The 226198-nt window shown below is 65.7% G+C and carries 210 protein-coding genes, 2 tRNA genes, 1 pseudogene and 1 riboswitch (1 of these 214 cut by a window edge); of the genes and pseudogenes, 116 read left to right on the top strand and 97 right to left on the bottom strand.

Going from position 1 to position 226198, the window contains the following annotated elements:
* Positions 1 to 316: the 5' end (the start) of a Bug family tripartite tricarboxylate transporter substrate binding protein gene (locus L540_RS05405; RefSeq protein WP_082149554.1), read on the bottom strand. 704 nt of this gene lie to the left of the window's left edge; 316 of the gene's 1020 nt are visible here — the first part of the coding sequence; the start codon lies at positions 314 to 316; its stop codon lies beyond the left edge, outside the window.
* Positions 317 to 760: 444 nt separating this feature from the next.
* Between L540_RS05405 and L540_RS05400 the strand changes: the two genes are divergently transcribed.
* A complete protein-coding gene (locus L540_RS05400; RefSeq protein ID WP_082149553.1) occupies positions 761 to 3868 on the top strand; it encodes an autotransporter family protein in 3108 nt (1035 codons plus the stop codon).
* A 30-nt stretch (positions 3869 to 3898) separates the two neighbouring features.
* Here the strand turns inward: L540_RS05400 and L540_RS05395 are convergent, their stop codons facing one another.
* Positions 3899 to 4327: a winged helix-turn-helix transcriptional regulator gene (locus L540_RS05395; RefSeq protein ID WP_443623154.1), complete on the bottom strand. Its 429-nt coding sequence runs from the start codon at positions 4325 to 4327 to the stop codon at positions 3899 to 3901.
* Between the two features lie 86 nt (positions 4328 to 4413).
* Between L540_RS05395 and L540_RS05390 the strand changes: the two genes are divergently transcribed.
* The 3 genes from L540_RS05390 (at position 4414) to L540_RS05380 (ending at position 6337) form a co-directional block, all read left to right on the top strand.
* On the top strand, positions 4414 to 5481 hold the full coding sequence (locus tag L540_RS05390; RefSeq protein WP_048025975.1) for a catalase family peroxidase: 1068 nt from the start codon (positions 4414 to 4416) through the stop codon (positions 5479 to 5481).
* Positions 5481 to 6056 (top strand): cytochrome b, encoded by a 576-nt coding sequence (locus tag L540_RS05385; RefSeq protein ID WP_043210443.1) that lies wholly within the window; start codon positions 5481 to 5483, stop codon positions 6054 to 6056. The genes L540_RS05390 and L540_RS05385 overlap by 1 nt, the downstream gene beginning before the upstream one ends.
* 83 nt (positions 6057 to 6139) lie before the next feature.
* Positions 6140 to 6337, top strand: coding sequence for a hypothetical protein (locus tag L540_RS05380; RefSeq protein WP_043210444.1), 198 nt, complete (start codon positions 6140 to 6142; stop codon positions 6335 to 6337).
* A 21-nt stretch (positions 6338 to 6358) separates the two neighbouring features.
* Here the strand turns inward: L540_RS05380 and L540_RS05375 are convergent, their stop codons facing one another.
* The 4 genes from L540_RS05375 to L540_RS05360 are packed head-to-tail and all read right to left on the bottom strand — an operon-like array spanning position 6359 to position 9806.
* Positions 6359 to 7141 (bottom strand): GntR family transcriptional regulator, encoded by a 783-nt coding sequence (locus L540_RS05375; RefSeq protein WP_043210446.1) that lies wholly within the window; start codon positions 7139 to 7141, stop codon positions 6359 to 6361.
* Positions 7142 to 7189: 48 nt separating this feature from the next.
* Entirely contained in the window at positions 7190 to 8446 is a 1257-nt protein-coding gene (locus L540_RS05370) for an amidase (protein ID WP_048025974.1), read from the bottom strand.
* Entirely contained in the window at positions 8443 to 9375 is a 933-nt protein-coding gene (locus tag L540_RS05365; RefSeq protein WP_043210447.1) for a polysaccharide deacetylase family protein, read from the bottom strand. Before L540_RS05365 ends, L540_RS05370 begins: the two co-directional genes overlap by 4 nt.
* Positions 9372 to 9806, bottom strand: a complete 435-nt coding sequence (locus L540_RS05360) for a nuclear transport factor 2-like protein (RefSeq protein WP_043210449.1) — start codon at positions 9804 to 9806, stop codon at positions 9372 to 9374. The genes L540_RS05365 and L540_RS05360 overlap by 4 nt, the downstream gene beginning before the upstream one ends.
* Before the next feature lie 274 nt (positions 9807 to 10080).
* Here L540_RS05360 and L540_RS05355 point away from each other — a divergent pair, with 274 nt between their 5' ends.
* The 3 genes from L540_RS05355 to L540_RS05345 are packed head-to-tail and all read left to right on the top strand — an operon-like array spanning position 10081 to position 14651.
* The gene (locus L540_RS05355) at positions 10081 to 11265 is read left to right on the top strand and encodes an ABC transporter substrate-binding protein (RefSeq protein ID WP_043210451.1); all 1185 of its coding nucleotides are present in this window, start codon (positions 10081 to 10083) and stop codon (positions 11263 to 11265) included.
* Positions 11266 to 11286: 21 nt separating this feature from the next.
* Positions 11287 to 12165: a branched-chain amino acid ABC transporter permease gene (locus L540_RS05350; RefSeq protein WP_043210452.1), complete on the top strand. Its 879-nt coding sequence runs from the start codon at positions 11287 to 11289 to the stop codon at positions 12163 to 12165.
* Positions 12162 to 14651, top strand: a complete 2490-nt coding sequence (locus L540_RS05345) for a branched-chain amino acid ABC transporter ATP-binding protein/permease (RefSeq protein WP_043210454.1) — start codon at positions 12162 to 12164, stop codon at positions 14649 to 14651. The genes L540_RS05350 and L540_RS05345 overlap by 4 nt, the downstream gene beginning before the upstream one ends.
* A gap of 115 nt (positions 14652 to 14766) precedes the next feature.
* Here the strand turns inward: L540_RS05345 and glmS are convergent, their stop codons facing one another.
* A complete protein-coding gene (gene glmS, locus L540_RS05340; RefSeq protein ID WP_043210456.1) occupies positions 14767 to 16599 on the bottom strand; it encodes a glutamine--fructose-6-phosphate transaminase (isomerizing) in 1833 nt (610 codons plus the stop codon).
* Between the two features lie 148 nt (positions 16600 to 16747).
* Here glmS and L540_RS05335 point away from each other — a divergent pair, with 148 nt between their 5' ends.
* Entirely contained in the window at positions 16748 to 17245 is a 498-nt protein-coding gene (locus tag L540_RS05335; protein ID WP_109842476.1) for an Lrp/AsnC family transcriptional regulator, read from the top strand.
* Here L540_RS05335 and L540_RS05330 read toward each other — a convergent pair whose 3' ends face one another.
* The 6 genes from L540_RS05330 to L540_RS05305 form a co-directional block, all read right to left on the bottom strand.
* Positions 17246 to 18301: a glycosyltransferase family 4 protein gene (locus tag L540_RS05330; RefSeq protein ID WP_043210462.1), complete on the bottom strand. Its 1056-nt coding sequence runs from the start codon at positions 18299 to 18301 to the stop codon at positions 17246 to 17248. It lies immediately after the preceding gene.
* On the bottom strand, positions 18298 to 19620 hold the full coding sequence (locus tag L540_RS05325) for a UDP-glucose dehydrogenase family protein (RefSeq protein WP_043210465.1): 1323 nt from the start codon (positions 19618 to 19620) through the stop codon (positions 18298 to 18300). The genes L540_RS05330 and L540_RS05325 overlap by 4 nt, the downstream gene beginning before the upstream one ends.
* Positions 19621 to 19696: 76 nt before the next feature.
* Positions 19697 to 21091 carry an MFS transporter gene (locus L540_RS05320; protein WP_082149552.1) on the bottom strand — a complete coding sequence of 465 codons (1395 nt, stop codon included), beginning with the start codon at positions 21089 to 21091 and terminating at the stop codon, positions 19697 to 19699.
* On the bottom strand, positions 21088 to 22461 hold the full coding sequence (gene glmU, locus L540_RS05315) for a bifunctional UDP-N-acetylglucosamine diphosphorylase/glucosamine-1-phosphate N-acetyltransferase GlmU (RefSeq protein WP_043210466.1): 1374 nt from the start codon (positions 22459 to 22461) through the stop codon (positions 21088 to 21090). Before glmU ends, L540_RS05320 begins: the two co-directional genes overlap by 4 nt.
* Positions 22462 to 22528: 67 nt before the next feature.
* The gene (locus L540_RS05310) at positions 22529 to 23311 is read right to left on the bottom strand and encodes a PhaM family polyhydroxyalkanoate granule multifunctional regulatory protein (RefSeq protein WP_043210469.1); all 783 of its coding nucleotides are present in this window, start codon (positions 23309 to 23311) and stop codon (positions 22529 to 22531) included.
* 11 nt (positions 23312 to 23322) lie between these two features.
* Entirely contained in the window at positions 23323 to 23970 is a 648-nt protein-coding gene (locus tag L540_RS05305; RefSeq protein WP_043210471.1) for a glycine zipper 2TM domain-containing protein, read from the bottom strand.
* 127 nt (positions 23971 to 24097) lie between these two features.
* Here L540_RS05305 and L540_RS05300 point away from each other — a divergent pair, with 127 nt between their 5' ends.
* Positions 24098 to 24325: a DUF3717 domain-containing protein gene (locus tag L540_RS05300; RefSeq protein ID WP_043210473.1), complete on the top strand. Its 228-nt coding sequence runs from the start codon at positions 24098 to 24100 to the stop codon at positions 24323 to 24325.
* Positions 24326 to 24337: 12 nt separating this feature from the next.
* On the opposite strand, the gene L540_RS05295 is transcribed toward L540_RS05300, so the two are convergent.
* The 5 genes from L540_RS05295 to L540_RS05275 are packed head-to-tail and all read right to left on the bottom strand — an operon-like array spanning position 24338 to position 28288.
* Positions 24338 to 24946, bottom strand: a complete 609-nt coding sequence (locus tag L540_RS05295; RefSeq protein ID WP_043211105.1) for an SCO family protein — start codon at positions 24944 to 24946, stop codon at positions 24338 to 24340.
* 23 nt (positions 24947 to 24969) lie between these two features.
* Positions 24970 to 25866, bottom strand: coding sequence for a heme o synthase (cyoE, locus tag L540_RS05290; RefSeq protein WP_043210475.1), 897 nt, complete (start codon positions 25864 to 25866; stop codon positions 24970 to 24972).
* Positions 25867 to 25894: 28 nt separating this feature from the next.
* Entirely contained in the window at positions 25895 to 26908 is a 1014-nt protein-coding gene (locus tag L540_RS05285) for a COX15/CtaA family protein (protein ID WP_043210476.1), read from the bottom strand.
* A gap of 4 nt (positions 26909 to 26912) precedes the next feature.
* A complete protein-coding gene (locus L540_RS05280; protein ID WP_109842463.1) occupies positions 26913 to 27521 on the bottom strand; it encodes an SCO family protein in 609 nt (202 codons plus the stop codon).
* Entirely contained in the window at positions 27518 to 28288 is a 771-nt protein-coding gene (locus tag L540_RS05275; RefSeq protein ID WP_043210477.1) for an SURF1 family protein, read from the bottom strand. The genes L540_RS05280 and L540_RS05275 overlap by 4 nt, the downstream gene beginning before the upstream one ends.
* A 34-nt stretch (positions 28289 to 28322) precedes the next feature.
* On the opposite strand from L540_RS05275, the gene L540_RS05270 reads away from it, so the two are divergent.
* Positions 28323 to 28523 carry a twin transmembrane helix small protein gene (locus L540_RS05270; RefSeq protein WP_043210478.1) on the top strand — a complete coding sequence of 67 codons (201 nt, stop codon included), beginning with the start codon at positions 28323 to 28325 and terminating at the stop codon, positions 28521 to 28523.
* A 63-nt stretch (positions 28524 to 28586) separates the two neighbouring features.
* Here L540_RS05270 and L540_RS05265 read toward each other — a convergent pair whose 3' ends face one another.
* The 5 genes from L540_RS05265 to coxB form a co-directional block, all read right to left on the bottom strand.
* Entirely contained in the window at positions 28587 to 29462 is an 876-nt protein-coding gene (locus tag L540_RS05265) for a cytochrome c oxidase subunit 3 (RefSeq protein ID WP_043210479.1), read from the bottom strand.
* 33 nt (positions 29463 to 29495) lie between these two features.
* Complete coding sequence (locus tag L540_RS05260; protein ID WP_043210481.1) at positions 29496 to 29720, bottom strand: DUF2970 domain-containing protein; 225 nt, start codon at positions 29718 to 29720, stop codon at positions 29496 to 29498.
* A 4-nt stretch (positions 29721 to 29724) separates the two neighbouring features.
* Entirely contained in the window at positions 29725 to 29850 is a 126-nt protein-coding gene (locus L540_RS21730) for a cytochrome oxidase small assembly protein (protein ID WP_043211111.1), read from the bottom strand.
* An 8-nt stretch (positions 29851 to 29858) separates the two neighbouring features.
* Complete coding sequence (ctaD, locus tag L540_RS05250; protein WP_043210483.1) at positions 29859 to 31460, bottom strand: cytochrome c oxidase subunit I; 1602 nt, start codon at positions 31458 to 31460, stop codon at positions 29859 to 29861.
* Positions 31461 to 31561: 101 nt separating this feature from the next.
* On the bottom strand, positions 31562 to 32719 hold the full coding sequence (gene coxB, locus L540_RS05245) for a cytochrome c oxidase subunit II (protein WP_043210484.1): 1158 nt from the start codon (positions 32717 to 32719) through the stop codon (positions 31562 to 31564).
* A 336-nt stretch (positions 32720 to 33055) separates the two neighbouring features.
* Here coxB and L540_RS05240 point away from each other — a divergent pair, with 336 nt between their 5' ends.
* Complete coding sequence (locus tag L540_RS05240) at positions 33056 to 33877, top strand: NUDIX hydrolase (RefSeq protein ID WP_197085633.1); 822 nt, start codon at positions 33056 to 33058, stop codon at positions 33875 to 33877.
* Positions 33878 to 33886: 9 nt separating this feature from the next.
* On the opposite strand, the gene L540_RS05235 is transcribed toward L540_RS05240, so the two are convergent.
* Positions 33887 to 36460, bottom strand: coding sequence for a cation:proton antiporter (locus L540_RS05235; protein WP_048025973.1), 2574 nt, complete (start codon positions 36458 to 36460; stop codon positions 33887 to 33889).
* Between the two features lie 174 nt (positions 36461 to 36634).
* Here L540_RS05235 and L540_RS05230 point away from each other — a divergent pair, with 174 nt between their 5' ends.
* Positions 36635 to 37465 carry a metallophosphoesterase gene (locus tag L540_RS05230; protein WP_231584740.1) on the top strand — a complete coding sequence of 277 codons (831 nt, stop codon included), beginning with the start codon at positions 36635 to 36637 and terminating at the stop codon, positions 37463 to 37465.
* 299 nt (positions 37466 to 37764) lie between these two features.
* On the opposite strand, the gene rpoH is transcribed toward L540_RS05230, so the two are convergent.
* The 5 genes from rpoH to L540_RS05205 all read right to left on the bottom strand — a co-directional run bounded on the left by rpoH (position 37765) and on the right by L540_RS05205 (position 42045).
* Entirely contained in the window at positions 37765 to 38652 is an 888-nt protein-coding gene (gene rpoH / locus L540_RS05225) for an RNA polymerase sigma factor RpoH (protein ID WP_043210488.1), read from the bottom strand.
* Between the two features lie 134 nt (positions 38653 to 38786).
* Complete coding sequence (locus L540_RS05220; protein WP_043211115.1) at positions 38787 to 39245, bottom strand: DUF302 domain-containing protein; 459 nt, start codon at positions 39243 to 39245, stop codon at positions 38787 to 38789.
* Positions 39246 to 39342: 97 nt separating this feature from the next.
* Positions 39343 to 40032: a hypothetical protein gene (locus L540_RS05215; protein ID WP_043210489.1), complete on the bottom strand. Its 690-nt coding sequence runs from the start codon at positions 40030 to 40032 to the stop codon at positions 39343 to 39345.
* A gap of 56 nt (positions 40033 to 40088) precedes the next feature.
* Positions 40089 to 40928, bottom strand: a complete 840-nt coding sequence (gene fghA, locus L540_RS05210; RefSeq protein WP_043210491.1) for an S-formylglutathione hydrolase — start codon at positions 40926 to 40928, stop codon at positions 40089 to 40091.
* A gap of 10 nt (positions 40929 to 40938) precedes the next feature.
* On the bottom strand, positions 40939 to 42045 hold the full coding sequence (locus tag L540_RS05205) for an S-(hydroxymethyl)glutathione dehydrogenase/class III alcohol dehydrogenase (RefSeq protein ID WP_043210493.1): 1107 nt from the start codon (positions 42043 to 42045) through the stop codon (positions 40939 to 40941).
* Positions 42046 to 42213: 168 nt separating this feature from the next.
* Here L540_RS05205 and L540_RS05200 point away from each other — a divergent pair, with 168 nt between their 5' ends.
* The 26 genes from L540_RS05200 to tatC all read left to right on the top strand — a co-directional run bounded on the left by L540_RS05200 (position 42214) and on the right by tatC (position 66277).
* Positions 42214 to 43002, top strand: a complete 789-nt coding sequence (locus L540_RS05200) for a hypothetical protein (protein WP_043210494.1) — start codon at positions 42214 to 42216, stop codon at positions 43000 to 43002.
* A gap of 375 nt (positions 43003 to 43377) precedes the next feature.
* On the top strand, positions 43378 to 48117 hold the full coding sequence (locus L540_RS05195; RefSeq protein ID WP_043210498.1) for a glutamate synthase-related protein: 4740 nt from the start codon (positions 43378 to 43380) through the stop codon (positions 48115 to 48117).
* Positions 48118 to 48125: 8 nt separating this feature from the next.
* Positions 48126 to 49592 (top strand): glutamate synthase subunit beta, encoded by a 1467-nt coding sequence (locus tag L540_RS05190; RefSeq protein ID WP_043210501.1) that lies wholly within the window; start codon positions 48126 to 48128, stop codon positions 49590 to 49592.
* 192 nt (positions 49593 to 49784) lie between these two features.
* The gene (locus L540_RS05185) at positions 49785 to 50420 is read left to right on the top strand and encodes an OmpW/AlkL family protein (RefSeq protein ID WP_043210504.1); all 636 of its coding nucleotides are present in this window, start codon (positions 49785 to 49787) and stop codon (positions 50418 to 50420) included.
* A 313-nt stretch (positions 50421 to 50733) separates the two neighbouring features.
* Positions 50734 to 51570: an ABC transporter ATP-binding protein gene (locus L540_RS05180; RefSeq protein ID WP_043210506.1), complete on the top strand. Its 837-nt coding sequence runs from the start codon at positions 50734 to 50736 to the stop codon at positions 51568 to 51570.
* Complete coding sequence (mlaE, locus tag L540_RS05175; RefSeq protein ID WP_043210508.1) at positions 51567 to 52349, top strand: lipid asymmetry maintenance ABC transporter permease subunit MlaE; 783 nt, start codon at positions 51567 to 51569, stop codon at positions 52347 to 52349. The genes L540_RS05180 and mlaE overlap by 4 nt, the downstream gene beginning before the upstream one ends.
* A gap of 12 nt (positions 52350 to 52361) precedes the next feature.
* Entirely contained in the window at positions 52362 to 52844 is a 483-nt protein-coding gene (gene mlaD, locus L540_RS05170) for an outer membrane lipid asymmetry maintenance protein MlaD (protein ID WP_043210510.1), read from the top strand.
* Positions 52845 to 52905: 61 nt separating this feature from the next.
* The gene (locus tag L540_RS05165) at positions 52906 to 53694 is read left to right on the top strand and encodes an MlaA family lipoprotein (RefSeq protein ID WP_043210512.1); all 789 of its coding nucleotides are present in this window, start codon (positions 52906 to 52908) and stop codon (positions 53692 to 53694) included.
* Positions 53695 to 53720: 26 nt separating this feature from the next.
* Positions 53721 to 54347, top strand: coding sequence for an MlaC/ttg2D family ABC transporter substrate-binding protein (locus L540_RS05160; protein ID WP_043210514.1), 627 nt, complete (start codon positions 53721 to 53723; stop codon positions 54345 to 54347).
* A 126-nt stretch (positions 54348 to 54473) separates the two neighbouring features.
* Positions 54474 to 55283 (top strand): ABC transporter ATP-binding protein, encoded by an 810-nt coding sequence (locus tag L540_RS05155; RefSeq protein WP_043210516.1) that lies wholly within the window; start codon positions 54474 to 54476, stop codon positions 55281 to 55283.
* Entirely contained in the window at positions 55280 to 56077 is a 798-nt protein-coding gene (locus L540_RS05150; protein WP_043210517.1) for an ABC transporter permease, read from the top strand. Before L540_RS05155 ends, L540_RS05150 begins: the two co-directional genes overlap by 4 nt.
* Before the next feature lie 3 nt (positions 56078 to 56080).
* Positions 56081 to 56326: a BolA family protein gene (locus L540_RS05145; protein WP_043210519.1), complete on the top strand. Its 246-nt coding sequence runs from the start codon at positions 56081 to 56083 to the stop codon at positions 56324 to 56326.
* On the top strand, positions 56326 to 57591 hold the full coding sequence (murA, locus tag L540_RS05140) for a UDP-N-acetylglucosamine 1-carboxyvinyltransferase (RefSeq protein ID WP_043210521.1): 1266 nt from the start codon (positions 56326 to 56328) through the stop codon (positions 57589 to 57591). Before L540_RS05145 ends, murA begins: the two co-directional genes overlap by 1 nt.
* Entirely contained in the window at positions 57588 to 58259 is a 672-nt protein-coding gene (gene hisG / locus L540_RS05135) for an ATP phosphoribosyltransferase (RefSeq protein WP_043210523.1), read from the top strand. The genes murA and hisG overlap by 4 nt, the downstream gene beginning before the upstream one ends.
* 24 nt (positions 58260 to 58283) lie before the next feature.
* Positions 58284 to 59591 carry a histidinol dehydrogenase gene (gene hisD, locus L540_RS05130; RefSeq protein WP_043211117.1) on the top strand — a complete coding sequence of 436 codons (1308 nt, stop codon included), beginning with the start codon at positions 58284 to 58286 and terminating at the stop codon, positions 59589 to 59591.
* Entirely contained in the window at positions 59588 to 60682 is a 1095-nt protein-coding gene (gene hisC / locus L540_RS05125; RefSeq protein ID WP_043210524.1) for a histidinol-phosphate transaminase, read from the top strand. Before hisD ends, hisC begins: the two co-directional genes overlap by 4 nt.
* Position 60683: 1 nt before the next feature.
* Positions 60684 to 61271 (top strand): imidazoleglycerol-phosphate dehydratase HisB, encoded by a 588-nt coding sequence (gene hisB, locus L540_RS05120; RefSeq protein ID WP_043210526.1) that lies wholly within the window; start codon positions 60684 to 60686, stop codon positions 61269 to 61271.
* A gap of 16 nt (positions 61272 to 61287) precedes the next feature.
* Positions 61288 to 61974 carry an imidazole glycerol phosphate synthase subunit HisH gene (gene hisH, locus L540_RS05115; protein WP_043210528.1) on the top strand — a complete coding sequence of 229 codons (687 nt, stop codon included), beginning with the start codon at positions 61288 to 61290 and terminating at the stop codon, positions 61972 to 61974.
* A 64-nt stretch (positions 61975 to 62038) separates the two neighbouring features.
* Entirely contained in the window at positions 62039 to 62779 is a 741-nt protein-coding gene (gene hisA / locus L540_RS05110) for a 1-(5-phosphoribosyl)-5-[(5-phosphoribosylamino)methylideneamino]imidazole-4-carboxamide isomerase (protein WP_043210530.1), read from the top strand.
* Positions 62776 to 63591 (top strand): imidazole glycerol phosphate synthase subunit HisF, encoded by an 816-nt coding sequence (gene hisF, locus L540_RS05105; protein WP_043210532.1) that lies wholly within the window; start codon positions 62776 to 62778, stop codon positions 63589 to 63591. The genes hisA and hisF overlap by 4 nt, the downstream gene beginning before the upstream one ends.
* 2 nt (positions 63592 to 63593) lie before the next feature.
* A complete protein-coding gene (hisI, locus tag L540_RS05100; protein ID WP_043210534.1) occupies positions 63594 to 63998 on the top strand; it encodes a phosphoribosyl-AMP cyclohydrolase in 405 nt (134 codons plus the stop codon).
* Positions 63995 to 64345 (top strand): phosphoribosyl-ATP diphosphatase, encoded by a 351-nt coding sequence (locus L540_RS05095; RefSeq protein ID WP_043210536.1) that lies wholly within the window; start codon positions 63995 to 63997, stop codon positions 64343 to 64345. The genes hisI and L540_RS05095 overlap by 4 nt, the downstream gene beginning before the upstream one ends.
* A gap of 7 nt (positions 64346 to 64352) precedes the next feature.
* Positions 64353 to 64721 (top strand): histidine triad nucleotide-binding protein, encoded by a 369-nt coding sequence (locus tag L540_RS05090; protein ID WP_043210538.1) that lies wholly within the window; start codon positions 64353 to 64355, stop codon positions 64719 to 64721.
* Between the two features lie 15 nt (positions 64722 to 64736).
* Positions 64737 to 64958: a Sec-independent protein translocase subunit TatA gene (gene tatA, locus L540_RS05085; protein WP_043210541.1), complete on the top strand. Its 222-nt coding sequence runs from the start codon at positions 64737 to 64739 to the stop codon at positions 64956 to 64958.
* 48 nt (positions 64959 to 65006) lie between these two features.
* Positions 65007 to 65489 (top strand): Sec-independent protein translocase protein TatB, encoded by a 483-nt coding sequence (gene tatB / locus L540_RS05080; RefSeq protein WP_043210543.1) that lies wholly within the window; start codon positions 65007 to 65009, stop codon positions 65487 to 65489.
* Positions 65486 to 66277, top strand: coding sequence for a twin-arginine translocase subunit TatC (gene tatC / locus L540_RS05075; protein WP_043210546.1), 792 nt, complete (start codon positions 65486 to 65488; stop codon positions 66275 to 66277). Before tatB ends, tatC begins: the two co-directional genes overlap by 4 nt.
* Before the next feature lie 62 nt (positions 66278 to 66339).
* On the opposite strand, the gene L540_RS05070 is transcribed toward tatC, so the two are convergent.
* Positions 66340 to 67470 (bottom strand): trypsin-like peptidase domain-containing protein, encoded by a 1131-nt coding sequence (locus L540_RS05070; protein WP_043210549.1) that lies wholly within the window; start codon positions 67468 to 67470, stop codon positions 66340 to 66342.
* 19 nt (positions 67471 to 67489) lie between these two features.
* Between L540_RS05070 and L540_RS05065 the strand changes: the two genes are divergently transcribed.
* Positions 67490 to 68266: a Nif3-like dinuclear metal center hexameric protein gene (locus L540_RS05065; RefSeq protein WP_043210550.1), complete on the top strand. Its 777-nt coding sequence runs from the start codon at positions 67490 to 67492 to the stop codon at positions 68264 to 68266.
* Between the two features lie 10 nt (positions 68267 to 68276).
* Here L540_RS05065 and mscL read toward each other — a convergent pair whose 3' ends face one another.
* Entirely contained in the window at positions 68277 to 68714 is a 438-nt protein-coding gene (gene mscL, locus L540_RS05060; protein WP_043210553.1) for a large conductance mechanosensitive channel protein MscL, read from the bottom strand.
* Positions 68715 to 68861: 147 nt separating this feature from the next.
* On the opposite strand from mscL, the gene petA reads away from it, so the two are divergent.
* The 6 genes from petA (at position 68862) to L540_RS05030 (ending at position 73191) form a co-directional block, all read left to right on the top strand.
* On the top strand, positions 68862 to 69503 hold the full coding sequence (gene petA, locus L540_RS05055) for a ubiquinol-cytochrome c reductase iron-sulfur subunit (protein WP_043210555.1): 642 nt from the start codon (positions 68862 to 68864) through the stop codon (positions 69501 to 69503).
* A gap of 86 nt (positions 69504 to 69589) precedes the next feature.
* Positions 69590 to 70978 carry a cytochrome b gene (locus L540_RS05050; RefSeq protein ID WP_043210557.1) on the top strand — a complete coding sequence of 463 codons (1389 nt, stop codon included), beginning with the start codon at positions 69590 to 69592 and terminating at the stop codon, positions 70976 to 70978.
* 25 nt (positions 70979 to 71003) lie between these two features.
* A complete protein-coding gene (locus L540_RS05045) occupies positions 71004 to 71855 on the top strand; it encodes a cytochrome c1 (RefSeq protein ID WP_043210559.1) in 852 nt (283 codons plus the stop codon).
* 152 nt (positions 71856 to 72007) lie between these two features.
* The gene (locus L540_RS05040) at positions 72008 to 72619 is read left to right on the top strand and encodes a glutathione S-transferase N-terminal domain-containing protein (protein ID WP_043210561.1); all 612 of its coding nucleotides are present in this window, start codon (positions 72008 to 72010) and stop codon (positions 72617 to 72619) included.
* Between the two features lie 4 nt (positions 72620 to 72623).
* Positions 72624 to 73064: a ClpXP protease specificity-enhancing factor gene (locus L540_RS05035; protein WP_043210563.1), complete on the top strand. Its 441-nt coding sequence runs from the start codon at positions 72624 to 72626 to the stop codon at positions 73062 to 73064.
* A 51-nt stretch (positions 73065 to 73115) separates the two neighbouring features.
* A tRNA-Thr gene (locus tag L540_RS05030) sits at positions 73116 to 73191 on the top strand.
* Between the two features lie 365 nt (positions 73192 to 73556).
* Here L540_RS05030 and L540_RS05025 read toward each other — a convergent pair.
* Positions 73557 to 74912: an amidase gene (locus L540_RS05025; RefSeq protein WP_043210565.1), complete on the bottom strand. Its 1356-nt coding sequence runs from the start codon at positions 74910 to 74912 to the stop codon at positions 73557 to 73559.
* A 152-nt stretch (positions 74913 to 75064) separates the two neighbouring features.
* Here L540_RS05025 and L540_RS05020 point away from each other — a divergent pair.
* Positions 75065 to 75140 (top strand) — tRNA-Asn (locus L540_RS05020).
* A 41-nt stretch (positions 75141 to 75181) separates the two neighbouring features.
* Here the strand turns inward: L540_RS05020 and L540_RS05015 are convergent.
* Positions 75182 to 76075, bottom strand: coding sequence for a DMT family transporter (locus L540_RS05015; RefSeq protein WP_043210566.1), 894 nt, complete (start codon positions 76073 to 76075; stop codon positions 75182 to 75184).
* A 256-nt stretch (positions 76076 to 76331) separates the two neighbouring features.
* Between L540_RS05015 and L540_RS05010 the strand changes: the two genes are divergently transcribed.
* The 8 genes from L540_RS05010 (at position 76332) to L540_RS04975 (ending at position 85911) form a co-directional block, all read left to right on the top strand.
* The gene (locus L540_RS05010; RefSeq protein ID WP_043211118.1) at positions 76332 to 77120 is read left to right on the top strand and encodes a helix-turn-helix domain-containing protein; all 789 of its coding nucleotides are present in this window, start codon (positions 76332 to 76334) and stop codon (positions 77118 to 77120) included.
* An 89-nt stretch (positions 77121 to 77209) separates the two neighbouring features.
* A complete protein-coding gene (locus L540_RS05005; protein WP_043210568.1) occupies positions 77210 to 77563 on the top strand; it encodes a YkvA family protein in 354 nt (117 codons plus the stop codon).
* Positions 77560 to 78936: a DUF2868 domain-containing protein gene (locus L540_RS05000; RefSeq protein ID WP_043210570.1), complete on the top strand. Its 1377-nt coding sequence runs from the start codon at positions 77560 to 77562 to the stop codon at positions 78934 to 78936. The genes L540_RS05005 and L540_RS05000 overlap by 4 nt, the downstream gene beginning before the upstream one ends.
* Complete coding sequence (locus tag L540_RS04995; protein ID WP_043210573.1) at positions 78929 to 80305, top strand: GTPase/DUF3482 domain-containing protein; 1377 nt, start codon at positions 78929 to 78931, stop codon at positions 80303 to 80305. The genes L540_RS05000 and L540_RS04995 overlap by 8 nt, the downstream gene beginning before the upstream one ends.
* Positions 80306 to 80569: 264 nt before the next feature.
* Entirely contained in the window at positions 80570 to 82174 is a 1605-nt protein-coding gene (locus tag L540_RS04990; RefSeq protein WP_043210575.1) for an ABC transporter substrate-binding protein, read from the top strand.
* 93 nt (positions 82175 to 82267) lie between these two features.
* Positions 82268 to 83239 (top strand): ABC transporter permease, encoded by a 972-nt coding sequence (locus L540_RS04985; protein WP_043210578.1) that lies wholly within the window; start codon positions 82268 to 82270, stop codon positions 83237 to 83239.
* An 8-nt stretch (positions 83240 to 83247) separates the two neighbouring features.
* Complete coding sequence (locus L540_RS04980; RefSeq protein ID WP_043210580.1) at positions 83248 to 84174, top strand: ABC transporter permease; 927 nt, start codon at positions 83248 to 83250, stop codon at positions 84172 to 84174.
* Positions 84175 to 84183: 9 nt separating this feature from the next.
* Complete coding sequence (locus tag L540_RS04975) at positions 84184 to 85911, top strand: dipeptide ABC transporter ATP-binding protein (protein WP_043210582.1); 1728 nt, start codon at positions 84184 to 84186, stop codon at positions 85909 to 85911.
* A 6-nt stretch (positions 85912 to 85917) separates the two neighbouring features.
* Here L540_RS04975 and L540_RS04970 read toward each other — a convergent pair whose 3' ends face one another.
* The gene (locus tag L540_RS04970) at positions 85918 to 86808 is read right to left on the bottom strand and encodes a TPM domain-containing protein (protein ID WP_053073165.1); all 891 of its coding nucleotides are present in this window, start codon (positions 86806 to 86808) and stop codon (positions 85918 to 85920) included.
* Entirely contained in the window at positions 86789 to 87394 is a 606-nt protein-coding gene (locus tag L540_RS04965) for a LemA family protein (RefSeq protein ID WP_043210584.1), read from the bottom strand. Before L540_RS04965 ends, L540_RS04970 begins: the two co-directional genes overlap by 20 nt.
* A 265-nt stretch (positions 87395 to 87659) precedes the next feature.
* Here L540_RS04965 and L540_RS04960 point away from each other — a divergent pair, with 265 nt between their 5' ends.
* Genes L540_RS04960 through L540_RS04945 form a run of 4 tightly spaced genes read left to right on the top strand, consistent with a single transcriptional unit; the run spans position 87660 to position 92100 of the window.
* A complete protein-coding gene (locus tag L540_RS04960; protein WP_043211121.1) occupies positions 87660 to 89111 on the top strand; it encodes a DEAD/DEAH box helicase in 1452 nt (483 codons plus the stop codon).
* Between the two features lie 15 nt (positions 89112 to 89126).
* Complete coding sequence (locus tag L540_RS04955; protein ID WP_043210586.1) at positions 89127 to 89756, top strand: LysE family transporter; 630 nt, start codon at positions 89127 to 89129, stop codon at positions 89754 to 89756.
* Between the two features lie 23 nt (positions 89757 to 89779).
* Positions 89780 to 91387 (top strand): peptide chain release factor 3, encoded by a 1608-nt coding sequence (locus L540_RS04950; RefSeq protein ID WP_043210589.1) that lies wholly within the window; start codon positions 89780 to 89782, stop codon positions 91385 to 91387.
* A gap of 23 nt (positions 91388 to 91410) precedes the next feature.
* Positions 91411 to 92100, top strand: coding sequence for a hypothetical protein (locus L540_RS04945; RefSeq protein WP_180961708.1), 690 nt, complete (start codon positions 91411 to 91413; stop codon positions 92098 to 92100).
* Positions 92101 to 92163: 63 nt separating this feature from the next.
* Here the strand turns inward: L540_RS04945 and bfr are convergent, their stop codons facing one another.
* Both bfr and L540_RS04935 read right to left on the bottom strand, forming a co-directional pair.
* Positions 92164 to 92640 carry a bacterioferritin gene (gene bfr, locus L540_RS04940; protein ID WP_043210594.1) on the bottom strand — a complete coding sequence of 159 codons (477 nt, stop codon included), beginning with the start codon at positions 92638 to 92640 and terminating at the stop codon, positions 92164 to 92166.
* A 311-nt stretch (positions 92641 to 92951) separates the two neighbouring features.
* The gene (locus L540_RS04935) at positions 92952 to 93863 is read right to left on the bottom strand and encodes a DMT family transporter (protein ID WP_043210596.1); all 912 of its coding nucleotides are present in this window, start codon (positions 93861 to 93863) and stop codon (positions 92952 to 92954) included.
* A 106-nt stretch (positions 93864 to 93969) separates the two neighbouring features.
* Here L540_RS04935 and L540_RS04930 point away from each other — a divergent pair, with 106 nt between their 5' ends.
* Positions 93970 to 94839 carry a LysR family transcriptional regulator gene (locus L540_RS04930; protein ID WP_048025970.1) on the top strand — a complete coding sequence of 290 codons (870 nt, stop codon included), beginning with the start codon at positions 93970 to 93972 and terminating at the stop codon, positions 94837 to 94839.
* Between the two features lie 62 nt (positions 94840 to 94901).
* Here L540_RS04930 and L540_RS04925 read toward each other — a convergent pair whose 3' ends face one another.
* Together L540_RS04925 and rpoN are read right to left on the bottom strand one after the other, a co-directional pair.
* A complete protein-coding gene (locus L540_RS04925; RefSeq protein ID WP_109842466.1) occupies positions 94902 to 95198 on the bottom strand; it encodes a (2Fe-2S)-binding protein in 297 nt (98 codons plus the stop codon).
* Between the two features lie 95 nt (positions 95199 to 95293).
* Positions 95294 to 96712, bottom strand: coding sequence for an RNA polymerase factor sigma-54 (gene rpoN, locus L540_RS04920; protein WP_443623151.1), 1419 nt, complete (start codon positions 96710 to 96712; stop codon positions 95294 to 95296).
* 16 nt (positions 96713 to 96728) lie between these two features.
* Here rpoN and L540_RS04915 point away from each other — a divergent pair, with 16 nt between their 5' ends.
* Both L540_RS04915 and leuA read left to right on the top strand, forming a co-directional pair.
* Positions 96729 to 97400, top strand: a complete 672-nt coding sequence (locus L540_RS04915) for a hypothetical protein (protein WP_043210602.1) — start codon at positions 96729 to 96731, stop codon at positions 97398 to 97400.
* Between the two features lie 374 nt (positions 97401 to 97774).
* Positions 97775 to 99484 carry a 2-isopropylmalate synthase gene (gene leuA, locus L540_RS04910; RefSeq protein WP_043210604.1) on the top strand — a complete coding sequence of 570 codons (1710 nt, stop codon included), beginning with the start codon at positions 97775 to 97777 and terminating at the stop codon, positions 99482 to 99484.
* Positions 99485 to 99579: 95 nt separating this feature from the next.
* Here the strand turns inward: leuA and L540_RS04905 are convergent, their stop codons facing one another.
* Complete coding sequence (locus L540_RS04905; protein WP_043211125.1) at positions 99580 to 100869, bottom strand: amidase; 1290 nt, start codon at positions 100867 to 100869, stop codon at positions 99580 to 99582.
* 236 nt (positions 100870 to 101105) lie between these two features.
* On the opposite strand from L540_RS04905, the gene L540_RS04900 reads away from it, so the two are divergent.
* From L540_RS04900 to L540_RS04855, 10 genes are all read left to right on the top strand, one after another.
* Positions 101106 to 102158, top strand: coding sequence for a LacI family DNA-binding transcriptional regulator (locus L540_RS04900; protein ID WP_043210606.1), 1053 nt, complete (start codon positions 101106 to 101108; stop codon positions 102156 to 102158).
* Positions 102155 to 103153: an ABC transporter substrate-binding protein gene (locus tag L540_RS04895; RefSeq protein WP_043210608.1), complete on the top strand. Its 999-nt coding sequence runs from the start codon at positions 102155 to 102157 to the stop codon at positions 103151 to 103153. The genes L540_RS04900 and L540_RS04895 overlap by 4 nt, the downstream gene beginning before the upstream one ends.
* Complete coding sequence (locus tag L540_RS04890; RefSeq protein WP_043211126.1) at positions 103153 to 103968, top strand: ABC transporter permease subunit; 816 nt, start codon at positions 103153 to 103155, stop codon at positions 103966 to 103968. The genes L540_RS04895 and L540_RS04890 overlap by 1 nt, the downstream gene beginning before the upstream one ends.
* 2 nt (positions 103969 to 103970) lie before the next feature.
* The gene (locus L540_RS04885; RefSeq protein ID WP_043210610.1) at positions 103971 to 104765 is read left to right on the top strand and encodes an ABC transporter permease; all 795 of its coding nucleotides are present in this window, start codon (positions 103971 to 103973) and stop codon (positions 104763 to 104765) included.
* Entirely contained in the window at positions 104762 to 105748 is a 987-nt protein-coding gene (locus L540_RS04880) for an ABC transporter ATP-binding protein (protein ID WP_043210612.1), read from the top strand. The genes L540_RS04885 and L540_RS04880 overlap by 4 nt, the downstream gene beginning before the upstream one ends.
* 9 nt (positions 105749 to 105757) lie before the next feature.
* Positions 105758 to 106579 (top strand): phosphodiesterase, encoded by an 822-nt coding sequence (locus L540_RS04875; protein ID WP_043210614.1) that lies wholly within the window; start codon positions 105758 to 105760, stop codon positions 106577 to 106579.
* Positions 106580 to 106745: 166 nt separating this feature from the next.
* Entirely contained in the window at positions 106746 to 107786 is a 1041-nt protein-coding gene (locus L540_RS04870) for an ABC transporter ATP-binding protein (protein ID WP_043210615.1), read from the top strand.
* A 61-nt stretch (positions 107787 to 107847) separates the two neighbouring features.
* Positions 107848 to 109143, top strand: coding sequence for an ABC transporter substrate-binding protein (locus tag L540_RS04865; protein ID WP_043210617.1), 1296 nt, complete (start codon positions 107848 to 107850; stop codon positions 109141 to 109143).
* Complete coding sequence (locus tag L540_RS04860) at positions 109140 to 110024, top strand: carbohydrate ABC transporter permease (protein ID WP_043210618.1); 885 nt, start codon at positions 109140 to 109142, stop codon at positions 110022 to 110024. Before L540_RS04865 ends, L540_RS04860 begins: the two co-directional genes overlap by 4 nt.
* Positions 110021 to 110830 (top strand): carbohydrate ABC transporter permease, encoded by an 810-nt coding sequence (locus L540_RS04855; RefSeq protein WP_043210619.1) that lies wholly within the window; start codon positions 110021 to 110023, stop codon positions 110828 to 110830. Before L540_RS04860 ends, L540_RS04855 begins: the two co-directional genes overlap by 4 nt.
* 3 nt (positions 110831 to 110833) lie before the next feature.
* Here L540_RS04855 and L540_RS04850 read toward each other — a convergent pair whose 3' ends face one another.
* Both L540_RS04850 and L540_RS04845 read right to left on the bottom strand, forming a co-directional pair.
* Positions 110834 to 111151, bottom strand: coding sequence for a hypothetical protein (locus L540_RS04850; RefSeq protein WP_043210621.1), 318 nt, complete (start codon positions 111149 to 111151; stop codon positions 110834 to 110836).
* 86 nt (positions 111152 to 111237) lie between these two features.
* A complete protein-coding gene (locus L540_RS04845) occupies positions 111238 to 111579 on the bottom strand; it encodes a DUF1840 domain-containing protein (RefSeq protein WP_043210623.1) in 342 nt (113 codons plus the stop codon).
* 184 nt (positions 111580 to 111763) lie between these two features.
* On the opposite strand from L540_RS04845, the gene argS reads away from it, so the two are divergent.
* The 4 genes from argS to L540_RS04825 all read left to right on the top strand — a co-directional run bounded on the left by argS (position 111764) and on the right by L540_RS04825 (position 116496).
* Positions 111764 to 113449, top strand: a complete 1686-nt coding sequence (gene argS / locus L540_RS04840; RefSeq protein WP_043210626.1) for an arginine--tRNA ligase — start codon at positions 111764 to 111766, stop codon at positions 113447 to 113449.
* Between the two features lie 6 nt (positions 113450 to 113455).
* On the top strand, positions 113456 to 114133 hold the full coding sequence (locus tag L540_RS04835; protein WP_043210628.1) for an SPOR domain-containing protein: 678 nt from the start codon (positions 113456 to 113458) through the stop codon (positions 114131 to 114133).
* A gap of 57 nt (positions 114134 to 114190) precedes the next feature.
* Complete coding sequence (locus L540_RS04830) at positions 114191 to 114823, top strand: thiol:disulfide interchange protein DsbA/DsbL (RefSeq protein WP_043210630.1); 633 nt, start codon at positions 114191 to 114193, stop codon at positions 114821 to 114823.
* Between the two features lie 119 nt (positions 114824 to 114942).
* On the top strand, positions 114943 to 116496 hold the full coding sequence (locus tag L540_RS04825; protein ID WP_043210632.1) for an EAL domain-containing protein: 1554 nt from the start codon (positions 114943 to 114945) through the stop codon (positions 116494 to 116496).
* Between the two features lie 10 nt (positions 116497 to 116506).
* On the opposite strand, the gene metC is transcribed toward L540_RS04825, so the two are convergent.
* A complete protein-coding gene (gene metC, locus L540_RS04820; RefSeq protein ID WP_043210634.1) occupies positions 116507 to 117697 on the bottom strand; it encodes a cystathionine beta-lyase in 1191 nt (396 codons plus the stop codon).
* A 148-nt stretch (positions 117698 to 117845) separates the two neighbouring features.
* Here metC and L540_RS04815 point away from each other — a divergent pair, with 148 nt between their 5' ends.
* Positions 117846 to 118472, top strand: coding sequence for a LysE family translocator (locus tag L540_RS04815; RefSeq protein ID WP_043211128.1), 627 nt, complete (start codon positions 117846 to 117848; stop codon positions 118470 to 118472).
* 15 nt (positions 118473 to 118487) lie between these two features.
* Here L540_RS04815 and L540_RS04810 read toward each other — a convergent pair whose 3' ends face one another.
* Positions 118488 to 119549, bottom strand: coding sequence for an MBL fold metallo-hydrolase (locus L540_RS04810; RefSeq protein WP_043210637.1), 1062 nt, complete (start codon positions 119547 to 119549; stop codon positions 118488 to 118490).
* A 72-nt stretch (positions 119550 to 119621) separates the two neighbouring features.
* On the opposite strand from L540_RS04810, the gene L540_RS04805 reads away from it, so the two are divergent.
* Positions 119622 to 120002 (top strand): MerR family transcriptional regulator, encoded by a 381-nt coding sequence (locus L540_RS04805; RefSeq protein WP_043210639.1) that lies wholly within the window; start codon positions 119622 to 119624, stop codon positions 120000 to 120002.
* 7 nt (positions 120003 to 120009) lie between these two features.
* Here the strand turns inward: L540_RS04805 and L540_RS22060 are convergent, their stop codons facing one another.
* On the bottom strand, positions 120010 to 120141 hold the full coding sequence (locus L540_RS22060; protein WP_257784708.1) for a hypothetical protein: 132 nt from the start codon (positions 120139 to 120141) through the stop codon (positions 120010 to 120012).
* Between the two features lie 9 nt (positions 120142 to 120150).
* Positions 120151 to 121326: a M20 aminoacylase family protein gene (locus tag L540_RS04800; RefSeq protein ID WP_043211131.1), complete on the bottom strand. Its 1176-nt coding sequence runs from the start codon at positions 121324 to 121326 to the stop codon at positions 120151 to 120153.
* 194 nt (positions 121327 to 121520) lie between these two features.
* Between L540_RS04800 and L540_RS04795 the strand changes: the two genes are divergently transcribed.
* From L540_RS04795 to L540_RS22120, 4 genes are all read left to right on the top strand, one after another.
* Entirely contained in the window at positions 121521 to 122699 is a 1179-nt protein-coding gene (locus tag L540_RS04795) for an isovaleryl-CoA dehydrogenase (RefSeq protein WP_043210641.1), read from the top strand.
* A 157-nt stretch (positions 122700 to 122856) separates the two neighbouring features.
* Positions 122857 to 124038, top strand: coding sequence for an acetyl-CoA C-acetyltransferase (locus tag L540_RS04790; protein WP_043210643.1), 1182 nt, complete (start codon positions 122857 to 122859; stop codon positions 124036 to 124038).
* Positions 124039 to 124154: 116 nt separating this feature from the next.
* On the top strand, positions 124155 to 125762 hold the full coding sequence (locus L540_RS04785) for a carboxyl transferase domain-containing protein (RefSeq protein ID WP_043210646.1): 1608 nt from the start codon (positions 124155 to 124157) through the stop codon (positions 125760 to 125762).
* Positions 125763 to 125787: 25 nt separating this feature from the next.
* Complete coding sequence (locus L540_RS22120; RefSeq protein WP_043210648.1) at positions 125788 to 127815, top strand: acetyl/propionyl/methylcrotonyl-CoA carboxylase subunit alpha; 2028 nt, start codon at positions 125788 to 125790, stop codon at positions 127813 to 127815.
* A 20-nt stretch (positions 127816 to 127835) separates the two neighbouring features.
* Here L540_RS22120 and L540_RS04775 read toward each other — a convergent pair whose 3' ends face one another.
* From L540_RS04775 to L540_RS04765, 3 genes are all read right to left on the bottom strand, one after another.
* Positions 127836 to 128081 (bottom strand): DUF1653 domain-containing protein, encoded by a 246-nt coding sequence (locus tag L540_RS04775; protein ID WP_029577824.1) that lies wholly within the window; start codon positions 128079 to 128081, stop codon positions 127836 to 127838.
* Positions 128082 to 128137: 56 nt separating this feature from the next.
* Positions 128138 to 129328 (bottom strand): acetylornithine transaminase, encoded by a 1191-nt coding sequence (locus L540_RS04770; protein WP_043210651.1) that lies wholly within the window; start codon positions 129326 to 129328, stop codon positions 128138 to 128140.
* A gap of 132 nt (positions 129329 to 129460) precedes the next feature.
* Positions 129461 to 130642, bottom strand: a complete 1182-nt coding sequence (locus tag L540_RS04765) for a DSD1 family PLP-dependent enzyme (RefSeq protein WP_048025911.1) — start codon at positions 130640 to 130642, stop codon at positions 129461 to 129463.
* A gap of 153 nt (positions 130643 to 130795) precedes the next feature.
* Here L540_RS04765 and L540_RS04760 point away from each other — a divergent pair, with 153 nt between their 5' ends.
* The 5 genes from L540_RS04760 (at position 130796) to gluQRS (ending at position 137800) form a co-directional block, all read left to right on the top strand.
* Positions 130796 to 131758 (top strand): TAXI family TRAP transporter solute-binding subunit, encoded by a 963-nt coding sequence (locus L540_RS04760; RefSeq protein ID WP_043210656.1) that lies wholly within the window; start codon positions 130796 to 130798, stop codon positions 131756 to 131758.
* 96 nt (positions 131759 to 131854) lie between these two features.
* The gene (locus L540_RS04755) at positions 131855 to 133879 is read left to right on the top strand and encodes a TRAP transporter permease (protein WP_043210658.1); all 2025 of its coding nucleotides are present in this window, start codon (positions 131855 to 131857) and stop codon (positions 133877 to 133879) included.
* 166 nt (positions 133880 to 134045) lie between these two features.
* Entirely contained in the window at positions 134046 to 136247 is a 2202-nt protein-coding gene (locus tag L540_RS04750) for a TonB-dependent hemoglobin/transferrin/lactoferrin family receptor (protein WP_043210661.1), read from the top strand.
* Between the two features lie 169 nt (positions 136248 to 136416).
* A complete protein-coding gene (locus L540_RS04745; protein ID WP_043210663.1) occupies positions 136417 to 136875 on the top strand; it encodes a Smg family protein in 459 nt (152 codons plus the stop codon).
* A 16-nt stretch (positions 136876 to 136891) separates the two neighbouring features.
* Positions 136892 to 137800 carry a tRNA glutamyl-Q(34) synthetase GluQRS gene (gene gluQRS, locus L540_RS04740; RefSeq protein WP_048025890.1) on the top strand — a complete coding sequence of 303 codons (909 nt, stop codon included), beginning with the start codon at positions 136892 to 136894 and terminating at the stop codon, positions 137798 to 137800.
* 2 nt (positions 137801 to 137802) lie between these two features.
* On the opposite strand, the gene L540_RS04735 is transcribed toward gluQRS, so the two are convergent.
* Complete coding sequence (locus L540_RS04735) at positions 137803 to 140424, bottom strand: GDYXXLXY domain-containing protein (protein ID WP_043210666.1); 2622 nt, start codon at positions 140422 to 140424, stop codon at positions 137803 to 137805.
* 63 nt (positions 140425 to 140487) lie between these two features.
* On the opposite strand from L540_RS04735, the gene L540_RS04730 reads away from it, so the two are divergent.
* From L540_RS04730 to L540_RS04705, 6 genes are all read left to right on the top strand, one after another.
* Positions 140488 to 143124 carry a DNA topoisomerase III gene (locus L540_RS04730; RefSeq protein ID WP_043210668.1) on the top strand — a complete coding sequence of 879 codons (2637 nt, stop codon included), beginning with the start codon at positions 140488 to 140490 and terminating at the stop codon, positions 143122 to 143124.
* Positions 143125 to 143241: 117 nt separating this feature from the next.
* Complete coding sequence (locus tag L540_RS04725) at positions 143242 to 144288, top strand: ABC transporter substrate-binding protein (protein WP_043210671.1); 1047 nt, start codon at positions 143242 to 143244, stop codon at positions 144286 to 144288.
* Positions 144288 to 145058: an ABC transporter ATP-binding protein gene (locus L540_RS04720; RefSeq protein WP_043210673.1), complete on the top strand. Its 771-nt coding sequence runs from the start codon at positions 144288 to 144290 to the stop codon at positions 145056 to 145058. Before L540_RS04725 ends, L540_RS04720 begins: the two co-directional genes overlap by 1 nt.
* Before the next feature lie 12 nt (positions 145059 to 145070).
* Positions 145071 to 145925: an ABC transporter permease gene (locus tag L540_RS04715; protein WP_043210675.1), complete on the top strand. Its 855-nt coding sequence runs from the start codon at positions 145071 to 145073 to the stop codon at positions 145923 to 145925.
* Positions 145922 to 146722, top strand: coding sequence for an SDR family oxidoreductase (locus tag L540_RS04710; protein ID WP_043210678.1), 801 nt, complete (start codon positions 145922 to 145924; stop codon positions 146720 to 146722). Before L540_RS04715 ends, L540_RS04710 begins: the two co-directional genes overlap by 4 nt.
* An 82-nt stretch (positions 146723 to 146804) precedes the next feature.
* On the top strand, positions 146805 to 148232 hold the full coding sequence (locus L540_RS04705) for an aldehyde dehydrogenase family protein (RefSeq protein ID WP_043210680.1): 1428 nt from the start codon (positions 146805 to 146807) through the stop codon (positions 148230 to 148232).
* Between the two features lie 63 nt (positions 148233 to 148295).
* Here L540_RS04705 and ilvB read toward each other — a convergent pair whose 3' ends face one another.
* Positions 148296 to 150116 (bottom strand): biosynthetic-type acetolactate synthase large subunit, encoded by a 1821-nt coding sequence (gene ilvB / locus L540_RS04700; protein WP_043210683.1) that lies wholly within the window; start codon positions 150114 to 150116, stop codon positions 148296 to 148298.
* 93 nt (positions 150117 to 150209) lie between these two features.
* Between ilvB and L540_RS04695 the strand changes: the two genes are divergently transcribed.
* Positions 150210 to 150686, top strand: coding sequence for an Lrp/AsnC family transcriptional regulator (locus L540_RS04695; RefSeq protein WP_043210685.1), 477 nt, complete (start codon positions 150210 to 150212; stop codon positions 150684 to 150686).
* A gap of 94 nt (positions 150687 to 150780) precedes the next feature.
* Positions 150781 to 151287, top strand: a complete 507-nt coding sequence (locus L540_RS04690; RefSeq protein WP_043210688.1) for an SET domain-containing protein — start codon at positions 150781 to 150783, stop codon at positions 151285 to 151287.
* Positions 151288 to 151296: 9 nt separating this feature from the next.
* On the opposite strand, the gene L540_RS04685 is transcribed toward L540_RS04690, so the two are convergent.
* Positions 151297 to 152232, bottom strand: a complete 936-nt coding sequence (locus L540_RS04685) for an SDR family oxidoreductase (RefSeq protein WP_068945263.1) — start codon at positions 152230 to 152232, stop codon at positions 151297 to 151299.
* 194 nt (positions 152233 to 152426) lie between these two features.
* Positions 152427 to 152572, top strand: a riboswitch (FMN riboswitch).
* Positions 152573 to 152671: 99 nt separating this feature from the next.
* On the opposite strand from L540_RS04685, the gene ribB reads away from it, so the two are divergent.
* A complete protein-coding gene (gene ribB / locus L540_RS04680; RefSeq protein ID WP_043210690.1) occupies positions 152672 to 153346 on the top strand; it encodes a 3,4-dihydroxy-2-butanone-4-phosphate synthase in 675 nt (224 codons plus the stop codon).
* 12 nt (positions 153347 to 153358) lie between these two features.
* Here the strand turns inward: ribB and L540_RS04675 are convergent, their stop codons facing one another.
* The 5 genes from L540_RS04675 to L540_RS04655 form a co-directional block, all read right to left on the bottom strand.
* Positions 153359 to 153853, bottom strand: coding sequence for a nucleoside 2-deoxyribosyltransferase (locus L540_RS04675; RefSeq protein WP_043210692.1), 495 nt, complete (start codon positions 153851 to 153853; stop codon positions 153359 to 153361).
* A 15-nt stretch (positions 153854 to 153868) separates the two neighbouring features.
* The gene (locus tag L540_RS04670) at positions 153869 to 154321 is read right to left on the bottom strand and encodes a nuclear transport factor 2 family protein (RefSeq protein ID WP_053073164.1); all 453 of its coding nucleotides are present in this window, start codon (positions 154319 to 154321) and stop codon (positions 153869 to 153871) included.
* Positions 154322 to 154408: 87 nt separating this feature from the next.
* The gene (locus tag L540_RS04665) at positions 154409 to 155020 is read right to left on the bottom strand and encodes an NAD(P)-dependent oxidoreductase (RefSeq protein ID WP_043210695.1); all 612 of its coding nucleotides are present in this window, start codon (positions 155018 to 155020) and stop codon (positions 154409 to 154411) included.
* 108 nt (positions 155021 to 155128) lie between these two features.
* A complete protein-coding gene (panE, locus tag L540_RS04660; protein ID WP_043210697.1) occupies positions 155129 to 156058 on the bottom strand; it encodes a 2-dehydropantoate 2-reductase in 930 nt (309 codons plus the stop codon).
* Positions 156059 to 156076: 18 nt separating this feature from the next.
* Complete coding sequence (locus tag L540_RS04655) at positions 156077 to 157018, bottom strand: VTT domain-containing protein (protein ID WP_048025886.1); 942 nt, start codon at positions 157016 to 157018, stop codon at positions 156077 to 156079.
* 279 nt (positions 157019 to 157297) lie between these two features.
* Between L540_RS04655 and L540_RS04650 the strand changes: the two genes are divergently transcribed.
* The 6 genes from L540_RS04650 to L540_RS04625 all read left to right on the top strand — a co-directional run bounded on the left by L540_RS04650 (position 157298) and on the right by L540_RS04625 (position 163875).
* Entirely contained in the window at positions 157298 to 158311 is a 1014-nt protein-coding gene (locus tag L540_RS04650) for a BMP family protein (protein ID WP_043210699.1), read from the top strand.
* The gene (locus L540_RS04645) at positions 158308 to 159837 is read left to right on the top strand and encodes an ABC transporter ATP-binding protein (RefSeq protein ID WP_043210700.1); all 1530 of its coding nucleotides are present in this window, start codon (positions 158308 to 158310) and stop codon (positions 159835 to 159837) included. The genes L540_RS04650 and L540_RS04645 overlap by 4 nt, the downstream gene beginning before the upstream one ends.
* Positions 159834 to 160907, top strand: coding sequence for an ABC transporter permease (locus L540_RS04640; RefSeq protein WP_043210702.1), 1074 nt, complete (start codon positions 159834 to 159836; stop codon positions 160905 to 160907). Before L540_RS04645 ends, L540_RS04640 begins: the two co-directional genes overlap by 4 nt.
* A 10-nt stretch (positions 160908 to 160917) precedes the next feature.
* Positions 160918 to 161862 (top strand): ABC transporter permease, encoded by a 945-nt coding sequence (locus L540_RS04635; protein WP_043210704.1) that lies wholly within the window; start codon positions 160918 to 160920, stop codon positions 161860 to 161862.
* Positions 161863 to 161877: 15 nt separating this feature from the next.
* The gene (locus L540_RS04630; protein WP_043210707.1) at positions 161878 to 163155 is read left to right on the top strand and encodes an amidohydrolase family protein; all 1278 of its coding nucleotides are present in this window, start codon (positions 161878 to 161880) and stop codon (positions 163153 to 163155) included.
* Between the two features lie 99 nt (positions 163156 to 163254).
* Positions 163255 to 163875 carry a glutathione S-transferase C-terminal domain-containing protein gene (locus L540_RS04625; RefSeq protein WP_068945262.1) on the top strand — a complete coding sequence of 207 codons (621 nt, stop codon included), beginning with the start codon at positions 163255 to 163257 and terminating at the stop codon, positions 163873 to 163875.
* Here the strand turns inward: L540_RS04625 and L540_RS04620 are convergent.
* From L540_RS04620 to L540_RS04605, 4 genes are all read right to left on the bottom strand, one after another.
* Complete coding sequence (locus tag L540_RS04620; RefSeq protein ID WP_082149562.1) at positions 163859 to 164737, bottom strand: LysR substrate-binding domain-containing protein; 879 nt, start codon at positions 164735 to 164737, stop codon at positions 163859 to 163861. The two genes, L540_RS04625 and L540_RS04620, sit on opposite strands and share 17 nt — an antisense overlap.
* A gap of 76 nt (positions 164738 to 164813) precedes the next feature.
* On the bottom strand, positions 164814 to 166010 hold the full coding sequence (locus L540_RS04615) for a CaiB/BaiF CoA transferase family protein (protein ID WP_043210710.1): 1197 nt from the start codon (positions 166008 to 166010) through the stop codon (positions 164814 to 164816).
* On the bottom strand, positions 166000 to 166758 hold the full coding sequence (locus L540_RS04610; protein WP_043210712.1) for a CoA synthetase: 759 nt from the start codon (positions 166756 to 166758) through the stop codon (positions 166000 to 166002). The genes L540_RS04615 and L540_RS04610 overlap by 11 nt, the downstream gene beginning before the upstream one ends.
* The gene (locus tag L540_RS04605; protein WP_231584739.1) at positions 166755 to 167564 is read right to left on the bottom strand and encodes a CoA transferase subunit A; all 810 of its coding nucleotides are present in this window, start codon (positions 167562 to 167564) and stop codon (positions 166755 to 166757) included. The genes L540_RS04610 and L540_RS04605 overlap by 4 nt, the downstream gene beginning before the upstream one ends.
* Positions 167565 to 167769: 205 nt before the next feature.
* On the opposite strand from L540_RS04605, the gene L540_RS04600 reads away from it, so the two are divergent.
* Positions 167770 to 170031 (top strand): molybdopterin-dependent oxidoreductase, encoded by a 2262-nt coding sequence (locus L540_RS04600; protein ID WP_043211141.1) that lies wholly within the window; start codon positions 167770 to 167772, stop codon positions 170029 to 170031.
* A gap of 11 nt (positions 170032 to 170042) precedes the next feature.
* Here L540_RS04600 and L540_RS04595 read toward each other — a convergent pair whose 3' ends face one another.
* The 7 genes from L540_RS04595 to L540_RS04565 form a co-directional block, all read right to left on the bottom strand.
* Positions 170043 to 171038, bottom strand: a complete 996-nt coding sequence (locus tag L540_RS04595) for a Bug family tripartite tricarboxylate transporter substrate binding protein (RefSeq protein WP_048025884.1) — start codon at positions 171036 to 171038, stop codon at positions 170043 to 170045.
* A 239-nt stretch (positions 171039 to 171277) separates the two neighbouring features.
* The gene (gene acdA, locus L540_RS04590; RefSeq protein ID WP_043210714.1) at positions 171278 to 172483 is read right to left on the bottom strand and encodes a 3-sulfinopropanoyl-CoA desulfinase; all 1206 of its coding nucleotides are present in this window, start codon (positions 172481 to 172483) and stop codon (positions 171278 to 171280) included.
* Positions 172480 to 173694, bottom strand: coding sequence for a CaiB/BaiF CoA transferase family protein (locus L540_RS04585; RefSeq protein WP_043210716.1), 1215 nt, complete (start codon positions 173692 to 173694; stop codon positions 172480 to 172482). Before L540_RS04585 ends, acdA begins: the two co-directional genes overlap by 4 nt.
* A 77-nt stretch (positions 173695 to 173771) precedes the next feature.
* Positions 173772 to 174353 (bottom strand): cysteine dioxygenase family protein, encoded by a 582-nt coding sequence (locus L540_RS04580; protein ID WP_043210718.1) that lies wholly within the window; start codon positions 174351 to 174353, stop codon positions 173772 to 173774.
* 155 nt (positions 174354 to 174508) lie between these two features.
* Entirely contained in the window at positions 174509 to 175417 is a 909-nt protein-coding gene (locus tag L540_RS04575) for a LysR family transcriptional regulator (protein WP_043210721.1), read from the bottom strand.
* 83 nt (positions 175418 to 175500) lie between these two features.
* Positions 175501 to 176340 carry an AraC family transcriptional regulator gene (locus L540_RS04570; RefSeq protein ID WP_043210723.1) on the bottom strand — a complete coding sequence of 280 codons (840 nt, stop codon included), beginning with the start codon at positions 176338 to 176340 and terminating at the stop codon, positions 175501 to 175503.
* 63 nt (positions 176341 to 176403) lie between these two features.
* Positions 176404 to 177567 carry an alpha-hydroxy acid oxidase gene (locus tag L540_RS04565; RefSeq protein WP_043210724.1) on the bottom strand — a complete coding sequence of 388 codons (1164 nt, stop codon included), beginning with the start codon at positions 177565 to 177567 and terminating at the stop codon, positions 176404 to 176406.
* Between the two features lie 170 nt (positions 177568 to 177737).
* Here L540_RS04565 and L540_RS04560 point away from each other — a divergent pair, with 170 nt between their 5' ends.
* A complete protein-coding gene (locus L540_RS04560; protein WP_029577869.1) occupies positions 177738 to 178022 on the top strand; it encodes an acylphosphatase in 285 nt (94 codons plus the stop codon).
* 23 nt (positions 178023 to 178045) lie between these two features.
* Here L540_RS04560 and L540_RS04555 read toward each other — a convergent pair whose 3' ends face one another.
* Entirely contained in the window at positions 178046 to 178681 is a 636-nt protein-coding gene (locus L540_RS04555) for a TetR/AcrR family transcriptional regulator (protein ID WP_043210727.1), read from the bottom strand.
* A 307-nt stretch (positions 178682 to 178988) separates the two neighbouring features.
* On the bottom strand, positions 178989 to 179906 hold the full coding sequence (locus tag L540_RS04550) for a DUF6216 family protein (RefSeq protein ID WP_131726027.1): 918 nt from the start codon (positions 179904 to 179906) through the stop codon (positions 178989 to 178991).
* Between the two features lie 430 nt (positions 179907 to 180336).
* Here L540_RS04550 and L540_RS21480 point away from each other — a divergent pair, with 430 nt between their 5' ends.
* Positions 180337 to 181746, top strand: a complete 1410-nt coding sequence (locus L540_RS21480) for a CBASS cGAMP synthase (RefSeq protein ID WP_082149546.1) — start codon at positions 180337 to 180339, stop codon at positions 181744 to 181746.
* 29 nt (positions 181747 to 181775) lie between these two features.
* On the top strand, positions 181776 to 182783 hold the full coding sequence (locus L540_RS04540) for a CBASS cGAMP-activated phospholipase (protein WP_043210735.1): 1008 nt from the start codon (positions 181776 to 181778) through the stop codon (positions 182781 to 182783).
* A 52-nt stretch (positions 182784 to 182835) separates the two neighbouring features.
* Here L540_RS04540 and L540_RS21475 read toward each other — a convergent pair whose 3' ends face one another.
* The 14 genes from L540_RS21475 to L540_RS04495 all read right to left on the bottom strand — a co-directional run bounded on the left by L540_RS21475 (position 182836) and on the right by L540_RS04495 (position 198328).
* Positions 182836 to 183252 (bottom strand): Mov34/MPN/PAD-1 family protein, encoded by a 417-nt coding sequence (locus tag L540_RS21475; RefSeq protein ID WP_082149545.1) that lies wholly within the window; start codon positions 183250 to 183252, stop codon positions 182836 to 182838.
* Between the two features lie 53 nt (positions 183253 to 183305).
* On the bottom strand, positions 183306 to 184934 hold the full coding sequence (locus L540_RS21470) for a ThiF family adenylyltransferase (RefSeq protein ID WP_082149544.1): 1629 nt from the start codon (positions 184932 to 184934) through the stop codon (positions 183306 to 183308).
* Entirely contained in the window at positions 184931 to 186130 is a 1200-nt protein-coding gene (locus tag L540_RS04530; protein ID WP_043210739.1) for a CBASS cGAMP synthase, read from the bottom strand. The genes L540_RS21470 and L540_RS04530 overlap by 4 nt, the downstream gene beginning before the upstream one ends.
* Before the next feature lie 258 nt (positions 186131 to 186388).
* Positions 186389 to 187081 carry a Cap15 family cyclic dinucleotide receptor domain-containing protein gene (locus L540_RS04525; RefSeq protein WP_043210741.1) on the bottom strand — a complete coding sequence of 231 codons (693 nt, stop codon included), beginning with the start codon at positions 187079 to 187081 and terminating at the stop codon, positions 186389 to 186391.
* The gene (locus L540_RS21725; RefSeq protein WP_131726028.1) at positions 187082 to 187450 is read right to left on the bottom strand and encodes a hypothetical protein; all 369 of its coding nucleotides are present in this window, start codon (positions 187448 to 187450) and stop codon (positions 187082 to 187084) included. It abuts the gene before it with no gap.
* A gap of 465 nt (positions 187451 to 187915) precedes the next feature.
* Positions 187916 to 189769, bottom strand: a complete 1854-nt coding sequence (locus L540_RS21465) for a helix-turn-helix domain-containing protein (RefSeq protein WP_082149543.1) — start codon at positions 189767 to 189769, stop codon at positions 187916 to 187918.
* Positions 189769 to 190809, bottom strand: coding sequence for a TniB family NTP-binding protein (locus L540_RS04520; protein WP_082149542.1), 1041 nt, complete (start codon positions 190807 to 190809; stop codon positions 189769 to 189771). The genes L540_RS21465 and L540_RS04520 overlap by 1 nt, the downstream gene beginning before the upstream one ends.
* Positions 190809 to 192758: a DDE-type integrase/transposase/recombinase gene (locus tag L540_RS21460; RefSeq protein ID WP_082149541.1), complete on the bottom strand. Its 1950-nt coding sequence runs from the start codon at positions 192756 to 192758 to the stop codon at positions 190809 to 190811. The genes L540_RS04520 and L540_RS21460 overlap by 1 nt, the downstream gene beginning before the upstream one ends.
* The gene (locus tag L540_RS21200) at positions 192739 to 193365 is read right to left on the bottom strand and encodes a hypothetical protein (RefSeq protein ID WP_131726029.1); all 627 of its coding nucleotides are present in this window, start codon (positions 193363 to 193365) and stop codon (positions 192739 to 192741) included. Before L540_RS21200 ends, L540_RS21460 begins: the two co-directional genes overlap by 20 nt.
* A gap of 242 nt (positions 193366 to 193607) precedes the next feature.
* Positions 193608 to 194033, bottom strand: a complete 426-nt coding sequence (locus tag L540_RS22115; protein WP_082149540.1) for a helix-turn-helix domain-containing protein — start codon at positions 194031 to 194033, stop codon at positions 193608 to 193610.
* Between the two features lie 1222 nt (positions 194034 to 195255).
* A complete protein-coding gene (locus L540_RS21450) occupies positions 195256 to 195606 on the bottom strand; it encodes a rhodanese-like domain-containing protein (RefSeq protein ID WP_082149539.1) in 351 nt (116 codons plus the stop codon).
* A 43-nt stretch (positions 195607 to 195649) separates the two neighbouring features.
* Positions 195650 to 196114 (bottom strand): chromate resistance protein ChrB domain-containing protein, encoded by a 465-nt coding sequence (locus L540_RS04505; RefSeq protein WP_043210744.1) that lies wholly within the window; start codon positions 196112 to 196114, stop codon positions 195650 to 195652.
* A gap of 22 nt (positions 196115 to 196136) precedes the next feature.
* Positions 196137 to 197336 carry a chromate transporter gene (locus L540_RS04500; protein ID WP_043210746.1) on the bottom strand — a complete coding sequence of 400 codons (1200 nt, stop codon included), beginning with the start codon at positions 197334 to 197336 and terminating at the stop codon, positions 196137 to 196139.
* Positions 197337 to 197362: 26 nt separating this feature from the next.
* Entirely contained in the window at positions 197363 to 198328 is a 966-nt protein-coding gene (locus L540_RS04495) for a chromate resistance protein ChrB domain-containing protein (RefSeq protein ID WP_043210747.1), read from the bottom strand.
* Positions 198329 to 198457: 129 nt separating this feature from the next.
* Here L540_RS04495 and L540_RS04490 point away from each other — a divergent pair, with 129 nt between their 5' ends.
* Genes L540_RS04490 through L540_RS21445 form a run of 3 tightly spaced genes read left to right on the top strand, consistent with a single transcriptional unit; the run spans position 198458 to position 200630 of the window.
* Complete coding sequence (locus L540_RS04490; protein ID WP_048025878.1) at positions 198458 to 198736, top strand: metal-sensing transcriptional repressor; 279 nt, start codon at positions 198458 to 198460, stop codon at positions 198734 to 198736.
* Between the two features lie 11 nt (positions 198737 to 198747).
* Complete coding sequence (locus L540_RS04485) at positions 198748 to 199896, top strand: nickel/cobalt efflux transporter (protein ID WP_043210749.1); 1149 nt, start codon at positions 198748 to 198750, stop codon at positions 199894 to 199896.
* Positions 199897 to 199955: 59 nt separating this feature from the next.
* Positions 199956 to 200630: a nucleotidyltransferase family protein gene (locus L540_RS21445; RefSeq protein ID WP_307833067.1), complete on the top strand. Its 675-nt coding sequence runs from the start codon at positions 199956 to 199958 to the stop codon at positions 200628 to 200630.
* 74 nt (positions 200631 to 200704) lie between these two features.
* Here the strand turns inward: L540_RS21445 and L540_RS04480 are convergent, their stop codons facing one another.
* Positions 200705 to 201364 (bottom strand): hypothetical protein, encoded by a 660-nt coding sequence (locus L540_RS04480; RefSeq protein WP_043210751.1) that lies wholly within the window; start codon positions 201362 to 201364, stop codon positions 200705 to 200707.
* Positions 201365 to 201619: 255 nt separating this feature from the next.
* Positions 201620 to 201844: an antitoxin MazE family protein gene (locus tag L540_RS04475; protein ID WP_043210752.1), complete on the bottom strand. Its 225-nt coding sequence runs from the start codon at positions 201842 to 201844 to the stop codon at positions 201620 to 201622.
* Positions 201845 to 202517: 673 nt separating this feature from the next.
* Between L540_RS04475 and L540_RS04470 the strand changes: the two genes are divergently transcribed.
* Positions 202518 to 202952, top strand: coding sequence for an NIF family HAD-type phosphatase (locus L540_RS04470; protein ID WP_043210756.1), 435 nt, complete (start codon positions 202518 to 202520; stop codon positions 202950 to 202952).
* A 267-nt stretch (positions 202953 to 203219) separates the two neighbouring features.
* Here L540_RS04470 and gyrB read toward each other — a convergent pair whose 3' ends face one another.
* From gyrB to dnaA, 3 genes are all read right to left on the bottom strand, one after another.
* A complete protein-coding gene (gyrB, locus tag L540_RS04465; protein WP_043210757.1) occupies positions 203220 to 205673 on the bottom strand; it encodes a DNA topoisomerase (ATP-hydrolyzing) subunit B in 2454 nt (817 codons plus the stop codon).
* 82 nt (positions 205674 to 205755) lie between these two features.
* Complete coding sequence (dnaN, locus tag L540_RS04460; RefSeq protein ID WP_043210759.1) at positions 205756 to 206865, bottom strand: DNA polymerase III subunit beta; 1110 nt, start codon at positions 206863 to 206865, stop codon at positions 205756 to 205758.
* Positions 206866 to 206867: 2 nt separating this feature from the next.
* The gene (gene dnaA / locus L540_RS04455; protein ID WP_043211150.1) at positions 206868 to 208319 is read right to left on the bottom strand and encodes a chromosomal replication initiator protein DnaA; all 1452 of its coding nucleotides are present in this window, start codon (positions 208317 to 208319) and stop codon (positions 206868 to 206870) included.
* Between the two features lie 542 nt (positions 208320 to 208861).
* Here dnaA and rpmH point away from each other — a divergent pair.
* From rpmH to yidC, 4 genes are all read left to right on the top strand, one after another.
* Positions 208862 to 208996 carry a 50S ribosomal protein L34 gene (gene rpmH / locus L540_RS04450; protein WP_029577875.1) on the top strand — a complete coding sequence of 45 codons (135 nt, stop codon included), beginning with the start codon at positions 208862 to 208864 and terminating at the stop codon, positions 208994 to 208996.
* A gap of 121 nt (positions 208997 to 209117) precedes the next feature.
* The gene (locus tag L540_RS04445) at positions 209118 to 209489 is read left to right on the top strand and encodes a ribonuclease P protein component (RefSeq protein WP_043210763.1); all 372 of its coding nucleotides are present in this window, start codon (positions 209118 to 209120) and stop codon (positions 209487 to 209489) included.
* A complete protein-coding gene (yidD, locus tag L540_RS21440; RefSeq protein WP_082149538.1) occupies positions 209486 to 209767 on the top strand; it encodes a membrane protein insertion efficiency factor YidD in 282 nt (93 codons plus the stop codon). Before L540_RS04445 ends, yidD begins: the two co-directional genes overlap by 4 nt.
* Before the next feature lie 42 nt (positions 209768 to 209809).
* Positions 209810 to 211501 carry a membrane protein insertase YidC gene (yidC, locus tag L540_RS04440; RefSeq protein WP_043210765.1) on the top strand — a complete coding sequence of 564 codons (1692 nt, stop codon included), beginning with the start codon at positions 209810 to 209812 and terminating at the stop codon, positions 211499 to 211501.
* A gap of 128 nt (positions 211502 to 211629) precedes the next feature.
* Here the strand turns inward: yidC and katG are convergent, their stop codons facing one another.
* From katG to L540_RS04405, 7 genes are all read right to left on the bottom strand, one after another.
* Positions 211630 to 213885: a catalase/peroxidase HPI gene (gene katG, locus L540_RS04435; RefSeq protein ID WP_043210767.1), complete on the bottom strand. Its 2256-nt coding sequence runs from the start codon at positions 213883 to 213885 to the stop codon at positions 211630 to 211632.
* A 602-nt stretch (positions 213886 to 214487) separates the two neighbouring features.
* Positions 214488 to 215687, bottom strand: coding sequence for a M20 aminoacylase family protein (locus L540_RS04430; RefSeq protein ID WP_043210769.1), 1200 nt, complete (start codon positions 215685 to 215687; stop codon positions 214488 to 214490).
* A 33-nt stretch (positions 215688 to 215720) separates the two neighbouring features.
* Positions 215721 to 216749: an ABC transporter ATP-binding protein gene (locus L540_RS04425; protein ID WP_231584738.1), complete on the bottom strand. Its 1029-nt coding sequence runs from the start codon at positions 216747 to 216749 to the stop codon at positions 215721 to 215723.
* The gene (locus L540_RS04420; RefSeq protein WP_043210771.1) at positions 216746 to 217717 is read right to left on the bottom strand and encodes an ABC transporter ATP-binding protein; all 972 of its coding nucleotides are present in this window, start codon (positions 217715 to 217717) and stop codon (positions 216746 to 216748) included. The genes L540_RS04425 and L540_RS04420 overlap by 4 nt, the downstream gene beginning before the upstream one ends.
* Positions 217718 to 217728: 11 nt before the next feature.
* Positions 217729 to 218634, bottom strand: coding sequence for an ABC transporter permease (locus L540_RS04415; protein WP_043210772.1), 906 nt, complete (start codon positions 218632 to 218634; stop codon positions 217729 to 217731).
* Positions 218631 to 219605, bottom strand: coding sequence for an ABC transporter permease (locus tag L540_RS04410; protein WP_043210774.1), 975 nt, complete (start codon positions 219603 to 219605; stop codon positions 218631 to 218633). The genes L540_RS04415 and L540_RS04410 overlap by 4 nt, the downstream gene beginning before the upstream one ends.
* 12 nt (positions 219606 to 219617) lie before the next feature.
* Entirely contained in the window at positions 219618 to 221198 is a 1581-nt protein-coding gene (locus tag L540_RS04405) for an ABC transporter substrate-binding protein (RefSeq protein WP_043210778.1), read from the bottom strand.
* A gap of 122 nt (positions 221199 to 221320) precedes the next feature.
* Here L540_RS04405 and mnmE point away from each other — a divergent pair, with 122 nt between their 5' ends.
* The gene (gene mnmE, locus L540_RS04400; RefSeq protein WP_043211154.1) at positions 221321 to 222673 is read left to right on the top strand and encodes a tRNA uridine-5-carboxymethylaminomethyl(34) synthesis GTPase MnmE; all 1353 of its coding nucleotides are present in this window, start codon (positions 221321 to 221323) and stop codon (positions 222671 to 222673) included.
* Positions 222674 to 222687: 14 nt separating this feature from the next.
* Positions 222688 to 224820, top strand: a complete 2133-nt coding sequence (locus tag L540_RS04395; protein WP_048025868.1) for a prolyl oligopeptidase family serine peptidase — start codon at positions 222688 to 222690, stop codon at positions 224818 to 224820.
* Positions 224821 to 224832: 12 nt separating this feature from the next.
* Here the strand turns inward: L540_RS04395 and L540_RS04390 are convergent, their stop codons facing one another.
* A complete protein-coding gene (locus L540_RS04390) occupies positions 224833 to 225798 on the bottom strand; it encodes a LysR substrate-binding domain-containing protein (protein ID WP_048025866.1) in 966 nt (321 codons plus the stop codon).
* A 162-nt stretch (positions 225799 to 225960) separates the two neighbouring features.
* Here L540_RS04390 and L540_RS04385 point away from each other — a divergent pair.
* Positions 225961 to 226198 (top strand): annotated as a pseudogene (locus tag L540_RS04385) (NADP-dependent malic enzyme); the annotation flags it as partial.

Below are 226198 nucleotides of genomic sequence, written 5' to 3'. Positions count from 1 at the left end.
AGGTGTAGCCGTCCCGCGCGCTGCCAGTGAGCGCCTGGGCGGCCACCACGCCATTGGCGCCCGGCTTGTTCTCCACCACGACCGGCTGGCCCAACGAGAGCGTCAAGCGCTGCGCGACGACGCGCGCGACCGTATCCGGCAGCCCTCCGGCGGCATAGGGAACAATGAAGCGGATCGCATGGGAGGGAAATGCCGATGCGTCCTCCGACGCCTCGGCGGCCTGCGGCAAGACCAGGCCCATCGCGGCCGTCAGGAGTCCGGATGCAAAAGCGGCGTGAACACAGGCGCGGCGCGCGCCGGCGGGAATCTCGAACATGGTTGTCTCCGTTTTTTTAATTCACGCTCCCGAACCGCCGTGACGGCGCAACAGGCTTGCGATCGCGCCAGGCCAGAACGTGTGCGAAAAATAATATTAGAGACCTAAGTATTTATCAATGCGCCATGGCGGGCCGAAGTTGAGGGCTTTCCCTGAGCGGCGCAGCGCCGCCGCCCTCAGATGAAATTTCGGCCCACCCGCGGGCGCGAAAAGTTATGGCGCGATGGCCGCCGCCTCGATAGGGGCCTGATCAACAATCGTTGTGGCTTTCCGGCTTGCGGCGTCGGGTCCGTCCGCGCGCGTCGCTTCGGGCCAACAGCGATGGTCCCGGCTGGACGCCGGAATCCGGCGCCCATGCTAGGATTTTTGCCAAATCAGCGATATTGCCTGTTTCATCAATGTCGAGCGTGTGCGCTTCCTCTCGCGGCATTCGGGAGAATTCTTATGAAACACGGGTTGGTATCGGAATCATCAGGTCCGCGGCGTCCGGCGCTGCGCGGCATATCTCCCCTGTTGGCCGCGGGCATGCTCCTGCCCGCGGCAAGCCATGTTTCCGCCCAGACCGTCGGCCCTGGCAACCTGACCGTGCCGGCCAACGTCAGCAGCGGAACCACCACCGTGGTGGGCAACACGACGATCACCCCCCCCGGAACGGCGTCTTCGGTCACGGGCGGCACCTTGATCATCGATCCCTCGGCGGGCCCGACCCCCGGCCCGGTGTCGCTGTCCGCAAGCAGCTTCAACGCTTTCAGCATCTACGCCACGGGCGGAACGATCGTTCTCCGCAACGGCGCCACGTCCCTCAAGACCACGGGCGATGCGGCGGCCGCTTTGTGGACGCGCAACACGGGGGTAAGCGCGACAGCGGCCGGTGGGCTGAGCATCCATACCACCGGAGGTTATGGCACCGTGGCGGGCCTGCCGGTGGGTTCCTACGGCGCCGTCGCCAGTCACAACAGCAGCATCTCCCTGACCCGGGCCAACATCCTCACGGAAGGCCAGGGCGGAACGGGCGCGTACGCTTTCGGGAGCCAGGTGACGCTCGATGGCGTCGTCATCGAGACACGCGGCGCGGCGTATCGAGTTGGCTCCAGCATCTATGGCGCCTATGGGGCGCTATCCAACACCATGAATAGCGTGCGCGGCCAGCTATTGATCACGGGCGGCACGATCACCACGGCCGGCGATGTGGCCTATGGGGTAAGCGCCCTCGGCTCGGACGCCACGCTGACCGGCACCATCATCACCACGGCGGGCCCCAGTGGCAACGGCCTGTTCGCGAACAACGGCACGATCAGCGCATCGAACGTGGCCGTGACCGCGTCCGGACAATCGGCCTATGGCGTCTATGCGATGGCCGGTTCGACCGTCACACTGCAGAATTCGCAAGTGACCACGCGCGGTCTCTCCGGCTATAACCTGCTCAGTTATGGCGCGAACTCCCGCGTGACCGGCGTCAACGTCACCGCCATATCCACGAACGATCGCGCCCCCGGGGCGACGGCTTGGGGAACAACGCCCACCGACATCGTGACGCTGAGCCTGAGCGGCGGTTCGGTTCAAACGCAAGGAAAGAGCTCGCATGGCCTATACGTCTCCGGCGCGAAGGCGACGATGTCTATCGATGGCACATCGGTCAGCACTTCCGGCGAGAGCGCGTTCGCCGCGCGCGTCACCAACGGCGCCTTGACCGTGGCCAATGCCAGCTTGCAGGCGAGCGGCGTCTCGGCGGTTGGCCTGGGGCTGGACAGCCTGGCCGGCATGACGGCTAGCGCCACCTTGACGAACAGCACGCTGAACAGCGCCCAATCCGACGCCATCGCCGTCAATGGCGGCACGGGGCAAGTCACTTTGACGGGCACGCAGGTCACGGGAGCCCCCCGCTGGCTGCATGTGATCGCGCCATCGGCGCTTGTCGCCGATCCTCTGACGGCGCCCGATGCGATCACCGCTTCAGGCAGCAACTCGCCAGACCTGTCAGGCATGAGCGTGGCCATCCTGCCGGGCGGCGCGGCCGCGCCGGCGGCCGGCCCCGGTAGTGTCGCCACGATCAACGCCTCGGGCTCCACGCTCAACGGCTCGGCCCTGACCGAGGCCGGAGCTACGTCCACCGTCTCGCTGAACAATGGTTCGGTATGGAATATGACCGGAAGCTCCAACCTCGGCACCCTGGCCAATAACGCGAGCCAGATCCTGTTCACGCCGCCCGCCTCAGGCGCGTTCAAGACCCTGACCGTCAACAACTACTCCGGTTCTGGCGGCCTGATCGGCTTGAACACCTATCTCGGGGATGACAGTTCGCCCTCGGACCGGCTGGTCGTCGACGGCGGAGCCGCGACCGGCAGCACGGCCTTGCGCATCGCCAATGCCGGAGGTCCGGGAGCCTTGACCACGGCATCCGGCATCAAGGTCGTCGACACCATCAACGGAGCCACGACCCAAGCCTCCGCATTTTCCCTGTCCGGACGGGTTGTGGCCGGCCCCTACGAATATCAGCTTCACCGGGGATCCGCCGCGGCACCCGACGATCAGAGCTGGTACTTGCGGTCGGAAAAAAGGCCGGAGCCGCCGGGGCCTGCCCCCGATCCCGAGCCGCTGTACCGGCCGGAAGTCGCGGCCTACCTGGCCAACCAGCGCCTGGCCGGGCAGATGTTCGCGCACAGCATGCACGACCGGCTGGGAGAACCCCAGTTCATCGAGTCGCAACAATTCGCGGACGACGACAGCAAGCGCCGGGCGCTCTGGCTGCGCGCGGTCGGCAACTGGGAAGGCAGCCACAGCCGCGATGGGAACTTTGACGTCAGCACCAATCTCTTCCTCTTGCATGGCGGCGGAGACCTGGCGCAATGGAAGCTCTTTTCAGAGACCGATCGCCTGCACCTGGGCGCCATGCTGGGTTACGGCACCGCCGACAGCAATGCCCGCGCCGACGGCAATCCCTATAAAGCCAAGGGCCGCGTCAACGGGTACAGCGCAGGCCTATACGGCACATGGTTCCAGAACGACGACACCAAGCTGGGCGCCTACGTGGACACATGGTTCCAGTACGGCTGGTTCAACAACCGGGTGCAAGGAAGCGGGCTGCCCCGCGTCGACTACGACTCCCAGGCTTGGGCGGTGTCCGCGGAGGCGGGCTACGCATTCAAGCTGAGGGAGAACTGGATGCTGGAGCCCCAGGCCCAGATCATCTATGTCGACAGCGACACCGACAGCATCACCGAACAGAACGGCACCCGCGTGAACCGCGCCGACGCCAATGGCACCATCACCCGGCTTGGGGCGCGCACCTACACCACGCTGGACCTTGGCAACAACCGCAAGCTCCAACCCTTTGCAACCGTGAACTGGTGGCACACCCGTGTCGACAGCTCCGTGTCATTCAATCAGCTGCCCGTTGGGAACCTGTATCCCAAGGACCGGTACGAACTGAAGCTGGGCGCCCATGCCGACTTCACAAAAGGCTGGACCGGATGGGTCAACGTGTCCGGCAGCTGGGGCGCGCAGGACTACCATCAATATGCCGGCCGGATCGGCGTGAAGTACACATGGTGACGCCCGGCCTGTTATCGAGGCCGCGCTTCATCAACCGGCATCGCGCTGGGCGTCCGGGACGTGATGGAGATTCAGCTCCAGCCAATCCGCGAGCGCGGCCACATGCCGCGCCGCTCCCTCGCCGAAGGGAGTCAGGTCGTACTCGACATGCGGCGGGACAACCGGATAGGACGTCCGGCGCACAAGCCCATTCCCTTCAAGCCGTTGCAGCGTCTGCGACAGCATCTTCTCGCTGATGCCGTTCACTTTGCGCCGCAACTCGCTATAGCGCAGCGTGCCATCGCGCAGGGCAATGAGGCATAACACGCCCCACAAACTCGTCACGTGGGCGAGCACTTCCCTGGCCCGGCAATGGCCGGTGAACAGCTCGCCGCGCCGGAGCTTGGCCGTGAGGGTGCGCTCGTCGGCAAGGAGGGGATCTTGAGGCCTGGGGACCTTGGCGCGGCTTGCTGGCATCATACTAACCAAAAGGTGTGTACTTCCATGAATGGGTGGAACAGCTTATATTGGGAGATCAACATAGGTCAAGGGCCCAGGGAAGCCGCGTGCGCATCCGGAAATTAAAAACCGTCTATCTGCCTCTCGCGGCCATCGCGGCCATCGCCGCAGGCCTGGCGCTGGCATTCGCCTGGACGGCCGGCCTGATAGGCCACCGCGCCACCACCCGGACCTTTCTTGGCGACACGCTGCAACACTTCGACCCCGGCTACCGCCGCGCGCATGGCAAGGGGATGTGCTTCGCCGGCGTTTTCCGCAGCAGCGGCGCCGCGGCCTCGCTCTCCAAGGCCAGGGTGTTTTCCCAGAAGGAAGTGCCGGCCATCGGGCGCTTTTCCATCGGCGCCGAAGATCCCCATGCCGCGGACACCTCGACCGCCACGGTCAGCATGGCCTTGCTGCTAAGCGCCGACGACAAATCCCAATGGCGGATGAAGCTGAACAACGCCCCTTACTTCGCGACTCGCAATGCCGAGGGCTTCCTGGCGCAAAGAAAAGCCTTCCAGCCCGACCCGGCCACGGGGCAGCCGGATCCCGCGCGCGTCGCCGCATTCTTCGAGGAATATCCCGAGGCGCGCAAGTTGACGGAGTACAAAGCCACGGCGCCCTGGCCGAGCAGTTTCGCGGGCGCCGAGTACAACGCGATCAATGCCTTTATCTTGATTGCGGAGAACGGCCAGCGCCAGCCCGTCCGCTGGTCCATGCGGCCGCATGCAAAACTGCCTGGCCTGTCCGCCGAAGAGCGGGCGAATGCCAGCCATGATTTTTTGTTTGACGATATCAAGCGGCGCCTGGCCGATGGCCCCCTGTATTGGGACCTGGTGCTGCAACTGGCCCAGGCGGACGATCCGGTCGACGACCCGTCGCAGCCCTGGCCGGCCACACGGCGACAAGTGGTCGCCGGCACGCTGGAAGTGACCAAGGTCCGCGATCAGACGGAGGGGGGATGCCGCGATATCAACTTCGATCCCACCCTGGTGCCCTCGGGCATCGCGCTGTCCAACGATCCCGTGCTGGCCGCGCGCGCGGGCATCTATTCGCATTCCTATAACGCACGCCTGCGTGAAATCGGCTTTGGCAAAGCCACCGAGGCCATCGGCAACAAGGACAGCGAGTAATGGCGGAAGTATCCAAAAGCGCCGCGCCTGGGCACTTCAACCTTCTGGCCCGGATTCTGCACTGGGTCATGGCCATCGCGATCCTGGCCATGCTCTTCATCGGCGTGGGCATGATGACTTCGCTGTCTCTCCGTCCAAGCTTGCTCGCCCTGCACCAGCCATTGGGGATCGCCATCCTGTGCCTGGCCCTGCTGCGCCTGATCAATCGCGTCTGCCGGCCGGTGCCGGCACTGCCCGCGAGTATTCCCCCTTGGCAGGCCGTGGCGGCGCGTGCCTCGCATTGGCTGCTCTATCTCTTGATGCTAGGCCTGCCCCTGCTTGGCTGGGCCACGCGCTCGGCCGGAAACTGGCCGGTCACCGTCATGGACGGCTGGAACCTGCCCGCCATCGCCCCTGAAAATTCCACGCTCTACGCCTGGTTGCGGCTGGCGCACGGCGTCGGAGCATGGCTGCTCTTCGCGGTGCTCCTGGGCCATATCGGCGCCGCGCTCCTGCATGCCTGGGTTCTCCGCGATGGCGTTTTCTCCAGCATGGCGCGCGGCGCCTCAAAAACGGATGGCCGCGCAAACCCCTAATCCAGGGTCTGCTCCGGGGGCTTTGACATGGCGCGAGTACACTAGCACTCGCCGCGCCGGGTTTGCCTGGCCCGTCGCCGTAAATGAAGCTGCCGCAGCAGCGTGTTGAGGAAATAATGAATTTTTGGGTCCCTGTCGTCTTTGGTGCGTTCAAACTCCTCGTGTTGGGCACCTTCATGTTTCTCGCCATCAAGTCTCATCACGATGGCGAAAAAGCGGAGAAGGCCAAGCAGAAGGCGATGACGGCGCGGCAGGAGACCGGTTCCAGCGAAGCCGCTTGACGCGCCCGGCGCTCGGGCGGCTCAGCCCAGGCCCAGCATGTCGGCCAGACTGCGTTCGGGCTGCGTCTCCACCAGTTGGATATGCGACTCGAGCTGGCGCAGGTGCAGATCCATTTCGGCGATCGCCTCGGCCACGCGGCCCTGCTCGAGAAAGTCCACCACGCGCGCATGTTCGTCGTGTTCGCAGGTGGCATTGCCCGGCGGCTGGAAGATCGCCACCACCAATGAGCAGCGCGAAATAATCTCGGCCAGGTAGCGCGCCAGGATGGGGTTGCGCGACAGCTCGCCCAGGCGCAGGTGAAAGGCGCTCGCCAGACGCGCCCATTCCGTCTGGGGATAGTCGTGCATGGCGCGGTGTTCGTCGCGCAGCTGGCGCCGCAGCGAGGCAAAGTCGGCGCGGCTGGCGGACTGTGCCACCAGCGGCAGGATGGCCGCTTCGAGGGCCCGGCGCGCCTCGAACAGCATGCCGACCTCTTCACGGGAAGGCATCGCCACGATCGCGCCCCGGTTGGGCCGCAGTTCCACCACATGATCATGCGCCAGGCGCTGCAAGGCCTTCTGCACCGCGCTGCGCCCCACGCCGAACAGTTCGCACAAGGCCGCTTCGGGCAGCTTGGTGCCAGGACGCAGGCGCTGGCTCATCACCCCGCTCACCACCGATTGGTAGATCCGGGTCTCCGCATCTTCGGTTCCGCCGGCGCCGGCGGGCGCCAGCGCACCCGGGCGCACCTTGGGCCGGCCGCGCGGCGCGGCGCTTGCGCGCGTGACCGGGCCGGCGGGGCGAGGAGAGGCTGCTTTCTTCATGGCGGTTTCATCGGGCGCGGGGCGAGTCCCGCGCCGGTTGCGAGCGGCTTATTTTGCCATCGCCGCAAGGGCGGCGGACGGCTGGGCTTCGGCGCCGATGGCCGCGAGCTGCCGGCCCACGGCCACCGCCAGACGGATCAGCGCCAGATCGCTGCCGGCCGGACCGAGCAGCGACACCCCCGCCGGCAGCCCATCGGCCCCGACGAAGGGGATGTTCACCTGCGGCAGTCCGGCCAGGCCGGCGATCGACGTAATGCGAAAGGTGTTGGCGCGAATCTGATCCACGGTGAGCGGGTCGGCGGTGCGCGATATCGCCACGCTGGATGCCGAAGGCAGCACCGCGACCGTGTCCCGGCCCAGCAGCGCATGGATCTGCGCGCGCAACCGGGCCTGCTCGGCGCTGGCCTGCGCGGCGGCCTGCGCGCTGACGGCGGCCGCCATCTTCCAGCGGCCCGCCACGGCCGCGCCGAAGGCGGGCTGGACACGGGTGACCCAATCGCCATGCGTTTGCCACGCATCGTAGGCCGACACCGTCACATAAGTCTGGCGCCATTGCTCGAGGTCCGTATCCGAGGCCGGCGCGTTGCCGACCGGCAGGCCCAGCCCGGTTTCGAGCGTCCGCGCCACGGCACGCAGCAGCGGCTGGAACACGGCGTCGGCCTGGATGCAGGCATCGCTCAACACCACGGCCGACGACCATGCCAGGCCGGCCGGCTCGGGCAGCAAGGTCTGGCCGACGCGCTCGAAAACGCTGGCATCGGCGGCCAGCCAGGTCACGGTGTCGAACAAGGGCGAGAGCGGCACCATGTGCTCGGCGCTGACCAGGCCGTGCGTGGTGCGCAGCCCCCAAAGTCCGCAGTAGCTGGCCGGCACGCGCGTCGAGCCGCCGGTATCGGTGCCCAACGCGAAATCGACCAGACCCGCGGCCACCGCCGCGGCCGAACCGCTGGATGAGCCGCCCGGCACGCGGTCGGGCGCGCGCGTGTTCAGCGGCGTGCCGTAGTGCACGTTCTCGCCCTGGATGCTGTAGGCGAGTTCGTCGGTGATGGTCTTGCCATGCAGTTCCGCGCCCGCCGCGAGCAAACGCGCGATGACCGGACTGGTGGCCTGGGCCGGCGCATGGGTCGCGAGCCAGTCGGGGTTGCCGGCGCCGGTGGCGTGGCCGGCCACGTCGAACAAGTCCTTCGCGGCGAAGCGCAGGCCGTCGAGCGGGCCAGTGCCCGAAGGCGCCAGGCGGAAGCGGCCGTGCGGCACCCAGGCGCCCGCGGTGTCGGTGAAGGGCAGACCGGATTCAGGCGAAGTCATGCAAGCGTCTCCTTGGCGCGGGAAAGCATATCAACGTGGGCGCAGATCGCGCCCGGAGTGGTGAACCAGACATCGCCGCTGTCGCGATGGCCGGCGATGTGCGCGAGCGCGCGGCGCAGGTGGCGCAGCCGGTACGGCTGGCCCACGAGATAGGGATGCAGCGCGATGCCCATGACCAGCGGCTGCCGCCGGGACTGTTCGAGCATCTCGTCGAAGTTATCGATGATGAGCTGGGCGAAATCCTTGCCGTCCATCTGGCGCGCCACGATCATGGGGATGTCGTTGACCTCCTGTGGATACGGTACCGACCACAGCGGCGCGGCGCTCCGGGTGCGCAGCACAATCGGCTGGTCGTCGTGGCACCAGTTCAGCGTGTAGCGGTAGCCCGTTTCGGCCAGCAGATCGCAGGTAAGCGGCGACTCGGCGATCCAGGGCGAAAGCCAGCCGGCGGGACGGCTGCCGGTGCGCGCGGCGAAACGCTGCGCGCAATGCTCCAGCAGCGCGCGCTCGGTGGCTTCATCGTAGCCGCCCTGGTGCTCGGCGTTGGTATGGCCATGGGCGATCAATTCGTCGCCGCGCGCCACGCAGGCGTCGATCAGCTCGGGGCAATGATCGAGGATGGCGGTATTGGCGATCACCCCGGCGGGCAGGCGCAGCGCGTCGAACAGCTCCAGGCAGCGCCAGGCGCCGACGCGGTTGCCGTACTCGCGCCAGGCGTAGTTCAGCACATCGGGCTCGCCGAAGCTGGCCCCTAGCCGCGCGCCCATGCCGGCGCCATAGGCAAAGTGCTCGATATTGAAACCCAGATAGACCGCAAGGCGCGCCCCCCCGGGCCAGGCATAGTCGGCGCGGCCATGGATGGGCGAGTAGTCGAAACGGCCATGCGTGGGCAAGGGGCCAAAGCGCCCGGCGTCAGCGACGGCGCTCATTTCTCGGCCAGCCCCGCGCGCGCCAGCAACCATTCGGCGCTGTCGTTCCAGACGTCCATTTCCGTGATCAGGCCGCGGCGAACGACATAGCGGTCGATGTAGCGATTGCCTTCGAACGGGGTGCCGTCCAGCCATTCGCCATGGAGCGTGCCGCGGTTGTACACCACCGCGTGCTCGTACGTTGCGCCCGCCACCACATCGGTGGATTCAAAGCGCTTTTTCACCCACTTGTAGCGCGAGGCATTGAAGGCGGTGCATTCGCCCGGGTCGCGCATTTCGCGTCCGCCCGTGAAACGGATACGCAGCGCCGGACTCACATAGCGGCGCGCGCCCTCGGGATCGGGCTTCATCAGCGTGGTGAGATAGGCGTCGACGATCGCGCCGGGATCCGTCGGGGCGGCGTCACTGTTCCAGTTTGGTGCGGTGTGCATCGTTTGCTCCCATGAGTGCACTGTTTCTGTGCGTTCGGATCGCGGCGGAAAGAGACTCGCGGCCTGCCGTCGAAAGCGCGGCGCGGCCTTTTTTCCCGTCAATGAGCCGATTAATTGTCAGCAATAAATACCTTGGATTGCCGTCAAAAACACCTGCGTACACAAGCAAACCCTGTGCCAGGATGCCCAGGCACACGCAAGAACTGGCATGGCTTTTGCTTGAACCGGGACAGCGGCCGATACGCCTGCCATCACCAACCCCCGGGAGAATTCCATGTCTCGTCTGTCTCGCCGTACCTTCGTTTACACCGCAATCGCCCTGTTGAGCGCCGGTCTCGGCCCGCAGGCCATCGCCGCCGAGCCGATCAAGATCGGCCTGATCACCGCGCTGTCGGGCCAGTCGGCGCTGGCCGGTGAAGCCATCTCGCGCGGCATGCTGGTGGCGATCGACGAAATCAATGCCAAGGGCGGCCTGCTCGGCGGCCGCAAGCTCGAGCTGGTGCGCCGCGACGACGAGGCCAACCCCGCCAAGGGCGTGGTGGCCGCGCGCGAGCTGATCTACAAGGAAAAGGCGGCGGTGATCTTCGGCGGGCTGGACACGCCGGTGTCGATGGCCATCGTGCCGCTGGTCAACCAGGCCAAAGTGCCGTTCATGGGCCCCTGGGCCGCCGGCACGCCGATCACCAAGAACGGCGCCAACCCCAACTATGTTTTCCGCGTGTCCGCCGTGGACGAGATCGTCGACATGGGCATGGTCGACTATGCGCAGAAGCACTTCAAGACCTCGAAGTTCGGCCTCATCATGGTCAACAATCCCTGGGGCGAGTCCAACGAAAAAGGCCTGGTGGCCGCGCTTGCCGCCAAAGGCATGAAGCCGGTCGGTAGCGAGAAATTCGAGGGCAACGACGTCGACGTGGTGCCGCAGCTCACCCGGCTGAAGGCCGCCGGCGCCGACACGCTGTTCATGGTGGGCAACGTCGGCCCCTCGGCCCAGGTCGTGAAGTCGCTCGACCGCATGGGCTGGAAAGTGCCGGTGGTGTCGCACTGGGGTCCCGCGGGCGGCCGCTTCACCGAGCTGGCCGGCCCCAATGCCAAGGAAGTGCATTTCGTCCAGACCTACAGCTTTTTCGGCAAGCAGTCGCCGGTGGGCGAGAAGGTCATCGCCGCGCTCAAGGCCAAATACCCCGACGTGAAGGGGCCGGAGAACATCACGCCGGCCGTGGGCGTGGCCAATGCCTATGACGCCATGCAGCTCACCGCGCTGGCCATCGAACGCGCGGGCTCGACCGATGGCGATGCGATCCGCCAGGGTTTCTACAAAATCGACGGCTACGACGGTCTGATCAAGCAATACAAGCAGCCCTTCACCCCCGCCGTGCATGACGCGCTGACCGAAAAAGACTATGTCTGGGCGCAGTTCATCGACAACCGCATCCTGCCCGTCGGGCTGGCGCAGTAAGCGGACGCATCGGAGAACACCATGCAGTTGCTGGCGGCGCTGATCAGCGGCCTGGGCCTGGGAAGCATGTATGGCCTCATGGCCCTGGGTTTCCACATCACTTACTCGGTCTCGGGGACCGTCAACTTTGCCCAGGGCAGTTCGATGATGCTGGGCGCGGTGCTCTGCTTCACCTTCGCCCAGACCCTGGGCTGGGGCATGGCGCCGGCCATCCTGATCGCGCTGGTCGGCTGCGCGCTTTACGGCCTGGTGGTGGAGTTCGTCGTGGTGCGCCCCTTCGCCTCGCGCGGCTCGAATGCCTGGCTCATGTCCACGGTCGCGCTCGGCATCGTGCTCGACAACGTGGTCATGCATACCTTCGGCAAGGAGCCCCGCAGCCTGCCGTCGCCGCTGGCCGTCGCACCCATCGAGATCGCCGGACTGGGACTGGGGGTATATCCGCTGCAGCTGCTGATTCCGCTGCTCGGTCTGGCGCTGGCGGCGGCGCTGCATCTGCTGGCGCGCCGCACGCGCTGGGGCACGGCGCTCCTGGCGGTGGTGCAAAACCGTGACGCCGCGCGTCTGATGGGCATCCCGATCAAGCGCGCGGTCTCCGCCGCCTTCGCCGTGTCGACGCTGTTCGCGGGCGTGGCCGGAATCCTGATCGCGCCGCTATTCAACGTGAGCGCCGACATGGGCACGCTGTTCGGCCTGAAGGCCTTCGCGGTGGCGATCCTGGGCGGCATCGCTTCGGCCTGGGGCGTGATGCTGGCCGGCCTGATCTTCGGCATCGCCGAGGCGCTGGTCACGGTCACGCTGGGCTCGGGCTACACCCAGATCATCACCTTCGCCCTGGTCATCGCGGTGCTCGCCGCGCGGCCCAATGGCCTGTTCGGACGAGCCGAGGTCAAGAAAGTATGAACGCCAAATCTCTTGCGGCAGGCGCCGCGCTGGTGTCGCTGGCGCTCTTGCTGGCCCTCACCCTCAATAGCTATTACGTCTTCGTGCTCGCCAACATCGCGCTGATCGCGATCGTGGGCATCGGCCTGAACGTGCTGCTGGGCCTTACCGGCCAGGTGTCCTTCGGTCATGTGGGTTTCTATGCCATCGGCGCCTACACGGTGGCCATTCTCACCACCAAGGCCGGCTGGGGCTTCTGGCCGGCCTGGGCCGCCGGCACGCTGCTGGCGGCCGCGATGGGCGCGCTGCTGGCGCTGCCCGCGCTGCGCGTGAAAGGGCCCTATCTCGCGATGATCACCATCGCCTTCAGCTTCATCGTGCAGCATGCCGCCGTGGAAATGCGCGACCTGACCGGCGGCCAGAGCGGCATCATGGGCATTCCGCCGCCCCAACTCTGGTCCAGCTGGGGCCCCGAACAGACCGTGGCGATCCTGGCCATCGTGACGGCGGCGCTGGCGCTGGCGGCCTATGCGCTGCTGGCGCGCGGCCGCTGGGGCGCGGCCATGCGCGCCGTCAACGACAGCGAAACCGCGGCGCAATCCATCGGCCTGAACCCGCTGGTGATCAAGACCGCCGCGTTCACGATCTCGGCCGCGGCGGCCGGCCTGGCGGGCGGGCTGTTCGCGCCGCTCTCGAGCTTCGTCACGGCCGAGACTTTCAGCTTCATGCAGTCCATCCTGTTCGTGCTGGTCGTGGTCGTGGGCGGCGCGGGCACCGTCGCCGGTCCCATCATCGGCGCCCTGATCGTCGGCGTGCTGCCCGAGTTGCTCGCCTCGCTCGAGGCCTATCGGCTGCTGTTCTTCGGCGCCTTGCTGCTGCTGGTGCTCTGGGTCGCGCCCGAGGGCGCGGTCGGCTTGTGGCGCCAGATCCGCGGCGCCGGCAAGACCCCGCCGGCCGCGGCGCCCGACGCCCAGGAGGCCAGCCATGGCGAGGTGGCGCTGCCGCGTCGCGCCCGCGCGGTGCTTTCGGCCCAGGGCCTGGGCATGACTTTCGGTGGCGTGCGCGCGGTAAGCGAGTTGTCCATGACGGTGCCCGAGGGCGCGGTCACGAGCCTGATCGGCCCCAATGGTGCGGGCAAGACCACGGCGCTGAACATGATGAGCGGCTTCTATCGCCCCTCGGCGGGCGGCTTCACCCTGGGCGCGCGGCCCTTGGCGGGCCAGCCCGCCTACCGCATCGCTCGCGCCGGCATCGCGCGCACCTATCAGACCTCGCAGCTGTTCGGCACCCTGAGCGTCGAAGACAACGTCCTGCTCGCCATGGCGCGCGGGCGCCTGGGCGGCCTGTTTTCGGCGGGCCGCTTTCACGACGGCCAGGCCCGGCTGCGGGCGCGGGCGCTGCTGGCCTTCTGCGGCTACACGGGCGCGCCGCGCGCGCCGGCCGCCGGCCTGGCGCATGTCGACCGGCGCCTGGTGGAGATCGCGCGGGCGCTGGCCACCGATCCCGATGTCCTGCTGCTCGACGAACCCGCGGCCGGTCTGTCGCGCGAGGACAAAGACACCCTGGCAGCGCTGCTGCGCCGTATCGCCGATGCGGGCGTGGGCGTGGCGCTGGTCGAACACGACATGGCGCTGGTCATGGCCATCTCCAACCAGCTCGTGGTGCTGGACGCCGGCCGCCGCCTCGCGGTGGGCACGCCCGCCGAGGTGCAGAACGATCCGGCGGTCAAACAGGCCTACCTGGGCGAATCATTGCAGGCGCAATCCCCCGCGGCGCGCTCGCCGCGCACGGCCGGCCCCGAACTGCTGGGCGTGTCCGATCTGGTGGCGGGCTATGGCGCCGAACCGGTGCTGCATGGCATCAGCCTGCAAGTGCGGGCGGGCGAAATGGTGGCGCTGCTGGGCGCCAACGGCGCGGGCAAATCCACCTTGATGCGCACACTGGCCGGCCTGCACCGCGCGCAGTCGGGCGGCATGCACATCGACGGCCACCAGCTCGAAGGCCGCGCCGCCGAAGACATCGTGGGCCTGGGTCTGGTGCTGGTGCCGGAAGGCCGCCAGGTCTTCCCCGAGCTTTCGGTGCTGGACAACATCCGCCTGGGCGCCTTCCTGGACGCCACCGACCGCGAGGCGCGCGTCGAGGAGATGCTGTTGCGCTTCCCGCGCTTGCGCGAGCGCCTGCACCAGCGCGCCGGCCTGCTGTCGGGCGGCGAGCAGCAGATGCTGGCCGTCGCGCGCGGCCTGATGAGCCGTCCGCGCGTGCTCTTGCTCGACGAGCCCTCGCTGGGCCTCGCGCCCAAGGTGATCGCGGAGCTGTTCGCCGCGCTCGATCGGCTGCGCAATGAAAACATGACCATCCTGCTGGTCGACCAGATGGCCGGGCTGGCCCTGGCGCTGGCCGACCGCGCCTACGTGGTCGAGAGCGGACGTGTGGTGGCCCAGGGCAGGGCCGCCGAAATCGCCGCCAACGACGATCTGGCCAACGCCTATCTGGGCGGCCACGCCTGAGCCATGTGAACAAGGGCCGCTTGCGCGGCCCTTGTGCTGGGACAGAAGACGTCGCAAGGCCTGGTCGCGGCAGCCGGCTTAATTCGCGCGGCCGGCCTTGGCTAGCGCTTCCGCCTCACTCCACCGTCACGCTCTTGGCCAGGTTGCGGGGCTTGTCCACATCGGTGCCGCGCACGCAGGCGGTGTGATAGGCCAGCAATTGCAGCGGGATGGTGTGCAGGATGGGCGAGAGCGCGCCGTAGTACTCCGGCATGCGGATGACGTGCATGCCTTCTTCGTTGACGATCTTGCTGTCGGCGTCGGCGAAGACATAGAGTTCGCCGCCGCGCGCGCGCACTTCCTGCATATTGGACTTCAGCTTCTCCAGCAGCGCGTCCTTGGGCGCGATGGTGACCACGGGCATGTGCTCGGTCACCAGGGCCAGGGGGCCGTGCTTGAGTTCGCCGGCCGGATAGGCTTCGGCGTGGATGTAGCTGATTTCCTTGAGCTTGAGCGCGCCTTCCAGGGCGATGGGATAGTGCATGCCGCGGCCCAGGAACAAGGCGTTTTCCTTGGTGGCGAAGCGATCCGCCCAGGCCATGATCTGGGGTTCCAGCGCCAGCACCGAGCTGATGGCCGCCGGCAGGTGGCGCAGGGCCTTGAGGTTCTCGGCCTGTTGTTCGTCGGTCAGCAGGCCACGGGTCTGGGCCAGCGACAGCGTCAGCAGGAAGAGCGCGGTGAGCTGGGTGGTGAAGGCCTTGGTCGAGGCCACGCCGATTTCGACGCCGGCCCGGGTGATGTAGGCCAGCTCGCATTCGCGCACCATGGCGCTGGTGGCGACGTTGCAGATGGTCAGGGTGTGCGGCATGCCCAGCGAGCGGGCGTGCTTGAGCGCGGCCAGGGTGTCGGCCGTCTCGCCGGACTGCGAGATGGTGACGACCAGGGTCTTGGGATTGGGCACGCTATCGCGGTAGCGGTATTCGCTGGCGATCTCGACGGCCACGGGAATCTTGGCGATGGATTCGATCCAGTACTTGGCGGTCAGGCCGGCGTAGTAGCTGGTGCCGCAAGCCAGGATGAGCAGGCGGTCGATGTCCTTGAAGACTTTGTAGGCGCCGTCGCCGAAGAGTTCGGGCGTGATGCTTTCGATGTCCTGCAGGGTGTCGCCCACGGCGCGCGGCTGCTCGAAGATCTCTTTCTGCATGAAGTGGCGATAGGGGCCGAGCTCGGCCGCGCCGGTGTGCACCTGCACGGTGTTGACCTTGCGCTCGACCGGCTTGCCTTCCTGGTCGGTGATCCACACGCGGGCCAGTTGCAGGTCGACCACGTCGCCGTCTTCGAGATAGATGATCTGGTCGGTGGTGCCGGCCAGCGCCAGCGCGTCGGAAGCCAGGAAGTTCTCGCCCTTGCCCACGCCCACGACCAGGGGCGAACCATGGCGGGCGCCGACCACGCGATGCGGTTCGTCGCGGCAGAAGACGGCGATGGCGTAGGCGCCGTGCAGGCGCTTGACGGCCTGCTGCACGGCCTCGAAGAGGTCGCCGTTGTAGAGGTGGTTGACCAGGTGGGCGATGACTTCGGTGTCGGTCTGGCTTTCAAAGACAAAACCGACCTGCTGCAGCTCGGCGCGCAGTTCGGCGTAGTTCTCGATGATGCCGTTATGGACCAGCGCGATGCGCGGCTCATCCTTGCCCAGGGCCGAGAAGTGCGGATGGGCGTTGTAGGTGGCGGGCACGCCGTGGGTGGCCCAGCGGGTATGGGCGATGCCGGTAAAGCCGGCCAGGCCTTCTGCGGCCACTTGCTCGGACAGCTCGGAGACGCGCTGGGTGCTGCGGGTGCGGCGCAGATGGCCGTCCATATAGACGGCGACCCCGCAGGAGTCATAGCCGCGATATTCCAGACGGCGCAGGCCTTCGACCAGCACCGGAGTGATGTCGCGCTGGGCGACGGCGCCAACAATACCGCACATGAGCATAGCTCCTATAAAGACAGTGTGCGCATTGTGCGCGCAGCTGCAAGAAATATGATTTCTATATTAGCTCTTTCGTGAACGTTTATTTTTTTACAGATAAGTGATTAAATATTATTTCTTGTCTATCTGATTGTTGAAATAAATGATCGAAAATACCTCGCCGGCTGCCGAATTGCCTGAGTTGGACGACCTGGACCGACGCATCCTGGAACAACTGCAACGCGACAGCGCCCTGACCAACCAGGAATTGGCCCAGCGCGTGCACGCCTCGCCGCCGACCTGCCTGCGCCGCGTGCGCCGGCTGACCGAGACCGGGGTGATCGCCCGCCAGGTCGCGCTGCTCGATGCCGCCAAGCTGGGCAGTTCGCTGACCGCCATTGTGGAGATTACGCTCGATGTGCAGGCGGCGGAACGCCTGGACGAGTTCGAGCAATGGATGCTGGCCGAGCCGGCCGTGCTGCAGTGCTACCGGGTGTCGCCGGGGCCGGATTTCGTGGTCATTGTGCTGGTGCGCGATATGCCGGCCTACCATGCGCTGGCCCATCGCGCCTTCACGGCGCATGCCAATGTGCGCAATGTGCGGACCTTCTTCTCGGTGCACCGGGCCAAGTTCGAGACCCGGGTGGAGTTGCCGCCGGCCTGATCAGCGCGCCAGGCGCGCGAACTCGGCCAGGTAGCGCCGGCCCATTTCGGTGACGTCGTGTTCGCTGCGCACGTAGTCATAGGCGCGTTGCGTGGCCTCGGCGCGAAAGGCCGCGTCATCCAGGCAGCGCGCCATGCCGCGGGCCATGGCCTCGTAGTCGCCCACGGCCACCAGCACGCCCCGTCCATCGGCCAGGCTTTCCTTGAGGCCGCCGGCGTCGGTGGACACCACGGGCACTTTCTGCAAAAAGGCGTCCAGCACGCTGCTGCCCAGCGCCTCTTCGCTGGAGGCCATCACGAAGACATCCATGATGCTGTAGAAGTCCTCGACGCCCTTGCGAAAGCCGGTGAACAGATAGACATCCTCGATGCCCAGCTTGCGCGCCTCGGCGCGCGCCTCGGCCTCGCGGTCGCCGCCGGCGCCAAAATGCAGGAAAACGAAATCCCGCCGCTGGCGCGCCAGCTCGCCGACGGCGCGCACCAGGGTCACGGGATCCTTGTCGCGGATGAGCGCGGCCGAGGTGGCCAGCACCTTCTTGCCTTGCAGCTTGAACTCCTCGGCCAGGCGGGCGACATTGGCCGGATCGATCACATGCGGCTCGACCGCGCTGCGGATGATGACGGGTTCGATGCCCAGGCGGCGCGGCTCGCTGGCGGCCATTTCGCTGATGGCGACCAGCAGGTCGACGTGGCGCCATTTGAAGCCGGTCTTCCATTCGTCGCCGGGCTCGACCACGAAAGAAGTGCGGCGCGAAAACACCACCGGCCGACGGTGCAGGGGCTTGGTCAGCACGGCCCAGGTATTGGTATTGGCCGTCTGCGAATGCAGGATGTCGTAGCCGCGGCCATGGCGGGCCAGGAAGGCCAGCTGGCCCGGCACATTGCGCACGCCGTGGGTCACGAAACCCTCGGCGCGGGCGCGCGCCTGCAGCGGCCCGCCGGCGCGGCACAGCAGTTCGACCTCGTGGCCGGCCTTGCGGAAGGCGCGCATGCAGTACAACGTCTGCCGTTCGCCGCCGCGCCAGCCTTTCTCGAAGTTGAGCTGCAGGATCTTCATGCGCGGCCTATGCCCTGGTATTCGAATCCCTGCTCGCGCATCTCGGCCGGCACCCAGAGGTTGCGCCCGTCGATGATCAGCGGCCGCTTGAGCAGATGCTTGAGGCGCTCCATATCGGGCGCGCGAAAGACCTTCCATTCCGTGACGATGAGCAGGGCGTCGGCGCCATCGAGGGCCTGGTACATATCGGCCGTCATGCTCACGGCCGGGTTGCCGGCCAGCAGCGGGCGGGCCTGCTCCATGGCGACCGGATCGAAGGCGCGCACTTCGGCGCCGCGGCGCGTCAGCTCGGCGATGATGCTCAGGCTGGGCGCCTCGCGCATATCGTCGGTGTTGGGCTTGAAGGCCAGGCCCCAGAGCGCGAAGCGGCGGCCGGCAAGGTCCTCGCCATAGACGTCCCGCACTTTCTCGGCCAGGCGCAGCTTCTGGCGCTCGTTGGCGGCCTCGACCGCGCGGATGACCTGCATGGATTCGCCCTGCTCGGCGCCCATGCGCAGCAGCGCCTGCACATCCTTGGGAAAGCAGGAGCCGCCATAGCCCACGCCGGGATAGAGAAACTGATAGCCGATGCGCGGATCGGCGCCAATGCCGCGCCGCACCTGTTCGACGTCGGCGCCCAGCTTCTCGGCCAGGTTGGCCATTTCATTCATGAAGGATATGCGCGTGGCCAGCATGGCGTTGGCCGCGTACTTGGTCAGCTCGGCCGAGCGCACATCCATCACCATGAGGCGCTCGTGGGTGCGCTGGAAGGGCGCGTAGATGCGGCGCATCACATCGACGGTATGCGCATCGTCGGCGCCGATGATGATGCGGTCGGGGCTCATGAAGTCGGCGATCGCCGCGCCCTCTTTGAGGAACTCCGGATTGGAGGCCACCGAGAACGGCAGCGTCACGCCGCGCCCGGCCAGTTCTTCGGCCATGGCGGCGCGCACCTTGTCGGCCGTGCCCACGGGCACCGTGGACTTGTCCACCACCACCTTGGCTTCGGTCATGTGGCGGGCGACATTGCGCGCGGCGGCCAGCACATATTGGAGGTCGGCCGAACCGTCTTCGCCCGGCGGCGTGCCCACGGCGATGAACTGCACGCTGCCGAAGGCCACGCTTTGCGCGACATCGGAGGTGAATTGCAGCCGGCCCTCGGCCACGTTGCGGCGCACCAGGTCTTCCAGGCCGGGCTCGTAGATGGGGATGCGGCCCAGGCGCAGCTGGGCGATCTTGTCGGCATTGGTGTCCAGGCACATCACCTCATTGCCCATGTCCGCCAGGCAGGCGCCCGACACCAAGCCGACGTAGCCGGTTCCTATCACCGTGATTTTCATGCGCGCAGCCTCGTAAATCCTCGCGCCCCCCAAGGGCGCGCTTCCGGCCGCCATTATAGAAGCCGGCCAGTCCGCGTCAGGCGCCGGACTGGCCCACCTTTCTGGCGATGCGCACCGAATTGACCACGATGGCCAGGCTGGCGCAGCCGGCCGCCGCCATCAGGCCCAGCGTGGGGCCATGCGCGGCGCTCAAGCTGAAAGCGATGGCCACCAGGGCCGTGCCAAAACTCTGGCCGAACACCCGGGTCGTGGCCTGCAACCCCCCGGCCGCGCCGCTGCGCTGGCGCGGCGCGCCCGACAGCATGGCGCGATTGTTCGGGGTCTGGAAGAACCCAAAGCCCAGGCCGGCCACGAACATGCCGGCCATGATGCGGCCATTGGAGGCATCCAGCGGCGAGAACACCAGCCACAGCAGGCCCAGCGCCATAGCGCCCGCTCCCACACCCGAAAGCACGGCGGCCGAATAGCGGTCCGACAAAAAGCCGGCCGCCGGCGCGACCAGCCCCGTGCCCAGCGGCCAGGCCGCCATCAGCAGGCCCACCTCCAGGTGAGGCCGCCCCAGCACGTGCTCGAAATAAAAGGGCAGGGAGACATAGGAGGACATCTGCGCGGCAAAGGTGCAGGCCGAGGCCATGACGGCAAAGGCCACGGGCCGGATGCGCAACAGATCGATGGGCACCAGCGGCGCGGTCTGTCCCCGACTGCGGCGGATCAGCAGCAGGCCGGCCAGGATGGCCACGGCGATCAGGCCCAGGCTGCGCAGCACGTCCTGGGCCAGGGAATCGACCCCCGAGATGAAGCAGCCCAGCGCGGCCATGGACAGCAGGGCCGACAGGTAATCCATGCGCGAGGTATTGCGCGGCACTTCGGGCAAGAAGCGCAAACCCATCATCAGCAGGATGCCGATGGGCAGGTTCACGGCGAAGATCCAGCGCCAGTGCGCCACGCTCAGGATGAAGGAACCCAGGGTCGGCCCCAGCACCGACATCAAGGCCACCGTGGTGGCGTTGATGCTGATGCCCCGTCCCAGCATATGGGTGGGGTAGATATTGCGCACCAGGCCGCCGAACATGCACATCAGCGTGGCCGCGCCTATGCCCTGCACCATGCGCGCCAGGCTCAACTGCAGCAGCGAACCGGAGACGGCGCAGCCCAGCGAAGCCAGGGTGAACAGCGCCAGGCCGATGGTGAACATGCGGCGGAAACCGATGCGCTCGGCCACCGCCGACATGGGCAGCAGCATGGTGACCACCGCCAGGTTGTAGGCATTGAGCACCCAGACCGCCGCCGAGGGAGGCGAGTCCAGGTCGGCGGCAATGGTCGGCAGGGCGACGTTGGCGATGGTCGCGTCCAGCACCGACAAACTCATGCCGGTGAGGACGGTGGCGGCGGCGTAATAGCGCCTGGGCGTGGGCAGGCCATCCGGCGGCGCCTTACCCTGCGCGCCGGCCAGGGGCGTGCCCGGGCTCACGATTTTTTGACTGGACGCTTCCAGCCCGCCACCGTCGTCTGACGCGCGCGAGACAGCGTCAGGGCGTCGGCCGGCGCGTCGCGGGTCAGCGTGGTGCCCGCGCCCAGGGTCGCGCCCCGGCCCACGCGCACCGGCGCGACGAGCTGAGTGTCGGAACCGATGAAGGCGTCATCCTCGATGATGGTGCGGTGCTTGTTCACGCCATCGTAGTTGCAGGTGATGGTGCCCGCCCCCACGTTCACGCGCGCGCCGATGTCGGCATCGCCGATATAGGCCAGGTGATTGGCCTTGCTGCCTTCGCCCAGCACGGCGTTCTTGATCTCGACGAAATTGCCGACATGGGCCTGACGGCCCAGGTCGGCGCCCGGGCGCAGGCGCGCATACGGACCCACGCGCGCCTCTTCGCCCACCTTGGCCTGCTGCAGATGGCTGAAGGCCTCGATATGCGTGCCCGCGCCGATCTCGACGTCGCGCAGCACGCAATGCGGGCCAACGCGCACGCCGTCGCCCAGCGTCACCTTGCCCTCGAACACACAGCCCACATCGATATAGACGTCGCGGCCGCACACCAGCGTGCCGCGCTGGTCGAAGCGGGCCGGGTCGGCCAGCGTCACGCCGGCCTCGAGCTGGCGGCGCGCCAGTTCCTGCTGCCAGCGGCGCTCCAGTTCGGCCTGCTGCACGCGGCTGTTCACGCCCAGGGTTTCCCAGCTGGCGCCGGGATGCGCGGCATGGACCGGCACGCCGTCGGCCACGGCCAGGCCGATGATGTCGGTCAGGTAGTACTCGCCCTGGGCATTGTTGTTGTCGATGCGGGTAAGCCAGTCTTTCAGCTTGGCGGTCGGCGCCACCAGGATGCCGGTGTTGACCTCCTGGATGGCGCGTTCCTGTTCGCTGGCATCTTTGTGTTCGACGATGCGGGCGATCTGGCCCTGGGCGTCGCGCACGATGCGGCCATAGCCGGTGGCGTCGGCCAGCACTTCGGTCAGCACGGCCACGCCCCGGCCGCGCGCCTGCATCAGGCGGCGCAGCGTCTCGGGCTGCACCAGCGGCACATCGCCGTAGAGCACCAGGGTGGCATCATCGGCGTCATCGCCGCCGGCCAGTTGCGGCACGGCCTGCTGCACCGCGTGCCCCGTGCCATGCTGGGGCCGCTGCAGCGCGAAACTCAGGCCCGGCTCGCCGGCATAGGCGGCCTCGACCCGTTCGGCGCCATGGCCGACCACGACGATGATGCGCGCCGGGTCGAGCTGCCGGGCGCCGTCCAGCACATGGCCGAGCATGGGGCGTCCGGCCAGCGTATGCAGCACCTTGGGCAGATCGGACTGCATGCGTTTGCCCAGTCCGGCGGCGAGAATCACGACATTAAGCATAGAAGACATAACTCTTGAAAAATGACACGGGCGCCTGGGCGCCCGTGCTAAGACGAACGAAGCGCGCCTAGCCGGCGCGCGTGGATTTGCGGACGACCTTGCTGGCGGCGCGCGCCCCGCGCGGGGCGGCGGCCGGCTTGGCCGGATCGGACTTGGCGCTCTTGGCGGGCTTGCGCGGCGCGGCCTTCTTGGCCGCGCCAGGGGTCTTGGACGCCTTGGCCGCCTTGCCGGCGGACTTGGCGGCGGATTGGCCGGCCGGCGTGTCCTCGGCCTCCATGCCCGGCATCATGCCCGGCAAGCTGGCCGCGGTCGCCGCGGCGATCTGGCTGAATTGCTGGTTGAGCAGATCCCACCAGGCCTGCGAAGCCGACAGGGCCGCCTCGTTGACGCGGTCCGGCGCGGGCGGGACTTCTTGATCGGCCGCGGCCCGCGCCGCGGCAGGCTCCTGCGCGGCGGGCGGGTCCTCGGCCCGGCCCGGCCTTAAGCCCAGCGCGACTTCCAGCGGCGAGGCCTCGCCCTCGGCGGCCGAAGGCATGCCCGAGACGGACCCCACGAAAGAACGCAAGGTGGCGATGGTGGCGCGCTGGACCTCCATGCCCTGGATGGTGCTGGAGAGCATCTGCAGGTTCAGCCTCAGCCAGCCTTCGACCGTGCGCAACTCAGCGATACGGCGCTCCAGCTCCTCCAGGTTGAGCGGCGGGGTCAGCGGCAGGCTCTGGCCCAGTCCGCCCGGACCGGACAGCCCCGCCCAGGCCTGGCGCATCATCTCCATGCTGGCCAGCAGCGGATTGCCGGACAGGTCGGAGTTCTGGCCCATGCCCGGCAGAACGAAGGGGTTGGATTCAGTCATTCAGTCTCCGGTCAACGCGGCAGCAATTGATTGTTTTCGACCCGGACCTGAGCGCCCTGGCCATAGGCAAAGGGCTGCGCGCTATGGAACAAGCGCTTGCTGCCATCGGCCATGCGCACGGTCAACTCGTATTGGGTCACGGTCTCCTGCTGCCTAATATTACGCTCGACTTCACGGCCTGCCAAAGCGCCGCCGACCGCGCCCAGGACGGTCAGCGCATCCTTGCCATGGCCGCCGCCGAATTGATTGCCGACCACGCCGCCGACCACCCCGCCCGCCACGGTGCCGATGATGTGGTTGCTGTCATCGCGCTTGGGCACCTGGACCTGGCGCAAGGATTCGACCACGCCGCAGGTCGGGCAAGCCAGGGGCGCGGGCGCCTGTTGGGCGGCGGCGGGCCGGGCAGGCTGGGCGGATTGGACGGGCTGGGCAGGCGGAGCGGGCTCGGGCACCGGCGCCAGGTTGACCGCCTCCGGCCCGCTGATCGCCGCCTGTTCCGCGCTCATGGGCGGGCTGCCTTCTGGCACGCCGCCCTGGGCGGGGCTGCGCGGCAGCCAGCCGAGGATGGCGGCCACGCCGACGGCGCACAGCACGATGACCGCCACGGCGGCGCTGGCGAACAGCGGATGGATCCGGCGCGCGCCGGTCGAGGTGCTCATAATGGCTCTCCTTGCGTACTAGACGGCCCGTTGTATAGCACCCGGCCGTCATTTCGGCTTATTGCGATGGTGACGCTTTGCAAAGCCTTGCCGATGGACAGATGGCCGCATTCTGGGACAATGCAGCATGGACACCGTCATCCCGCTGACCGACCTCGAACAAGCCATCAACTACTGGCGCAATCTCAGGCCTGCCCAAGGGGAAGAGGCGCGATTGTGCGCCGAAGCGGCCGCGCTGGCCACGCCCTACGCGATGATGATCATGGCGCGCCGCCAGACCCTGGGCCTGGACGAACTGGGTCCGACCGCCCGCCAGGCCTACGATGGCTGGCGCGCCGCCATGCAAGCATCCTGAACCTGGCGCGGTTCAGCGGCCGTCGACCAGCAGCTTGATATCGTTGGCCAGCGCCTGGGCGCCCAGGGTGTTGTTGGCCAGCACGCGCGATTCGCCCTTGCCGTCGATCAGATAAAAAGCCGCCGTGTGGTCCATGGTGTAGCCGCCGTCCTTGGTGGGCACCTTGGCGTAATAGGCCTTGAACGAGGCGGCGGCCTGCCTGAGCTGATCGGGCGTTCCGGTCAAGGCCAGGAAACGTTTATCGAAGCTCGTTACATATTGCTTGAGGATTTCCGGCGTATCGCGCTCGGGATCCACCGTCACCAGCAGCACTTGCACGCGATCGGCATCCGGCCCCAGGGCCTGCATGACCTGGGCCATTTCGGCCAGCGAGGTCGGGCAGACATCCGGGCATTGCGTAAAGCCGAAGAACACCACCGTGACCTTGCCCGCGAAATCCTTCAGCGTGCGCGGCTGGCCGTTCATGTCGGTCAGCGCCATGTTCTTGCCCAGTTGCGTGCCGGTGATGTCGCTGCCCTTGAAGGGCGGCGGCGTCTCGCCGCAGGCGGCCAGGGCCCCCAGGACGGTCAAGCCGGCGAGGGCCTGCACGGCCCGGCGGCGGGCGGACGAAAACACGGACATGAAGCAAACCCCCGTCAGGAAGGTCAGGCCAGGAGGGCGCTGACCCAATGATCCACCAGCAGCGCGCCGAACAGCAGCGACAGATAGAGGATGGAATAGCGGAACAAGCGCCGCGAACGCTCGTCGCTATAGTGGCGATACAGGCCCACGGCCTGGGCCACGAAGATGGCGCCCAGGCCGACGGCGGCCAGCAGATAGAGCACCCCGCTCATGCGCATGGCATAGGGCAGCAGCGTCACGGCCAGCAGCGCGAAGCTGTAGAGCATGATCTGCAGGCGGGTGTATTTGCTGCCATGGGTGACCGGCAGCATGGGCAGGCCGGCTTTTTCGTAGTCCTGCGTGCGATACAGCGCCAGGGCCCAGAAATGCGGCGGGGTCCAGATGAAGATGATGAGCACCAGCACCCAGGCCTCGGCCGGCACCGAATTGGCCACCGTGGCCCAGCCCAGCGCCGGAGGCATGGCGCCCGACAGCCCGCCGATGACGATGTTCTGCGGCGTGCGCGGCTTGAGGATGACGGTGTAGATGACCGCATAGCCCACGAAGGTGGCGAAGGTCAGCCACATGGTCAGCGGATTGACCAGGTGATAGAGCACCAGCATGCCCGCCCCGCCCAGCAAGCCGGACAGGCTCAGGACCTGGGCGGGCGAAATCGTGCCGCGCGCGGTGGCGCGACGCGCCGTGCGCGTCATGCGGGCGTCGATTTCCTGTTCGATCAGGCAATTGATGGCGAAAGCGGCGGCGGCCAGCAGCCAGATCCCGACGGTGCCGAAAAGCACACGCTTGAGGTCGGGCAGGCCGGGCACCGCCAGGAACATCCCGATCACGGCGCAGAACACAGCAAGCTGTGTGACTCTCGGCTTGGTGAGCACGAGATACTGGCGCAGCAATCCGGGTTGGGAAGCAGCGATGGACGTCATGATTTGCCTATTTTAGCCTCCCCGGCGCTCAAAGCCTGCGCAGCGGCGGACCGCCCGCCGTCGCCAGGCGCACGAGCGCCAGCACCGAGGCCAGGACCAGGCCCGCGGCCCCGCCGTTATGCAGCACGGCGATCAGCAGCGGCCACTGGAAGAAAATCGTGGTCAGACCCGTCACCAATTGTGCCGCCAGCAAGGCCAGCATCAGTCGGCCCGGGCCCGACAGCCCGGCCAGCGCGCGCAGGCGCCAGGCCAGGATGCCCATATAGACAAAGACAATGAACGCAAAGTTGCGGTGCACCCAGTGGATGGCCGTCAGCGCGCTCTGGGAAATCATCTCTCCCGAGGGCAGCTCGCCCAGGCCCCGGATCACCGAAAAGCCGCCATGGAAGTCCATCTCGGGCGCCCATTGGCCATGGCAGGTGGGGAAATCCATGCAGGCCAGCGCGGCGTAATTGGTGCTGACCCAGCCGCCCAGCGTCACCTGGACGGCCAGCAGGACCAGCCCGCCCGCCATCCAGGGCCGCAGCCGGACCGCGATGGCCGGCACGGGCAGATGGGGCCGTTCGCGCGCGGCCAGCCAGGTCATCAGGGCCAGCAGCGACAGGCCGAGCACCAGGTGGGCCGTCACCACGGCCGGCATGAGTTTGTGGGTGACCGTCCAGGCGCCGAAAGCGCCCTGCACGCAGACCGCCGCCAGCGACACCGTGGCCAGCGCGGGCGAGCGCCCCAGCTGGCGGCGGTAGCGCCAGGCCATGTAGACGATGGCGATGATGAGCATGCCCAGGAAAGCGCCCACATAGCGGTGGATCATTTCGATCCAGGCCTTGGACAGGGTGACCGGCCCGAAAGGCATGTCGCTGGCGGCCTGGTGGATGTCGGGCAGCGCGCCCAGCGGCGTGACCTTGCCGTAGCAGCCGGGCCAGTCCGGACAGCCCAGGCCCGAATCCGTCAGGCGCACGAAGGCGCCGAACATGATCAGGTCCAGCGTGAGAAACCAGGTGAAGAAAACGAGTTTGCGGTAGCGTTGAACGATGCGGTCCATGGACTCAGCCAATACGCGAGTTATACAAAAGCCTGCTGAGATCCTTGCGCACCTTGACGCCATCGGCATCGGCGGGGAACTGCAACATCAGGTTGCCCAGGGGGTCAACCACCCAGATAGGCCCGAGCAGGCCGCCGGCGGGATCCGGCGGCAGGAAACGGGCCAATTGATCGGCGCGCGCGCGCAGCATGAGGGTGCCCTGGTAGGCATCGAGCACCTTCTGGGGGACGGCGGCATCGTCGGTGATGAACCACACGCGCGTGACGCGATCGACGTTCTTGCCCTGGCTGGCGTGCGCATTGCGCGCAATGAATAGTTTACGCGCACACGCCTCGGGGCATTCGGCCTGGTCCACCGACACCAGCAGCCACTGCCCCTTGAGCGAGGCCGGATCGAAGGCCTTGCCGTCCAGCGTGGTCAGCGCGAGCTCGCCGGCGCCGGGCAAGGGCCGCTGCGGCTGGACCAGCCTGCCGTAGTTGCTGGCATCATCCGGCCACCACTGGGGGTTGTAATAAACCACCACCGCGGCCACGATGGGCGCCAGGGCGCACAGGAAAATCAAGACCATGGGCAGCAGCGAGGCTTTACGGGGCATGGCGGGCGCGCAAATCATGGCAGGGGGCTTCCTCGGGAGCGGCGGCGCCAGGCCCTGACGGCCACCGCCACCCAGGCCAGCACGGCGATGGTTGCAAAGGAGAACCACTGCAGGGCATAGCCCTGGTTCTGATGAAAATCGACGGACGGCTGGGGCCAATCGCGCAGCAAGCCGTCGTCCTCGGATGCGGTCTGCATCAAGACCACGGGCAAGAGCGCCAGCCCGGTGGCCTGCCCGTAGGCGGCCAGGTCCAGGTTCTGCACGGCGGGCAGCTGGCCCGGGGCCAGGCGGGCGGGCAGGCCGCCGGCGCCGCCCATATTCCACAGCTCGAACAGGCGCGGCACGCGCTCGGCCAGCTCGCCGTGCACCGTCACCGGACCGGCCGGCGCGGGCGGCGCGACGGGCGCGGTCCCAGGCTGGCGCGCCAGCCAGCCGCGCAGCACCAGCACGGCGGGGCCGCCCGGGGCGAGCTGCAGCGGCGTGGCCAGCCAATACCCGGGGCGGCCATCGTGATTGCGGTTGTCCAGCCAGACGCTGTACTGCGCGAGCCACTGGCCCTGGGCGCGCGCCGGCCGCCAGGGAGCGAATCCGCCCGGCCGGCCGCCGCTGTCGGCGCGCAATTCAAGAGGCGCCTGGCCGCGGCCGGATTCGATCGCCGCCAGCACGGCGCGCCGCTCGTCGGCGCGGTGCAGCTGCCAGCGCCCCAGCGACACGGTCACCGCCACGACCCCAGCCAGCAAAAGCAGGGCTATCAGGGTAAGTCGGGTCGAGTGCGGTCGCGCCATGTCTGCAATAATTTTGTTTTCAACGGAGGCCGGAATGCGTGTCATCGTCGTCGTGGCCTTCATCGGTATCCTGGCCAGCCTGGGGTCGGCCCTGGTCTATCTGATGAAGGATAAAGGCAGCACCAACCGTACCGTCAATGCGCTTACCGTGCGCATCGGCCTGTCCGTGGCGCTCTTTCTGTTCGTGCTCATCGCCCATTACTTCGGCTGGATACAGAGCACCGGCCTGCGTTGACGGCCCCGCCATGAAACGAATGCCCCCGTCGCCGGGGGCATTGCGCGGCTGGCGGCGGGGCGCTCAGAACCAGTAGACGAACAGATACAGGCCCAGCCAGACCACGTCCACGAAGTGCCAGTACCAGGCCGCGCCCTCGAAGCCGAAGTGATGATCGGCGGTGAAGTGGCCGCGGATCAGGCGCACCAGGATCACGGTCAGCATGGTCGCGCCCATGATCACATGAAAGCCGTGAAAGCCCGTGAGCATGTAGAACAGCGAACCATAGGCGCCCGAATTGAACTTCAGGTTCAGCTCGGAATAGGCATGGTGGTATTCATAGGCCTGGCAGGCCACGAAGGTAAAGCCCAGCAGCACGGTGGCCGCCAGCCAGAAGATGGCCGAGCCGCGATGGTTGGCGCGCAGCGCATGGTGCGAGATGGTCAGCGTCACGCCCGAGGTCAAGAGCAGGGCGGTGTTGATGGTGGGCAGCCAGAAGGGGCCCACGGTCTGGAAATGCTCGACCACGCCGGCCGGCCCGAAATTGGGCCATACCGCCTGGAAGTCCGGCCACAGCAGCAGCCGGTGGTCCATATCCCCCAGCCAGGGCGTGGTGATCGTGCGCACGTACCACAGCGCGCCGAAAAAGCCCGCGAAGAACATCACCTCCGAGAAGATGAACCAGCTCATCCCCCAGCGGTAGGAAAGGTCCACGCGCTTGCTGAACAGCCCGCCCTCAGATTCGGCGATGGCGTCGCCAAACCAGAAATACAGCACGGCGATCACGCCCAGGAAGCCGGCCAGGACGGCCCACTTGCCCCAGCCCACGCCGTTGACCCAGGCCGCCGCGCCCAGGCCGACGACCAACAGGGCCAGCGCGGTGCGCACGGGGTGGCCGGAGTCCGCCGGCACATAGTAGTACGGCGCCTCTTTACCTTGAGCCGAGTGGCTTGCACTCATGGTTCTCTCCCTGCAACGATAGTTGTAAGTTGCTCAGGTCAGGCTGGAGACCGCCCAACGGACGATCATGACCAGCACGACGACGAATATCACTGCGCCCAGCAGGCCAGCCAGGATGACATGGACCGGATTCAACCGGGAAATGTCCTCGCTATAGCCGGCGCCCTTGCGCACACCGAAGAAAGCCCAAGCGATCGCCTTGAGCGTCTGGAAAAAATTCAGCTTGCGCTGCGCGGCCTGGTGCAGGTCTTCGCTCATGGCTCTACTGTCCCGCCATCCGGGCCAGGAAGCCCGCGCCGCGCACGAAGGTCCAGCCGAACACCGCCAGCACGAAAGCCAGCAGGATCAGCCCGGCGATGCGGTTGCGGCGGCGCTGCTCGGGTGTCATGACGGCGCTCATTTGACCTGCGGCGGCGTTTCAAAGGTATGGAAGGGCGCGGGCGAGGGCACCGTCCATTCCAGGCCTTCGGCGCCGTCCCAGGGCTTGGCGGCGGCCGTTTCTCCCTTGCCGCGGTAGCAGCGGATCACCGCCCACAGGAAGATCAGCTGCGACAGGCCGAACCAGAAGGCGCCGATGGTGGCGATCTGGTGGAAAGTCGTGAATTGGGCGGCGTAGTCGGCGTAGCGGCGCGGCATGCCGGCCAGGCCCAGGAAGTGCATGGGGAAGAAGGTCACGTTGAAGGAAATCAGCGAGGACCAGAAATGCAGCTTGCCCAGCTTTTCGCTGTACATGCGGCCCGTCCACTTAGGCAGCCAGTAATACGTGCCCGCGAACAGGGCGAACAGCGAACCGGCCACCAGCACATAGTGGAAGTGCGCCACCACGTAATAGGTGTCGTGCACCTGGATATCGATGGGCGCCACCGACAGGATCAGGCCGGTGAAGCCGCCCATGGTGAACACGAAGATAAAGCCCACCGCGAACAGCATCGGGGTCTCGAAGGTCATCGAGCCGCGCCACATCGTGGCCACCCAGTTGAAGACCTTCACCCCGGTCGGGATGGAGATCAGCATCGTGGCGTACATGAAGTACAGCTGCCCGGTCACCGGCATGCCGGTGGTGAACATATGGTGCGCCCAGACGATGAAGGACAGCACAGCGATGGAGGCCGTGGCGTACACCATGGAGGCATAGCCGAAGAGCGGCTTGCGGGCGAAGGCCGGCACGATGGCCGACACGATGCCGAAAGCCGGCAGGATCATGATGTAGACCTCGGGATGCCCGAAGAACCAGAACACATGCTGGTAGAGCACCGGGTCGCCGCCGGCGGCGGCGTTGAAAAAGCCCGTGCCGAAATGGCGGTCGGTCAACACCATGGTGATGGCCGCGGCCAGCACCGGCAGCACCGCGATCAGCAGGAAAGCCGTGATCAGCCAGGTCCAGCAGAACAGCGGCATCTTCATCAGCGTCATGCCGGGCGCGCGCATGTTCAGGATGGTGACGATGATGTTGATCGCGCCCATGATGGACGAGGCGCCCATGATGTGCATGGCGAAAATGGCCAGGTCCATGCCCGGTCCCATCTGGGTGGACAGCGGCGCGTACAGCGTCCAGCCGGCGGCCGTGGCGCCGCCAGGCACGAAGAAGGACACGGTCAGCATGATGCCCGCCACCGGCAGCAGCCAGAAGCTGAAGTTATTCATGCGCGCGAACGCCATGTCCGATGCCCCGATCTGCAGCGGGATCATCCAGTTCGCGAAGCCCACGAAGGCCGGCATGATGGCGCCGAACACCATGATCAGGCCGTGCATGGTGGTGAACTGGTTGAACAGCTCGGGCCGGAAGAACTGCAGGCCCGGTTCGAAGAGCTCGGTGCGCAACAGCAAGGCCAGCGTGCCGCCTTCCAGCAGCATGACGAACGAGAAGATGAGATACATCGTCCCGATGTCTTTGTGGTTGGTAGCAAACAGCCAGCGGCGCCAGCCCGTGGGGGTGGCGTGGTGGTGGTCATCGTGGCCGTGGCCCGGCGACACGTGATCGACTATGACGCTGCTCATGGTGGACTCCTTCCTGCTGATCCACCGGTCCCTGTCCAAGGGGACCGGCGCTATATCTGTATCTACGGAAACAGCTTCTTAAAACAGCGGGGGGACCGCGCTCAACGCGCGGCCGCAACGTCCTTGGGCTGGACCATGGGGTCCTGTCCCTTGCCTGCGTTGCTCCAGGCGTTGCGCGTATAGGTAATCGCCGCCGCAATTTCGACGTCGTTGAGCTGGCCGCCGAAGGCGGCCATGGCCGTGCCGGGCTTACCCTTGAGCACGGTATTGATCTGCGCGCCCTTGGGACCCAGCACGACGGGATCGCCGTCCAGGGCCGGGAAGGAGCCCGGAATGCCCTTGCCGTTGGCCTGGTGACAGGCCACACAGGTGCTGGCGAAGACTTTCTCGCCGCGGGCGATCAGTTCGGCCTGGGTCCATTCCTTGTTGGGATCGTCGGCTTGCGCGGCCATGAGCTTTTTCTGCTCGGCCACCCAGGCGTCGTAATCGGCCTGCGACTTGACCTCGACCACGATGGGCATGAAGGCGTGGTCCTTGCCGCACAATTCGGCGCACTGCCCGCGGTAGATGCCCACCTTTTCGGCGCGGAACCAGGTGTCGCGCAGAAAGCCCGGGATGGCGTCCTGCTTGACGCCGAATTCCGGCACCATCCAGGAATGGATGACGTCGCCGGCGGTCAAGACCACGCGGACTTTCTTGTCCACGGGCACGACCATATGGTTGTCCACCTCCATGAGGTAGAACTCCCCCTTGGGCTCGCGGTTCTCGATCTGCGCGCGCGGCGTGGACAGCGTGGAGAGGAATTTGATGCCGCTGGCTTCGCCGTCCAGGTATTCATAGCCCCACTTCCATTGGTAGCCGGTGACCTTGACGGTCAGGTCCGGGCTGGAAGTGTCTTTCATGGCGACCACGGTCCGCGTGGCCGGCAGCGCCATGGCGATGACGATAATGAAAGGAATGACGGTCCAGGCGACCTCGACGCCCAGATGCTCGTGAAACGTGGCCGCCTTATGGCCACGCGAGCGCCGGTGCGCCCAGATGGAATAGAACATCACACCGAACACGCCGATGAAGATCACGATACAGATCGTGAGCATCATCCAGTGCAGCCACATCGCATCGCGCGCGATTTGCGTCACGCCCTCATGCAAATTCAGCTGATTGACACGCGGTCCGCCCGGCATATCCCGCACCTGGGCAAAAGCCATGTTGCCAACCAGTAATGCACCAGCCCCCAGCAACCCTCTCCACATCTTCATGCTTACCTCGAAACATGGCGCGGATGGCCCAATACCACCGCACGCCGTACGGGCCGCCGGAAGGCAGGGAACGCGCAATTATTAGACGGTAGTCACGAACCAGGCGAAAGACAACAGACCCTGTCGCTCCCACACACAACACATCTAAAACCGCGGAATTATAGCTACAGCCTAAGTCTTATGTAAGTTCTAGATAGCGAGACTTGCCTGCGAGCTATTTAAATGCCATGCCTGGAACAAACCAGATAAACAATCATGGCCTCCTGTTTACCCCCGCAATCGTCCAGATTGGGGGCAACCGGTGCCTAGACTATACCGTGAACTAAAATCCGCTTCATGCTTCGACCGTCCACCCTTCCCGCACCCGAACGCCTGAACCGCTTGTCGGCCGCCCTGCGCGACAAGGCGCTGCAGGCGCCGCCCGATCATGCCAGGCCCGTCTACATCGCCGGCCAGCGCTGCGGCTGGGCCACGCTGGCGGCCTGCGACGCCTTGCGCGACAGCGGCCTGGTCCGCATCGAAGACGATGCCTTGCGCATCCAGCCCGCGCTGGGTCCGGGCCCGGCGCTGGACGCCGCGCTGGCCCAGGTGGCCCAGGTGCTGCGCGATGCGCGCTGCCTGCGCGGCTGGCGCGACGAGCTGCTCGACATCACCGCGGGCGAGGCGCATCTGGGCGTGATCGAGCGCGCGGCCATGCGCCCGCTGGGCCTGCTCACCGCCGCCGTCCATCTCAATGCCTGGACTCCCGATGACCGTCTCTGGGTGGCGCGGCGCGCCCTGTCCAAGTCCACCGACCCCGGCATGTGGGACACCCTAGTGGGCGGGCTGGTCGGCAGCGGGGAGTCCTTCGACCAGGCCCTGGTGCGCGAATGCGCCGAGGAGGCCGGCCTGGAGCCGGGCCAGATCGGCCAGCGCGGCCCCTTGCGCACGGTGCTGCGCATGCAGCGCCGCCTGCCCGAGGGCTATCAGGTCGAAGCGCTGCTCACCAGCACCTGCGTGCTGGCCGAAGATGCGCGGCCGGCCAACCGCGACGGCGAAGTCATGGAAATCACCACCCTGGATGTCCCCGAGGCCGTGGACCGCATCGAGGCCGGCGAATTCACCCTGGAAGCCGCCTTGGTCATCCTGGAGGACATCCAGCACCGCCGCGCGGCATAGGCCGGCGGATCACTCCGGCGCCGGCAGGGCGCCTTCGGAGGCGGGGGCCGGCCTGGGCGGCGGCTTGACCCCCGGCGGATAGACCTGGCCGGTTTCGGAGAACTGGCGCCACACCTCGATGGCCCGCAGCCGCTGCTTGACCACCTTGTCGATGCGCTCGCGCAGATCGGCGTCGCGCGCCAGCACGGCGTGCAGGTCGCGCGCCGAGAGCATCAGCAGCTTGCTGTAGCCCAGCGAACGCACATCGGCGTTGATGTGCTCGTCGCCCAACAGCGCGAGCTCGCCGAAGAACTCGCCGCTGCCCAGCTCCACCGTGGTGTTGTCGGGCAGATGGACCACGACGGCCCCGGAAGCCACGAAGCACATCTCCTGGCCATGGCGGCCATGGGCCAGCACACGCTGGTCGGGCAGGGCCAGGCGCGGCTTGAGCAGCTTGCAGATGGCCCGCAGCGAGTCCGGGCTCAGCCCTTCGAAGATGGGCACCCGCTTGATGAGTTCGGCCGCCCCCAGCTCGATGTCCAGCGGCGGGCGGCGGTCGATGTGCGCCCAGCGCGTCTTGAGCTGGGCCATCAGGTCGGCATAGACTTCGCCGCTGATCAGGAATTGCTCCAGCATGTCGCGGTAGCGGATGCGCTCCAGCTCCCGGGCCACCCGACCCAGATAGCTCTCCTGCAGCCACAAGGCATAGCTCGGATACTGCAGGTTGAGCGCCTGCAGGGCATTGTCGACCAGGTCCAGGCGGCGCTGGTGGGCGGTCACGATGTGCTGGGCGGCGTCGTCGCCCAGCAGGGGGCCGATCTGCTCGCGCGCGAACTGCATCAGGCGCTGCGCCACCGACCGCTTGGTCTGCAGATTGGCAAAACGCTGGGCCAGTTCGCGGGCCAGCCAGCTCTGGAAGCCGAAGACATAATGCAGGCGCAAGGCCAGCCGGAAACCCGTGGAATAGCGCACATCGGCCGCGATGGCCTCTTCAAAGCCTTTCACGCCTCCGGTGCGCACCGCGTCCTCCAGGCGTTCGGCGCGGGCCAGCAGGCTTTCGGCCATGCGCCAATCGACGATCTGGGCCTTGAGGATGTCGAAGAACATTTCTTCTTCGTGCCGCGCCACGATGGCCAGGCCCACCGCGGTGCGCTGCTCCAGGCTCATGCGCGCGACCTGGCTGTCATGCACGGCCGTCAGGCTGGCGTCGAAGACGGCATGGATGCGGTCGCGGGCCTCGGGCGCGATATGGTCTTCCTTGGCGATCTCATCCGTCTTGCCCTGCAGGGTCTCCAGGGCCACGGACAGGGCCTGGTTGCGGATGGTGCGCTCAACGGGCGAGAGCTGGTTCAGGCCCAGCATGCGGATCAAGGGGCGCAGGCTGATGCCATTGATGAACAGCGTGGCCAGCACGAAACCGGTGGTCGCCACCGCCACGAACTGGCGCGCCTCCTCGGGCACCGTGGTCTGCTCGGTGACGGCCAGGGCCAGGGCCAGCGACACCGCCCCCCGCAACCCTCCCCAGAGCATGACGCTCTTGTACGGATTGCTCACCTCGGCCCCGATCTTGAACACCTGCAATAGCGGCAGCAGCCCGAACACCACGATGGCGCGCGCCACCAGCGTCGCCGCGAACACCACCACCACCAGGAACAGCTCCTGCCAGTCGGCCGCCGCCATCAGCTTGGGGATGAGCATGGCGGCAAACAGGAAGATGAGCGAATTGGCCCAGAAGCCGAACTGCCCCCAGAAGTTGGACAGGTATTCGAACGTGGTGGGCGACATGCGGGTGCGGCCCGTCGACCCGACCACCAGGCCGGCCACGACCGTCGCCACCACGCCCGAGACATTCAGATAGTGCTCTGAAATGAAAAAGGACAGATAGGCCAGGGTGAGGGTCAGCGTGATCTCGGCGGTCGGAAAGCCGCGCAGCCAGGCAAACAGCGAGCAGGCCGCCCGGCCCATCAGCCATCCGGCGATGCCTCCGCCCAGGAAGTGGATGATGAAGTCATTGAACACGGCGCCGGCCGAGAGCTCGCCCGAGCCGCCCAGCGCGGCCAGCAGCACCGAATACAGCGCGATGGAGGCCGCGTCATTGAACAGGCTCTCGCCCTCGACCAGGGTGGTGAGCCGCTTGGGCGCCCCCACTTCGCGGAAGATGCCGACCACGGCCGCCGGGTCGGTGGTGGCCACGATGGCGCCCAACAGGAGGCAGACCAGCAGCCCATAGGACGACACGGCATTGACCGCCACGCCGACCACCAGGGTGCACACCACCACCGCGACAATGGCCATCATCAGGATGGGGCCGATATCGTTCATCAGGCGCCGCACGTTCATGGACAGCGCCGTCTCGAACAGCAGCACGGGCAGGAAGACCATGAGAAAGGTCTCGGAAGAAATCTCGAAACGCTCGATGGTGTCCAGCAGATCGCCCAATACCGGCGGCGCCCAGCCGTGCAGATGGATGCCGATGCCCAGCAGACAGCCGACGATGGCCAGCAGCACCGAATAAGGCAGGCCCAGGCGGCCGGCCAGGGGCGGCATGAAGCACACCAGGGTCAAGAGCCCGGCGAGCCCGAAAACGAGAAATCCGATGTCCATGGGAAGGCGCGGCCGCGCAAGAGAACAAGGGCCAAGGATAGCGTCTTTTTTGCGCCTGCTTGTCGGCGCGCCGCATGCCGCGCCCACACTTGGTTACGCCTGGCTCGAATAGGAGTCATGCCAGCGTCGCGATTTTTCGCTAACGTTGGCGGTTTCCGATACCGGGAGCGGCCTTTGCCCCAGAACCCGCTTGCGGCGCGCCGTCATGAAGCGCCCGCCTTGCTCCTGCAACTGACCGACTCGCATCTGATGGACGATCCCGAGGCGCTCATGCTCGGTGTGAACACGGATGCCAGCCTGCGGGCCGTGCTCGATCTCGCCCGGCGCAAGGAAGCCCGACCCGACCTGATGCTGCTGACCGGCGATCTTTCCCAGGACGGCAGTCCGGCCGCCTACCGGCGCCTGCGCGCCCATCTGGCGGATGCCTCCCACCCGGTGCGCTGCCTGCCCGGCAACCATGATGCGCCGCGGGTGTTGCGCCAGGAGCTGGGCGATTGGGCGCAGCCCGTCCATGACCTGCCCGGCTGGCGCGTCATCCTGCTGGACTCCACCGTGCCCGGCCAGGATCTCGGCCATATGGGCGAGGCGCAATTCGCCTTGCTCGATCAGGCCCTGCGGGACGCGGACAACCGCCATGTGCTGGTCGCCCTGCATCACAACCTGGTCCGCGTGGACGGCAATTGGCATGACCCCATGATGGTGGACAACGCCTCGGCGGTCTTTGCGCGCCTGTCGAGCCATCCGCGGACGCGGATCGCCCTCTGGGGGCATATTCATCAGGAGTTTGACTGCCGGCACCATCATCTGCGCATGCTGGGCACGCCCTCGACCTGCTTCCAGTTCATGCTCAGGAACGGCCGCCATGCCATCGATCCCCGGGCGCCGGGCTATCGCTGGATCAAGCTCTATGCGGATGGTTCGATCGCCACGGGCGTGCGCCGGCTGGATGCCGGCACCTGGGCCGCCCTGCGCGGCCAGGCCGCGCCCGAGGCCAGGGCCGCCTGAACAGGCGCGTGGCGGCGCGGCAATAAAAAACGGGGCACCGATATGCGTAGGTGCCCCGCAAAACCGTCCGTCTCATAGGGGAGGGGAAAGAGGAGAAGCCGAGACGGACGCCAAGACTGCAAAACCGTAAAACAAGCGTTGCGGTCTACGTTGATTAGTCAGGGCCTCGGAGGATAAGTTTCGGGCAAATACCAGGCGTTGCCCGCCAATTTGTATCAATTGGTGTCATATCCGCCCGCCCGCGCCTGAAAAAAAGCCTGCTCCAGCGGAGCAGGCTTTTTAGCTGATGCCCTGCGCGATCAGGCCGGGGCCAGGGCGCCACGCATCTTTTTCAGTGCGGCGGCCTCGATCTGGCGGATGCGCTCGGCCGAGACGCCGAACTCGGCGGCCAGCTCGTGCAGCGTGGCGCCGCCATCGTCCTGCAGCCAACGGGCCTCGACGATGCGCCGCGAACGCGGGTCCAGCGCCATGATGGCGTCGGACAAGCCCTTGCCCTGCAAGTCGTCGCGCGCCTTGCGCTCGAGCACGCGGGTCGGCTCTTCGCGGCACTCATCGGACAGGTAGGCAATGGGCGCGTAGCTGTCGTCGTCATCGTCCTGGTTTTCCAGCGACAGGTCGCGGCCCGAGAGCCGGACTTCCATCTCGCTGACGTCTTCGCGGCGGACATTGAGTTCGCGCGCGATGTGATCGACCTGCTCGGTGTCCAGCGTGTGGCCGTCGGGACGCATGCTGCGCAGGTTGAAGAACAGCTTGCGCTGGGCCTTGGTGGTCGCCACCTTGACCAGGCGCCAGTTGCGGATGATGTATTCGTGGATTTCGGCCTTGATCCAGTGCACGGCAAAGGACACCAGGCGCACGCCGCGCTCAGGGTCGAAACGCTTGACGGCCTTCATGAGGCCGACATTGCCTTCCTGGATGAGGTCGGCATGAGGCAGTCCATAGCCCAGGTATTGGCGGGCGACCGACACCACCAGCCGCAGGTGCGACAGCACCAGTTCGCGGGCGGCTTCGAGGTCGTCGCCGTCGCGCAGGCGGCGCGCCAGCGTGGACTCTTGCTCGGCGGTCAGCACCGGCAGGCGGTTGACGGTCGAGATATAGGCGTCGATCGTGCCCAACGCACCCGGATTGGCAACCGCCAAGGCCAAGGCGTTGCCCGAGGCGGCCAACGAGGGACTGGCAGAATTCATATTGCGGCCTCCATGGAACGAGGGGGAAAACGGCATGAGCTTGATGTTAGCACTCCAATACTTTGAGTGCTAATTCGACTATTGCGGCGCACCAAAGTTCCGGTTTTGCCCCTGGGAAACCAATACGTCACCTATTATTTTTGGGCCACCCGCTTGCCCACCAGTTCGATGACCGGGGCGAGCCGCCCCTGGAGCCCGGCCGGCAGGCCCAGGTTGGCCATGGGATGCATCAGCACCTCGACACGGCCGTCCTGCTCGCGCACCAGCACGCGCAGGGGCAAGTCCAGGGCCACATCGGGCGCGGCCAGCATGAGCGGCGTGCCCGCCTTGGGATTGCCGAATATCAGCACCTTGGCGGGCGGCATGGCCAGCCCGGCGGCCTTGGCCGCGCCGGCGTGGTCGATCTCGGCGAAGATCGTCATCCCCTGTTCGACCAGGCCCTGGCGCAAGTGGGTGACCGTTTCGTCGAAGCCGCGCGCGCTATTGAACTTGACCAGGGCGTCATGGGCCTGGGCGCCCGCCGCCATCGCCAGGGCCAGGGCGGCGCCCCCGATGAAACGCCGGATAAGGGGGAGTCGGGTGCTTGGCTTCATGATGCGCTCCTTGGCTTGCATGGGGAGCGGGCAAGTATAGAAAGCGCGCCGGGCCTCAGGGCCCGGGCCAGGCCCGAATTGGACCAAGGCCCGGCGGCTACCAGTCGCGCTGTTTCAGGCCCTGCGCCGTCGCCTCGTCGGCCGGGCGGATGAAGAGCGCGCCGCGCGGATCGAACAGCACCTGATAGTGCGCGCCGTCGAAAAGCGGCATATAGGCCGCGCTGCCATAGGTGACATCGACAAAGGGCAGCCAGCCCGGCAGCCAGCGCTTGACCGCGCTGATATCGGGCGCGGGCCAATCGTCCAGCACATGGACGGAGCGCGTGGCGCTTTGCTCGCGCCCGGCATCCCGGTAACGGCCGGACAGGCGCTCCAGGCGATACAGCGGCGGCGCCCCCGCGACCAGGGCCGGCAGCCGCCAGCGCACCACCTTGGCGTCGATCTGCCATTCATCGCCGTACAGGGTGTAGTCGCGCGCGCCCAGGCCCTGGGCCTGCGCCGACACCAGATATTGATTGTCGGCCTGGCGGCTGACGCGGATCTCGGCGACCGGCGCATCGGCGGTCAGGCGGAAGAACTGCACCAGCGACAGCGCCAGCAGCACGGATACGCCCGCCAGGGCCGCCAGCAGCAGGCCGACAAGGCGCCGCAGGGGCCGCAGGCGGAAGGTCTTGCGCCCCATGTCGTCGCGCGCCCCGCCACGGCCCAGCAACATGCCCAGGCCCAGCAGCAGCACGACGGCCGCCCCCAGGGCGACCCACACGAAAGGCGTCAACAGATCAGTCAATGGCAAGCGCTCCGGTCAGGGTCGCGAAAGTATAGAAGCGGCCCTGCCGGCAAGCCTTAACGCAAGCGCTCGACGTGAAACCGGATGTGATCCGCCATAAAGGTCGAGATGAAGTAATAGCCATGGTCGTAGCCCTCGTGGCGGCGCAATGTGAGCGCTTGCCCGGCATCCCGGCAGGCGGCCTCGAACACCTCGGGATACAGTTGCTCGGCCAGGAATTGATCCGACAGCCCCTGGTCGATCAGGATGCCCTCGGGATAGGGTTGGCGCCGGGCGCGCATCAGCTCGCTGGCATCGTGCTGGGCCCATGCCGAGGCGTCCTCGCCCAGATAGCCGGCGAAGGCCTTCCTGCCCCAGGGGCAGCGCGTGGGCGCGGCGATGGGCGCGAAGGCCGACACGCTGGCCCAGCGCCCCGGATGGCGCAAGGCCAGCGTCAGGGCGCCATGGCCGCCCATGGAGTGGCCGAAAATCCCGGCGCGCGCGGCATCGCCCGGCAGCTCGCCGGTCGCCAGGCCGAACAGCTCCCCGGCCACATAGCTTTCCATGCGGTAGTGCGGCGCGTAGCCTTCGGTGCGCGCATCCAGGTAGAAACCGGCGCCGACGCCGAAATCCCAATGATCGGTCTCGCCGGGCGCGCCCGCGCCGCGCGGGCTGGTGTCGCAGCTGACCAGCATGATGCCGTGCTCGGCGGCCAGCCGCTGGGCGCCGGCCTTGATCATGAAGGTCTCTTCCGTGCAGGTCAGCCCGGCCAGGTAGAACAGCACCGGCACACGGGCCGTCTCGGCCTGCCGCGGCAGGAAGACCGAAAACCGCATGGGCAGGCCGATCTCCACGGAATCATGGCGATAGAAACGCTGCCGCCCGCCAAAAGCGCGATGTTCAGAGAGCAGTTCCATGGCGCGTCCGTCAGTAAAGCACGACCGAACGGATAGACTCGCCGCGCTTCATCAGGTCAAAACCCTCGTTGATGCGATCCAGCGGCAGGGTGTGGGTGATCAGGTCGTCGATATTGATCTTGCCTTCCATATACCAATCCACGATCTTGGGCACGTCGGTGCGGCCGCGCGCCCCGCCGAAGGCCGAACCCTTCCACTCGCGTCCGGTCACCAGCTGGAAGGGACGGGTGCTGATCTCGGCGCCGGCCTCGGCCACGCCGATGATGATGGATTGGCCCCAGCCCTTGTGACAGCACTCCAGCGCCTGGCGCATGACCTTGGTGTTGCCGATGCACTCGAAGGAATAATCGGCGCCGCCGTCGGTGAGCTGCACGATGTGGTCGACCACGTTCTCGACGTCATTGGGATTGACGAAATGCGTCATGCCGAATTTGCGCGCCATGGCCTCGCGCTGCGGGTTCAGGTCCACGCCGATGATTTTGTCGGCGCCCACCATCTTGGCGCCCTGGATGACGTTCAGCCCGATGCCGCCCAGGCCGAACACGACCACATTGGCGCCGGCCTCGACCTTGGCCGTGTAGACCACGGCGCCGATGCCGGTGGTCACGCCGCAGCCGATGTAGCAGATCTTGTCGAAGGGCGCGTCCTCGCGCACCTTGGCCACGGCGATCTCCGGCACCACGATGTGGTTGGCGAAGGTGGAGGTCCCCATATAGTGGAAGATGGGCTTGCCGCCGATGGAAAAGCGCGAGCTGCCGTCCGGCATCAGGCCCTTGCCCTGGGTGCTGCGGATGGCCTGGCAGAGATTGGTCTTGCGCGACAGGCAGAACTTGCACTGGCGGCATTCCGGCGTGTAGAGCGGAATGACATGGTCGCCCTTGCGCAGCGAAGTGACCCCCGGCCCGACATCAACCACCACGCCGGCGCCCTCGTGGCCCAGGATGGCGGGGAAAATCCCCTCCGGGTCGGCGCCCGAGAGGGTGTAGTAGTCCGTGTGACAGATCCCGGTGGCCTTGACTTCGATCAGCACCTCGCCGGCACGCGGGCCGTCCAGATCGACTTCTTCGACGGTCAACGGGGCACCGGCCTTCCAGGCGATGGCGGCTTTGGTCTTCATAGGAGGCTCCTAGGTGTATCTGCGGGTACTGAAAAACAGTTCCAGATGTTAACCTGAGCGGTCATGTGTCTCCGGAAGCGAAATCGCGGGCTTGACCGCAGGCGACGGTGGCACTATTTATATAGGGTATAGATCCCCTAACGTGCTTGCGCCACCGCGAGACCTGATATGGCCCGTCTGCCCCGCCTGTATGCTCCAGGGCTGCCCCAATTGGTGCAGGCCAACTTCGTCCAGTCGCTGGCGTCGCCGTCCCAGCCCGCGCCTTCGGACATTCTCAATCAGCTGGCCGGTTGGTTAGGCGAGTCGGCGCAGCGCCACAAAGTGGCGGTGCACGGCTGGGTCCTCGCCAATGACCGCATTCTGCTGCTGGCCACGCCCGCCGACGAAGAAGGCCTGCCGCGCCTGATGCAGACGCTGGGCCGCAATCTGGCGGCCAGGCTGCGCGGCGGCCGCGTCTTCGCGGGCCGCTATCGCTCGGCCCTGCTGGAGCCCGGCGTCTGGGTGCTGCCTTCGCTGGTATGGGTGGAAACCTATCCGGTGCGCAGCGGCGCCTCGGTCGATGCCGACACCTGGCCCTGGTCATCGGCAGCCAGCCATACCGGCAACACCAGCGTCGCGCCCGCGCAATGGCAGTCCGATCACGCCGACTACTGGGCTTGCGGCAACACGCCCTTCGACCGCCAGGCCAACTACCGCAAGCTGCTGCATGACGGCCTGTCGCGCGAGCAGACCCAACGCATCGAGCAGGCAGTGTCCGGCCAGTGGGCGCTGGGCGGCGCGGATTTCATCGCCAGCCTGGCGCACACGGCCAGCCGCCGCGTGGCGCCCGGACAACGCGGACGGCCGCGCAAAAAACCGGCTGCCGCCGCCCCGGCCGCCGACACTCCCGATACAGCCGCCGCCCCCCCAGCCGCTCCCGCCGCCCCGCCGGGCGGCAACGGCGACACCAGCCACTGATCCTCCACCACCACCCGGCCGCGGCCGGGTGGTGTCATTTGGCCGACCTCCCCGTATCCCCGACGGCTTTCTTCGCGCGCCCCGGCCGCGCCCGAGGCGGGATTTCGGCCGCCGGCTGTGGTTATTTAATTGGTGACGCATAAATGGATTTTTGATGCTTTGCGGCCTCCACCCGGTAAGCGGCAAAAGCATGCACTTTGCAAACCGTTGAAGTAAAACGGATTTTTATATGTCCCTATTTTATATTGCAAGTTTCACGTCGGATTATATTTAGGGACATACCCCCAAAATACAGCTTGCGCTCCCCCCACGTAGCAGGTAAGGTCTTCACCCTGCACTGCAACATTCACGACGCAGGCCACTGCGGAGCGCGTTATGTCCCATACCCCCCAAAAAGAATCCTGTCGCCCGGTCGCGGCCGTCGCCATCGACGCCACGCGCATCGGCCTGCCCGCCGCCCAGGGCCTGTACAGCCCCCTGAACGAACATGACGCCTGCGGCGTCGGCTTTGTCGCCCATATCAAGGGCCGCAAGAGCCACGCCATCATCCAGCAGGGCCTGAAGATCCTCGAAAACCTCGACCATCGCGGCGCCGTGGGCGCCGACAAGCTGATGGGCGACGGCGCGGGCATCCTGATCCAGATCCCCGACACCCTCTACCGCGACGAGATGGCCCAACAGGGCGTGACCCTGCCGCCGCCCGGCGAGTACGGCGTGGCCATGGTCTTCCTGCCCAAGGAAACCGCCTCCCGCCTGGCCTGCGAGCAAGAGCTGGAGCGCTCGGTGCGCGCCGAAGGCCAGACCGTGCTGGGCTGGCGCGACGTGCCGGTCGACCGCGACATGCCCATGTCGCCGGCCGTGAGCGACTGCGAACCGGTCATCCGCCAGCTGTTCATCGGCCGCGGCGCCGACGTGATGGTGCCCGATGCCCTGGAGCGCAAGCTCTACGTCATCCGCAAGACCGCCAGCCACGCCATCCAGAACATGCACCTGGCGCACGGCAAGGAATACTTCGTGCCCTCGGCCTCGGTGCGCACCGTGGTCTACAAGGGCCTGCTGCTGGCCGACCAGGTCGGCCGCTATTACCGCGACCTGGCCGATCCGCGCACCGTCTCGGCCCTGGCCCTGGTGCACCAGCGCTTCTCGACCAACACCTTCCCGGCCTGGCCGCTGGCCCACCCCTACCGCATGATCGCCCACAACGGCGAAATCAACACGGTCAAGGGCAATTTCAACTGGCTGCGCGCCCGCGAAGGCATGATGCAGTCGGCGGTGCTGGGCGACGACCTCAAGAAGCTCTACCCCATCGTCTACGAAGGCCAGTCGGACACCGCCACCTTCGACAACTGCCTGGAACTGCTGGTCAACTCCGGCTATTCGCTGGCCCACGCGATGATGATGATGATCCCGGAAGCCTGGGAACAGCACACGCAGATGGACCAGAGCCGCCGCGCCTTCTACGAATACCACGCGGCCATGATGGAGCCCTGGGACGGTCCGGCCGCCGTGGCCTTCACCGATGGCCGCCAGATCGGCGCCACCCTGGACCGCAACGGCCTGCGCCCGGCCCGCTACCTGGTCACCGACGACGACATGGTCATCATGGCCTCGGAGGCCGGCACCCTGTCCATCCCCGAGAACCGCATCGTCAAGAAATGGCGCCTGCAGCCCGGCAAGATGTTCCTGATCGACCTGGAACAAGGCCGCATCATCGACGACAGCGAGATCAAGTCGCAGCTGGCCAACAGCCGCCCCTACCGCCAATGGATCGAGCGCCTGCAGATCAAGCTGGAGTCGCTGCCCGCGCCGCGCTCGGCCTCGCCGGCCACGCAAAGCCCGGTTGCGCTGCTGGACCGCCAGCAGGCCTTCGGCTGGACCCAGGAAGACTACAAGTTCATCCTGGAACCCATGGCCAGCACCGGCGAGGAAGTCATCGGCTCCATGGGCAATGACGCGCCCCTGGCCGTGCTGTCGAACCGCGCCAAGCCGTTCTACAACTATTTCCGCCAGCTGTTCGCGCAGGTGACCAACCCGCCGATCGACCCGATCCGCGAACAGATGGTCATGTCGCTGGTGTCCTTCATCGGTCCCAAGCCCAACCTGCTGGACATCAACAACGTCAACCCGCCGCTGCGCCTCGAAGTGTCGCAGCCGGTGCTGGATTTCGCCGCCATGGCGCAGATCCGTGACATCGACCAGGTCACCGGCCAGAAATTCCGCAGCTACGAACTGGATATCACCTATCCGTCCGCCTGGGGCTCGGAAGGCATCGAAGCCCGCGTGGCCGCGCTGTGCGCCCGCGCCGTGGACGCGGTGCAAAGCGGTTACAACATCCTCATCGTGTCCGACCGCCTGATCGACAGCGAGCGCGTCGCCATCCCGGCCCTGCTGGCCACCTCGGCGGTGCACCAGCACCTGATCCGCGCCGGCCTGCGCACCAATACCGGCCTGGTCGTGGAGACCGGCTCGGCGCGCGAAGTGCATCATTTCGCGCTCCTGGGCGGCTACGGCGCCGAAGCCGTCCACCCCTATCTGGCGCTGGAATCGCTGGGCCGCATGAGCAGCCCCGATAAGGCCGTCAAGAACTACATCAAGGCCATCGGCAAGGGTCTGAACAAGGTGATGTCCAAGATGGGCATCTCCACCTTCATGTCCTATTGCGGCGCCCAGATCTTCGAGGCCGTCGGCCTGCAGCGCGAGCTGGTCGAGAAATACTTCACCGGCACCGCCTCCAATATCGAAGGCATCGGCATCTTCCAGGTCGCCGAAGAGGCGCTGCGCATGCACCGCGCCGCCTTCAGCGCCGACCCGGTGCTCGAAAACGCCCTGGACGCCGGCGGCGAATACGCCTTCCGCATCCGCGGCGAAGAGCATATGTGGACGCCGGATTCGATCGCCAAGCTGCAGCACGCCTCGCGCTCGAACAACTACCGCACCTACAAAGAGTACGCGCAGATCATCAACGACCAGAGCCGCCGCCACATGACGCTGCGCGGCCTGTTCGAGTTCCGCGTCGACCCGGCCCGCGCCATTCCGCTGGACGAGGTCGAGCCGGCCAAGGAAATCGTGCGGCGCTTCGCCACCGGCGCCATGTCGCTGGGCTCCATCTCCACCGAGGCCCACTCGGTGCTGGCCGTGGCCATGAACCGCATCGGCGGCAAGTCCAACACGGGCGAGGGCGGCGAGGACGAGCTGCGCTACCGCGCCGAGATGCGCAAGGGCAAGAGCACCATCAAGGAAGGCGACACGCTGGCTTCGCTGCTGGGCCACGACCGCATCGAGGCCGATGTGCCCCTCAAGAAGGGCGACTCGCTGCGTTCGCGCATCAAGCAGGTGGCCTCGGGCCGTTTCGGCGTGTCGGCCGAATACCTGTCCAGCGCCGACCAGATCCAGATCAAGATGGCCCAGGGCGCCAAGCCCGGCGAGGGCGGCCAGCTGCCCGGCCACAAGGTCTCCGAATACATCGCCAAGCTGCGCTACTCCGTGCCCGGCGTGGGCCTGATTTCGCCCCCGCCGCACCATGACATCTACTCCATCGAGGATCTGGCCCAGCTGATCCACGACCTGAAGAACGTCAATTCGCGCGCCTCGATCTCGGTCAAGCTCGTGTCCGAAGTGGGCGTGGGCACGGTGGCCGCCGGCGTGGCCAAGGCCAAGGCCGACCACGTCGTGATCGCCGGCCATGACGGCGGCACGGGCGCCTCGCCGGTCTCGTCCATCAAGCACGCGGGCACGCCCTGGGAGCTCGGCCTGGCCGAAACCCAGCAGACCCTGGTGCTCAACCGCCTGCGCAGCCGCATCCGCGTGCAGGCCGACGGCCAAATGAAGACCGGCCGCGACGTCATCATCGGCGCGCTGCTGGGCGCCGACGAATTCGGCTTCGCCACCGCGCCGCTGGTGGTCGAAGGCTGCATCATGATGCGCAAGTGCCACCTGAACACCTGCCCGGTGGGCGTGGCCACGCAAGACCCCGAACTGCGCAAGAAATTCCAGGGCAAGCCCGAGCACGTCGTGAACTACTTCTTCTTCGTCGCCGAAGAAGTGCGCGAGATCATGGCCCAGCTGGGCATCCGCAAGTTCGACGACCTGATCGGCCGCACCGACCTGCTCGACATGCGCACCGGCATCGAACACTGGAAGGCGCATGGCCTGGATTTCCAGCGTGTCTTCCACCGCGTGACGTCCGACATCCCGGTGCGCCATACCGAAGAACAGGATCACGGCCTGTCCGGCGCCCTGGATCACCAGCTGATCGAGCGCGCCCGTCCCGCCCTCGAACGCGGCGAGAAGGTGTCCTTCATCGTCCCCGTGCGCAACCGCAACCGCACCATCGGCGCCATGCTGTCCGGCGCGGTGGCCGCGCGCTACGGCCACGAGGGCCTGCCCGACGACACCATCCACATCCAGTGCAACGGCACGGCCGGCCAGAGCTTCGGCGCCTTCCTGGCCCATGGCATCACCATGGACCTGGTCGGCGAAGCCAACGACTATGTCGGCAAGGGCCTGTCGGGCGGCCGCATCATCGTGCGCTCGCCCAATGACTTCCGCGGCTTTGGCCCGGATCACATCATTGCGGGCAACACCGTCATGTACGGCGCGCTGGCCGGCGAAGCCTTCTTCAATGGCGTGGCCGGCGAGCGCTTCGCGGTGCGCAACTCGGGCGCCGCGACCGTCGTCGAAGGCACGGGCGACCATGGCTGCGAATACATGACCGGCGGCACGGTCGTCGTCCTGGGCACGACCGGGCGCAACTTCGCCGCCGGTATGTCCGGCGGCGTGGCCTATGTCTGGGATCCGGATCGCAGCTTCAAGGAGCGCTGCAACCTGTCCATGGTCGAACTCGAGGCGGTGGCCCCGCATGCCGAGCAACAGGCCGCGGGCAACATCGAAATCTGGCACAGCGCGCAGCGCGGCGGCGAGCGCGAGACCGACGAAACCATTCTGCGCCGTCTGGTGGAAGACCACTTCCGCTACACCGGCAGCTTCCGCGCCCGCGAAATCCTGGGCGACTGGGAAGCCGCGCGCGGCAAGTTCGTCAAAGTCATGCCGACGGAATACCGCCGTGCCCTGGGTGAATTGTGGCGTGCAGCCAACCCGCAACAAATGGCTGCCTGAGGACCGAAATGGGAAAGATCACTGGCTTCATGGAGTATCAACGCCTGCAAGAGGCGTCGGAGGCTCCGCAAAAGCGCCTGAAGAACTGGCGCGAATTCGTCCTGCATCTGAACGATGACCAGGCCAAGCAACAGGCGGCGCGCTGCATGGACTGCGGCATCCCGTTCTGCAACAACGGCTGCCCGGTCAACAACATCATTCCGGACTGGAACGATCTGGTCTACCGCCAGGATTGGCGCGCGGCGCTGGACGTGCTGCACTCGACCAACAACTTCCCGGAGTTCACCGGCCGCATCTGCCCGGCGCCCTGCGAAGCAGCCTGTACCTTGAACATCAATAGCGACGCCGTGGGCATCAAGTCCATCGAGCACGCCATCATCGACAAGGGCTGGGCCGAAGGCTGGGTGCTGCCCAAGCTGCCGGCGCGCAAGACCGGCAAGCGCGTGGCCGTGGTGGGTTCCGGCCCGGCCGGCCTGGCCTGCGCCCAGCAGCTGGCGCGCGCCGGCCACGCCGTGACCGTCTTCGAAAAGAGCGATCGCATCGGCGGCCTGCTGCGCTACGGCATTCCCGACTTCAAGCTCGAAAAAGCCCAGATCGACCGCCGCATCGTGCAAATGGAAGCCGAAGGCGTGGAGTTCGCGCCCTCGACCTTCATCGGCAATGCCAGCGACCCGGCCGCCGACGGCCTGAGCGTGCGCACCCCGCAATCGCTGCTGGACGAATTCGACGCCGTGGTCATGAGCGGCGGCTCGGAAACCCCGCGCGACCTGCCCGTGCCCGGCCGCGAACTCGAAGGCGTCTATTACGCCATGGACTTCCTGCGCCAGCAGAACAAGGCCGTGGCCGGCGACCGCCTGAGCAACCAGACCCTGGCCCGCGGCAAGCACGTCGTGGTGATCGGCGGCGGCGACACCGGCTCGGACTGCGTGGGCACCAGCAACCGCCATGGCGCGCTGTCGGTGACCCAGTTCGAACTGCTGCCCCAGCCGCCCGAGCACGAGAACAAGCCCATGGTCTGGCCCTATTGGCCGCTCAAGCTGCGCACCTCGTCCTCGCACGAAGAAGGCTGCCAGCGCGACTGGTCGGTCACCACCAAGGCCTTCAAGGGCGCCAATGGCAAGATCGAAAAACTCGTCGGCGCCCGCGTCGAATGGGTCAAGGACGAAGCCACCGGCCAAATGAAGATGCGCGAGATCGAAGGCTCCGAGTTCGAGATCAAGGCGGACCTGGTGCTGCTGGCCATGGGTTTTGTCTCCCCGGTGCAAAGCGTGCTCGACGCCTTTGGCGTGGACCGCGATCCGCGCGGCAATGTGCGCGCCAACACCGACGACTACCAGACCAATGTGCCCAAGGTCTTCGCCGCCGGCGATATGCGCCGCGGACAGTCGCTGGTGGTCTGGGCCATCCGCGAAGGCCGCCAGTGCGCCCGCTCCGTGGACGCCTTCCTGATGGGAAGCTCCGAGCTGCCGCGCTGATTTTCCGGGCTTGCAGCCACAAGGCCGGCCGGCGCCATGCGCCCGCCGGCCTTGTTTCTGGGCGCGCCGGGCTGTCGCGCGATGCCCACATCCGCGCCATGAGTCCGGCGGACTTGACCCAGGTCAAGGCCGCCCGGCCCGGCGTCTGCGAACCTCTGCCCCTACCGTCATCACGACATCTGGAGAGAGGAAATGCATTCGGTTCCCGGGCGCGGTCGCGCTATTGTCCTGGCTGCGCTGTGCGCCGCCGCCCTGTCCACCCCCGCCCAGGCCCACGAAGAAGGCGATTGGCTGTTCAAGGTGGGCGCCACGCAGGTGCGCCCGAAATCCAATAACGGCAGCGTGCTCAACGGCACGGTGGACCTGGACGTCAATAACAGCGTCCGCCCGTCCTTCACCATCACCTATATGGCCACGCGCAACGTCGGCATCGAACTGCTGGGCGCCTGGCCCTTCGAGCACGACATCCGCGGCAGCGGCCTGGGCAAGATCGCCAGCACCAAGCACCTGCCGCCCACGCTCAGCCTGCAATGGCATTTCCTGCCGGACAGCACCGTCCAGCCCTATGTCGGCGTGGGCCTGAACTACACCCATTTCTTCGACACCAAGACCACCGGCGCCCTGTCCGGCTCGGATCTCAAGCTGAAGGACTCCTGGGGCGTTGCCGCCCAGCTCGGCGTGGACATCAAACTCAGCGAACGCTGGTTCATGAATGCCGACCTGCGCTACATCGACATTTCGTCCAAGGTGAAACTCAACGGCGAGCGCGTCGGCACCGCCCGTATCGACCCCTGGGTGGCCACCATCGGCGTGGGCTACCGCTTCTGAGGCCGCCGCGGCCCGCCCGGCCCTGATGGCCGGGCGTCCTACTTTGCGCCGGGCCGAAAGACCCTGACAATGGAGCGGCTATTATCAGCGCCGGTCCGGCAACATCGCGCTGCAATCAGTCACGTCCCTAGGGTCGTGTTGAATTTACTGTTTCCGGGCCCGCTCTCGGCCCGTCCGACTATCGGAAAACACTGTTCCATGGGTGCGCCGCCCTCGCGGCGCCCAGGGGGCTCGGGCTACAATGACCCCTTTGCCAACCGCGACCGCGCCCGGGCTATCTCCCGCGGGGCGTCGAGCAACCCACCCGCTGCCCATGCCCGTTTCCACTCGCAACAGCTCGGATCTCGTACTGTCCTGCCAGGACGTGGCGCTGGGTTATGGCGACTTCACGGTGCTTTCGGGCATCACGCTCGAAGTCCATGCCGGCCAAGTCGTCGCCATCATGGGCGGTTCGGGCTCGGGCAAGACCACGCTGCTGCGCGCGGCCACCGGCCAGATCCTGGCCCAGCAGGGCGAAGTCCAGGCTTTCGGCCAGGACATCGCCACCGCCAGCCCCCAGGCCCTGCAGGGCCTGCGCAAGCGCATGGGGGTGCTGTTCCAGCAGGGCGCGCTCTTTACCGACCTCAATGTCTTCGAAAACGTCGCGTTCCCGCTGCGCGAGCACACCGCCAGCAGCGAGGCCGAGGTTCTCGAAAAAGTGCTGGACAAGCTCGACGCCGTCGGCCTGCGCGCCGCCGCCCACCTGCGCGTGGCCGAGATCTCGGGCGGCATGGCGCGCCGCGTGGCCCTGGCCCGCGCCGTCGTCCTGGAGCCCGAGCTCATCCTCTATGACGAGCCCTTCGCCGGCCTGGACCCCATCTCCATGGGCATCACGGCCCGCTTGATCCGGCATCTGTCCGACCGGCTGCACTGCGCTTCGGTCCTAATCACCCATGACATCCAGGAATCCTTCGCCATCGCCGACCGCGTCTACCTGGTGGGGCAGGGCCAACTGAAGGCCTCCGGCACGCCCGAGACGCTGGCCGCTTCCGAAGATCCCTATGTCCGCCAGTTCCTGGACGGCGCGCCCGATGGGCCGGTGGCCTTCCGCTATCCGGAGACGCCGGCCTTCCAGGCCTGGCTGGGGCAACAGCAAGGACGCAGACCATGAGCGCCCGTTTCATCACCGCCATCGGCGCCGGATTGGGCAACACCATCCGCGGCGTCGGCTTTTTCACCCGGTTTTTCGGCGCCGTGCTGGCCCGCTCGGGCATCGTCCTGCAGCGCCCGCGCCTGGTGTCCCAGCAAGTCCATTTCATCGGCAACTATTCGCTGCTGATCATCGCCGTGTCCGGCATGTTCGTGGGGTTCGTGCTGGGCCTGCAAGGCTATTACACCCTCAACCGCTATGGCTCCGAAGAGGCGCTCGGCCTGCTGGTGGCCCTGTCGCTGGTGCGCGAGCTCGGGCCGGTGGTGACCGCGCTCCTGTTCGCCGGCCGCGCCGGCACCTCGCTGACCGCCGAGATCGGCCTCATGAAGGCCGGCGAACAGCTCGCCGCCATGGAGGTCATGGCGGTCGACCCCATGCGCCGGGTGCTGGTGCCGCGCTTCTGGGGCGGCGTCATCGCCATGCCCATCCTGGCCTCGGTCTTCTCCATGGTCGGCATCCTGGGCGGCTGGGTTGTCGGGGTGGTCATGATCGGCGTGGACACCGGCGCGTTCTGGTCGCAGATGCAAGACGGCGTCGACGTCTGGAACGACGTCGCCAACGGCGTCATCAAGAGCCTGGTCTTCGGCGTCACCGTCACCCTGGTGGCGCTTTACGAAGGCTGGCAGGCCCGCCCCACGCCCGAAGGCGTGGCGCGCGCCACCACCCGCACCGTGGTGGTGGGCTCGCTGGCCGTGCTGGGCCTGGACTTTCTCCTGACTGCCCTGATGTTTGGCAATTGATACGGATTCATCATGTCACGTGAAAAAACCGATTTCTGGGTTGGCCTGTTCGTGCTGCTGGGCGCCGCGGCGCTGGTGTTCCTGGCCTTGCGCGCCGGCAACCTGAGCAGTTTCTCCTTTGCGCCCACCTACACGCTCAGCGCCAATTTCGACAATATCGGCGGCCTGAAAGTGCGCGCCCCGGTCAAGAGCGCCGGCGTGGTCGTGGGCCGTGTCTCACGCATCGCTTTCGATGACAAGAGCTTCCAGGCCGTGGTCACCATGGACCTCGAAACGCCATATCAATTCCCCTCGGACTCTTCGGCCAGCATCCTGACCTCGGGCCTGCTGGGCGAACAATACATCGGCGTCACCCCCGGCAGCGAAGAGGAGAATTTTGCCGATGGCGGCAAAATCCGCTATACACAAAGCGCCGTCGTCCTGGAGCAGCTGATCAGCAAGTTCCTGTACGGCACGGCGGAAAAACAAGGTACGGCGGCCGGCACGGCCCCCTGAGCCCGGGCGCGCGGCGCCATATCGTCAAAAATACGAATACCTCTCGAAGGCGCGTTACACCATGAACATGCAAGCCCTCACCCGACTGATCACCATCGCCGCGGCCGGCGCCGTGCTGGCCGGCTGCGCCGCGCCGCAGCACCCGGATCCCCGGGATCCCTGGGAGGGCTTCAACCGTGGCGTCTACAAATTCAACGACACCGTGGACCGCGCCCTGTTCAAGCCGGTCGCCCAGGGCTATACCTATGTCGTGCCCTCGCCGGTGCGCACCTGCGTGCACAATATGTTCAGCAACCTGGGCGATGTCTGGGCCGGCGCCAACAGCATGCTGCAAGGCCGCGGCCACGACTTCATCAACACCCTGGGCCGCTTCCTGTTCAACACCACCATGGGCGTGGGCGGCTGCATCGACGTCGCTTCCATGAATGGCGCGCGCAAGATCCCCAATGACTTCGGCACCACGCTGGGCGTCTGGGGCTTCGGCCAGGGCCCCTACCTCGTGCTGCCTTTCTGGGGCGCGAGCTCGGTGCGCGACGGCGTCGGCCTGATCGGCGACTGGAACGGCAATCAGCTGGCCACGGTCGGCGCCATCGACAACGTTCCCCTGCGCAATTCGCTGTGGGGCCTGGAGTTCATCGACGCGCGCGCCAACCTGCTGGATGTCACCGACACGGTCGACCGCGTGGCGCTGGACCCCTACAGCTTCGTGCGCGACGCCTATCTGCAGCGCCGCGCGGCCATGGTGCGCGGCGACCGGGTCGGCGACGAGTCGAGCCTGCCCAACTATGAGGATGACGAGGACGACACGTCCTCCAAGGCGGCCCCCGCCGCCACGCAACCGGCCAAGTAAAGCCGGGCAAGAAAGAAGGAGTTTCCATGCGGTTTTCTGTTTTTGCTTTTCTGCAACGTGTTTTGCTGGCCTGCGCCCTCGCCGTGAGCGGCGCGGCGGCCGCCCAGACGCCCGATCCCATGGGCGCGCCCGACCAGTTTGTCCTGAATGCCGCCAATCAGACGATCAACGTCCTGAAGGCCGACCGTGGCGTGAAGTCCGGCGACCTGAGCCGCATCAACCAGGTGGTCGACCAGCACATCCTGCCCTACGTCAATTTCGAGAAGACCACGCGGCTGGCCGCCGGCCGCTATTGGCGCCAGGCCACGGACGACCAGAAAAAACGTCTGGCCGAGGCCTTCCGCGGCACCCTGGTGCGCACCTACAGCGGCGCGCTCATCAAGGTGGACAACGGCACCACCATCCAGCTGCTGCCGCAGCGCGGCGACCCCAACGCCAACGACGTGGTCGTGCGCTCGCTCATCAGCCAGACCAACTCCCAGCCCGTCCAGGTGGATTACCGCCTCGAAAAGAGCCCCCAGGGCTGGCGCATCTACGACCTGAACGTCGAAGGCATCTGGCTGATCGAAAACTACCGCAACCAGTTCGCCCAGCAGATCAACCAAAGCGGCATCGACGGCCTGATCGACGCCCTGAACCGCCGCAACCAATAGGATTGCGGCGGCAGGCGGCCCCCTCCCGGGCCGCCTTGCGGGGGCAAGGCGCGGGCCCCTCTATAATGGCGGTTTCGCTCTTTCCGGGCGCCAACCGGGCATGACCCGGGACTTTCCGCCGCGTTTATGTCAGCCGTCAGCCTCGAACACGTCTCCAAGATCTATCCGCCTCGCCGGCAAGGATGGAAAAGCCTGTTTGGCGCCTCGGCCGGACCAGGCTTCCAGGCCCTGAAGGACGTCAGCCTGCGCATCGAGCATGGCGAGTTCTTCGGCCTGCTGGGCCCCAATGGCGCCGGCAAGACCACGCTGATCTCCATCCTGGCGGGGCTGGCCCATGCCACCGAGGGCCGGGCCAGCGTCTGCGGCTATGACGTCGTCGCCGACTACAAGGAAGCCCGCCGCGCCCTGGGCGTCGTGCCCCAAGAATTGGTGTACGACCCCTTTTTCACCGTGCGCGAGACCCTGCGTCTGCAATCCGGCTATTTCGGCTTGCGCAACAATGACGACTGGATAGACGAGATCCTCTTCAACCTGGGCCTGGCCGACAAGGCCGACGCCAATATGCGCGCCCTGTCCGGCGGCATGAAGCGGCGGGTGCTGGTGGCCCAGGCCCTGGTGCACCGCCCGCCGGTCATCGTGCTGGACGAGCCGACCGCCGGCGTGGACGTGGACCTGCGCCGCACCCTCTGGGAATTCATTTCGCGCCTGAACCGCGCCGGCCACACCATCATGCTCACCACCCACTACCTCGAAGAAGCCGAGGCCCTGTGCGGCCGCATCGCCATGCTCAAGGGCGGGCGCATCGTGGCCCTGGATACGACCCAGGCCCTGCTGGCCCGCGTGGGCGGGGTGGACCTGGAGGACGCCTTCGTGCGCATCATGCACCAGGAAGATCCGCCGCCCGCGTCCCTGATCGACGAGGAGACCCTGTCGTGAGCGCCTCCCAGCCGCTGGTGCAGCCGCGCCTGGACGCGGGCTCGGGGTTTCCGACCCTCTTGCGCAAGGAATTGCTGCGCTTCTGGAAGGTGAGCTTCCAGACCATTGCCGCGCCCGTCATCACGGCGCTGCTCTATCTGCTGGTGTTTGCCCATGTGCTGGAAGGCCGGCTGATGGTCTACGGCTCGGTGCCGTACACCGCCTTCCTGATCCCCGGGCTCATGATGATGAGCATGCTGCAGAACGCCTTCGCCAACCCCTCGTCCTCGCTCATCCAGAGCCGGATCACGGGCAATCTGGTGTTTGTGCTGCTGCCGCCGCTGTCGCACCGGGAGTTCTTCGCCGCCTATGTCATCGCCGCCATCGTGCGCGGCATCGCCGTGGGCCTGTGCGTCTGGCTGGTGGCGCTGTTTTTCGTGCCGCTGGTCCCCAGCCACCCGCTCTGGGTGCTGGCCTTCGCCGTGCTGGCCTGCGGCATCATGGCGGTGCTGGGCGTGGTGGCCGGACTCTGGTCGGAAAAATTCGATCAGCTGGCCGCCTTCCAGAACTTTCTCGTGATGCCGGCCACCTTCCTGTCCGGCGTGTTCTACTCTATCCATACCCTGCCGCCCTTCTGGCAGGCCGTGTCGCACTGGAACCCGCTCTTCTACACCATCGACGGCTTCCGCCACGGCTTTTTCGGCGTCTCCGACGTCTCGCCCTGGCACAGCCTGGCGGTGGTGGCCGGCGTCTTCCTCGTCCTTTCGTTATTCGCGCTGCGCCTGCTGGCGAGCGGCTACAAGCTTCGGAACTGACCCATGCTTCCCACCCCCGAGCAAGTCCGCCAATACATCGTGGACGGACTGCCCTGTGAACATATCGACGTGCAAGGCGATGGCTCGCATTTCGACGCGGTCATCGTCAGCCCCGCCTTCGAGGGCAAGCGCCTGATCGCCCGCCACCAGCTGGTCTACGCCGCCCTGGGCGACCGCATGAAAGCCGAAATCCACGCGCTGTCCATGCGGACCCTCACCCCCGACGAATTCCGCAAGGCGGGCCGCTGATGGACAAGCTGCGCATCACCGGCGGCGCCCGGCTGGAAGGTGAAGTCTCCATCTCCGGCGCCAAGAATTCGGCCCTGCCCATCCTGTGCGCCAGCCTGTTGACGGCCGAGCCGGTCAACCTGGCCAATGTGCCGCAGCTCAACGACACCCGGACCATGCTGCGCCTGCTGGGCCAGCTGGGCGTGAAGTCCGAGAGCTCGGGCACGCAGGTCATGCTGCAAGCCGACCAGGTCGGCAGCCTGGAGGCGCCCTATGAGCTGGTCAAGACCATGCGCGCCTCCATCCTGGTGCTGGGCCCGCTGGTGGCCCGCTTCGGCGAAGCCCGCGTGAGCCTGCCGGGCGGCTGCACCATCGGCCAGCGTCCGGTGGACCAGCACATCAAGGGTCTGCAGGCCCTGGGCGCCGAGATCACCATGGAGCACGGCTTCGTGGTCGCGCGCGCCAAGCGCCTGAAGGGCGCCTCGGTGCGCACCGACATGGTCACGGTCACCGGCACCGAGAACCTGCTGATGGCCGCCGTGCTGGCCGAGGGCCAGACCATCCTCGAAAACGCCGCGCGCGAACCCGAGGTGGTGGACCTGGCCGAACTGCTCATCAAGATGGGCGCCCGCATCCGGGGCCACGGCACCGACCGCATCGTCATCGACGGCGTGCAGCGCCTGCACGGCGCCACGCACACCGTCATCTCCGACCGCATCGAAGCCGGCACCTTTCTGTGCGCCGTCGGCGCGGCGGGCGGCGACATCATGCTGCGCAACACCGACCCGGCCATCATGGGCGCCACGCTGGACAAACTGGCGGAAGCCGGCCTGACCATCGAGACCGGCCCGGACTGGATCCGCGGCGCCATGGCCGGCCGCCCCAAGGCCGTCGATCTGCGCACCCACGAATACCCCGGCCTGGCCACCGACATGCAGGCCCAGCTGATGGCCCTCAATACCGTGGCCGAGGGCACCGCCCTCGTGGTCGAGAACATCTTCGAGAACCGCTTCATGCACGTGCAGGAACTCTGCCGGCTGGGCGCGGAGATCGATATCGACGGCCATACCGCCGTGGTGCGCGGCGTGCGCCAGCTTTCGGGCGCCAAGGTCATGGCGACCGACCTGCGCGCCTCGGCCAGCCTGGTGATCGCCGGCCTGGCGGCCGAGGGCATCACCCTGGTCGACCGCATCTACCATCTGGACCGCGGCTACGACCGCATGGAAGTCAAACTGCGCAATCTCGGCGCGCGCATCGAGCGCGTCTCCGGCAAGGAAGAGGAATGAGCATCGCCCCCGCGCCCCTGACACTGGCCCTGTCCAAGGGGCGCATTTTCGAAGAGACCATGCCGCTGCTGGCCGAGGCCGGCATCGAAGTGGGCGAAAACCCCGAAAGCTCCCGCAAGCTGATCCTGCCGACCAGCGACCCCGGGCTGCGGCTGATCATCGTGCGCGCCTCCGACGTGCCCACCTATGTGCAATATGGCGCGGCCGACTTCGGCATCGCCGGCAAGGACGTGCTGATCGAGCACGCCGCCGGCCAGCCCGGCCGCCTGTACCAGCCCATCGACCTGAACATCGCCAAGTGCCGCCTGAGCGTGGCCGTGCGCCAGGACTTCGACTACGCCGCGGCCGTGCACCAGGGCGCCCGCCTGCGCGTGGCGACCAAATACGTGCAGTCCGCGCGCGAGCACTTCGCCAGCAAAGGGGTCTACGTCGACATCATCAAGCTGTACGGCTCGATGGAGCTGGCCCCCCTGGTCGGCCTGGCCGACGCCATCGTGGACCTGGTGTCCACCGGCGGCACCCTGCGGGCCAACGGCCTGCGCGAAGTCGAGGCCATCATGCCGATCTCTTCGCGCCTCATCGTCAACCAGGCCTCGCTCAAGACCCGCGGCGACCGCCTGCAACCGTTGCTGGACGCCTTCCAGCGCGCCTCGGCGCGCCAGGACTGACCTGCTTTCTTGAAGACCGACGCCATGGCCTTGATCAACCGACTCGATTCCCGCGACGCGGGCTTCCAAACCGCCTTGTCCCGCCTGCTGGCCTTCGAAGCCTCCGAGGACGAATCCATCGACCGCGCCGCCGCCGGCATCCTGGCCGATGTGCGCGCCCGCGGCGATGCCGCCCTGCTCGAATACACCCAGCGCTTTGACCGCATGGCCGTGGACAGCGCGGCCGCGCTCGAAATCCCCGCCTCCGAACTGCACGCGGCGCTGGCCGCGCTGCCGGCCGCGCAGCGCAACGCCCTCGAAGCCGCCGCCGACCGCGTGCGCGCCTATCACGAGCACCAGCGCGCCGAGACCTGGACCTATACCGATGCCGAGGGCACCATGCTCGGCCAGCAGGTCACGCCCCTGGACCGCGTGGGCCTCTACGTCCCGGGCGGCAAGGCCGCCTATCCGTCCTCGGTGCTGATGAACGCCATTCCGGCCAAGGTGGCCGGCGTGCCCGAGCTCATCATGGTCACGCCCACGCCCGACGGCCAGCGCAACCCCATCGTGCTGGCGGCCGCGGCCATCGGCGGCGTGGACCGCGTCTTCGCCATCGGCGGCGCGCAGGCCGTGGGCGCCCTGGCCTATGGCACGGCCACCGTGCCGGCGGTCGACAAGATCGTCGGCCCGGGCAATGCCTATGTCGCGGCGGCCAAGCGGCGCGTTTTCGGCGTGGTGGGCATCGACATGATCGCCGGCCCGAGCGAAATCCTGGTCATCTGCGACGGCAAGACGCCGGCCGACTGGATCGCCATGGATCTGTTCTCCCAGGCCGAACACGACGAACTGGCCCAGTCCATCCTGCTGTGCCCCGATGCGGCCTATATCGACGAGGTCGAGGCCGCCATCGAGCGCCTGCTGCCCACCATGCCGCGCGCCGACATCCTGCGCGTGAGCCTGGCCAACCGGGGCGCGCTGATCCTGGTGCGCGACCTGGACGAAGCCTGCGCCATCGCCAACACGATCGCGCCCGAACACCTGGAAATCTCCACCGAGCAGCCCGAAATCTGGACCGCCCGCATCCGCCACGCCGGCGCCATCTTCATGGGGCGCTACAGCTCCGAGGCGCTGGGCGATTACTGTGCCGGGCCCAACCACGTGCTGCCCACGTCGCGCACGGCCCGCTTTTCCTCGCCGCTGGGCGTCTATGACTTCCAGAAACGCTCCAGCCTGATCCAGGTATCGCGGCAGGGCGCCCAGACCCTGGGCCGCATCGCCGCCGAGCTGGCGCTGGGCGAAGGCCTGCAGGCTCACGCGGCCAGCGCGCAATACCGCCTCGACGAGCAACCATGACCAGCGCCGCCAGCCGGGTCGCCCGCACGGTGCGCGCCGACATCCAGGCGCAAACCGCGTATCCGGTGGCCCCGAGCGCCGCGGACGTCATCAAGCTCGACGCCATGGAATGCCCCTACCCGCTGCCGCAGCGGGTGCGCCAGGCCATTGCCGAAGCGGCGCTCGCCACCCCCCTGAACCGCTATCCGCAGGCCGATCTCTCGGCGCTCAAGGCCGAGGTGGCCGCCGCCTTCGGCGTGCCCCCCGAGGCCGGCCTGCTGTTCGGCAATGGCTCCGACGAGCTCATCCACCTGCTGGTGCAAGCCTGTTGCGAGCCTGGCGACACCGTGCTGTCGCCCTGGCCGTCCTTTGTCTACTTCGAGATGGCGGCGCGTTTTGACCACGCCCGCTTCGAGGGCGTGCCGCTGACCGCCGACCTGGAACTGGACCTGCCCGCCATGCTGGCGGCCATCGAACAGCATCGGCCCAAGCTGGTCTTCCTGGCGCTGCCCAACAACCCCACCGGCGGCCTGTGGCCCGACGACGCCGTCGAAGCCATCCTGCGGGCCGCCCCCGGCCTGGTGGTCATCGACGAGGCCTACCAGCCCTTCGCCGGCCACAGCTGGATGCCCCGCGTGACCCGCCTGCCCAATGCCGTGGTCATGCGCACCGTCTCCAAGATCGGCCTGGCCGGCCTGCGTTTCGGCTACCTGGCCGGCCACCCGGACTGGATCGCCCAGATCGACAAAGTGCGTCCGCCGTACAACGTCGACGTGCTGACCCAGGCCGTGCTGCGCGCCGTGCTGCGCGACAAGGCCGTGCTCGACGAACAGGCCGCGCGCCTGCGCGCCGACCGCGAACCGCTGGCCCGGGCCCTGGCCGCGCTGCCCGGCGTCAGGGTCTACCCGAGTGCCGGGAATTTCATTCTTGCGCGCTTTTCCGGCAAGCTGGACGGCAACGCCGTGCATCTCGCCCTGAAAACGCGCAAAATACTGGTTAGAAACTTTTCGGCGGCGCATCCCTTGCTGGCCAACTGCCTGCGCATCTCGGTCGGCACCCCCGAAGAAAACGCGGCCCTGCTCGCCGCCCTGCAAGACATACTGAGTCCCTGACATGCGTACCGCAGAAATCATCCGCAACACCAACGAGACGCGCATCCGCGTGGCCGTCAACCTGGACGGCACCGGCAAGCAGAGCATAGACACCGGCGTGCCCTTCCTGGACCACATGCTGGACCAGATCGCGCGCCACGGCCTGGTCGATCTCGAGATCAAGGCCGAGGGCGATCTGCACATCGACGCGCACCACACCGTCGAGGACGTCGGCATCACGCTGGGCATGGCGATCGCCAAGGCCATCGGCAACAAGGCCGGCCTGCGCCGCTACGGCCACGCCTACGTGCCGCTGGACGAAGCGCTGTCGCGCGTGGTGATCGATTTCTCGGGCCGTCCCGGGCTGGAGTACCACATCGACTTCACACGCGCGCGCATCGGCGACTTCGACGTCGATCTCACCCGCGAATTCTTCCAGGGCCTGGTCAACCACGCCCTGATGACGCTGCATATCGACAACCTGCGCGGCGTCAACGCCCACCATCAGGCCGAAACGGTATTCAAGGCCTTCGGCCGCGCCCTGCGCATGGCCATGGAGGTCGATCCCCGCATGGGCGACGTCATCCCGTCGACCAAGGGCGTGCTGTAACACCGAGGCCCAAGAATTGAGCACTATCGCCATCGTCGACTACGGCATGGGCAATTTCCATTCCGTGGCCCGCGCGCTGCAATACGCCGCGCCCCAAGCCAATATCCGCATCTGCAACCGCAACGAGGACATCGACGCGGCCGACCGCGTCGTCTTTCCCGGCCAGGGCGCCATGCCCGACTGCATGCGCACCCTGAATGAATCGGGGCTGGCCGAATCCGTGCTGCGCGCGGCCCGCAACAAGCCCCTGCTTGGCGTATGCGTGGGCGAACAGATGCTGTTTGCCGCCAGCGAAGAGGGCGACACGCCCTGCCTGGGCATCTTCCCCGGCCAGGTGCGCCGCTTCGCCGGCCCGCGCTTTGCCGATGTCGTGACGGCCGACGCCCAGGGCAATACCGGCCCCGTGAGCGCCGACACCGCCGACGAACGCCTCAAAGTCCCGCACATGGGATGGAACAAAGTCCGTCAAACGCGCTCTCACCCGCTATGGGAGGGCATTCCTGACGAGGCGCATTTCTATTTTGTGCACAGTTATTACGCCGTCCCCGAAGATCCGTCCTTGACGGTCGGGGAAAGCGATTACGGACTTGCCTTTACCTGCGCTGTGGCCGCCAGTAACATTTTCGCGGTGCAATTCCACCCGGAAAAGAGTGCCGAACACGGTTTGCGCCTGTACCGCAATTTTGTAGACTGGCAACCATAGCCGCCTCCGGACGAGCCCCGGCCGGCCTTTTTTCAACCGAACTTTTCTACGCTCGCTATCCACCATGCTGCTGATCCCCGCCATCGACCTCAAAGACGGGCGCTGCGTGCGCCTGCGCCAGGGAGACCTGGACGATGCAACGGTGTTCTCCGAAGACCCGGCCGCCATGGCCTCGCACTGGCTCGCCCAGGGAGCCCGCCGGCTGCATCTGGTCGACTTGAACGGCGCCGTCGCCGGCAAGCCCAAGAACGAAGCCCCCATCAACGCCATCCTGGACGCCGTGGGCGATGACATCCCGGTGCAGATCGGCGGCGGCATCCGCGATCTGGACACCATCGAGCGCTATCTCGATGCCGGCATTTCCTACGTCATCATCGGTACGGCCGCGGTCAAGAACCCCGGCTTCCTGCATGATGCCTGCGGCGCCTTCCCGGGCCAGATCATCGTGGGCCTGGACGCCCGCGACGGCAAGATCGCCACCGACGGCTGGAGCAAGCTCACCCGCCACGACGTGCTCGACCTCGCCAAGAAGTTCGAGGACTACGGCTGCGAGGCCATCATCTACACCGACATCGGCCGCGACGGCATGCTCTCGGGCGTGAACGTCGAAGCCACCGTGCGCCTGGCCCAGCACGTTCGCATCCCCGTCTACGCCTCGGGCGGCATCGCCGGCCTGCCGGACATCGAAGCGCTGTGCGCCGTCGAATCCGAGGGCGTCGAGGGCGCCATCCTGGGCCGCAGCATCTATGAAGGCGCGCTGGACTTCCAGGCGGCCCAGACCCGTGCCGACGAACTGACAAAATGACGCAACCCCAAGGCGCCGCCGGCGCCGGTCTTTCCTCGGCGCTCACGCGCCGCATCATTCCCTGCCTTGACGTCACGGCCGGCCGCGTCGTCAAGGGCGTGAACTTCGTCAACCTCACCGACGCCGGCGATCCGGTGGAGATTGCGCGCCGCTACAACGAGCAGGGCGCCGACGAGCTCACCTTCCTGGACATCACGGCCACCAGCGACGGCCGCGACCTGATACTGCCCATCATCGAGCAGGTGGCCTCCCAGGTCTTCATCCCGCTGACCGTGGGCGGCGGCGTGCGCCAGGTCTCCGATGTCCAGCGCCTGCTCAATGCCGGCGCCGACAAGATCAGCATCAACAGCGCGGCGGTGGCCAATCCCGAGCTGGTGCGCGCCGCGGCCGCCTACCATGGTTCGCAATGCATCGTGGTCGCCATCGATGCGCGGCGCGTCAGCGGCCCGGGCGAGCCGGCCCGCTGGGAAGTCTTCACCCATGGCGGACGCAAGGCCACGGGCCTGGACGCCATTGCCTGGGCGCGGCGCATGGCCGCCTATGGCGCTGGCGAAATCCTGCTCACCAGCATGGACCGCGACGGCACCAAGTCCGGCTTCGATCTCGAACTGACCCGCGCCGTCTCCGACGCCGTGCCCGTGCCGGTGATCGCCTCGGGCGGCGTGGGCAGCCTGGAGCATCTGGCCGAAGGGGTCACCACCGGCCGCGCCAGCGCGGTGCTGGCGGCCAGCATCTTTCACTTCGGCCAGCACACCGTGCGCGAGTGCAAGGAATTCATGGCGCAACGCGGCATAGACGTCAGACTGGATTGATCATGAGCACCGAACCGGATTGGATGGCCGATGTCGTATTCGACGCCGATGGCCTGATTCCCGCCATTGCCCAGGACGCCGAAAACGGCCAGATCCTGATGGTCGCCTGGATGAACCGCGAAGCCCTGGCCGAAACCGCCGCCACCGGGCGCGCGGTCTATTGGTCGCGCTCGCGCAAGAAACTCTGGCGCAAAGGCGAGGAGTCCGGCCATGTGCAGCAAGTGCATGAGCTGCGGCTGGATTGCGACGGCGACGTCATCCTCCTGAAAGTCCACCAAAATGGCGGCATCGCCTGCCATACTGGCCGGGCCAGCTGTTTTTACCGCCGTCTGGACGGCTCCTCCCAGCGCGCCGCCTGGGTGACGGTCGACCCAGTCCTGAAAGACCCTGAGCTGATCTACAAATGAGCCACCCACCCGCCTTCGGCGCCGACGTGCTCGCGCGCGTGGCCGACACCCTGGAGTCCCGCCGCCCCGAAAACGGCGGCGATCCGCAAACCTCCTATGTGGCCAAGCTGCTCGCGAAAGGCCCGGACGCCTTTCTGAAGAAAATCGGCGAAGAAGCCACCGAGCTGGTCATGGCCGCCAAGGACGGCCAGGCCGAGCGCATCGTCAGCGAAACCGCCGACCTCTGGTTTCATTGCCTGGTGACGCTGGCTCACTACCATCTGCGCCCCGAAGACGTGCTGGCCGAACTGGCGCGCCGCGAAGGGCTGTCGGGCCTCGAAGAAAAAGCCCGCCGTCCCGCCGACTGAGAACCGTATGAGCGAAAACTGTATCTTCTGCAAAATCGCGCAAGGCGACATCCCGGCCAAGAAGGTCTACGAAGACGATGAATTCGTCGTCTTCCACGACATCAACCCGGCCGCGCCCGTCCACCTGCTGCTCATTCCGCGCCGCCATATCGCTTCCATGCAGGACATTACTGCCGAGGATGCGGGCTGGTTGGGTAGAATGATGACACTCGTGCCTCGCCTGGCCCAGGAGAACGGCTGCAATCCCGGTCCGGAAGGCGGCTTCCGTCTGCTGGCCAACTCCGGCGCCGAGGGTGGCCAGGAAGTTCCGCATCTGCATTTCCACATCATTGGCGGTTCGCGTCCCTGGAAAGGCCGCGTAGCCCCCAACGCATAAACACGGAGAGTTGTCATGGGTAGCTTCAGCATCTGGCATTGGTTGATCGTTCTGGTCATCGTCGCCCTCATTTTCGGCACCAAGAAACTGCGCAACATCGGCTCGGACCTGGGCGGCGCGGTCAAGGGTTTCAAGGACGGCATGAAAGAAGCCAATACCGAGAAACCCGAGCAGGTCACCCAGCAGCGCGCCGACGACACCATCGACGTGCAGGCCAAAGAAAAGCACAATTCCTGAGCTCCGGGCGGGCTTGCCGCCCGCCCGATCTAACCTAGCGGCAGACGCATGTTTGATGTCAGCTTCACGGAACTGATCGTAATCGGCGTCGTGGCGCTGATTGTGCTCGGCCCCGAACGCCTTCCCAAAGTCGCCCGCACCGTCGGCCACCTGCTTGGCCGCGCGCAGCGTTACGTCAACGACGTCAAATCCGATATCCAGCGCGAGATCGAACTTGACGAGCTGCGCAAGTTCAAGCAGCAGATGGACAGCACCGCGCAGGACGTGAACCAGTCCCTGCAGCAGGCCACCGAATCCCTGCGCTCGACCGGCGACACGCTGCGCGCCGAGCTGGACGACACGGCCCGCGCGGTCAACGAAGCCGCGGCCGATATCGAGCGCAGCATCGCGCCGCCGGCCACGCCGGCCCTCGCCACGGAAGACAGGCCGCCAGCCGGCGCGCCGGCCGGCCACGTCGAATCCATCCCGGCCGGCGCGCCCGAAACGCCGCCCGCCGCTCCCAAGACCCCGCCCACCGGTAACGCAACGTGAGTCAGGACACGCAACAGCAAGAAGAAGAGATGCAACAGGAAAGCTTCATGTCGCATCTGGTGGAGCTGCGCTCGCGCCTGCTGAAGGCCGCGGGCTCGGTGCTCGTGGTCTTTCTCGTGCTCTTCGCCTACCCGGGCGCCTCGGCCATCTACGACGTGCTGGCCCAGCCCATGCTGGCCTCGCTGCCGCAGGGCACGCGCATGATCGCCACCGGCGTGATCACGCCCTTCATGGTGCCGGTCAAGGTGACCATGATGGCCGCCTTCATCGTCTCGCTGCCCATCGTGCTCTACCAGGCCTGGGCCTTCGTGGCCCCCGGCCTGTACCGCCACGAGAAGCGCCTGGCCTTGCCGCTCATCCTGTCCAGCACGCTGCTCTTCATACTGGGCATGGCGTTCTGCTATTTCTTCGTGTTCCGCACGGTCTTTCACTTCATCGCGACCTTCGCGCCGCAATCGATCACGCCGGCGCCGGACATCGAGGCCTATCTCAGCTTCGTGATGACCATGTTCCTGGCCTTTGGCATCACCTTCGAAGTGCCCGTGGCCGTGGTGCTGCTGGTCAAGACCGGCCTGGTCGAAGTCGACAAGCTGCGCCAGGCCCGCGGCTATGTCGTGGTCGGCGCCTTCGTGATCGCCGCCATCGTCACGCCGCCTGACGTGGTGAGCCAGTTCATGCTGGCCGTGCCGCTGTGCCTGCTCTACGAGGTCGGCCTGATCTGCGCGCGCATGATCAAGCCGCGCGCAAAGAACGCATCCGATGGCGGCGAACTGACCGAACGCCAATAGCCGCGCCCTCCCATGAAAAACGCCAGGCCCTGCCTGGCGTTTTTCATGCGCGCGGGCCGGTGTTATCTGGGCCGGGCAGGGCGCGTGCCCATGGTGACCTTGATATCCACCGTCTTGCCGGCGCGCAGCACCCGCAGGGTGGCGCCCTGGCCGGGCGTGACCGCGGCGATCTGGCCCAGCAGCGTGACCGTATTGCGCGCCGGCTGCCCGTTGATCGCCTGCACGATGTCGCCCACCCGCAAACCCGCCCGGTCGGCCGGGCCGCCGCGCAGGATGCCGGCGATGATCACGCCCGATGCCGAGGCATCCAGCCGGAAGGCGCGCGCCAGCTCGGGCGTGAGGTCCTGCGGCTCTATGCCCAGCCAGCCGCGGCGCACCTTGCCCGTCTTGACGATCTCGTCCATCACGCGGCGCGCCGCGTCGATGGGGATGGCGAAACCGATGCCCAGCGATCCGCCGGTCTCCGAGTAGATCGCGGTGTTGATGCCGACCAGATTGCCCTGGGCGTCGATGAGGGCGCCGCCCGAATTGCCCGGATTGATGGCCGCATCGGTCTGGATGAAATTCTCGTAGGTGTTGATGCCCAGGCCATTGCGGCCCAGCGCCGAGACTATGCCCTGCGTGGTGGTCTGCCCCACGCCATAGGGATTGCCGATGGCCAGCACCACGTCGCCCACCCGCAGATTGCGGCCTTCGGCGTAACTGGCCACCGGCAGCGGATCCAGCTTGCCCGCCAGCTTGAGCACGGCCAGGTCGGTCTCGGTATCGGCGCCCACGACCTTGGCCGCCGCCTGCCGGCCGTCGGCCAGGGCCACTTCGATGGCGTCGGCCGCCTCCACGACATGGAAGTTCGTCAGCACATAGCCTTGCGCGCTCACGATGACGCCCGAACCCAGGCTGTTGGAGGATTCGCGCCGCGACAGGCCGGGGATCTGGCCGAACAGCTGCCGCAGGGCAGGATCATCCGGCAGGGGCAGCAGCGGCACATCCACGTGCTTGGTGGTGTAGATATTCACCACCGAGGGCGCGGCATGGGCCACGGCCGGCGCGTAGCTGTCCACCGTGGCCTTGGTGGCCGCCTGCTGGCCGGGACCGGCCAGGCGCAGCCAATCGGGCCGCAAGGTGGTGACGACGAATAAAATGGCCAGGCAAACCGTGACAGCCTGAGCGAAGATCAGCCAAAGGCGACGCATATTTTCCACAGGACGGACAATGAAGAAAGTCGACATCCGCGCGCTCACGGCCTGGCTGGACGCCACGCTGCAAGCCGCGCGATTCAAGGACTATGCCCCCAACGGCCTGCAGGTCGAGGGCAAGGCCGAAGTAGGGCACATTATCACCGGCGTGACCGCGTCCGAAGCGCTTTTGCGCGCCGCCATCGACCGCGGCGCGGACGCGGTGCTGGTGCACCACGGCTGGTTCTGGCGCAACGAAGACCCGCGCGTGCTGGGCCCGCGCCGCCGGCGCCTGGCGCTGGCGCTGGCGCACGACCTCAACCTGATCGGCTACCACCTGCCGCTGGATGCGCATCCCACGCTGGGCAACAACGCCCAACTGGCCCGCGTGCTGGGCCTGGAGCCCGCGCGCGATGCCGAAGGCGCGCCGCTGACCTGTGGCAGGGATGGCCTGATCTGGCTGGGCACGGCGCCCGGCGTGGCCACGCTGGGCGGCCTGGCCGCGCAGATCGGCCAGCGCCTGGGCCGCCAGCCCTTGTGGGTGGGCGAGCCCGATGCACCGGTGGGCCGCATCGCCTGGTGCACCGGCGGCGCCCAAGGCATGATGGCCGAAGCCGTCGATGCCGGCGCCACCGTCTATCTCACCGGCGAAGCCTCGGAACCCAACACCCACCTGGCGCGCGAGACGGGCGTGGGTTTCATCAGCGCGGGCCATCACGCCACCGAACGCTATGGCGTGCAAGCCCTGGGCGCCGCGGTGGCGGCACAGTTCGGCATCAAGGTCGAATTCGTCGATATCGACAATCCGGTCTGATGCCGAGGCGTCACTTCTTGAGCGAATCGCGGATTTCGCGCAGCAGGACGACGTCTTCGGGCGTCTCCGGCGCGGCCGCTTCTTCGGGCCGGCGCGCGCGGTTGATGACCTTGACCATCCAGAAGATGACGAAGGCCAGCAGCACGAAGTTGATCAGGATGGTGAGGAAATTGCCCCAGGCCAGGACATTGGCGCCGGCCTTGCTCAGATCGGCATAAGTCATGGGGCCCGTGTAGTCCTTGGGCATGGACAGCACGAGGAATTTATTGGTGAAATCCACCGACCCGCCCAGGACGAAATTCACCAGGGGCATGACGAGGTCCTTGACGATGGAATCGACGATCTTGCCGAACGCCGCGCCGATGATGACACCCACCGCGAGATCAATGGCGTTGCCCTTGACGGCGAAATCGCGGAATTCCTTGAGAAACCCAGTGGCTTTGCTCATGCGTGTTCCCTTCCCTAATAACAACACACCCGATGGTGGGCTAGGACTATAATACGCGGTTGCTATGCTGTCTGTTACATCTTCCCGCTAAACGGATGCCGCGAGACTGATCCTAAAGCAGTCCTTGCGCACCAACAAGGATAGGAAATGAGTGAGGATATGCTGGTGCAGGACGAAGACGCTGCGGTGGACCCCAAGCTGCCGCCCGATCCATCAAGACGTTTCTGGGTAACCACCGCCTGTGCGATGGGCGGCGTGGCCGGCGTGGCGACCGCCGTCCCGTTTGTAAGTACCTTTGCTCCGTCGGCCAAGGCCCGCGCCGCGGGCGCGCCGGTCGAGGTCGATATCGCCGATCTGGCGCCCGGCCAGATGCGCACCGTCGAGTGGCGCGGCAAGCCCGTGTGGATCATGCGCCGCACGGATGAACAACTCAAAGGCATCAAGTCGCAAGACAGCCTGGTTGCCGACCCCGAATCCAACCGCCCCGGGTTTACCCCGGCCTACGCCAAGAACGACTACCGTTCACGCAAACCCGACCTGTTTGTCTGCGTCGGCATCTGCACGCATCTAGGGTGTTCTCCCACCGCCCACTTCGAAACCGGTTCCGCCGCGGGCATGCCCGCGAATTGGCAGGGAGGCTTTCTGTGCCCTTGCCACGGCTCCACCTTCGATCTGGCCGGACGGGTCTACAAGAACAAACCCGCCCCCGACAATCTCGAAGTTCCGCCGTATCAGTATTTGTCTGATGCCCGCATCATTGTGGGCGTCGACGAAGACAACAAGGCCTGATCGCCTCCGCCCCCAAGGGAGGAGAGACCGGGCTGTTTGCGGCAGCAAATACGCCACGTATAAGAGAAGAGAGAAGGAGCCGTTAGATGGCTGGCGAGAAAACCGTCGAAACGACAGGCCTGCTGGGCTGGCTGGACCGACGCTTCCCGGTGACGTCCACCTGGAAGGCGCATCTGTCCGAGTATTACGCGCCCAAGAATTTCAACTTCTGGTATTTCTTCGGATCACTGGCCCTGTTGGTGCTGGTCATCCAGATCGTGACCGGCATCTTCCTGGTCATGCACTACAAGCCGGACGCCGACAAGGCCTTCCAGTCCGTCGAATACATCATGCGCGAAGTCCCATGGGGCTGGCTGGTGCGATACATGCACTCGACCGGCGCCTCGATGTTCTTCGTGGTGGTCTATCTGCACATGCTGCGCGGGCTGTTCTACGGCTCCTACCGCAAGCCGCGCGAACTGGTCTGGATCTTCGGCGTGGCCATCTTCCTGTGCCTGATGGCCGAAGCCTTCTTCGGCTACCTGCTGCCCTGGGGCCAGATGTCCTATTGGGGCGCCCAGGTGATCGTCAATCTGTTCTCGGCCATCCCCTTCATCGGCCCTGAGCTGTCGATCTGGATCCGCGGCGACTATGTCGTGTCCGACGCCACCCTGAACCGCTTCTTCTCCTTCCATGTGATCGCCATCCCGCTGGTGCTCATCGGCCTGGTGGCCGCCCACCTGGTGGCGCTGCACGAAGTCGGCTCCAACAACCCGGACGGCGTGGAAATCAAGGAAGGCCCCAAGGACAAGTACGGCCGCCCGCGCGACGGCATCCCCTTCCATCCCTTCTACACCGTGCATGACATCATGGGCGTGGCCGGCTTCCTGCTGGTGTTCGCGGCCATTGTGTTCTTCGCGCCGGAGATGGGCGGCTACTTCCTGGAGTACAACAACTTCATCCCGGCCGACTCGCTGAAAACGCCGCCGCACATCGCGCCGGTCTGGTACTTCACGCCCTTCTACTCGATGCTGCGCGCCACCACGGATGAGTTCACCTGGGTGCTGGCCGGCGCGGCCGTGCTGGGCGCCATCGCCTTGCTGCTCAAGAGCCAGCTCAAGGGCTTCGCGCGCGTGGCCCTGCCTGTGCTGCTGATCGTCATCGCCGTGCTCCTGCGCACCATCGACGCCAAGTTCTGGGGCGTGGTGGCCATGGGCGGCGCCGTGGTCATCCTGTTCTTCCTGCCCTGGCTGGATCATTCGCCGGTCAAGTCCATCCGCTACCGGCCGACCTGGCACAAGTGGTTCTACGGCATCTTCATCGTCAACTTCCTGGTGTTGGGCTACCTGGGCACGCAGCCGCCCAGCGACGCCTTCAACCTCACGTCGCAGATCGGCACGCTGATCTACCTGGGCTTCTTCTTCCTGATGCCCATCTGGAGCCGTCTGGGCACCTTCAAGCCGGTGCCCGACCGCGTGACCTTCCATCGCCACTGAGCCCACACCTCGAAACGGAACGACCATGATCAAGAAGCTGATGGGTGCCGTAGCGTTGATGCTCTCGTGCACCGCCACCTATGCCGCCGAGGCCGGCTTCCCGCTGGACCGGGCGCCCAACCTGGTCAACGACCTGGCCTCGCTGCAAAACGGCGCCAAGCTGTTCGTGAACTACTGCCTGAACTGCCACAGCGCCAGCTCCATGCGCTACAACAAGCTGCAGGAAATCGGCCTGACCGACAAACAGATCCAGGACAGCCTGCTGTTTAGCGGCGAGAAGGTCGGCGACCTGATGAAGATCGCCATGACGCCGCAGGAAGGCAAGAAGTGGTTCGGCACCACCCCGCCGGACCTCTCGGTCATTGCCCGGGCCAAGTCGGTCAACGCCGGCCCCAGCGGCTCCGACTATATCTACACCTATCTGCGCACCTTCTACCGCGACACCCAGCGCTCCACGGGCTGGAACAATCTGGTTTTCCCCAACGCGGCCATGCCGCACGCGCTCTGGCAGCGCCAGGGACCGCGCGAACTGACCCTGGTTTCCATGCACCAGGTGGAAGCCTCGGATGGCACGAAAAGCTGGGAACGGGTGACAACGTTGTATGATGCACAAGGTTATTCCACAACGAAGGCGGAACCCGTCGCCCATTTCAGTGGCCACGCCGGACCGCCCGAGGCGAAGTTCAAGGCCCTGGATCCGTCGCGCGTGGCCGCTTATGACCGCGACGTCGCCGATCTGACCGCCTTCATGACCTGGATGGCCGAGCCCGTTCAACGTTTCCGCATCCAGCTGGGCGTGGGAGTGATGATCTTCCTGGGCTTGTTCCTGGTGGTCGCCTGGCGCCTGAACGCGGCCTACTGGAAACACGTACGCTAACCTGTAACGCCCCGCCGACATGATCCGACCCTTTTTGGTCGGATCCTCTGCACAGATAGGACCACTCCCTGTCGTTGCCTGGCATTCGGGGCCAGCGCCTGCTATTTTAGAGGGCGCTGGCCTTTCGCTTTTCAATACAAGGACTTACCGCCATGATGGTGCTCTACTCCGGAACCACTTGCCCGTTTTCGCAACGCTGTCGTTTTGTGCTGTTCGAAAAAGGCATGGATTTCGAGATCCGCGACATCGACCTCTATAACAAGCCGGAAGACATCTCCGTCATGAACCCCTACGGCCAGGTGCCCATCCTGGTCGAACGCGATCTCATCCTGTACGAGTCGAATATCATCAACGAGTACATCGACGAACGCTTCCCGCACCCGCAGCTCATGCCGGCCGATCCCGTCATGCGCGCGCGCACCCGCCTGTTCCTCTTCAACTTCGAGAAAGAGCTGTTCGTCCACGTCTCGACGCTGGAAGACCGCAGCGCCAAGCCCGACGACAAGAAGATGGTGCAGGCCCGCCAGGCCATCCGCGACCGCCTGGCCCAGCTCGCCCCCTTGCTGCTGAAGAACAAGTACATGCTGGGCGAAGAGTTCTCCATGCTGGATGTGGCCGTGGCCCCGCTGCTGTGGCGCCTGGACCACTACGGCATCGAACTGCCCAAGAACGCCGCCCCGCTGCAAAAGTACGCCGAGCGCATCTTCTCGCGTCCCGCCTACATCGAAGCGCTGACGCCTTCCGAAAAAGTCATGCGTCGCTGAAACCATGGGTGAAACTTCGACCAAACCCTATCTGATCCGCGCCCTGCACGAATGGTGCACCGATAACGGCTATACGCCCTATCTCACCGTGCAGGTCGACGAGCACACCCTGGTGCCCATGGCCCATGTGCGCGACGGACAGATCACCTTGAACGTCGGCACGCTGGCCACCAACAAGCTGCTCCTGGGCAACGAGTACATCGAGTTCCAGGCGCGCTTTAGCGGCGTGACAGAAAACGTCATGGTGCCGGTGGCCGCCGTCAGCGCCATCTACGCGCGCGAAACGGGCGCCGGCATGGGCTTCGAAGTCCAGCCTTATGAACCGCCCGCGCGCGAAGACGCCCCGGAAGACGGCCCGGCCGCTTCCGGCGGCGAGGCGCCCGCCGCCGCCGACGACGAAGGCGGCGCGGACGCCAAGCGTCCTCACCTCACCATCGTGAAGTAACCCCGGCGCCGAACTTTGTTTACAATGCCGGTCCCTGCGGGATCGCGCATGGCCGGTGTAGCTCAGTTGGTAGAGCAGCTCACTTGTAATGAGAAGGTCGAGGGTTCGATTCCTTTCACCGGCACCAAAAGAATCAACGATCTAAGCCGACTCCCTGCGAGTCGGCTTTTTCGTTTTGTGCAATTTTGGTGCAACTGATACAGCAAAACCACACTGTCTCGAAGGTTCGATTCCTTTCACCCCAATGAACTCAAGGACTTGGCCGTTAGCCAAGTCCTTTTTCTCTGGCGGATCCGGTGTGTCGCGCCGACGGAGATGGACAATGAGAAGGGGAGCAAACTCCTCTCCGCGCCACCCGCAAAATTGCATGCACGAGCCCGATCACACCCCCTCTCCGCATCGCGCCGCCGGCCTGATCTCGGCGCCACGCGCTGGCCGCCAAAGCAAAACGCCCAACCATGAGGTTGGGCGTTTTGCTTTGGGGCATGGCCCTTACTTTCGCGCGGCGGCCAGCGCGGCCTCGATGGCCAGGCCGATGGCCAGGATGCGCCGGTCGGCGCCATTGGAGCCGGCGATCATCAGGCCCACCGGGGCCGTGCCCGGCGCATGGCAGGGCAGCGAGAGCGCGCAGCCATCCAGGAAGTTGATGAGGGTGCAGTTGCGCAGCATGGTGAGGTTCATGCGGGTGAAGGCTTCGTTGGACGCCTCCAGCGGCGCGATGGCCGGCGCGACTTCGGGAACGGTGGGCATGATGAGCGCGTCGTAGTGCGCGATGCGCGCATCCACGCCGGCCACCCAGGTCTCGCGCGCCTCGAGCAGGTCGATGTAGTCGGCCGCCGTCATGTCCTTGCCGCGCAGGATGCGCGCGATCACGCGCGGGTCGTAGCGGTCGCCCTTGCGGGCCAGCAGGCCCCGGTGCCAGGCATAGGCTTCCGAGGCCGTGAATCCGCCCTTGGCGTTGATATCGGCCAGCTGGGCGAATTCGGGCACTTCGATGCGTTCGATCAGCGTGCCCGCGGCCGAGAGCGCCGACAGGGCGGCGTCAAAGGCAGGCCCGACGGTGCCGTCCAGGCCGTCCAGGGCCAGGGTCGTGGGCAGGGCCAGGCGCAAGCCGCGCAATGGCAGGGCGTCGGCCGGCAGGGCGGTATCGTCGGCCAGGATGGCGTCCAGGGTCGCGCAGCAGGCCACGCTGGCCGCCAGCGGGCCGATGGAGTCCAGGCTGGTCGACAGCGGCAGGGCGCCGGCCGTGGACACGCGCCAGGCGCTGGGCTTGAAGCCGGTCAGGCCGCACAAGGCGGAAGGGATGCGCACCGAGCCGCCGGTGTCCGAGCCGATGGCCGCCAGGGCCATGCCGTCGGTGACCGACACGGCGGCCCCCGAGGAGGAGCCGCCCGGGATGCGGCCGGTGGCGCGGTCCCAGGGGTTGCGCGGCGTGCCGTAGTGCGGATTCAGGCCCAGGCCCGAATAGGCGAACTCCGACATATTGGTCTTGCCCACGATGACCGCGCCGGCGGCGACCAGGCGGCGCACCACGTCGGCGTCGGCCGTGGCGGCGGGCTCGTCCTCGCGCGCCACGGAACCGGCCATGGTGGTTTCGCCGCGCACATCGAACAGGTCTTTGATGCTGATGGGCAGCCCGTCGATGGGCGAGCGCTCGATGCCGGCGGCGCGCAGCGCATCGGCGGCGCGGGCCTGCGCGCGCGCGGCCTGCGGATAGACGCGGGTGAAAACCCGGGCGCCTTCGCCGGCGGCGTCCTGGGCGCGCGCCAGCGCGGCCTCGGCCAGTTCCAGCGAGCTGACGCGGCCCGAACGCAGGGCCTCCATTTGTTCATGCAGGGTGGGCAACATTCCGATGGGTCCTCAGGTGGTCAGGCCGTTTGAGCAAGCGTCCCCGGCCGTGTGCACATGATAGCGCCGGCCCGAAGGCAAATGCCGCGGCGCCCGTCCTGCGTGTTTGCGAGGGCTTTTCTTTTGGTGCATAATTGCGCCCCTCTACCTCTTCCCCGATAGCTCAGTCGGTAGAGCGACGGACTGTTAATCCGCAGGTCGCTGGTTCGAGCCCAGCTCGGGGAGCCAAATACCAAGGCCCGCGCATCCCAGCGCGGGCCTTTTCGTTTTCATGCCGCCAGGGCGCGGCGCGGCAGCCGCCAGCGGGCGAACACCATGAGGTTGCCGGCCATCACCAGCGCCAGTCCCAGCAGGCTCACCCAGGTCCAGCGATAGCCCTCGGCATAGGTGGAGATGGACAGGGCCACCACCGGGAACAGCACAGTGCAATAGGCCGCCCGCGAGGGCCCCATGCGGCCCACCAGCGTCAGATAGGCGGTAAAGCCCACGATGGATCCGGGTATGGCCAGATAGAGCAGGGCGCCGGTATAGGCGGCCGATGTGTCGAAGGCAAAGGGCTGCCCGGTGGCCAGGCAGCCCAGCAGCAGAATGGCCGCGCCATAGAGCATGCTGTAGGCATTGCCGCTGGCCGGCGCGATGCCGGCGCGCTGCTGCTTGGAAGACAGCATATTGCCGGTCGAAAAGCACAGCGTGCCCAATAGCGCCAGCCCCAGGCCCATCAGGGTTTCGCGGCTGGCGGGATGGGCGGCCACTTCGGGCCAGAACAGCAAGATGAGACCGGCCAGGCCGAAGGCGCCGCCGGCGATCACGCGCGGCGAGATGGGCGTGCCGAACCAGATGCGGGCATTGATGGCATTCCAGATCGTCGCGGCCGAGAACACCACCGAGACCAGCCCGCTGGGTACCCACATCGTGGCCGCGTAAAAGCAGAGGAAGTTCAGGCAGAACAGGCACAGGCCCTGGCCCAGGCATAGCAGATGGCCCCGGCGGTCCAGGCGCTGCAGCCGCCCCAGCAGCGCCATGGCGCCGAACAGCAGCACCCCGGCCAGGGCGAAGCGGTAGAAAATGGACACGGGGATGGCGACCACCCCCAGCTGCAGTTTGATGGCGATCCAGGTCGTGCCCCAGATGAGCACAGTCAGAAGATAAAGGGCGAGATTCACGGTGCTGTCCTGCGGGCCTGCCAGGCAGGCGACAGACCCAGTGTCCTGGCGGCGCAGGCCGGGCGGTTGCCGAATCTTGCGGTTTTGCCTCGCGCCGGACCGATACGGACATGGCAGGGCGCATCGGGGCCGGGCGCAGGCGGCCCGGATGGCTTAGCATGGAAACATCATGAGCAGCCCCAATGACTTTTCGGTCTACCGCACGCTGTCGGCCTCGAGCGCGACGCTGGAGCGCGCCACGCCGCTGGGCGCGGGGCTGGCGGCCGCGCAATGGCATCGCGGCGGCCATGAGGTGCTCGGCTATGAGGCGCCCGGCCACCACACCCTGTCGCTCTATCTGGAAGGCGGCGAGCAATCGTTCCGCCTGGGCAATAGCGGCTTTGGCGGGGCGGGCAAATTCTGCGTGCTGCCCGATGCGCACCGCTCGCGCTGGAGCATGAATGGGCCGGTGCGTTTTCTGCATCTGTATATCGCGCCCGAGCGCCTGGGCCGCGAGGCCGTGCTGCGCATGGACCGCGAGCCGCGCAGCCTGGAGCTGCGCGACCAGACCTATATCCGCGCGCCCGAGCTGGCCCAGGCCTGCCGCGAGCTGCTGGGCAGCGACTGGAGCGATCCGGCCCAGCGCCTGGCCGCCAGCAGCGCGGCCGAGACGCTGCTGCACCACCTGCTGGCCGGCGGCACGGCGCGACGCCAGGAAAGCGCGCTCAAGGGCGGCCTGGCGCCCGCGGTGCGCCGCCGCGTGCGCGACTACATCGATAGCCACCTGGACGCGCCGCTGAGCCTGGACGAACTGGCCGGCGTGGCCATGCTATCGACCTATCATTTCGCGCGCATGTTCGCCGTTTCCTTCGGCGAGACCCCGCATGCCTGGGTGCAGCGGCGGCGCGTCGAACACGCGCGCCAGCTGCTGGCCGTCAGCCGGCTGGACCTGGCCGGCATCGCCCAGCGCGCCGGCTTCGGCAACGCCAGCCACCTGAGCCGCAGCTTCCGCCAGCTGATCGGCGCCACCCCGGGCGCCTACCGGCGCTACGCCCAGGGCCGCTGACTCCGTCCCCCAGGGGGAACCGTCTACAATGGCATCGGGTCTATATCCGCATTGCCCCCGCGCGAGCGGCCTTGTTCACGGGAATCGATATGGCTTCGGCATCCACCTCCTACGAAAACGCTTATTCCGAGCGCCGTTTCTGGCACAAGCTCGGCGGCCACGCCAAGGCCTCCGGCCGCCAGGTCCTGGAAAAAGCCCTCTGGCTCTATTACGCCCTGCAAGACCCCGCCACGCCCAAGTGGGCGCGCCGGGTCATCTACGGCGCGCTGGGCTATTTCATCCTGCCGCTGGACGCCGTGCCGGATTTCGCGCCGCTGGTCGGCTATACCGACGATCTCACCGTCATGGCCGCCGCCCTGACCACCGTGGCCTTCACCATCAACGACCAGGTCAAGTCGCAAGCGCGGCAACGCCTGGACAGCTGGTTCGGCACGGCCGGATGACCGCCTCCCCCGGGGGCCTGACGGCCCAATGGCTGGCCGAGGCCCTGCGGCTGCGCGAAGAACACTGGGGCCCCCTCGAAGACCGCGACGAAGCGCGCCGCGCGCGCCAGGCCGAGGGCGATTTCTCCGCCCGGGTGCTCTGGCGCGCCTTGCTGCTGGCCCGCCGCGAGGGCCTGGACACCGTCCTGGCGCACTGGCGCCAGGGCGCGGTGCTGTCCCTCGTCGTCCTGATGGTCATCGTGCTGGCCACCGGCGCGGGCGTGGCCTACGGCGCCTTGGGCGATGGCTCGCGCCCGGTCAATGTGCTGTGGGCGCTGGGCGCGCTGCTGGGCCTGCATGCGCTGATGTTCGCGCTCTGGCTGGCGAGTTTTCTGCTGCCCGCGGCGCGCGCCACCGGCCTGGGCCGCGTCTGGCTGTGGATCACGCGCAAGCTGGCGCGCGGCCCTGACAGCGCCCTGGTCCCTCAGGCGCTGCTCAACCTGCTGGCGCGCGCCGGCGCGCTGCGCTGGCTGCTGGGCGCCGTCAGCCACCTGCTGTGGCTGGCCGCGCTGTGTTCGGCCCTGGGCACCCTCATCATCATTCTGTCCACGGCCAGCTACCGCTTCATCTGGGCCACCACCTTGCTTTCGCCCGAAGCCTTTGTGCGCCTGACGGCCTGGGCCGGCTGGCTGCCCGCCCAGTTCGGCTTCAGCCTGCCCGATCCGGCCATCGTGCGCGCCAGCGACGGGCAGCAGACCCTGCCGGCCGCCGCCCAGGTGCAGTGGTCGGTCTGGCTGATCGGCATGATGGTGTGCTGGGGCATCGTGCCGCGCCTGCTGGCGGCCCTGGTCTGCCTGGCCATGAGCGCCCGGGCGCTGGGCCGGCTGCGCATCGATGCCACGCTGCCCGGCTATGCCGCGCTGCGCGACCGGCTCACGCCCATGGCCCCGGCCAGCGGCGTGGACCGCCCGGCCGACCCGCTGCACACGCCCCGCATCAGCAATACCGGCGCCATCGCCGGCAGGCCGGTCTACGCCAGCCTGGAGCTGCCCGCCGACCAGGACCGGCCCGCGCCCGCGACCGACGCCGTCTTCGATGCCGGCAACCTGGACACCCGCGAGCAACGCAATGCGCTGCTCGACGCCCTGGCGGCCAGCCCGGCCTCGCGCCTGCTGCTGGCCTGCGATACTCGCCAGACGCCGGACCGCGGCTCGCTGGCCCTGATCGCCTCGCTGTCGGCCCACGCCGGCCAGACCCGCATCTGGCTCGTGGGCCAGGGCGAGCGCCTGGCCCAATGGCGCGAGCGGCTGCAGGCCGCCGGGCTGCCCGGCTCGGCCATCCTGGCCGAGCACGAACCGGCGCTGCGATGGCTGGAGCGGGGGTCGGATGACTGAACGCCTGCGCCTTGCCGTCGTCGGCCACAGCAACACGGGCAAGACCTCGCTGTTGCGCACGCTTACGCGCGACCCGGATTTCGGCGAGGTGGCCGACACCGCCGGCACGACCCGCCATGTCGAAAGCACCCTGGTGCGCGGCCACGGCGCCATCGAGTGGTTCGACACCCCAGGCATGGAAGACAGCGTCGCGCTGCTCGAATATCTGGACCATATCGCGCCCCTGTCCGAACGCCTGGACGGGCCGGCGCGCATCCGGCGCTTCCTGGATTCGCCCGAGGCCCGCGGCCGCTACGAGCAGGAAGCGCGGGTGCTGAACAAGCTGCTCGATTGCGAGGCCGGGCTCTACGTCATCGACGCGCGCGACCCGGTGCTCAGCAAGCACCGCGACGAGCTGGCCCTGCTGGCGGCTTGCGGACGGCCGCTGCTGCCGGTGCTGAACTTCGTGCACGCGCCCGGCCATCGGGCCGCCGAGTGGCGCGATGCCATGTCGCGCCTTGGGCTGCACGCGGTGCTGGAGTACGACACGGTGGTGCCGCCGCTGGATGGCGAACAACAGCTCTATGCCCGCCTGGCCGTGCTGCTGGACCGTCATGCGGCCATGCTGGCCAGCATATCGGCCGCGCTGGCCGAAGAACGCGCCGCCCGCCGGCGGGCCGCCTACCGCCTGGCCGCCGAATTGCTGATCGATGCCGCCGCCTTGCATCTGCAAAGCCCGCCGCAGGCGCTGCAGGAAACCCTGCAGGAATTGCGCGACAAGGTGCGCGGCCGGGAGCAGGCTTGCGTCCGGGCGCTGCTGACGCTTTACAACTTCCACCGCGATGACTATCGCGCCGACGCCTTGCCCCTGCAGGGCGAGCGTTTCGGCATGGACCTTTTCCATCCCCAGGCGCTCAAGGACATGGGCGTGCAGCTGGGCGTGGGCGCGGCGGCTGGCGCCATGGCCGGCGCCGCCGTCGACCTGTTCTCGGCCGGCCTGACCCTGGGGACGGGGATGTTGATCGGCGCGGCCGCCGGCGGCCTCTGGCAGGGCGTGGACCGCCTGGGCAAACGGCTGTCCGGCAAGCTGCGCGGTTACCGCGAACTGAGCGTGGACGACAGCGTGCTGCGCCTGCTGGCGCTGCGCCAGCAACAGCTCATCGAAGCGCTGGAGCGCCGCGGCCATGCCGCGCGCTCGCCCATCGTCCTGCCCCAGGCCGCGCAGTGGCAAAGCGGACCGCTGCCGCCGCCGCTGAAAGAAGCGCGCAGCCGCCCCGAGTGGTCGGCGCTGGCGGCCGGTTACGTCGATGACGACCGGCGCAAACAGCAGATCGCGGTCCTGGCGGACCTCCTTGCCGATCCTGTCCGATACGATACGGATACCGAGTGATAACCCCAATCCAAAACGATTGACGCTTAAACGACCGCCTCTATAAGATTCGCCTACACAGAGGCGCGGGCCGATCCCTAGCGCCACAGCACAAGGGGCCGCTCTACCGTGAAGTCCTCCGCCACACCCGCCGCCTGCCGCGGCGCACCCGCCGGCGCTTCTGCCGACTCTTCCATTTTCTAAGCAGTACGCCTTACCCGGCCGCACTGACGCGGCCGGCCCTGCCACTGTTGCGCCTCGCGCACTACACGGAGTACTAGGGCTATGCGTATCAAATCTGCATTGAAGTATTCGGCATTGGCCTTGGCGCTGGGCGTCGCGGCCCTGGGCAACACCGCCCAGGCCAAGACACTGCGCTGGTCGTACCAGGGCGACGCTACGTCGATGGACCCCATGGCCCTGAACGAGACGTTCACGCTCGGCTTCCAGGGCAATATCTACGAAACGCTGGCCGGCTACGACGGCGACCTCAAGCTGGTGCCCATGCTGGCCGAGAGCTGGTCCAATCCCGAGCCCACCAAGTGGATCTTCAAGCTGCGCCAGGGCGTCAAGTTCCATGACGGCTCGCCCTTCACGGCCGACGACGTGATCTTCTCCTGGAAGCGCAGCCTGACACCGGGCTCGGACATGAAGGGCTATGGCGCCAAGGCCAGCGACATCAAGAAGGTCGATGACTACACCATCGAAGTGACCACGCCCACGCCCAATCCCATCCTGGTGCGCGAGTGGACCTTTCTCTACATCATGAGCAAGAGCTGGTCCGAGAAGAACAAGACCACCGAAGCCACCAACGTCAAGGGCGACAACCAGGGCAATTACGCCAACCTCAATGCCAACGGCACCGGCCCCTTCATGCTGGTCGAGCGCCAGCCCGACGTGAAGACCGTGCTCAAGCGCTTTGATGGCTATTGGGACAAGAAAACCAAGACCAATGTCGACGAGGTGATCTTCCAGCCCATCACGCAGGAAGCCACGCGCGTGGCCGCGCTGATTTCGGGCGAAATGGACATCGTGCAGCCGGTGCCGGTCCAGGACTGGAAACGGCTCGAAGACGCCAAGGGCGTCAAGCCGCTGTCCGCCCCCGAGGCCCGCGCCATCTTCATCGGCATGGACCAGGACCGCGACGAACTGCTCTTCTCGGACATCAAGGGCAAGAATCCCTTCAAGGACGCCCGCGTGCGCGAGGCCGTGGTCCTGGCGGTGGACACCAAGGCCATCAATGACAAGATCATGCGCGGCGCGGCCAAACCGCTGGGCTCGCTTATCGCCACCTCCATCAATGGCTACGATGAATCCTATGGCGCGCCGACCAAGCCCGACATCGAGCGCGCCAAGAAGCTGATGGCCGACGCCGGTTACGCCAAGGGCTTCACCGTCACGATGGACTGCCCCAACGACCGCTACGTCAACGACGAGAAGGTCTGCCAGGCCGTGGCCGGCATGCTGGCCCGCGTCGGCATCAAGATCAATCTGCTGGCGCAGACCAAGTCCAAGTACTTCGGCAAAATCCTGCTGCAGGCCGGCAACCAGACCAGCATGTATATGCTGGGCTGGACGCCCAGCTCCACCGATGCGCACAACGCGCTCCTGAACCTGGCGGCCTGCCGCGACGCCAAGACGGCGGCCGGGCAGTTCAACCTGGGAGGCTATTGCAATAAAAAGGTCGACGAACTCACCAACAAGATCGGAGTCGAGACCGACCAGGCCAAGCGCAATGCCATGATCAAGGAAGCCTTCGAGATCGTGCGCAAGGACTTCGGCTACCTGCCGCTGCACCAGCAACCCATGTCCTGGGGCGTGAAGGACAACATCAAGGTCATACAGCGCGCCGACGACGTGCTCGACCTGCGCAACGTCGTCATGCCCTGACGACGCCGGGAAACGGACGCGGCGGCGGCGCAGACCGCCGCCCGTCCCGGGGGCAGTCCCTTTTGTAGCCACATTTTCCAGGGCCCCAACGTTATGCTTGGTTTCGTTACGCGACGCCTTTTTCAGTCGCTCATCGTCATGCTGGCGGTCGCGCTGATCGCCTTTGCCATGTTCCGCTATGTGGGCGATCCCATCGCCAGCATGGTGGGCCAGGACACCACGCCGCAGCAGCGCGAACAGCTGCGCGCCGAACTGGGCCTGAACGACCCCTTCGTGGTGCAGTTCGCGCGCTTCGTGGGCAATGCCGCGCGCGGTGATTTCGGCATTTCGTATCGCCATCGCCGGCCAGTGGCCGACCTGCTCGAAGAGCGTTTCCCGGCCACGCTGGAGCTGTCCTTCGTGTCGGCCGTGATGGCGCTGGCCTTCGGCATCCCCATGGGCGTCTATACGGCGCTCAGGCGCAACGGCCTGCTGTCCAAGGCCTTCATGGCCCTGTCGCTGGCCGGCATCTCGCTGCCCACTTTTCTCATCGGCATCCTGCTCATCCTGGTCTTTGGCGTGCAGCTGCGCTGGCTGCCCAGCTTCGGGCGCGGCGAAGTGCTCAGTCTGGGATGGTGGACCACGGGCCTGCTCACGCCATCGGGACTGGCCGCGCTCATCATGCCGGCCATCACGCTGGCGCTGTTCCAGATGACGCTGATCATGCGCCTGGTGCGCGCCGAAATGCTGGAAGTCCTGCGCACCGACTTCATCAAGTTCGCGCGCGCCCGCGGGCTGCCGGAGCGCCTGATCAATTTCCGCCACGCGCTGAAGAACACCATGGTGCCCGTCATCACCATCACGGGCCTGCAGCTGGGCTCCATCATCGCCTTCGCCATCATCACGGAAACCGTCTTCCAGTGGCCCGGCATGGGGCTGCTCTTCATCCAGTCGGTCAGCATGGTGGACATCCCCGTGATGGCGGCCTACCTGATCCTGATCGCCTTCATCTTCGTCGTCATCAACCTGGTTGTCGATCTGCTGTACTTCGCGGTCGATCCGCGCCTGCGCGTGCAGAGCAAATAGGAAGCCGTATGATCGCCCGTATCGCACCGCTTTTTTCCCGCGCCGCCGACAGCGACCTGTGGCACAGCTTCAAGCATTCGCCCGGGGCCATCGTCTCGGCCTCGCTCACCCTGCTCATCGTGCTGGGCGCCTTGCTCGCGCCGCTGATCGCGCCGCACAATCCCTTCGACCTGGCGTCGCTGAACATCATGGACGCCAACACGCCGCCGGCCTGGATGGAAGAGGGCTCGCCCGATTTCCTGCTGGGCACCGATGACCAGGGACGCGACATCCTCTCGGCCATCCTGTATGGCGCGCGCGTCTCGCTGCTGGTGGGCTTTGCCTCGGTGCTGTTCTCCATGGTGCTGGGCGTCTCTCTGGGCCTGATCAGCGGCTATGCCGGCGGGCGCGTGGACAGCATCATCATGCGCATCGCCGATGTGCAGCTGTCCTTTCCCACCATCCTGGTGGCGCTGCTGATCGATGGCGTGGCCCGCGGCCTGCTGCCGCGCGACATGCACGACCAGCTGGCCCTCTATGTGCTGATCTTCGCCATCGGCATTTCGGGCTGGGTGCAGTACGCGCGCACCGTGCGCGGCTCCACGCTGGTCGAGCGCAACAAGGAATATGTGCAGGCCGCCAAGCTGATCGGCATCGGTCCCTTGACCATCCTGCGGCGCCACATCCTGCCCAATGTGACGGGGCCGGTGCTGGTCATCGCCACCATCCACCTGGCGATCGCCATCATCACCGAGGCCACGCTGTCCTTTCTGGGCGTGGGCGTGCCGCCGACCGCGCCCTCGCTGGGCACGCTCATCCGCATCGGCAACAGCTATCTGTTTTCCGGCATGTGGTGGATTTCGATCTTTCCCGGCGTCGCCCTGGTCGTCCTGGTGCTGTCGGTCAATCTGCTGGGCGACTGGCTGCGCGATGCGCTCAACCCCAAGCTGCGCTGAGGTCCGGACATGGCACTGCTGAACATCGACCATATCCGCATCGAGTTTCCCAGCCGCCGCGGCACGCTGGTGGCCATCGACGATGTCTCGCTGTCCGTGGACAAGGGCGAGATCCTCGGCGTGGTGGGCGAATCCGGCGCGGGCAAATCCACCATAGGCAATGCCGTCATCGGCCTGCTGGAGGCGCCCGGCCGCCTGGCCGGCGGCCAGATCAGCCTGGAAGGCCGGCGCATCGACGGTCTGCCCAGGCATGAGCAGCGCAAGGTGAGAGGCCGGCGCATCGGCATGATCTTCCAGGACCCGCTCACCTCGCTCGACCCCCTGCAGACGGTGGAGAGCCAGCTGGTCGAGACCATGCAGGTCCACCTGGGCGTGTCAGCCGCCGATGGCGCCCGGCGCGCCGTCGATATGCTCAGGCAGGTCGGCATCGACCAGCCCGAACTGCGCGTCAAGCAATACCCGCATCAGTTTTCCGGCGGCATGCGGCAGCGCGTGGTGATCGCGCTGGCGCTGTGCTGCGAGCCCGAGGTCATCATCGCCGACGAACCCACCACGGCGCTGGACGTCTCCATCCAGGCCCAGATCCTCGATCTGCTGCGCAAGCTCTGCAAGGAGCGGCAGGTGGGCATGATCATCATCACCCACGACATGGGGGTGATCGCCGACATCACCGACCGCGTGGCGGTGCTCTATCGCGGCAAGCTGGTCGAGGAGGGGCCCACCGCCAAGATCCTGGGCGATCCGGACCACCCCTACACCCGCAGCCTGATCTCCGCCGTGCCCCGGCCCGACATCAAGCTGCGCCGCTTTCCGCTGGTGACCTATATCGAGGACGTCCGCAAGCCCAGCGCCGCCGTGGACCTGTCCACGCACTGGCTGGGCCAGCGGCGCGATTTCGGCAAGACGGGCGAGGGCGCGCTGGTCGAGGTGCGCGACCTGGGCATGCGCTTCGTGCTGCGCCCGGCTTTCTTCAAGCGCAACCAGCGCACGCTGGACGCCGTGAAGAACGTCAATTTCGCCATCCGCGAGGGCGAGGTCTTCGGCCTGGTGGGCGAGTCCGGCTCGGGCAAGTCCACCGTCGCGCGCCTGATCTCCAACCTCTACCACCCGACTTCGGGCACGGTCTGGTTCAATGGCAGCGACCTGACGGCCATCAAGGACGAGAAGGCGCGCAATCCTTTCCGGCGCCAGATCCAGATGGTGTTCCAGGATCCCTATTCCTCGCTCAATCCGCGTATGCGCGTGCTGGACATCGTGGCCGAGCCCATCCGCTTTCATCGCCTGGCCGACAGCGAAGCGCAGGCGCGCCGCATCGTGGCCGACCTGCTCGACGTGGTGGGCCTGGGCCCGCAGGCGGCCCAGCGCTTTCCGCACGAGTTCTCCGGCGGGCAGCGCCAGCGGATCTGCATCGCGCGGGCGCTGGCCACGCGGCCGCGCTTTCTGATCTGCGACGAGCCGACCTCGGCGCTGGATGTGTCCATCCAGGCCCAGATCCTCAATCTGCTGAAAGACCTGCAAGAGCAGTTGCGCCTGACCATGCTTTTCATCAGCCATGACCTGCCGGTCATCCGGCAGATGTGCGACCGGGTGGGCGTCATGCGGCATGGAGAACTGCTGGAGGTCGCCGAGACCGAAACCCTGTTCACGGCGCCCCGGCACGCCTATAGCCGCCATCTGCTGGGCTTGATGCCCAAGCTGGCGGCCATGTCGCGCGAAGGCCTGGAGGTGGTCGCCTAGGCGCGGCTACCAGCGTCCGGAAGCGCCGCCGCCGCCGCTGCTGCCGCCTCCGCCGCCAAAGCCGCCGCCCCCACCGCCGCCGCCCCAGCCGCCGCCGCCAAAACCGCCCCCTCCGCCGCCCCGGCCGCCGCGGTTCAGGAAGGCTTTTTTCAGGCCGGTGACGCCCAGCAGAAAACTCAGGCCGCCCACGATGACCGCCGCGATAGCGGCGATGAGCAGGCTGCCGCTCATGAAGCCGGCCGCCACGCCGGCGAACAGCGCTCCGATGACGGGCGGGGCGGCGATCAGCACCACCAGCAGGAATAGCCCGACGTCGAGCAGGTCGCCCCATTCGAAGCCGCCGCTGCCGCCAGGGCTGTCCGCGGCGGGCGCGGGCAGCGGTTCGCCGTCGATCAACTTGATCAGGGCATCCGCCCCGGCCTCGATGCCGCCCGCGTAATCATCCTGCTTGAAATGCGGCACCACCTGCTCACGGATGATGCGCCCGGCCATGGCGTCGGGGACCGCGCCCTCCAGGCCATAGCCGACTTCGAAGCGCAGATTGTGGTCATTCTTGGCCACGACGAAAAGAATCCCGTCATCGACCTTCTTGCGCCCCAGCTTCCATTGGTCGAAGACCCGGGTGGCGAACTGTTCGATCGTATCGGGTCCCGTGGTGGGCACGATAAGAACGACGACCTGCGCGCCCTTGCGTTCTTCGAGCGCGGCCAGCCGGGTCTCCAGCGCTTGTTGCTGGCTGGCGTCCAGCGTGCCCGTCAGGTCGGTGACCCGCTTGGACAGCACGGGCACCGGCACCGCCTCGGCCACCTGGGCCCGCGCCGGCCCGGCCAGCCACAGCAGGCAGGCCAGCGCCCAGGCGAGCGCCGTCCACCAGCCCTTATTGCTTGCGAGGTTCATTGCTGAACTTCACTTCCGGCGGCTTGGAGATCGCGGCTTCGTTCTCGACGCCGAAATTGGCCTTGGGCGAGTAGCCGAAGATCTTGGCGGTGATCACCTCAGGGAATTGGCGCACCAGCACGTTGTAGGCCTGCACGGACTGCACATAGCGGCCGCGCGCCACGGCGATGCGGTTTTCGGTGCCCTCAAGCTGGACCTGCAGGTCGCGGAACACGCCATCGGCCTTGAGCTGGGGATAGTTCTCCGACACGGCGATCAGGCGCGAAAGCGAGGAGGACAGGGCCGCCTGCGCCTGCTGGAAACGCTGCAGGGCCGCGGGGTCTTCCAGCTGCTCGGCCGTGATCTGCACGCTGCCCACCTTGCTGCGCGCCTCCGTGACCTGGGTGAGCACATCGCGCTCGTGGGTCATATAGGCGTCGGCCACCTTGACCAGCTGCGGCACGAGATCGGCGCGGCGCTGGTACTGGTTCAATACCTCCGACCAGGCGGCTTTGACCTGTTCATCGGCCGCCTGCATGCTGTTGTAGCCACAACCGGAAAGCAGGACCGTCAGGGACATCAGCCAGGTCCAGGCCAGCACTCGCATCGTTCTCATAGTGTTACCCCAAGGTGAAAACCCACGAATTACAGCACCAAAGGCCTATACAAATGTATCGCGCCTTGTTACAGCTTAGTCTATCGGCAACGGGCGCATCGGTTACAATCCGCTTTGTGTGCATTGCCAATCGGCACACGTCCCTAGGCGCCTTGCCGCCGGCCGGGCATCCGCCCTGCCTATCCCGTTTCTCCTCGTTCGTCCGCCTGGATTGGAGTCTCTCAACTTGAGCGACAGGCTGCCGCTGGAGTTGTTTTTGACTACCTCTTCTTCTTTTGCCGACCTCGGGCTGGCTGATTCCCTGTTGCGTGCGATCGCCGAGACCGGCTATACCGCGCCCACGCCCATCCAGGCCCAGGCCATTCCGCAGGTGCTGCGCGGCGGCGACCTGCTGGCCGCCGCCCAGACCGGCACCGGCAAGACCGCCGGCTTCACCCTGCCCATCCTGCAACTGCTGTCGCAGCGCAAACCCGCCAAACGCATCCCTGGCCGGCCGCGCTGCCTCATCCTGACCCCCACCCGCGAGCTCACCGCCCAGGTGGCCGAGTCCGTCCAAGTCTACGGAAAACACACCGGCCTTACCTCGATGGTGATGTTCGGCGGCGTGAATATCAACCCGCAGATCACGGCCCTGCGCAAGCCCGTGGACATCCTGGTGGCCACGCCCGGCCGCCTGCTGGATCACGCCGGCCAGAAAACCGTCGACCTCTCGGGCGTCGAAATCCTGGTGCTCGATGAAGCCGACCGCATGCTGGACATGGGTTTCATCCGCGATATCCGCAAGGTGCTGGCCCTGCTGCCCAAGTCGCGCCAGAACCTGCTGTTCTCGGCCACCTTCTCCGACGAGATCCGCGAGCTGGCCCGCGGCGTGCTGAACAATCCGGGCGAGGTCTCCGTGACCCCGCGCAACACCGCCACCGAGCTGGTCACCCAGACCGTGCACATCGTCGAGCAGGCCCATAAGCGCGACCTGGTCAGCCATCTGATTCGCGAAAGCGGCTGGCACCAGGTGCTGGTCTTCACCCGCACCAAGCACGGCGCCAACCGCCTGGCCGAAAAACTCGTCAAGGACGGCCTGTCGGCCGCCGCCATCCACGGCAACAAGAGCCAATCGGCGCGCACGCGGGCGCTGGCCGGCTTCAAGGACGGCAGCGTGGCCGTCCTGGTGGCCACCGACATCGCCGCGCGCGGCCTGGACATCGATCAATTGCCCCAGGTGGTCAATTTCGAGCTGCCCAATGTGCCCGAAGACTATGTGCACCGCATCGGCCGCACTGGCCGCGCCGGCGCCACGGGCGCGGCCGTCTCGCTGGTCGACAGCAGCGAAATCAAGCTGCTCAAGGCCATCGAGCGCCTGATCAAGAAAACCATCGAACGCAAGACGGTCGACGGCTGGACGCCCCCCGTGGGCGTGGCGGCCGAGCCCGAACCGCAAGACGACGAAGAACGCGGCTTTGGCCGCCGCAACGGCCGAGGCGCGCCCGGTGGCCGCAACGGCGGCAACCGCGGCGGCGGCCGTGCCCCTCGTCCGGCTGCCGAAACGCGCGCGCCGCGTCCGGCCCGCAGCGCCGAAGGCCGCCCGGCCCCGGCCAAACCGGCCGCGCCCAAGCCGGCCGCGCCGAGGCCGGAAGCCGGCGCCGCCCGCCGCCCCGAAAGCGGCAATCGCCCGGCTCGCGGCCCCGCTCGCGGGGTGCTGCTCGGCAAGTAAGCGAGGATATCCGCCATGACGCTCTCGACCTGGTTGACCTTCTTTCTCGCCTCTTGGGCGATTTCCTTCTCGCCCGGCGCGGGCGCCATCTCGGCCATGAGCTCGGGCCTGAAATACGGCTTCGCGCGCGGCTACTGGAACACCGCCGGCCTGATCATGGGCATCCTGTTCCAGTTCCTGATCGTGGCCGTGGGCCTGGGCGCCGTGCTGGCGACGTCCGAACTGGCCTTCATGGTCGTCAAGTACCTGGGCGTGGCCTATCTGGTCTACCTGGGCGTGCGCCAGATCCGCACCGACGCGGCCCCCGTGGCCGTGGACACCGGCGATCCTGGCCAGGCCTCGATCCGCGAACTCGTCATGCGCGGCTTCCTGATCAACACGATGAACCCCAAGGGCACGGTCTTCCTGCTCGCGGTGGTGCCGCAATTCGTCGACCCGGCCCAGCCGCTGACCGCGCAATACGCCGCGCTGGCCGGCACGCTGGCCTTCACCGACCTGGTGGCCATGGGCTTCTATACCCTGTTGGCCGCCAAGGTGCTGCGCCTGCTGCGCAGCGCCCGGCATATCCGCTGGATGAACCGCATCTTCGGTTCGCTCTTCATCATCGCGGGTGTCTTTCTGGCGACATTCCGCCGGCACGGCTGATCGCGAGCGCCTCCCTCCATCCTATGAATATTGTTCAAGAAGTCGCGCGGCGACGCACCTTCGCCATCGTCTCCCACCCTGACGCGGGCAAGACCACGCTGACGGAAAAGCTGTTGCTGTTCGCAGGCGCGATCCAGATCGCCGGCAGCGTGAAGGCCCGCAAGGCCTCGCGCCACGCCTCTTCCGACTGGATGGAAATCGAAAAGCAGCGCGGCATTTCCGTGGCTTCCTCGGTCATGCAGATGGAGTACCGCGACTGCGTCATCAACCTGCTGGACACCCCGGGCCACCAGGACTTCTCCGAAGACACCTATCGCGTGCTGACGGCGGTCGACGCCGCGCTCATGGTGATCGACGCGGCCAACGGCGTCGAACCCCAGACCATCCGCCTGCTGCAGGTCTGCCGCGCGCGCAACACGCCCATCATCACCTTCATCAACAAGATGGACCGTGAAGTCCGCGAGCCGCTGGAGCTGCTCTCGGAGATCGAGGGCCATCTGGGCATGGACGCGGTGCCCTTCTCCTGGCCGGTGGGCATGGGCAAGTCCTTTGGCGGTGTGTTCGACATCCGCCGCGACCGCATGCGCCTGTTCCGCGCGGGCCAGGAGCGCCGCGGCGACGATGATGAATTCATCGAAGGCCTGTCCAACCCGGAAATCCCCCGTCGCTTCGGCCAGGCCTTCGAGCAGGCCAGCGGCGAAATCGAATTGATCAACGAAGCCGCCCCCGCCTTCGACCACGACGCCTTTCTGGCGGGCAAGCAGACGCCGGTTTTCTTCGGCTCGGCCATCAACAACTTCGGCGTGCAGGAAGTGCTCGACGCCCTGGTCGAGCTCGCGCCCCGGCCGGGCCCGCGCCAGGCCCTGGAGCGCGAGGTCAAGCCCGAAGAGCCCAAGTTCACGGGCGTGGTCTTCAAGGTGCAGGCCAATATGGATCCGGCGCACCGCGACCGCGTGGCCTTCGTGCGCGTCAGCTCCGGCCGCTTCGAGCGCGGCATGCGCCTGAAGGTCGCGCGCACCAACAAGGAAATGCGCCCCAACAACGTGGTGTCCTTCCTGTCGCAGCGCCGCGAGCTGCTGGACGAAGCCTATGCGGGCGACGTCATCGGCATCCCCAACCACGGCGTGCTGCAGCTGGGCGACGTGCTCACCGAAGGCGAATCGCTGCACTTCACGGGCCTGCCTTTCTTCGCGCCCGAGCTGTTCCAGGCCGTCGAGGTCAAGGATCCGCTGCGCACCAAACAGCTGCGCATCGGCCTGACGCAATTGGGCGAAGAAGGGGCCATCCAGGTCTTCCGTCCCGAGGCCGCCGGCGGCGCCCTGCTGTTGGGCGCGGTGGGCCAGCTGCAGTTCGAAGTCGTCGCGCACCGCCTGAAAACCGAGTATGGCGTGGACGCCCGGATGCTGCCTTCGCGCTACACGATGGCGCGCTGGATCACCTCCGACAACCCCAAGGCGCTGCGCAAGTTCATGGATGCCAATGCCGCCCATATCGCCTATGATGTGGTCGATGCTGCGGCTTTCTTGATCAGCTCGCCGGCGCAGTTGCGCGTCGCTGAAGAACTGTATCCGGATGTGAAATTCCACGCCATGCGCGAGCATGGCGGCAAGGTTTTTGGAGACAAAGCCTAAGCCGGTCAAACACCGCAGAGCAAATGAGGTTAGCAATGTCTTGGCGTTTATTGTTCGCAACGCTTCTGGTCACCCTGGGCGCGGCCGCCTGGGGCGGCTTGCAGCTGGGAGATTGGCTGGTGGCGCATGCCCCCGCCGCCAGCGAGGCCCCCGGCCAGGAAAGCGGCGCATCCGAGCAGACGGTATTGGACGCCAATGGGCGGCCCTATGTCGCCCAGCCGCCGCAGCCGCGCATCGACGGCACGCTGGGCGTGCCCGAGCAGCCGGCCACGCGCGAATGGGCGGTCAATACGGCGTCGCTGTTCGAAAGCAACGCCGATCCTTCCGTCCGGATTTCCCGAGACAGCATTTCCATGGACCGCGCGCGTCAACTGGCCGCCGAGTCCGATGTGCCGCTGCCCAGCGGGCCCTCCGACGTCTCCACGCTGGACTTGCAGCAGGCCCTGCCGCCTGGCATCCCGCCGCCGCCCGCGCCCCCGATCCAGCAGGACGGCGTGGCACGCATCAATCCGCCGGTGGCCCTGAACACGCCGCGCTCGCCGGCGCCGGGCGCGCCGGCCAACTGGCAACAGCAGCTGCGCAACGAACTCGCACACTGCGCCACGCTGGGCTTTTTCGAGCGGCCCAGCTGCTCCTGGAACGCCCGCAACAAATACTGCGCCCCCAACCGCGCCTGGGGCACCTCGGCCGACTGCCCGCGCCGCCCCGAATAAAACGCCGGCCCAAGAAAAAACCCCTTTCTCTCGAAAGGGGTTTTTGCATTGCGGCGCCGGATCTCAGTCGGAGACGTCCATCTGGCTTTGCAGGTAGTTCTGCAGGCCGACCTGATCGACCAGGCCGATCTGGGTCTCGAGGTAGTCGATGTGCTCCTCGGTATCGTCGAGGATGTCCTGCAGCAGATCGCGCGAGACATAGTCACGCACCGATTCGCAATAGGCGATGCCGTCCTTCAGCGTGGCCTGGGCGGTCTGCTCGACCTTGAGATCACAGGCCAGCAGCTCGGGCACATCCTCGCCGATCAGCAGCTTGTGCAGGTCCTGCAGATTGGGCAGGCCGTCGAGCATGAAAATACGCTCGATCAGGCGATCGGCGTGCTTCATTTCCTCGATGGATTCTTCGTACTCATGCTTGCCGAGCTTGTTGAAGCCCCAGTGGCGCAGCATGCGCGCATGCAGAAAATACTGATTGATGGCCGTCAGCTCGTTGGTCAGTTGCTTGTTCAGAAACTGGATGACCGTTTTGTCGCCTTTCATGATGTACTCCTTGATCTGGCGGGCCCGCTCGCATAAGCGTGGAACCCCGGCAGACTACCACCCTCGGCGGCGCCTCGCCTAGCCTTTGGCGGTATTTGGTAAATCGCTTTGCGAGCGCAACATGAAAGCGATAGAAAAATGCGAATGACTATTGATATGTAATGCAATGGCGCCGGACCGCCGTATTCATGCGCGCTGCGGCGCGCTGGCGGATGCATTCACCCCCGGCCGGCGAGCCGGCTTGCCCGCGCCAGGCGGCCATCGCGCGCCATTTTTCGCCGCCGGACGGGCAAGAAAAATACGCAACGACCTCAGACGCTGCGACGGGTGGCCAGCCAGATGCCGACCGCGATGGGCACGATGCCCAGCATGTCGAGCCAGGAAACCGGTTCGCGCAATACCAGCCAGCCGAAGAACAGGCCCAGCGGCGGCATCAGAAAGTGCAAGGCGCTGGCCGAGGTGGCGCTGCTGCGGCCCAGGATGAGAAACCAGAGGTAGTAGCTGCCCATGGACACGGCCACGATGGTGTAGGCCATGCTCCAGAACAAGCTGGGCGTGAACTGCGCCTGCGCCAGCGATTCATAGTGCAGGGCAAACGGCCAGAGCGCCAGGCCCGCGGCCAGGGACTGCACCCCCGTCGCCATCCAGAGATTGGCCGCGGGCTTGAGTTTCTTGTAGGCCAGCGTCCCCGTCACCAGCGCGATCAGGCCGCCAGCCACCAATAGCGTGCCGTGCATGTCTTCGTGGGCGCCGGCGCCCACCAGGCGCGAGCGCAGCACGATCACCACGCCGGCCAGGCCCAGCAACAAGCCCGCCAGCTTGCGCCAGCCCAGGCGTTCGCCCAACACCGGACCGGCCAGGATGCCGGTCAGCAGGGGGTTGGTGCTGATCAGCACCGACGTGAAGGCCGAGGACAGCGTCGCCATGCCGCTCCAGCTCAGGCCCAGATAGAGCGCGTTGTTCAGCAGCCCCAGGCCAACCAGGGCCAGCAGGTCGCGGCGGGCCGGCATGCGCAAGCCGCCCGTGAACGCCGCCAGGCCCAGCATCAGCACACCGGCGATGCTGAACCGTATGGCCAGCAGCGTCAGGGGCGGGCAGTCGCGCACCGCGATCTTGGCCGCCGCGAACGCCGAACTCCAGAGCACGCAGAACAGCGCGATGGCGCCCCAGGCCGTGCGTTCGGGCGTGGCGGCCGAGGGGGAGGGGACGGCGAGGGTTTTCATGGCGCTGAGGGACGATAGGACGATGCCGGGCATTCTCCGCCCTTGCCCATGCATTGACAAATTCTTTATACGGATCAAAAGTATTTGAAATTCCGATGGGTGCCTCATGGACCTCGATCTTCTCCACAGCTTTGTCTCCGTCGTGGACACGGGCGGCTTCACCCGCGCGGGCGAGCGCGTGCACCGCACCCAATCGACCGTCAGCCAGCAGATACGCAAACTGGAGGCGGGCCTGGGCTGCGAACTCTTTCTGCGCGAAGGGCGCCAGGTGCGCCTGACCGAGGACGGCGAACGCCTGCTGGGCTATGCGCGGCGCATGCTGGCCCTGTCCACCGAGATACGCGAAGTCGTCAGTGGCGCGGCGCGCGTGGAAGTGCTGCGCCTGGGCGTGCCCGATGATTTCTCCGTCCAGCGGCTGACCGCGATGGTGGCCGACTTCGCGCGCGCCCACCCCGGCCTGCGCATTTCCATGCGCTGCGATCTCAGCATGGCCTTGCACCGCGCCATGGAGCGCGGCGAGCTCGACGTGGCCCTGCTCAAGCGCGAGCCCGGCCTGCCGGGCGCCCAGGCGGTCTGGCCCGAGCGCCTGGTCTGGCTGTGCGGGCCCTCGATGCCGGCCGAGCTGCCCGACCCCGTGCCGCTGGTGCTCTTCCCGCAGGGCTGCCTCTATCGCAACCGCGCCATTCATGCCCTGGAGAGCACCGGACGGCGCTGGCGCATCGCCTATGAGAGCGCCAATGTGAATGGCCTGTTGGCGGCGCTGGAAGGCGGGCTGGGCCTGGGGCTGATGGAAAGACGCTGCATGACGCCCGGGCTGCGCGTGGCCCCCTGGCCGCTGCCGGCCCCCAGTTCCAGCGAGCTGGCGCTTTGCCTGCGGTCCTCGGCCGGCGCGGGCGCGCGCCTGCTGGCCGAGGCCGTGCGGGCCTTCTGCGACGACCCTGGCGCCTGGCGGCCGGAATTGCTGCGGGCGGCTTGAGCCGAGCCGGCCAAGGCGAAAAAAAACGCCCTGGCGGGCGTTTTCGACAGGGCGGCCGGCGCTTATGCGGCGGCGACCAGGGGAATGGGGAATGTGTTTGCAGCCGGCTGCTCCGCCTCGACCATGGCGGCCGGCGGATTGACCGGGACCGCGATGGAGCGCACGTCGCACACGCTGGAAGCGCGTCCGCCGGGGAGGTATTCGCTGGCCGTGGCGGCGCAGCAACCGCAGCAGGAGGCCACCCCCAGCTCGAATTGCAGATCGCCCAGCGAACTGGCGCCGGCATCCACGCAGGCGCGGACTTGGCGTTCGGTAACGGCATTACAGATGCAAACGTACATGAGAATAATTATCGGCAATAACTGATTCTCATGCAAGTGCTTGCCATTATTTTTTGATGTTGCCGTGCAGCACGCAAGTTATTGAAAATAGGGACAAACTCTGCCCCGGGGTGTCAGCGCGCCGCGGCCTGGGCCTTGCGCACCGCGGCCGGGGCGATACGCAGGGCCTCACGGTATTTGGCCACGGTGCGGCGGGCGATCACGATGCCCTGGCTGGCCAGGCGCTCCATGATCTGGCTATCCGACAGGGGTCTGGCCCTGTTTTCTTCGGCCACCATCTGCCGGATATGGGCCTGCACCGCCGTGGCCGAGGCGGAGTCGCCGCTGTCGGTCGCCACGCCCGTGCCGAAAAAGCGCTTGAGCTCCAGCGTGCCAAACGGAGTGAGCATGTACTTCTGGGTCGTAGCGCGGGAAATCGTGGATTCGTGCAGGCCTAGCTCGCCCGCGATGTCCTTGAGGATGAGGGGTCGCATGGCGGCGGGCCCGCGGCTGAAGAACTCCGCCTGGTGCGCGACGATGGCCTGGGCCACGCGCAAGATGGTGTCAAAGCGCTGCTCGACATTGCGTATCATCCAGCGCGCCTGCTGGAGCTGGGCGTTCAGGCCCGCATAGGCCGCTTCGCGCTGGTTGGACAGCATCTGGGCGTACAGGCCGTTGATCTGCAGGCGGGGCATCACCGCGCTGTTGAGCACGGCCTGCCAGCCCTGGCGCGTCTTGCGCACCAGCACGTCGGGCACGGCGTAGTCCGCGGCCGGCGCGGTCCAGGCCCGGCCGGGCCGGGGCTCCAGCCGCACGATGAGCGCGCGCGCCGCGCGCAGCGTGGCCTCGTCCACGCGCAGGACCTCGCGCAGGCGCGCCGGATTGCCGGTGGCCAGGAGCGCCAGGTGCTGCGCGCAGATCTCCCGCGCACAGGCCAGCACCCCGGCTTGCGCGGCTTCGGGCAGGCGCTGGATATCGGGCTGGCGCAGCTGCAGGAGCAGGCACTCGGCCATGTCGCGCGCGCCGATGCCGGGCGGATCGAAGGACTGCAGCAGATTCAGGGCCGCGCGCAGCTCATCCTCATCGACCTCCAGTTCGGGGGGCAGCCATTGCAGGATTTCGCTCAGCGGCGAGCCCAGGTAGCCGTTGTCATCCAGTTCGTCGATGAGCAGGGTGACCAGGGCGGCATCGCGCGGGGCCGCGCGCGTCAGGTTCAGCTGCTGCATCAGATGCTCGCGCAGGGTGTCGTCGCGCGCCGGCGCATCGCTGTCGTCGTCCGGATAGACGCCGCCCGAGCCCGGCATCTCGTCGAAACGCAATTCCGTGTCCGGGGCGCTGTCGTCGTGTTCGACGCTGGCCTCGCGCTGGGGGTCGCTCTCGACCTGGTCGGCCGGAGTTTCGTCGCGTTCCAACAACGGATTTTCCGCCAGGGCCTGGGAGATTTCCGCCTCCAGCTCCAGCGAAGAAAGCTGCAGCAGCCGGATGGACTGTTGCAGCTGCGGGGTCAGGGTCAAATGCTGACCAGGCCGAAGTTCTAAGGCGGGACGAGTCATAGGTACAATATTTTGCATGATGAACCTGACTTCGCCCGAACGCATTCGCCAGGATGGCCGACTGATCGGCCAAACGCTGCTCAAACTGGCGCTTCCGCGTCTGGTGCTGAGGGCGATCGTCCTGGCCGTCATCGCCGTCATCTGGCTGCTGGCCAGCTCCTGGCTGCTAGCCTTCGGGAAAACCCTCGCTTTCGACAGCCTGCATACCCTGGGCCAGCAGACCGTCGACTTGCTCACGCGCCTCAATCCCTACTTCTGGTGGGGCGTGGTGGCCATCTGGACCCTGATCGTCTTCTTCGCCGCGCGCAACTGGCTGTCCGCCAGCCTGGCTTCCGGTCGGGCCCGTGTGGTGCCGCGCGACGTCCTGGCGCAACTGCGGCCGCAGCTGAGCGAAGACGTCGTCGACGTCCTGCGCTGGGTCTGGGGCGATCGCGAAGAGCCCTTTACCGTGGGCGATCTGCAACGCAGCTACCTCGAGCTGCGCCGCAACCGCATCGGCAAGATCGCGCTGGTGCGCGAGCAGACCGCCATCCTGGACCAGCCCGGCGGGCCGGCCCGCGGGCGTGAACCGACCCGTCCCCCTGGCCGCCAGCCCGAGCCCGTGAGCGACGCCCCGCGCCCGCCCGGCCGCTCGCCCTGGCGCCAGGATGAAGGGCCCCGCGAACCGCATCTCGGCCCGGACCGCTGAAGCCCGGCAGGCGCGGCGATTTGCGCGGCGCGCCAAAATGTGTTTGACTATTGCCTATGGCTACCCAACGCACCGCTCAATTTTCCGCCTCCGGACGCGCAAGCGCCCCGGTGTCGGTCGCGGCTGCGTCCCTCCAAGCCTCTTCCCTCCAGGGCGGCGTCGCCACCCTAGCGCTATCGCTACACCTACCGATCGGTTGCCGGGCCTAGTGCCCCGTGGTAGCTCGGCACCCGTACGTTTGCCACACGTCTTCCCCCTGTTTTAAAAACTGAATTCGGCCGCCACCCTGGCCGACGCCGGCTTGAAACCGCCACCCTGGTTCGCCGCGCCCGTGATACCCCCGGGATTCAACCGAAACCGATTGAGGTGTACCGATGCTCGCCAACCCCGCCACCAAGTACGTGCCGTTCCAGCCCTTCGCCCGTGATTTCTCCGAGCGCACCTGGCCCAGCCGCCGGATCACCCAAGCGCCGATCTGGATGAGCACCGACCTGCGCGACGGCAACCAGGCCCTGATCGAGCCCATGAGCGTGGAGCGCAAGATGCGCTTCTTCGAACAGCTGGTGAAGATCGGCTTCAAGGAAATCGAAGTCGGTTTCCCGTCGGCTTCGCAGACGGACTTCGACTTCGTGCGCAAGCTCATCGACGAGAAGCGCATCCCCGATGACGTCACCATCATCGTGCTCACGCAATCGCGCGAAGACCTGATCAACCGCACGGCCGAGGCCGCCGCGGGCGCCAAGCAGGCCATGATCCATCTCTACAACGCCTGCGCCCCGGCCTTCCGCAAGATCGTCTTCAACATGAGCAAGGACGAGATCAAGAACATCGCGCTGACCGGCACGCGCATGGTCAAGGCCGCGATGGCGCGCTATCCGCAGACGCAGTGGCGCTACGAGTACTCGCCCGAAGTCTTCAGCACCACCGAACCCGAATTCGCCCTCGAAGTCTCCAATGCCGTGGCCGAGGCCTGGGACGCCACGCCCGCGCGCAAGATGGTGCTCAACCTGCCGGCCACCATCGAGGCCACGTCGCCCAATCTGTACGCCGACCAGATCGAGTGGATGCACAAGAACCTGGCCCGCCGCGACAGCATCATCCTGAGCGTGCATCCGCACAATGACCGCGGCACCGCCGTGGCGGCCGCAGAGTTCGCCGTCATGGCCGGCGCCGACCGCATCGAAGGCTGCCTGTTCGGCAGCGGCGAGCGCACCGGCAACGTCGACCTGGTCACGCTGGCGCTCAACCTCTACACGCAAGGCGTGCACCCCGGCCTGGACTTCTCCGATATCGACGAAGTGCGCCGCTGCGCCGAGTACTGCAACCAGCTGCCCGTGCATCCGCGCCATCCCTATGCCGGCGACCTGGTGTTCACCGCGTTCTCGGGCTCGCACCAGGACGCCATCAAGAAGGGCTTTGCCCAGCAGAAGGCCGACGGCGTCTGGGAGGTCCCTTATCTGCCCATCGATCCGGCCGACCTGGGCCGCAGCTACGACGCCGTGATCCGCGTCAATAGCCAGTCGGGCAAGGGCGGCGTGTCCTATCTGCTCGAACAGGAACATGGCCTGGTGCTGCCGCGCCGCCTGCAGATCGAGTTCAGCCGCGCCATCCAGCGCGTCACCGACGAGACCGGCCGCGAAGTCAGCAGCGAAGACGTGTACACCATCTTCGCCAGCGAATACCTCGAACAGCGCGGCCCCTGGAAGCTGGTGCGCCATCGCATCGACGGTAATCCCAGCGCCGGCGCCGGCAAGCAATTCGCCATCGAAGCCGAGCTGGAGTACAACGGCGAGCGCCGCATCGTGAAGGGCAATGGCGACGGCGCCATCTCGGCCTTCGTGGCCGCGCTGGACGTCCCCGTGCGCATCATGGACTACCATGAGCACGCCATCGGCACTGGCACCGACACCCGCGCGGCCAGCTATGTCGAAGTGCGCGTGGGCGACTCGCCCACCGGTTTCGGCGTGGGCATCGACCGTGACATCGTGACCGCCTCCTTCCAGGCGGTGCTGACCGCGGTCAACCGCCATGTGCAGTCGCAAGGCCAGGCCGTGCCCGCCGACGACGAAGCCGCCGTCGTCTAATACGGCGCCGCCGCAAGTCCAAGCCCGGTCCGCGGACCGGGCTTTTTCTTGGCCCGCGCCTTTTGAACGGCCCGCGGGCTGCTTGCAGTTTTTGGTCAGGTTTGCTGCTGGAGGATGCGGTGCATCCAGCGCGCCATCGCCAGCAGGCTGTGGTCGGCGTGCGGCGCGCCCACGGCCTGCAGCCCCACCGGCAGGCCCTGGGGCCCCTGGGCGAAGGGCAGGTGCACGGCGGGAAAGCCGAACAGCGTCCACACGCGGCAGAACAGCGGATCGCCCGTGCCCTGGTCAAAGAAGGGCGCCTCGCCCGTGGCGCTGGGCGCCAGGATGACATCGTAGCGGTCGAACCACTGCAAGGCCCGGCCGCGCGCGGCGCCGGCGCGCGCCAGACGCTCCTGGTGATCCTCGGCGCGGATGGCCGCCCCCGCATCGAGTATGGCCAGCAGGCGAGTGCTCAGCTGCGCCCGGCAGCGGGTGCGCTCGAAAGCCAGCGCCTGGGCAGCCTCGAAGGCCATGACGTCGGCGTGCAATTGCACCAGGCTGCAATCTTCCGACGGCAGCGCCACTTCCTCGACCTGCGCGCCGGCGCGCGACAACAGCCGGGCCGCCTCTTCGTAGGCATTGCGCGTCTCGGGCAAGGCATGGCGCCACTGGAAGGTGCGCAGCATGCCCACGCGCGGCCGCTCGGCATCCTGCAGCTCGCGCAGACGCGCATCGCCCATCAGGACCGACGCCAACAGCGCCACGTCGTCGACGCTGCGCGCCAGGCCGCCTATCGTGTCCAGGTTCTCGCTCAAGGTCTTCATGCCGGCGCGCGGCACACGCCCGAACGTCGGCTTGTAGCCGACGATGCCGCAATAGGCGGCGGGACGGATGAGCGATCCAGCCGTCTGGGTGCCGATAGCCAGCGGCACCATATCGTCGGCCACGGCGGCGGCCGATCCACTCGAAGAGCCGCCCGGCGTATAGGCCGTATTGCGCGGATTGCGCGTGGGCCCGGGCTGGTAGGTCGCGAATTCGGTGGTGACCGTCTTGCCCAGCACGAACGCGCCCGCCTCGCGGCACAAGGCCACGACCGCGGCGTCCGCATCCGCCTGATGCGTGCTGTAGAGACCCGAGCCATAGCGCGTGGGAAAGTCCTGCGTGTCAAAGACATCTTTGACGCCAAGCGGCAGGCCATGCAGGATGCCCTGCACACCGGCGCTGTCCAGCGCCCGCGCCTGCGCGATCACCTGCGCGGGATCGAGGGCGGCCCAGGCCTGCACGGTCGGCTCCCGCTGTTCGATGCGCGCCAGGCAGGCGCGCGCCATCTGCTCCGCCGTGAGTTCACGGCGCTGCAAACGCTTGACGGCCTCCAGCGCGCCAAGCTGATTCAAGGCTTTCGCCATCCCCATATCCCTATATCGATCGTGCGCCTTGTATGCGGTTCCTGACTGGCGCATTAATAGCCGCAGTGTAGAAGCAAGCGCCCGCCATATGCAAAGTTGGAATAACACTAAAACCTAGGGCTTTCCCCTGATACCGCAGGCTTCTTCGGTTCCGATTCGAATTGCTGCACAGGATTTCATTTATGCCGGTGACATATTGTTGTCACTCGGCACCTCCATCATTAGTTGCGCTTTACATGAAGTCCAAGTCCAAAGGCCCGCCCCGCGCCTCGATTCTGGAAATCGCGCGTGAGGCCAAGGTCTCCACGGCGACGGTTTCACGGGCATTCAATCGTCCTGAACTGCTGCATGCCGAGACGCTCAGTCGCGTACAGCGCATCGCCCGGCAACTGGGTTTCCGGCCCAATCTGGTGGGACGCAGCCTGCGCAGGGGCAGTACGCAGACGATAGGCGTGCTCCTGCCAACCCTGACCAATCCTGTATTCGCGGAGTGTTTCGAAGGGGCTTGCCGATATGCCCAGAACATCGGCTACAGCATCATGGTCGCGACGACCAACTACGACCACCAAGGCGAACTCGAAAGTCTGCATACCCTGCTGGATCATCAAGTCGACGGGCTGATACTGACCTTGGGGTCCTACATGCCGCTCGCCAACCACGATCTGCTGCAGAAAGCGCAGGCCACGCCCTACATCCTCGCCTACAGCATGCTCCCCGGCATTCCCTCGGTCACGATCGACGATTTCCGCGCCAGCCAACACCTGGCCGAACTGCTGGCGGCCTTCAACCATCGCCGCATGGTCTTCCTGTCCGGACCGTTGCGCGACTCCGATCGCGCCGCCCGGCGTCTGCTGGGCGCGCGCGCATGCGCCGAACGGCTCGGCCTCGACCCCGTGCCGCATGCCGTCATGCCTTCCCACGTCGAGTGCGACCCGATACAGGTCGAGCAGCTCATCCGGCGGCAAACGCTCCCCATCGCCGTCATGTGTTCCAACGATCTGCTCGCGCTTTCGCTCATGTCGATCTGCCGGTCGCTGGGGCTGCGCATCCCGCAGGACGTGTCGGTCTGCGGCTTTGACGGCATCGCGCCGGGCGCCATGTACGACCCGCCCCTGACCTCGGTGGTGCAACCCAGCATGGAAATCGGGCAGATCGCCTGCAAGAAATTGCTGGACCACCTGACCGCCGACCATCGCCTGACTTCCGCGATCGTGCCGCACCGCATCTTCGAAGGCGGCACGGTTTGCACACTCCCCCCTCGCCCCGACAAAGGAGCCGCAGCACCATGAAACGCTTCCTGATTCCCGTCCTGGCCGCGCTGACCGTGGCCGGCGCGCAGGCCCAGGCCGCCGACGCGATCTGCTACAACTGCCCGCCCGAATGGGCCGATTGGGCCACGGCGCTGAAAGCCATCAAGGAAAAGACCGGCATCACGGTGCCTGGCGACAACAAGAACTCCGGCCAGGCGCTGGCTTCGCTGGCCGCCGAACGCAAGAATCCCGTGGCCGACGTCGTCTACTACGGCGTGAGCTTCGGCATCCAGGCGGCCAAGGATGGCCTGGTGCAGGCCTACAAGCCCGCGCACTGGGACCAGATCCCCGCCGGCATGAAAGACCCCGACGGCAAGTGGTTCGCCATCCACTCCGGCACGCTGGGCTTCATGGTCAATGTCGATGCCCTGGGCGGCAAGCCCGTGCCGGCCTCCTGGGCCGATCTGCTCCAGCCCGCGTATCGCGGCATGGTCGGCTACCTGGACCCGGCCTCGGCCTTCGTGGGCTATGCCGGCGCGGTCGCCGTCAATCAGGCGCTGGGCGGCTCGCTGGACGATTTCGGCCCCGGCATCGCCTGGTTCAGGAAGATGCAGCAGAACCAGCCCATTGTGCCCAAGCAGACCGCCTATGCGCGCGTGCTCTCGGGCGAGATCCCCATCCTGGTCGACTATGACTTCAATGCCTACCGCGCCAAGTACAAAGACGGCGCCAATGTCGTCTTCGTGATCCCGGCCGAAGGCACGGTGGCCGTGCCCTATGTCATGAGCCTGGTGAACGACGCGCCGCATGCCGTCAATGGCCGCCGCGTGCTGGACTTCACGCTCTCCGATGAGGGCCAGGCCATCTGGGCCCGCGCCTATCTGCGTCCGGTGCGCGCGGCCACGGTGCCGCCCGAGGTCCAGGCCCGGTTCCTGCCGGCCAGCGAGTATGCGCGCGCCGGCACGGTGGACTACGGCAAGATGGCCGAAGTCCAGCGCGCCTTCGCCGAACGCTACGCCAAAGAGGTGCAATGATGTCCCGCCGCCGCTGGTGGTGGTTCGCCGCGCCGGCGGCGGCGGTCTTCCTGGCGTTCTGGCTGCTGCCCATGGTGGCGCTGGCCTGGCTGGGCGCGTCGCCCCGCGACGGGCAATCCGCCTACCTGGCCGTCCTGTCCCATCCGGCCTATTGGCGCAGCCTTTTGAACACCGTGGCGCTGTCGCTGGGCGCCACGGCCGCGACCTTGCTGCTGGCCCTGCCCGCCGGCCGCTTCCTGGCCTGGCATCCCGTGTTTCCGGGCCGGCGCCTGCTCATGGCCATGCTGACCTTTCCGCTGGCCTTTCCCGGCGTGGTGGTCGGCTTTTTCATCATCCTGATGGCCGGACGCCAGGGCATCCTTGCCGCCCTGAGCAAATGGCTGACCGGCGAGTCCCTGGTGTTTGCCTACGGCATGGCGGGGCTGTTTCTCGGCTATCTGTATTTCTCGCTGCCGCGCGCCATCGGCATGATCGCGGCCGCCGCGCAAGGCATGGACCGCGGCCTGCTCGAAGCCGGACGCACGCTGGGCGCCTCGGCCTGGCGGCGCTTCGCCGACATCGAACTGGCCGCGCTGGCGCCGGCGCTGGCCGGCGCCGCGGCCATCAGCTTTGCCACCAGCATGGGCGCCTTCGGCACCGCCTTCACGCTGGCCGCGCGCATCGACGTGCTGCCGCTGACCATCTACAACGAATTCACCAACTACGCCAACATTCCCGTGGCCGCGGCGCTGTCCATCTTCCTGGGCGCGGCCTCGTGGGCCGTCATGTACGCCGCCCATGCCCTGGGCAGCGCGCGCACGGGAGCGGCCGCCTGACCATGACCCCTCTGCATTCCCCTTTTGACAGCCGGCTCGGGCTGGGCATCACGCTGGCCGTTGCCTCCTTCCTGATCGGGCCGGTCGTGCTGTCTGTGCTGGCCGGCCTGACGCGCAATTACTTTATCGGCCTGTCCAGCGGATTGACGCTGCGCTGGATCGCCGAGGTCTGGTCCCTGTATGCGGACACGATAGGGCGCTCCTTGCTGGTGGCCCTGTTGACGCTGGTCATCAGCACGGCATTGGGCGTGCCGCTGGCCTGGGTGCTCACCCTGTTTCCCGGCAGAGCCGGCCGCGCCCTGGAAGAACTGCTCACCCTGCCAGTCGCCGTGCCCGGACTGGCCTCGGCGCTCGCCCTCATCCTTTCCTGGGGGACGCTGCCGGGCCTGCGGGGCAGCCTGTGGTTCATCGTCATCGGCCATGTGCTGTTCACCTTGCCCTTCATGGTGCGCGCCGCGCGCGCCAGCATGGCCCAGGGCCTGGCCGTGCTCGACGAGGCGGCGGCCACCCTGGGCGCCAGCCGGCTGGCGCGCTTTTTCACCATCGTCGTGCCCAATGCCATGCCCGGCATCCTGGCCGGCGCCCTGAGCGTGCTGACGCTATCCATCGGCGAGTTCAACCTCACCTGGCTGCTGCACACGCCGCTCACCAAGACCCTGCCCGTGGGCCTGGCCGACAGCTATGCCTCCATGCGGCTGGAAATCGCTTCGGCCTATACCCTGGTTTTCCTGCTCATGCTGCTGCCCCTGATGATGGGTTTGCAGTGGCTGGCCCGCTCTCGTGTAACGCCCTCATGACCCATCCCCTGACGATCACCCTGGAAAACTGCGCCAAGACCTGGCCCGACGGCACGCGCGCCCTGCATCCCCTGGACCTGCGCATCGCGGGCGGCGAGATCCTGGCCCTGCTGGGCCCATCCGGCTGTGGCAAGACCACGCTGTTGCGCCTGATCTGCGGCCTGGAGCAGGGCGACGCCGGCAGCCGCGTGCGCTACGGCGACGAGGACGTGACCGCCTTGCCGCCCGAGGCGCGCGGCGTGGGCGTGGTGTTCCAGAACTATGCGCTCTTTCCCAATATGAGCGTGGCGCAGAACGTCGCCTATGGCCTGCGCGTGCGCGGAGCCTCGCGCGCCGAACAGGCGCGCCGGGCGGCCGAGATGCTGGCGCTGGTGCGCCTGTCGGCGTTCGGCGAACGGCGCGTCTCCCAGCTTTCCGGCGGCCAGCGCCAGCGTGTGGCGCTAGCCCGCGCCCTGGCCATCGAGCCGCGCGTGCTGCTGCTGGACGAACCCCTGACCGCGCTGGACGCCAAGTTGCGCGAGCAGCTGCGGGTGGAGCTGGCGCAGATGTTGCGCGAACTCGGCATAACCACCATCATCGTCACACACGACCAGGATGAAGCCATGGTGCTGGGCCATCGCATCGCCGTGATGTCGGCGGGCCGGCTGGAGCAGATAGGAGATGCGCAGACCTTGTTCACCCAGCCCGCCACGGATTTCGTCGCTGAGTTCTTCGGCACGCTATGCCAGGTACGGGCGGAGCTGCGCGAGGGACGCCTGGGCGCGGGCTCGCGGCAACTGCGTTTCCGTCCGCACCACGCCCGGCTGCTGGCGCCGCATGCCGATGCCTTGCCCGTCCTCATACAGGCCCGGTTTTTCATGGGGACGTCCATACGTTATGAACTCGCACTGCCCGACGGACAACGTTTCAGCGTCCTCGCCGCGCCCGACAGTCCGCAGCAAGCGGGCGAGACCGTCAGCGTGGCGCTGGATTTCGAACTCTGAGGTAACACTATGCTCATCGCTCAAATCACTGATCTGCACATCCGCATGCCGGGCCAGAAGGCGTATCGCGTCGTCGAAACCGACCGCTACCTGCCGCCGGCCATCAAGGCCCTGAATGCCCTGGCTCCGGCGCCCGACGTGGTCATCATCTCGGGCGATCTGACCGATTTCGGCCGGCCCGCGGAGTATCACTATCTGCGCGATATGCTCGCTGCCTTGCGCATGCCCTACTACCTGATGCCCGGCAATCACGATGCGCGCGAGCAACTGCGCGAGAGCTTTCCCGAGCACGGCTATCTGCGCCAGGGCGGCGCGTTTACCCAGTACACGGTCGAGCACCTGCCCCTACGGCTCATCATGCTGGATACCGTCGTGCCCATGCAAAGCCACGGCATGCTCTGCGACGAGCGGCTTGCCTGGCTGGAGGCCCGCCTGCTGGAAGCGCCGGACCGTCCCACCGTCATCGCCATGCACCACCCGCCCTTCAAGACCGGCATCGCCCACATGGACAGGATAGGGCTGCTGCAAGGCGCCGATGCGCTCGAAACGTTGGTTCGACGCCACGCCAACATCGAACGCATCATCTGCGGCCATTTGCACCGCAGCATTTTCCAGCGTTTCGGCGCCACGCTGGCCTCGACCTGCCCGTCACCGGCGCATCAAGTGGTACTGGATCTGCGCCCGGAAGGCCCGGCAGCCTTCAATCTCGAGCCGCCGGCCTATCACTTGCATCATTGGCGCGACGGCCGCTTGCTGACGCATCATGCCTACATCGGGGAATACCCTGGGCCCTATCCTTTCCATGAGAACGGCGAGCTGATTGACGACTGACACACCCCCGTCATCTTTGCAGCGCAACATGAAAAGGATTTCATTTGCGCCCAGAATCAAACATTCCACGCGCGCGGCCAATATGTCCGATCCATGGGCCCGGCCGCCACACAATCAACGGCGCAGCGGTAGAAAGGCGGTATCCGCGCCTTAACGACAACAAGATATGTCCACCCTAGTTCTGGAGAGCCTGACCAAGCAGTACGCCGACGCAACGGCAATAGAAGGAGTGGGATTCGAAGCCGCCGCCGGCAGCTTCACGGTATTGCTCGGCCCATCGGGTTGCGGAAAATCCACCACGCTGCGCATGATCGCCGGCCTGGACTCGCCCACATCCGGCCGCATTCTCATCGGCGGCCAGGACGTCACCCAACTGCCGCCGTCCAAGCGGCGCATTTCCATGGTGTTCCAGTCGTATGCGCTGTTTCCGCATCTGTCGGTGCGCGAGAACATCCTGTTCGGCCTGCGCGTGCGCAAGGAGCCGGCGCGCGACTTTGACCGCCGCCTGGCGCGCGTGGCGGACCTGCTTGGCCTGTCGGCGCTATTGGACCGCAAGCCCTCGCAGCTCTCCGGCGGCCAGCAGCAGCGCGTGGCGCTGGGACGCGCCGTCATCTCCGAGGCACCGGTCTGCCTCATGGACGAACCGCTTTCCAACCTGGACGCCCAGCTGCGCCATGAAATGCGCCGCGAGATTCGCGCGCTGCAGCAGGAACTGAAGATCACCATGGTCTATGTCACGCATGACCAGACCGAGGCCATGAGCATGGCCGACCAGGTCGTGCTGCTGCGCGGCGGCAGGATCGAACAGCTCGACAGCCCCGACGGCCTGTATGCGCGCCCGGCGACCGAATTCGCGGCGCGCTTTATCGGCACGCCGCCCATGAACCTGATGACGCTGGACACGGCGGGCGAGCAGCGCGTGCTGGCCGGCACGCCAGGGCCGGCCATTGCCGGCACGCCCGCGGCGGCGCGCACCCTGGGCGTGCGCCCCGAGCACATGCGCATCGATCCGGACGGCATCGCCGCCACGCTGGAAAGCGTCGAGTACTTCGGCGCGGACTCGATCGCGGTATGCCGGGTGGGCAGCAACAGCGGCATCGCCGTGCGCGTGGCCGGCCATCTGCGCGCCGCCCCGGGCGGCCATGTCGGCCTGCGCTGGGATGAAGACCGGCAGCACTTTTTTGGCGCGGACGGCCGCGCGATCTGAACCTGGCCAGGCTGGCCGGCCTTGTATCTCGATGCACCTTACCTTGATTAGGACTGCGAACATGCGACGTTTCGTTCTGAAGACCCTGGCCGCCGGACTGGCCGCCTCCTTGCTCGGCCTGCCCGCCCTGGCCCAGAAGAGTCCCGTGGAAGTGGAGTTCTACTATCCCGTCGCGGTGGGCGGCCCCATCACCAAGATCGTCGACGACATGGTGGCGGATTTCCAGAAAGAGAATCCCGGCATACGCATCAAGCCCATCTATGCGGGCTCCTACCAGGACTCCATCGCCAAGGCCCTGACCGCGCTCAAGGGCGGCACGCCGCCGCAGCTGGCCGTGCTGCTGTCGACAGATATGTTCACCCTGATCGACGAGGACGCCATCGTCCCCATCGATACGCTGGCCAAGAGCGACGCCGACAAGCAATGGCTGGGCGGCTTCTACGACGCCTTCATGCAGAACAGCCGCAGCGGCGGCCATGTGTGGGGCGTGCCCTTCCAGCGCTCGACCATCGTGATGTACTACAACAAAGCGCTGTTCAAGGAAGCGGGCCTGGATCCCGAGCGCGCGCCGGCTACCTGGGCCGAACTGGTCGACAGCGCCAAGAAACTGACCAAGAAGGACGCCTCGGGCAATGTGACGCAATGGGGTCTGGAGATACCGTCGGGCGGCGCCTTCGCCTATTGGCTCTTCCAGGCGCTGACCACGCCCAATGACGCCATCCTCATGAACGAGGCCGGCAACCAGGTCTATCTGGACAAGCCCGCCGTCATCGAGGCGGCCGAGTTCTGGCATGACCTGTCGGCCAAGCACGGCGTCATGCCCAAGGGCACCATAGACTGGGGCACCACGCCCAAGGACTTCCTGGAAAAGAAAGCCGCCATCATCTGGACCACGACGGGCAACCTGACCAACATCCGCAAGAACGCCGACTTCCCCTTTGGCGTGGCGATGATGCCCAAGCAAAAGCGCGGCGGCAGCCCGACCGGCGGCGGCAATTTCTACGTTTTCAAGAGCGGCACGCCCGAGCAGCAACAGGCCGCGCTGAAGTTCGCCCAATGGGCCACCAGCCCGGAGCGCGCCGCCGACTGGAGCATCGCCACGGGCTATGTGGCCGTGACGCCAGCCGCCTGGCAGACCGACAAGATGAAAAAGTATGCGCAGGAAGTGCCGGCCGCCGCCGTGGCGCGCGACCAGCTCGAAGTCAGCGTGGCCGAGTTCTCCACGCATGAAAACCAGCGCGTGACCAAGGTGCTCAACGATGCGCTGCAATCGGCGCTGACCGGCGCCAAGCCGCCCAAGCAGGCGCTGACCGATGCGCAGCGCGAGGCCGAGCGCATCCTGCGCGCCTACAAATGAGGCTGGCGCCACGCTCGCTTCAGGCGGTCTATGGCTGGCTGCTTCTGCTGCCAGCCATCGTCCTGCTGGCCGCCTTCACGCACTACCCGGCGCTGGCCACGGTGTGGCACAGTTTTTTCTCCACGCCCAAGGGCAAGCGCCCGGCGCAGTTCGTGGGCCTGGAGAACTATGCCGTCATGCGCGATGACCCGGTGTTCTGGCAATCCCTGTGGAACAACCTCTGGTTCGCGCTGGGCACCATACCGACGTCGATCGCCATCGCGCTGGCCATGGCCTTGTGGGTCAACCGGCGCCTGGCCGGGCGCGGTTTCCTGCGCATGGCCTATTTCACGCCCACCGTGCTGCCCATGGTGGCCGTGGCCAATATCTGGCTGTTCTTCTACACGCCGCAGTACGGCCTGATCGCCCAGGTGCTGCAATGGTTCGGCCTGCCGGGCATGAACTGGCTGGGCAGCCGCGACACGGCGCTGCCCGCCCTGATGCTGGTCACCGTCTGGAAAGAATCCGGCTTTTTCATGATCTTCTATCTGGCCGCGCTGCAGACAGTCTCGCCCTCGCTGCGCGAAGCGGCCATGCTGGAAGGCGCCTCGCGCTGGCAGTATTTCCGCCGCGTGCTGTGGCCGCTGCTGATGCCCACCACGCTGTTCGTGCTGGTCAATGCCCTCATCAACGCCTTCCGCCTGGTGGACCACGTGGTGGTGATGACCCGCGGCGGCCCGGACAATGCCAGCACGCTGCTGCTCTTTTATATCTACCAGGTAGGTTTCAGCTTCTGGGATACCGCCTATGCCGCCACGCTGACGGTGGTGCTGCTGGTGATGCTGGCCGTGACCGCGCTGATCAAATTCCGCTGGCTGGACCGCAGGACGCACTATCAATGAATGCCAAGTCCGACCTACTCGACACCCTGGGCGCCTGGCTGCTGGGCCTGTTGTGGATTCTGCCCCTGGCCTATGCCGCCTGGGCGGCCTTTCATCCGCCGGCCTATGCCACGCGCTTCGACCTGTTTGCGCCGCTGACGCTGGAAAATTTTTCGCGCGCCTGGCATGCCGCGCCTTTTCCGCGGTATTTCCTGAACACCTTCTTGCTGGTGACCATGGTGCTGGCCGCCCAGCTGGTGCTGTCCACGCTGGCCGGCTACGCCTTCGCGCGTTTCGAGTTTCGCGGCCGCGATGTCGTCTTCATGCTGGTGCTGCTGCAGCTGATGATCATGCCTGACGTGCTGCTGGTCGAAAACTACCGCAGCATGAGCTGGCTGGGGGTGCGCGACACGGTGTTCGCGGTGGGGTTGCCATACTTCGCCTCGGCCTTCGGCATCTTCCTGCTGCGCCAAACCTTCAAGACCGTGCCGCGCGAACTCGAAGAGGCCGCGCGCGTGGAGGGCGCCTCGCCCACGCAAATCCTGCTCAAGGTCTATGTGCCCCTGGCCAAACCCATCTACGTCGCCTACGGACTGGTGTCGGTCAGCCATCACTGGAATAACTTCCTGTGGCCGCTGATCATCACTAACTCAGTGGAATCGCGGCCGCTGACGGTGGGCCTGCAGGTTTTCTCTTCGACCGACCAGGGCATAGACTGGTCGGTCATCACGGCGGCGACCTTGCTGTCGGCCGCGCCGCTGCTGGTCGCTTTCTTGTTGTTTCAGCGGCAGTTCGTGCAGTCCTTCATGCGCGCCGGCATACGGTAGCGCTCAGTAGCCCACGGACAGCCCCGGCAGGTCGACGATGACGCGGGGCTTCTCCAGGGCCAGGGCGGCGTTGCGCGCGAACTCCCCGGCCTCCTTGGCGTCGCCGGACAGGGTCTCATAGCCCAGGGCATCGGCCACGCCCATGATCTTGTCCAGCAGCAGCACCTTGCCGCTGGGGCGCAGGGGCTCGCAGCCCAGCATCTCCCAGGCGCTGTCGAACCAATCGCGGGCAGCCAGCGACGCGGCGCTCGAAGGCTCCACCTGGACGGTGAAATCGAGCGAACGGCGGGCGTCGAAAATCACGGTGACGTCGCTACGCATGGAAGATCTCCTGGAAGTCGAAAATAACGGGCCACCGCAGTATGCAGAAAAAACCGGCCGGGCATTGTCAGACCGGCGACATTGCCTTACCAGCCCCGGCTGACCTCCCAGGTCAGGTCGGCGCGCGCGGCCAAGGACTGGCGCATCATGTCCAGCAGGGGATAGGCGCGCTGCTGCAGGCCCACCTCGCGCTCGATCGGGTGCTTGGGCTCCTGGTCGGGATGGTCTTCGTCCTCGGCCGGGGCAGGCTGCCCGGCCACGGCGGCCTCCAGGCCGGCAATGGCGGCCGGCAGCTGTTCGGGGGTGAAGACGCCGCGCTCGGGGATGTCATCGCCCACCAGCTTGCCCGCCGCCTGAAGAAGCGGGGCCGCATCAGCCGTGCGCATCAGGACTTCGGCGGTGGCCTTGGAATGAAAGGTGATCAGCATCTTGCCTCTCCCAACTGATAATTTCATACACTACCCCATCAGTCCCCCTCTGCCAATACGGCCGTCCGCGGCCGGCCAGGCATGGCAAAACCGGGTTCGCGCTATCATTTAGGCACTTTTCGCGCGAGCGCCCCGCCCGAAGCGGGAGCGGCATCCGCCTCCTGACATTTTCTGCCCATCGCCCATGCTCCCCGAGCAACAACAACACCTCATTTCCCTGCTCGCCCGTGCCGTCGCCGGCATCCTGCCCGAGGCCCGGCCCGACATCCAGCTGGAGCGTCCCAAGGTCGCCGCCCATGGCGATATCGCCACCAATGTGGCCATGCAACTGGCCAAGCCGGCCAAGCGCAATCCGCGCGAGCTGGCCCAGGGCATCGTGGACGCGCTGCTGGCCGATCCCCAGGCGCGCGCCCTCGTCGACAGCGCCGAGATCGCCGGCCCCGGCTTCATCAACCTGCGCTTTACCGCCCAGGCCCGCCAGGCGGTGATCGCCGCCGTGGCCGCGCAGGGCGAGGCGTATGGCCGCGGCCCGCGGCGCGGCGAAAAAGTGCTGGTGGAATTCGTGTCGGCCAACCCCACCGGGCCGCTGCACGTGGGCCATGCCCGCCAGGCCGCCCTGGGCGACGCCATCTGCCGTCTGTTCGACGCCACCGGCTGGGATGTGACGCGCGAGTTCTATTACAACGATGCCGGCAACCAGATCGAGAACCTGGCCATCAGCGTGCAGGCGCGCGCCCGCGGCATCGCCACCGACGCCCCCGAATGGCCGGCCGACGGCTACAAGGGCGATTACATCCTGGACATCGCCCGCGACTACGCCGCCCGCGCATCGGTGCAGGCCGCCGACGGCCAGCCGGTCCAGGCCAGCGGCGACCTCGACAGCCTGGAAGACATCCGCGCCTTTGCCGTGGCCTATCTGCGCCGCGAGCAGGATCTGGATCTGCAGGCCTTCGGCCTGAAGTTCGACAACTTCTTCCTGGAAAGCTCGCTCTACACCTCGGGACGGGTCGAGCGCACCGTGCAAAGGCTGGTCGCCAATGGCCACACCTACGAGCAGGACGGCGCGCTCTGGCTGCGCACGACCGAACTGGGCACGGGCGACGACAAAGACCGCGTCATGCGCAAGCGCGAAGGCGGCTACACCTATTTTGTCCCTGACGTGGCCTATCACCAGGCCAAGTGGGAGCGCGGTTTTCACCAGGCCATCAATATCCAGGGCAGCGACCACCACGGCACGGTGGCGCGCGTGCGCGCCGGGCTGCAAGGCCTGGACGAGGGCATCCCCAAGGATTTCCCGGCCTATGTGCTGCACAAGATGGTCAAGGTGATGCGCGGCGGCGAGGAGGTCAAGATCTCCAAGCGCGCCGGCAGCTATGTCACCATGCGCGACCTGATCGAATGGGTGGGCCGCGACGCGGTGCGCTACTTCCTGATCCAGCGCCGCGCCGATACCGAATTCGTGTTCGACATCGACCTGGCCCTGTCCAAGAGCGACGAAAACCCGGTCTATTACATCCAGTACGCGCATGCCCGCATCTGCAGCATGATCGCGGGCTCCGGCCTGGACGAAGCCGCCATCGCCGCGGCCGACACCGCGCCGCTGACGGCGCCGACCGAATTCGCCTTGATGCAGCGCCTGGCCGAGTTCCCCAATGTGGTCAGGCTGGCGGCCCAGGAACTCGCGCCGCACCACATCGCCTTCTGGCTGCGCGATTGCGCCTCGGACTTCCATGGCTGGTACAACGCCGAGCGCGTGCTGGTCGATGACCCGGCGCTCAAGCTCGCCCGCCTGCGCCTGGCGGCGACCACGCGCCAGGTGCTGGCCAACGGCCTGGCGCTGTTGGGCGTGACCGCGCCCCAACGCATGTAAGCGCCCATGGCCAGCAAGCGCAAATCCAGCTCCCAGGGCGGCAGCACGCTTTACGGCGTGCTGGCCGGCCTGCTGATCGGCCTGATCCTGGCCGCCGCCGTCGCCTTCTATGTCACCAAGGCGCCCATGCCTTTCGTGGACCGCGCCACGCGCCAGGCCAGCGGCCCCGAAAAACCCATCGATCCGCGCACCGCGCCCGATCCCAACCAGGGCCTGTACGGACGCGACGGGGCGGCGGGCACGCCGCCGACCGGCCCGACGGCGACGGCGCCCACGCCCTTGCCCGATGGCAAGACCGACGATCTGGGCGCCCTGATCGCCACGCTGCCCAGCCCCGATCAGGCCGCCGCGCCGCTGCCCGTCCCCGTGCCCGCCGCGCCGCCCCCGTCCAAGCCGGCCGCCGCGGCCAAGCCGTCCGAGAAGAGCGCCAGCAGCGCCTCCCAGCAGGCCAATGGCAATTACTATCTGCAGGCTGGCGCCTATCGCGTGCAGGCCGATGCCGAGTCCTTGCGGGCGCGCATCCTGCTGCTGGGCCTGCCCGTGAACGTGCAGCGCGCCGAGGTCAATGGCGTGCAGATCAACCGGGTTCGCGTCGGTCCTTTCTCACGCCTGGACGACATGAATCGCGCACGCAGCCGCCTGGGCGAAAACAAGATCGAATCCACCGTGGTCAAGCAGCAATAAACCGTTGAACTTCCGGACCCGCGCCGGGTCTGTAACGCTTTCACTCCAGGAACACGTATGCCGTCTCCTTCGATTTCCCGCCTCCTGGCCGCCGCCGCCCTGGCCGCGACAACCTTTTTCGCCCCCGCCAGCCACGCGCAGGGTGGCAATGGCTATGTCCCCATCTCGCCGGCCCTGCCTTCGGATACCCCGGGCAAGATCGAAGTCCTGGAATTTTTCGCCTACACCTGCCCGCACTGCGCCGCCATCGAACCCATGGTCGAGGATTGGGCCAAGACCAAGCCGCAGGACGTCGTCCTCAAGCAAGTGCCCATCGCCTTCAATGCCGGCATGAAGCCGCTGCAGCAGCTGTACTACACGCTGCTGGCGCTGGACCGCCCCGATCTGCACATCAAGGTCTTCAACGCCATCCACGGCGAGCGCAAGCGCCTGTTCGACAAGAAGTCCATGGGCGAGTGGGTCGCCGCCCAAGGCGTGGACCGCGCCAAGTTCGACGCGGTGTTCGATTCCTTCAGCGTCCAGACCCAGGTGCAGCGCGCCAATCAGCTGGCCGAGGCCTATCGCATCGACGGCACGCCCTCGTTCGCCGTGGGCGGCAAGTTCATGACCTCGCCGGTGCTGGCGGGCAACAGCTATGAAGGCGCCATCAAGGAAATCGACAAGCTGATTCCCATGGCCCGCGGCCAGTAAGCCCCGCCCCCGGGCCGACAGCCCCCCAGGATCCTCCCGGATCTTGGGGGGTTTTTCATGGCGGCTTACAATGCCCGGCAAGCGCCCGTCATCCACGAACCGGAAGCCCCAGCCGCACTATGCAGGCCATCAAGCACCGTCACCGCTGGAGCCTTGCCGCCGCGCTGATCGCAATGGCGCTGCCGTCGCTGCTGATGGCGCCCCTGATCTGGTGGATGGCCCAGGACCGCGCCAGCGGCGAATCCGCCGTCACCGCGGCGACCATACAGCGGCAGATGGACAGCACATTGGATGTGGTCTTCGACAATGTCCGCCGCGCCGTCGGCCTGCTGGACCGGCCCTGTCCCGACGCCGCGCCCGAACTGGCCCGCCAGGCCAATATCACGCTCTATTACCGCTCGCTCAGCCTGATGAAGCACGGCAGGCTGTACTGCACCTCGCTTATCGGCGGCGTCAATTTCGCGCCGCGCGACGTCTTCGACGGCATGGCCACGCTGCCGCCCGCGCGCGCCGTCACGCCCATCGCCGGCTCGCTGGTGGTGCCGGACCGGCCGGCCATCGTGGTGTCCGAATCCACCGCCCCGGGCACGGGCGCCATGGCCGTCATCGACGGCCAGTATCTGCTGGACATCCAGAAGGCGGCCTCCAATAACGGCGAGTTCCGCGTGCGGGTCGACATGAGCGACACCGGCGAGCCGCTTTCGCCCAGCGTGCCCGCCGACGGCGCGGCCGCCTTCAGCGCGCGCGCCAGCGCGCAGGCGCGCTCTTCGCGCTATCCGGTGGTGGTGACGGTGGCGCCGGCCCTGGCCGCCGTGGCCGCGCATCGCCGCTACCTGTGGTGGCACCACGCGCCTTTCCTGGTCATCGTCTCGCTGATCGCCGCCTATGCGGCCTACCAGTACAACCGGCGCCGCTTGTCATTGGCCAGCGAGCTGCAGCGCGGCATGCGCCAAGGCGAATTTTCCATGGTGTACCAGCCCGTGGTGCACCTGCCCAGCGGCAAGATGAGCGGCGTGGAGGCGCTGATCCGCTGGCGCCGCCCGGACCTGGGCATGGTGCGGCCCGATCTCTTCATCCCGCTGGCCGAACAGCACGGCCTCATGCCCGCCTTGACGCGCCACGTCTTCGGCCTGGTGGCCGCCGACCTGCCGCGGCTGGGCCTGGGCCCGGAGGACCACCTGGGGATCAATATCAGCGGTTCGCACCTGGCCATGCCCGCTTTCACGCAGGATGTCGGCAGGCTGATGGAGGCATTGGGGCCGGACCGACCCAAGGTCGTGCTGGAGCTGACCGAGCGCGAGGCCTTGCCGCAAGACCCGCAGACCCAGGCCAATATCCAGCAGACCCGCGATCTGGGCGCGCTGTGGGCGCTGGACGATTTCGGCACCGGGCAGAGCGCGCTGTCCTATCTGCGCGAGCTGGACGCCGATTTCATCAAGATCGACCGCAGCTTTGTGGCCGGCATCGGCACCGACTCGGTCAATGCGGTCGTGCTGGAGACGATTATTTCCCTGGGCCGCCGCCTGCGCCTGGACCTCACCGCCGAAGGCATAGAAACGGCGGAGCAGGCCCAGCACCTGGCCCGCCAGGGCGTGCAATGGGGCCAGGGCTATCTGTATTCGCCGCCGCTGCCGCCCGAAGCGCTGGCGGACTGGCGGCGGGCGCGGGGCTGAACGCGCCGGCTCAATGGCCGGCCGCGCGCGCCAAGGCCCGGGTGAGATCGGCGATGAGGTCGGCCGGCGACTCCAGGCCGATATGCAGGCGCACCAGCGCGTCCTGCCCGCCCTTCCAGTATCGGTGGCGCGCCAGCTCGCCCGGGGTGACCAGCTGCACCAGCGACTCGAAGCCGCCCCACGAAAACCCGATGCCGAATAGCTCCAGGGTGTCGACGAAGATGCGCGCGGCCTGCGGCGACAGGCGCAGCTGGACCGCCAGCATGCCGTTGGAGCCGCTGCAATCGCGCTGCCAAAGCGCATGGCCGGCATCGCCCGGCCATGCCGGGTGGTAGATGGCCGCGACCTCGGGCCGGCCCTGCAAGAACTCGCAGATCTCCAAGGCATGCCGGGCATGCTGCGCCATGCGCACGGGCATGGTCCGCACGCCGCGCAAGGCCAGCCAGGCATCATCGGCGCTGACCGAATAGCCCATGGCGTATTGCGTGCGGTTCAAGCGCTTGGCGATGGCTTCATCGTTGGTGACGACCGCGCCGAGCATCAGGTCGGAATGCCCGCCCACATACTTGGTGCCGGCAATCACCGACACCTGGGCGCCCAGCGCCAGCGGACGATAGATATAGCCCGACCCCCAGGTGTTGTCGGTGGCCAGGATGAGATTGTGCTGGCGCGCAAAACGCGCCAGCGCCGGCATGTCCAGCATCTCGAACAGCAGCGAGCCCGGCGCCTCGGCATAGAGCAGCCGGGTATTGGGACGCACCAGTTTTTCGAGGTCTTCGCCGGCGTGATAGAAGGTCAGCTCGATGCCCATGCGCGACAGCACGGCGGCGTTGAGCTCATGCACCGGACCGTAAACGCAATCGGCCACCAGGGCGTGGTCGCCGGCCGACAGCAAGGCCATGAAGGCCAGGGTGATGCCGCCCAGGCCGGAGGAAGCGAGATAGCAGTGCGTGCCGCCTTCAAGCTGGCAGAACACCTGCTCCAGCGCGGCGTGCGTGTCCATGCCCATGCGGCCGTAGGTGACGGCGCGCTCGCCCGCGGCCTTGCGGCGCTGGGCGTTTTCCAGCGTTTCCAGGCTTTCGAAGCGCACGGTGCTGGCGCGCATGGAGGGCAGATTGACCGGCGCGACGCCAGTCTTGGGGTCGAAGGGCGCGGTGCCCATGTGCTGAAGCAGCGTGTCGATATGCGCGGAAGAAGACATGGCGGCAATGGAGAATGAAAGGATGACAGGGTAGCAGGCGGGGACCCGGCCGGCGGTTGGATCGATATTACCCAAAGCCGGGCGCCACTTGGCCTATGATGCCGAAAGCGCGGCCCGCCGCGATCTTCCTCTTTTCGCCCCGACTCTCATGCTGCCTCTCGATACCCTGATCGCCTTCTTCGGCATCGCCGTGCTGCTGGCCCTCACGCCCGGCCCCGACAATCTCTTCGTCCTGATGCAATCGGCCATCTGGGGCCGCAAGGCGGGCTTTCTGGTCGTGCTGGGCCTGTGCACCGGCCTGCTGGGCCATACCGCGGCCGTGGCGGTGGGGCTGGCCGCGGTGTTCGCGGCCTCGCCGGCTGCCTTCATGGTGCTCAAGCTGGCCGGCGCGGCCTATCTGCTCTATCTGGCCTGGCAGATTCTGCGCGCGCCCGTGGGCGCGGGCACGGCCGAAAAACCCGAGGCCCTGCGCGCCGGCGCGCTGTATCGGCGCGGCATCATCATGAACCTCACCAATCCCAAGGTGCTGCTGTTCTTCTTTGCCTTCCTGCCGCAGTTCACCCGTCCGGGCGCCGGCCCCATGGCCTGGCAGATCGTCGAGCTGGGCGCGGTCTTCATGGTGGCCACGCTGCTGGTCTTCGGCGCCATCGCGATATTCTCGGGCGCCTTCGGGCAGATGCTGCAGCGCTCGGCCACCGCGCAGCGCTGGCTCAACCGGCTGGCCGGCGTGGTCTTCATCGGGCTGGCCCTGCGGCTGGCGACCGCCAGCCGCTGACGGCCGCCCGGGTGCTCAGGCCGCGCGGAAACGCACGATGCCGTCGTCGCCCGTGGCCCGCTTGAGCCGGCCCTCGAAGTAAAGCGCGTGCAGATGCGCCAGCGCCTCGCCCATGGCGAAGGTCAGCTGGTGCAGATCCAGTTTGCGGTGAAAGAGCACCGGCACGATGTCGGTGGTCGATTGCGGCGCCTGCGCACAGGCTTGCATGACCTCGGCCAGGCGCTCGGCATGGTGCTGCTGCTGCTGCGCGATGCGTTCGTGCAGGCCCCGGAAAGGACGGCCATGCGAAGGCAGCACCAGGGTGTCCTGGGGCAGGTCCACATAGGCATTGAGCGAACGCAGATACAGCGGCAGGGGATTGGCCTCGGGCTCGTGGTCGAACACGCTGACGTTGGTCGAGATGCGCGGCAGGACCATGTCGCCGGAAATCAGCAGGCCCAGGTCGGCACAGAAGAAAGACAGGTGTTCCGGCGCGTGGCCGTAGCCCGCGATGGCGCGCCAGTCGTGCCCGCCGATGCGGATCAGGTCGCCATCCATGACGCGGGTAAAGCGCGCCGGCATGCCGGGCACCAGATTGGGGTAATAGCCCGCGCGCTGGCGGATCTGCGCCTGCGCGTCGGGGTCGGTCAGGCCGTGGCGGGCAAAGTGCGCCACCGCGCCTTCGCCGCCGGCGCCGCTGCCGCCGGCCCGGCTGGACCACAGCGAGGCCACCATGAAATCGGTCATGCTCATCCACAGCGGCGCCTGCCAGCGCTGGCAAAGCCAGTCGGCCAGGCCGACGTGGTCCGGATGCATGTGCGTGACCAGCACGCGCAGCACGGGCAGGCCGTCCAGCTCCTGCTCGAACACCTGCTCCCAGAGCGTCTTGACCTCGTCGCGCGAAATACCGCAATCGACGATGGTCCAGCCCTGGCGGCCATCGATCTCATCGCGCAGCAGCCAGAGATTGATGTGGTCCAGCGCAAAGGGCAGGGGCATGCGCAGCCATTTCACGCCGGGCGCCACCTCCTGAGCATGGCCGGGCTGGGGCTGCGCATCGCCCCAGGGGTATTGCAACTTCTGCTCATTGGGATTCATGTCTCGTCTCGCACCCTTGACGCCGGGGTCAAGGCATCATAATTTACGTTTACGTAAACTGCCACACACCGCATGTCCCCGTCAACCTGGACCATCTCCGAGCTCTCGCGCGAGTTCGACATCACGCCCCGGACGATCCGCTTTTATGAGGATCAGGGCATCGTCAGCCCGCAGCGCGAAGGCCGCAACCGCATCTATGGCGCGCGCGACCGCACGCGCCTGAAGCTGGCGCTGCGCGGCAAGCGGCTGGGCCTGCAATTGTCGGAGATCCGCAGCCTCATCGATATGTACGATGGCCCGGGCGACAGCGAGGCGCAGCTGCGCCAATACTTGTCGGTGCTCGGCCAGCACCGCGCCACGCTGGAGCAGCAGCGGCGCGATATCGAGGACACCCTGGCCGAGATCAGCGCCCAGGAACGGCAGTGCCAGGCCTTGCTGGCCAGCAAGGCCTGAGGCGGCCTCACTCGGCCTTGATGGCGTTGGCCTCGATGATCCGCGCGCTGCCGGCGTACTCCTGGCGCACCTGCCGGGTGAAAGCCTCGCCCACCCCCGTGCCCGGCCGCAGATAGGATTTGGCGAGCGGTGTTGTCAACGGCCCGCCTCAGGCCAGATAGCGCTGCACCAACCGCACCCAGTAGCTTGCCCCGGGCGCGATCAAGGCGTCGTTGAAGTCATAGCTCACATTGTGCAGATTGCAGGGCCCCAGGCCATGGCCCGCCATGCGGTGGCCGCCATCGCCATTGCCGATGAAGACATAACAGCCCGGCTTGGCCTGCAGCAGGAAGGCGAAATCCTCGGAGGCCATCACGGGCTCGATCACGCGCGCGCCGTCCTCGCCGGCCACCTCGCGCATCACGTCCAGGCAGAAGGCGGTCTCGGCCTCGGTGTTGATCAGGGCAGGATAGCGGCGCTCGAAGAACACATCGGCCTCGCAGCCGTGGGCGGCGGCCACGCCGGCGGCGACCTCGCGCATGCGGCGCTCGATGAGGTCCACCACCTCGGGACGATAGGCCCGCACCGAGCCGCCCAGCCAGGCGCTGTCGGGGATGACGTTGATCACAGGGCCGCCGGCCTGGACCTGGGTGATGGACAGCACGGCCGCATCCAGCGGACGCTTGCTGCGCGTCAGGATGGTCTGCAGGCTTTGGCCGATGGCGAACAGGGCCGGCACCGGATCGGCGCAGTCCTGGGGCGCGGCGGCATGGCCGCCCTTGCCCCTGACCGTGATGCGAAAGCCATTGGCCGCGGCCATCATCGGTCCGGCGCACACGCCGAAGGCGCCCGCCGCGATGCCGGGCCAGTTATGCATGCCGAAGACGGCCTCGCAGGGAAAGCGCTCGAACAGGCCGTCCTCGATCATGGCGCGGCCGCCCGCGCCGCCTTCCTCGGCGGGCTGGAAAGTGAAATAGACCGTGCCGTCAAAGCCGCCATGCGTCTTCAAATGGCGCGCGGCCGCCAGCAGCATGGCCATATGGCCGTCGTGGCCGCAGCCGTGCATCTTGCCCTCGTGCCGCGAACGGTGGGCGAACTGATTTTCTTCCTGCATGGGCAGGCCGTCCATATCGGCGCGCAGCATGATGGCGCGCGGCGAGGCGCCCAGCTTCAGGACGCCGACGACGCCGGTCTTGGCGATGCCGGTATGGACCTCGATGCCCCAGCCGCGCAGGGTGTCGGCCACCAGGGCGGCGGTGCGATGCTCTTCGTAGCACAGCTCCGGATGGGCATGGATGTCGCGGCGCAAAGCGACGATGTCGTCCAGATTGGCTAGCATGGTGATTCCCCCTGTTTCTACGGAATGGCAATGATGGCGCGGCATCTTACCTGGGGCAAATCGCCCCGAGGCCGCCCGGGCCTAGGGAAAACCCGACTGATCTTTACGTTTACGTAAACGTAATATTTGCACTGCATCATCCGCCCGGACACCCTGGGGCGGCGCGGCGCGTGCGAGCACTTACTATCACGGAGACATCGATGAACATTCCTGGCCTGAACTTCGATCTGGGCGAAGACCTGGACATGCTGCGCGATGCCGTGCGCAGTTTCGCCCTGAGCGAGATTGCTCCGCGCGCCGGCGAGATCGACCGCAGCGATCAATTCCCGATGGATCTGTGGCGCAAGTTCGGCGAGCTGGGCGTGCTGGGCATGACGGTGAGCGAGGAGTACGGCGGCACCAGCCTGGGCTATCTGGCCCATATGGTGGTGATGGAAGAAATCTCGCGCGCCAGCGCCTCGGTGGGCCTGTCGTATGGCGCGCACTCGAATCTCTGCGTCAACCAGATCTACCGCAATGGCACGGATGCGCAGAAATCCCGCTATCTGCCCAAGCTGATCTCCGGCGAGCATGTCGGCGCGCTGGCCATGAGCGAGCCCGGCGCGGGATCCGATGTCGTGAGCATGCGCCTGCGCGCCGAGAAAAAGGGCGACCGCTACGTCCTGAACGGCAGCAAGATGTGGATCACCAACGGCCCGGACGCCGACACCCTGGTCGTCTACGCCAAGACCGATCCCCAGGCGCATCAGCGCGGCATCACGGCCTTTCTGGTCGAAAAGGGTTTCAAGGGCTTTTCGGTGGCCCAGAAGCTGGACAAGCTGGGCATGCGCGGCAGCCACACCGGCGAACTGGTGTTCGAGGACTGCGAAGTCCCCGAAGAAAACATCCTGGGCCAGCTCAATGGCGGCGTGAAGGTGCTGATGAGCGGCCTGGACTATGAGCGCGCCGTGCTGTCGGGCGGGCCGCTGGGCATCATGCAGGCCGTCATGGACGTCGCCGTGCCCTACGTTCACGACCGCAAGCAATTCGGCCAGGCCATCGGCGAGTTCCAGCTCATCCAGGGCAAGATGGCCGATATGTACACCACGCTGCAGGCCAGCCGCGCCTTCTGCTACACCGTGGGCAAGAATCTCGACCGCCTGGGCCGCGAGCATGTGCGCCAGGTCCGCAAGGACTGCGCCGCCCTCATCCTGTACACCGCCGAGCGCGCCACCTGGATGGCCGGCGAGGGCATCCAACTGCTCGGCGGCAACGGCTATATCAATGAATATCCGGTCGGCCGCCTGTGGCGCGACGCCAAGCTCTATGAAATCGGCGCTGGCACCAGCGAGATCCGCCGCATGCTGATCGGCCGGGAATTGTTCAACGAAACCGCCTGATCCCGAGCGCGGGCCCGCCTATGCCAAGGATTCCTGATCTGCCGCAAGCGCATCCGGCGCGCGGCCGGGTTGGCGGGCGGCGCTTTTCTTTTACGATACAGACAGGGTCCGGCGCTGCCGGGCCGCGTAGTCCTGTCCCGATTTAAAGGAGCAAGTCATGTCCGATCCTATCGTCATCGTTTCCGTTGCCCGCACGCCCATGGGCAGCATGATGGGCAGTCTGTCCGGCCTGTCCGCCCATGAGCTGGGCGCCGTCGCCATCAAGGCCGCCGTCGAACGCGCCGGCCTCAAGCCGGAGCTGGTCAATGAAGTCATCATGGGCAACGTGCTGCAGGCCGGGCAGGGCCAGGCGCCCGCCCGCCAGGCCGCGCTGGGCGCCGGCCTGCCGCTGGGCGTGAGCTGCACCACCATCCACAAAGTCTGCGGCTCGGGCCTGAAGGCGGCCATGTTCGGCCACGACCTGCTGCTGGCCGGCACGGCCGACGTCGTGGTCGCCGGCGGCCAGGAGAGCATGAGCAATGCGCCCTATCTGCTCCTGAAAGGCCGCCAGGGCTACCGCTACGGCCACAGCACCGTCTACGACCACATGGCCCTGGACGGCCTGGAAGACGCCTACGACCGCGGCAAGGCCATGGGCGTGTTCGCCGAAGACTGCGCCGCCAAGTACAGCTTCAGCCGTGAAGACCAGGACGCCTTCGCGCTGGAATCGCTGCGCCGCGCCCGCGCCGCCACCGAAGACGGCAGCTTCAAGTGGGAAATCACCCCCGTCACCGTGGCCGGCCGCAAGGGCGACACCGTGATCGACACCGACGAAGCGCCGACCAAGGCCATGCCCGAGAAAATCCCGACGCTCAAGCCGGCCTTCAAGAAAGACGGCACGGTGACGGCCGCCAATTCCTCGTCGATTTCCGACGGCGCGGCCGCCATGGTGCTGATGCGCGCCTCGACCGCCGAGAAGCTCGGCGTCAAGCCGCTGGCGCGCATCGTGGCCCACGCCCAGCATTCGCAGGAACCGCAGTGGTTCACGACCGCCCCGGTCGGCGCCCTGAAGAACCTGTTCGCCAAGACGGGCTGGAAGGCCAGCGATGTCGACCTTTACGAGATCAACGAGGCCTTCGCCGTGGTCACCATGGCCGCCATGAAGGACTTCGATCTGCCGCGCGACAAGGTCAACGTCCACGGCGGCGCCACCGCCCTGGGCCACCCCATCGGCGCCTCCGGCGCCCGCCTGATGGCCACCCTGATCGGCGCCCTGCGCCAGCAAGGCGGCAAGAAAGGCGTGGCGACTCTGTGCATCGGCGGCGGCGAGGCCGTGGCCATGGCCATCGAAATGCTTTGACCGGCCCGCGGCCGGGCCCAGCCCGGCCGCCGCAACGACAGGCCGGCATACCCATAACGAGACAAACCGCGCCCATCCCGGGCGCGCCCCTTTCCCCGAACCGAGCCAGGACGGCCATGCCCATCATCGAATCCCGCATCGATACGCGCGGCGCCGATTTCGCAGCCAATGCGAGCGCCATGCAGACGGTGCTCGACGACCTCGACCGCCAGATAACCGCGACCGCGCTTGGCGGCAGCGAAAGCGCGCGTGCCAAGCATGTCGCGCGCGGCAAGCTGCTGCCGCGCGAACGTGTCGAACAGCTCGTCGACCCTGGCAGCCCCTTCCTGGAACTCTCGCCCCTGGCCGCGCATGGCATGTACGACGGCGAAGCGCCGGGCGCGGGCCTGATCACCGGCATCGGCCGCATCGCCGGCACCGAATGCGTCATCGTGTGCAATGACGCCACGGTCAAGGGCGGCACCTACTATCCAATGACGGTCAAGAAGCATCTGCGCGCGCAGGAGATCGCGCAGCAGAACAACTTGCCCTGCGTCTACCTGGTCGATTCGGGCGGCGCCAACCTGCCGCGCCAGGACGAGGTCTTCCCTGACCGCGATCACTTCGGCCGCATCTTCTACAACCAGGCCGTGATGTCCTCCCAGGGCATCGCGCAGATCGCCGTGGTGATGGGGTCGTGCACGGCCGGCGGCGCCTATGTGCCGGCCATGAGCGATGAATCCATCATCGTCAAGAACCAGGGCACCATCTTTCTGGGCGGCCCGCCCCTGGTCAAGGCGGCGACCGGCGAAGAGGTCAGCGCCGAAGACCTGGGCGGCGGCGACGTGCACACGCGGCTGTCGGGCGTGGCCGACCACCTGGCCGCCAACGACCGCCATGCGCTGGAGCTGGCCCGCAACGCGGTGGCCCGCCTGAACCGCCAGAAGCCGCGGCCGCTGGCCCTGGCCGAACCGCGCGAGCCGCGCTACGACCCGGCCGAGCTCAACGGCATCATTCCCGCCGATACCCGCAAGCCCTTCGATGTGCGCGAAGTCATCGCGCGCATCGTCGACGGCTCCGAATTCGACGAGTTCAAGGCCCGCTACGGCACCACGCTGGTCACCGGCTTTGCCCACATCCACGGCATGCCGGTGGGCATCGTGGCCAATAACGGCATCCTGTTTTCCGAATCGGCCCAGAAGGGCGCGCACTTCATCGAGCTGTGCGCGCAGCGCAAGATCCCGCTGGTCTTCCTGCAGAACATCACCGGCTTCATGGTCGGCCGCAAATACGAAAACGAGGGCATCGCGCGCCACGGCGCCAAGATGGTGACCGCCGTGGCGACGGCCAGGGTGCCTAAGTTCACGATCCTGATCGGCGGCTCTTTCGGCGCCGGCAACTATGGCATGTGCGGCCGCGCCTACTCGCCGCGCTTGCTGTTCATGTGGCCCAATGCGCGCATCTCCGTGATGGGCGGCGAGCAGGCGGCCAGCGTGCTGGCGACGGTCAAGCGCGACGGCCTCGAAAGCCGCGGCGCGCAATGGAGCGCCGAGGAAGAAGAAGCCTTCAAGGCGCCGATACGCGCCCAGTACGAACGCGAGGGCCATCCCTATTACGCCACGGCCCGCCTGTGGGACGACGGCATCATCGCGCCTGCCGATACTCGCCGCGTGCTGGGCCTGGCCCTGTCCGCGGCCCTGAACGCCCCCATCGAAGATACGCGCTTCGGCGTGTTCCGCATGTAAGCCACGCCGCGCCAAGGAGTCGCTCGTGTTCACCACGCTCTTGATTGCCAACCGCGGCGAGATTGCCTGCCGCGTAGCCGCCACTGCCCGCCGCCTGGGCCTGCGCACGGTCGCGGTCTATTCGGATGCCGACGCGGACGCGCGCCATGTCGCGGCCTGTGACGCGGCCGTGCATATCGGCGGCCCCGAGCCGCGCGCCAGCTATCTGCGCGCCGACGCCATCCTGCGGGCCGCCCTGTCCAGCGGCGCGCAGGCCATCCATCCGGGCTATGGTTTCCTGTCCGAAAACGAAGCCTTCGCCCAAGCCGCGGCCGACGCCGGCATCGCCTTCGTCGGCCCGCCGCCCTCGGCCATCGCCGCCATGGGCAGCAAGTCGGCCGCCAAGGCGCTCATGGAGCGCGCCGGCGTGCCGCTGGTGCCGGGCTACCACGGCGACAATCAGGACCCGGCCTTTCTGCGCGGCGAGGCCGACAAGATAGGCTATCCCGTGCTCATCAAGGCCAGCGCCGGCGGCGGCGGCAAGGGCATGCGCGTGGTCGAGTCCAGCGCCGCCTTCCTCGAGGCCCTGGCTTCCTGCCAGCGCGAGGCGCGCGCCAGCTTCGGCGATGACCGCGTGCTTATCGAGCGCTACTTGCAGAAGCCGCGCCATATCGAGATCCAGGTATTCGCCGACAGCCATGGCCAATGCCTTTACCTGTTCGAGCGCGACTGCTCGGTGCAGCGCCGCCACCAGAAAGTCATCGAAGAGGCCCCGGCGCCCGGCATGACGCCCGAACGCCGCCAGGCCATGGGCGAAGCCGCCGTGGCCGCCGCCAAGGCCGTGGGCTATGTGGGCGCGGGCACGGTGGAGTTCATCGCCGAACCCGACGGGCGCTTCTATTTCATGGAAATGAACACGCGCCTGCAGGTCGAACACCCGGTCACCGAGATGATCACCGGCCTGGACCTGGTCGAATGGCAGTTGCGCGTGGCCGCCGGCGAGCCGCTGCCCCTGACGCAGGACCAGCTGCGCATCGACGGCCATGCCATCGAAGCGCGCATCTACGCCGAGAACCCCGAGAAAGGCTTTCTGCCCTCCATCGGCACGCTTTCCTATCTGGCGCTGCCGCCGCACACGGCATTCTGCAACGGCGATATCCGCGTCGATGGCGGCGTGCGCATGGGCGACACCATCACGCCCTATTACGATCCCATGATCGCCAAGCTCATCGTGCGCGGCGCGGACCGCGACCAGGCCCGCGCGCGCATGGTGCAGGCGCTGGCGCAGACGCAGGCCGTAGGCGTGCAGACCAATGTCGCCTTCCTGACCCGGCTCATGCACGACGAAGCCTTTGCCGGCGCCGACCTGGACACCGGCCTGATCGAGCGCCGCCGCGCCACCCTGCTGCCCGAGGCGCAGCCGGCCAGCCCCGCATCCCTGGCCCTGGCCAGTGTCGCCGTGCTGGTGAACGAAGGCCTGGCCAGCGACACGCGGCGCGCGGCGCGCGATGCCGACCCCTGGGCGGCGCGCGACGGCTGGCGCCTGGGCGGACACTACCGCCGCGTCCTGCCCTGGGACGATCAGGGCGGCACCCGCCAGGCCGCGCTCGCGCGCGGCCCCGAAGGCTGGTCGCTGAGCGTGGACGGCGCGCCCCCGATGGCGCTGCAATGGCGCGCCCACCCCAGCGCCAACCCCGAACTGGCCTATGGCCTGCGGCTGTCGCTCGATGGGCGCGATGTGAGCGGCAATGTCGTACTGCACGGCGACCGCGCCCATGTGTTCCGCCAGGGCGACACCGTCGTGCTGCAGCGCCTGGACCGGCATGTGGACGACGGCCATGAGGGCCATGGGGGCGGCCTGACCGCCCCCATGCCGGGCAAGATCATCGCGGTCGCGGTCAAGGCCGGCGACAGCGTCGAAAAAGGCCAGGCGCTGCTGGTCATGGAAGCCATGAAGATGGAGCACACCATCACCGCGCCGGCCGCGGGCGTGGTGACGGGAATCTTTTATTCGCTGGGCGACCAGGTGGCCGAAGGCGTGGCCCTCATCGCCCTGGGCGAGGCGGGCCAGTAAGGCCGCGGCCCGGCGGGCCGTCAGGCCGCCGGGCTGGCCGGCCCCACATAGCTGAAGCGCGGCAGTTCGCCGGCCTCGGTGCTGACGGTCTCGTTCCAGATGCGCAGCAGGCGCGTGTTCATGGGCAGGCCGTCGCGCGGATAGAGCCGCACATAGACGACGACGGTCTCGTCGGTTTCGTCGGCGCGGGCCAGGCCCAGCGCCAGGTAATGCTGGCCCTTGTAGTGGCGATAGACGCCGGGGCGGAAGTCCTCGATGGCGGACATGGCGGCTCCAAAGCACGACAGCCGCATGACGCGGCTGCCGCGGGACAATGCAAGGCTTACTTGCGGACGGTGGCGATCAGGTGATCGAGCTGCTCCAGCATGGTCGCCATTTCGGCTTCGGAGACGTTCAGGGCCGGCATGAAACGCAGCAGGTTGCCGCGCGGCGCGTTCAGCAGCAGGCCTTGCGGCTCCAGCTGGCGGGCGGCCTCGACGATGGCCGGACCATATTCGCCGTCCAGCTTGAGGGCGCGCAGCAGGCCCATGCCGCGCTCGCCTTGCAGGCCGTGCTTGGCCGACAGGGTCAGGAGACCCTCGGAGAGCTGGCGGCCGCGCGTCTGCACGCCGTCCATGAAGCCCGGCGCGGCCAGCGCGTCGTACACCGCCACGCCCACGGCCGTGCACAGGGGATTGCCGTTGTAGGTGCCGCCCTGTTCGCCATGCGAGAACACGCTGACCGACTCGCGCGCCAGCAGCGCGGCCAGGGGCACGCCGCCGCCGATGCCCTTGCCCAGGGTCATGATGTCGGGCACGACGTCGAACTGCTGGTAGGCGAACATGGAGCCGGTGCGGCCCATGCCGGTCTGCACTTCGTCGACGATGAGCAGGATGCCATGCTCGTCGGCCAGCTTGCGCAGGCCCTGCATGAATTCGCGCGAGGCCGGGATGACGCCGGCTTCGCCCTGCACGGGTTCGAGCATGATGGCCACGGTCTGGGCGTCGATGAGGGCGCGCACGGAGTCCAGATCGTTCAGGTCGGCCTTGGGAAAGCCATCGACCTGCGGCGCGAACATGGTGTCCCAGCCCGGCTTGCCCGAAGCCGACATGGTCGCCAGCGTGCGGCCATGGAAGCCGTGGTCCATGGTGATGATCTTGTAGGCGCCGTTGCGATGCACGCGGCCCCACTTGCGGGCCAGCTTGATGGCGCCTTCGTTGGCTTCGGCGCCGCTATTGGCGAAAAAGACGCGATCGAACACCGAGGCCTCGGTCAGGCGCTTGGACAGCTCCAGCGAGGGCAGGTTGTAGAAGGCCGGCGAGGGATTCATCAACAGCCCGGCCTGCGTCTGCAGCGCCTGCTGCATCTCGGGCGCGCAATGGCCCAGCGCATTGACCGCCCAGCCCTGCACGAAGTCCAGATATCGCTTGCCTGCGTGATCCTCCAGCCAGGAGCCCTGGCCGCGCACGAACACCAGGTCCGGGCGGGAGGTGATCTCCATGAGGGTATTGACGTTCAACTGGCTGAATTCCATGGCAGTTCCGCAAAAAGAAACAGGAAGGGGTGGGAGGAAAGCTGAAATTTAGCACCTCGGCGCGGCGGCCAAGTGCCGGGCGGTCATCCCGGGCCTCCCGGCGGCATAAAAATCGGGGCCGGAGCACCCGGCCTAGCGGCTCAGGCCGCGCGCGGCGATGGGCCAAAGCCCCACGACCGCTTCCTCGCGATAGGCCACCAGGGTGTCATGCAGGTTGAAGGCCGGGTCCACGTGCGGCACCACCAGCCGCAGCACCTCGCCCAGCGCGGGCGCCGCCACACCTTCCTGCACGCGCACCACCCCGTGCTCGTCGTTGGCGGCCGCGTAGGCCAGGCCCGCCCGGCCATGGACTTGCGGCAGGCCGCATTCGATGGTGAGGGACTTCAGGCCCGCGTCCAGGATGACGCGGCCGGGCGCCGGCGTGCTCATGACCGTGGACAGCAGAAACAGACTGGTGCCGAAGGACAGCGGCCCGGACCACTCGTTGGCGCCGTAATCGCCGTCCATGAAGGCATAGGAACCGGCCTGCAGCTCGGTGTAGACGCCGCTGCCGGCGTCGAATTCGGCGCTGCCGGTGCCCCCGCCCGTGATGCGTTCGCAGGTGATGCCATGGGCGCGCAGCAGCGAGGCATAGCCGGCCGCGCGCGCGGCGGCCTGGCCGCAGATGGCCGCGCGCTCGGTGTGGCTGCGCACATGCTGCGCCGAGCCATGGTAGGCCTGCAGGCCGCCAAAACGCAGCCCCTGCATGGCCTCGGCGGCGCGGGCCAGGGCCAGCACATCATGATCGTCGGTCACGCCGCAACGCCCCTGTCCCACATCGACTTCGACCAGCACCGTGATGCGCGCGCCGGCCTGGGCCATGGCGGCGGCCAGGGCGTGCAGATTGGTCATGTTGTCCACGCAGACGCTCACATCGGCGCGCACGGCGATCTGGGCCAGCAGGGCCAGCTTGGCCGGGCCCACGACCTCGTTGCTGATGTGGATGTCGCGGATGCCCGCCTCCAGGAAGGGCAGGGCCTCGCTGACTTTCTGGCAGCAGATGCCGCGGGCGCCCAGCGCCAGCTGGCGGCGCGCGATCTCCGGGCATTTGTGCGCCTTGGCATGCGGACGCAGGGCCACGCCATGACGGTCGGCCCATTGCTGCATGGCGCCCAGGTTGGCCTCGAAGACATCGAGATCCAGCACCAGGCTGGGCGTGTCGACCTGCGCCAGCGGCTGGCCGGGCAGGGCAGGGTCAGGCAGGGAAAGGACGTTGGAAAGTTGGGATAAGCGTGTGGTCACCAGCGTTCGCTCCGCGCATGGCCCCGAGTCCATAACCAAAACTGAGGCAGTCATAACCATAGGGCCCCATGGCCCCCAGGTAAACCATACCCTCCGGGTGATTGGCTAAGCAATCCCCGCGTGACACACTGGCGGTGCTAAACGGCCATCACTTACAGAGCCTCAGATCACACGGAGAAGCTTTACATGTCACTCAAAAATTGGATCAAGACCCTCACGCTCGCCCTTGCCGTCGCGGGCGCGGCCACCACGGCCCAGGCGCAACAGTTCTTCCGCATCGGCACCGGCGGCACCGCCGGCACCTACTACCCCATCGGCGGCATGATCGCCAACGCGGTCTCGCAGCCGGGCAAGCTCATCGCCACGGCGGCCGCCTCCAACGGCTCGGTGGCCAACATCAACGGCATCCTGGGCGGCTCTTTCGAAGCCGGCTTCACGCAATCCGACGTGGCCTACTGGGCCTATAGCGGCACCGGCACGTTCGACGGCAAGCCCAAGGCCCAGGATCTGCGCCTGATCGCCACGCTCTATCCGGAAAGCATCCACCTGGTCGCGCGCAAGGGCGCCGGCATCAAGTCGGTGGCCGACCTGCGCGGCAAGCGCGTCTCCATGGACGAACCCGGCTCGGGCACGCTGGTCGACGTGCGCCTCATCCTGGGCGCCTACGGCATGACCGACAAGGACGTGAAGGCCGAGTACCTCAAGCCCAACCAGGCCGGCGACAAGATCAAGGACGGCGGCCTGGACGCCTTCTTCTTCGTGGGCGGCGCGCCGGCTGGCGCCATCGCCGAACTGGCCTCCAGCGGCGCCGGCATCGAGATCGTGCCCCTGGTCGGCCCCGAGATCGACAAGCTGCGCGCCAGCCAGCAGTTCTTCACGCCGGACACCATCGCCGCCAACACCTACCAGGGCGTGGGCGAGATCAAGACCATCTCGGTCAACGCCCAAATGGTGACCTCGGCCAAGCTGTCCGAGCAGACCGTCTATGACATCGTCAAGGCCATGTATGGCGAATCTGCCCAGAAAGCGCTGGCCGCCGGCCACACCAAGGGCAAGCTGATCACCAAGGAGAACGCCGTCAAGGGCGCTGGCATCCCCTTCCATCCGGGCGCCGAGAAGTTCTACAAGGAAGCCGGCCTGCTGAAGTAAGCAGCCCCCAGCAACACCCCACAGGCCACGGCATGCTCTGCAGCCGTGGCCCTGTCTTTATCCGGCGGGGTCTTCCCGCCCGCGAGATGCATTGCCATGGAAATAGACCACGAAAAAACCCAGCAGCTGGCTGAGAAATACGACTCGGAAATCCGCTTCCGGCCGCTGGGCAAGATTGCCACCTGGATCGTCTCCCTGCTGCTGGTGACGTTATCCCTCTTTCACTACTACACGGCGGGTTTCGGCCTGCTGCGCGAAGCCACCCACCGCGGCGTGCACCTGGCCTTTGTGTTGAGCCTGATCTTCCTGGTCTTCGGCTTCAGCAAGGCGCACTACCAGCGCGAACCCAAATCCACCTGGTACGCCCCCGGCGGCGTGCCCCTGTACGACTGGATCATCGCCATCGCGCTGGCCCTCAGCGTGCTGTACATCCCCTATATCTTCGAGGACCTGGCCTTCCGCGTGGGCAATCCGCTGCCCATGGACGTGGCCATGGGCACCGTGCTCATCATCGGCCTGCTGGAGGGCACGCGGCGCGCCATGGGCTGGCCCCTGCCCATCATCGCGCTGGTCTTCCTGGCCTATGCCGCCTTCGGGCCGTATTTCCCCGGCCTGCTCAAGCACGCCGGCAATAACTGGTCCCAGATCGTCAACCATATGTACCTAACCAGCCAGGGCGTGTATGGCGTGGCGGTGGGCGTGGTGGCGACTTATGTCTTCCACTTCGTGCTGTTCGGCGTGCTGGCCACGCGCATCGGCCTGGGCCAGCTCTTTCTGGACATTGCCTCGACCATCGCCGGCCGCTATGCCGGCGGCCCGGCCAAGGTCTCCGTCTTTGGCTCGGCCATGTTCGGCATGCTGTCGGGCTCTTCGGTGGCCAACGCCGTGACGGTGGGTTCGCTCACCATCCCGGCCATGATCCGCATCGGCTATCCGCGTCACTTCGCCGCGGGCGTGGAAGCGGCCTCCAGCACCGGCGGCCAGATCACCCCGCCCATCATGGGCGCGGCCGCCTTCCTGATGATCGAATTCCTGGGCATTCCCTACCAGGACATCGCGATCGCGGGGATCTTCCCGGCCTTCCTGTATTTCTTCGGCATGTTCATGCAGGTGCACTTCGAGGCCAAGCGCGAAGGCCTGCGCGGGCTGACCGACGAAGAAATGCCCAAGCTGCGCGCCTCGTTCAAGAAGCGCTGGCCCACGCTCATCCCGCTGATCCTCCTGATCGGCGTGCTGGCCAGCGGCCGCACGCCCTATCTGGCCGCGTTTGCCGGCATCACCGGCTGCATCGTGGTGGGTCTGCTCAATCCCTTCCAGCGCCTGCACTGGCGGGATCTGTACGAGGCCTTCGAAACCGGCGCCAAGTATGCGCTGGCCGTGGGCGCGGCGGCCGGCACCGTCGGCCTGGTGATCGGCGTGGTCACCCTGACCGGCGTGGGCTTCAAGATCTCCTACATCGTCATCTCCACGGCCCAGTCGATCGCCGGCGGCGTAGGCAGCCTCTTGCCGGCGGCCGTGGCCGACCTGCAAACGCTGACCCTGATCGCCGCGCTGATCATGACGGGGCTGGTCTGCATCCTGATGGGCTGCGGCATCCCCACGACGGCGAACTACCTCATCATGGTCGCGGTCGCCGCGCCCACCCTGGTGCAGCTCGGCGTGCAGCCTATCGCCGCGCACTTCTTCGTGTTCTATTTCGGCATCCTGGCCGATATCACGCCGCCAGTGGCGCTGGCGGCCTACGCGGCGGCGGGCATGGCCGGCAGCGATCCCTTCAAGACGGGCAACACGGCCTTCCGGCTGGGGATCACCAAGCTCATCGTGCCCTTTGTCTTCGTGTTCTCGCCCTCGCTGCTGATCTCGGTCAAAGGCTTCACCTGGTACGACTTCAGCGTCACGCTGGTGGGCTGCATGATCGGCCTGGTGCTGCTGTCGGCGGCCTTCTCGCGTTACTTCCTGGTGCTCATGAAGGGCTGGGAGCGCTGGCTGTTCACCTTCGGCGCCTTCCTGACCATTTTGCCGGGCGCCTTGAGCGGCCTGATCGGCCTGGCGATCTGCATACCGGCCTTTGTCAGCCAGTGGCGCGGCTGGACGCAAGAGCAGCGGCCACGCACCGCCTGAGCGCCGCCCTGTCCGGACTAAGCCCCCTCGCGGGGCTTTTTTCTTTTGGGCGGAGCCCAGCCTTATCCGACAACGGGATAGGAAACCTCCTGGGCGCGCCTGGCCGCGGGATATCTAGTATTGATTCTCATTCAAATATCTCGTTTCCCTCCAGGCTGTTGTCCGCATGTCCCTGCCCAAGCCCCTGGCCCTGGCCGCCTTGCTCTTGCCCGCCGCCCCGCACGTCCACGCCGATACCGCCGCACCGCCCACGGTCTTCACCCTGCCCGCGCAGCAGGTCCTGGCCGATAGTGTCGAACTCAGCCGTTCCGAACTCGACCAGACCGACATCGACCGCGCGCAGGCCGACAATTTCGCCAGCCTGGTGGACCGCCTGCCCGGCATTTCCATGGCCGGCTCGCCCCGCCCCGGCGGCCAGAGCCTGAACATCTGGGGCCTGGGCGACACCGAGGATGTCAAGCTGGTGCTCGATGGCGCGCCCAAGGGCTTCGAGAAATACCGCCAGGGCTCGGTATTCATCGAGCCCGAACTGATACGGCGCATCGAAGTCGACAAGGGGCCGCACAACCTGCTCGATGGCACCGCCGGGTTTGGCGGCACGGTCAGGATAGACACCAAGGACGCCAGCGAGCTGCTGGCGCCGGACCGCAACATCGGCGGCCTGCTCAAATACGGCCATCACAGCAATGACGGCCAGAACATCTATAGCGGCGCGGTGTTCGCGCGCAGCCCCGCCGGCGCGGTCGACGGCCTGGTCTATTTCAACCGGCGCGACGGCGGCAATCTGCGCCGGCCCGACGGCAGCCGCTTTCTGTACTCGGGCAACGATTTGCAGTCCTATCTCGCCAAGTCGAATATCCAACTCCATGACGCCCATGCGCTGACGCTGTCGGCCATGCGCTCGACCTCGGCCGGCTGGCAGCCCTTCGCCGCCAAACGCGATGACCTGCCCGGCCCCTCCGAGGCCGACATCCGCCGCTATGGCCTGACGGGCGCCTGGCGGCGCCGCCTGGTGCATCGCGACCAAACCGACCAGACCCTCAGCGCGCGCTGGAACTACGCGCCGGCGGCCAGCCCCTGGCTGAACCTGACGCTGTCATATGCGCAATCCCGGACCGAGCAGCACGACCGCCGGCCTGAGAACGCCTCGCGCGGCGCCTTTCTCGGCACCTTGGGCAACCGCAGCTGGGTCGACTACCGGGACCGCGTGCTGGAACTGCGCAACACGGCCCGATTCTCGACCGGGGGCGTGGACCACGCCCTGCTGCTGGGCGCGCGCTGGCATCGGCACGAGCGCGACACGCTCATGTACTACCCGCCCGGCGCCAAACGGGCCGATTACAACCACGGCTATTTCCAGCCCTATTACATGCCCGCGGGCCGGCAGACCGTGCGCAGCCTGGTCGTGCAGAACGCCGTGACGCTGGGCTCGCTCACCCTCACGCCCGGGCTGCGCTACGACCATGTCGTCAACGCAGGCCGGCCCAATGAGGCGCCGCGCTACAACAGCCCGCGGCCTTCGGCCGGCCATGATTATCGGCCGGTGACCTATACCGGCTGGACGCCGCATCTGGGCGCGCTATGGCGGGCCCGGCCCTGGTTGAGCCTGCTGGGCGATGTCACGCGCGGCTGGCGCGCGCCGGTGATCGACGAACAGTACGAGGTCCAGTACGAACGCGCCCAGGCCTCGGGCAGCAGCCGGGGGCTCAAGCCCGAGCGCATGCTGGGATGGCGCGCCGGCGCCATCCTGGATTTCCGCGATGTCCTGGCCGGCCGCGACCATCTGCAATTGCGCGCCACCGTGTTCGGCAATCGCGGCAAGGACGAGATTTTCGTGCGCCGCGGCGTGCTCTGCGCGAGCGCGCCCTGCGCGCGGCCGTTGTCGAACTACCGCAATCTGCCGGGTTATCGCATCGAGGGGCTGGAGCTGGAGTCCTTCTATGACAGCGCGCGCTGGTTCGGCAAGCTGGCCGTCTCGGCCATGCGCGGCCGGCGCGACAGTTCGCCGCGTGATCCCGGCGGCCAACGCAGCTGGATGGCGGAGATCCCGCCGCTTTCGGCGCACGCCATGCTGGGCGTCAAACTGCCGCGCCATGGCCTGTCCCTGGGCTGGACCGGCGAGTTCGTGCGGCGCCAGGACCGCTCGCCCACGCAAAGCGATCCCATGGCCGTCTACTGGTCCCTGCCCGCCAGCAGCGGCTATGCGCTGCACGGCCTGTTCGCGCATTGGCGCCCGCCGCGCTGGCCGGGCCTGCAGCTGCGCCTGACCGTGGACAATGTGTTCAACCGGGCCTACCGTCCCTATCTTGGCGAGTCGGTCTCGGGCCTGGGCCGCAATATCAAAATCAGCCTTTCCCAGCGCTTCTGAACGCGGGCCGCGGGGGTGCGTCCCCCGCGGCGTGCCGTGGGCGCAACGCCTCCGATATCCATGGCGAAGTCGCGGTTGATCCGAGTGACCGTTCCGCGTAAAGTAAAATCACCTTTGCTGGTCTGCCGATATGCGGGCCGACTGTGCAAAGCGGCAACTTATTCGCCATATGTTCGATATCCTGGTTTATCTGTTCGAAAACTATTACACGCCGCAAGCCTGTCCTGCGGCCGATGTGCTGGCAAAGCGGCTTGCCGCCGCCGGCTTCGAGCACGAAGACATCGACGATGCGTTGGGATGGCTCTACGGCCTGGCCGAAACCACGGAACGCTGCGTCGAGCTCGCCCAGACGCCTGCCACGGGTTTCCGCGTCTACACCGACGCGGAATATCAACAGCTTGGCAGCGCCTCGATCGGCTTCATCACCTTTCTCGAATCGGCGGGCGTGCTGCCCGCCCCCCTGCGTGAAATCGTGATCGACCGCGCACTGGCTTCGCCGGAAGCGCCGGTCTCCCTGTCCAAGATCAAGATCATCGCCCTGATGGTCCTCTGGAGCCAGGAAGCCGAGATCGACAACCTGGTGCTCGAAGAGCTGCTGGACGACGAAGAAAGCCGCCGGCTGCATTGACGCGGCCAGCTGTCCCATGGCGTCCCCAAGGGCGTCCTTTCCTGTTTCCCGAAACGTGAGCTATATCGGCCGATTCGCCCCCAGCCCGAGCGGGCCGCTGCATGCCGGCTCGCTGGCCGCGGCCCTGGCCAGCTGGCTGGATGCCCGCGCCCATGGCGGCCGCTGGCTGCTGCGCATCGAAGACGTGGACAAACCGCGCGCGGTGCCTGGCGCCGATGACGTCATCATGCGGCAGCTGCGCGATCTGGGCCTGCGCTGGGAAGGCGAGGTGCTGTGGCAATCCCGCCGCGACGCGGTCTATCAGGCGGCTTTTGATCGCCTCGTCGCCGCCGGCCAGGTCTATGGCTGCGGCTGCACGCGCCGCGAGATCGCCGATTCGGCGCTGCGCGGGACCGCCGGCATCGACGGCGAGCGTCCCTATCCGGGCACCTGCCGCCATGGCCTGGCGCCGGGCCGCCAGGCGCGCGCCTGGCGCTTGCGCGTGCCTCCGGGCGTGGAGCGCTTCGAAGACCGCTGGCTGGGCCCGCAATCCCAGGATGTGGCCGGCGCGGTGGGCGACTTCGTGCTCAAGCGGGCCGACGGCATGTGGGCCTATCAATTGGCCGTCGTGGTCGACGATGGCGAGCAGGGCGTGACCGATGTGGTGCGCGGGGCGGACCTGCTGGGTTCGACGGCGCGCCAGCGGGTGCTGCAAGGCCTGCTGGGCCTGCCCATGCCCCGGGTCATGCATGTGCCCCTGGTGACCGACCCGCGCAGCGGGCTGAAGCTGTCCAAGCAGAACAACGCGCCCGCCCTGGACACCCGCGATCCGCTGGGCTGCCTGGCGCGCGCCTGGCAGGACCTGGGCTTCGCGCCCCTGGCCGCGCGCGACCGGGACGACTTCCTGGCGCGCGCCACGCAGGCCTGGGGCGCGCGCTTTGCCTGAGGCTACAGCGGCTTGAGGTCCTCGCCCAGCATGCGCACCAGCAGCCCGGTGCCGCTGCCGTCCAGCCTGACCTCGCCGTAGCGCGCGCGCTCGTAGCGGGCCGCCTCGCCCTCGGGAAAGAAATAGGCATTGGTGACGATGCGCACCCCGTCCGGCCGCACCCGGTAGCGCAACACCAGCTCGGGCGCGGCATGCGGGTCCGCCTTGGCCTGGATGCGCAGGGGCTGGGCCACGCCGCGCGCATCGGGCGACAGCACGAGATAGCCATCGGTGCCGGTCTGTTCATCGGCCTGGCGCAGCTTGGTGACCGCCGTACCCGCCGCAAAACGCAAGGCCATGTAGTCGCCCTGCATGAGGGAACGCGGATCCACCGGCGCCAGCTCCAGGATGGCCACCTGCCCATGGGCCAGCAATTGCTCGCGCTGGTAGATGGTGATGTTGCACACCGCCAGCACCAGCGCCAGGCCGGCCAGCACCACGGCCGCGCGGCGGCGCATGGCCGGCGCGGGCGGCGACAGCGCCGGCCGTGCGCCGTCGTCGGTGCGCATCAGGCGAGGCAGCAGCCAGACCAGCACGCGCAGCAGGAAAAGCAGCACGGCGGCGCCCGCCAGCCAGGCCGCCTTCTGCAGCAGGGGCACGTCCAGCTGGTAGTAGTACAGCAGCAGATAGGCCAGCAGGCTCAAGACGCCAAAGCCGGTCAGCCGCGGTTTGTTCAGGCCAAAGCCCAGCAGCAGCCAGGTCAGCGCGAAGGCAATGCCGGGGCTGGGCAGCCAGAACAGGGCCAGCACCAGCAGGGCCAGGGGCGTGATGACGACCAGCGCACGGGTCAGCACCCGCCGGCGGGGCCACAGCAGCCAGAGCGCCGCCGCGGCCGGCAGCAGGGCGCCCGCGATATTCAGGAACGCGGGCAGGCGGTGCAGCTTCCAGAGCGAGGGCAGCTGGTCCACGCCGACGCCGCCCGCCATCCAGACCATGCCCTGCACGGCCACCACGAAAGCCCAGGCCAGGGGTTCGAGAAAATGAGGCCGCGCGCGCGCCAGGCGCCGGTCGGCGCAAAAGGCCAGCGCGGCCAGCCAGGCGCCCAGCACGGCGACGGGCAGCCACAGGAAGGTGGCGCGCAGCATGTCCAGCGCCAGCCACATTTCCAGCACATCATTGCGGCCCATGTCGGGCTGCAGGGCCTGCCACACCAGGCCCGTCATGCCGAAGGCGATCAGGCCGCCGCTCAGAAAGCGCAGCAGCGCGTCGGGCGCCAGGGCATAGACGGCGGCCGCCAGCAGCACGATGAAAAGGCAGGCGCTGGCGATCGAATCATTGCCCACGAAGCTGAAGACCACCAGCAGCTGCCCGGCGAACGCCATGGCGATGGCGCATTGCCGCCAGAACGGCCCGGCCGCGGCGCGCAGCACCGCCACGCCGGCCGCGCACAGGATGAGGCCGAAGACGACCGCGCCCTGGTCGCTGGTCACCATGCCGGAAAAGAACAGGAAGACCAGCAGGAGGATGGTGGCCAGCCAGGCGCTCAGGCCCAGCAGCCCCTGCACATACCAGGGCGCCGTGGCGCTGCCGCCCGTGCCGGTGTCCTCGGCCAGCCCGATGACGGGCGCGGCGTCATCGGCCGGATCCACGCTCAGGCCGGCCGAGATGCCGGCCGGTTCGGCGTCGGCCGCCTGCGTGGCCGCGCGGGCGCCTTCGGCCGGCTGGCCCCGCTCGCCCAGACGGCGCAGCCAGCGGGCGGCCCAGACCGCCTCGGCCATGAGCAGGGCGGCCAGGGGCAGGGCGGCCCAGGCGCCGGGCGCCAGCTCCATCAGCCAGTCGCCGGCCACGCGCAGCGACACGCAGATCACCCCGGCGGCCAGCATGGCCAGGATGACCAGGTCGCGGCGACCGCGATAATAGAAATACCCCAGCCCCAGCGTGACCGCGATCCAGGCCAGGGCGGTGACATGGCCATGGCGGCCGAAGACGACATCGCCGAACAGCAGGGGCAGGATCAGGGCGATCAGGGCCAGGAAGGCCAAAACCCGGGGACCGACCCGGGTGCGGCTATGCCGCAGGCGGACCATCATCTCCCAGACGCCCAGCATGATGAGATTGGCCAGGGCCATGACCAGGGCGGCAAAAGCGGGGTCGGAGACCTGATTCCACCATGCAAGTAAGTGCTCACCTATCCACAGACCCAGGGCGGCGTTGACGACCAGGCACCAAAGCAGCCAAAGAACCTGGCTGGCGGCGGCCAGGGCCCAGGGCAGCAGCAACAGCGCCCACCAGGCAAAAAGCTCCCAGGTATCGGCGCCGGTCTGGTAGGTTTGACCCAGGAGGGCCAGCAGGGCGCCCAGCAAGAGGCCGGACAGCGTCAGGACCGCGCCGGCGGCCTGTTGCCGCAATCGATCCGTCCCCCTCAACCGCAGGGCGAGCCAGAGACTGGCCAGGACCGAGACGGCCAGCAGACCCTGGGCCAGGGCGAAACGGCGGCTTATCCCCATGCCGGGCCAGTTGGCCGCGACCCAGCAGATCACCCCGCTGCCCAGCAGCAAAACCGCCAGCCAGAGCGTCGTTCGCCCGAGAAATTGACGCCATGCGTGCAGTTCCGATCCCACTTGCCGAGTAGTGCCGACTTGCATGCCGCGAATCTCCCCTCTTATCATCCGCGCTAATCGAGGCGGGACTGCCGCCACTGGATACACATGAACAAAACGCTGATCATTGCCGAAAAGCCCTCGGTAGCCCTGGATATATCACGCGCTCTAGGAGGCTTTGCGCGCGAGGGCGACTATTTTGAAAGCGAACGTTACGTACTGGCTTCCAGTATCGGACATTTGCTCAGTCTGGTGGCGCCCAATGATCCGGTCAAGGGTAAATGGAGCTTCACCCATCTGCCGGTGATTCCACCTGCTTTCGAGCTGGGCCCGACCGACAAGAAATCCGCCGAGCGCCTGAAGCTGCTCGTGCGCCTGGCCAAGCGCAAGGATGTGGACGCCATCATCAACGCCTGTGACGCCGGCCGCGAGGGCGAACTCATCTTCCGCTACATCATCCAGTACGCGGGGGTCAAAAAGCCGATCCAGCGCCTGTGGCTGCAATCCATGACGCAGGCGGCCATCCGCGAAGCCTTCGAAAATCTGCGCGACGATGTCCAGCTCAAGCCGCTGGAGGCGGCCGCCCGCTCGCGGGCCGAGGCCGACTGGCTGGTGGGCATCAATGGCACCCGCGCCATGACGGCCTTCAACAGCAAGGACGGCGGCTTCTTCAAGACCCCCGTGGGCCGCGTGCAGACGCCCACGCTGGCCATCGTGGCCGAGCGCGAGAACCGCATCCGCAGCTTCGTCTCGCGCGATTACTGGGAGGTGCACGCCACGTTCGTGGCCGCCGCCGGCCTGTACGAGGGCCGCTGGATCGATCCGGATTTCAAGAAGGACGAGCGCGACCCCGAAAAACGCGAATCCCGCCTATGGTCGCAAGCGGCCGCGCAAAGCGTGGTGGCCGCCTGCCGCGGCCAGGCGGGCGAAGTCACCGAGGAGTCCAAGCCCTCGACCCAGATGTCGCCGGCCCTCTACGACCTGACCTCGCTGCAGCGCGAGGCCAACGGCCGCTTCGGCTTCTCGGCCAAGACCACGCTGGCCCTGGCCCAGACGCTGTATGAACGCCACAAGGCGCTGACCTACCCGCGTACCGATTCGCGCTATCTACCCGAGGACTACATCAACACGGTGCGCCAGACCATGCGCGCGCTGGCCGAAGGCGACTCCCACGCGGTGGGTGGGCTGGCCCGCCATGCCGGCACCGTGGTGAGCAATGACTGGGTCAAGCCCAACCGCCGCATCTTCGACAACAAGAAGGTATCGGATCACTTCGCCATCATCCCCACGCTGCAGATCCCGCATGACCTGAGCGAGGCCGAGGGCAAGATCTACGACCTGGTGCTCAAGCGCTTCCTGGCGGTGTTCTTCCCGGCGGCCGAATACCGCGTCACCACCCGCCTGACCCAGGTCCAGGGGCATCGCTTCAAGACCGAGGGCAAGGTGCTGGTTTCGCCGGGCTGGCTGGCCGTCTACGGCAAGGAGGCCCAGGGCGAGGACGCCAACCTGGTGCCCGTGGCCGATGGCGAGACCGTGCGCGCCGAGGATGTGCGCGCCGAAGCCCTGGCCACCAAGCCGCCGGCCCGCTACAACGAAGCCACGCTGCTGTCGGCCATGGAAGGCGCCGGCAAGCTGGTCGACGACGAAGAGCTGCGCGAGGCCATGTCCGAGCGCGGCCTGGGCACGCCGGCCACGCGGGCGGCCATCATCGAAGGCCTGCTCAATGAGGGGTATCTGCGCCGCGATGGCCGCGACCTGGTGCCGACCGCCAAGGCGCGCCAGCTCATGACGCTGCTCGCGGGCCTGGACGTCACCGAACTGACTTCGCCCGAATTGACCGGCGAGTGGGAACACAAGCTCAAGCAGATCGAGCAGGGCGGCCTGAACCGCGAAGCCTTCATGCGCGAGATCGCGCAGATGACGCAGATCATCGTCAAGCGCGCCAAGGAATACGAACGCGATACGGTGCCGGGCGACTACGCCACCCTGCAGACGCCCTGCCCGAAATGCGGCGGCGTGGTCAAGGAAAACTACCGCCGCTATGCCTGCACGCAATGCGATTTTTCGATCAGCAAGCACCCCGGCGGGCGCACCTTCGAGCTGCCCGAAGTGGAAGAGCTGCTGGCCAAGCGCGAAATCGGCCCCCTGCAGGGCTTCATCAGCAAGATGGGCCGCCCCTTTGCCGCCATTTTGCGCATCAGCGACGAGTACAAGCTGGAATTCGACTTCGGCCAGAGCGACGACGACGACAACGAGCCCGTGGACTTCAGCGGCCATACGCCGGTGGGCAACTGCCCGAAGTGCGGCTCGCGCGTGTTCGAGCATGGCATGAGCTATGTCTGCGAAAAAGCGGTCGGCCCGCAAAAGAGCTGCGACTTCCGTTCGGGCAAGGTCATCCTGCAGCAGGAGATCTCGCGCGAGCAGATGAGCAAGCTGCTGTCCGAAGGCCGCAGCGATCTGCTCGACGGCTTCGTCTCCAGCCGCACCAACCGCAAGTTCAAGGCCTACCTCGTGCGCCAGCCCGACGGCAAGATCGGCTTTGAATTCGAGCCGCGCGGCGACAAGCCGGGACGCGGCGCGGCCAAGACAGCCAGCAAGACGCCGGCCAAGACCGCCGCCAAGAAGGCTCCGGCCAAGACCGCCGTGAAAAAAACGGCCGCCAAGAAAACCGCCACCAAGACGGCCGCCAAAACGGCCGCCAAGACCGCGGTCAAAAAGGCGGCCGCCAAGAAAACGGCCGGCTGAACGCTTCCAGCGCCATCCCGACATGCCCGGCTCGCCGGGCATGTTTTTTTCCGCCAGACGGCGACTGCGGTATCGTTGGCGACACTGCCACGCCATCACGACATCACAGAGGACGACATGATTTCTCGCTCCCGCGGCCTGACGCGCCGCCAGTTGCTGGCCAGCGCGGCCGCGACCTCGCTGCTGGGCCTGCCGGCCCTGGCGCAGAACCGCCTGGGCAAGGCCGTCTACGGTCAGGGCAGCATCGACCCCTTTTTCGCCGCCGGCTATGTCGCCCTGAAAAAAGGGTATTTCGGCGCCAACGGGCTGGACGTGGAATACCTCAATTCCCAAAGCGGCCCGCGCACCAACCAGCTGCTGGCGGCCGGGCAGATCCTGTTCGGCGCCACCGCCGCCACCGCCGCGCCGGCGCTGACCCTGGCGGGCAAGCCCGCCACGCTGGTGTTCGGCTTTGACCGCAAGCTGACCTATGCCAACGTGATCGTGCGCAAGGAAGACTACGACAGCGGCAAGGTGCGCGAGCTGAAAGATCTGGCCGGCAAGCGCATGGGCGCGACCCAGCCCCAGTCCAGCACCTGGCTGATGGCCGTCTACCTGATGCAGAAAGCCGGCGTGGGCGACAAGGTGGATATCCGCCCGCTGGGCGACCTGGCCACCATGCTGGGGGCGCTGAAGACGGGCTCGGTATCGGCCAGCATGGCGACCATGTCGATGATGGAGCAGGCCCAGGCCGAGGGCTGGGGCGTGCCGATCTTCGATGCGACCACCGACGCCTCGTGGCAGGCCTTCATGGGCGGCGATGTGCCCGGCATCGCCGCCCTGACGCTGCGCGACACCATCGAGCGCCGTCCCGAAGTGGTGCAGGGCTTTATCGACGCGCTGGTCAAGGCCCAGGATTTCATCAGCGCGCACAGCGCGGCCGACGTCACCGACACCATCTACGCCGACTACCTCAGCGCCTTTCCGCGCGAGGCCATCGAGAAAACCATAGGCGTCTACCAGAACAGCGTCTTCCTGAAAGACAACATCATCACCGAGGACGCCTACGCGCGCCTGACCGCCATCATGGGCGATGGCCGGCAGTTCTCCAACGAAGCGCTGGCGCGCGCGCCCTACTCGGCCTGCGTGGACATGCGTTTCGTGCGCAAGGCCAGAGGGCTCTGATGATAGACCTCGAACACGTCGGCAAGGTCTATCACGGCCGGCAGGGCAGCGTGCACGCGGTGGGCGATGTCAGCCTGACGATAGGCGAGGGCGAGTTCCTCTCCATCGTCGGGCCCTCGGGCTGCGGCAAGAGCACGCTGCTGAACATGATCGCGGGCTTTCTGCCGCCCTCGGCCGGCCAGATCCGCGTCGACGGCCAGCCCGTGCACGGCCAGGTGCCGCCGCGGCTGGGCTATATCTTCCAGAAGGACACCTTGCTGCCCTGGTACACCGTGAGCAAGAATGTGGCGCTGGGCCTGCGCTTCATGGGCGTGCCCGCGGCGCGCATCGCGCCGCGCGTGCAGCAGCTGCTTGCGCTGGGCCACCTCGAAGGCTTCGCCCAGGCCTATCCCCATCAGCTCTCCGGCGGCATGCGCCGCCGCGTGGCGCTCTTGATGAGCCTGGCGGTCGAGCCGCGCATCCTGCTGCTGGACGAGCCCTTCGGCGCGCTGGACACGCACACCAAGACCCATCTGCACCGCGAACTGGGCGAGATCTGGCGCAACCTGGGCCAGACCATCGTCATGGTCACCCACGACCTGGACGAGGCCATCACGCTGTCGGATCGCGTCGTCGTGCTGTCCGGCCCGCCCAGCCGGGTGCTGCTGGATGAGCGCATCGCCATCCCCCATCCGCGCGATGTCTTCACCTTGCGCGAGACCCCCGAGTTCACCGCCCATGTGCAAAGCCTGTGGGCCGTGCTGGGGCAGCAATTCCGCGCCGCGGCCTGAAACCGTTTCACGATGAATCCCGCTACTCTCTCCCCCGACGCCGCCCGGCATCTGCGCGAAGAACGCCGCCAGGCCGTCTCGCGCCGCCTGCGCATCACCGCCTGGCAGATCCTGGTGCTGGCGCTCATCCTGGGCGCCTGGGAAGGGCTCACCCGCATTCCCTGGTTCGTGCAGAACACGCTGTTCGACCCTTTTTTCATCAGCCAGCCCTCGCGCGTGGCGCTGCGGCTGTGGCAATGGCTGCAGCCCGGCCCGCAGTCCGTCTGGCCCCATCTGTGGCTGACCCTGCAGGCCACGCTGATCGGCCTGGTGGTGGGCGTGGGCAGCGGCTTTGCCGTCGGCCTGGCGCTGGCGCGCAGCCGCCTCCTGGCCGACATCTTCAATCCCTTCATCGTGGCCTTCAACTCCATGCCGCGCATCGCCTTCGTGCCGCTGATCACCATGTTCTTCGGCCTGGGGCTGGCCTCCAAGGTGGTGACATCGTGGTTCGTGGTGTTCTTCCTGGTGTTCTTCAACACCTACAAGGGCGGACGCAGCGTGGAGCGCGAACTGGTGGACTTCTGCCGCACCCTGGGCGGCTCGCCGCGCCAGATCCTGTGGCGAGTGCAGATCCCCACGGCGGCGGCCTGGACGTTCGCGGCCCTGCCCAACGCCATCAGCTTTGCCCTGATCGGCGTGGTGCTGGCCGAGTTCGTCGGTTCGACCACCGGCATGGGCTATTTGATGATCACGGCCCTGGCGACCCTGAACGCCACGGATATGTTCGCCGCAGTGACGCTGCTGTCCGTGGTGGGGATCGTGCTGGTCTATTGCGTCACCTGGTTAGAGCGTAGACTGCTGCACTGGGCTCCTGAATTCCGCGAATGATGTCCGCGCCGACGCTTCCTCCCTCGCTATCCTATCTGCAACAGTTCTCGCTGGCTGGCCAGGTGGCCTTGATCACCGGCTCGGTCCGGGGCCTGGGCTGGGAAATCGCCCGCGCCATGGCCGCCAGCGGGGCGCATGTGCTCATCAACGGCCGCAATGCCGCCGCCGCCGAGGCCGCCGCGCAAGGCCTGCGAGAGGCAGGCCTGGACGCCTCCGCGCTGCCCTTCGATGTCGCCGACGAAGCCGGCATGCGGGCGGCCTTCGCCGAGATCGACGCGCGCCGCGGCCGGCTGGACATCCTGGTCAACAATGTCGGCGCGCGCAACCGCAAGACCCTGCGCGAGCTGGAGCTCACCGAAATCCGCGAACTCATCGACACCGATCTGGTGGCCGGCATCATGCTGGCCAAGCTCGCCGCCGAGCGCATGCTGCGCCAGGGCGGCGGGCGATTGATCGCGATCACCTCGGTGGTCGGCGAACTGGCCCGCGCCGGCGACGCGGTCTATCCGGCCGCCAAACAAGGGCTGACCGGCATGATGCGCGCCCTGGCCGCCGAGTTCGGCCCGGCCGGCATCACCAGCAATGCGATCGCGCCCGGCACCTTCGCCACCGAAACCAATGCCGCCATGGTGGCCGACCCCGCGGTCGGGCCCAGGCTGGCGGCGCGCAACCCCATGGGCCGCTGGGGGCAACCCCACGAAATCGCCGGCGCGGCTGTCTTCCTGGCCTCGCCGGCGGCCTCTTTCATCAATGGCCAGGTGCTGGCCGTCGACGGAGGTCTTTCCGTACAGTTCTGACGCCGTCCGCCAGCGGGCGGCGACGATGTGTTTGTTTTGCTGTGGCTTTTTCTCATTATTATTTTTTCAAGGGTGGTCAGGCATGAAGCAGCATTTCATCGATAACCGGTTTGTTCCTGGCTCGACCAGCGACACCATCGACGTCATCGATCCGTCCACCGGCGCGGTCTACGAACAAATCGCGCGCGGCAACGCGGCCGATATCGACCGCGCGGTGCAGTCCTCGCGGCGCGCCTATGAAGGCGCCTGGGGCAGCCTGTCGGCGGCCGAACGCGGCCGCCTCCTGCTGGCCCTGTCGCTCAAGATCCTCGAACACCACGACGAACTCACCCAGATCGAATCGCGCGACTGCGGCAAGCCGACCAAGCAGGCCCGCGCCGACGTCACGGCCATCGCGCGCTACTTCGAGTTCTACGGCGGCGCGGCCGACAAGCTGATGGGCGAGACCATCCCCTACCAGAACGGCTACACCGTGCTCACGCTGCGCGAGCCGCATGGCGTGACCGGCCACATCGTGCCCTGGAACTACCCGCTGCAGATCTTCGGGCGCAGCGTGGGCGGCGCGCTGGCCGCGGGCAATGCCTGCGTGGTCAAGCCGGCCGAAGACGCCTGTCTGTCGCTCTTGCGCGTGGCCGAACTGGCCGCCGAAGTCGGCCTGCCGCCGGGCGCGCTGAACATCATCACCGGCTATGGCCACGAAGCCGGCGACGCGCTGGCGCGCCACCCCGGCATCGACCACATCTCGTTTACCGGCTCGCCACGCGTGGGCGTGCTCGTGACGCAGACGGCGGCCGAGAACCATGTGCCGGCCACGCTGGAGCTGGGCGGCAAGTCGCCACAGATCGTCTTCGACGACGCCGACCTCGACGCCCTCATCCCGGTGGCGGTCAATGCCATCGTGCAGAACGCCGGGCAGACCTGCTCGGCCGGCAGCCGCATCCTGATCCAGCGCAGCATCTACGACAAGGTCATGCAGCGCCTGTCGGCGGCATTTTCGGCCCTGCGCGCCGGCCCGGCCGGCCTGGACCTGGACTGCGGCCCCCTGATCCGCAAGAGCCAGCTCGACCGCGTGCAGAGCTTTCTGCGCCAGGCCGAGGACGACGGCATCGTCACCGCCGCGCGCGGCGCCGTGGTCGATGGCGGCGACGGGTTTTTCCAGGCGCCCACGCTGCTGGCCAATGTGCCGGTGGATCACCTGCTGGCCCAGGAAGAAATCTTCGGCCCGGTGCTGGTCGCCATCCCCTTCGACGACGAAGCCGACGCGGTGCGCATCGCCAACGCCACGCAATACGGCCTGGCCGCCAGCATCTGGACGCGCGATGGCGCGCGCCAGCTGCGCCTGGCGCGCAAGATCCGCAGCGGCCAGGTCTTCATCAACAACTATGGCGCCGGCGGCGGGGTGGAATTGCCCTTTGGCGGCGTGAAAGCCAGCGGCCATGGCCGCGAGAAAGGTTTTGAAGCGCTCTACGGCTTTACCGTGCTCAAGACCATCGCCATCAAGCACGACTGACGCAGCGCCCGGGGCAGGGGGCCGAACGGACCCCCGGCCGGGCGCGCTGCCCGGCCCGCCGCCTTACTCCTCGAACCACTCGCCGGCGGCCAGCATCATGCGATGATGGCCTTCGCCGGCGGGCATCATCGGAAAGCAGTTCTCCTGGGCCGCCACCGTCACGTCCAGGAAGAAAGGGCCGTCATGCGCCAGGCATTGGGCCAGCGCCGCATCGAGCGCATCGGGATGTTCGACCCGCGCCGCCCCCCAGCCGAAGGCGCGCGCCAGCGCCACGAAGTCCGGCAGCGAGGCGTTGTAGCTGTGGCTGTAGCGCCCGCCGTGGATCAGCTCCTGCCACTGCCGCACCATGCCCATATAGCCGTTGTTGCACAGCACGACCTTGACCGGCGTGCGGTGCTGCATGGCGGTGGACAACTCCTGGATGTTCATCAGCACCGAAGCGTCGCCGCTGACGCACACCACGGTCTTGTCCGGATGCGCGACCTGCGCGCCGATGGCCGCCGGCAGCCCATAACCCATGGTGCCGGCCCCGCCCGACGTCAGCCAGCGCCCGGGCCGGTCGAAACGCAGGTATTGCGCGGCCCACATCTGGTGCTGGCCCACGTCGGTCGACACGATGGCGTCGCGCCCGCCCAAGGCGGCGTTCAGACGCGCCATCAGCTGCTGGGGCAGGATGGCCTCGGGCTGCGGCCGCCAGGCCAGGCAATCGCGCGCGCGCCAGCCCTCGATGCGGCCCCACCAATCGGCCAGGCGCGCCGCGGGCAGGGACTGGCCGGCCAGTTCGGCGCTCAGGGCCTCGAGCATGGGCAGGCAGTCGCCCACCAAGGCCGCGTCCACGCGCACCACTTTGTTGATCGAGGCCGGATCGATATCCACATGGATCTTGCGCGCATGCGGACAGAACTCCGAGAGCTTGCCGGTGATGCGGTCGTCAAAGCGCGCGCCGATGCACACCACCAGGTCGGCGTGGTGCATGGCCAGATTGGCCTCCAGCGTGCCATGCATGCCCAGCATGCCGACGAATTGCGGATCCGAGGCCGGGAAGGCGCCCAGGCCCATGAGCGTGAGCGTGCAGGGCGCGCCGGTCTGGCGCACCAGCTCGGTAAAGGCCTGGCAGGCCTGGCTGCCCGAGTTGATGAGGCCGCCGCCGCCGTAGAAGACCGGCCGGCGGGCCTGGGCGATCATGGCCGCCGCGCGGCGCAGGGCGCCGGCGGGCAGGCGCAGGGCGGTCTTGCCCGCCTGGCGGCGCGCGCGCGAAGCCGCCACCTGGGCCGCGCTGGGCTCGATGCGGTCGGCGCTGGGGCGCGCCAGCTGCACATCCTTGGGCAGGTCGACCAGCACCGGCCCGGGGCGGCCCTGGCGCGTGAGCGTGAAGGCGCGGGCCACCACGTCGGCCACGTCCTCGCAGCGCCGGATCTGGGTGTTCCACTTGGTGACCGGACGCGAGATGCCGATGGCATCGCACTCCTGGAAGGCGTCCGTGCCGATGGCGGCGGTGGCGACCTGGCCGCTGATGCACAGCACCGGGATGGAATCGCACATGGCGTCGAGCAGGCCGGAGGTCGTGTTGGCCATGCCCGGCCCGGACGTGACAAAGACCACGCCGGTGCGGCCCGTGCTGCGGGCATAGCCCTCGGCGGCGTGCACGGCGGCCTGTTCGTGGCGCACCAGCACATGGCGCAGGCGCGGCTCGGCGTGCAGGGCGTCATACAGCGGCAGCACGGCGCCCCCGGGATAGCCGAACACCGTGTCCACCCCCAGGTCGATCAGGGTCTGCAACAGGATCTGCGCGCCATTGGCGGCGGTGGGGACGGGGTCGACAGCGTCGGGGGTGTCGAGGGCGGCGAGCGCCTGGGCGTGGAGACGGTCATTCATGCTGAACATCTTATGGGACTTTCGGCAGAATTTTTATCTTCTTTTCCACACAAACCGATTATCAGCAGTAAATTTATCTTTTCAACTGCGGATTCAAAGAAAATGAATCTGGACAAATTCGACCTGGCCATTCTCAAGGTCTTACAGGACAACGCCCGCGCCAGCCTGGCCGACATCGGCCAGGCCGTGGGCCTGTCCTCCACCCCCTGCTGGAACCGCATCAAGCGCATGGAGAGCGCCGGCGTCATCCGCGGCTACACCGTCGACCTGGACCCGGCCAAGCTGGGCTTCACGGACACGGTCATCGTGCACGTGACGCTGGAGAGCCATAGCGAAGAAACGCTGTACGAGTTCGGGCGCGCGCTGGCCGAGATCCCCGAGGTGCTGGAGGCCTTCCTGGTCTCGGGCGACTACGACTACTACATCCGGATCGCGGTGCGCGACACCCGCGACTACGAACGCCTGCTGCGCGAGCGCCTCTACCGCATCCCGGGGATACGCCACAGCAAATCCGGCTTCGTGCTGCGCAGCCTCAAGGAGGCGCGCCTGCCGCTCGTGCCGCCGCCGCAGTCCAGCTGACAGCGGGCCCGCTATACGCCTGTCCGGAAGCGGCCGATATAATGGCGCGCGCCCTGCCGCCGTTTCGCGGCTTCCTGCATAAAGCCACCACTCCATGACCACCGAGACCGTAAAACCCTGGTATGCCGTGCGCCGCTCCAAGCTGCATGGCAACGGCGTGTTCGCCGCGCGCAAGATCCCGGCGGGCACGCGCATCATCGAGTACGGCGGCGAGCGCATCAGCGCGGCCGAAGCCGACCGGCGCCATCCCACCAATCCGGACGACCCCTTCCACACCTTTTTCTTCGCGCTGAGTTCGGGCAAGGTCATCGATGGCGGCGACCAGGGCAACGACGCCCGTTGGATCAACCACTCCTGCACGCCCAATTGCGAGGCCCAGGAAGGCCGCCATGGCAAGCGCGTATACATCGTTGCGCTGCGCGATATCGCGCGCGGCGAAGAGCTGGCCTACGACTACGGCCTGGTGCTCGACGGCAAGATCACCAAAACCCTGAAAGAAGGCTACCGCTGCCTGTGCGGCACGGCAGACTGCCGCGGCACCATGCTGGCGCTGCCCAAGAAGAAAAAGGCCAGCAAGAAAAAATCGGCCGAAGCCGCCTGAGCCTGCGGCTCAGGACAGGTCCATCCAATTGAGCTGCGAGGTCCGCGGCGGCGTGCGCGACGGCGCGGGCCGCGGACGGGCGCGGCTCGGGCGGGCCACCCCCGCCATCTCGGCCACGAAGTCGCGCAGGCTGCGCGGCTCGCGCCCCAGCACGGCGCGCAGCGTGATGGCATTGCCCTGCAGGCCCTGGCGGTCGAAATAATCGAACACGCGGCGCATCTGCGCCTGCTGCTGCGGGTCGTAGCGCAGGCGGGCCTGCTCCGCCCAGCTGCCGACATCCTGCACGCCGGCGCGCACGCTGCGGCCCAGAAACTGGCTCATCATCGCCGCGACGTCATGGCGGCTGTGCATGCCCTCGGCGCAGAGTTCCAGCGAGGCATGCGCCAGCCGGTCGCCGCTCAGGGCGATGGCCGCCACCTCGGCCACATCGCGATAATCGACGCGCGCCAGCCGCGCCGAACTGTCGTAGGGCTCGGCCAGCAAACCCGTTTGCTGCACCGCCGGCCAGATGTCGAGCAGGTTCTGCATGAAGTGCGCCGGACGCAGCACGGTGTATTGCAGCCCGGAGTCATACAAGGCGTTTTCCACATCCCGCTTGGCCTGGGGATCGTCCAGCGGCCGGATGGCCGAGGAAAAGACAAAACGCCGCACCTCGGCCGCCCGGGCGGCATGCACGATGTTCAGGCCCAGCGTCTTCTGGTCGGGGACCAGCGCCGGCCCGAGGTAGTACACGCCCGTGGCGCCGCGCGCCGCGGCCAGCAGGCTGGCCGGATCGCGCAGATCGCCCAGCACGGCCTCGTCGGCGCCGCCGGCCAGAGCGGCTTCGGCCTTGGCCGAATGGCGCGCCAGCACCCTCACGCGCAGCTGGCGCGACTTCAGCGCCGGAACGACCAGGCTGCCGAAGCGGCCCGTTGCGCCCACGACCAAAACGGTTTCATTTGCCATTGGCATGACTTTCCTTGATGCATCGCCACCCCTGCAAGATAGACACTGCGAGGCGACCGAGCAATGGGCCAAAATGGAATTCATTGTCCGTTTGACGTGAACAATCCCCGCCCGCGGTTATGGGCTTATGCCCCCGGCCGGCGCGCCGGCGGCGTACAATCGCATTTGCCGTGTCAGAAACACACGGCCTTGCAGTACGTCTTCAGGGCGGGGTGAAACTCCCCACCGGCGGTATGCCGCGCAATGCGGCGAGCCCGCGAGCGCCCGGCCTATGCCGGGGTCAGCAGATCTGGTGAGATGCCAGGGCCGACGGTCACAGTCCGGATGAAAGAAGATGTGCCGGCACAACCCGCCCGGGCTTGGCGTCCAGGCGGTATTGCGTTTGGCTGTCGTAGCCCTGGAACGTTTTTCGCCCATTTACTCTAGCGAGAGCGTTTCAATGTCCCATCACACCGTTTCCCCGCTGTTTGCCCAGCCCTTTTCCATGCGGCTGGAACGCGCCCTGCATCATCTGCGCCTGGGCCGCCCCATCATTCTCATGGACGATTTCGACCGCGAAAACGAGGCCGACCTCATCGTGGCCGCCGACAAGCTGACCGTGCCCGTCATGGCCCAGCTGATCCGCGACGGCAGCGGCATCGTCTGCCTCTGCCTGCCGGGCGAAACCCTGGATCAGCTCGAATTGGCGCCCATGGTGCAACGCAACCAGAGCCGCTATGCCACGGCCTTCACGGTTTCCATCGAGGCCGCCAGCGGCGTGTCCACGGGCGTGTCCGCCCTGGACCGCGTCACGACCATACGCGCGGCCATCGCCCCCGGCGCCCAGCCCGCCGACCTCGTCAGCCCCGGCCACGTCTTCCCCTTGCGCGCGCAGGCCGGCGGCGTGCTTGCCCGCCGCGGCCACACCGAAGGCTCGGTCGACCTGGCCCGGCTGGCCGGCTTGCGGCCCGCTGGCGTGCTGTGCGAACTGATGAATGCCGATGGCACCATGATGCGCGGCGCCTCGCTGGAGCGCTACGCGGCCGCCCAGGGCCTGGTGGCGCTGACCATTGCCGAGCTGGCCGACCACCTGCGCGCGCGCCAGGAAGCGCCGGCGCTGGCGGTCGCGGCCTGAGCAGAACGGAAACTAGGCGCCGGCGGCCAGCCGGCGCAGGCAGGCGCGCGCATCTCCCTGGACCCAACGCACGCCGCAGGCCAGCATGAGGTTCAAGGGCAGGCCGAAATCCTCGACCGTATAGCCTTCGGCATCGACATGCCGGCCATCGGGCGCCCGCTGCGCGGGCAGCTGCTCGATCAAGGGGCGCCCATCCTGGGCATAGGCCCACACCGGCTTGCCCAGCGCCACCGCATAGCCCACCTCGAAGGCCGTGCCGGAATCCGGCTCGGCGCCGCGAAAGGGATTGAGGTTGGCCATGACGAAGTCGGCCCGGCGGATCAGCGTGACGTTCTGACGGTAGATCCAGTCGGCCAGCGCGGGGCCGGACAGGCTGGCCGGCGCCTGGTTATCCAGCGGATACAGGCCTTCGTAGCCGTATTCGCGGCACAAGGCCTTCAGGCGTTCGCCATGGGCCAGCGAATCGGCGCGAAAGACGTCGAAGCCGGCGAGATAGATGCGTTGCATGCTTGTGCCCCGCGGTCAGAACATGCCGTTGGCATTGGCGGGATTCTCGGGAATCTCCTGGCTCACGCCCCAGTGCTCGACGATCTTGCCCTCGGCCACGCGAAAGATATCGACCACGGCCTGGCCGCGGTCTTCGGCGGCCTCTTTCCAGAGGCTGTGCACCACCACCAGATCGCCCTCGGCGATGACGCGCTTGATGTCGGCCGAGGCCTGGGGATTCTGCTCGAAGTAGAGCGTGAAGAAATCCCTCAGCGGCGCGGTGCCGGACTCCAGATAGGGGTCGTGCTGGACATAGCGCTTATCCACATAACGCGACACCGCCTCCTCCACCCGGTGTTCCTGGAACATCAGGCGGAAAAAGGACAGCACCAGTTCCTTGTTCTGCTGGACACCCTGCGCCTGGACCGCGCCGGCCGCCAGACAGGCGCAGGCCGCCCAGGCCAGCATCAACGTCTTGAACCTCTTCATGCCTTGCCCCGAGATCGTGGCAGGCCAGTGTAAGGGAAAGCCGGCCGCTCGCGGCGGCCGGTCGGCTCAATACAACGGTGGGCGGCCTCAGTAGGCCACGCTGAAGCGCTGGCGACTGTGACGGGGCGTCTCCAGCTCATCGACCAGGGCGATGGCGTAGTCTTCCATCGAGATATGGCTGTTGCCGCTGGCATCGGCCATCAGCTGGTCGCCGCCCAGGCGGAAATGGCCCGTGCGCGCACCGGGCTCGAACAGCGCGGCCGGCGACAGAAAGGTCCAGTCCACGGCGGTTTCGCCGCGCAGCGTCCGCAGAAAGCGCACGCCGGCGCTGGCCTCGGGCTTGTAGGCCGCGGGAAACTCGGGCGTGTCGATCAGGGCGCGGCCGGGCGCCACCTCCAGGCTGCCCGCGCCGCCCACCACCAACAGGCGCGGCACGCCGGCCTGCTTGACCGCCGCCAGCAAGGCCGCCGCGTCCATGGACTCGAAACGTCCGGCGCTGATGACGGCATCGTGGCCGGCGAGCAGCGGCGCCAGCGCGGCCGGCGCGGCGGCATCGCCCTGCTTGACCGTCAGGCCCTGGCGCGGCGCCGCATCGGCGGGTTGGCGCGCGATGCCCGTGACCTGGTGGCCGCGGCGCAGCAACTCATCGGCCAGGCGCGAACCCACGCGGCCGGTAATGCCTATCAGGGCGACTTTCATGAATGCACTCCTTGAACGGGCGCCCGGAACAGGCGCCGACGAATGCCTTCATGCTAGCCGCCGCCCGGCCGGCCGCCTATCCCGCCCGGGCAGACACACTATTGCATTCTATGCACCAGTCGCGCGCTGCGCCTGGTAGACCTGCAGATGGCTGCGGGCCAGGCGCAGCAGCGGCGTGTCGACCGCCAACGTGCTGCCGCGATGCGCCATATCGCCCACGATATGCTCGGCCTCCACGCGCAGACCCTGGCGCAGGTCGCGGAACATGGAAGCGGTCATGGGCTGGGCGGGATCGGTCAGCAGTTTGAGCGCCGAAGCGTCGGCCTGCGGACGCACCGGATGGCCGCTGGCGGCGGCGACTTGCTGCGATTCGCGCAATAAATCGCGCATGAAGTCCACGCCGCCCTCGGTCGAACAGATCTGGCCCACCGAGCCGCGCATCAGGCAGGTGGCCGCGGCCAGCGTGGTCAGGAAGACGAATTTTTCCCAGATGTCCTGGTGGATGTTTTCGCTCAGGCGGCTGGCGAAGGCCGCGTCGGCCAGCGCCGCCTCCAGCGCCTCGCAGCGCGGGCTGCGCGCCTGCCCGGCGCGCTCGCCGAAGACCAGGCTGGCCATCGTGCCCATCTGCACGATCTCGCCCTGCGGCCCGAGCGTGGCGTTGATCTGGCACAGACCGCCCAGCACGCGGTGCGCGCCGAACTCGCGGTCCAGGATGTCGTACTGCAGCACGCCGTTCATGATGGGCAGCACTGCGGTCTGCTCGCCCATGGCCGGGCGCAGGGCCTCGATGGCGCTGTCCAGGTCATAGGCCTTGCAGCTCAGGATGATCACGTCGTAATCGGCGGCCAGGGTGTCGGCCGTGACCAGCCTGGGATGCAGGACGGCGTCGCCCGCCGGGCTCTTGATGCGCAGGCCCTCGGCCTGGAGTTTCTGCGCCCGCGCCGGGCGCACCAGGAAACTCACGTCCGCGCCAGCCTCCAGGGCCCGCCCGCCAAAGAAACCGCCGGTCCCGCCGGCGCCCAACACCAGAATCCTCATGCCCCTCTCCTCAAATCGTCAGCGGCCGGCATTATCGGCCGCCAGGCCGGTCCCGGTCTGTTCGCGGCGCAGCCAGGCCTCATAGCCGCCGGCCAGGGCCCAGGTATCGACAAAACCGGCCGCGCGCAGCCGGGCGGCCAGGCGAGCCGCCGAAATCTCGTTCGGGCAGGCGCAATAGACCACGATGGACGCTTCGGGCAGCCGCAGCGTCTCCAGCGGCGCCCGCACGTCCACGGCGATCGCGCCGGGGATGCGCTGGGCCTCGCGCTGGCCTTCGGGCCGCACATCGATCATCACCATGGGCCGGCCATCGGCCTGCCAACGCAGCAGCTCCTCCAGGCTCAGGCGGGGCACCACGCGCAGGCTGCGCACCAGGATCATGCGCCGCAGCGCCTTGACGGCCAGATAAAGCGCCAGCAGGCCGGCCAGCAGGGCCAGCCCCATCACCCCATAGCGGTCCAGCGCGTCCAGGATGTCGGTCACGATGCCCCGGAACAGGGCGCCCAGCAGCAGGGCCGATCCGGCCCAGAGCAGGGAGCCTGCCAGCTGATAGCCCAGGAAACGCCGGTACGGGGTGCCGGTCAGGCCGGCCATGATGGTGGCCAGGGCGCCGGCGCCGGGCAGGAACTTGGACACCAGCAGCGAGCGCGGCCCCACGCGCAGATACAGGCCCTGGGTCTGGCGGATGCAGGAATCCCGCGACAGCGAGAGCTTGCAGACCAGGCCCAGCAGACGCCCGCCATAGCGCCGTCCGGCCAGATACCAGGCGGTGTCGGCCAACACGCAGGCCAGCGCCGCCAGCAGCCAGGCCAGCAGCCAGCCGCCGGGGCCGGCCGACATGGCGCCCGCGGCCACCAGCAGGGGATAGGCCGGCACCGGCAGGCCGGCCTGCTCCGTCAGGACGTTGAAAAAGACCAGCCAGCCGCCGTACTGCGCTAACAGGGACAGAATATCGTGCATACACCAGACCATGGGGCCGCGCGAACGGCGGCCAATGCGCCAAGTGTAGGCCGGACCGCCCCCAAACCGGGCAACATCCCTGTCCGCGTATCGGCCGGCCCCTCCAGGGTGCAGGCAGAGCGCCGTCCTGGTGCGTACAATTCCCCCCCGCGGTGCCTGCCCGCCCGAAGGTTTGCCCGACTTTCGCGCCTTGCGGCAATGGCATACAACTTGCTTCGCCAGGAGCGGGCGCGCGCAAGGCGCGCCACCGCTCCGGTCCCGACCTCCATAGGAACTCACATGACATCCTTTTTCCGTGGTGCTGCGCGTCGCAGTCTGCTCAAACTCGGCCTGGCTGCCAGCCTGGCGCTGATCGGCGGCATGGCCCATGCCCAGGCGCCGGCCAAGACCAAGGTCGCCGCGGTCTATACCGTGCCCGTCGAACAGCAATGGGTATCGCGTATCCACAAGGCCTTGAACGCGGCCAAGGAACACGGCGATATCGACTACGTCTATTCCGAGAACGTCAGCAACGCCGATTACGAGCGCGTGCTGCGCCAATACGCCGAACAGGGCAACAACCTCATCGTGGGCGAAGCCTTCGCGGTCGAGGCCGCGGCGCGCAAAGTAGCCAAGGACTATCCCAAGACCGCCTTCCTGATGGGCTCCTCGGGCAAGCCGCAGCAGCCCAACTTCGCCGTCTTCGATAACTACATCCAGGAGCCGGCCTACCTGACCGGCATGATCGCCGCCGGCATGAGCAAGAGCGGCCAGATCGGCCTGGTGGGCGGCTACCCCATCCCCGAGGTCAACCGCCTGATGCAGGCCTTCATGGCGGGCGCCCAGGAGATCAATCCCCAGGCCCGCTTCACCGTGACCTTCATCGGTTCCTGGTTCGATCCCCCGAAGGCCAAGGAAGCCGCCTTCGCCATGATCGACAAGGGCGCCGACGTGCTCTACGCCGAGCGCTTTGGCGTGTCCGACGCCGCCAAGGAGCGCGGCAAGCTGGCCATCGGCAACGTGGTCAACACGCAGGCCCAGTATCCGGAGACCGTGGTCGCCTCGGCCCTCTGGAATATGGAGCCGACCATCGGCCATGCGCTGGACGCGGTCAAGGCCGGCGGTTTCAAGGCCGAAGACTACGGCCAGTACTCGCTGATGAAGCACAAGGGCTCCGAACTGGCGCCGCTGGGCAGCTTCGAGGGCAAGGTGCCCGCCGAGGTCATGACCCGCGTCCAGGCGCGCCAGAAGTCCATCCTGGACGGCAGCTTCACCGTCAAGGTCGTCGACAGCGAACCCAAGTCCAGCAAATGAAGCCAGCCGCCACTGCCCTGCGCTTGACAGGGATTACCAAGCGCTTTGGCAGCCTGACGGCCAATGACGACATCTCGCTCGCGCTGGACGCGGGCGAGGTGCTCGCCCTGCTGGGCGAGAACGGCGCGGGCAAGTCCACCCTGGTCTCCATCCTGTTCGGCCATTACGTGGCCGATGCGGGGCGCATCGAAGTCTTTGGCCAGCCGCTGCCGCCCGGCCGCCCGGATGCGGCGCTGGCCGCCGGCATCGGCATGGTCCATCAGCATTTCACGCTGGCCGACAACATGACCGTGCTGGACAACGTCATGGTCGGCACCGAATCGCTCTGGAAGCTTGCCTCGGCGCGGCGCGAAGCGCGCCGCAAGCTGGTGGAACTGGGCGAGCGCTTCGGCCTGGCCGTGGACCCCGACGCGCGCGTGGGCACGCTGTCGGTGGGCGAAAAACAGCGCGTCGAAATCCTCAAGGCCCTGTACCGGGGCGCGCGCATCCTCATCCTGGACGAACCCACGGCCGTGCTCACGCCGCAGGAGGCCCAGGCCTTGTTCGCCACGCTGCGCGGCTTTGTCGAGCAGGGCCTGGCCGTCATCTTCATCTCGCACAAGCTCGATGAGGTCATGGCGGTATCGCGCCGCGTGGCCGTGCTGCGCGCCGGCCGCCTGGTCGCCGAGCGCGCCACCGCCGACACCCATGCCGCCGAACTGGCCGAACTCATGGTGGGCCGCAAGGTCGTCATGCCTCGCGCCCAGGCGGCCGCGCCGCGCGACCAGCTCGCGCCCGTCATCCGCCTGTCCCAGGTCACGGTGCAGGCCGCCTCCGGCAAAGTTCCCTTGCTGGACGCCCTGGACCTCACCGTGCACGAACATGAAATCGTCGCGATCGCCGGCGTGGCCGGCAACGGCCAGCAGGCGCTGGTATCGGTGCTGACCGGCCTGCGCCAGCCTTCGGACGGCAGCATCCGCCTGGGCAGCGCCAGCACCCCGGCGCCGCGCACGCCGGCCGGCTGGACCGCCGCGCAGGTCGGCCGCATTCCGGAAGACCGCCATCATGAAGGCGTGATCGGCGACAGCCCCTTGTGGGAAAACGCCATCGTCGAAGACCTCGGCGACCCGCGTTTCGCCCGCCACGGGCTGATCCGCGCGCAGGCCGCGCGTGCCCATGCCGCCAGCATCGCGCGCCAGTACGACGTGCGCGCCGCCTCGCTGGATGTGCGCACCCGCAGCCTGTCCGGCGGCAATATGCAGAAGCTGATCCTGGGGCGCGCCCTGTCGCGCCAGCCGCGCTTCATCGTGGCCGACCAGCCCACCTGGGGCCTGGACATCGGCGCGGTGGCCTATGTGCGCGAACAACTGCTGGCCGCCCGCGAGCGCGGCGCCGGCATCCTGCTGGTCTCCGAAGACCTCGAAGAGATCTTCGCGCTGGCCGACCGCATCGCCGTGCTGTGCGCCGGCCGCCTGGTCGCCGACCGGCCGGTGGATCAATGGACCCCCGCCACCGTGGGGCTGGCCATGACTGGAGTTTCAACATGAGTTTTATCCTGGAGCGGCGTCCCGAACCCAGCCGCTTCGTGCTGGCGGTCGCGCCGCTGACGGCCATCGCCTTCACCCTGCTGGTGTGCACCCTGCTGGTGGCCTGGGCGGGCGCGCCCATCGGCCGCACCTATGCCTTGCTGTTCGAGGGCGCCTTCGGCTCGCGCTTTGCCCTGTCCGAGACGCTCACGCGCGCCACGCCGCTCATGCTGACCGGCCTGGCCTGCGCGGTGGCCTTCCGCGCGCGCCTCTACAACATCGGCGCCGAGGGCCAGCTCTACCTCGGCGCGCTGGCCGCCGTGGCGGTGGGCGGCCTGCATGGCGGCACGGGCTTTGACCTGCCGCTGCCGCTGCTGTTCGGCGGCATGCTGCTGGCAGCCGCGGCCGCCGGCGCGCTCTTGCTGCTCATCCCGGCCATCCTGAAGTCCCGGCTGGGCGTGGACGAAGTCGTGACCACGCTGCTGGGCAATTTCATCGTGCTGCTTTTCGTGTCCATGATGCTGGACGGCCCCATGAAAGACCCGATGGCCATGGGCTGGCCGCAATCGGTGGCCTTGAACGGCGACCTGGAGCTGGGCAAGCTGATCGAGCGCACCCGCGCCCATACCGGCCTCCTGTGGGCCGCCGGCCTGGCCGTCGGCCTGTGGCTGCTCAACCGCTATACCGTGTTCGGTTTCCAGATGCGCGCGGTGGGCACCAATGCGCACGCCGCGCGTTTCCTGGGCTTGCCGGTCAACCGCGTCATGCTGGGCACGGCCATGCTGTCGGGCGCGCTGGCCGGCCTGGCCGGCGCGCTGGAAGTCGCCGGCCGCACCAGCTATGTGACCCTGGACATGTCGCCCGGCTATGGCTACACCGGCGTGGTCGTCGCCATGCTGGCCGGCCTGCATCCGCTGGGCGTCATCGCCGCCAGCATCTTCGTGGCCGGCATGCTGGTCGGCGCCGACAGCATGAGCCGCGCCATCGCCGTGCCCAATTACATCGCCGACGTGATCGTCGCCGCCTCGCTGCTGTCCATGCTGGTGGCCACGCTGTTCTCGCAATACCGGCTGCGCCGCAACCCCGCCTGAGGATCTCGCAATGGAATGGATGGATTTGCTGGGATCGGCAAGCTTCTGGATCGCCACGCTCAGGCTGGCCACGCCGCTCATCCTGGGCACCCTGGGCGTGCTGATGTGCGAACGCGCCGGCGTGCTCAACCTGGGCATCGAAGGCATCATGGTGGCCGGCGCCTTCACGGGCTGGCTGGTCGTCTATCTCGGCGCGCCGCTCTACGTGGGCGTGCTGGCCGCCGCCCTGGCCGGCGCCGTGTTCGGCCTGCTGCATGCGGTGCTGACCGTGCCCCTGGGCCTGTCGCAGCATGTCTCGGGCCTGGGCGTGACCATGCTGGCGACCAGTCTTTCGTATTTCGCCTACCGCGTGAGTTTCCCCAAGGTCGAGACGCCGCCGACCATCGTGCCCTTCGCCGAAATGAAGTTCCTGGCGGGACTGCCGCTCGTCGGCCCGGTGCTGGCGGGGCTGACGCCCATGACGCTGGGCGCGCTGGTGGCCGTGCCCCTGATCGCCTGGCTGCTCAACCGCACCCCCATGGGGCTGGCGCTGCGCATGGTGGGCGAGAACCCCGCCGCCGCCGAAGGGCAGGGCCTGTCGGTCATCAGGCTGCGCATGGGGGCCATCGTGGCGGGCTCGGCCCTGATGGGCGTGGCCGGCAGCTTTCTCACGCTGTCGGCCTTCAATGCCTTTTTCTTCAACATGATCAACGGCCGCGGCTGGATCTGCGTGGCCCTGGTGGTGTTCGCCTCCTGGCGGCCGGGCAAGGCCCTGGCCGGCGCCCTGGTGTTCGCCTTCTTCGACGCCCTGCAGCTGCGCCTGCAGCAGGGCGCCTTGCCCGGCCTGCCGGCGCTGCCCTACCAGATCTACCTGATGCTGCCTTACATTCTTTCCATACTGGCCCTGGTCATCGTGGCGCGCCGCGCCGCCTATCCCCAGGCCCTGATGAAGCCCTACCGCAAGGGCGAGCGCTGATTCCAAGGACGTCCCATGCTTGATCTCATCATCCGCAACGCCATGCTGCCCGACGGCCGCGGTCCTCTGGACATCGGCATCGAGAACGGCCGCATCGCGGCCATGGCGCCGCAGCTGGCCGCCGAAGCCGGCCAGACGCTGGAGGCCGGCGGCCAGCTGGTCAGCACGCCTTTCGTCGACGCCCATTTCCATATGGACTCCACGCTGTCCTATGGGCTGCCGCGCGTGAACCAATCCGGCACGCTGCTCGAAGGCATCGCGCTATGGGGCGAACTCAAGCCCCTGCTCACCCAGGAAGCCCTGGTCGAGCGCGCCCTGGCCTATTGCGACTGGGCCGTGGCGCGCGGCCTGCTGGCCATCCGCAGCCATGTCGATGTCTGTGATCCGCGCCTGCTGGCCGTCGAAGCCCTCCTGCACGTGCGCGAGCGCGTCAAGCCCTATCTGGATCTGCAGCTGGTGGCCTTCCCGCAGGATGGCCTGCTGCGTTCGCCCAATGCCTTGCAGAACCTGCAGCGCGCCCTGGACATGGGCGTGGACGTGGTCGGCGGCATCCCGCATTTCGAACGCACCATGGCCGATGGCGCCGAGTCCGTGCGCATCCTGTGCGAACTGGCCGCCGAACGCGGCCTGCTGGTGGACATGCACTGCGACGAAAGTGATGATCCGCTGTCGCGCCACATCGAAAGCCTGGCCTACCAGAGCCAGCGCCTGGGCCTGCAAGGCCGCGTGACGGGTTCGCACCTGTCGTCCATGCACTCGATGGACAACTACTATGTCTCCAAGCTGCTGCCGCTGATGCGCGAAGCCGGCGTGGCGGCCATCGCCAACCCGCTGATCAACATCACGCTGCAAGGCCGCCACGACAGCTATCCCAAGCGCCGCGGCATGACGCGCGTGCCCGAACTGCTGGCCGCCGGCATCCCGGTGGCCTTTGGCCACGATTGCGTGATGGACCCCTGGTACAGCCTGGGCAGCGGCGACATGCTGGAAGTCGCGCACATGGGCCTGCACGTCGCGCAAATGACCGGGCGCGACGCCATGCGCGCCTGCTTCGATGCGGTGACGGCCACGCCGGCGGCCATCCTGGGCCTGAAGGACATCGGCCTGGAAGTCGGCAAGCGCGCCGACCTGGTGCTGCTGCAGGCGCGCGATCCGGTCGAGGCGCTGCGCCTGCGCGCCACGCGGCTGGCCGTATTGCGCGGCGGCCGCATCATCGCCACCACGCCCCCGGCGCGCGCCAGCCTGAACCTGCCGGGCCGGCCCGGCAGCGTGGATTTCCAGCTGGGGCGTTGAGCCGAGTATCGGCAAATCCGATATTCAGCATTGCAATTACTTGATGGTCTTCGCCGCGCCTCTCTCCTATATTTTTCTACCTCATAGGAGAGAGGCGCGATGCTAGATCTGTATTCCTGGGCCACGCCCAACGGCCACAAAGTCCACATCATGCTGCGCGAATGCGGGCTGGAGCACAGACTGCTTCCGGTCGACATCGGCCGCGGCGATCAATTCCAGCCGCCCTTCAGCACGCTGGGCCCCAACCGCAAGATTCCCTTGCTGGTCGATACCGACGGCCCCGATGGCCAGGCCCTGACGCTGTTCGAATCCGGCGCCATCCTGATCTATCTGGCCGAGAAAACCGGCCGCTTCCTGGCCGCCCAAGGCGCGGCGCGCCATCGGACGCTGCAATGGCTGATGTTCCAGATGAGCGCGGTGGGCCCGGTCATGGGCCAATCCAATCATTTCCGCCACGGCGCGCCGCAGGCGCTGCCCTACGCCATCGAACGCTTCGGCAACGAGGTCAAGCGCCTGCACGGCGTCATGGATCAGCACCTCGCCTCGCACGCCTACTTCGGCGGCGAAGAGTATTCCATCGCCGACATGGCGATCTTTCCGTGGCTGCGCGCTTCTGAAAAACACGGCATCCTGTGGCCGGAACATCCGCGCCTGCGCGCCTGGTTCGAGACGGTGCACGCCCGTCCCGCCGTGCGGCAGGCGCTTACCGCGTTTGCCTAGCCAGCACCGTATTGATGGCGTCGAGCAGGGCGATGCGCATGGGGTCGCGCTGGTCCTGGCGCGTGACCAGCGACACCGGGCGCACGAAATTCGGCAGGGGCATGATGTGCAGATCACGGCTCTGATGCCAGCTCGCGCCCCGGATGAGCGGCACGATGGACGTGCCCAGGCCCTGCCTGACCAGGCCGGCGATGGCGTCGAGCGAATTGAGCTCCATGGCGGGCCGGTTGATGAGGCCGCTCCTGAGCCGGTACTCATCGATCAGGCGGCCGGCCCAGGTGCCGCGGTCAAAAGCGATATAGGGCATGGATGAATTCAAGGCCTTGACCACATCATCGCAAGGCGCCTGGGACGGCGTGATCAGGGCAAAGGGCTCGCTGTACAGATGATGCACCGCCAGGTTGGTCGGAAAGCGCTCCGGCGGCTGCGTGACGATAGCCATGTCCAGCGCGCCGCGATCCACCTGGGCGACCAGGTCGCCCGAGATCCCGGCGATGATCTTCACCTCCAGCCCCGGATTGGCCTCCGTCACCTGACGCAATACCTCGGGCATCACGCCGGCCAGCGCGCTGATGATGACGCCCAGCGACAACACGCCGCCCAGGGGCCGCCCGGTCTGCAGGGCCTTCATTTCTTCGTAGAGCGACACCATCTGCTCGGCCAGCGGCACCATCTGCTGCCCGGCCGCCGTGAACTCCAGCGAGCGGCGCGTGCGCACGAACAGCGCGACCCCCAGCTCGTCTTCCATGTTCTTGAGCTGCACGCTGATCGCCGCCTGCGACAGATGGACTTTTTCGGCGGCCGCGACGATGGTTCCGTAGCGTTGCAAAGCGAGAAAGGAGCGTAAGGATCGAATCAGCATGGCAAAGCCCAACCGGCCCACGGGAGCAAAGCGCTACCTTACCGCAAGGCGGCGCACGGTCCCGATGGGCGTGACGTCAGACGGCGGGCTGGCGCGGCAGCACGGCCGCGTAGTCGTCCGGATCGATGCCCCGTTCGCGCAGCACTTCGTCGGTATGCTGGGCAAAGGCGGGCGGCGCACGGCGATACGTAGCCGGCGTGCGCGACAGCTTCACCGGACTGCCCGTGCCGCGATAACCGTCGATGTCCACGATCATGCCGCGATGATGCGTATGCGGATCGGCCACCACCTGATCGATGGTGCGCACCGGGCCGCAGGGCACGCCGGCATTGATCAGCGCCTGCGAGATCTCGATGCAGTCGTGCGCCTTGAGCAAGGCCACCAGCGTGTCGCGCAAATCGTCGCGATGCTTGTTGCGCAATGCATTGCTGGCGTAGCGCTCGTCGCTGGCCAGCTCGGGGCGGCCCAGCACCTTGCACAGGGTGGCGAACTGGCGATTGTTGCCCACGGCCAGAAAGAGCGGCGTGGTGCGCGTCTCGAAGGAATCGTAAGGGCAGATATTGGGATGGCGGTTGCCCACGCGCTGCGGCACTTTCTCGCTCAGGTAGAAATTGGGCAGCTGCGGATGCAGCAGCGACACCCCGCTGTCGTAGAGCGTGGACTCGACGAACTGGCCCTGGCCGCTGCGACCGCGCTCCTGCAGCGCCATCAGGATGCCGATCACCGCGTTCAGGCCGGTGACCAGATCGATGACCGGCACGCCCATGCGCAGCGGCTGGCCATCGGCCTCGCCATTGACGCTCATCAGGCCGCTCATGGCCTGCACGGCCGCGTCATAGCCCGGCTGCGCGCCATAAGGGCCATCGGCGCCGAAACCCGAGATGCGGCAATGCACCAGGCGCGGAAAACGTTCACGCAGGCTGTCCTGGCCCATGCCCCAGCGCTCCAGCGTGCCGATCTTGAAGTTCTCGATGAAGACATCGGCATCGGCCAGCAAGCGCGCGAGCAGCTCCTGGCCGGCGGGCTGTGTCATGTCGATGGAGATGTCGCGCTTGTTGCGGTTCACGCCGATGAAATAGCTGGCGGCGTCGCCGGCAAACGGCGGACCCCAGCCGCGCGTCTCGTCGCCCATCGGCGGCTCGATCTTGATGACGTCGGCGCCGTGATCGGCCAGCACCTGGCCGCAGAAAGGCCCGCCCAGGACGCGGCTGGCGTCGATGACCCTGAGGCCGGCCAGGGCGCCGGCGCGGGCGTCGGGCTTGTCATTCCACATGAGCGTCAATCTCCTCGGAAAGTTGTGCGGCAAACCCGGGATAGGTTTCCTTGAGTTCTTCAAGCACGCGGCCCCGCAGCAGGGCCATGGTCGCGCTGTCGGGCTCGGGTGTCCGCGCCAGATTGGCGTCAACCTCGAAGGTGAAGCCCGTGGCCTGCCTGACCGCCTCCAGCGTATGGCCGGCATGGATGTTGACCAGCCGGAAGCGCCCAGGCCCGGGCTCGAACATGAACAGGGCCATGCTGGTCAGCAGGGCATAGGGGCCGCCCTTGCGGTACACCCCGGGCGCGCTGGTGCCCGGCGCGCTGATGAAGTCCACCTTGTCCACAAGCACGCGGGGCGAATGCTCTTCGCGAAAGAGAATGACGCGCGGCACCACGAAGTACAGATAGGCCGAGCCGAACGAGCCCGGCCAGCGCACCGCGCTTTGCGGATAGCCCTGCGTGCCGACCAGATTGATATTGCCCTGTCCGTCTATCTGCCCGCCGCCCAGGAAAAAGGCGTCGATACGGCCCTGGCCGGCGCAGTCGAAGAGCTCGGCCGAGCCATTGGTGAAGAAGTTATGCGCCACCGAACCCAGGATGGAGATGCGCACCGGCTCGGCCCCCCTGGCCTGGGCGCGTGCGCGCAACAGCATGGCCGCCGCCGCGGGAATAGGGGACGACGCGCCGACCGCGACATGCCGCACGCCCTCGAGCAGCCCGGCGATCGTCACGATCAGGCGTTCACGTGAAGTTGCCGCGCTCATGCCATCTCCTCGGCCAGCCATTGCCGGAAACCTTCTTCGCTGCGCGCCATGCGCGCATAGCGTTGCAGGGCCTCGATGTCGGTCGGGTATTCGCCCCAGAGGCCATAGGGATAGGCGCCGCGCTCCGCTTGCGCGATGCCGTTTACATAGAGCGCGGGCAACACGCCGGCCGCGGTCTTCTCGTCGTCGAGCAGGCGCTGTTCGACAACTCGCTCCACCGTCACGAAAGTGCGTTTGCTGGCATAGGCCATGGCCGCGAGCTCGCGCCGCCGGCCAATCCAGACATTGCCCTCGCGATCCGCCATGGGCGCATGAAAGACGGCTACGTCCGGATGCAGGGCGGGGATCACCACCACGGGATCCGGCGTCTCGGAACATGGGTTCTGGATCACCTTCCAGTCATTGCGGTGACGCAGGACATCGGTGCCGATCAGGCCGCGCATGGAGGTGAAGGGCGCGCCCTTCTGGGCGGCCATCAGGCCGGCATGGATGGCCGGGCAGGTGCTGTCCTTCATGACGATCTGGCCACGCGAGATGGCGCGCATGAAACAGGGCGCGCCGCCCGCTTCGCCCAGCGTAACCGCGCTGGTCTCCACGCTGTGCACCAGGCCCGCGCCGATCAGCAGGTCAAAGGGCAGGCCGGCCGTCGGCACACCCACCAGGGCCAGCCCGCGCGGAGCGCGGCGCAACAGCGGCCGCATCAATGCCATGGGCACGCCGGCGTAGTCCACGGGCAGGGCCAGGCGGCATCCGTCGGCGATCTGCGCCGCGATGCCGTCAACGCTCATGAGCGGATTGAACATCATGTCTCCGAGATATTTTCTTATGCGGAAGGCGGGCCTCCAGCATCGATGATAGGCATCGACGAATCCGAACGGGCCAAATTTTTTTCAGCCTGAGCATCGGAAATTCCGATTGGTGCGCGCCATGTGAGAAAAGAATCAATTTGGTTTGAACCGCGCTGTCTTTATCATTGGACCGATCTCCCGATTCTTCTTCGCGGACCTCGCCTTGGCCACACAACGTTTCAGCCACTGCAGCCACTGGGGCGCCTATACCCTCGTCGTCGAAGCGGGCCGCATCGCGGCCATCGAGCCCTTCGAGCACGATCCGGCTCCCTCGCCCATCATCCAATCCGTCAGGCATTGGGCCGACCCGTCCCGCCGCGTGCTGCAGCCCATGGTGCGCAAGTCCTGGCTGGAACGCCGCGCCCCCGGGCCGCGCCGTCCGGACGAGCCCTTTGTCGCGCTGCCTTGGGACCAGGCCATCGGCCTGGTGGCGGACGAAATCCGGCGAGTGAGCGCCGAGCATGGCAATGGATCGATCTTCGCCGGCTCCTATGGCTGGACCAGCTGCGGCCGCTTTCATCACGCGGCCTCGCAGCTCAAGCGCATGCTGTCGCTGGTCGGCGGCTATACGGGCCATGTGGACACCTACAGCACGGCGGCGGGGCCGGTGATCCTGCGCCATGTATTGGGTGACCAGGAGGCCTGCGCGGGCGGCGCCAGCACCCTGGACACCCTCGCGCGGCACAGCGAGACCGTGGTCGTCTTTGGCGCTCTCTCGCCGCGCACCGCGCAATCCGAGGCCGGCGGCATCGCCCGCCATATGCTGGAGACGCATTTGCGCGCCATGGTCGCGCGCGGCGTGCGCTTTGTGCTTGTCTCGCCGGTGCGCGACGACCTGCCCGATTGGGTGCCGGCCGAGTGGTGGCCGCTGCGGCCCAACACCGACGCGGCCGTGATGCTGGGCCTGGCCGGCGAGATCGTGCGGGCCGGCCGCCATGACGCCGATTTCCTGGCCCGCTGCTGCAGCGGCAGCGAACCCTTCCTGGCGTATCTGCGGGGCGAGGGCGACGGCCAGCCCAAATCGGCCGAATGGGCCGCCGGCATTGCCCAGGTCGATGCGGCGCGCCTGCGCGCGCTCGCGCGCCGCCTGGTCGACAGCCGCAGCATGCTCACCGTGAGCTGGAGCCTGCAGCGCGCCGACCATGGCGAGCATGTGTTCTGGTCGGCGCTCGGCCTGGCCGCCGTCATCGGGCAGATCGGCCTGCCGGGCGGCGGCGTGGGCTTCGGCTATGCCTCGCTGGGCGGCGTGGGCGCGCCGCTGGCCGCGGCCAGGTCGCCCAGCCTGCCGCTGGGCCGCAATCCCAACGCCGATTTCATCCCCTGCGCCCGCATCGCCGACATGCTGCTCAATCCCGGCGGCAGCTTCAGCTATGAAGGCCAGACGCGGCGCTATCCCGACACGCGCCTGGTCTATTGGGCCGGCGGCAATCCCTTTCACCATCACCAGGACCTGAACCGTCTGCGCATGGCCTGGTCGCGGCCCGAAACCATCGTCGTGCAAGAGCCGATGTGGACAGCCACGGCGCGGCGGGCCGACATCGTGCTGCCGGCCTCGACCTCGCTCGAACGCAATGACCTGGCCGGCGCGCGCCGCAGCGACCATATCATCGCCATGCACCAGGCCATCGCGCCGCTGGGCCAGGCGCGCAGCGACTACGACATCTGCCGCGAGCTGGCCGCCAGCCTGGGCGTGGAGGCCGCGTTCAGCGAAGGGCGCAGCGAGATGGACTGGATACGCCTGCTGTACGAGACCACGCGGGCCGACGCCGCCCAACGCTTTGACCACGCCATGCCGGCCTTCGAGGCGTTCTGGGCGCGCGGCCATGCGCGCGTGCCCACGCGCGATCACTACACCTATCTGGAAGCCTTCCGCCAGGCTCCGCAAGACCATCCGCTGCGCACCGAGAGCGGCCGCATCCTGCTGTACAGCCGGACCCTGGAAGGACTGCGCCTGGCGGATTGCCCGCCGCATCCAAGCTGGCTGGAGCCTGCCGAGTGGCTGGGCAGCCGCGAAGCGACCCCGCGGCAATTCCACCTGCTGTCGCGCCAGCCCGCCGGCAAGCTGCACAGCCAGCTCGACGACGCGCCGGCCAGCATGGCGACCAAGCATGAGGGACGCGAACGCATCTGGCTGCATCCCGACGATGCGCGGCGTCTGGGCATTGCCGAGCACGACGTGGTCCGCGTCTGGAACAGCCGGGGGCAGTGCCTGGCCAGCGCCCACCTCAACAGCCTGGTGCGGCCGCAAGTGGCCATCCTGCCCACCGGCGCCTGGTATGAGCCGCAAGATGAATCTCCCTATCCGCTGGAACTCGCGGGCAATCCCAATGCGCTGACCCTGGACAAAGGCAGCTCCGCCTTCGGCCAGGGATGTTCGGCGCACACCTGCATGGTGACGATAGAGCGCTACGCCGGCCGCCCCTGATCCGCCCGCGCTCAGTTCTTGTTCTTCATGCCGGTGCGATCGACGATGGCCGTCCATTTTTTCAGGTCGGAGGCCACCACATCGGAAAAGTGGGCAGGGCTGCCGCCCAGGGGGACCATGCCGATCTCGCCCAGCGAGGCCTGCATCTTGGCGCTCTTGACCGAGTCGTTGATCGCGCCATTGAGCTTCTGCACAATGGCCGGCGGCGTGCCGGCCGGCACCACCACCCCCACCCAGTAGCTCGACGTGAAATCGGGCAGCCCCACCTCGGCGGCCGTGGGCACATTGGGCAGCACGGGGCTGCGGCGCTCGGCCGTGATGACCAGCGGCCGCAGCTTGCCGGCCTGCACCTGGGGCACCTGCACGGCTTCCGTATCCACCGCCACATCGACGTGGCCGCCCAGCACCGACAAAATGGCCGGCGAACTGCCCTGGAAGGGGATATGCATCAGATTGATGCCCGCCAGGGTGTTGAGCAATTCGCCGGTGACGTTGCACACCGAGGCTGGCCCGCAGGAGGAATAGCTCAACTGCTTCTTCTTGGCCTGGGCCACCAAGTCGCCAAAGGACTGGATCTGGGAGCCCGCCGCGACCGACACGATGTAGGCCGACGAGGCAACCAGGGCCACCGGCAGAAAGCTCTTGACCGGGTCGTATTGCAGCTTGCTCTCGACCGCGGGCAGGATGGTGAGCTGGCCCGTGGGCGCCAGCAGCAGCGTGTAGCCATCGGGCGTGGCGCGCGCCACGCTGGCCGCGGCGATGGCCGTGCCGCCGCCGGGCATGTTCTCGGCGATCACGGTTTGGCCCAGGCGCTGCGTCAGCTCATTGGCCAGCATGCGGCCGGCCGCGTCGGAAGCGCCGCCGGCGGAGAAGGGGATCACCAGCTTGACCGGCTTGGTGGGCCAGCTGGTGTCGGCCGATGCCGGATGCGGAACCGCCAGGCTGGCCGTCAGGCCGATCAGCAGCGCCGCCAAGGGCCGCTGTTTACCACCGAAGCGCACAGTCATTGCAATGTCTCCTGTTGGTGTCTCCGCCGCCCGTTCTCCGCCCCGTGCCGCCCCGCGAAGACGCCGGGCCAGGCCTGTGCGAAACATCCGGAAGCAGAATTTGTCTGTGCCGCCATTCTTGATGAGCACGGGGCTCAATCGCAATTGAATGTTTGGTCAAGTCCTGCGCGCCCGGCGCACGCGAAAAAGCCGGGTTTCCGCGCTCGCGGACCACCCGGCCCCTGCCCGGCGAACCGGGGTCAGCGGTTCTTGAGATAGCCGTCGCGTGTCTGCGGCAGCTTCATCTGGAGGATGGACGACGCCACCTGGGTGCGCAGGATCTGCGCCGTGCCGCCGGCGATGGTGAACATGCGCGCATCGCGCACATGCCGCTCCATCGGAAGATCGCGCCCATAGCCGGACGAGCCATGCAGCTGCAGCGCGTCATTGGCGACGCGGTTGGCCGTCTCCGCCGCGAAGATCTTGGCCTGGGCTGCCAGCGAAAGATCCGGGAAGCCAAAGGTCGCGGGCGTGCCGCTTTGCGCGGCGCAGTGCAGCATGTGGCGCGCCGCATTGAGCTGGATGGCCATGTCGGCGATCATCCATTGCAGGCCCTGGAACTCGGCGATGGCGCGTCCGAACTGCTGACGCGACTTGGCATACTCCACGGCCTCCTCGAAAGCGCCTTGCGCGATGCCCAGCGCCACGGTGCCCGCGCCCACGCGCTGGGCGTTATAGGCCTGCATCAGGCCGGCGAAGCCTCGCCTGAGGCCCTCGGGCGGGACCACCATCATCGACTTGCTGACCTTGAGATCCTCGAAGCTGATGTAGGTCTCGGGAATGCCGCGCACGCCCATGGCGAAGCTGCGCTTGGTGACCGTCAGGCCGTCGCCCTGCGCGCCCGGCTCCTTGATGTGGATGAAAGCGCCTATGCCCTGGTCCACGCCCTCATCGACAACGCGCGCGAAGATCAGGTGCAGGCGCGACACGCCCCCGCCCGTGATCCAGTATTTCTCGCCATTGATGATGTAGTCATCGCCCTTGCGCACCGCGCGCGTGCTCATCTCGCTGGCCGCGCTGCCCGCCTGGGGTTCGGAGATGCAGATCGCCGGCTTGTCGCCGGCCAGCACGCATTGCGCGGCCAGCTGCTTCTGCGCCTCCGAGCCATATTGCATGATGGCGCCGATGGCCCCCATATTGGCCTCGACCGTGATGCGGCCCATGGTGGCGCAGGCCTTGGCCATCTCTTCGATGACGATGACGGTGTCCAGGTAGCTGCGGCCCTGGCCGCCATAGGCCTTGGGGATGGTCATCCCCATGAAACCGGCCTCGCGCAGCCGGCGCACATTGTCCACAGGGTATTGCTCCGAGCGGTCGGTCTCGGCGGCGGTCGGCCTGAATACCGTCTGCGCCAGCTCGCGGGCGCGCTGCTGCAGGGCGATCTGGTCTTGGCTAAGCGGTGTCATTGTCTCTCCATGGTCAAGCGTGTGGGGCGGGCCAGCCAATCGGCCAGGATCTCCTGCTCGTGTTCGTTCAGGCGCGGCGGCGGGCGGCGGTAATCGACGGGGGTTGCCGACAGCTTCAAGGGATTGGCCAGCAGGCTGACATGGCCCTCCTGGGCCCAGGCGCAGGGCAGATCCACCCGTGCGCCGCGCGCCTTGACATGCGGGTCCTCGAAGACCTCCTCCAGGTTGTTCACAGGCCCGCAAGGCACGCCCACGGCTTCCAGCGCGGCCAGCCAGTCCGCGCGCTGACGCCCCAGCAGGGCCTGCTGCACCCGATCGCACAGCTCGGCGCGATGCGCGATGCGCGCCACATTGGTCCGGTAGCGCGCGTCCTGGCACAACCCGGACAGGCCGGCCGCCTCGCAGAAACGGGCAAACTGCGCGTCATTGCCCACCGCCAGGATGAGCGGCGCATCGGCCGTGTCGAAGACCTGGTAGGGAACGATATTGGGATGGCCGTTGCCCAGGCGCGCGGGCAGTTTGCCCGCGGCCAGATAGTTGGTGCCGGCGTTGACCAGCCAGGCGATCTGGCTGTCCAGCAGCGAAATGTCGATATGCTGGCCGGCGCCGGTCGCGTCCCGGTGGCGCAGCGCCGCCAGGATGCCGACCGCCGCGTACATGCCGGTCATGACATCGGCAATCCCCACGCCGACCTTCATGGGCCCGCCCTCGGCCTCGCCGGTCAGGCTCATGATGCCGCCCATGCCCTGTATCAGGAAGTCATAGCCGGCGCGCGAGGCATAGGGGCCGGTTTGGCCAAAGCCCGTCACGGAGCAATAGACCAGGCCGGGATAGCGGTCCTTCAGCTGCTCATAGGCCAGACCGTATTTGGCCAGGCCGCCCACCTTGTAGTTCTCGACCAGCACATCGGCATGGCCCAGCAGTTCATGGATGCGCGCCTGGCCCTCGGCGGTGGCGATGTCGATGGCGATGGAGCGCTTGTTGCGGTTGGCGCACAGATAGTAGGCGCTCTCTTCGGTCGGTATGCCCGCCTTGTCCTTGATGTAGGGCGGGCCCCATTTGCGCGTGTCGTCGCCTTCATCGGGCTTTTCGACCTTGACGACATCGGCGCCGAGATCCCCCAGCAGCTGGGTGGCGCTGGGGCCGGCAAGAATGCGCGACAGATCGAGAACACGGATGCCCTGCAATGCCGAGGGTGGAACCGCCTGCACGATGTGATCTCCTTAATCGGTATCTGTGCAGTCTAGGGTTCAACAACATCACTCACAATTGAAAATAAACTCAAGTGTCAGCGGGCGGCGATCTCGGCTTCGTTGGAGTAGCCCGACACAAAGGTCTTGGGCGCGCCGGTCTCCTGGTTGAAGACATGGCGGGAGATCTTGCCGATATTGCCGCCGTACACATGGATGCTGATGGACACCTGGTCCTCGTACACATTGGACACGCGATGGATGTCGCCAGTCGACGGCGACAGCGTCTCGATCGTGCGCGTTTGCAGGATCTGGACTTCGCCCGGGATCATGGAATGGCCGTCCTCGGCGCGAGTGAACATCTCCGAGCGCTCGGCGCCGCGCAGCACGCCGATGATGGCCCAGACGGTGTGATTGTGGATGGGCGTCTTCTGGCCCGGTCCCCACACAAAGCTGACGACCGAAAAGCGATCCTCGGGATCGGCGTGAAGCAGGTATTGCTGGTAGTACTGGGGGTGGGGCTGGGCGTAGGCCTCGGGCAGCCAGTCGTCGTCCTTGACCAGCTCGGCCACCAGGCCCGTGCCGCCATCCAGGATGCGCGACTCATTGCCCGCCGCGCCATCCACCAGCGCAGTGAATCGGCGCGTGAAATCCACGAACTTCGCAGGCAGGTTCTTCATGATGTCTCCTCTTGTGTTGATCTCGGGCCATCGATGCGGGATGGCCTGGGATTGCACAAGGAAAGGCCCTGCCTGCACCGCGGCTGCCGGCGGCCTAGAGTCTAGGCGTCCGCGCGGTCAAGTCCAATTGAAATTGCGTTCAAGCGATGGCGTCCCTAGCCGGACAAGGCCTTGCCCGCCGTGGCCCGCCGCGTTTCCAGCCAGAAGGCCTTGGCGGCCGGCGACAGGCGCTGCTGGTTCAGACAGGCCAAGCCTATCCTGCGCGTGGTGCTCGGCGCAAGCGGCCGGAAGATCGTGCCCGGATAATGCTCGGGCAGGGCCAGTTTGGCCAGCACCGAAATCCCCTTGCCCTTGGAGACCAGCTCCAGGATGGACATCAGCTGCAAGACCTCATAAGCGACGCGCGGACTCAAGTCATGCCGCGCGAACAGGCGTGTGACCAGCTCCTGTGAACCGGCGCGCGTCAGGATGAAGGGCTCGCCGGTCAACTGCCCGACATGCACGGTCTCCAGGGCGGCCAGCGGATGGTCCTGCGGCAGCACCGCCACGAGTTCATCGACGGCCAGGGTCTGGGTCTCCAGTTCGCTTTTGGGCAGGGTGACCACGGCCAGCTCCAGGCGGCGCTCGATGAGATCGCGCGAGGTCTGCTCATCCGGCTTTTCGGTGACCAGGACCTCGATGCCGGGATAGCGCGCCTTGAAACGCGCCAGCAGGGGCGGCAGCACCTTGATGGTGGCGCTGGCGCCAAACGAACCCAGCTTGAGAAAGCCCGACTTCAGTTCGGCGCCGGCCAGGGCGGTGGCCTGTATCAGCTGCAGCGAGGCGAAGACATCGCGCACATGGGGCAGGACCTGCTCGGCCGTGTAGGTCAGGGCCACGCCGGGCGTATTGCGGTCGATCAGCTCGGTGCCCAGCGCGGTCTCCAGCGCCCGCAGCGCATGGCTGGTCGCCGACGGCGACATCCCCATCTTCGCCCCCGCGCCCGCGATGCCCTCGGCCGACACCAGGGACAGCAGAAGCTCCAGTTGACGCAGGGTGGGCAAATTGGCGCTGCGGCGGGACATTGAGTGACCTTTCATGCCATTTGGCTTTGGATTGATTCTACGCTCAATCCCCGCCGCGCAGACTTGAGGTTTCCCCTGTGACGCTAGCCTCGCAAAGGCAGGTGGATGCGCGTAAGCAGCTCGGCCGCGGGCGTGGTCCTGGGGTCGTTCACATACTCTTCGAACATCGGGAAATCATGCGGCTCCCTGCCGCTGTCGGGCAGCCATGCCGAGAACATCCAGTTGTAGGCATGGTCGATCTCGGAATACGGCCCGACATACTCCAGCACGGCGCACGTCATGGCCGGTATGGCCAGCGTCTCCAGGGGCGCGGCCACGCCGCGGCCGGCCGCCAGCGCCACGCCCGCATGCGAGCGCAGCCGCTCGGCGGCCACCTGCTGCGGATCATCGTAATAGACGCCGATCCAGGGCCCGGGCGCCTCGCCCAGCAGGCCCTGGCCGACCGCCAGCATGGCCAGGCGGTCGAAGCTCTCGCCGATGCGCTGGTAATCGCCCTGGTGGGCCAGGGCCGCCAGGGTGAGCGCGGGGCAGGGACGGATATGAACGGTATACATGGCAGGCTCCTTGGATGAACGTTGCAGGAGGCGCTGCGCGCGATACCGGCCCGGCGGGACGCCGTAGCTCGCGCCAAAGGCGCGGCTGAACGAGGCCAGGGATTGATAGCCCGCCCGCCGGGCCACCCGGGTCAGATCATCCTGCCCTCGGGTCAGCTCCACGGCCGCGCGCTGCATGCGCATGCGCTGGGCGGTGTCGCTGACCGTCTCGCCCATCATGGCGCGATAGACGCGATGGAAATGGTAGGGCGACAGGCAGGCCAGGTCCGCCAGCTGGTGCAGGTCGGGGCTGGCCTGCGGATGGCGGGCCAGCCATTGCAGGACGGGTTCGAGGCGGGCGGCGTACTGGGCTCGGGTCGTGGGTTTCATGCGCGGCTCCTGAACCCCAACCTTAGCCGCGCCGCGTTTGCGGATTTTGCGGTCTTCGCGTGTTCAGGTGGGGTAAGTGCCCGGCACCAGGATGCTGCGGTCGATTTCCGAGATATTGCGGCGGCCGCACAGCGCCATGGTCACGTCCGCTTCTTTGTAGATGATTTCCAGCGCGCGCGTCACGCCCGCCTTGCCATAGGCCCCCAGGCCATACAGGAAGGCGCGCCCGATCATGGTGCCGCGCGCGCCCAGCGCCGCGGCCTTGAGCACGTCCTGCCCCGAACGGATGCCGCTGTCGAGCCAGACCTCGATCTGCGAGCCCACTTCGCTGACGATGGCCGGCAGGATTTCGATGGTCGACACCGCGCCATCGAGCTGGCGTCCGCCATGATTGCTGACGATGATGGCGTCGGCGCCCGTGGCCGCGGCGCGGCGCGCGTCCTCGACATCCAGGATGCCCTTGAGGATGAGCTTGCCGCCCCAGCGCTCCTTGATCCAGGCCACATCGTCCCAGCTCAGGCGCGGATCGAATTGCTCGGCCGTCCACGACGACAGCGCGGCCAGGTCCGTCACGCCCTTGGCATGGCCCACGATATTGCCGAAGGTGCGCCGCTTGGTGCCCAGCATGCCCAGGCACCAGCGCGGCTTGAAGGCCAGGTTGAACATATTGGCCAGCGTCAGCTTGGGCGGCGCGGACAGGCCGTTCTTGATGTCCTTGTGGCGCTGGCCCATGATCTGCAGGTCCAGCGTCAGGACCAGGGCGGAGCAGCCCGCGGCCTTGGCGCGGTCGATCAGGTTGCCGATGAACTCGCGGTCGCGCATGACGTAGAGCTGGAACCAGAAGGGCTTTTGCGTGGCCTGGGCGACGTCCTCGATGGAGCAGATGCTCATGGTCGACAGCGTGAAGGGCACGCCGAACTCAGCCGCGGCCTGCGCGGCCAGGATCTCGCCGTCGGCATGCTGCATGCCGGTCAGGCCGGTGGGCGCCAGCGCCACCGGCATCTTGACGTCGATGCCCGCCATGGTGGTCGCCAGCGAGCGGCCGTCCATGTTCACCGCCACACGCTGACGCAGCTTGATCTTCTGGAACTCGCTCTCGTTGGCGCGGTAGGTTCCTTCGGTCCAGGCGCCGGAGTCGGCGTAATCGTAGAACATGCGCGGCACGCGGCGTTTGGCAACGACACGCAGATCTTCGATGCAGGTCATCGTGGAGAGATTCTGGCTCATGGATCCGAGGAAAAATGCGGCTTGGACGCACCGCCTGACGTCTCCGGGGCCATCCCGGGAGCGAGGGCAAGTATACGATGCCGGCTTGGCGATACCGGGCCGCCAGCCCGATAATTCCGCTTGATGCGCGGCCATGCTGCGCCGCAACACCGCTTCTACAGGAATCACCGATGCAAGACCCCCATATCGAAACCGTGTTCGTCGTCGTGCACGGCAAGGTCCAGGGCGTGGGCTACCGTCACGCCACCGTGCGGCGCGCGCATCTCGTCGGCGCCACCGGCTGGGTGCAAAACATGGAAGACGGCACGGTCCAGGCCATGGTGCAGGGCACGCCCGACCAGGTCGACCAGATGCTCGAATGGATGCGGCGCGGCCCGCCCGCGGCCGTGGTCACCGAACTCGAATCGCGCCGCGACGACACCGAGCGGCGCTACAAGCACTTCGCCCAGCACTGAGCGCGGCCGGCCCCGCGCGGGCCCTAGCGCGCGGCCAGACCCGACATGATGCCGCTGACGATCTTGCGCGCCAGCCCTTCGCGGTCCTGCCGGGTCTCGCCCTCGCGGGGGCGGTACCAGATGGCCATCCAGTTGATCGCGCCCAGCGCCGCCTTGACCGCCACCGACGCATCGTCGGTGCGCAGCGAACCATCGCGCGCGCCCTCGGCGGCCACGTCCTTGAACAAGGCCTCGAACTCATCGCGTATGACCATCAGCTCGTCGAGCGTGCGGCGCTGAGACGGCGTGATCGCCGCCTGGCGATGCATGTGCACGCCGTGCACGACGACGGTCTCGAAAGCCAGGTTCTCCATCATCGTCAGCGCATGCCGGTGAAACATCGCGGCCAGGCGTTCGGCCCCGTTCGTCCCGCCTTGCATGGCCGGCCTGACCGCCTCGAAGTTGCGCCGCATCCCCTCGCGGTGCACATCGAAGAACAGATCCGTCTTCGAGCGGTAGTAATGATAGACACGCCCCTTGGTCGCCCCCAGCCGCTTGGCCACGTCATCGATGCTGGTCGCGTAGAAACCCTGCTCCATGAAGCACTCGGCGGCGGCCGTGAGCAGGGCGATATTGCCCATACCATCGTCGCGCGTGGCCGTCGGCGTAGCTGTGTTCATGCGGGCGTTCTCCAGGAAGCGGTGGGGCACGCGCCAGTGTAGCCAAGCGCGGGCCGGAATCGCACTATCCCGGGCAGGCCCGCGCGCGCTTTTTTTCGGCCGCGCCGCGCCGGCCTGGGCGGCCTTTTTGCCGCCGGCAGCCCGCCCATGAAAAAAGGCCGCCCCGGAGGGCGGCCTGGTGCATCGGGCAAGCCGTGGCGCTCTGTAGGATCCCATCAGCATTTAGATGTCACGTGCCGTCGCCCTAAGGCCATCTAACATCTGGTAGGTCGTACCAGATCGAACCGTACCATTTCGTTAGATTTTCCTATGCCTGTTCTCCGCACTCCTTACGGCTACACGGGCCCCTAGGAGCGGACATTTTGAGGCGTGCCTCCGCAGTTGACAGCCGGGGCCCGCTCGGCTCAATCGCCTTGGGTGCGGCAGGCTCGCAATTCAGTTCCTTCCAGAGCTTTTCTGCCTCGGCCGCGCCTGAAGATGCGCGAATGACAATAGCCAGCCCGACAAGAGTGGGGAGAATCAAGAGCAAAGCTAGCAACCTCTGCTGCTTCACGAGCGAGTGCACCTGATCTTTCATGCTGCCACTTGCTAACACCCTGCATAGGTCGAGCAGCTCCGACTTCCGAAAGCCTGTTTTCTCCATAAGTACCGGATTGTCCGCAGCGCATTCCGCGGCAGCGAAAACCCAGTCTTCGCCCCATAGGGTCATGTTTCTCACCGTCTTCGCGTCCGTCTTGAACCAGACATTCGACTCTTTCATGTGAAAGTACCCGTAGGGCGAAGCGAGCAAGGAACCAGCGATCATAAAGAAGGTCCCCAACACGACGAATATGAAGAATAGAGCCAGTTTCCACATCTTGTGCGGCCTGCGCACGACCGCCGAATTGCGCACATCAACCCACCGCCACAGAGTTTTCAGCTTCAACATCCCGACGTCGTGGGCTTTCGCCCAGCTATCAAGCTTGTGCAGGTCAGCCAAGGATTGCAAGGGCATGCGATAGAAAAACCTAAAGATCTCCAGGTCGCGACTTTCCTGTTGGATTTTTTTCAGCACTGAATCCTGGGCTTCGCGCCGACCTGCTGCAATTCGCCAAAGTCGGTCCAAAAGAAAGTGCCCGGATCCCGCGCGCGCCCGGATCCAAAGGCATAGCAGTAAAAAAAGCCCTGCCCAAAGAACAGGTGCGATCCAGGGGGCCTGGACAAGGGGGGTAAACAGTTCAAGCATCTATCTTCCTTGCTCTGAGGGACAAGAGCCCAGATGCTAACCACCTTCGCAACAGCCCATTCCGGCAAAAAGCAAGGACTTGCATGGACTTCAAGCGGGAAGCAGGCCACGCATTCTCGAAGTCGCTCCCCGCCCTAATGGTCTTCTCTAACCGAGTCCCAGCAAGTTAATTAAAACGCTTAGAAAATGCGCGCACCGTTATTTGATCTGAGTAAGAGAAATTTTCGATATCGTTTCGAAAAACCAGACGGGATCCAATTCATTTATGCCCAATAGCTGAGCATGCCGAGGGACGGCACCAGAACCCTCCCCTGCGGAGCTGACTGACCAACCTAGCTGGTGCGAGAATTATCTGGCAGCATACTGCTCAAGCAGACTCATTGTCGGCTTCTTGAGAACCGCGAGGAAAATATATTGCCGGGAGGGCTAGATGGGAAAAGCAGCTCGACTTTTCAACGGCCAGGCCGAACAGACATTGCATGGGCGAGTGACGCCAACTTCAGAGCAACGTCAATTTCTGCAAAGCCACTGGAACGCGTTGCGCGATCGTATCAAGCCGCGTCTTGAGGCTTTGGGCTATCCCGTCACTACCTGGCTGCAAGGGTCCTACAAGTACGGCACGCTCATCAAACCTGTGCATAAGGGAGAAGAGTACGACGTTGATGTCGGCATTTATTTCTCTTGGGACCCAACGCAGAGCGACTTCAGTCCGACCGCAGACCAGCTGCGCAGTTGGGTTCAACAGGAGCTTATCGAATACGAGAAGGGGGTCGAGGAATTGACCGAGGTCCTCGATCCGCCGAAGGAGCGTTGCTCGCGCGCAGTCTACAAACAACGGTTCCACATAGACACTCCTACATATCACCTCGACCCCGCGACCGACACAAGACGCCTTGCATGCCTCTCCGGAGCATGGGAGAAGAGTGATCCAAAAGTCCTCTACAAGTGGTTCCGGGATGCTGTTGGTTCCGACAACCGTGACCTTCTGCGCCGTCTCGTCCGATATATGAAAGGCTGGTCGGCGGTAGCCTTCGACGACGCGCCAAAGGCTCGTCCAAGTTCGATTCTTCTCACAGTGGCGATCACTGAGGCGTTCATTCAAACGTGGGGAGACAAGCCCGTGGACATTGCCGATGACGATGCGCTCATAGTAGTCGTGGATCTGCTCTACAAGCGCTTCGTCCACGAGCCTCTGGTTTGCAACCCGGTCAACCGCGAAGAGAACTTGAACCGTATACCTGACGACTCGTGGGGAGTTTTCCTTACACGTTTGGCCGTCTTAAATGACGCAGCTCAGGCAGCCGATGCAGCTGAAGATGAAGCAGCAGCGGCCCTCCACTGGGAAGGGGCTTTTTCGTTTTTGATGCCGCTACCTGAGGCCGACGAGGTAGAGGTTGTCGAGCCAGCGACAGATCGAGCCCTTATGCAAGTTCCAGACATTGTCGTGCGGGTCTTCGACCGGAAAGATGGCAATCTGTTAGCTACGCATCTAAACGAGGTACCAAGTGTCACAGCCAAAAAGTGGCTAGTCTTTGAGCTAGCCAACAAACACATACTGCCAGCTTTCGCGGATATCTCCTGGACCGTGCGTAACGATGGAGATGAAGCAGACCGCACCGGCGATCTTGGGCACTTCAAGCGAGGAATCAATATGCTGGCGACAAGTGAGTCCACAGCCTATCTAGGTAAGCACTATATGGATTGCGTTGTACGACTTAACGGAACCATCTTCGCAGTGCGGCGGGTGCCAGTACACATCACATCAGACCCAAAGAAGCTCCTGGCCCCAGCACAACGGCAATGGACAAAGCTAAGAACGCGGAAAGGCCGTCGACGCTAATTTGAGGCGGCAAGCCGCAGGCTAACCTAATGAGTAAGGAAGCGATCGTGTGGAGCGTTGACAGACCTTTTCAAGCTCTAGCGTTGACCGGCGGAGGCTACCGCGGCTTGTTCACAGCACGCGCACTCCAAGAAATGGAGGATCACATCGGTGAGCCGATAGGGCGCCATTTCGACCTGACATATGGGACTAGCATCGGCGGCATTATTGCGCTCGCCGTAGCGTTCGAGGTGCCAATGAGCAAGGTTGTACAGACGTTTGTAGATTATGGCGAGGAGATCTTTCCCCCCAAAGAGAAGGGCAGGGTCGCTGCGTTAAAGAGTTTAGCCAAACGCTTTAAGGCTCCTCAGTACCGAGCAGCCGCGTTGCGTGACGTCATCACTAAACTCATTGATAAAGATGCAACGCTAAACGACGTAACGCATGCAGTGGGCATCCCTGCGGTCAACGTGACGGAAGGGCACCCTCAAGTCTTCAAAAGTCGGCACAAGAAGGAATGGACTCGCGACTGGAAATTCAAGGCCGTCGATGTCGCCCTTGCAACTTCCGCGGCTCCGACATTCTTCGAACTCGCGGAAGTCGGTGGATGCCTCTATGCCGATGGCGGACTATTCGCCAATGCGCCAGATCTGCTCGCATTGCATGAAGCAGAGCACTATTTCGAGGTTCCATGCGAATCAATACGCATGCTGAGCATTGGCACGACCACCAATAGTTACTCCGTCGCATTCAGTGCGGGTCGCCAGTTTGGTATTGGTCAGTGGATGAATGACATGCGACTCTTCAATGTCACCATCTCGTCTCAACAGCAATTCGTCGAGCAGCTCATGGAGCACAAACTTGGCACTCGCTATCTAAGATTGGATCATCCACCTTCGAACGAGCAGACGGCCGACCTCGGCCTCGATGTCGCAACCGAAGCAGCGCGCAGGACGCTGTTAGCGTTGGGAGCCAAAGCCACCTCCGACATCTTGGGTGAGAGACTAAAACCTTACCTTGCTCACAGCCCCCAAATGAAGCTCGTACGCGAAAGCTGAGCCTGTCAGAGAAATGCAGCAACCGTGGCCGTACCTACCCGCTGAAATGCAACTAAGCCCCACAATCAACTGGCGATAGCCTGTCGCGGACACCATCGGAGTGCATCAGCTCGACGTGCATTGCAAGCCGTCCAACAATCACAGATAGCGCTGGCCGCAGGTCGTTCCGCGAGAGAGCAAGTTTGCGCCATTCACGCAAGTCAACTCCCGAAGGAGATGGGAGATCTTCGGGGTGCGTATGCCAGTCGCCTAGATAGCGCGTAGTACCGCCACTAGCGCGCCAAAGCCGTTGCGCTACCGCGCGGTGCCCACGCGCGCTTCGGGAAAAGAATGTTGGTAGTCGTCGGTCAAACCGCGATGGTACCGTTGCATGTGTGATTAGCATGCCATGGTCATGGACCGTACCTAGCAGAATACCGCCAGCTTCCGGTCGGCTGCCCGTCTGGATATTCTCCCGAAACGTGGCCATAACGATATCGGAAAAATGCAGAAGCACGTCACCTGACGCGGAAGACCAATCTTTTATGAGTGGCACGCGCGGCACCCTTCTTGACGCGCAGGCTTGCAGTCACTCGTCTTCAGGCTTCGACTACGATCAAGCACGCGAGTCTGTAAGGTGTGTTCCAGTCGACCTTGCAGCCATTCCTGCAACATGTCCATTGCTAAACAGGCTGCTTGAATGGGTGCGGTGGCGGAGAAGGGCACAAATAGCCCCTCGCAGCCGTGACCTTTGAGAACCGTCGGCGTGGGCTCATGGAACACTTGGTACGCCTCATTCTGAGGGGGTTGAGAAATGCAACGGGAACAGGCGTGTTCCTTCGAGTACTTCATCAATGCGCGAACTGCCAACCCAGGACCCTCGACCCAAGTAGCCAAGACTGGTACCGTCTTCGAGTACTTCCACATCAACCAGTCGGTCAGGGACTGCGTGCCAGTAGCGTCGATGAGGACACCAACACTCTGAAGGTCTAAGGTCTTCACATCAACCGCTTTTGCCTCAATGTTGGTACCAGGTGACAAGCGCTCCAGTTCGCAGGCCAGCTGCGAGGCTTTGTTCTTAAACAAATGAGGCATTCCGAGGCGGTGTCGGCCAAGATTCTGAGGGCCGAGGCAATCGCAATCTACCAAAGTCAATCGACCACCCGAGGTTCCAGCACCTGCTTTGACAAGCATCTCCGCAAGAAAACTCCCAATTGTCCCGCAACCCACCACCACCACATCCAACGCCGCAAGCGTCTTAGCTACTCCTGGCAGACTGCGTTCGGCCATGTATTGATCGTCGATGCGGACGAAACTAAGCTGAGCGATCGTTTGCCCATAAACTTCCTGTCGATAGTTGCGAGGCTGGCCTAATCGACGCGCAGGGCGTTTAAAAAATACGATGAATCCATATTGGAGGGCGGGAGAGTCGATGATGACCGTGACATGCCCGGCGCCAATGCGATAGTTGTGAACAACCTTGTCTTCAATGCGCCGGCGGCACCCGGGATCAAGCTGTGACTGCCACTGTAGTAATGAACCGACGTTTTTTGGCGGCCAATCCTTCTCTAAGGGGAATGGACGAACCGTCGTTTTCACTCGAATGGTGGTGATCGGTTTTGGCTCGAGAGTATTGCCCAGGGCATTGAGCTTTCTTTCAGTCCTTTTTTTATCATCCGTGACTACAAATGCGAAGTCGTCGGTCTCTTTCACGAAGTACGCTGGGTGGGAGCCGGCAACGTTGCCCTGGATATCCAACAGGCAATTTACGTCCCCCCAATACTGGAAAAACTCGTCGACCAAATCTTCCCGTCCTTCTCCCGCAAGAACTTGTGCCAGCACATCCCCCGCACGCTGAAGGCAAGCCAATGTCTGACCAATCGGATCGAATAGGTCGAAAACGACCGATCCCGCCGCCAGATAGCATAGATAGCCTCTCGCAGTCAGATGAGGCAACAGCTTGGGCAAATCCTGAGGCAGTGACTTAACTTTGACAAGCGGGATGCCATCCAAGGCTCTCGGCACTAAAAATTCGCACGCATAGCCCTTTCCACGCGCGTCAAGCTGGCCAGTGAACTTCATCCAGGCATGGCCGAACTTTCCGACGTACGTGTAGCCATTTCGCTTAAGCTGCTCAACATAAGCGCTTAACTCAATGCCGGTGATAGTCATCCTGCGTGGGTCGGGCCGACGAGCGGCGTAGGGCCAGCCTTCGCTGGCGTGGAAGCGATGACACTCGCAACCCCTGCGGTTGCGGTCGTTGCCGCCACTGAAGTAGCAGCGGCGATAATCTTTACTCGATCGGGTCGGTTTGGAAACCTATGTCCAAACTGACCACGCATCCAAATCACCCCCTGCACCGCATCGCTAGCAGCAAGCGTTGCCTCCAGTACACTGGCAAACTGATCGAACTTCAGCGCTGCTTCTTCGACTAAGTCGCGTCCCTCGGCCAAACCAGCTTTGCGCAAACGGTCTGTAAGCGATTCCGACTCGTCCGTCGGATGCGAGACTCCAGTACGTAGTGCTCTCGGGATTCCTTTCGCGACGTTCAAGAGAGACAGGTCATCACGCCCGATCTCCTGCTGAAAAATCGGCACCGCTGCCGCCATTAACAGAACCGAAGCGGGTCCACCAGACTTCCATTGGTGATCTCGAAATGCCTTCAAGTAACGAATAACCCGCCGCAACTGACGACCTTGAACTTCGACTTGGTCAATGAACCAATCGTTAAGAGGGCGAGGGTCGGAGGGCATCCAATTTTCGTCACGGTGGGCAAGAAGTACCTGATCAAGTGGTAGCGTATCCCACCGGTCTATGCTGTCGTTCAGAGTCGCGGAGTCCATGGCCCTTGCCTCCAGCGCCATCGACTTCTTCAGTTTCTCGAACTCATCGTCGGGGATTGCATAGAGCGGAACATCGATGTGCGCAGACGTACTGATATGGATACGAATACAAGTGGGCTTCACCCCCCCGAATCTCCAGCTCTTCGCCTTCACAAGCGGCGCCAGTGCGTCCTCGGCAATTCTGAAGAATGCTTCAGCCGCCACACTCGGGCGCTTCGTTTGCTGAGTGACGAAGGTCATCGGCAGGTAGCAACCATCATCGATGTCTGCTTCCTGTGGAGGCTGACAAGGGGCGTTCAGCGTCTTATAGGCCCACGAACCCTGGGTGAAAAAACGTGGCTGGGGTGCCTTGCCAGGCAGTCCAAGTTCAGCGTACTTCTTGGGAATACCCTCTCTCAGAGCGGCACGCACCAGACCTTTGGCATTTTGGATTTCGGTCTTTTGCGTGGCGTCCAAATCGAGGAGATCGAGCAGGGCGGTTTCGTCCGCATCCGACGTAAAGAAAAGCTGGCTTAGATTCAGCATGCAAAATGACTCACGTTATGGGATCAAAAAAGTACGTCGTCGAAGGCATTGCTTAGACCTAGCGGTAGGCCAAGTTCCGGCAAGAGGCGGCGCCAACTTCATTTTTTTGCCAGCATTACTGCCGCTTCCCTTTCTCCCCGCCAAATCCGCTTTGGTCAGATTTGCCCCTACATCTGGCCAGATCAACAGTTTTCAATATAGTGAAAACCCGTATGTTCGTTGCTCAATAAATGCCGAAGCATTCTCAACCGGGTAGCCTCAGACCGGGGTCGCTGTTGCGGAGACCGACGCGAACCTCGCATCGTAAAGCTCACGAACGGCTCTGAAGGTATCGATGCCGTCGACCTGACGTTGAACAAAAACGAGTTGTAGAGAGCCATGAGTGGGAGAGTCGGTAAGGTAATTTCCCTTCAGTTTTGTACCACCCTCGATGAGCTTTAGCTCAGCAGCTCCGGTTGTCTGCTTGCGCTCCGTCATACGCATAATTTGAAAGCGGTACATATAACGCAGGTGGACTGTGTCATGCTTTTCGTCGACATCTAGCGTCTCAGCAAGGGTGACACTGTCCTGACGCTCTGTATATGAAAGAAGCGAGTACGTCAAAAAAGTCTGCCTAATGACGAATGCGATGGGGATACGCTTTCCGACGCTTTCATCGTCCGACTCGTAGCTGGTGTCGAGATGGCCGAACCAAACGCCATGAATTATTGGACGCCCAGTTAACCGAGCCAGTCGGCCGCACCTCCAAGGGCGTTTCAGTGCCCAAAGGGAAAACAAGACGGCCCAGCTCGCCCCGCTGACTAGGCCGAGAACTAGCGCGGACGTCGCGTCCGCGTCAAAGAAGTAATGGCGAACGATTCCGACTAGGCCTGCGAGCGCAACCGTGCTTGACGAGACGAACAAAAACGCCTTCTTCAACTCCCCAGTTGACATGGAAACGTTCGCCATCATCTATCCTTTCCAGACAGCATCGCGGCCATCCCTAAACAAATGAATCTCGCCACTCTGAGACACAATTCCCACACACTCGATTCCGGGCAGCAGAGACGTAAGTAGCGCGGCCATCAAACGGGCGCCGCTGACGTGAAACCGATGATCTGCACCTTCGGGGATGGGTGGCGAAATGAATTGAGACACGTGAGTGAGTCGCCAGCTGTCGACACAAACGAAGTGAAAGCCGTCGTGCAACGGGACTGACGGGACGGAAATTTTCGACAGAGTAGCTGTCAAGGTGATATCCGCAAATTGCTCAAGAGCCACATTTTCAGCACTGGCGCCGAGTTGCAAGTGCGGCAAATCATCCAAACGTTCGTAGAACACGATGCCAACACCGGAAAAATCCTGACTACGTAGATCGGCAATGGTTCGGAGAACCTGCCTGGCTCGCTCTACCAAGTTTGCGGTGCCTGAGGAGCATGGACTGTGTTTCATCAAAATGAATCTAGGCTGGCGGTACGGAAATATCCTCATGCGTTGCCATAATTGGATGTACAACGTTTCAAGGAATAGAACTTCGCGCGTTATAGTTGCTTTGGTCTTGGACCCGGTACTGACAGAGGTCGTTCTACCAACAGCTCGGGGCGTTTCATTGCATCCACGAAATGCGTTTTGATGCCGGCTAGCATTCGATACCTTTAACCTTAATATTTTTCTTATCCGCTACTCCCGCTGTTGATACGAATAGTATCTCGTAAGCCGGTGAAGATGCCAAGCTATGCAATCGTTGTGAGACGCCTTCAAAACGTAAGGCGATGGGCTGGTCCATGTGCGGCTTGCGTCGCAGTTTCAGCCTCGATCCATCGATGGTAGTTGCACTCCCAAAGTGACAAGCCAATCTTCAATTTCGCGTGTGCGAGCGTAGAAGACCTTTCCACACTTCTCCAATCCTCTTGAAGAAGCGGGGTTCATACCCATCTCTGCGAGCGTCCGCACAACCTTCGTTGACCGGGTCTTCAGCGCTTCTGCGATCTCTGTGGCAAAGACATAATCTTGTCGAAATCTCTCCACCTCCGAGCGTGTTACACGGGCACCGCATCCCCGCTTTGGCATTAGCGGTTCGGCCTTCAAGAAGCCGTGTCTCACCAACCAATAGGCCGCCTCCTGGTTCATCCCGAGCAATTCAGCAACTTTGGGAATGCTGAACCAATTTGCCAATGCTGGCGTTCTCTGCTGACGCCACAATTGCAGTGTTTTCCGGTCGAATGTCCACCTTGCGAGACCAGTGCCTTCTGGTAGCAAGCCCTCCAACACCAGCGTGCCGTCCCGAACTGCCTCCACAAGCTCGACGACTTCATCATCACTCCACGTCCAATACCTCAATACATGCGACAAGGAGACTTGCGACTCCTCGGGTACCGTGATTTCTGGTAATCCGAGGCCGATGGCCAAGTAAGCATCCACGTCGCCTCTACGAATCCTCCATTGCGTAGAACCTTTCTGGCTCGGAGCACGATACGCATTAGGAAACAGCAGTCTGACGAGTTCTCGTAGCCGAATTTTCCCTAGGCCAAGCTGCTCGGTTGCCGTGGTCAAGTCCATCTCCGTGAATTCTGCCGACGATAGAGCGCTGACCTGATCGAGCCTCACCATCAGGAAGCGCCTGCCCGCCGAGGAGACAGACTCATCACCGTCAAGGATTCCTTCCGCGACCAGCCGCCGAATACGGCCCTGGGTTACCCCCAGTCTATGAGCAGCCGCCTTCGCTGAAGTCCATTGCACCTGAGAAATCAGCGTATCCGCTAATCGGCGATTTCGTCGAGCAACACCTCCTCGCCAGAATTCTGCGACCCATTGCTCAAATGCAGCGTGAACGTCCCGATAGACCGTAGGAGGCAATCCTCTGTAGATATAGCGATAAGTTCGCTCGAACGTTTTAGAAAGCCCTTGCTTCTTGTTCGCCGCCATCTTCTGGATAGCGGAGAGCTGATCATGAAATGCCTTTGGCCAATCACCAAGGATGGCAGCAGCGACTGATGAGACAGGCCACGACATCTCCATCCTCGCAGCATTGTGTATTTTTGCCGTCTTTCTCATGCCTCCAGGATCCAGGTGCGTGCCGAGGAAGCGCACCAGGCGCTGTGATTGATCTAGGTCCAAATGCCGAAGCGGCTTCAGGTCGCACAAGGGTTTACGGCGGTCGCTCAACTTGGAGGCGAGAGCTGCCGCCAAGTTGATGACTCCAGAAGGAGCTTCTGACGTGGGCTCCGATCGAAGATCAGCACCGCACTTGCATCGAAGCATCTGAGGCCTTCCCCACGACACGCATTCACCGCATGACGAACAGAGATCGACCATCCAGACCTTGTGCTTCACGCAAGCGTCGTAGTAGCACAATTCCCACTCAGCAAGCCAAGTGGGTTCTTCTCGCAGGCATTCAGGACAAAAGCGCGAGTATTTGACGTTCCAGACTCGCAACTTACTCGAGCGAAGTTCGCTGACGTGATCAATCCAACTCCACAGTTCAGGATCTATCCCCTGCGCTGGAATTAGCCCTTGCCGAAATAGCGCTGCGGTGTCGAATGCCACGCCCAATTCAGCTAAGTCACGGACCTGCAACTTATTGGAATCGTCCAATCTAAGCAGATAGCCGCCTGCGCCCTCGGTTCTGAAGGGCGGTGTCTTGAACAGCAAGCCCGCCATTACGGCCTCACCTTTGCGGCGTTTAAGCTCACACGTTTCGCCACGACAGAGCCAACCAGATCTTGGCTCGTGTGCAGATAGAACACTTCCCCTGGTCGATCTAAGGGCCTCAAATACGAGTCGGGATGGAACGGGTTCAGTCGATCAGGTACCGTGCCACACACGCAATTACGAAATGCGGCCGCCAACGCGTCCAAACCTATCTCGTTATCTCCAACACTAGCCGCAACACTGACAGCTCCTTCGAGGACCTTGCGAACATAGTCGAGCAGACCGTAGCTCGCAACGTGCATTCGTCTCGCCATGTTGGCCTCGTGTAAGGGAGTAGCCATCGGCAACGGCAGCTCTTCTCCGAACAACTTCAACACGCTGCGAAACTCCCGAAAATCTGCATCGGACGCCATTCCAAGCGGCGTAAGTGCATACCGGGCAGAGAACCTTCTGGCCAGTTGCTCGTTAGCCTCGACCACAGCAATCGCCTCGGGCAATCCACAAGCCACCACAGCTACATTCGCGATGCTAATCAGGTTCTTCAGCCAGTCGGTGACGTCACGAAAGTACTGAATCGTGGAGGCATAGAACAGATGGTGAACCTCGTCCAGAATCATCAGCTCCAATCCGCACCGATCAAAGAACTCAAGAATTAGCGCGGTCTTCTGCGGACCGCTTCCGCGGTGTGCCTTTGGATAGCCGAGCGCGATAAGAATCGTCTCGCTGAGGCTCTTCGCCGTAGGCGACGAAGGAACTGTCAGTCTCAGCACGGGAATGCGAGTACCGGTAAGCGTAGTCTCGTGAGCAAACTGACTCGCATAGGACGACACAAGAAGGGTTTTTCCAGCACCTGAGGGTCCTGTGATGAGAACTCCACCTCCCGATCCGAACCGTTGTCGCGAATGATGCAACTCCGCAATGCGGCACAAACCCTCGCTAAACCGTCTGTGCTGTATCGGCACTATGGGTAGCCTGAAGCCGAACAGAGACTGCCGCTGCGCCAGGTCACTAGGTAATGTCCGGCAGAGGATATCTAGCGGCGTGTTCATCACAACTCCCCGCCGAAAGTGCCCATTTCGGGCAACTCATCATCTAACCCTGGCGGTAGATCGACGGGGCTCTTCGGCACCATATGCTTGTGTCGTTGAGGGGTCGGCATCGTAGGATCCGACTGAGCTGCACTGTCGTGCCCAACCAGTCTTCGTGCATTCTTGCGAACTGCCATTTTTTTGGCCTTCACTGCACGTTGTACCTCTGCTTCCAGTGCGCCTCGTGCCTCTAACATCTGATCCAATGAAGCCGCATCACCATGATGGACGCGTGCCAATTCGCGAAGGCGCATGTGCATCTCACGGTTTAGGCCCTTCGTGTATTCGGCGCGGACGCTGGGAACCCGCAGGTAGTGCTTGGCGTCCGGATCGAAGACATGTACGTGGTCGACGGTTTGATCGTAGAACTTCAGGTCCACAGGCACGCTTTTGCCGTGCCGCCGACGAATTTCCTGAAGCGGGATATTGTTGTAGTGCAATCCAGCAAGTTCGATGCCGTAATGAAAAAGGGTCCGGGTAGCTGGTATACCCGCGATCACATCAAGTTGCTCGGGGTTCTGTGGCAACTCGATCACTCGCTTGACCGATAGCTCGGACCATTTCTCCAGGGGTGATCCGCCCAGACACTTGACGCGTCTGATTGCATATATATCTACGATCCACTGAGTTAGCAATTGGTGGGCTAGCTCTAGAGTGATCGCCGCCTTGTCCTCTGAGGGATAGTCGCCGCGTTGCATAACTCCTGAGAACGTCGTGCCAGGCAGCCTATGGATTAGGCCTTGGTTCATCGTTCTAAAGAATCGCTCGATGCTACCTTTGTGCTCCGGAGTTCTAGCACCACAAAACAGCATCTGAACGCCAATCTCCTGGCACGCCTTTTCCAGCGCCGATGAGTGCAGATCCATCCCGTTATCTATGGCGATCAAATCTGGGATGCCATGTGCCGGCCAAGAGCCCTTGATTTCTGGATATTGAGCAAGCCACTTCGTCTTTGGCAAGATGCTGCGTGTCAAGCATTGCAGCACCGCATGTGCGTTCGGCGTATTCAAGCCGAGATAGAACCCCATAGGGAACCGTGAGGCTTTGTCGATAGCCATCGTTAGCCATGGCCGACCGAGCGGCAGCTGAGTTTCCCCATCAATCACGATGAGGTCGAGCGGAGTGTGATCGATCTCAACGCGTTCAAGCACTCCGTCGACTCGAAGTCCGCCTAGTGCTATACGGTATTTTGCTCGTGCGGCGTCTGCTCCTAAGCGCGCTCCATCAACAATGTCCTGGCGAAGACCATTCAGCCAGCGATACACGGTCGACCTCGCGGGACATATGAGTTGTTGATCCGAGGGGCGTGCTGCGTTAACTGTTGCGAAGTGCCTAGAGACACGTTCGAAGACCGCCACCTTCGGTTGCTTCTCTAGTGTGAGGAACACCTCCGCTACCGCTTGTTCGAAGATTTCGTAGGAAGAGGCCGCGCGGCCAGAAGCCCTTCCTCCTTTTCGAGGAATGAGCGCATCGATCGACTTCGTAACCCGATACTTGCGCCACCAGTTCTGCACGGACGATGAGCAAGGGGGGTTTTCGTCCCCAATCTGGGACGCGTGCAGATCGATCAGTTGCTTCCAACGCACCGGCTCGTACCGATTGGTATCGGGCGAGACAGCTTGCAGATACTTGAGCTTGCGAGTCGCAACCTGTTGCTGATGATCGGAGTACGTGGAAAAGTCTCTGGGTGTGGCTACATAGGTGGCCGACGCCATCGTGCCTAAGGAGGCCGGATCCACATGCCACTGCCCAGACAGCCACTTGCCGTGCACCTCATCTGGAGAGAGATTCAAAAGCTCTCCCGCGTCCGAGATGAATTGATATTTTCCAGACGCGAGAGCACGCTCGAGCACCCAACGCGTTTGCACATCGATATAGGCCAGCCCCCGCTTAAATGTAAAGCGAATCATCGTCAACCTCCTTCACGGTTTGAACGACGAGTTCGCCTTCAAGGGGTTGGGACAGGTCGCACACTAAGTGCCCGCGCGCGACAAGCTGCATAAGACCTTGACGGCCCAGTACAGTCTCAAGCGCATTCCAACTGGACTTCAGTGGATGAGTGGGGCAGTCGACGTAGTTGGGTCCTGTTGCCTTGGCCCTAAATGCGCTCGGCGCCTTCAAGTTCTTGTGTAGAGGCTCCCGCCGTGCAATAGCGTCAGTGACGATCTGGAAGTGCTCCTCTCGATGGGCTGCATAGTGCTCCGCAATGCTATTCAGCTTCCCTGCAACGTTCGGCAGCGCCAACTTCGCTAGCGGCTTTGCCTCAATGTGGATGCGACACCCCGTACGCAGATGAGCCTCGAAGTCGGGAAAGTAATCGCGAACCGTCTCACCATCGCTGTATGAAAGGCGGGTTGGTTGCTCCTGATAAAAAGAGACTCCTCCAGAGAACTCCAGCAGGAGAATGACATCTCTCTCGATTAGGGATTCGAACTCCACCATCCGACCAAGCTTTGCCGAAGGGTAGCGGCCTCTGAAGTGCCTACCGCTGCGGGTAATTACGCGTCTGGACAACATGTCGGTTCCTCCTACGATGGCGTAGGGGTGCCCCTACGCATACGGCGCATTGAGAAAAAAACTGAACCCCATGCTGAAATTTTGGGCAGAACTTCACCCTCGCCAGGTTCAGTAACCGCGAAAGATCAGCATGGAGAAGGGGGACGGCCTTGACGCCTGTGAGGGAGAAACCGATACTAGAATTTCCATGTTCAGTACCAAGCTTCAGCGGACAGGCGGGCCCTCGGGTTCGCCTTTTCGTTTTAGGTCATGGCTTTCTCCCCGCGAGACGGCGAGCAGGCCTCATCTAGCCCCCCGGGTGTTTGATTTCTTGGACATGTGGGCAGAGTCAACACGTGGCGTATCAAAGCAATCTGCGCGGAGTTCAAACGTCCTAACTGAGGTTCCAACTCGCGTATCAATTCATACTCCTCTAAAGAGGCCGTCCAAGGCAGACAGACCTGTCGCTTGGACCTAATTAATGCCTCGTTGAGTTCGGCTTGCTCCGCAGACGACAGCCCTAACACTCGCACCAAACGCGCGATGAAAGCTTGCCTTGGAGGGCCCTTGGCGCTGCGTTCAAGGGCGGAGAGATAGCTGGGTTCGTATCCCAACAACCGCGCAACGTCCTGCTGCTTCAAGCCGCGGCTTAAACGAAGAGCACGAAGGTAAATGGCAAATGGACTCATCGCCGCACCAGATGCGGGTTGAGTGCCGGATGCCTGACTTCCAAGCGAGACGGTCGAGGAAACACGCCGCTCTCTCCTCTGTCGTAGTCGAGTAGACGAGGGTACCTGAGCGACCGGGAAAATTGCAAGTTTTCCTTATAAATCAACGAGTTGGTATATCGCTAAACGCGCCTTTTGCCAATAAAAGGCGTCGACTCTGCCGTTCAAATTCAAGCCGTCGTCGTCCAACCGTCGAAACTGCGATCCGTGATGACGCGGTGACGATATCGGCAGACCCTACCGAACTTGCCCTCGCGCTTGGGGCAGCGTTCCTCGTACGACCTTGCCGGTTTATTTAGACGACCGCGGGTCCGCTACACTAGTGTCATCGCTGAAATCGACGATAAGTCCGACCACGGTGACAAAAAGTCGAGACACTTGAGCAGAACTGGAGTCACCCAGCCAAGCTGTCCAGTTGAACGGGGTGCTTTCTTTCGAAGCGCAGATTGCACACATGCATTTGCGGGCGCCGTTCCGAAAAGTTCCGAGCCGGGTGTCTGTGTGTGCGTGCTCCGCAACTTGGAAGGAGGGATGTGGAACCTCCCTCGCCACACGCATACGAATGTTGAAGGCTCGGCTGTTGATCACCAAATTACACAGGGCTGGTGGCTTTCGCCGCAAAGGGCCGACTTGAAATCAAGTCGGTTTTTTAATTGTTTTTCAACAGCTTAGAGAGAACTCGGCAGCAAATACCAAAGTAAATTTCGGGGCGATGTCAAAGCAAATTTGGGTGAATGGTAGCGTCAGCTCCCGCTCTTAAGCTTGATGCCGTTAAGCATGTCGAAAAGACGCTCGACCATGCCCAACACTTCTCGAAGCACTCGTGCTTGCACTTGCGTACGCTGAGTGTGCGCGCTTCGTGCCTTAGCGAGCGGCAAGCGGCCTCGACATACGACTGAGGGTTCGCGTGAGACACCTCGGCTCTGCGTTTTTCATACGCCCTCCATCGCTCACCCAGCGCCCGGGTCTCGACGTTCGCCTTCACATACGACTGACGGGCATCGAGTTTTGACTGCCGCGCCAGTTCGACCGCACTGACTGGACTCGGCAGCCGGGGACTCGCTTCAACTTCGGCAATGATCCGCCCGATACTTCCAACTGTTGCAAGCGGGAGGCCGGTGTCGGCCAATAGCTGTCATTACGTTCCCCCGAGTCTCCTAGACAATGCCGAGTGAGAAGATGGTCACGTAGTGCTAGCGGGTTGCTCGTGAGATTTAAGTAATTCCACACTCTGACCAGCAGAACGCCAGGCCTCTATGCCTCCGAGCAAATACCTAGCGTCGATGCCCATTGCACGGAGGGTGGCAGCCAGCCCCTGGCTTAGCTCATGACCGTGGGCGCAATAGATGATGACGGGCTGCGTGGCTGGTACGGAGTCTTTCCATTCCAGCCACAAAGCGGGATCGAGCCATTGTCCATTGGCAATCGCCACGCCATCCTCCTTGCGCCTGAGCTTGCGACGCACATCTATCAACGTATGGGGAAATTCGGCATTGCGCCAGAGCGCAAGTTCGGGAACAGATATGCTTTGCATGAGGGCCTCCCAAAGGTGTTGTTGCTCAGCCTGGGATCGCGCCTTATGCCGTCGGCATCGCCGGCGGCCATTGATGCGTTTCTCCTTGGCACCACTGACACCATGCGTACAGGGCGTCGTACATGACCATGCCATGGCCGAGCATGACGTGGTCGTCGGTGTAAAGGTGCGACAAGCCCAGCGACAGCGCGTACAGTCCGCCTGACTGCGGGGTCAGGTCCAGGCGCGAAGTGTCGGCGCCGCGCACAATTCCGGCCAGTTGCTGCAACGCCGGGTTATCTGCCAACTGGTACTTATCGAGAAAAGCGTCGAAGCTGCACCGTTCTCCGACATGCGATAGTTCCACGCCTGGGATGTCGTAGGGAATCGCGGCGGCTTCCCTGGCAATGCGTAGAACGTCGCCTGCCGGCACGTAGAGAAATTCTGGCGTTTCGTCGATAAAACGGGCGATTAGCCACGGGCAGGCGATGCGGTCGATCTTAGGCCGTTCACGAGTGATCCATTGCATGATGGGCTCCTGAAAAAAGGACTTAGTGCACCAGTGGATAAACCGCCAAGCCAATCAACGCCGCGCCAGCAACGATCATCGGCTCGGACAGTTTCTTGAATCGCAACAGCAACAGCACTGCCGCTATTGCCAACATCAATGTCGGCACATCGACGAGCGTGCGCCGGGCGATAACGATGACCGCGCCCGCGATGGCGCCGATCGCCGCGGCCGTCACGCCATCAACGAACGCGAGAATACCGGGCAGCTTTCCGTACTTCTTGAAGTACGGCGCTGGAATGATGGTGAACAGATAACAAGGCAAAAAAGTGGCCAAGGCCGCCACACAGGCCCCAGGGAACCCGGCGACCAAATATCCGATGAAGCCCACGGTGATGACCACGGGGCCGGGCGTGATCATGGCTACCGCTACAGCATCGACGAACTGCTTGTCGTTGAGCCACTGGAAGTCGGTGACCACGCCGCCATATAAGAATGGCACGATGGCCAGCCCTGAGCCGAAGACGAAAGCCCCTGCCTTGGCGAAGAACACGCCGATCTGCCAGAGCAGTGGCCAGTCCAGCGTGCTCAGCGTAGCCCCGGCTGGCACCGAAACCGCTGCGGCGACCGACAGATGTCCGGACTTTAGCCACTTGGGTGGCGAGCGCCAAAACCAGACAAGCAAGCCGGCCGCGAGAAACAGCCAGGCGATTTCAGATTCGGTGATGACAGTGACGACGGCCAGCGCCAGATAGATGGCCCACAACAGTTTGTCCTTGCCCACGCTCTTGGTAGTGAGCTTGTAGCCGCTGATAGCAATGATGCCGATCACGGCGGCACTCACGCCGTAGAACACCGCTTGCATCCAGGTCAGGCCGCCGAAACGCACGTATGCCCATCCCAGGGCCACGACCATGAAGAACGACGGCAGCACGAATGCGATTCCCACGAGCGTGGCGCCGAGGATACGGTAATGCACGTAACCGAGGTAGATCGCGAGCTGCGCGGCCAGAGGGCCAGGCGCGAGTTGGGCGAGCGCCAAGCCTTCCTTATAGTCGCCGTCGGTAATCCAGCCCCGCCTGTCCACCAGATCGCGATGCATATAGCCGGCCAGGGCAACCGGGCCACCGAAGCCCAGCATCCCCAGCCGGGTGAAATACCAGACAAGTTGCCAAAGGGTATAGGCGGGTCGCGAGACGAGTGGCTCCGCGCTATCGCTGGCGGATTCTTGAGTGGAGCTCATGGTTGCTCACTTGAACGGAAAAGAGATCAGGCCTTACGCCCACTGGAGAAGTGGGCGTACAGGGAGTCCAGCACAGCGCTGACTTCGGCCAGCAATGCGTCGTCATCGGGCAGGCGTTTGCGCGCGCCGGCCAGCATGGCCTCGAAGCCGGCAGCTTCCGGCGCCGCGGCGCCGCCTACGTCCAGCACATGCACCATTGCGCCGAGGCGCACGAGGCCACGGTTTTCGTCCAGGCCGAAGCTGGCGAGCAGGACCTCGAACGACACCCTGTCGGCCACGTGCGTGAAGGTGGCGCCGTCGAAATCGAAGCCCAGGGCATCTGCGGGGCACTCCGCCGGGGTCTCCAGCCATAGAAAGCGCGCGGACGGGTCAATGAAGCGCTGGATCAGCCACGCGCAGGCAACGCGGTCCACCCAGATATGACGTCGGGTAGCCCAGAGCCGTCCCCGGTAATGAATGGGATCACGGCGTGGGATGCCTCCCTGGGCCGCGTGGGGCTCGCCGGGCGACAGGAGAGATTCAATGGCACTGGCGAAATCGCGCTGCTGCGCCTGCGCGCGCAACGAGGTTTCAGCCGGGAAGAAATCGATCCGGCGCAACGCCTGGTAGCTGCGTTCGTTACGGCGCAACAGGCGATTCAGTTCCGTCGCGTTCAAAGCGGTCAGTGTCTGGCGCGCTTGGGCCAGTTCCATCAGCCAGGCATCGTAGTCGGCCGAGCGGTCGAACAGGGCCTGGAACGAGGCGGACTCGTCGTTGTCCTGGGGCTGGACCCGCAGCAGCCAGGCCTGGCCGCCTTCCTCGCTTGTTTCGGCAGCCAGCTCAGCCAGCTGGGATGCCTGCTCGGCGTGCGCAGGCAGTAGATAGGCGCCGTCGCGCAAGGCGGCGCAGCCCAGGGCCTTGAGCTTGCGCCAGATGCGCATGCGGGCCGTGGCGCCGCCCGTGGGCAGGCTGACAATAAGCAGAAACCAGGAGGGCGCGAGTTGGGTGTCCATAGGGAGCAGAATAAGAAAACGTTGTGATCTCTGCAATCATGTAGACATCACTACATCAGCCTTTTTGTTTCCCCGAATGGCGGCATGGTTTCTTGCGTTATATCCCCCCGGGGGGGATATGATGGCCGCATGAAAAAGCCCGACCCTCATCATCATCACGACGCCGTGGCCAAACGCCTAAAGCGGGCGGAAGGACATTTGCGCAGCATTATTTCGATGATGGAAGAACACCGGCCCTGCCTTGAGCTGGCCCAGCAGTTGCATGCCGTGGAGCGTGCCATTTCCCAGGCCAAGAAGATCCTCATTCAAGACCATATCGACCACTGCCTCCAGGATGCGGTGGGCGAGCTGGACGAGGACAGGCAGCGCGCGATCGACGAGTTCAAAGAAATCACCAAGTACCTCTAAGAACACTATCCATGTTGTCGTTTTCCGATCTGATCGCCCAGGGTGCGTCGCACGCCTGGCTGTTTATTCCAAGCGCCATTCTGCTGGGCGCGCTGCACGGGCTGGAGCCCGGCCATTCCAAGACGATGATGGCGGCGTTCATCGTCGCGATTCGAGGCTCGGTGGGACAGGCGGTGCTGCTGGGCATCACCGCGACTATTTCGCACACCCTTATTGTGTGGGGCATCGGCCTAGGCGGCATGTATCTGTGGCGCGGGGTCGCGGCGGAGGAGCTAGAGCCATATTTCCAGTTGGCGTCTGGGGTCATCATCGTGCTGATCGCGGCATGGATGTTCTGGCGGACTTGGCGGGATCAGCATGGCGCGGGCCATGGCCATCATCACCACGACCACAGCCATGGGCATGAGGGCCATCCCCATGGTGCGGAGCGGCACGAAATCGATACCGGGCACGGCCTGATCGCGCTGGAGGTGTTCGAGGACGGCATTCCGCCGCGGTGGAGGTTGAGCAGCCTGCGGGGCGGGAACTGGCAGGCGCAGGACGTTTCTGTGACGACCGAAAGAGTCGACGGGACGCGCCATGAATTCCATTTCGCTCAGAAGGACGGCTACCTGGAGTCCCTCGAGGAAATTCCGGAACCACACGAGTTCATGGCGCGCCTGGCCCTGAGCCACGGCGGGCACGTTCACAGCTATGACGTCGCTTTCATGGAACCGGATGAGCGCCAGCATGACCACCTCCATGAAGAACTGCGAGGGCTGGATGTGGCTGGCGAGGGATACCAGGATGCGCACCAGTTGGCGCATGCCAACGACATCCGCCGGCGGTTCACAAACCGGAACGTGACCAACTGGCAGATCGCCTTGTTCGGCCTGACCGGCGGGCTGATTCCGTGCCCGGCGGCGATTACCGTTCTCTTGTTGTGTCTTCAGTTGAAGGAGTTCACGCTAGGCGCCGTGCTGGTGCTGTGCTTCTCGATCGGGCTGGCCATCACGCTGGTGACGGTTGGAGCCGTCGCGGCACTCAGCGTGCGTCAGGTCAATAAGCGCGCGCCATGGTTCAGCGCGGTGGCCCAGCGGGCACCTTATCTCTCCAGCCTACTGATCATCGCCGTAGGCATTTACGTGGGGATGAACGGATGGCTTGGTATCCGCGGCTAGTGTTAGAGCTGGGCATCTAAGCGCAATGACTGCTTTGGGTCGAAAGCCGTCGGTCATCGATGGCCGCTCCCGGCCAGGAGCGGTCAGCCGACAATTCCGTATATGCTGCTTCCACATACAAGCAACCCGAAATTCTAGTTCCTTGCGAAATGATGACAAATGTTCGAGTGGGCTATGAGCAACAACTATGCGACCTCGTCGAATCCTCTGAGCAACTGATGGCTGCGCTGCGGGCGGTTCGCTGCCTTGGTTTGCCCTCGTGGTGCATCGGTGCAGGGGCCATCAGATCCTTGGTTTGGGATAGCTTGCATGGCTTTCAGGAGCCCTCGAACTCGGATGACGTGGACGTTGCGTACTTTGATGCTGAAGCGCCTCTAGCTCTGGATGCCGAACTTCAAGAGCGGCTGCATTGGCTCCTTCCCTCGCTCACTTGGGAAGTGACAAACCAGGCCAAAGTGCACGAGTGGTTCGCAAAAGCCCTCGGCCAGGTGGTTTCACCCCTAACGTCTTTGGACGATGGGCTGGCCACTTGGCCAGAGTTTGCCACTTGCGTTGGCATTTACCTGGACGGTGATGAATCATTGAAGGTCATAGCGCCGTACGGATTGAATGACCTGTTTGAACTGCGCGTTCGGCACAACCCTCGGCGGGCGAGCGTCTCAACGTTTATGCACCGGGTGAATTCCAAGCGATTCAGCCACCGGTGGCCTCGGCTTTCAATCTGTACACCCTGACCGCACATAGGACCGCTCTGGGTCGCAAGCAGCTTTTCGCGGACGCCTGGTTGCGGCCAGAAACGGATATTGCCTCACACAGCCTCATTCACGAGATCCTCAAAATTCCATGACACTCCTGGAGCGCCAATGTCTCGTTGTGCCTTTACCTTCGCCATGAAGGCCTTCCTGTGCCCAGCGCCAAGGAGAAGCACTCCATAAGAGAGACCACTGCGGATGCAATAGCCACTGATGTTCTCTAGCATTGCCGTCTCGCGCCGGTCATTCGTCTCGCTCCAAAGAGCGAAGATCTGTCGCAATCTGGCGTCGCCGATCCATTCGACGGTTGCACGCACCTCCTCGTAGATTGCCGCCCATGCTTGATCGCACCGATCACTGTTAAGGTATGGAAAACCGTGATCTCTCGTGTCGAGGCTATGCTGGTCAATTAGGCGGCGAAATGTAGAGCTGGTCCTCTCGACCTGTTGGAACATCTCCTCCGATTGTCTGAAGAATTCGTCACCTGGTCTTATTAGGTCAACGGGTACTACATCGACCTGCTGGCGCTTGCTATAGAGGGCAACAGCATTGGATTCGAGATTGCCATGAGAGCCGTTGACATAGGCATCGAGGTTGGCAGCGGGAATTTCAGCAAAGATGATGTCAGGCTGATGGCGCGCGAGGATAGCCACCAGTTCCGCCAAGTTGGCACGCCCGCTTGCGGCGTGGACTGTTCCGATCAGCGATATGGACATCAGATTTAGGTCCCGGAGGCCGACTTAGTAGCGCTTCAAAGAGTTATAGCCGAAACGGACCGCTCCGGGTCGTCCTCGCCCTTTCGACAGAACGGCTCGAGGCCATGATTGGGCGCAAAGAAGGCGAAAAGCCTTCCATCAACGCTATCCAGAGCCGACCGGCGTCGGTAATGAGTGTTGTGGCTGCGGCAGACTCTAGAGGTGAACCTTCGTTTGCCCCAGTAACGAGCGATCAGCACGCGCTCTTATAAGCCATCATTTCGTCCAACCATCCACGGCGGCAACGGCGTCATCCATCAGGCGCTCCACCTGCTCGTCGGTCTTGCTAGACGATGCGATTGCGCGGCTTTGGCGCCGGCATTCCTCGGCGAAGCCCGGTAGCCGGGTGTCAGGTACCCAAATTTCCACGAGGCGCAACCCTGCCATGTTTCGCGCATTCTTATGCTTTTGCACTTGGGAATTGATGATCGATGTCTTCATGAACAACCTCGTGGTCGCGCCACGTGTAATTTTGCGCTGAGGTGTCGTTCCATGCAACGCGTTTGGATTCCAGCTGTACATCGACTCTACTAGGTCAACGCCTTCCTATCCGGTCTTCGATCCTAACAGGACACGGTCGTTCTGTATTACCCGAGAAGCGTACTTGCGCGGCAGCGCTACTGAGATTATGCCCCCACCCGGTCGCGTCACGACAGCCCGAAGGTGGCCCTAGTAGGGCCAACTGCTATCTGCAAAAGGTGCTCCACGATGTTTGGGAGAGATTGGGCAACAATCTCGGCTTGCACCTGGGGCGGTACTTCGCAAGGCGTCGGCCCAGGAACCAGCTTCCAACCTGTCGAGCGCCGCGATGGCCGCGCGTCTGCCGATCAAGACGAAGGGATGCTACCTGACGACGACGCCAACGCTCTAAATTCGAAAGCCAAAAGCCTCGACACTGGGGTAAATCGCATTTCGCGATTTACCCCACCCGGACCTACACTCAGACAAGACCGATTAACGTATCCGTGAGGCTTCGTGTGAGTGTGTCTTCAACATTGTTAGCCAGTACCGGGAAAACTTTAACCGAGCTGACAGATGAGGCCTCTCTGATTCGAAACCTTCTCCACCGCCTCTACAACTGTCGAAACGTCTTTCGCCCCGCACTATCCTGCCCATGCCACGCCTTTCCGTACTAGCGCTCGATTTGGAAGGCACGCTCATCTCGAATGCGGTGAGCCAGATTCCGCGTCCCGGGCTTTTCAACTTTCTGGAACGTTGCAGAGAGCTGTTCCCTCGCATCGTAATGTTCACCACGGTAGACGAGGCTCGATTTCGCGGGATCGCCGACATGCTCACCCAGGAGCACGCGGCCCCAACATGGTTTGCCTATCTTGAGTACGTGTCGTGGACTGGCGCCACAAAAGATCTGGCGTTGATCCGCGATGCTGCTGTTGAGGACTGCCTGCTCGTCGACGACTTCGAGGCGTACGTACATCCTGGACAGCACGCTCAATGGATTTGCATTGATAGCTTTTCGCATCCATATGAAGATTCGGATTCAGAACTCACGACGACGCTTGAAAAACTTCGAATCCGGTTAAGCCTGTAGCCAAAGGTGGGTTTCGGCATAAGCGCATCATCGAAGCCGGGGCGCGTGAGTACGCAACGATCAGCCGGCGTCCCGATTGGTTGGGTAAGGTTGTGACATTGCCGAACTGCAATTTCGTCGTTATCCAGGGCGCATCGAGCAAAGAAGCCGGTCGTCACATTGCAACTACCCGCCATCAATAAAAAACCCAGCCGCTGCCGGCTGGGTTTGCTTTCTGAAATCTAGATTTAGTGGGAAAAATCTAAATTCCAATGGGATCCTACACGCTCAGGCGTCGATATTGCCCGCCGACAGCGCATGCGTCTCGATGAAGGCGCGGCGCGGCTCCACATCGTCGCCCATGAGGGTGGTGAAGACCTCGTCGGCCGCGATGGCGTCCTCGATCTGCACGCGCAGCAGGCGGCGCACGGTGGGGTCCATGGTGGTTTCCCAGAGCTGCTCGGGATTCATTTCGCCCAGGCCCTTGTAGCGCTGCTTGGACAAGCCGCGCTCGGCCTCGGCGCGCAGCCACTGCATGGCTTCGCGGAAGTCGGAGACGAACTGCTCCTTGCGCTTGTCGCCCTCGCCGCGGGCCACGATGGCGCCGGCGCCGATCAGGCCCAGGAAGGTCTGGGCCGATTTCGTCAGGATGGCGTAGTCCGCGCCGCGCACGAAGTCCGCGTCGATGATGCTGATGCGCACATTGCCGTGGTGCATGCGGCGGATGACCAGGCGGTATTTGCCGCTGTCTTCCTCCAGCTCGGCCGTGACCTCCACGCCATTGGCGCTGGTGGCGTCGTGCAGGACATCATGCAGGCGCTTGGCCGAAGCCTCGGCGCTGGCCTGGTCGTCCAGGTTGATCTGCACGCCTTCGGCCAGGGCCGACAGGGCGGGCACGTCGAAGACCCGCGACAGGCGCGAGATCACGGCGTCGGCCAGCACGTATTGGCGCGCCAGCTCGCCCAGGGCTTCGCCGGTGATGGCGGCCGCGCCCTGGCTGGGGATCAGTTCGGCATCCTTGAGGGCCAGCTGCAGCATGAACTTCGCTTCTTCGACCTCGTCCTTGAGGTAGCGCTCTTCGCGGCCGACCTTGACCTTGTAGAGCGGCGGCTGGGCGATATAGACGTGGCCGCGCGCGACCAGCTCCGGCATCTGGCGATAGAGCAGCGTGAGCAGCAGCGTGCGGATATGCGCGCCGTCGACGTCCGCGTCGGTCATGATGATGAGACGGTGATAGCGCAGCTTCTCGATATTGAAATCCGGCCCGATGCCCGTGCCCAGCGCGGTGATCAGCGTGGCGATCTGTTCGCTGGCGATCAGGCGGTCAAAGCGCGCCTTCTCGACGTTGAGCACCTTGCCGCGCAGCGGCAGGATGGCCTGGAACTTGCGGTCACGGCCTTGCTTGGCCGAGCCGCCTGCCGAGTCGCCCTCCACGATGTAGAGTTCGCACAGCGCGGGGTCTTTTTCCTGGCAGTCGGCCAGCTTGCCGGGCAGGCCGGCGCCTTCCAGCACGCTCTTGCGCCGCGTCATTTCGCGCGCCTTGCGCGCGGCTTCGCGCGCGCGCGCGGCCTCGACGATCTTGCCGCACAAAGCCTTGGCGTCGTTGGGATGCTCCAGCAGCCAGGTCTCCAGCGAGCGCGCCACGGCGTCTTCAACCGCGGGGCGGACTTCGCTGGACACCAGCTTGTCCTTGGTCTGGCTGCTGAACTTGGGCTCGGGCACCTTGACCGACAACACGCAGGCCAGGCCTTCGCGCATATCGTCGCCGGTGGTCTCGACCTTGGCCTTCTTGGCCAGCTCGTTGTCGGCGATGTATTTGTTGATCACCCGCGTCATGGCCGCGCGCAGGCCCGTCAGGTGGGTGCCGCCATCGCGCTGCGGAATATTGTTGGTGAAGCACAGCACGCTTTCGCTGTAGCTGTCGTTCCATTGCATGGCCACTTCCACGCCCACCGGCACGCCGCCGGCGGAGGAGTCCGTGCTCACCGCGAAGACATTCGGGTGCAGCACGGTCTTGGCGCGGTTGATGTACTCGACGAAGCCCTTCACGCCGCCGGAGAAGGCGAAGTTCTCTTCCTTGCCCTGGCGCTGGTCAATCAGGCGGATCTTTACGCCATTGTTCAGGAAGGACAGCTCGCGCAGGCGCTTCGACAGGATCTCGTAGTGGTACTCGATATTGTTGAAAATGACCGGGTCGGCCAGAAAACGCACCTCGGTGCCGCGCTTGTCGGTGGTGCCGGTCACCGCCAGGGGCGCGACGCGCTCGCCCTGGCGGAATTCCATCTCGTGCACCTGGCCATCGCGGCGGATGGTCAGCCGCAGCCATTCGGACAGCGCGTTCACGCAGGACACGCCCACGCCGTGCAGGCCGCCGGACACCTTGTAGGAGTTCTGGTCGAACTTGCCGCCGGCATGCAGCTCGGTCATGACGATTTCGGCGGCGCTGCGGCCGAATTCGTCATCCTTGTGGATGGCCGTCGGAATGCCGCGGCCGTTGTCCGTGACCGAGATCGAGTTGTCGGTGTGGATGGTGACGACGATATCGTCGCAATAGCCGGCCAGGGCTTCGTCAATGGCGTTGTCGACCACTTCGAACACCATGTGGTGCAAGCCGGTGCCATCGGAGGTGTCGCCGATGTACATGCCGGGGCGCTTGCGCACGGCCTCCAGCCCCTTGAGCATCTTGATCGAATCGGCGCCGTAGCCGTTGTTCTCAGGAGTGGTGTTCTGTTGATCTGACATATCTGTGTTCAATAATTAAAGGCGGCCTCACGGCCGATCCGCTGGCGCAAACCGCCAGCGGTCTACACCCACGTTGTGCGGATCAAATCCGCATGGGCATGACGACGTACTTGAACTGATCGTCGCCTGGCAGGGTGATCAGCGCCGACGCATTGGCGTCCGGCATGACCGACCACTGCACGTTTTCCACTTTGACGTTGGCCAGCACATCGAGCAGGTAGCCGACGTTGAAACCGACGTCCAGCGCCTCGTAGCCGTAATCGATGTCGATTTCTTCCTGCGCCTCTTCCTGCTCGGCGTTGGAGGACGAGATCTTCATGACGTTCTGGCCCAGCTGCAGGCGCACGCCCTTGAACTTGTCCGTGGTCAGGATGGCGGCGCGCTGCAGGCTGCCCTGCAGGGCTTCGCGGTTCACGGAGAAGTGGCGCGTGTAGTTGGTGGGAATCACACGCGAGAAATCCGGAAACTTGCCTTCGACCAGCTTGGACACCAGCTCGACATCGCCGAAGCGGAAACGGATCTGGCCCGGCGCCACGTCAAGGGCAACCGGCTCGTCGGAGTCTTCCAGCAGGCGCTGCATTTCCAGCACGGTCTTGCGCGGCACGATGACTTCATGGCGCTCGCTGATGCCGTCGGCCTCGGTGGCGCAATGCGCCAGGCGGTGGCCATCGGTGGCCACGGCGCGCACGCGGCCGGGCTCGAACACCAGCAGCATGCCGTTGAGGTAATAGCGGATGTCCTGCTGGGCCATGGCGAAGTGCACCATGTTGAACAGATGGCGCAGGGTGCGCTGCGGCATGGTCAAGGAGACATCCCATTGCTCGGGCTGGGCCACGGTCGGGAACTCGCTGGCCGCGAGCGTCTGCAAGGCAAAACGGCTCTTGGCCGATTGCACCGACAGCTTGTTGGAGGCCAGCGCCAGCTTGACATCGCCCGTGTCCGGCAGGGCCTTCAGGATGTCCAGCAGCTTGCGCGCGGCCACGGTGGTGGACTCGTTGTCCGACCCGACGCCGAAATCGGCGTGCGTGGTGATTTGCACTTCAAGGTCGGTGGCAATGAACGCGACCTTGTTGCCCTCTTTGCGCATCAGGATGTTCGCCAGGATGGGCAGGGTATGACGTCTTTCGACGATGCCCGCCACAGTCGACAGCGGTTTCAGCAATGCATCGCGTGTGGTTTGTACGAGTTGCATAGTCATCCTTTTAGAGTTTGTTCCAACACGTGCAGGGTATGGTTAAGCTCGGCCTGCTTGGCGCGGGCATCGGAAATCTTGCGCACCGCGTGCAACACCGTCGTGTGATCGCGGCCCCCGAACAGATCACCGATTTCAGGCAGGCTTTTCTGTGTCAACTCCTTGGCCAGATACATGGCGACCTGGCGCGGAAGGGCAATATTCGCGGGCCGGCGTTTCGAATACATGTCGGCCACTTTGATTTTGTAGAAATCCGCGACCGTCTTCTGGATGTTCTCGACGGTGATCTGCCCGTTGGAGACGGACAGCAGATCCTTGAGCGCCTCCTTGCAGACATCGACGTTGAGCGCCTCGCGGCCATGAAAGCGCGCATAGGCCAGCACCTTGCGCAGGGCGCCTTCGAGTTCGCGCACATTGCTGCGCAGATGCTTGGCGATGAAGAAAGCCACTTCCTCGGGCATGGGCACGCCCTCGGACTCCGCCTTGCGCAGCAAAATGGCCACGCGCATCTCCAGCTCGGGCGGCTCGATGGCCACCGTCAGCCCCGAATCAAAGCGCGAGATCAGGCGGCTGTCGATGCCCGAGAGCTCCTTCGGATACGTGTCGCTGGTGATGATGATCTGCTTGCGCTGCGCCACCATCGCCTCGAAGGCGTAAAAGAACTCTTCCTGGGTGCGGTTCTTGCCCGAAAAGAACTGGATATCGTCGATCAGCAGCAGATCGAGCGAATGGTAGTAACGCTTGAAGTCATCGAAGGCCTTGCGCTGATAGGCCTTGACCACATCGGAGACATATTGGTCGGCGTGCACATAGCGCACCCGCACGCCCGTCCCGGCGGCCACCATGGCGTTGCCGATGGCATGGATGAGGTGGGTCTTGCCCAGGCCCACGCCCCCATACAGGAATAGCGGGTTGTACGAGGTGCCCGGGTTCTCGGCCACCTGCAGCGCCGCGGCGCGCGCCAGCTGGTTGGCCTTACCGGTGACGAAATTCTCGAACGTCAGGTCGGTGTTCAGGCGCGAGCGCTCGTACACGATATTGGCCGCATCGGCGGCCGCTGATATCTGCACCGCCGGCGCCGGCGGCGGCGGCGCCTCCACCCGCGCGGCAGGGGCCGCGGGCGCGGCAGGCGCGGCCAGGGGCGCGGCGGCCTGCGGCACCGGTTGAGCCGACGCGCGCGGCGTCATGGACATGCGTGGCGTTGCGCCGTGGCTGGGCAATTCGAACTGCACCTGCACAGGGCGCTGGTACCACTCGGTGGCCAGCGCCTCAATCTGATGCGAAAAGTTCTTGCGCACCCAATCCAGCTTGAAGCGATTGGGGGCAGCCACGCGCAACACCGCCTGCGCTTCGTCATAGGCAAGCGGGACCAGCGGCCGTATCCACGCGCTGATTTGTTGGGGGGGGAGTTCCTGCTCAAGACGACTGACGCAGGTCTGCCAGAATTCTTTCATGTCGCTCTTGTTCAAACCTCGATTCTACCGCTTTTGGGCATGAGTTATCCACAGCCCCCGGGGGGCCCAAGCGTACACCCTGCGACCTAACTGATTGACAAGACTGGGAAAACTTGATGAAATGGTGGGCTTTTCCGAATTCTGCCTGTCAGAAGGTTCCGTTGGAACTGCACGGGAAGCGGCGAAAACCCCAGTATCTCAGGGGCTTACGCCGCAAGCGTTACGCCCCAAATTGGTGAATGGGTCGGCAGGCATTACCCATGCCCGCCCGATTGATTGCCGCCGCGGGGGTGCCGCAGAACTGTCACCCATTGTTGTACGCACCCAGGGGTTCCGTTCGGAATCCAACCGGATTTTGCTTCGGCCCCTTTTGCACCAACACCCTGGTTTGACCGGTTCGGCGCGCGCCGTGTAATGTTCCCAGCCTCGAGCCCCGTCCCATGGCCAGCCCTCGTGCCGGCGCCGGGATACCCGCCCGGGTCATTGCAACCAGGAACCTCCAGGCAGCTTCCTACTGACTTTGTTCTTTTTGTGGATCGTCCATGAAACGCACCTACCAACCTTCCGTCACCCGCCGCAAGCGCACCCACGGCTTTCGCGTGCGCATGAAGACTCGCGCCGGTCGCGCCGTCCTGAACGCCCGTCGCGCCAAGGGCCGCAAGCGTCTGGCCGTCTAAGCCCGACGCATCGCAGCCCGCCCCATTGCCCGGATCGCAACAAGCCCCTGGCCACGGCATAGCGCCCAGCCTCAAGCCTGTCGCTCCCCGGCAATCAGACGACGCTTCGATTCAGTCAGCCATGTCGCGCGCCACGCTTCCCGCGGAGGCGCGCTTGCATCGCCCCTCCGAGTTTGCCGCCGCCTTGAAAGGCCGGCGGTTGGCCCGAGGGGCGATGTTCATTGTGAGCGCCGCTCCCGCTACGCCAGCCGACGGGCAGGCCGCCTGCGCACGTCTGGGCCTGGTCATCGCCAAGCGCCATGCCGCGCTGGCGACCACCCGCAACGCCATCAAGCGCGCGCTGCGCGAGGCTTTCCGCCACCGGCGCCTGGCCTTGCCGGCGCAAGACTATGTGGTGCGCCTGCACAGCAAGGTGGGGCCGCTGTCCCTGACCGCGCTCAAGCGCGCCGCGCGCACCGAAGCGGACGCTCACTTCGGACGTATCGCGCGATGATCAAGGCCTTGCTCATCGCACCCATCCGGTTCTACCGGTTTTTCCTGAGCCCCTGGATCGGCCGGCAATGCCGTTTCACGCCCACCTGCTCGGCCTATGCGATCGAGGCGATTGAACGCCACGGCGCGGTTCGCGGTCTATGGTTGGCGGCGCGCCGCATCGGCCGCTGCCATCCCTGGTCGCCAGGCGGGCTGGATCCCGTTCCGGACCAGGCTCAAAAAAACCGGGGCGGCGGCTGCTCAGGCAGCCACCCCCGTACCGGACACGATTGCAGTTAAACTGGCGGGCTTTGCTGTTCCGCTCTCTCTTCCTCAGGCACCATGGATATTCGACGAACTGTCCTCTGGATGATTTTTTCCTTCTCGCTGTTGCTCCTGTGGAACAACTGGCAGATCCATAACGGCAAGCCGTCCTTGTTTGGCGCGCCCCCGGCCAGCGCCGAGCAGAACGCGCAAGCCAATGCCAATACGGCCAACGCCGCGCCCAATGCCGCGGCCACGCCGTCGGTGCCCAGCGCCCCCGCGGCGGCCGGCGCGCCTGGCTCGGTGCCCGGCAGCGCTGCCGCGGCGCCCGCCCAGGCCCAGGAAGTCGTCATCACGACCGACGTCCTGCGCCTGACCTTCAGCACCACCGGTGCCCAGCTCATCCGCGCCGAACTGCTCAAGTATCCCGCCAGCGCCGACAGCGACAAGCCCATGGTGCTGCTGGACCACTCCCGCGACCTGACCTACACCGCGCAGACCGGGGTGATCGGCTCGGGCCAGAACTTCCCCACCCACCTGACGCCTTTCGCCGTCACCACGACCGAGCGCGAACTCTCGGGCGACAAACTGGACGTGCGCTTCGAAGCCGAATCCGGCGGCCTGCGCGTGGTCAAGACCTACACCCTGGACCGGGGCAGCTACGACATCCACGTGCGCCATGACGTCACCAACGTCGGCGCCAGCCCGCAAAGCCCCTCGGTCTACCTGCAGCTCGAACGCGACGGCAACGATCCGGCCGGCACGTCCAGCTTCTACCACACCTTCACCGGCGTGGCGGTCTACTCCGAGCAGGACAAGTTCCAGAAGATCACCTTCGGCGATATCGGCAAGAACAAGGCCAACTACATCAAGCAGGCCGACAACGGCTGGATCGGCATCGTCCAGCACTATTTCGCCACGGCCTGGGTGCCGCAGCAAGGCAAGCCGCGCGCCAACGAACTGCTGCAGCTGCAACCCAATCTGTACGCCGTGCGCTCCATCGAGGCCCTGGGCCAGGTGGCGCCGGGCGGCAGCGTGTCCTCCGAGGCGCAGCTGTGGGTCGGTCCGCAGGACCAGAAGGCCATGTCGGCCGTCGCCCCCGGCCTGGAACTGGTCGTCGACTATGGCTGGCTGACCATCATCGCCAAGCCGCTGTTCACCCTGATGACCTGGCTGCACAGCCTGCTGGGCAACTGGGGCTGGACCATCGTCGCCCTGACCGTCATCATCAAGGCGCTGTTCTACCCCCTGGCCTCGGCCAGCTATCGGTCGATGGCCCGCATGAAGCAGGTCGCCCCGCGCCTGCAGGCCCTGAAAGAGAAGTTCGGCGACGACCGCCAGAAGCTCAACCAGGCCATGATGGAGATGTACCGCACCGAGAAGATCAACCCGCTGGGCGGCTGCCTGCCCATGGTGGTGCAGATCCCGGTCTTCATCGCGCTGTACTGGGTGCTGCTGGCCAGCGTCGAGATGCGCGGCGCGCCCTGGATCCTCTGGATCCACGACCTGTCGGTGCGCGATCCCTTCTTCATCCTGCCGGCCGTGATGATGGCCACCATGTTCCTGCAGATCAAGCTGAACCCCACGCCGCCGGACCCCGTGCAGGCCAAGGTGATGATGGTCATGCCGCTGGTCTTCGGCGGGATGATGTTCTTCTTCCCGGCCGGCCTGGTGCTGTACTGGTGCGTCAACAACACGCTGTCCATCCTGCAGCAATGGAGCATCACGCGCAGCATCGCGCGCCAGGCGGAATCCGCCAAGCGCGGCTGATCCCCCGGCCACGCTCCTGACAAAATGCCGCGCCTGGTGCGCGGCATTTTTTTGGGTGTTCCGAAGGCGCATGAAAAAACCCCCGGCGGCCCGCAGGCCGGCCGGGGGCCGATGCCGCCGTTTGGCGCTTACTTCAGGTCGAAGCGGTCAAGATTCATCACCTTGTTCCAGGCGGCCACGAAGTCATGCACGAACTTCTCGCCCGCGTCGTCGCTGGCATAGACCTCGGCCAGCGCGCGCAGCTGCGAGTTCGCGCCAAACACCAGGTCGACGCGGCTGGCCGTCCATTTGATCTTGCCTGTCTTGCGGTCATGGCCATCGAAGGCTTCACGCGCCGGCGACTGCGGCTTCCACTCCGTGCCCATGTCCAGCAGGTTGCGGAAGAAATCGTTGCTCAAGACGCCCGGACGGTCGGTGAACACGCCGTGCTTGTCCTTGCCGCTGCGCACATCGAGCACCCGCAGGCCGCCGATCAGCACCGTCATCTCGGGCGCGGTCAGCGTCAGCAGCTGGGCGCGGTCGATGAGCAAATGCTCGGCCGGAATCGCATAGCGCCCCTTCAGGAAATTGCGAAAACCGTCGTGCAGCGGTTCCAGCGGGGCAAAGGACTCGACATCGGTCTGTTCCTGGGAAGCGTCCATGCGGCCTGGCGTGAACGGCACGGTGAGCGTGTAGCCCGCCTTCGCGGCCGCCTGTTCGATACCGGCACAGCCGCCCAGCACGATAAGGTCGGCCAGCGAGATCTGCTTGCCGCCCTTGCCGTTGAAGTCGGCCTGGATGCCTTCCAGCGTCTTCAAGACCTTGGCCAATTGCTCGGGCTGGTTGGCGGCCCAGTCTTTCTGCGGCGCCAGCCGGATGCGCGCCCCATTGGCGCCGCCGCGCTTGTCGGAACCACGGAAAGTCGATGCCGAAGCCCAGGCGGTGGATACCAGTTCGGCCACCGTCAGGCCCGACGCCAGCAGGGCCTGCTTGAGCGCGGCCACATCCTTGTCATCGACCAAGGGATGATCGGCTTCGGGGATGGGGTCTTGCCAGATCAGCGCCTCGGCCGGGACTTCCGGACCCAGGTAGCGCGCGCGCGGCCCCATGTCGCGATGGGTCAGCTTGAACCAGGCGCGGGCGAAGGCGTCGGCGAATGCGTCGGGATTCTCGTAGAAACGGCGGGCGATCTTTTCGTAGACGGGATCCACACGCAGCGCGATATCCGACGTGAGCATGGCCGGCGCGTGGCGCTTGGCCGGGTCGTGCGCGTCGGGGATGGAACCGGCGCCGGCGCCGTGCTTGGGTATCCATTGGTGGGCGCCGGCCGGGCTCTTGGTCAGCTCCCACTCGTAGCCGAAGAGATTCCAGAAAAAGTTATTGCTCCACCGGGTCGGCGTGGAGGTCCAGGTGACTTCCAGGCCGCTGGTGATGGTATCGCCGCCCTTGCCGCTGCGGAAACTGCTCTTCCAGCCCAGGCCCTGGTTCTCCAGTTCGGCGGCCTCGGGTTCGGGCCCCACATGGTCGGCAGGACCGGCGCCATGCGTCTTGCCGAAGGTATGGCCGCCTGCGATCAGCGCGACGGTCTCCTCGTCATTCATGGCCATGCGGCCAAAGGTGTCGCGAATGTCCTGCGCCGAGGCCAGCGGATCCGGATGGCCATCCGGACCTTCCGGATTGACGTAGATCAGGCCCATCTGCACGGCGGCCAGCGGGTTCTCCAGGTTGCGGCCCCCATCCTTGCGGCCGCTTTCCTTGCCATGCAGCTGCTCGTCGGCCACGACCGTGCCTTCGTCCTTGCCGCCGGCCTGCTTGCCATAGCGCAGGTCGCCGCCCAGCCAGGTCCGCTCATTGCCCCAATAGACGTCCTGATCCGGCTCCCAGGTATCTTCGCGGCCGCCGGCGAAACCGAAGGTCTTGAAGCCCATGCTCTCCAGCGCGACGTTGCCGGCCAGGATCAGCAGGTCGGCCCAGGAAATCTTGTTGCCGTACTTTTGCTTGATGGGCCACAACAGGCGGCGCGCCTTGTCCAGGCTGACGTTGTCGGGCCAGCTGTTCAAGGGCGCAAAGCGTTGCTGGCCACGGCCGGCCCCCCCACGGCCATCGCCGATACGATAGGTGCCGGCGCTGTGCCAGGCCATGCGGATGAACAACGGGCCGTAATGGCCGAAGTCGGCCGGCCACCAATCCTGCGAGTCCGTCATCAGGGCGGCGAGGTCTTTCTTCAGCGCCGCCAGATCGAGGCTCTTGAAGGCCTGGGCATAATCAAAGGCCGGGTCCAGGGGATTGGATTTTTCGGAATGCTGGCTGAGCAATTCCAGGCGCAGGCGTTTCGGCCACCAGTCTTGATTGGTCGTGCCGCTGCCGGCGCTATGGTTGAAAGGACACTTTGCCTCATTTGACATGCTCTCTCTCCTTGACGACGTGCAAGCCGCCGCGCGGTGCGACCAAGCCTCGCGCGATGCCATCAAGCGCTTGCATGCGGCTGACTATACGTGAAGGGGTGGGCCCGCAGGTTTGATTGCTGCAATCCGCGCAATAGTAGGGGGCTATGAGGGCATGGAGACGCCGGGAAACCGGCGCAAAGCGGCCGGATCAGCGCGCCTGCACGATGGCCGTGGCGGCCTGGGCCGGCGTGGGCGAGGCCAGGGCCAGCAGGGCAATGAACAGCGCCAGGGCGGCGCCGGCGAGGTAATCGGCCAGACGGGTCGGCATCGGGATGCTTCCTGAGATCGGCCCCCAGCGGGAGGCCATGGACCGATTATGGAAACCCCGGGCCCGCCGGCCAACGAATTAATCCGCCTTTGTTCAATCCTGGCAGTCATATGGCCGGCCGCCAGCTGGCGCCGCCCGCGATCTGCTCACTTGTTTATCCACAGCTTGTGGTTATCCCCCAGGGACCGCGCCGGTTTCCCCAGGGAGAAGGGCTGTTGATAACCTTGGGAACAAGCATGTGCGCAAAATGTGAGCATCCAGTGGATAAGCTGTGCACAGCCTGTGCAGAACCCTAGGCCTTGGGCAGAAAAGCCTGCACCAGCTTGACCCAATAGCTGGCGCCCACCGGCAGCAGGGCGTCATTGAAGTCATAGTTGGGGTTGTGCAGCTGGCAAGGCCCCATGCCGTGATAGCTCTGCAGGCGGTGGTCGCCATCGCCGTTGCCCAGGAAGAGATAGCAGCCCGGCACTTTTTCCAGGAAGAAAGAAAAATCCTCCGCGCCCATGAATTGCGGCACCTGGGGATTGATGTTTTCGCGGCCGAAGGCCTCCTCGGCCACCTGGATGGCGAAGGCGGTTTCTTTTTCCCAGTTGACCAGGGGCGGGTAGGCCCGCACGAAGTCCAGCTCGCCGCTGCCGCCATAGACCTGGGGCAGCGTGGTGGCGATGCGGCGCATATCGGCCTCGATCTTGTCCAACGCCTCCACCGTATAGGTGCGCACCGTGCCGCGCAGCACGGCTTCGCCCGGGATGACGTTATAGGCGTCGCCCGCGTGGATCTGGGTGATGGACAGCACCGCCGGATCCAGGGGATTGCGGCTGCGCGAGACCACGGTCTGCAAGGCCTGCACCATTTCCGCCGCGATCACGATGGGATCGACCGCCGCATGCGGCTGGGCCGCATGGCCGCCCAGGCCCTTGATAACGATGTCCCAGCGATTGCTCGAGGCCATGGTCGGGCCGGCCCGGAAGCCGAACTGGTTGACCGGCATGCCCGGCATATTGTGCAGGCCGAAGATCGCATCACAGGGAAAACGCTCGAACAGACCGTCTTCCATCATGGCGCGCGCGCCGGCATTGCCGCCTTCTTCGGCGGGCTGGAAGATGAAATTCACCGTGCCGTCGAAATCCGGATGCGCGGCCAGGTATTGGGCCGCGCCAAGCAGGATGGCGGTGTGGCCGTCATGGCCGCAGCCATGCATGCGCCCCGGGATGGTGGACTTATGCTCGAAACGGTTGTGCTCGGGCATGGGCAGGGCGTCCATGTCGGCGCGCAATCCCACCGATTTCTTGCCGCTGCCGGCGCGCAATACGCCCACCACACCGGTTTTCCCCAGGCCGGTGTGGACTTCCAGTCCCAGCGCGCGCAGGCGCTCGGCCACCAGGTTGGCGGTGCGGGTCTCCTGGAAGGCCAGCTCCGGATGCGCATGGATGTCGCGCCGCAAGGCGGTCAGCTCACCGTGCGCGCGTTGGATTTCGTCTAGGGTCTTCATGATGGTTGCCGGGGTGGAGAGAACGGTTTTCTTTTAGCACGCGCCGCCGCCGGCCTCGTCGTTGAGGTGGCAGGCGCTCCAGTGCCGCGGGGCGATTTCGCGCAACACAGGCCGTTGCTCGCCGCAGCGCGGCATGGCGCGCGGACAGCGTGGATGAAACGCGCAGCCGGCCGGCGGCGCCAAGGGCGAGGGCAGCTCGCCCTGGATGGGCCGGTACTCGCGCCGCTCGGTATCCAGGGTAGGCAGCTCGCGCAGCAAGGCCTGGGTATAGGGATGGTTGGCCTGGCCGAAAATGGCGTCGGTGTCGGCCAGCTCGACGACGCGCCCCAAGTACATGATGGCGACGCGGTCCGAGATATAGGACACCACGCCAAGATTGTGGCTGATGAACAGATAGGTCAAGCCCAGATCGCGGCGCAGCTGGCCGAACAGATTGATGACCTGGGCCTGGATGGAAACATCCAGGGCCGCCACGGCCTCGTCGCACACGATCACGGTGGGTTTGAGCGCCAACGCCCGCGCGATGCCGATGCGCTGGCGCTGCCCGCCCGAGAACTGATGGGGATAACGCTGTGCATAAGCCGGGTCCAGCCCGACCTGGCGCATCAGGCCAGCCACATAGTCATCGCGCTCGCGACGCGCGATAAGCCCATGCGCCACTGGCGCCTCGCCTATGATGTCGATGACGCGCATGCGCGGATTGAGCGAGGCATAGGGGTCCTGGAAGATCATCTGCACCGCCAGCTCATAGCGCCGCCGCGCCGGCGCGCCCAGGCTCGCCACATCCTCGCCCTGATACTGGATCTGGCCCGCCGAGGGCGACAGAATCCCCGCCACCATGCGGCCCAGCGTGGATTTTCCACAGCCGGACTCGCCCACGATGCCGATGACTTCGCCCGCCCGCACATCGAGGTCCACGCCGGCCACGGCGTGCACCACCTGGTCTTTCAGGCCGGCGCCAAACAGATTCGCGATACGCCCGGCCATGTCCACCCGCCGCTCAAAGCGCATTTCCAGGCCTCGCAGCGACAGCAGGGGGCTGTCCACAGACTTATCCATCATGCCTCTCCCGCATGCCAGCAGCGCACCCAATGCCCGGGCCGGATTTCGCGCGACTCGGGCTCGCGCAGACAGGCGTCGCTGGCGCGCGGACAGCGCTGGCGAAACGCGCAGCCTTCCGGCAGGTTGAGCAGCGACGGCGTCATGCCCGGAATCTGCGCCAGGGGCTGGCCGCGCCCCTGCGCGCTCGGAATGGAGGCCATCAGCCCCAGCGTATAGGGATGCAGGGCATGGCCGATCACATCCTTGCTCGTGCCCGTCTCGACGACGCGCCCGGCATACATGACGGCGATGCGGTCGGCCAGCCCGGCCACCACGGCAAGGTCATGGGTGATCCAGATCAGGGCCGTGCCGGTCTCGCGGCACAGGCGCCGGACTTCGTAGAGAATCTGCGCCTGTATGGTCACATCCAGCGCCGTGGTCGGCTCATCGGCGATGATCACGCGCGGCGAATTCAGCAAGGCGATCGCGATGGCCACACGCTGGCGCATGCCGCCCGACAGCTCATGCGGATAGGCGCGCAAACGCTCCCGCGGCGAGGGGATGCCCACCATGGTCAGGACTTCCAGCGCGCGCGCCATGGCCTGCGAGCGGCTGACGTCATGATGCGCCAGCACCGTCTCCACCATTTGCGTGTCCACCCGCAAGACCGGGTTGAGCGTCATCATGGGATCCTGGAAGATCATGGCCATTTCTTCGCCGCGCAAGGCCCGCCAGCGCTTCGCGTCGGCCTGCCGCAGGTCCTCGCCGTCAAACAGAATGGCGCCCTCGACGATGCGGCCCGGCTCGTCGAGCAGGCCCATGAGCGAAAAGCCGGTGATGCTCTTGCCCGAACCGGACTCGCCCACCAGGCCCAGGATCTCGCCTTGGCGCAGATAGAGATCCACGCCGTCGACGGCCTTGACCACGCCGGCGCGCGTGAAGAAATGCGTCTTCAGATTCCTGACGTCGAGCACGGGCGCCTTGTCCATCATGTCCGCCCTCATGCTTCGTTGCGGGGATTGAGCACATCGCGCAGATGGTCGCCCACCAGATTGATGGCGATAATGAGCAGGGCCAGCGCGATGCCCGGAAAGAACGAGATCCAGTACGTCCCGGACAGCAGATACTCAAAGCCATTGGCGATCAGCATCCCGAGCGAAGGCTCGGTGACCGGCACGCCGACACCCAGGAAAGACAGCGTGGCCTCCAGCGCGATGGCATGCGCCAGGTCGATGGTGGCGATCACGATCAGCGGCGGCATGCAGTTGGGCAGCACATGGCGGAACAGCACCCGCGTCCAGCCCAGCGACATGCAGCGCGCCGCCTCCACGTACTCCTTGCCGCGCTCGACCAGCGCCGCGCCGCGCGCGGCGCGCGCGAAATACGCCCATTGCACCACCACCAGCGCGATGATCACCTTGTCCACCCCCTTGCCCAGGATGGCCAACAGGATCAAGGCCACCAGGATGGCGGGGAAGGACAGCTGGATATCGGCGATCCGCATCAAGAGCGCATCGATACGCCCGCCAAAATAGGCGGCGATCAATCCCACGGCCGCGCCGATCACAAAGGCCGCGGCCACCGATACCGCGCCCACCAGCAGACTGGTGCGCATGCCATAGAGAATCGCCGACAGCATGTCGCGCGCCTGGCCATCGGTGCCCAGCCAATACGTCATGCCGCCGTCGCCGCTGGCGCTGCCCGGAGGCAGCTTGGAATCCAGAATATCCAGGCCGCCGATGTCGTAGGGATTCTGCGGCGCGATCCAGGGCGCGAACACCGCCGCGCCTATCGTGACGATGAGCAGGACGAGCCCGAGCACCGCCAGCTTGCTGGCGCAGAAATCGCTCACGAAGCGCCGCGACGGCGTCATGGGTTTGGCCAGCGCGGCCGTGGTGCTGGTCATCGGCGGGCCTCCAGGCGGACACGGGGGTCGAGCACGGTGTAGATGATGTCCACCACCAGATTGAGCATGACCAGGAAGAACACGATCAGCATCAGATAGGCCACCACCACGGGCCGGTCCAGCGTGATGATGGAATCGATCAGGAGCTTGCCCATGCCCGGCCAGGAAAACACGGTTTCGGTCACGACGGCGAAAGCCACCACCTGGCCCAGTTCGAGCCCGGCCACCGTCACGATGGGGATGAGGATGTTCTTGAGCAGGTGCACGCCCAGCACCCGTTTTTCCGACAGGCCCTTGGCGCGCGCGAACTTGATGTAGTCCTGCGGCAGGCTTTCGCGCGTGGCCGCCCGCGTGACGCGAATGATGAGCGCGCACTTGGCCAGCGCGATCGTGCCCGCCGGCAGGATGATGGCCGCCCAACCGCTGAGCGTCAGGATGCTCAACGGCACGCCGGCCACGCTCACGGTGGCGCCGCGGCCGCTGGCCGGCAGCCAGCCCAGGCTGACGGCGAACACCATGATGAGCATCAGCCCCACCCAGAAATTGGGCAGCGAAAAGCCCAGCACCGACCCCGTCATGATGGCCCGGGAACTCACCGCGCGCGGCCGCAGCCCGGCCAGGATGCCCAGGGGCACGCCGATCAGCACCGACAGCGTCATGGCGACCACGGCCAGCTCCATCGTGGCCGGCATGCGCTGCAGGATGAGGCGCATGGCCGGCTCGCCGGTCAGGAAGCTGTTGCCGAAATTGCCCTGCACGGCCTGGCCCATGAAGATCAGGTATTGCCGCCACAGTGGCTGGTCCAGCCCCAAGGCGGCACGGATGGCGCTGCGTTGCGCCTCCGTGGCTTCCGGGCTGGCCAGCATGGACACGGGATCGCCGACCATGTAGATGCCGGCGAAGACCACCGCCGACATCACCACCATCACGACGATGGTTTGCAGCAGCCTGCGTATGATGGTTGCAAGCATCCGGGCTGCCGCTTACTTCTTCAACGTCGCGTTCTGCGCCAGCGTGATCTGGTCAGGCCGGCCCTTGTAGCGCACATCATTCTTCATGGCCCAGACCGACAGCTCGAAATGCACTGGCAGCATGGCGTAGTCGTCCATGGCCAGATTGCTGGCCTTCTGCAGCAAGGCGGCGCGCTTGGCATCGTCCATGGTGCCGGAGGCCTCCTTGACGAGCGCGTCCATCGCCGGGTTGGAATAGCGGCCGCGGTTGGTGGTGCCCAGGCCGGCCTCGGGATTGCGCGTCACCAGCAAGGAGGTCAAGGCATTGGACATCTCGCCGCTGGTCACCGACCAGCCCGCCAGATAGGCGCTGAAGGAATAGCTGTCGCGGTTCTTGAAGAACACGGGCGGCGCCATGGCGTCCACATTGGTCTTCACGCCGATGCGCGTCCACATCGAGGCGATGGCCTGGGCGACCTTGGCGTCATTGACGTAGCGGCCCGAAGGCGCGCCCAGCGTGATCTCGAAGCCATTGGGATAGCCGGCTTCTTTCAGCAAGGCCTTGGCTTTCTCCACATCCGGCTTGGCGGCCTTGGCGTGCTCCTTGGACGCGCCGAACATGGGGTAGGGCAGCAGGTTGCCGGCCGGCTGGGCCACGCCGCCCATCACGCGCTCGACGATGGCGTCGCGGTTCAGCGCCAGCGACAGCGCCTGACGCACGCGCTTGTCCTTCATGGGATTTTTGTCGGTGCCCTTGACGCCCGGGCTGGGTTCGGCGAACTGGTCCAGGGCCACATACACCACCCGCACCGAGGGCGTTTCCTCGACGAAGAGCTTCTTGTCGGCCTTGAGCTTGGACAGGTCGTCGGTCGGGGGATCCTCGATCATGTCCACATCGCCGGCCAGCAGGGCCGCCACACGGGCCGCGGCATTGGTCATGGGACGGTAGATCACCTTGTCCCAGGTCGGCTTGGGGCCCCAGTAGTTTTCATTGCGGGCGAACACCAGCTCGGCGCCGCGCTTCCATGACACGAATTTATAAGGACCCGTCCCCACCAGGCCGTCGCCGCTGTTGAGCTCGGTGGTCGTCTTGCCTTCCGGCGCCGGGCCCGAGGCCGCCTTCTTGGACATGATGGGCAATTGCGCCAGGTTGACCAGCAGATTGGGCGCCAGCTCCTTGGTGGTGATGCGCACCGTCATCGGATCCACCGCCTCGGTCTTGGCGACCGAGCCCAGATAGAGCGTGAACGGCGACGGGCTGTTGGGCACCTTGGGGATGCGGTCATAGGAGAACACCACGTCCTCGGCCGTAAAGGGCGAGCCGTCGGCGAACTTCACATTGGGGCGCAGCTTGAACGTCCAGACCTTGCCGTCCACCGTCCAGGACTCGGCCAGGGCGGGCTTCGGCTGCAGTTTCTCGTCCGTCTCGACCAGGGAATTGAACAAGGTCTGGGAGATCTGCGTATTGGGCGTGAGCGCGTGATACTGCGGATCCATCGAGCTCGGCTCTGTTTTCAGGGCGATCACCAGATCGCGGGCCCAGGCCTGAGTGCCGAATGCGAGCAACAGCGCCGCCGCGCCACAGCTCAGTCCGCGCGAAAACCGAAATGCCATCTGGATCTCCCAAGAATGTTTCGAGTTCAAATACCGCGCACTGACCATAACCAGCAACCATTGTGCTGCGCAACAGTTATATTCCCTTATTGCCCCTTTCCGCTGTTTTGATTTCGTCCGCCATGAGCAATGCCCTTCCCATCGCCGCCATCGCCACCGCCCCCGGCCGCGGCGGCATCGGCGTGGTGCGCGTCTCCGGGCCCAGCCTGCGGGCCTATGTCCGCGCGCTGCTGGGCCGCGACCTGACCCCGCGCCATGCCCATTACCTGCCGTTCACCGACGCGGATGGCCAGGCCATCGACGAGGGCATCGCCATCTATTTCCAGGGGCCCAGTTCCTATACCGGCGAAGACGTGCTCGAACTGCAGGGCCATGGCGGCCCGGCCGTGCTCAAGCGCCTCCTGGCGCGCTGCCTGGAGGCCGGCCGCGGCATCGGCCTGCGCCTGGCCGAGCCCGGCGAATTCACGCGCCGCGCCTTCCTGAACGACCGCATGGACCTGGCCCAGGCCGAGGCCGTCGCCGACCTCATCGACGCCTCCTCCGAAGCCGCCGCGCGCGGCGCCATGGCCTCGCTGTCGGGCGAGTTCTCGCAGCGCGTCACGGCGCTGGCCGACCGCATCGTGCACCTGCGCATGCTGGTCGAGGCCACGCTGGACTTCCCCGAAGAAGAAATCGACTTCCTGGAGAAATACCAGGCGCGCCCGACCCTGCAGGCCCTGCGCGCCGACCTCGATGTCCTGATCGCGCAGGCGCGCCAGGGCGTCATCCTGCGCGAAGGCCTGCACGTCGTGCTGGCCGGCCAGCCCAATGTCGGCAAGAGCAGCTTGCTCAACGCTCTGGCGGGCGATGACATCGCCATCGTCACGCCCATCGCCGGCACCACGCGCGACAAAGTCGTCCAAGAAATCCATATCGACGGCGTGCCCCTGCACATCGTCGACACCGCCGGCCTGCGCGACACCGACGACACCGTCGAAAGCATAGGCATCGCGCGGACCTGGAAAGAAATCGAGCGCGCCGACGTCATCCTGCACCTGCAGGACGCCACCGCTCCCGGCGATACCCTGGACGCCGACATCACCGCTCGGCTGCCGGCCCGCACCCCCGTGCTCGCCGTCTTCAACAAGATCGACCTCCTGCCCGCGCCGCCCCGGCTGGGCGCCAACCAGATCGGCATCTCGGCCAAGCAAGGCCAGGGGCTGGACGCCTTGCGCGCCCGGCTGCTGCAGCTGGCCGGCTGGAACCCGGGCGCCGAATCGCCCTGGCTGGCGCGCGAACGCCACCTGCACGCCCTGCAGGCCGCCCGCGATCACCTCGACATCGCCGCCGAACACGCCAGCCACGATGACCGCGTGCTGGACCTCTTTGCCGAAGAACTGCGTTTGGCGCACGACAGCCTGTCCAGCATCACCGGCCGCTTCACCAGCGACGACTTGCTGGGCGAGATTTTTTCCAGCTTCTGCATAGGCAAGTGAGGCGAGCCGGCGCCATGCCGGTTCAACACGCCGCCGGCCAAGCCGCCAGACCTTATGATGGCAGCTTCGCAACCGCCACAGGACCGCGCAGCTTGAACGCCCCCGACCTTCCCCAAGATCCCTTTCTGTTTCTGGAATCACTGGACAGCCGCAAGGCCGAGCAATGGGTGTGCGCGCAAAACGAGCGGACCCTCGACCATCTGGACCAGGATCCGGCCATCCCGGCCCTGACCCAGCGCCTGGTCGATATCTATGACTCCCCCGATCGCATCGTCACCTGCTCGCGGCATGGCGATTGGGCCTACAACACCTGGACCGACGCCGATCATCCGCTCGGCCTGGTGCGGCGCGCGCCCTGGCAGGATTGGTTGGCGGGCAAGGCCCGCTGGGAAACCGTGCTGGATGTGGACGCGCTGGCGGTCAACGGCGACAGCCCGGACGGCACGCGCTGGACGCTGGCCGATTTCGACCTGCGCTATCCCGATGGCGAGCGCGCCCTGGTCTCGCTTTCGCCCGATGGTTCGGATGCCTGCATCATCCAGGAGTTCGACGTCGCCACGCGGCGCTTCGTGCCGGATGGCTTCCAGCTCACGGAGCCCGGCCAGCACAGCATGGATTGGATAGACCGCGACACCGTCTATGTGGGCTGGGACGACGATGCCGAACTCACGGATGCCGGCCATCCGCGCCTGCTGCGCCGCTGGCGGCGCGGCACGCCGCTAGAAGAATCTCCCGTCGTGCTCGAATGCGCCAGCAGCGATATCTCCGTGCACGCCTGGTACGACCATGAACTCAAACGCCACCTGGCCGTGCGTTATCTCAGCATGTGGAGCACGGACTGGCTTTGGCTGGACGAGGCCGCGGAACAATGGCGGCGCTATGACGTTCCGGCCGACGCCGAAATCAGCGAGTGGCGCGAATGGCTGTTCATCCATTTGCGCTCGGCCTGGCCGACGGCCGACGCCCAGCACGCGGCCGGCAGCCTGCTGGCCCTGCGGCGCGAGCGCTTCCTGGCGGGCGATACCCGCGCCGATGTGCTGTTCACGCCAGCGCCGCGCCGCGTGCTGGCCGACCTGGATTTCACGCTCAATTACCTCATCCTCACCGAACGCCAGGATTGCGTGACCCATCTGCGCCGCCTGCGGCCCAGGCCCGAAGGCGGCTGGCAGGCCGAGTCCATCGCCACGCCCGGAGACAGCGCGGTGGCGATGACGGCCGTGGACAGTCTGCGCGACGACACCGTGCTCGTGCATGTGGACCACTTTCTGCAACCCACGGCGCTCTACCATGCGCGCGCCAGCGATGCCGGTCCCGATGCCTGGCAATTGCTTGCGCGCCTGCCGCCGCAATTCAACACCGAAGGCATGAGCGCGCAACTGTGCCATGCCACCGCGCCCGATGGCGTGCAGATACCGTATTGGCTCATCGGACGCAGATCTGCGCGGCCGCAACCCTGCCTGCTCTACGGCTATGGCGGCTTTGAAGAAGCCCTGGACGAACCGGCCTATATGGCCACCGCGGGCGTCACCTGGCTGGAAGGCGGCGGGCTCTACGCCATCGCCTGCACGCGCGGCGGCGGAGAATTCGGGCCGGCCTGGCATCAGGCCGCCTTGCGCGAGCATCGCCAGGTCGCCTTCGATGATTTCATCGCGGTGGCCGAATCCCTCATCGACACGGGCGCCACAAGCGCGCGGCAGCTCGCCATCAGCGGCGCCAGCAATGGCGGCCTGCTGGTGGCCGCCTGCATGGTGCGGCGCCCGGATCTGTTCGCCGCCGTGCTCTGCGCCGTGCCGGTGCTGGACATGATGCGCTTTCACAAGCTGCTGCAGGGCGCCACCTGGATCGAAGAATACGGCGATCCGGACGATCCGCGGGCGCGCGCCTGGCTGCTGGCCTATTCGCCTTATCACCAGGTCAAGCCGGGCGTGCGCTATCCCGCGGTGCTCTTTACCACGTCGTCGTCCGATGACCGCGTGCATCCGGGTCATGCGCGCAAGATGGCCGCCCGGATGCAGGCGCAGGGCCACGACCGGGTCTGGTATCTGGAAAGGCGCGACGGCGGCCATGGCGCGGGCGTCGAGGCCCGCAGCATCGCCCACGCCGAAGCGCTCGAAGCCCGTTTTCTGTGGCGGGCGGTCACGCAATAGGCTGGCAGATCCCTAGCCGGCGGCCCCGTAGATCTGGCCGCAGACGTCGCGCAAGGCCTGGGCGAACAGGCCATCCGCCTCGCGCGCCTGGCCGTCCTTGCGGGTAAACAGCGCGATAGGCGGCAAGGCCCACTCAAAAGTGAAGGGGACAATGGCCACGCCGGCGATACGCACCAGCTCATCGGCGATATCGGCCGGCAGGGCGGTGACCGCGCGTTCGCTGGCCGCCACCATTTCACCGATGAGTTTGGAAGAGTTGGTTTCCACGACCGGCATGGGCGGCGGCAGACCCTCGGCCAGGAAGAGCGCGGCCACCTGTTCGCGCATGGGCGTCTGCGCCGTCCCGAGTATCCAGTCCAGATCGGCCAGATCGTCCCAGTTCAGGCGGCCGCGCGCCAGCCGCGCCGCCAGGCGCCGGCTGGCCACCAGGCGGGGCCTTTGGCGGTACAACACTTCAAACTGCAGTTTTTCGCGCATGGTGGGCGCGGCCGCGCGGGCGATCACGGCATCCAGGGCATGCTCTTGCAGCAAGCTCAACAGGACGTCGCTGGTGCCCTCGTGCACCGTCACCGTGATACGCCGCCCATCGGGCAGGGTGCGCGCAATGGCCGACGACAGCAATTGCCCGGACACAAAAGGGATGACCCCCACATTGACATGGGCCGCATGGCCGCTGGCGGCCGCTTCCATATCGCGGGCCAGGTGGTCCAGGTCCTGCAACATGGCCTGGGCGCGCGCCAGCGCAATCTCCCCCAGGGCCGTGGGCACCATGCCGCGCATCGAGCGCGTGAACAAGGGCGCACCGAACATGGATTCGATCTCGGCCAGGGCGCTGGTGACGGCCGGCTGGCTGGTCGCCATATGCTGGGCCACCCGGGTGAGCGAACCGTGCTGGCGGATCAGCAGCAAGAGACGCAGATGGCGCATCTTCAGGCGGCTTGCCAGCCGGTGCAGGATCTCGGCCGCGCTCAGGCTCACGATACGGCCCCGTTTACATATACAGATTTCATGGAATAAGCATAAGGTAAACCTTATGTACTTATAAAAAGCTCAAATCGCTACCTTATATCTGGTCTTTAGACTTGCGTAAATGCTGAGCAGCATCGCCCCGATGCCGGCACGTACCAAGCGAGACAAGACATGCCCCAGAATCCCAACGACCGCCAGGCCGCGCTGGACTATCACGAGTTTCCCACCCCGGGAAAGATCGCCATCACGGCTTCCAAGCCGCTGGTCACCCAGCGCGACCTCGGCCTGGCCTACACGCCGGGCGTGGCCGCGGCCTGCGAAGAAATCGTCGATGAGCCGCTCAATGCTTTCCGATACACCGCGCGCGGCAACCTGGTGGGCGTGATCTCCAACGGCACCGCCGTGCTGG

Source organism: Bordetella pseudohinzii, from assembly GCF_000657795.2.
GTDB lineage: Bacteria > Pseudomonadota > Gammaproteobacteria > Burkholderiales > Burkholderiaceae_B > Bordetella > Bordetella pseudohinzii.
This window is presented reverse-complemented; position numbering and strand designations above follow the sequence as displayed.

What these genes read in the sequence shown, in the direction of transcription:
- hisC (WP_043210524.1), top strand. Translation starts at nt 59,588, where the DNA reads ATGACCAGCGCCGCCAGCCGGGTCGCCCGCACGGTGCGCGCCGACATC.
- L540_RS04815 (WP_043211128.1), top strand. Translation starts at nt 117,846, where the DNA reads ATGCTGCCTCTCGATACCCTGATCGCCTTCTTCGGCATCGCCGTGCTG.
- L540_RS04635 (WP_043210704.1), top strand. Translation starts at nt 160,918, where the DNA reads ATGGAATGGATGGATTTGCTGGGATCGGCAAGCTTCTGGATCGCCACG.
- mlaE (WP_043210508.1), top strand. Translation starts at nt 51,567, where the DNA reads ATGAGCGCCCGTTTCATCACCGCCATCGGCGCCGGATTGGGCAACACC.
- L540_RS22115 (WP_082149540.1), bottom strand. Translation starts at nt 194,033, where the DNA reads ATGAGTCCATTTGCCATTTACCTTCGTGCTCTTCGTTTAAGCCGCGGC.
- L540_RS04765 (WP_048025911.1), bottom strand. Translation starts at nt 130,642, where the DNA reads ATGGACTCGGGGCCATGCGCGGAGCGAACGCTGGTGACCACACGCTTA.
- L540_RS04715 (WP_043210675.1), top strand. Translation starts at nt 145,071, where the DNA reads ATGAATCCCGCTACTCTCTCCCCCGACGCCGCCCGGCATCTGCGCGAA.
- L540_RS04415 (WP_043210772.1), bottom strand. Translation starts at nt 218,634, where the DNA reads ATGACCAGCACCACGGCCGCGCTGGCCAAACCCATGACGCCGTCGCGG.
- L540_RS05090 (WP_043210538.1), top strand. Translation starts at nt 64,353, where the DNA reads ATGAGCGAAAACTGTATCTTCTGCAAAATCGCGCAAGGCGACATCCCG.
- L540_RS04490 (WP_048025878.1), top strand. Translation starts at nt 198,458, where the DNA reads ATGAAAAAGCCCGACCCTCATCATCATCACGACGCCGTGGCCAAACGC.
- metC (WP_043210634.1), bottom strand. Translation starts at nt 117,697, where the DNA reads ATGTCTTCTTCCGCGCATATCGACACGCTGCTTCAGCACATGGGCACC.
- L540_RS04870 (WP_043210615.1), top strand. Translation starts at nt 106,746, where the DNA reads ATGTCCACCCTAGTTCTGGAGAGCCTGACCAAGCAGTACGCCGACGCA.
- L540_RS04965 (WP_043210584.1), bottom strand. Translation starts at nt 87,394, where the DNA reads ATGCGAGTGCTGGCCTGGACCTGGCTGATGTCCCTGACGGTCCTGCTT.
- L540_RS04750 (WP_043210661.1), top strand. Translation starts at nt 134,046, where the DNA reads ATGTCCCTGCCCAAGCCCCTGGCCCTGGCCGCCTTGCTCTTGCCCGCC.
- mscL (WP_043210553.1), bottom strand. Translation starts at nt 68,714, where the DNA reads ATGAGCAAAGCCACTGGGTTTCTCAAGGAATTCCGCGATTTCGCCGTC.
- L540_RS21480 (WP_082149546.1), top strand. Translation starts at nt 180,337, where the DNA reads ATGGGAAAAGCAGCTCGACTTTTCAACGGCCAGGCCGAACAGACATTG.
- L540_RS04995 (WP_043210573.1), top strand. Translation starts at nt 78,929, where the DNA reads ATGACTGAACGCCTGCGCCTTGCCGTCGTCGGCCACAGCAACACGGGC.
- rpoH (WP_043210488.1), bottom strand. Translation starts at nt 38,652, where the DNA reads ATGAATTCTGCCAGTCCCTCGTTGGCCGCCTCGGGCAACGCCTTGGCC.
- petA (WP_043210555.1), top strand. Translation starts at nt 68,862, where the DNA reads ATGAGTGAGGATATGCTGGTGCAGGACGAAGACGCTGCGGTGGACCCC.
- L540_RS05190 (WP_043210501.1), top strand. Translation starts at nt 48,126, where the DNA reads ATGGGAAAGATCACTGGCTTCATGGAGTATCAACGCCTGCAAGAGGCG.
- tatA (WP_043210541.1), top strand. Translation starts at nt 64,737, where the DNA reads ATGGGTAGCTTCAGCATCTGGCATTGGTTGATCGTTCTGGTCATCGTC.
- L540_RS05345 (WP_043210454.1), top strand. Translation starts at nt 12,162, where the DNA reads ATGAACGCCAAATCTCTTGCGGCAGGCGCCGCGCTGGTGTCGCTGGCG.
- L540_RS05040 (WP_043210561.1), top strand. Translation starts at nt 72,008, where the DNA reads ATGATGGTGCTCTACTCCGGAACCACTTGCCCGTTTTCGCAACGCTGT.
- L540_RS04975 (WP_043210582.1), top strand. Translation starts at nt 84,184, where the DNA reads ATGGCACTGCTGAACATCGACCATATCCGCATCGAGTTTCCCAGCCGC.
- L540_RS04745 (WP_043210663.1), top strand. Translation starts at nt 136,417, where the DNA reads ATGTTCGATATCCTGGTTTATCTGTTCGAAAACTATTACACGCCGCAA.
- L540_RS05350 (WP_043210452.1), top strand. Translation starts at nt 11,287, where the DNA reads ATGCAGTTGCTGGCGGCGCTGATCAGCGGCCTGGGCCTGGGAAGCATG.
- rpmH (WP_029577875.1), top strand. Translation starts at nt 208,862, where the DNA reads ATGAAACGCACCTACCAACCTTCCGTCACCCGCCGCAAGCGCACCCAC.
- L540_RS21445 (WP_307833067.1), top strand. Translation starts at nt 199,956, where the DNA reads ATGGCCGCTCCCGGCCAGGAGCGGTCAGCCGACAATTCCGTATATGCT.
- L540_RS04570 (WP_043210723.1), bottom strand. Translation starts at nt 176,340, where the DNA reads ATGAAACCCACGACCCGAGCCCAGTACGCCGCCCGCCTCGAACCCGTC.
- L540_RS05180 (WP_043210506.1), top strand. Translation starts at nt 50,734, where the DNA reads ATGCCCGTTTCCACTCGCAACAGCTCGGATCTCGTACTGTCCTGCCAG.
- L540_RS04775 (WP_029577824.1), bottom strand. Translation starts at nt 128,081, where the DNA reads ATGTCCGCCATCGAGGACTTCCGCCCCGGCGTCTATCGCCACTACAAG.
- L540_RS04525 (WP_043210741.1), bottom strand. Translation starts at nt 187,081, where the DNA reads ATGATGGCGAACGTTTCCATGTCAACTGGGGAGTTGAAGAAGGCGTTT.
- L540_RS04955 (WP_043210586.1), top strand. Translation starts at nt 89,127, where the DNA reads ATGACGCTCTCGACCTGGTTGACCTTCTTTCTCGCCTCTTGGGCGATT.
- L540_RS04550 (WP_131726027.1), bottom strand. Translation starts at nt 179,906, where the DNA reads ATGCTTGAACTGTTTACCCCCCTTGTCCAGGCCCCCTGGATCGCACCT.
- L540_RS04485 (WP_043210749.1), top strand. Translation starts at nt 198,748, where the DNA reads ATGTTGTCGTTTTCCGATCTGATCGCCCAGGGTGCGTCGCACGCCTGG.
- ctaD (WP_043210483.1), bottom strand. Translation starts at nt 31,460, where the DNA reads ATGAGCAGCGTCATAGTCGATCACGTGTCGCCGGGCCACGGCCACGAT.
- L540_RS04595 (WP_048025884.1), bottom strand. Translation starts at nt 171,038, where the DNA reads ATGACTGTGCGCTTCGGTGGTAAACAGCGGCCCTTGGCGGCGCTGCTG.
- L540_RS04605 (WP_231584739.1), bottom strand. Translation starts at nt 167,564, where the DNA reads ATGATGTTCAATCCGCTCATGAGCGTTGACGGCATCGCGGCGCAGATC.
- L540_RS04620 (WP_082149562.1), bottom strand. Translation starts at nt 164,737, where the DNA reads ATGCTGATTCGATCCTTACGCTCCTTTCTCGCTTTGCAACGCTACGGA.
- murA (WP_043210521.1), top strand. Translation starts at nt 56,326, where the DNA reads ATGGACAAGCTGCGCATCACCGGCGGCGCCCGGCTGGAAGGTGAAGTC.
- L540_RS04860 (WP_043210618.1), top strand. Translation starts at nt 109,140, where the DNA reads ATGAGGCTGGCGCCACGCTCGCTTCAGGCGGTCTATGGCTGGCTGCTT.
- L540_RS04830 (WP_043210630.1), top strand. Translation starts at nt 114,191, where the DNA reads ATGCCGTCTCCTTCGATTTCCCGCCTCCTGGCCGCCGCCGCCCTGGCC.
- L540_RS04985 (WP_043210578.1), top strand. Translation starts at nt 82,268, where the DNA reads ATGCTTGGTTTCGTTACGCGACGCCTTTTTCAGTCGCTCATCGTCATG.
- L540_RS05260 (WP_043210481.1), bottom strand. Translation starts at nt 29,720, where the DNA reads ATGAGCGAAGACCTGCACCAGGCCGCGCAGCGCAAGCTGAATTTTTTC.
- L540_RS05380 (WP_043210444.1), top strand. Translation starts at nt 6,140, where the DNA reads ATGAAGCTGCCGCAGCAGCGTGTTGAGGAAATAATGAATTTTTGGGTC.
- L540_RS04675 (WP_043210692.1), bottom strand. Translation starts at nt 153,853, where the DNA reads ATGCAACGCATCTATCTCGCCGGCTTCGACGTCTTTCGCGCCGATTCG.
- L540_RS04540 (WP_043210735.1), top strand. Translation starts at nt 181,776, where the DNA reads ATGAGTAAGGAAGCGATCGTGTGGAGCGTTGACAGACCTTTTCAAGCT.
- L540_RS04630 (WP_043210707.1), top strand. Translation starts at nt 161,878, where the DNA reads ATGCTTGATCTCATCATCCGCAACGCCATGCTGCCCGACGGCCGCGGT.
- bfr (WP_043210594.1), bottom strand. Translation starts at nt 92,640, where the DNA reads ATGAAAGGCGACAAAACGGTCATCCAGTTTCTGAACAAGCAACTGACC.
- L540_RS04640 (WP_043210702.1), top strand. Translation starts at nt 159,834, where the DNA reads ATGAGTTTTATCCTGGAGCGGCGTCCCGAACCCAGCCGCTTCGTGCTG.
- L540_RS04395 (WP_048025868.1), top strand. Translation starts at nt 222,688, where the DNA reads ATGCCGGTTCAACACGCCGCCGGCCAAGCCGCCAGACCTTATGATGGC.
- L540_RS21200 (WP_131726029.1), bottom strand. Translation starts at nt 193,365, where the DNA reads ATGTTGTCCAGACGCGTAATTACCCGCAGCGGTAGGCACTTCAGAGGC.
- rpoN (WP_443623151.1), bottom strand. Translation starts at nt 96,712, where the DNA reads ATGACTCGTCCCGCCTTAGAACTTCGGCCTGGTCAGCATTTGACCCTG.
- L540_RS04795 (WP_043210641.1), top strand. Translation starts at nt 121,521, where the DNA reads ATGAACATTCCTGGCCTGAACTTCGATCTGGGCGAAGACCTGGACATG.
- L540_RS05185 (WP_043210504.1), top strand. Translation starts at nt 49,785, where the DNA reads ATGCATTCGGTTCCCGGGCGCGGTCGCGCTATTGTCCTGGCTGCGCTG.
- L540_RS04865 (WP_043210617.1), top strand. Translation starts at nt 107,848, where the DNA reads ATGCGACGTTTCGTTCTGAAGACCCTGGCCGCCGGACTGGCCGCCTCC.
- L540_RS04560 (WP_029577869.1), top strand. Translation starts at nt 177,738, where the DNA reads ATGCAAGACCCCCATATCGAAACCGTGTTCGTCGTCGTGCACGGCAAG.
- L540_RS04875 (WP_043210614.1), top strand. Translation starts at nt 105,758, where the DNA reads ATGCTCATCGCTCAAATCACTGATCTGCACATCCGCATGCCGGGCCAG.
- L540_RS05330 (WP_043210462.1), bottom strand. Translation starts at nt 18,301, where the DNA reads ATGAAGATCCTGCAGCTCAACTTCGAGAAAGGCTGGCGCGGCGGCGAA.
- L540_RS04430 (WP_043210769.1), bottom strand. Translation starts at nt 215,687, where the DNA reads ATGAAGACCCTAGACGAAATCCAACGCGCGCACGGTGAGCTGACCGCC.
- L540_RS05045 (WP_043210559.1), top strand. Translation starts at nt 71,004, where the DNA reads ATGATCAAGAAGCTGATGGGTGCCGTAGCGTTGATGCTCTCGTGCACC.
- L540_RS05070 (WP_043210549.1), bottom strand. Translation starts at nt 67,470, where the DNA reads ATGCGTCGCCTTTGGCTGATCTTCGCTCAGGCTGTCACGGTTTGCCTG.
- L540_RS04520 (WP_082149542.1), bottom strand. Translation starts at nt 190,809, where the DNA reads ATGAACACGCCGCTAGATATCCTCTGCCGGACATTACCTAGTGACCTG.
- L540_RS21450 (WP_082149539.1), bottom strand. Translation starts at nt 195,606, where the DNA reads ATGCAAAGCATATCTGTTCCCGAACTTGCGCTCTGGCGCAATGCCGAA.
- L540_RS05235 (WP_048025973.1), bottom strand. Translation starts at nt 36,460, where the DNA reads ATGGACATCGGATTTCTCGTTTTCGGGCTCGCCGGGCTCTTGACCCTG.
- cyoE (WP_043210475.1), bottom strand. Translation starts at nt 25,866, where the DNA reads ATGACGTCCATCGCTGCTTCCCAACCCGGATTGCTGCGCCAGTATCTC.
- L540_RS04505 (WP_043210744.1), bottom strand. Translation starts at nt 196,114, where the DNA reads ATGCAATGGATCACTCGTGAACGGCCTAAGATCGACCGCATCGCCTGC.
- L540_RS21475 (WP_082149545.1), bottom strand. Translation starts at nt 183,252, where the DNA reads ATGGCCACGTTTCGGGAGAATATCCAGACGGGCAGCCGACCGGAAGCT.
- L540_RS05305 (WP_043210471.1), bottom strand. Translation starts at nt 23,970, where the DNA reads ATGAGCACCTCGACCGGCGCGCGCCGGATCCATCCGCTGTTCGCCAGC.
- L540_RS21460 (WP_082149541.1), bottom strand. Translation starts at nt 192,758, where the DNA reads ATGATTCGCTTTACATTTAAGCGGGGGCTGGCCTATATCGATGTGCAA.
- L540_RS21470 (WP_082149544.1), bottom strand. Translation starts at nt 184,934, where the DNA reads ATGACTATCACCGGCATTGAGTTAAGCGCTTATGTTGAGCAGCTTAAG.
- L540_RS04905 (WP_043211125.1), bottom strand. Translation starts at nt 100,869, where the DNA reads ATGGCGAAAGCCTTGAATCAGCTTGGCGCGCTGGAGGCCGTCAAGCGT.
- L540_RS04615 (WP_043210710.1), bottom strand. Translation starts at nt 166,010, where the DNA reads ATGTGGAATGACAAGCCCGACGCCCGCGCCGGCGCCCTGGCCGGCCTC.
- L540_RS04900 (WP_043210606.1), top strand. Translation starts at nt 101,106, where the DNA reads ATGAAGTCCAAGTCCAAAGGCCCGCCCCGCGCCTCGATTCTGGAAATC.
- L540_RS05065 (WP_043210550.1), top strand. Translation starts at nt 67,490, where the DNA reads ATGAAGAAAGTCGACATCCGCGCGCTCACGGCCTGGCTGGACGCCACG.
- panE (WP_043210697.1), bottom strand. Translation starts at nt 156,058, where the DNA reads ATGAGGATTCTGGTGTTGGGCGCCGGCGGGACCGGCGGTTTCTTTGGC.
- L540_RS05360 (WP_043210449.1), bottom strand. Translation starts at nt 9,806, where the DNA reads ATGCACACCGCACCAAACTGGAACAGTGACGCCGCCCCGACGGATCCC.
- L540_RS05300 (WP_043210473.1), top strand. Translation starts at nt 24,098, where the DNA reads ATGGACACCGTCATCCCGCTGACCGACCTCGAACAAGCCATCAACTAC.
- L540_RS05035 (WP_043210563.1), top strand. Translation starts at nt 72,624, where the DNA reads ATGGGTGAAACTTCGACCAAACCCTATCTGATCCGCGCCCTGCACGAA.
- hisI (WP_043210534.1), top strand. Translation starts at nt 63,594, where the DNA reads ATGAGCACCGAACCGGATTGGATGGCCGATGTCGTATTCGACGCCGAT.
- L540_RS04705 (WP_043210680.1), top strand. Translation starts at nt 146,805, where the DNA reads ATGAAGCAGCATTTCATCGATAACCGGTTTGTTCCTGGCTCGACCAGC.
- L540_RS04730 (WP_043210668.1), top strand. Translation starts at nt 140,488, where the DNA reads ATGAACAAAACGCTGATCATTGCCGAAAAGCCCTCGGTAGCCCTGGAT.
- L540_RS04770 (WP_043210651.1), bottom strand. Translation starts at nt 129,328, where the DNA reads ATGGAATTCAGCCAGTTGAACGTCAATACCCTCATGGAGATCACCTCC.
- hisD (WP_043211117.1), top strand. Translation starts at nt 58,284, where the DNA reads ATGGCCTTGATCAACCGACTCGATTCCCGCGACGCGGGCTTCCAAACC.
- L540_RS04855 (WP_043210619.1), top strand. Translation starts at nt 110,021, where the DNA reads ATGAATGCCAAGTCCGACCTACTCGACACCCTGGGCGCCTGGCTGCTG.
- L540_RS05375 (WP_043210446.1), bottom strand. Translation starts at nt 7,141, where the DNA reads ATGAAGAAAGCAGCCTCTCCTCGCCCCGCCGGCCCGGTCACGCGCGCA.
- L540_RS04575 (WP_043210721.1), bottom strand. Translation starts at nt 175,417, where the DNA reads ATGTCCCGCCGCAGCGCCAATTTGCCCACCCTGCGTCAACTGGAGCTT.
- L540_RS05285 (WP_043210476.1), bottom strand. Translation starts at nt 26,908, where the DNA reads ATGGACCGCATCGTTCAACGCTACCGCAAACTCGTTTTCTTCACCTGG.
- dnaN (WP_043210759.1), bottom strand. Translation starts at nt 206,865, where the DNA reads ATGCAACTCGTACAAACCACACGCGATGCATTGCTGAAACCGCTGTCG.
- L540_RS05370 (WP_048025974.1), bottom strand. Translation starts at nt 8,446, where the DNA reads ATGACTTCGCCTGAATCCGGTCTGCCCTTCACCGACACCGCGGGCGCC.
- L540_RS04410 (WP_043210774.1), bottom strand. Translation starts at nt 219,605, where the DNA reads ATGCTTGCAACCATCATACGCAGGCTGCTGCAAACCATCGTCGTGATG.
- L540_RS05095 (WP_043210536.1), top strand. Translation starts at nt 63,995, where the DNA reads ATGAGCCACCCACCCGCCTTCGGCGCCGACGTGCTCGCGCGCGTGGCC.
- L540_RS05205 (WP_043210493.1), bottom strand. Translation starts at nt 42,045, where the DNA reads ATGAAGACCAAAGCCGCCATCGCCTGGAAGGCCGGTGCCCCGTTGACC.
- L540_RS04690 (WP_043210688.1), top strand. Translation starts at nt 150,781, where the DNA reads ATGACCACCGAGACCGTAAAACCCTGGTATGCCGTGCGCCGCTCCAAG.
- L540_RS04425 (WP_231584738.1), bottom strand. Translation starts at nt 216,749, where the DNA reads ATGATGGATAAGTCTGTGGACAGCCCCCTGCTGTCGCTGCGAGGCCTG.
- L540_RS04755 (WP_043210658.1), top strand. Translation starts at nt 131,855, where the DNA reads ATGGAAATAGACCACGAAAAAACCCAGCAGCTGGCTGAGAAATACGAC.
- L540_RS05275 (WP_043210477.1), bottom strand. Translation starts at nt 28,288, where the DNA reads ATGGCGCGACCGCACTCGACCCGACTTACCCTGATAGCCCTGCTTTTG.
- L540_RS04610 (WP_043210712.1), bottom strand. Translation starts at nt 166,758, where the DNA reads ATGAGCGCGGCAACTTCACGTGAACGCCTGATCGTGACGATCGCCGGG.
- L540_RS21730 (WP_043211111.1), bottom strand. Translation starts at nt 29,850, where the DNA reads ATGACACCCGAGCAGCGCCGCCGCAACCGCATCGCCGGGCTGATCCTG.
- L540_RS04720 (WP_043210673.1), top strand. Translation starts at nt 144,288, where the DNA reads ATGATAGACCTCGAACACGTCGGCAAGGTCTATCACGGCCGGCAGGGC.
- L540_RS05240 (WP_197085633.1), top strand. Translation starts at nt 33,056, where the DNA reads ATGCTTCGACCGTCCACCCTTCCCGCACCCGAACGCCTGAACCGCTTG.
- L540_RS04405 (WP_043210778.1), bottom strand. Translation starts at nt 221,198, where the DNA reads ATGGCATTTCGGTTTTCGCGCGGACTGAGCTGTGGCGCGGCGGCGCTG.
- gyrB (WP_043210757.1), bottom strand. Translation starts at nt 205,673, where the DNA reads ATGTCAGATCAACAGAACACCACTCCTGAGAACAACGGCTACGGCGCC.
- L540_RS05005 (WP_043210568.1), top strand. Translation starts at nt 77,210, where the DNA reads ATGGCTTCGGCATCCACCTCCTACGAAAACGCTTATTCCGAGCGCCGT.
- L540_RS04785 (WP_043210646.1), top strand. Translation starts at nt 124,155, where the DNA reads ATGCCCATCATCGAATCCCGCATCGATACGCGCGGCGCCGATTTCGCA.
- L540_RS04475 (WP_043210752.1), bottom strand. Translation starts at nt 201,844, where the DNA reads ATGAAGACATCGATCATCAATTCCCAAGTGCAAAAGCATAAGAATGCG.
- L540_RS04500 (WP_043210746.1), bottom strand. Translation starts at nt 197,336, where the DNA reads ATGAGCTCCACTCAAGAATCCGCCAGCGATAGCGCGGAGCCACTCGTC.
- L540_RS05220 (WP_043211115.1), bottom strand. Translation starts at nt 39,245, where the DNA reads ATGAAGCCAAGCACCCGACTCCCCCTTATCCGGCGTTTCATCGGGGGC.
- fghA (WP_043210491.1), bottom strand. Translation starts at nt 40,928, where the DNA reads ATGGAACTGCTCTCTGAACATCGCGCTTTTGGCGGGCGGCAGCGTTTC.
- L540_RS04710 (WP_043210678.1), top strand. Translation starts at nt 145,922, where the DNA reads ATGATGTCCGCGCCGACGCTTCCTCCCTCGCTATCCTATCTGCAACAG.
- hisA (WP_043210530.1), top strand. Translation starts at nt 62,039, where the DNA reads ATGCTGCTGATCCCCGCCATCGACCTCAAAGACGGGCGCTGCGTGCGC.
- L540_RS05280 (WP_109842463.1), bottom strand. Translation starts at nt 27,521, where the DNA reads ATGATTTGCGCGCCCGCCATGCCCCGTAAAGCCTCGCTGCTGCCCATG.
- L540_RS05165 (WP_043210512.1), top strand. Translation starts at nt 52,906, where the DNA reads ATGAACATGCAAGCCCTCACCCGACTGATCACCATCGCCGCGGCCGGC.
- L540_RS04990 (WP_043210575.1), top strand. Translation starts at nt 80,570, where the DNA reads ATGCGTATCAAATCTGCATTGAAGTATTCGGCATTGGCCTTGGCGCTG.
- L540_RS04420 (WP_043210771.1), bottom strand. Translation starts at nt 217,717, where the DNA reads ATGGACAAGGCGCCCGTGCTCGACGTCAGGAATCTGAAGACGCATTTC.
- dnaA (WP_043211150.1), bottom strand. Translation starts at nt 208,319, where the DNA reads ATGAAAGAATTCTGGCAGACCTGCGTCAGTCGTCTTGAGCAGGAACTC.
- L540_RS05265 (WP_043210479.1), bottom strand. Translation starts at nt 29,462, where the DNA reads ATGAGTGCAAGCCACTCGGCTCAAGGTAAAGAGGCGCCGTACTACTAT.
- L540_RS05200 (WP_043210494.1), top strand. Translation starts at nt 42,214, where the DNA reads ATGGCCCGTCTGCCCCGCCTGTATGCTCCAGGGCTGCCCCAATTGGTG.
- L540_RS04650 (WP_043210699.1), top strand. Translation starts at nt 157,298, where the DNA reads ATGACATCCTTTTTCCGTGGTGCTGCGCGTCGCAGTCTGCTCAAACTC.
- L540_RS05270 (WP_043210478.1), top strand. Translation starts at nt 28,323, where the DNA reads ATGCGTGTCATCGTCGTCGTGGCCTTCATCGGTATCCTGGCCAGCCTG.
- coxB (WP_043210484.1), bottom strand. Translation starts at nt 32,719, where the DNA reads ATGAAGATGTGGAGAGGGTTGCTGGGGGCTGGTGCATTACTGGTTGGC.
- L540_RS05155 (WP_043210516.1), top strand. Translation starts at nt 54,474, where the DNA reads ATGTCAGCCGTCAGCCTCGAACACGTCTCCAAGATCTATCCGCCTCGC.
- L540_RS05310 (WP_043210469.1), bottom strand. Translation starts at nt 23,311, where the DNA reads ATGACTGAATCCAACCCCTTCGTTCTGCCGGGCATGGGCCAGAACTCC.
- L540_RS05395 (WP_443623154.1), bottom strand. Translation starts at nt 4,327, where the DNA reads ATGATGCCAGCAAGCCGCGCCAAGGTCCCCAGGCCTCAAGATCCCCTC.
- L540_RS04445 (WP_043210763.1), top strand. Translation starts at nt 209,118, where the DNA reads ATGTCGCGCGCCACGCTTCCCGCGGAGGCGCGCTTGCATCGCCCCTCC.
- L540_RS04790 (WP_043210643.1), top strand. Translation starts at nt 122,857, where the DNA reads ATGTCCGATCCTATCGTCATCGTTTCCGTTGCCCGCACGCCCATGGGC.
- glmU (WP_043210466.1), bottom strand. Translation starts at nt 22,461, where the DNA reads ATGCTTAATGTCGTGATTCTCGCCGCCGGACTGGGCAAACGCATGCAG.
- L540_RS04580 (WP_043210718.1), bottom strand. Translation starts at nt 174,353, where the DNA reads ATGAAGAACCTGCCTGCGAAGTTCGTGGATTTCACGCGCCGATTCACT.
- L540_RS04845 (WP_043210623.1), bottom strand. Translation starts at nt 111,579, where the DNA reads ATGCTGATCACCTTTCATTCCAAGGCCACCGCCGAAGTCCTGATGCGC.
- L540_RS04895 (WP_043210608.1), top strand. Translation starts at nt 102,155, where the DNA reads ATGAAACGCTTCCTGATTCCCGTCCTGGCCGCGCTGACCGTGGCCGGC.
- L540_RS04930 (WP_048025970.1), top strand. Translation starts at nt 93,970, where the DNA reads ATGGACCTCGATCTTCTCCACAGCTTTGTCTCCGTCGTGGACACGGGC.
- leuA (WP_043210604.1), top strand. Translation starts at nt 97,775, where the DNA reads ATGCTCGCCAACCCCGCCACCAAGTACGTGCCGTTCCAGCCCTTCGCC.
- L540_RS04950 (WP_043210589.1), top strand. Translation starts at nt 89,780, where the DNA reads ATGAATATTGTTCAAGAAGTCGCGCGGCGACGCACCTTCGCCATCGTC.
- hisB (WP_043210526.1), top strand. Translation starts at nt 60,684, where the DNA reads ATGCGTACCGCAGAAATCATCCGCAACACCAACGAGACGCGCATCCGC.
- L540_RS04810 (WP_043210637.1), bottom strand. Translation starts at nt 119,549, where the DNA reads ATGAATCCCAATGAGCAGAAGTTGCAATACCCCTGGGGCGATGCGCAG.
- L540_RS04945 (WP_180961708.1), top strand. Translation starts at nt 91,411, where the DNA reads ATGAGGTTAGCAATGTCTTGGCGTTTATTGTTCGCAACGCTTCTGGTC.
- L540_RS04885 (WP_043210610.1), top strand. Translation starts at nt 103,971, where the DNA reads ATGACCCCTCTGCATTCCCCTTTTGACAGCCGGCTCGGGCTGGGCATC.
- L540_RS04970 (WP_053073165.1), bottom strand. Translation starts at nt 86,808, where the DNA reads ATGAACCTCGCAAGCAATAAGGGCTGGTGGACGGCGCTCGCCTGGGCG.
- L540_RS04805 (WP_043210639.1), top strand. Translation starts at nt 119,622, where the DNA reads ATGTCCCCGTCAACCTGGACCATCTCCGAGCTCTCGCGCGAGTTCGAC.
- L540_RS04835 (WP_043210628.1), top strand. Translation starts at nt 113,456, where the DNA reads ATGGCCAGCAAGCGCAAATCCAGCTCCCAGGGCGGCAGCACGCTTTAC.
- L540_RS04530 (WP_043210739.1), bottom strand. Translation starts at nt 186,130, where the DNA reads ATGCTGAATCTAAGCCAGCTTTTCTTTACGTCGGATGCGGACGAAACC.
- L540_RS04670 (WP_053073164.1), bottom strand. Translation starts at nt 154,321, where the DNA reads ATGAAGAGGTTCAAGACGTTGATGCTGGCCTGGGCGGCCTGCGCCTGT.
- L540_RS05400 (WP_082149553.1), top strand. Translation starts at nt 761, where the DNA reads ATGAAACACGGGTTGGTATCGGAATCATCAGGTCCGCGGCGTCCGGCG.
- L540_RS04695 (WP_043210685.1), top strand. Translation starts at nt 150,210, where the DNA reads ATGAATCTGGACAAATTCGACCTGGCCATTCTCAAGGTCTTACAGGAC.
- mnmE (WP_043211154.1), top strand. Translation starts at nt 221,321, where the DNA reads ATGAGCAATGCCCTTCCCATCGCCGCCATCGCCACCGCCCCCGGCCGC.
- acdA (WP_043210714.1), bottom strand. Translation starts at nt 172,483, where the DNA reads ATGACACCGCTTAGCCAAGACCAGATCGCCCTGCAGCAGCGCGCCCGC.
- glmS (WP_043210456.1), bottom strand. Translation starts at nt 16,599, where the DNA reads ATGTGCGGTATTGTTGGCGCCGTCGCCCAGCGCGACATCACTCCGGTG.
- tatB (WP_043210543.1), top strand. Translation starts at nt 65,007, where the DNA reads ATGTTTGATGTCAGCTTCACGGAACTGATCGTAATCGGCGTCGTGGCG.
- yidC (WP_043210765.1), top strand. Translation starts at nt 209,810, where the DNA reads ATGGATATTCGACGAACTGTCCTCTGGATGATTTTTTCCTTCTCGCTG.
- L540_RS05355 (WP_043210451.1), top strand. Translation starts at nt 10,081, where the DNA reads ATGTCTCGTCTGTCTCGCCGTACCTTCGTTTACACCGCAATCGCCCTG.
- L540_RS04725 (WP_043210671.1), top strand. Translation starts at nt 143,242, where the DNA reads ATGATTTCTCGCTCCCGCGGCCTGACGCGCCGCCAGTTGCTGGCCAGC.
- L540_RS04665 (WP_043210695.1), bottom strand. Translation starts at nt 155,020, where the DNA reads ATGAAAGTCGCCCTGATAGGCATTACCGGCCGCGTGGGTTCGCGCCTG.
- katG (WP_043210767.1), bottom strand. Translation starts at nt 213,885, where the DNA reads ATGTCAAATGAGGCAAAGTGTCCTTTCAACCATAGCGCCGGCAGCGGC.
- L540_RS05160 (WP_043210514.1), top strand. Translation starts at nt 53,721, where the DNA reads ATGCGGTTTTCTGTTTTTGCTTTTCTGCAACGTGTTTTGCTGGCCTGC.
- L540_RS04555 (WP_043210727.1), bottom strand. Translation starts at nt 178,681, where the DNA reads ATGAACACAGCTACGCCGACGGCCACGCGCGACGATGGTATGGGCAAT.
- L540_RS04880 (WP_043210612.1), top strand. Translation starts at nt 104,762, where the DNA reads ATGACCCATCCCCTGACGATCACCCTGGAAAACTGCGCCAAGACCTGG.
- L540_RS04850 (WP_043210621.1), bottom strand. Translation starts at nt 111,151, where the DNA reads ATGCGTAGCGACGTCACCGTGATTTTCGACGCCCGCCGTTCGCTCGAT.
- L540_RS04655 (WP_048025886.1), bottom strand. Translation starts at nt 157,018, where the DNA reads ATGCACGATATTCTGTCCCTGTTAGCGCAGTACGGCGGCTGGCTGGTC.
- L540_RS04735 (WP_043210666.1), bottom strand. Translation starts at nt 140,424, where the DNA reads ATGCAAGTCGGCACTACTCGGCAAGTGGGATCGGAACTGCACGCATGG.
- L540_RS21465 (WP_082149543.1), bottom strand. Translation starts at nt 189,769, where the DNA reads ATGGCGGGCTTGCTGTTCAAGACACCGCCCTTCAGAACCGAGGGCGCA.
- mlaD (WP_043210510.1), top strand. Translation starts at nt 52,362, where the DNA reads ATGTCACGTGAAAAAACCGATTTCTGGGTTGGCCTGTTCGTGCTGCTG.
- gluQRS (WP_048025890.1), top strand. Translation starts at nt 136,892, where the DNA reads ATGGCGTCCCCAAGGGCGTCCTTTCCTGTTTCCCGAAACGTGAGCTAT.
- L540_RS05365 (WP_043210447.1), bottom strand. Translation starts at nt 9,375, where the DNA reads ATGAGCGCCGTCGCTGACGCCGGGCGCTTTGGCCCCTTGCCCACGCAT.
- L540_RS04980 (WP_043210580.1), top strand. Translation starts at nt 83,248, where the DNA reads ATGATCGCCCGTATCGCACCGCTTTTTTCCCGCGCCGCCGACAGCGAC.
- L540_RS05385 (WP_043210443.1), top strand. Translation starts at nt 5,481, where the DNA reads ATGGCGGAAGTATCCAAAAGCGCCGCGCCTGGGCACTTCAACCTTCTG.
- L540_RS05325 (WP_043210465.1), bottom strand. Translation starts at nt 19,620, where the DNA reads ATGAAAATCACGGTGATAGGAACCGGCTACGTCGGCTTGGTGTCGGGC.
- L540_RS04565 (WP_043210724.1), bottom strand. Translation starts at nt 177,567, where the DNA reads ATGAGCCAGAATCTCTCCACGATGACCTGCATCGAAGATCTGCGTGTC.
- argS (WP_043210626.1), top strand. Translation starts at nt 111,764, where the DNA reads ATGCTCCCCGAGCAACAACAACACCTCATTTCCCTGCTCGCCCGTGCC.
- L540_RS04915 (WP_043210602.1), top strand. Translation starts at nt 96,729, where the DNA reads ATGATGAACCTGACTTCGCCCGAACGCATTCGCCAGGATGGCCGACTG.
- L540_RS05050 (WP_043210557.1), top strand. Translation starts at nt 69,590, where the DNA reads ATGGCTGGCGAGAAAACCGTCGAAACGACAGGCCTGCTGGGCTGGCTG.
- L540_RS04825 (WP_043210632.1), top strand. Translation starts at nt 114,943, where the DNA reads ATGCAGGCCATCAAGCACCGTCACCGCTGGAGCCTTGCCGCCGCGCTG.
- L540_RS04685 (WP_068945263.1), bottom strand. Translation starts at nt 152,232, where the DNA reads ATGGCAAATGAAACCGTTTTGGTCGTGGGCGCAACGGGCCGCTTCGGC.
- L540_RS05145 (WP_043210519.1), top strand. Translation starts at nt 56,081, where the DNA reads ATGCTTCCCACCCCCGAGCAAGTCCGCCAATACATCGTGGACGGACTG.
- L540_RS05000 (WP_043210570.1), top strand. Translation starts at nt 77,560, where the DNA reads ATGACCGCCTCCCCCGGGGGCCTGACGGCCCAATGGCTGGCCGAGGCC.
- L540_RS04625 (WP_068945262.1), top strand. Translation starts at nt 163,255, where the DNA reads ATGCTAGATCTGTATTCCTGGGCCACGCCCAACGGCCACAAAGTCCAC.
- L540_RS04760 (WP_043210656.1), top strand. Translation starts at nt 130,796, where the DNA reads ATGTCACTCAAAAATTGGATCAAGACCCTCACGCTCGCCCTTGCCGTC.
- L540_RS04495 (WP_043210747.1), bottom strand. Translation starts at nt 198,328, where the DNA reads ATGGACACCCAACTCGCGCCCTCCTGGTTTCTGCTTATTGTCAGCCTG.
- L540_RS04470 (WP_043210756.1), top strand. Translation starts at nt 202,518, where the DNA reads ATGCCACGCCTTTCCGTACTAGCGCTCGATTTGGAAGGCACGCTCATC.
- L540_RS04890 (WP_043211126.1), top strand. Translation starts at nt 103,153, where the DNA reads ATGTCCCGCCGCCGCTGGTGGTGGTTCGCCGCGCCGGCGGCGGCGGTC.
- ilvB (WP_043210683.1), bottom strand. Translation starts at nt 150,116, where the DNA reads ATGTTCAGCATGAATGACCGTCTCCACGCCCAGGCGCTCGCCGCCCTC.
- L540_RS04935 (WP_043210596.1), bottom strand. Translation starts at nt 93,863, where the DNA reads ATGAAAACCCTCGCCGTCCCCTCCCCCTCGGCCGCCACGCCCGAACGC.
- L540_RS05295 (WP_043211105.1), bottom strand. Translation starts at nt 24,946, where the DNA reads ATGTCCGTGTTTTCGTCCGCCCGCCGCCGGGCCGTGCAGGCCCTCGCC.
- L540_RS05195 (WP_043210498.1), top strand. Translation starts at nt 43,378, where the DNA reads ATGTCCCATACCCCCCAAAAAGAATCCTGTCGCCCGGTCGCGGCCGTC.
- L540_RS05025 (WP_043210565.1), bottom strand. Translation starts at nt 74,912, where the DNA reads ATGTTGCCCACCCTGCATGAACAAATGGAGGCCCTGCGTTCGGGCCGC.
- L540_RS04480 (WP_043210751.1), bottom strand. Translation starts at nt 201,364, where the DNA reads ATGTCCATATCGCTGATCGGAACAGTCCACGCCGCAAGCGGGCGTGCC.
- ribB (WP_043210690.1), top strand. Translation starts at nt 152,672, where the DNA reads ATGTCCCATCACACCGTTTCCCCGCTGTTTGCCCAGCCCTTTTCCATG.
- hisG (WP_043210523.1), top strand. Translation starts at nt 57,588, where the DNA reads ATGAGCATCGCCCCCGCGCCCCTGACACTGGCCCTGTCCAAGGGGCGC.
- hisF (WP_043210532.1), top strand. Translation starts at nt 62,776, where the DNA reads ATGACGCAACCCCAAGGCGCCGCCGGCGCCGGTCTTTCCTCGGCGCTC.
- L540_RS04645 (WP_043210700.1), top strand. Translation starts at nt 158,308, where the DNA reads ATGAAGCCAGCCGCCACTGCCCTGCGCTTGACAGGGATTACCAAGCGC.
- yidD (WP_082149538.1), top strand. Translation starts at nt 209,486, where the DNA reads ATGATCAAGGCCTTGCTCATCGCACCCATCCGGTTCTACCGGTTTTTC.